Consider the following 229330-nt stretch of genomic DNA (forward strand, 5'->3'; position numbering starts at 1 on the left):
GTGGCCGCGACCAAGGATGCTGTCGACGCGCTGATGGGCACCAAGCCGGAAGCCCGCTTCCGCTTCATCCAGGAACGCGCCGAATTCGCCGCGACGGAAGTGCTGGATATCTGAGCGCCGGCAACTCTTCGTTTTGACGCAGTTCCGGGCGGAAAACCGTTTCACACTTTTCCTGGAACTGCTCTAGCCTGCGCTTCCGATACGGAGACCAGCTTGTGATCTGGGCGCGGCTGAAGAGCTACTTCGAAACTAGTTTGGCGGGCCTGACGCAGCCGACGCGCTCGGATTGGATTTTCGCCCTGCGCACGGTTTCGGCCGGTCTGATCGCGCTTCTCGCTGCTTACGCGCTAAAACTCGACCACCCGCAATGGGCGATGATGACGGTCTTCATCGTCGCCCAGCCGGTCGCCGGCATGGTGCTGGCGAAAGGTTTTTACCGGCTGCTCGGCACGCTGGCCGGTGGACTTGCGGCGATCGGCATCACCTCGGTTTTCGGCACCAATCCCTGGCTGCTGGTCACGGCGCTGTCCGTCTGGATTGGGCTGTGCACGCTGGTTTCGTCGCTGCTGCGCAATCCGGAAGCCTATGGCGCCGCACTTGCCGGCTATACCGCGATGATCATTGGGCTGCCGGCTTTCGGCCAGCCGCATGTGATCGTCGATCTCGCTGTCGCGCGCTGCGCCGAGATCGTGCTCGGCATCGTCTGCGCCGGCCTGACCAGCCGGCTGATCCTGCCCAAGCTGGCCGCTGACGCCATCATCTCCAGGCTGAAGCGCAGCATCCTCGACCTTGCAACCTATGCGGGCGGCGCTTTTTCCGGCGGCGACCCGGCGAGACTGGCCGGCCTGCACGGCAAGCTGATCACGGACGCCCAGATGCTGGCCGAGATGCGCACCTATGCCCGGCTCGAAGCCCCGAGCTTCGCCACCCGCGCCCATCCGGTCCGCCTCACCATCGGTCAGCTTCTGTCGGCGCTGTCGGCGGCACGCGCGCTGCATTCTCACGCCGCGCCGAAAAACGCAGCGCTCATTCCGGTGCGCTCGGAACTGCAGTCGCTGGTCAGCGAACTGGCAGCCACGCCCGAGGCGCTGGAGGACACGTCGCCCTGGGTGACGCGGCTCGACGCGATTGCCGGCAAGGCCCGGCAAATGCCCGACGCCTCGACCGATCAGGGCGACGACAGGGTCGGCACCATCACGCGCCTCACCATCGCCGCCGATTTCGCCGAAGCCTTCAAGCAGGTGCTGCGCGGCCTCGACGCCCTGCGCGCACCGGTGACGCGCCCGAGCCGGAGCAACATGCAGCTGCCTGCGCTGGTGGTGCATCGCGATTATCCCGGGGCTTCGCGCAATGCCATACGCGCCGCCCTCGCCACGCTGGCGGTCGCCGCCTTCTGGCTGACGACGAAATGGTCCGACGCGGCCGGCACCGTTATCCTCGTTGCGGTCGTCTCCAGTCTTTTCGCCGCGCGGCCTGACCCGGTGCGGGTGTCCTGGGGCTTCTTCAAGGGTACGCTGCTGGCTTTGCCCTTTGCCTTCCTTGTTGGCCAGGTCGCGCTGCCTGCTTTGCCCGGCTTCGGCTGGTTCACGCTGTTTGTCGTGCCGATCCTGGTACCGACGGCGCTGGGCATGGCCAATCCGCGCACCGTCGGCGTGGCGACGGCCTTTGCAATCAATTTCCTCGCCTTCCTCAGCCCGCATCAGGCGATGACCTATGCCCCAGGCCCGTTCTTCGCCGGCTCGGCGTCGGTGCTGGTCGGCATCCTGCTGGCTATCTGCGTCTTCATCGTGGTGCTGCCGGTGGATCCATGGCGCGCGGCCAACCGCATCGTGCGCGCCATGCGCGAGGATCTGGCGCGGCTGTGCCTGCATGAGCGGGTGCCGCGGCGTTCGGCCTTCGAGAGTCTGGCCTATGACCGCATCAACCAGCTGATGCCGCTCTTGCAAAATGCCGGCAGGAAAGGCGATGCGATCCTGGGCGGCGGGGTCGCCGCCGTTACCGTCGGCCTCGAAATCCTGCGCCTGCGCGCCGCGCAGCAGAGGCCGTCCACTCCTACCGACACCGCGCTCTCGATCGCCAATTTCCTGCGCGGCCTCGCGCGTGAACTGCTCTTTCGCGCAACCGGCGATCCACAGACAGCAACTGTCACTGTGGCCCGGCAATATGCAGCCAGCCTTTCAGAGCGCAGCGGCGGTGCGGATATGCTGCAGATCGCAGCCTCGCTGCGCATCATCGCCGCCGCGATCGAGGATTTCCCGGATTTCTTCGCCAAGGACCGAGTTTAGGGCGTCAGGCCGCGGCTATCGCCAGCGCATGCCCGCGCGCGTTTTCCCGCAGCGCGTCGAGGTGGATCGACTTGACCAGGCCGGCGATATCGCCCTCGGTGGCCGGACCGCCAAGCTCCTTCAGCATCAGCCAGCTGACCTCCTGCACGCCGGCGAGGCGCTTGCCGTTGGCGACCTCGCGCCAGATTTTGAGCGCGCGCAGGATGATGCCATGGGTGGAAGCGGCAAGGCCGGCGCTGCGGAAGAGCGCCTGCAACGCAACGTCCTGGCCGCCTGCGAGCAAGGCCCGCACCCGCTGCTCCGACTGCTGGCTGAGCGCAACCAGGGCCGAGCCGAAAAAGTCGACCTTGCCGTGGGCAATGGCACGGATGATGAAACTTGCGGTCAGGTCGCCGCTCAGGCGCAGATGTTCGATAAGTGCCGCATGTTCCTCAGTGCGCGTGCCTTCGACCAGCCGCACCGAAGCCTTGACGCAAGCATCGCGCGTGACCCGCTCGGCTCTGGCCGCCCCCATCAGCGCCATCACCAGCGGCGAAGCCTTCAGCGTTTCGCCGAGCTTGACCAGCAGCATGTGCCGGCAGTCGGCCGGCAGCCGCACATCCGTGACCATTGCCTCGCGCAAATGAGCGATATGGCCATGCCGCTCGGCCATGCGGCGGAAGCTGAGCGACGCGATATCGGCGCCGTCATTGGCGAGCAGCGCCGCACACGCTTCCGGTTCGCCGATCTCGGCGATCGCCGCGGCAACCGCCATCGAAACGACCGGCCGGTCGGCGATCAGTTTTTGCGTCGCCTTGTGCCCGGCCGCGACGCGGTCGATCAGGTCGGCGTCCGTCAGCAGCGGGGAGCGCGCCAGCACCAGGGCTGCCACTTCCGGCTGATCGGAGGCAAGCGCGCTGATGATCTGCAGCGGCGCGTGATGGCTCATCGACAGCGCTTCGGCCATAGCCAGCCGCACCTTCGACGAGGCGTCGTCGAGCAGCAGCGTCAGCGCCGCTTCGGCCGCGCAACGGTCTTCGAAAGGCAGGTCGGAATTGACGTAGGCGCGGGCCAGCGCGCTCGCCGCCGCGGCGCGCTCCGAAACTCTCGCGGTGTAGATCCATTTGAGAAAATGCGAGACAACCATACTGCCTGCTACGCCCCTTGCCGGAAAGCTTCCGGCCCCAGGAATGACCCTAGGCAGAAATGGTTTACGAACGGTTCACCATGTTTATTAACTGGCTTGCGGGTGGCATGGGCAGCGCCTATCAACCGTCAGGCAGCGGAGGAGAAAAACGATGCCCGGGCTTTATCTCGAAGAGTTCGTCGTCGGACATGTCTTTCGGCACACGCTGCGCAAGACCGTCACCGAAAGCGATAACATGCTGTTCTCGGTGATGACGCTCAACCCGCAGCCGCTGCACATCGACTTCGACTTCGCCGCCAAGAGCGAATGGGGCAGACCGCTGGTCAATTCGCTGTTCACGCTCGGCCTGATGATCGGCATTTCCGTCAATGACATCACCGTCGGCACCACAATTGCCAATCTCGGCATGAAGGAGACGGTGTTTCCGCACCCGGTCTTCCACGGCGACACCATCCGTGTCGAAACGACGGTGCTCTCAGTCAGGGACTCGAAATCGAAGCCGGACCGCGGCATCGTCGAGTTCGAGCATCACGCCTACAATCAGAACGATGTGCTCGTTGCCAAATGCACGCGCCAGGCGATGATGATGAAAAAGGCGGCCTGATGCGCTCGCTGCTGTTTGTGCCCGGGGATTCCAAAAAGAAACTGGAGAAGGGTTTTGGCGCCGGCGCCGACGTGGTCATCGTCGACCTTGAGGATTCCGTGGCGCCACAAAACAAGCCGTCGGCACGCGACATCGCAGCACGCTTTATTGCCGGCAACAGGCAGCAGACAAGCTCCGCCATCTATATCAGAGTCAACGACCTATCGACCGGGTTGACCGACGATGATCTGGCCGCCCTGGTTCCGGTCAAACCCGACGGCATCATGCTGCCGAAGTCGAACAGCGGCCAGGATGTCCAGCAGCTATCCGTAAAGCTCCGCGTACATGAGGCCGAAAACGGATTGCCGGATGGCGCGATCAAGATCCTGCCGATCATTACCGAGACCGCTGCTGGGTTGCTGGCCGCCGCGACCTATGCCGGGGCAAGCGCCAGGCTTGCCGGCCTCACCTGGGGTGCCGAAGATCTGTCGGCGGCGATCGGCGCGCAGGCTGCGCGCGACGATAACGGCCGCTACACCGATGTCTTCCGCCTTGCCCGCACCATGACCATCCTTGCCGCCGGCGCAGCTGAAGTCGCGGCGATCGACACGGTTTTCCCCGCCTTTCGCGACATGGCCGCCTTCGAAGCCGAATGCACGGAGGCCGAGCGTGACGGCTTTACCGGCAAGATGGCGATCCATCCGGCGCAAGTGCCGGTCATCAACGCCGCCTTCACGCCATCGGCGGAGGCAGTGCAACGCTCGCAGGCCATCGTCGCGGCCTTCGAGGCGGCCGGAAATCCCGGCGTGGTCGGCATTGACGGCAAGATGTATGACCGGCCGCATCTCAGGCTCGCCGAACGGCTTCTGGCTCGCGCCAAGGCAGTCGGGGTTTAGTCCCGCGCCAGCACGATGACCCGGTCCTCAGGCAGGTAGGCCAGCGCTTGCGACTTCAACGGGTTGACGGTGACGCCGCCCAGAGCCCGCTCATCACTCTGCGCAGCGCGAACGCGCCTATGTCCGATGGCGATCTCGCCGCGCAGCCGCGCCGATTCCGCGATCGTCCAGAACGTCACCGGCTGATCGATGGCGACATAGTGGCCGACCGGACGCATGTAGATTTCGGAGCCCTCCTCGTCGAGCAGGTCATCGAAGATCGCGGCGAGATGCTGGTTCTCCGATGCCTGCGCCAGCATCAGGCTGACCAGCCGGTTGCTGACGACGAAGTCATCGGCCTTGGTCACCGCCGCCAACTCGCGGTTGCGCACGTCGATCATTTCGCTAACAATCGAGATATGCGTGCCGGCATCGTCTGCGATTTTGCGCAAATGCAGCAGCGTCACCAGCGTGCGCGTATCGGCGGGCTGCGCTGCCATGGTCTCGCTGTAGCCGAGGACGAGCACGTGGTCGTAGGAAGGCACGTCCAGGCTTGCCAGTGCTGTGCTGCTCGACGTGTCGGTGATCCGGCAGGAAACCGACAGATTGTCGCCGACGACCGGCAGCCCGGTAACTTCCTGTTCGAGGCCTGGCGTATCGGCGGCGATGGTCAGGATCGAACCAGGCGCGACATAGCGCGACAGTTCATAGGTTATGATCGGACCGCGCCGGTTCCAGCCAAGGATCAGCGTGCGCTCCGGCTTCGCCTCGATGGGCTGATGGCGAAGAATCGCCGCGGCATCGATCTTGGCTCCGGCGCTTCCCAGCTTGATGGCGGCATCGTCCTCGGCAATGATGATGGCGCGCGTGTCCTTGCCGATTACCAGCTCCGACGGCGGGTTGAGATTGACGCGCCCCTGCTGGTCGCAGAGCCCGATCAGCGTGCAATGCTCATACGCCATCACTGCCTCGCCGAAGGTCTTGCCGGTGAGATCAGGCTGCTCGGTCGTGTAGATTTCGCAGCCGTCGAAATCGAGCAGCTCCGAATAGACGCCGCTGAGACCCGACTGCCGGCTCGAATGCACGACGATGCGCGAGATCAGCTGGTCGGCCAGGACAAGCTGTACCTCGGCCCCGCCGACGACGCGGGCGACCTCGGCGTTCTTTCCGTCGCGGATCTCGGCGGCGATGTTATAGGGCGCCGTGCGCCGGTTCGGGTCGTTGGCCAGCGCCAGCACCGTCTTGATCACCTGCGAATCCGGGTCGTCGCCGTCCGGCGACAGCACGATGATCGAGCGCGAGGTCTGCGGGTTGACGATGGCCAGATCGTAGAGGTCGGTCGGGTCGCCGCTGCGGCAGATGATGCGTGTATTGCCCAGTCTGCCGACTTTGGCGGCGATCTCGTCCTCCATCGCCACCTTGTCCATATTGGCCATGACGACAATGCGCGGATGGCGGCGGCTGGCATTGGCAATGACGAGTTCGGAGATGACGTCGAAGATCGACGGCGACCAGTTGAGGATGATGGTGTGGTCGCTCTCCAGCACCCGCGAACGGCCCTTGCGCAATTCATCGAGCTTGCTGTCGACGCCGGCGCTGAGCACGCCGATGAGGGCCGACACGACGAAGATGCCGGCGAGCGTGACAAAGAGCATGACGAGACGAAAGGCCCAGCCGGTGTCGCCGCCCATCGTGCCGGAATCGAGCGTGCGCATCAGCGATTCCCAGAATGCTTCGAAGAAGTTCAGTGGTTCGCCGCCCTCCGGCGCGATGCGGGTCACCGCAAGGAAAGCCGCGGCGGCGATGATGATCAGCAGGGAAGCGACGGCGAGCCAGCCGATCAGCGCGATAGGGCCGGCGGCCATGCTCTTGTCAAACCCGTAGCGCAGCCGGGTTCCCAGCGAGTCTCGTTTCTTCATGTCGCCGGCGTCCCCCAATATCCCTATGGTCGATGCGCCAACCCCAACGCTCGCCGAAGCCGCTGTCTTAGCCTGTGTTTAAATAAAGGGGAATCGCTTTCGGGTGTCAGCCGTTCCACGGCCCCTCATAATCGGCATAGAGCTTTGCCGGATCGGGTCGCGGCCGTTCCGGCGCCGGGCCCTGGTAGGAGCCGATATGGATAAAGCCGACGACGCGCTCCTGCGGCGCCAACCCCAGGATCGCCCTGCCCTCGGCCACATCGGAATACCAGTTGCTGATCATGTTGGTGCCATAGCCCAGCGCATTGGCTGCAATCATCAGGTTCAGCGCCGCCATGCCGCCGGACAGGAACATTTCCCATTGCGGGATTTTTGGATTGTCCTTCGGAACCGACACCACGCCGATCACCAGCGGCGCGCGGGAAAACCGCGCAAGCTCCTGGTTGCGGCGGTTTTCCGGCAGCGGCCCTTCGCGCTGTTCGGCGAGCGCCGCCAGCTTCCTGCCGATCTCGAATCGCGCCTCGCCGCGATAAAGGATGAAGCGCCACGGCTCCAGTCGGCCGTGATCGGGCACACGGCTTGCAGCCGCGATCATGGTCGCGATATCGCCATCGCTGGGCGCCGGTTCCTTCAATTCAGGAATCGGTGCGGAGTTTCGGGTCAGCAGGAAGTCGATGATCGGCGACGCCATGGGGGCCAGGTCTCCTAAAGCACTCGATTTTGAGCTGAAGCGCGCCATTGCGGATCGGGGCGGCTCGGGCATTGGCGCGGGCGCGCCGGACGAAAGAACCTGTTGCCAAGGCGGTCGGACTCTTAAGCCTTGAAATTGCCACCGCCTTGGGCTTCAACGCAAGGCATGTTTGAGGGGAGATCGCGCCTTTTCCTGATTTGGCTCGCCGTAGCGCTGTTTGCGCCGGCCTCGATGGCCATGGCGCAGAATGCCGACGGCATCGGCAATCTGAAACTCCCCGATATTTCGAGCTATGCACCGCCCAAGGGCGAGACGCCGCTGGCACTCGGTGGCGGCGGTGCCATAACGCTGTCGGCGCAGTTGACCGACAAGGGCGCCGACATCACGCGCGGCATCGTCTGGCGCGTCTTCAAGCCCGAGGCCGCCGGCGACGGCAAGCTGCCGATGGTGGCTTCCGCGCATGGCGGCAGCGCCGTGTTCCAGCTCGAACCCGGCAGCTATCTGGTCCACGCCTCATACGGACGCGCCGGCGCCACCAAGCGCATCACCGTCGGCAAGGACGCCAGGCGCGAAAGCCTGGTGCTCGATGCCGGCGGCCTCAAGCTCGACGCGGTGCTGTCGGGCGGCGCGCGTATTCCGCCGAAAAAACTGCGCTTCTCCATTTATGAGGGCACCGCCGAGGCCAATGGCGACCGCGCTTTGATCATTCCCGATGTCGAGCCGAACAGCGTCGTGCGGCTCAACGCCGGCGTTTATCATGTCGTCTCCACCTATGGCGCGGTCAATGCCGTTATTCGTTCTGACATCCGTGTCGAAGCCGGCAAGCTGACCGAAGCCACCGTCGAGCATCGCGCGGCGGAGGAGACCATGAAGCTGGTGCGCGAGACCGGCGGCGAGGCCATCGCCGATACATCCTGGTCGCTGCTCAACGAATCCGGCGATCCGATCAAGGAGGCCGTCGGCGCCTTCGCCTCGATGGTGCTGGCCGAAGGCCAATACACCATCATCGCCAAGAACCGCGACCGCATCTACCAGAAGGATTTCACCGTGGTCGCTGGGCAGAACCAGGAGATCGAGGTGCTGGCCACTGATGCCTCTGCGATCGATCCGGAGGAAGGCGCCGACTGACCGGCGCGCCCATTGGCATCGGTTTGGCTGCTCAGTTGAAGTGGTAGTTCAGGGCTACGTCAGGCGGCCTTGCACAGGCGGCGCTGCAGGAAGTGGACCCGGCCGCGCGGCGCGTCGGGCGCTAGGTCGAAGACACCGCGATGAAGACGGTCGAGCAGCGTCTTGCGGTCGCGCAATGGCTCCAACTCATCCCAGCTCAGCACATCGCCGACGCGCACGTCGATCGCCTTGCCGGACAGCCGCGCAAATTCGCGGATGAGCATTGAAAGGCGCAACGTCAGCGACGCCTTGCCGACGAATTTCGCCAGCCTTCCTTCGCGCTCGGCCATGTTCATCGGACCGCTGACCAGATGGAACAGCCGGCCGTTCTGACCTGAAAAATGCATCGGCACCACCGACGCCTTGGCGTCCTGCACGAGGCGCGCCGGAAACATCTTCCACGGCAGGTCGCGCGCCCGGCCAAAGCCTTTCGGCGCCGTGGCGACGCCGCCGGCCGGAAATACGACGATGGTGACGCCCTCTTTCAACAGCCGCACTGCCTCGTGGCGCACCGCCATGTTGTTCTTCACCGCGTCCTTGGTCTCGGAAAAGTCGATCGGCAGCGAGTACGGTTCCATCTCGCGGATCTTCAGCAGATCCTTGTGGATCATGACGCGGAACGGACGCCCGAGCTGCTCGACGAGCGACAGCACGGCAATGCCGTCGCCAATGCCGAACGGGTGGTTGGCTACGATCACCAGCGGCGTGTCCGGCAGCCCCGCCGGCGGCCACCGATCGGTGCTGCGCACCTCGACGTCGATCAGCTCCAGCATGCGGCTGAACACGCGCTCGCCGGTCGGCGCCACCTGGCGGCGCCAGAAATCATAGAGCGCGGCATACCGGTCGCGCCCCGACAGACCTTCAATGGAATGGATGAACCAGCGCGTCAGCGCCGGCTGGCTCGCATTGGCGTAGGAGAGTTCGGGAAACGGCCTTTCCCGTATCTTCAGCTTGAGCATGGGGGCTCGTTACAAGGTTGGCGTGACAGGCATGTGAAAATGGCGGTGGATCGCTCCACCGCCATTTCTCCGAAATATTGATTGCTCAGGCCGCGCTGCGCCTTCGGTCGGGCGAAACAGCCTCGTCGGAAAGCAGCTTCAGCGCGTCGGCCAGCTTGAGCGATTCCTGATCGCGCGAGCCGAGCCGGCGGATGTTGACCGTCTCCTCTTCCGCCTCGCGCTTGCCGCATACGAGGATCACAGGAACCTTGGCCAGCGAATGCTCACGCACCTTGTAGTTGATCTTCTCGTTGCGCAGATCCGGTTCGGCCAAAAGTCCTGCCGCCTTCAACTGTGCGACGACCTTTCGCGCATAGTCGTCAGCATCCGAGGTGATCGTCGCCACAACCACCTGCAGCGGCGCGAACCACAGCGGGAAATGACCGGAATAATGCTCGATCAGGATGCCGAGAAAGCGTTCCATCGAACCGCAGATGGCGCGATGCACCATCACCGGCTGCTTCTTTTCCGAATCCGAACCTATGTAGAAGGCGCCAAAGCGTTCCGGCAGATTGAAGTCGACCTGCGTGGTGCCGCACTGCCATTCGCGGCCGATGGCGTCCTTCAGCACATATTCGAATTTCGGCCCATAGAAAGCGCCCTCGCCCGGATTGATCGAGGTCTTGATGCGGTTTCCCGAGCGCGTCCTGATTGTATCCAGCACGTTGCCCATGATCGCCTCGGCATGATCCCAGGCCTCGTCGGTGCCGACGCGCTTATCCGGCCGCGTCGACAGCTTCACGCTGACATCGTCGAAGCCGAAATCGGCGTAGGTCGACAGGATCAGATCGTTGATGCGCAGGCACTCCGCGGCCAGCTGCTCCTCGGTGCAGAAGATGTGCGCATCGTCCTGCGTGAAGCCGCGCACGCGCATCAGCCCGTGCAAGGCGCCGGACGGTTCGTAACGATGCACATTGCCGAATTCCGCAAGCTTTACGGGCAGATCGCGATAGGATTTCAACCCATGCTTGAATATCTGCACGTGGCCCGGACAATTCATCGGCTTCAGCGCGAACACGCGGTCGTCGTCGGTGTCGTCGCCGGCCACCGTCACCTTGAACATGGCATCGCGATACCAGCCCCAGTGGCCAGACGTCTCCCACAGGCTCTTGTCGAGAACCTGCGGTGCGTTGACCTCCTGGTAGCCCTGCTCGTCGAGGCGGCGGCGCATGTAGTTGACCAGATTCTGGAACATCTTCCAGCCCTTGGCGTGCCAGAAGACGACGCCCGGCCCCTCTTCCTGGAAATGGAACAGGTCCATCTCGCGGCCGAGTTTGCGGTGGTCGCGCTTCTCTGCCTCTTCCAGCATCGTCTGGTAGGCATCGAGTTCAGCTTGCTCGGCCCAGGCCGTGCCGTAGATGCGGGTCAGCATGGGGTTGTTCGAATCGCCACGCCAATAGGCGCCGGCCACCTTCATCAGCTTGAAGGCGTTGCCGATCTGCCCGGTGGAGGCCATGTGTGGGCCGCGGCAGAGGTCGAACCAGTCACCCTGGGAATAGATCTTGAGATCCTGGTCTTCGGGAATGGCGTCGATCAGCTCGAGCTTGTAGCGCTCGCCCTTCTCGGCAAAGACCTTTTTCGCCTTGTCGCGCGACCAGACTTCCTTGGTGAACGGCTTGTTACGCGCAATGATCTCGCGCATCTTCTTTTCGATCACCGGGAAATCGTCAGGCGTGAACGGCTCGTTGCGGGCGAAGTCGTAATAGAATCCGTTCTCGATCACCGGCCCGATGGTCACTTGCGTTCCCGGCCACAGTTCCTGCACGGCCTCCGCCAGCACGTGTGCTGCATCATGACGGATGAGTTCCAGCGCGCGCGGATCGCTGCGGGTGATGATCTCGACCTTGCCGGACTTGCCAAGCGGGTCGGAAAGATCGCGAACGGTGCCGTCGATGGCATAGGCGACAGCCTTCTTGGCCAGCGACTTCGAGATCGATTCGGCGAGGCCCGCACCGGTCATCGCCGCGTCATAGTCGCGGACGGAGCCATCGGGAAATGTCAGGGAAACGGAATTCAGCATCGGGTATCTCCTATCCAGTCCCGCAAACGAGCGCGGGTGGTCGTGGTGTGAAGCCGGAGGCATCCGGCAGCGGGCGGGTTTTAGAGGCCACGCGGCATCAGGTAAAGAGCCGTCGTTGGCGCAGCTGTCAGGAAATGGCGCGACAGATGTCGCAGGCCAGTCGCACAGGCTTGCGAATTTCCCCGACACGAGGTTGGAATCCCCGGCATGGAAGACGCAAAATCCAGCCGAACCGCCTTGGGCGTCGCGCGCATGCGGGCCCTCCACCAGTTCTCGCAGCAGGCGGCGCTGTTTCGCGACCCATATGCGAGTGCGATACTGGGCGATGCCGCACCGACGGTGCAGGAGCTCGAGCAGGAAGGTGAGCGCAGCCGGCGCATGCGCCTGTTCGTGGCAGCGCGCGCCCGCCTCGCCGAGGACTGGCTGGCTGCGGCGGTGCGCCGGGGCGTCCAGCAAGTGGTGGTGCTCGGCGCCGGCCTCGACACTTTCTCGCTGCGCAATCCGTACCCTGATGTCGCGGTGTTCGAAGTCGATCACCCGGCGACACAGGCCTGGAAACGGAAATGCATCGCCGATGCTGGTCTTGCCGAACCGCGGGCCACCATGTTCGTGCCGGTCAACTTCGAGCGCCAGCGCCCCGCGGATGGCCTGGCATCGGCCGGTTTGCGGCAGACCGAGCCCAGTTTCTTCATCTGGCTGGGTGTCGTTCCGTATCTGAGCCAGGACGCAATCTTCAGCACCCTGTCCTGGATTGCCGGCATGCCCGGTTCGGAGGTCGTCTTCGACTACAGCGAGCCGGCCGAGAACCGCGATGCGGCTGGACAGGCTGCCCTCTCTTTCCATGCGGCGCGCGTCGCCGCTGCCGGAGAGCCCTGGATCAGCTTCTTCGTGCCCGCGGCACTGGCGCAATCGCTGCGCGAGCTCGGCTTCGATGAGATCGAAGATCTGGAAAGCAGCGACATCGCCGCCCGCTTCTCCAGGACGCCAAAGGCGGAGACAAGGAATTCCGGCGGCCACATCCTTCGTGCCCGCCGGAGCACTTGAAGCTAAAGCAAGTTCACTTCACCAGTTGCGGCAACTCCCTCAGTAACGCCGCGCGTGTCGCCGGGCCTTTCGGCATGTCGATCGGCTTGGTGTCGACGACCAGCCGGGCGAAGACGATCCGGCGGCCGCCCTTTTCGGCCCAGCCGACGAACCAGCCCAGCGCGCGCTTGTCCTTGCTGTTTCCCAGCCTGGTGCTGCCGGTTTTGCCCCGCACCGTCCAGCCGCCGGCCTGGAAAGTCGGCAGGATGGCTCGGGTCATCTCATGCGCCTTGGCAGAAACCGGCATCTTGCCGGCGAGCAGCTGGCGCAGGAAGGCTGTCTGTTCGACCGGCGATATCTCAAGCGAGGAATTTATCCAGGATTGCGTGAGCCCGTTGTCCTTGTCGGCATCGCCCGAGACATCCATGTTGCCGTAGCCGAATTTCGAGACGTAGAGGGCAAAGCTTTTTGCGCCGAGCCGGCGCACGATCTCGCGCGAATACCATACGATCGAGTCGCGCTCCCAGATCGTCGGGTCGACGGCCTTGTGGTCGCGCTTCACGGCGTTGAACTCAGGCTTGTAATCCCAGCTCGGTGTATGCGCGTCGCTGAGGACACCGCTGTCGTAGCCGATCAGCGCCAGCGGCACCTTGAAGGTCGACGCCGGGCTGACGCGTTGGTCGCAGACGCCGCTTTGATAGAGCGTCTCGCCGCTCGCCGCGTCCTGGATAAGCGTGCAGGCGAAATCGCCAAGCGGCGCCGATTGCGCCCGCATCGGAAATCCCAGAAACCAGGCCAGCAGGAAGAGGACCGCGGCAATGATGAAGGGATGGGTTTCGATCCGACGCATGTGGGCTCTCCTGGGAATGACAGGAGGCGCTTAGCGAAGTGTCTTGGCTCGATTTTGACTCAAATGCGCAGTCTTTGTGCAGCCCGTTGTTAACCTTACCGGATTGTAAAGAAATGCCGCGCTGGCGATCTGGATCAGGGACCAGCGCGCCCGCCGTCAGGCCTCGCCGCGCTTCCTGCCGATCTGCCAATAACGCCATGGCATGAACCAGACATAGCGCTGATCGAGTACCTCCGGCACGCGATCGATGCCATGCGAACCGAAAGGGCCGCAGCGCAGCACGCGGAACAGCCCCATGAAGCCGCCGGCCCACAGACCATGGCGGGCGATCGCCTCATGCGCGTATTCGGAACAGGTCGGCAGATGCCGGCAGGAATTGCCGACAAATCCGGACAGCGTCAGTTGATAGAGGCGCACCAGCGACGTGCCGAAAATGCGGCCGGGTGTTTTGCGCCAGGGACCGGGCCAGTTGCGCCCGCGCCGGGTCCGTCCGGCGGCATGCACATGCCGATGCTGGTCGCCCACCGCAGTCTCTTTCCGAACGCGACCCGAAACCGGCTTCCGGGTCAGCTTGCGTTTCCAAACCGATAGATGTGAGCTTCGGCCGGCAAACGCAATCCTCTTCACTCACTCGCCTCTTTGTCGGCTTCAGGGTCGCGAGCGGCGAAAGGGATGCCGCTCCGCTGGAGCCGCCCAGCGGGTGGCCGGCCTTTGCTCGGTGCGCTGCACATGATGCTGCCTGTCGCCACGCCATTGAAACGTCGCGATCCGCATCACATCGCCAAAGATTTCCAGAAACTGGATCATGTCCGTGTCTCCTCTAAGAGCGGATTAGACGCCCGCTGGCCTTCGCCTTCAAACGAGTATAATTTCCGGTTCGGATAACTTCGGGTTATGCGAAATGAAGCGCGGACGGTTGCCCCTGACGGCGTTGCGAAGTTTCGAGGCAGCCGGCCGGCAATTGAGCTTTAGCCGGGCCGCCGAGGAGCTGTTCGTCTCGCAGGCCGCCATCAGTCGGCAGATCCGCGAACTCGAGCAGTTCCTGCACCAGCCCTTGTTCCACCGTCATCACCGCCGCGTCGAGTTGACCGAGGCCGGCCAGCGCCTGCTCGATCAGCTGGTCAGGAGTTTCGATGACATCGACAGGCTGCTTTCGGACCTGGTGGCTGTTCCGGCGCAGTCGGTGGTCCGCGTCAGTGTCGAGCCGTCGCTGGCCTCGGTATGGCTGTTGCCGCGGCTCAACCGCTTCAGCCAGTTGCGGCCCGATATCGACGTTTCCCTCGAAGTTGACCCAAGGCCGATCGAGTTCCGCAGCGATCAGCCCGAACTCGCCTTGCGCTTCAGCGCGCGCGCCACCTCATGGCCGCGCAGCGAGGCCGAATGGCTAGCCTCGACCGTCGATTCACCGGTCCTGTCGCCGGCCTTGCTGGGATCGGGCCCTGCCCTCGAAAAGCCGCTCGACCTTGCCCGCTACACGCTGTTGCACGAGGAAAATCGTCAGGGCTGGGCGCGCTGGTTCGAAGCGGCTGGCGTCGCCGCCGACGCCATTCCGGCGCGCGGCCCTATGCTGGCGGATGTGTCGCTGTCGAAGCAGGCCGCCCTGCTCGGCCACGGCGTGGCGCTGGGCGACCTCTTGCAGATCGGCGAGGAGATTGCGTCCGGCGCGCTGATCAAGCCGTTCGACATCGACGTCGCATCCGGCGCCTACTGGCTGGTGGCCAGGAGTTTGAAGGACCTGCCGGAGCCGGCTAAGGCCTTTGCCGACTGGGTGAGAAGCGAATTTGCCGAAAGCAGACGGGCGCAGGAACAGCAGACCTAAGCCGTCGTGCTTCTTAAGCCCTCGGTTCTATTTCTGCTGCGCGCCGGATGACATCACTCGGCCGTCGAAATTGACCGTCGTCTCGCGCCAAGCCTGGTAGCTATCGGCATAAATCGCAAGGCCAATGAAGGGCGCACAACGGGTAATCGCCCGAACTGCGCTGTCATCGAACTTCTTGCCCTGTGGTTCTGTTGCAAGATTGAGTACCTTCGGCGGCGCCGCCAGCGAACCATCCCGGTTAAAGCTGATTTTGACGCGTGTGGCCACAAGTTCGTCGCCGACGGGGATAATCCAGCAGCCAGCCAGCTTGTCAGCGAGGTAGGCGGCAGCCTTCTGCTGCGAGGCGTTTTCTGCGCCGGCAGCATAGCCACTCGTGACCAGCGAAACCACAAGGCCCGAAGCCACCATCAACCAATGCAAACACTTCCTCCGTCATGTCCTGCGCGAAGCCCGCGCTATGTCACGCTGCTTCTTCTGCGCGTTTCTTCTCGATTTGACCGATGGCATCGACGACCGCATCGAAGGTCAGCATGGTCGAGGCATGGCGCGCCTTGTAGTCGCGCACCGGCTCCAGATATCTCAGATCGGCAAAGCGGCCTTGCGGCGGCGCGCCGTTTTCCTTGAGCATCTTCAGCATGGTGTCGCGCACCGCCCGCAATTCGTCGGCGCTGGCGCCGATGACATGTTGAGCCATGATCGAGGACGAGGCCTGGCCGAGCGCGCAGGCCTTCACGTCATGCGCGAAATCGGTGACGACGCCATTGTCCATCTTGAGGTCGATGGTCACCGTCGAGCCGCACAATTTGGAATGGGCCTTGGCCGTCGCATCCGGATGATCGAGCCGGCCGACGCGGGCGATGTTTCCGGCAAATCCCAGAATTTTCGCATTGTAGACGTCGTCAATCATATTTTTCCAATCCGTCGCCGCCAAGCGAACAGCGATTGCCGTTGTACCGTCTTTCATTCGCTGCGTACGAGCATATATAATGGTGGCAGTCGGGTATCGACAAGGCAACGCAAAGCCATCGTCCTTGCCCATTTCGTTCACGCCGCTTGCGGGCTGGAAACCGGGCGAGTTTTCAGCACCCGAAAGGTCGTGGTCCGTTCAACTCGTTCCTCCTGAGAGAGGAACTACGGGAGACGCCTTTATGGATGCCGTCATCAAGAAAATAATGCCCCCTTCCGACTATCTGGACAAGCCGGTCACCGACAGGCCGAGCGAAGCCGAGGTCGAGGCCGCCGTGCGCACGCTGTTGCGCTGGACCGGCGACAATCCGGACCGCGAGGGCCTGATCGACACGCCCAAGCGCGTCACCAAGGCCTTTCTCGAAATGTTCAACGGCTATGACATGTGCCCGGCCGAAGAGCTCGGCCGCACTTTCGAGGAAGTCGCCGGCTATGACGATCTCGTCATCGTCAGGGACATCCAGTTCCACTCGCATTGCGAGCACCACATGGTGCCGATCATCGGCAAGGCGCATGTCGGCTACCTCCCGGATGGCAAGGTCGTCGGCCTGTCCAAGATCGCCCGTGTGGTCGATATCTTCGCCCATCGCCTGCAGACTCAGGAGGCCATGACCGCACAGATCGCCGGCGTCATCCAGGACGTGCTCAATCCGCGCGGTGTCGCCGTCATGATCGAGGCCGAGCATATGTGCATGGCCATGCGCGGCATCCGCAAGCAGGGCTCCACCACGCTGACCTCGACCTTCACCGGCGTGTTCAAGGACACGCCCGAGGAACAGGTCCGTTTCGTCACCATGGTGCGCGGCCTCGGGGCGTAAGCCTCTCGCCGGCATCGCTAGATCAAGGACCGGCGATGTCGGCACTAACATTTCCCAAGGCTCCATCAGACAAGAAGGCTCTCGAAGAAGGCGCGGTGTTTTCCCCGCGCTTCGATGCTGCCGGGCTGGTCACCGTCGTCGTCACCGACGCCGCTGACGGTATGCTGCTGATGGTCGCGCATATGAATGCCGAGGCGCTGGCGCTGACGCTCGAAACCGGCATCGCGCACTACTGGTCGCGCTCGCGCAGCACGCTGTGGAAGAAGGGCGAAACATCAGGCAATTTTCAGACCGTCGTCGAGATGCTCACGGATTGTGACCAGGACGCCATATGGTTGCGCGTCAAAGTGTTGGGCCACGACGCAACTTGTCACACCGGCCGGCGTTCATGTTTTTATCGGACGGTGGGGCTAATCGGCGGCAAGGCAACGCTTGCCGACGATGGCAGCACGCCGCTGTTCGATGCGGAAAAAACCTATCGGAAGCCCGCGTGAACCATTCAACAGTCGCAAACCACTCATATTCACTATTCTCAAACGTCCTTCCTGTAGAACGGACGCGGGACAAGGGAGATCATGATGCTCGAGTGGGCGTCATTGCGTAGCAGACCGGACGTGCGGGAGGCCAATGGCCCCTCATCGTCCGGCGGGGTGCCTGACCCGCAACCCGCGGGCAAGACAGGCATTTCGCTCGCGCTGGGCGGCGGCTGCGCACGCGGCTGGGCGCACATTGGCGTGCTGCGCGCGCTCGACGAAGCCGGCATCGAAGTCTCGATGATCGCCGGCACCTCGATCGGCGCGCTGGTTGGCGGCTGCTATCTCGCCGGCAAGCTGGACGAACTCGAGGAGTTCGCCCGCAGCCTGACCAAGCGGCGCATCTTCGGCCTGCTCGATCTCAATCTGCGCGGCAGCGGCCTGTTCGGCGGCATGAAACTGGACGTCAGGCTGCGCGAGCACATGGCAGGCATCCGCTTCGAGGATCTCACGAAACCCTTCGTCGCCGTTGGCGCCGAAATTCGCACCGGCCATGAGATCTGGCTGTCCAGCGGTTCGCTGATCACCGCGATGCGGGCTTCCTATGCGCTGCCCGGCGTGTTCGAACCGGTGAATTGCAACGGCCGCATTCTGGTCGACGGCGCGCTGGTCAACCCGGTTCCGGTTTCGGTCTGCCGCGCCTACGAGCAGCCGCTGGTCGTCGCGGTCAACCTTCACTACGATCTGTTCGGCCGCGCCGCCGTCATCAAGCACAGCGCCGGCGAACTGCTCATCGAGAAGGACGCGCCCCGGCCAGGCCAGGCCAGCCCCGACCACCAGCCGCACCAGAGCCGTCTCGGCATCACCGGCGTCATGGTCGAAGCCTTTAACATCATCCAGGACCGGATTTCACGCGCAAGGCTGGCGGGCGATCCGCCCGACATGTCGCTGCAACCGAAACTCAGCCATATCGGCTTGACCGAATTCCACCGCGCGGATGAGGCGATCAGCGTCGGTTACCAGGCGACGATGGCGCAGATCAGCGAGTTGAAGCGGCTGCAGACGGTTCTCGCTTAAACCAGTTCGGCAATGTCAGGCTTTGGCCGCATCGGTGATGCGGAACTGCACCGTGCGGTTGCCGTTCCAATAATTCCCCGACAGCGAGCCGGCTACATGGATCGTGTTGCCCCTGTTCTTGAACAGGAATTCGCCCAGCGCGGTATCGACGGATCGAAAGGCGATGCCCTGGATGCGGCCGCCGCTTTCCGACTGCAGATCAGCCCGGATGTGGTTGGTGCCGACAGCCCGCGCGTCGGCCAGCCGATGGCGCGGCAGCGCGAACACCGGCGCGACATGGCCGGCGCCGAAAGGCCCGGCCTTTTCCAATGCATCGAGCAAAGCAATCGTCGCGCCCTCGGCGGCGAGCGCGCCGTCGACGGCCAGACTTTCTTCGTCCTGCAGCCGGAACACTTCGGCCGCCGCGCGCTCCTCGAAGAAAGCACGGAGTTCGCCGAGCTTGGCGCGTTCCACCGTGATGCCGGCGGCCATGCCGTGGCCGCCGCCCTTGACGATCAGCCCGGCATCGGCGGCTGCGCGCACCAGCCGTCCGAGATCGAAGCCCGACACCGAACGGCCAGAGCCGGTGCCGATGCCATTGGCGTTGAAGGCGATGGCGAAGGCCGGCCGCCGCGCATGGTCCTTCAGCCGCGAGGCGATCAAGCCGACAATGCCGGGATGCCAATTGGTGCTGGCGGTGACGATGATGGCCGGCCCGTTGCCGCCGGCAAGTTCGGCGTCAGCCTCGGCGCGCGCCGCTGCCAGCATCTCCAGCTCCATCTGCTGGCGTTCCTGGTTGAGCCGGTCGAGTGTCTCGGCAATGGTCCCGGCCTCAACCGGATCGTCGGTGGCGAGCAGCCGGCTGCCAAGTGCTGCATCGCCGATGCGGCCGCCGGCATTGATGCGCGGCCCAATCAGATAGGCGAGATGAAAGGTGCTTATCGGCTCACCGATGCGGGACACCCGCGCCAGTGCGGCGAGCCCCTCATTCTTCTGCTGCCGCGCCATCTGCAGTCCCTTGACGACGAAAGCGCGGTTCACGCCGATGAGCGGCACCACATCGCAAACCGTGGCCAGCGCCGCCAAGTCGAGCAACGACAACAGGTCCGGTGGCGCTGCGTCGGGCAATCGGCTGCGCAGGACCCTCGCCGTCTGCACCAGAGTGAGGAAGACGACACCGGCGGCGCACAGATGGCCTTGCCCGGAAAGGTCGTCCTCGCGATTGGGATTGACGACCGCGGTCGCCTCCGGCAGCGGGCCGCCGACCTGATGGTGGTCGAGCACCACCACATCGGCGCCTGCGGCCTTGACGGCATCGATGGAGACAGCGCTGTTGGTGCCGCAATCGACGGTGACGATCAGCGTCGCGCCGCGCGAGACCAGTTCGCGCATAGCCTCCGGATTGGGGCCGTAGCCCTCGAAGATGCGGTCGGGAATGTAGATCTCCGAAGGCACCGAGAAATGCGTCAGGAAGCGCTTGAGCAACGCCGAAGAGGCGGCGCCGTCGACATCGTAGTCGCCGAAGATTGCCACCTTCTCCTTGGCCATGACCGCTTCGGCGATGCGGGTCGCAGCCTTGCCCATGTCGGTCAGCGAAGCCGGATCCGGCAACAGATTGCGGATCGTCGGATCGAGGAAGCGCTCGGCCTGGTCCGCGGTGACGCCGCGCCCGGCGAGCACGCGAGCCACAATGTCGGGCACGCCGTGGCCCTGCGCTATGGCCAGCGCAGTCATGTCCTGCCGCTCGCTCAACCGGTGTTCCCAGGAAACACCGGTCGCCGACTGCCTGACGTCGAGGAAGAAGCGTTTGTCGCCCGTCATAGGAGGCGTAGTCTACAGATTGTCATTTCCGGCAATATGCGACGGCTAAACAGGAAAGTCTCAACTTTTCCACCTCCTGGTGACGCGCCTTGATCTCGCGGCTCACGCCTCCGCCAGAACCCGATGATGACTGGTGGGTTCGACCTGAAATCTCAATCCGGCTCCAAATCAAAGAGAGAGAGCATTATGGCGTCCGAAACCATTTTCAGCAGCAGCATCAATCGGTTAAAGGAGAAAAATGACTTGGCCTAGCCCGCACGCTCGATGCGGATAACCTGCGGCTTGTCTGTGAGGTGGCCGTCCTTGGTGATGCCGTCGACAGCCTTGCGCACCGCTGCTTCCGTCGTCTCGTGGGTGACCAGGATCACCGTCTTTTGCGCGTCCGTCTCGCCGCTGACGGCATGCTGGACGATCGATTCCAGCGAAATGTCGTTGTCCGCCATGCGCTTGGCGATCGCGGCGAAGACGCCGATGCGGTCGTGCACGGTCAGCCGGATGAAATAGCCGCCGGCATGGCTGCGCATCTGCGCCTTCTTGTAGGGGCGCAGTTCCTTGGCCGGCAGGCCGAACACCGGACCGTGCTGGAAGCCCGGCCGGCTCTTTGCGATGTCGGCGATATCGCCGACCACGGCGGACGCGGTGGCGTTGCCGCCGGCGCCCGGGCCGGAGAGCAGCAGTTCGCCCAGAATGTCGGTTTCGATGGCCACCGCATTGGTAACGCCATGCACCTGTGCGATCACCGACGCGGTCGGCACCATGGTCGGGTGCACACGCTGCTCGATGCCGCTGTCGGTGCGCTGCGCGACGCCGAGCAATTTTATCCGGTAGCCAAGGTCGCCCGCGGCGCGGATATCGGCCTGGCTGATATTGGAAATGCCTTCCATGTAGATGTCGTTGGCGGCGATCCTGGTGCCGAAGGCCAGGCTGGTCAGGATCGACAATTTATGCGCCGTGTCATGGCCCTCGATATCGAAAGTCGGATCGGCTTCGGCGTAGCCCAGCCGTTGCGCGTCCTTCAGGCACTCGTCGAAGGAGATGCCCTCGGCCTCCATGCGGGTCAGGATGTAGTTGCAGGTGCCGTTGAGGATGCCGAAAACGCGGGTGACCGAATTGCCGGCCATCGCCTCGCGCATCGTCTTGATGACCGGGATGCCGCCGGCAACTGCCGCCTCGTAGTTGAGCAGCACGCCCCTCTTCTCGGCGATTTCGGCAAGCGCCACGCCGTGCTTGGCCAACAGCGCCTTGTTGGCGGTGACGACATGACGTCCGGCTTCAAGTGCTGCCTTGACCGACGCGCGCGCTGCCCCTTCGTCGCCGCCGATCAGTTCGACGAAGACGTCGATATCGGCGGCCTGCGCCCTCTTGATCGGATCGTCGAACCATTTGGCGGCGCTGAGGTCGACGCCACGGTCGCGCTTGGGATCGCGCGCGGAAACGGTCGTGACGATGACATCGCGTCCGCACTGGCGCGTCAGCTCCGCTGCCTTGTCGCGCAGCACGCGCGCCACCGAGGCGCCGACCGTACCCAGACCCGCAATTCCAACACGCAACGCTTCAGCCATGCCCGGCGACGCCCCTCAAAAAATCTGCTCGAATAAGATGTGCGGCGACTTTAGCGATGCGCGGCGAGCGGCACCACATTGTTCGGCTGCTTGGCGCTGGACGCCAGGAAGCGCTTGATGTTGCGCGCCGCCTGCCGGATCCGGTGCTCGTTCTCGACCAGCGCGATGCGGACGTGATCGTCGCCATGCTCGCCAAAGCCGATGCCCGGCGCCACCGCCACGTCGGCGTGCTCGATCAGGAGCTTGGAAAACTCAAGCGAGCCGAGATGCTTGAACGGCTCCGGGATCGGCGCCCAGGCGAACATCGAGGCAGCCGGTGCCGGAATGGTCCAGCCGGCGCGGCTGAAGGCATCGACCATGACGTCGCGGCGCTTCAAATAGACCTCGCGCACTTCGGCGATGTCGGCGCCGTCGCCATTCAGCGCATGCGCCGCCGCCACCTGGATCGGCGTGAAGGCGCCGTAATCGAGATAGGACTTCACCCGCGTCAACGCCGAGATCAGCCGCTCGTTGCCGACGGCAAAGCCCATGCGCCAGCCGGGCATGGAGAAGGTCTTCGACATCGAGGTGAACTCGACGCAGACATCGATGGCGCCCGGCACTTGCAGCACCGAAGGCGGCGGATTGCCGTCGAAATAGATCTCCGAATAGGCAAGGTCCGACAGGATGATGATGTCGTTCTTCTTGGCGAAGGCGACCACGTCCTTGTAGAAATCGAGCGAGGCGACCAGCGCCGTCGGGTTAGACGGATAGTTGAGGATCAATGCCAGTGGCTTCGGGATCGAATGACGGACACCGCGCTCGAGCGCCGGGATGAAGCCGTCATCCGGCTCGACCTGCAGCGAACGGATGACGCCGCCCGACATGATGAAGCCGAAAGCATGGATCGGATAGGTCGGGTTGGGGCACAGGATCACGTCGCCCGGCGCGGTGATCGCCTGCGCCATATTGGCGAAGCCTTCCTTCGAACCGAGCGTCGCCACCACCTGCGTGTCGGGATTGAGCTTCACGCCGAAACGGCGCTGATAATAGGCGGCCTGGGCGCGGCGCAGACCTGGGATGCCGCGCGAGGAGGAATAGCGATGCGTGCGCGGATCGCGCACCACTTCGCACAATTTGTCGACGATCGCCTTCGGAGTCGGCAGGTCGGGATTGCCCATGCCAAGGTCGATAATGTCGGCGCCGCGCGAACGGGCGCTGGCCTTCAGCCGGTTGACCTGCTCGAACACGTAGGGCGGAAGCCGGCGGACCTTGTGAAATTCTTCCATGTCAGTTCCAGACGATTTAAGATTGGCTTCAGCACAGTTGGTTTGGCTAGGCGCCCTTGGCAAAGACCGCTTTCGGCGCGCGATATAGCCTTATTTGCAGGTAGGGTCGAGGGCGGGATCGCATTTGGCTTCGATCTGCTTCAGCGTGTCCTTGCCATGGTTCTTCGCCAGCGAATTCAGCGCCGCCGGGCTGGTGGACGGGGCACCGCCGCCGCCCTTGGCCACTTGCCCCTGCTGTTCGCCCTTCAACTGGGCAAGCTTGGCCTGCGTCTCCTCAGGGGTGAGTTGCTTTGCCGCCACCTGCGGTGGGATGTTGAGATTGGGATAAGAGCCGGTGTCCTGCGCGCCCTGGGTCAGGCCGACATTCATCCCGTTGCCGGTGTTGGCGCTCGTGCAGCCACTTGCCGCCAGCAGCCCTGGCGCCAGACAGGCGATTGCAACCGCGATGCGGCAAAAGCGGCCTGCCCCCGAAAAAATGGTCTCGCCGGTGTTAATCGTCATATTGTTTTCCTGGCAGCCGGGGTACAGCGCATTGGACCCGGTCAGATGTCCCATGATAATATGTCAAGAAAACGCCTCGGGAGGAACCCCGCGAGCCATGTCCAAAACACCTGATTCGAGCAAAGCGGAAGATGATCAATCTTCGACCGTCGAGCAATATCTGGTGAAAGACCCGGAACGCTTCGCGTTGAACATGGCGCGCATGGTCGAGCAGGCCGGCAAAGCCGCCTCCGCCTGGGCCGAGCCGCGCGAAAAGGGCGAGGTGCGCGATCATGTCGCCGAACCCGTGGTCGACATGGTAAAAACCTTTTCCAAGCTCAGCGAATATTGGCTGGCCGACCCGCAACGCGCGCTGGAAGCGCAGACGCGACTGTTCGCCGGCTACATGACGGTCTGGGGCAACGCCATCCAGAAGGTTAGCCCGAATGCCGAGGCGCCCGAAGATGCGGTCAAGCCCGAGCGCGGCGACAAGCGTTTTCAAGACCCCGAATGGGGTCGCAACGCTTTCTTCGATTTCCTCAAACAGGCCTATCTCGTCACCTCGCGCTGGGCGGCCGACCTGGTCGAGCACGCCGAAGGCCTCGACGATCACACCCGCCATAAGGCCAGCTTCTACGTCAAGCAGGTGTCCAATGCCATCTCGCCGTCGAACTTCATCCTGACCAATCCGGAGCTGTTTCGAGAAACCGTTGCCTCGAATGGCGAAAACCTGGTGCGCGGCATGAAGATGCTGGCCGAAGACATCGCCGCCGGCAAGGGCGACCTGAAGCTGAGACAAGCTGACTATTCGCCCTTCGAGATCGGCAAGAACGTCGCGACATCTCCCGGCAAGGTGGTCGGGCGCAGCGATGTCGCCGAAATCATCCAGTACGATCCGACGACGGAGACGGTGCTCAAGCGCCCGCTGCTGATCTGCCCGCCCTGGATCAACAAGTTCTACATCCTCGATCTCAACCCGCAAAAGTCCTTCATCCGCTGGGCGATCGAGCAAGGCCATACCGTGTTCGTCATCTCCTGGATCAATCCCGACGAGCGGCACGGCGCCAAGGGCTGGGAAGCTTACATACGGGAAGGCCTGCAATACGGCCTCGACACGATCGAGAAGGCGACCGGCGAGAAAGAGGTCAACGCCATCGGCTATTGCGTCGGCGGCACGCTGCTGGCGGCCGCACTCGCACTGCTGGCACAGGAAGGCGACAACCGCATCAAATCGGCGACCTTCTTCACCACGCAGGTCGACTTCACCCATGCCGGCGACCTGAAAGTCTTCGTCGACGAGGACCAGGTGGCAGCGGTCGAGAAATCGATGAACGAAAAGGGCTACCTCGACGGCACCAAGATGGCGACCGCCTTCAACATGCTGCGCTCGGGCGACCTGATCTGGCCTTATGTCATCAACAATTACATGCGCGGCAAGGATCCCCTTCCCTTCGACCTGCTCTACTGGAACGCCGATTCCACCCGCATGGCGGCCGCCAACCACTCCTTCTACCTGCGCAACTGTTATCTCGAGAACAATCTGACTCGTGGCGTGATGGAACTCGCCGGCCGCACTGTGTCGCTGGCCGACGTCACCATCCCGGTCTACAACCTGGCGTCGAAGGAAGATCACATAGCGCCGGCCCTTTCGGTGTTTCTCGGCTCGCAATATTTCGGCGGCGACGTCGAGTTTGTGATGGCTGGTTCCGGCCACATTGCCGGTGTCGTCAACCCGCCGGCAGCCAAGAAATACCAGTACTGGACCGGCGGCAAACCGACGGGCGATTTTGGCCAGTGGCTCGCCTCGGCGGTGGAGCATCCCGGCTCCTGGTGGACGCACTGGCAGCACTGGATCGAAACCCAGGACGACACCCTCGTTCCGGCCCGCAAACCGGGCAAGAATATGAAAACCCTGGGTGATGCCCCCGGCACCTATGTGAAGGTCCGCGTGTAACGCCGGCACCTTTTGCAGGTGCCTGTGTGTAACGGAATGTAATGTCTGGTGAGTTGACGGGCCGGCAAAACGGGGCGAAATGGTGTCGTCAACCTTCAAGAAGCCTCAATTGGCCTCCAACGAGCAAATAATTCAGAGGCTTGCAGAATTGACACAAGTCTCGTTTCCGGTTTGGGAACACAAGGTTATTGGATGTGAACGTTTCGACGCCGCACCAATAGCAGGCCGACCGGACACCGAGGGGGAATCTAGTTTTGAAATCAGTAGGATCGCGTCTCGCGGGGAGAGAAGGTCGCACTATAGCGGCAGCGCTTTTCTCCGTGCTTCTGGCGTCCTGCACCTCCGCTGGCGACCCCACAATGTCCGCCGGCATGCCTGGCTACAACGCGACCGCTTCTGACATCGCCGCGGCTTCCGGCGCCAGCCCTGCGGCGCCGGGCGATTCGACCGTGCAGGTCACATCCACCGGGCCGCAGATGATGATGACGGCAGCGGGCGATGCGACACTGCCCGAGCAGGTCGCCTATGTGCCGGTGGCCAAGCCCGGCACCGGCTTCCCGGTCAATGTTCCCGCCGGCTCCGAAACCATTGTCGGCCAGACGCCGCAGTCGCTGCAGCAGTCAGCACAGACCGCGGCCGCAACGGACGCCGTGGCGCAGAAGATCGCCGCCGCCGATGCCGGCGTGACCGCACCGAAAGCGACGGCAGCGGCGCCCGCGACCAACGAGGTCTACGTGACCGCCGCGCCCCAGCAGATCGACACGCCGAAGAAGGGCTTCCTGGCCTCACTGTTCAGCACCACGCCAACCTCGGCGGCACCTGCTCCGCTGGTCAACTCGCGCTCGGGCGAACAGCCTGCGGTTGCTTCCCAGAAGGCCGCCCCGGCAAAGCCGATCATCACGCTAGCGTCAGCCAATTCCGCCGACAAGCCCTTGCAGCTTGCCTCGCTTGGCAACGAGAGCAACCACATCACCGGCAGCGATGCCTTGCCCGGCGTGCGCCAGACGGCGCTGTTCGAGATCAAGCGCAAATCCGGCCTCGACGACGAAAGCGACGTCGACCTGAACGAGGACGAGGGTTCGGGCGGCGCCTATCAGGTGGCCTCCGCCGCCGGCCTCGCCCGGCTGGCGCCCAATGGCCTGTTGAAGCAAAACGAGAGCGTCGACGTCGCCTGCCTGAAGCCGTCGCTGGTGCGTGTGCTGAAGACCATCGAAGGCCATTACGGCCGCAAGATGATGGTCACATCAGGCTACCGCGACCCGGCCCGCAACCGCCGCGCCAACGGCGCCAAGAATTCGCTGCACATGTATTGCGCCGCCGCCGACATCCAGGTTCCCGGCGTCTCGAAATGGGAACTGGCGAGCTACATCCGAACCATGCCCGGCCGCGGCGGCGTCGGCACCTACTGCCATACCGAATCCGTTCACGTCGACGTCGGCCCCGAGCGCGACTGGAACTGGCGCTGCCGCCGGCGGGGTTAGCATCCCCATTCGGCAAACGGGCCGAGGGGCCGTTAGCAGCCTGCCGTTTTTCCCGATTAGCTATCAGCGACGTTCGAGATTAGCCGAGGCACCCGCGACTTCGTCATCCTATGGCGAAGCAAGGCGCGCAGCGACGCAGCGCAGACCATAGGATGACGACTGCGCGGGGCGTTCAGGCTAATCTCGAAAGATGTGCAATGACGCGAGGGCAGAAAACCTGGGCTGGCTCACCAAACTGGCCCTTTTCGCCCCTCTTGAAAAAAGTTTCCGCATCTGGCGGCTGATGGGTTGCCGGTTGGCAACAACGCAATTATAAGCCGCTTCGTCTGAGCGCGCCCATCGTCTAGCGGTTAGGACACCGCCCTTTCACGGCGGTAACAGGGGTTCGATTCCCCTTGGGCGTACCAGATTTTTCAAGCACTTAGCGGAAATCTCCCCTCCCCTGTCCAATTTTTGGCCAATATCCGTCCCACGTTTGTCGAGCATCGCGACTCCTGTCACACTCGAATCAGGCTTGGAAGGAGGCAGCAATGGAAGTCGACTGGGCGGAAATCAGAGCAAATCGGTACGCTTCGGCGGCGCCACCTCCTGAATGGCCCTCCGGTATCAAGGTGACCAGCCTTGAAGGCCTAACCCTCTTGGGGATGCACCCGGTCACGAATCAACTGTATTGGGATGGCCAGGAACTGGCGACGGTGAAGCGGCTCGCGAACTTCGAACGGGGAATGGCGCTGGCGGTAACGATTGCCACCGTCGTCTTGGCCCTTATTGAAGTTGGACGCGCCGCCGGCTGGATCACAACGTAAAGCCCGCCACCGTGAGGCAGCGGGCCAATTATTCTAGAACCGGAAGAATCAGACCGCCGGATCGTTCCACGTTCTGTAGCGCGGGAAGCGTCGCCGATCGCCGAACACCCGGCCGAGGATGCGAATGCAAGAAGATGGCCCACGGCCGCACACCATGGAGTCGAGAAGGAACGTCTCCTCCAGACTTCCCTTGGCGGCAAAGCGGCCCCCATAGCCTCGGCCGTGATTGTTGCGCCAGCTCATGGTTTGCGGATGACCGCCTCCAAACATAGCGACCACAATGCACCCGTCTTCCAGTTCCGCGTCTGGATCAATGATCAGGCTTTCAGCCCGAAGCTCCGGGTAGGTGTCTGTCACCGCAAACACGTTGTAGGCCCACTTGCTGGCGGCACTGCGAGGCAAAACTGCTGCCCAAGGCCACGGCATTGAGACCACGTTTGTAGGCAAAGCTTCGCCATCCGCCGAAGCGGCGATTTTCTTCAACATTTGAGATTGCCCCCCTTGGGCTCGCGACATGATTGCCGCAAAGGGCAACGTGCGTTGACATTAACCTGATGTCAACGGATTTCGTTGATATTGTCACAATTCATTGATAAGGTGACGCATGCTTGATCCCGCCCAATCCCGCGCCGCTCGTGGCCTTCTCTCGTGGTCGCAAGGCGAGCTTGCTGCCGCCGCGTCTGTCAGCCTCTCGACAGTCAGAGACTTCGAGAAAGGCCGAAGAACGCCAATCGCCAACAATGTCGGAGCGATCCGCAGTGCTTTGGAGGCGATGGGCGTTGTCTTTGTCGGCGATGGCGAAATGGTCGAAGGCGGCGCCGGGGTGAGGCTGCGGAAACAAAATGGCTGAAAGACCAGTTTCAACCTGCGAGTCGCTGTGAAATCAATTTCACTGCATGGAGCAGGATCTATACCACTTATCGCTGTAGTGCGGTGACTCTGATAGCGAGAAGAAGTAAACGCGTTCGATTGAGTCCATTTCAAGTGGTTTGCCTTGTCTCTCGCATCAGCAGCAAAAGCCCGATACGCGCAAAATCGATACGACGCCTATAAATCGGCAGCGGCAACGATGAGCGAATTTCTACAGAAACCGGTGCAAATAACCGAATGGTCAGGGCGCGCGCTTAAACATTATGGAGAATGGGGCCAGTCGTATTTTGATTGGCAGAAAATCTTTAGGGTGCATCGTGAACCGGATCGCCTTGATATGGCCATTTGGAGCGGTCAAGGTCGTTTGAGTGGGTTGGCGTTGGGCCTCACAACCGGCCAAAGTTTGATGCTTCGTTTTATGGAAGGCGACCCCCGTGAGGCGTGTCCATTGAAGGGAAAGCGGATTTTGATTGCGCTTGAAGCCGCTACAAATTATGCTCAAGCACGAGGTAAACGGGAAATCCGTTTGCAACCGATCAACGAAAAGCTCGTTAATCATTATACTAACGTTTACGGCTTCGTGCTTGAATCGCCTCGCCATGAAGAGCCATATTACAGGAAAGGAGTTTGACATGCGCGCTTTGAAAGCAGCGGTTTCGACAATGTCGCTCTCCGGCTGGTTTTCGGCAAAGCCATTGCCAGAGCCTGAGGCGTTTTGTGGAAAGCCGCGTCCAATGACCGGGTTCCTTGCAACCCTAACCGACGAGCAGAAGAAACTTGCTCGTGAATATACCGGCGAGGAGACTCACGGCGATCAGTCATTCGCTCGTTGAGTTTTCGCTAGGTTTGCTGGAGACGAGAAGCCCCTGACGCAGGGGCTTTTTTGTGTCCCCGCAGCAACCAGCCGTTTTACTCAGCGCTAGCACCCTTTGGCTCCGGCGTGATCTCCTCGACCTGCACGTTTTCGCCGATTTCTCTCGCCCAGGCCAAGGCTTTGGCCTTGTCGTTGGTCGTAAGCACCGTTCGCCAGTTCGGCGCTTCAAACACGCTCACAAGGTAGGTTGTCACCGACTCGTCGACCATGCTCCACCTTTGCCTACTTCATAAAGGTGTGGTGCCTTCATGCGGGGAGATAGAGCCCCCACATTGCCTAAGATACGAGCATATTAGCAATCACGCAATTAACCATGTGGCGCTGCCCGGTCGAAACTCAGGCAAGGCCCCCTTGAAGGCTCAAACGTGAGGACAAGCTAATAACCGTCTGGGAGTTGCGGGTATGGCCGACGGTATGGGCGAGCATCTTGAGGTTTTCGACCTTGACGCTTTGCGCAAGGCTTTCCTTGAATTCATAGAAGAGCATAAAACCAGGGATCATCCTGAGTGGGGCGAACTCGCCAAGCTGTTCCTCGAAAAAACAACGAGAGCGGCACCAAGAACCGGACCCTACCCAGCCGGAGAGGGGTGAACGCACCAGCGCTGTGTGACCGGCAGAGCGCATGTCTTAAGCGGGGGAGCGGCCAGCTGATCGAGCGTCCAGCCTATTTTGGTAAATGCGCAAGAGTACGTCGCGAGCAGTCTCGGCGCGTTCTCGCGTGCAGCCCATAAGTATTCTTCCGCCCAAGGTTGCGGGCTCGTCGGCAACGTCATCCCATACCATCCAAGCGCCGGCCGGATCGAGAATGCAACTAAATCTATCTGGGCTTTCTTCCATCGACCCATCCCCAATGGGTGGGAGCGTTTCATTATTTTAGCAATCACGCAAGTAATGACCGGCGCGACACCACTACTTCGTTTGGTCAAAGTTAATTGCAGTGCAGAGGAAAGCCTAGCGTGCCAGCTGAATGGCATTTTATTAAAATGCCCTTCAAATCAGTATTTGCGGAGTGAGAGGCTAATGCCTCTTCGGCGCACTGTGCCATGGTAGGCTGCTGTTGCTTTGGAAGTTCCGTACCGCCAAAGGCTTTGAACCTAGCGCCAATCTGCCCCGGCGATGCGCCGCGTGAATGCCCGCTCGACTCCAGCAACAGCCTCATGCTTCGTTTCGACTGTTCCGCCCGCGCCGCCGTCATGGCAGGTCCAGAACCAAGTGCCTACGGCTGGGCCGTGCATCGTCTTCATGATGCGGCCGACCTTTTCCTGCTGGAACGCTGCGGTGAAATCGAAGGGCGCCGTCTGCCCTCCTATAGCTCCCGCTCATCTTGACCCCGGGCGCAATGTATTGTCCGTATATGAACTCGACGAGTGAGGGCACTGCACGCCATGTAGGCGGTCGGCCCCCGCAGCTGTCGAGCGATGTTTGAGGGAGCAGCGCATTGTTCGTTGATTACTACGAACTCTTGGAGATCAGCCCAAACGCCAACTCGGAGACACTTGAGCGAATATTCCGCTACTTTGCGATGCGCTATCATCCCGACAATCAGCAAACTGGAAACGAAGCCCGCTTCAGCGAAATAGTAGAAGCACACAACGTCTTGAGGGATCCCGTTAAGCGCGCCCAGTACGATATCTCCTATCGAGAGCATGCCGGTGAGCGGCTTAAATTGGTCGAGGAGGCAAGCGACCCCAAAGGGGTCGAGAAGGACGCTTTGGTCCAGGCCAAACTGCTTTCGCTGCTCTATGTGAAGCGCCGCCAGGATGTCGGCAATCCGGGCATTGGCGACGTCGAAATCGAACGGTTGTTAGGCTGTCCACCAGAGCATCTGGAGTTTCATCTCTGGTACATGAAGGCAAAGGGGTGGATTGCAAGAATTGAGAACGGGACAATCGCGATCACGGTTGAAGGCGTCGATCGCGCCGATTCCGAACTGCGTCGCGATACCAGCACTCGGCTCCTGAGTAGAGACTAGAAAGCCGTCACACGGGTCGAGAAGGACGCCGTAACGGTCAGCCTGGGTGGCCCGGTGGTGACGGTCGCGCCTGATGTTGTGCGGCTGGTAAAGGTCTAGCTTTCCCGACCTTACCGCCCTAACGGCTGCTTCGAAAGCGAGAGAAGTTCGGCCTCATCTTTTATCCCGGCCATGTAGTTGGCAATGATCCGAGAAGCCAACCGGCCCTGCCCATCAGGTGATTGGTCGTCGACCAGTTTAAGCTGCTCGAAAACGCGCCCTAGCAAGGCCAATTCGGCAGGCTTAAAAATCCCGGCATCCACGGCTTTTCGTCTGATGGGCATGACTAGTGTTCTTCCCTCACAGTCTCAAGCCGCCAACCTGAAATCGGTTCCGGAACATTTTAGCTAAAGTGAATGTTTCAATGGTTATGAAGATCGAAGCCGCTGAACGGTCTCTATGGGCCGGGGCTCATGGATGAGGCGGAAGCGCTGGCTGCTGCCATCGTCGCAACAATCGACCAGATGCCATTGCGCGTGATGGTGAAACCACCGTCTCCTAGTATCAAATAGAGACCGACACAGGGAAGTTCGCTTGTTGGTCGCTCGACGGTGGGCTCGCACCGACCGGGGCAGGTGATGCGAGCCCGGCCGAGTCTTGCGGGACCTCGACCAGCAGCGATCACCCACTCGCTGCCGTTCTATCAACAAGCCCCCAAATTTCAGGTTCCGCTAATGTACAAAAAAGCCCACCAACCGTTGAGGTAGTGGGCAGTTTTGGGAGACACTGATATGGGAACAGTGCGACCGCCCGAAGTGTTTCGAGGCCGACGATGTTCCAAGGGGATTCACAGATCCGCGCTTTCGGATCTTCAGAGAAGGGCGGTCAAGTTGCTCGCTTCGGGGGAGCTTCCAATCCTAGACGTGAAGACTGATCGCCAGCGAAAGCGACAGCATCTGCCTCATTTTCGAATGCTCGGGAATACGTTTCACCGTTTCTGCCTATGATGCGAACAACCCACTCGCCCAACGAATGGCCGATCTCTAGGAAGACGGAAGACGAAGACGGCGGCCGGTACGTGACGCTCGGGAGGCTTGTCCCGCCAAAATCGGCTTCATCGGGGGAATGAACTTCACGCATGCACTGACTCCCGAGACCGCGAGTCAATTAGCGCGTGCTTAATTAGTTCCGGCGCGTTTTAACGAATCGTTGACCGCGCTGTCCCAGAATAGGACGGCGCGGTCAAACCCCAACCTCGGCTGCGCAGGCGGCTCTGGCATCGAGTTCCACCCCGAACTGTCGGAGCCGCCACCCACATTCCACAATTTACCAGCAATGGTTGAATCAACCGTTACTGCACGTGCTTTCCATTGCGCTTCCCTGATCGTTAGACTTTGGCGGAACAAACAGGGGATTCACAGATTCGGCGCTTCGATCTAGACTCGACCGATGGAAACGATCTTCGATGATATCGCCAGCGCCCTCAGAGAGCCCCGCCAGGACGTGTGGCGCCCTGTCCGCGCCTTCGCCCTCGATTTTGCCGGCAAGCTGTTACTAGGCCTCGCAATCGGCCTAGGTGTTTGCCTTGGAATGGCGATCGCGGGTTAGATCGCGTCCGGTGAACTATGGCATTAGCACCCGCTAAATAACGGGATATATCTAGGGTTAGAGCTTGGTCGTTGGCCGCAGCACGACTGCGCGACATGGTTAAGCCGCAAATTGCTCATGCTTCGCAGAGACTTAGCTGTAAAGACAACCAAGGCCAAAGCATCCAAGGGTTAACGGTTCGTTAAACGATAGTTGACTCCTCCCGGTTTTGAGGAAGAGGATCAGCATCGGGACCGGGGGATGAGCACCTACAGGGGCACCTTTGTCCGGGTAAATAGTAAACAGGGGTTCAAACAATGACGAAACTTATCAGCATGGCCAAGGCATTCCGCGACGAGGAGTCGGGCGCAGCGATGGTCGAATATTCAATCCTGGTCGGCATCATTGCAGCGGCATCGCTGCTCGCGATCCTCGCCATCGGCGGGTGGGTCGGCGATCAGTTCACCGGTCTTTGCGCCAATCTTGACGGCAAAGGCGTTGACGCTGCCGGCACCGGCACTGGCGGTTGCTCGCCGTAAAGAACAAACGCGCCGCCGTCGATTGAACCCGAACGGCGCGTTGCCTGCGCGGACTTGCTTGGGTTGAGCTTCCCCGATCAATTTTGCATAGGCGATGGAGAAGGGTCGGCGTTCGTCGCGCCGGCCCTTTTTCTTAGAGCCAGCTTGCCGCGCAAATCCGCTTTCCGTTGCTGCTGGTAGCGGAAAAACCAGGGTCATTTGTCTTCGCGTATTCGGTCGTAAGGCAGCTAAACAAGGCAAGGTCTGTCGTCGATTCCAGCGAGACTTGAGCATCCTTAACCAGGGTATCCACCCCGTTGTAGCTGGCCGTCATGGTCTCTGTGCTCAGTTCGATGCCGACCGCGACCAGAAAGCCGGCAAGTGGTGCTCATCGTGATGACGATATCGGCCGTGGTGCCCGCCGCAAGCCTCAGGTTAGGTGGGGGCGTCTATGACCGTCCTGCCCCTCGTCCAGAACCGATATGTGGCCGTGGTGATAATGGCCGTTTGCGCCGGTATACTTGCGCCAGACCCACGGCTTCGGGCCGGTGCGGCCGGACATGATCTGGCCGTTGCAGATCATGTAGCTGATGCGCTTGTCCTTGGATGCGGCGATCGCGTCGCAGACCCTGCGCATGTCGCAGCCGCCGCTGGGATCGTTGGTGATGTCCCTCGCATCGACCGTGCCATCCGGTTCCGGGTTGTGGTCGGAATGACGGGCCATGTGCTTGGCGTCGCCAATCCAGCCGTCGGCAGCCTTCGACCGGTTGGGCGCCAGCTTGTTGACCTGAGCCAGCAGAACGTTGAGAGACGCGACAGCGCGAGATACGGGCTTTTTCGCCATAGGGTGTTGCCTTTCCGTGATCGCGGAAGTTGTGACGTTAACCGTTTGTCAACCAACGCCTTGCTGAAGAGATCGGAAGATGTTTGGATGACGCAGGGTGTTGTGGGGTTTCAAGATGTCAGACGCAGCGGCCGTAGCCAGCCGTCCTCGTATCGGCGTCGAAGGCAAAGTGGCGCTTGCTGGATTGGCCTATGCAGCCGTTGCGGCTGTGTTTTCCTGGCAGGCGTTCACATCGCTATTGGAAAAATACGCCATCACACAGTTTGCAGCCTTGCCGCCGATGCTGCTCAGTGGACTTGGCGCAGCGGCAGTCATATCGCGTCCGTCAGCACCATTGTCCTATCTGCGGGACATTATTCGAAATAGAGGCATCGGTGCAGCGTTGGTGATCGGCGTGTTCTGTTTTGCGATCGCAGCGTTCTCAACGTTCAAATATCAGATCCCGGCATGGATACCGTTCTTCGCCGACAAGCCGTTGGCCGATCTGGATGATATCCTGCACTTCGGCCAGCCCTGGCGGCATCTTCATGCCGTCTCTCCCGATTGGATGGCTCCAGCTCTCGGGGTTTGCTATGGCCCTGTCTGGTTCGCGCAGTGGTTCGGCTTCGTCCTTTTTGCAGCCTTTCTGCGCAATGACAGACTGAGAATCCGTTACCTGCTGTCGTTTGCCGCAACGTTGCTTGTGCTCGGCACCATCCTGCGCGCCGTGGGTGCGTCGGCTGGTCCGATCTTTTACGACCGGATGTTCGGCGGAGATCGGTTTGCCGATCTTTCGGCGGCACTTGCGTCGACATCGTCAGGATCAGCAGCGCTTGGCGCCTCAAACTACCTCTATGCCTCCTACATTGATGACACGGCAGTCTTCGGCGTTGGGATTTCGGCAATGCCGAGCATCCATGTCGCGATGGCGTTTCTTAACGCCCTGTTTCTGTCCGAACTCAATCTCCGGCTGGCTATTGTCGGATGGTTGTACGCTGCGTTGATCCTGTTTGGCTCAGTCTATTTTGGCTGGCATTATGCGCTGGATGGCTACGTCTCAATTATCGGAGTGCTGTTGATATGGCGTTTGGCGGCGCAATCTTTTTTCTTAGAGCCAGCTTGCCGCGCACACCCGCTTCACATTGCTGGTGGCAGCAGAGAAGCCAGCATCGTTGGTCTTGACGTATTCGGTCGTCAGGCAGGAGAACAGACCAACGCCAGTTGTGGCCTCCAGCGAAAGCTGAGAATCCTTCACCAGCGTGTCAGCGCCGTTGTAGACCGCGCTCATTGTTTCAGTCGCCGGCTGGACGCCAACGACGATCAGGAAGCCGCCATTGCGGACTTCGACATCGGCGCCGGTGATCGAGGTCGTGGTGGTATTGTCGGTTCCGGTATCGACTGCCGTCAGCGTGCCGCGAGGCCGCGTGTCGTAGACGCCTCCACCGAGGCGCACACAAGTGCCGCTCATGTTGATGACGATATTACCCGTCGTGCCGGCCGCCACGGCATAGCGATAGATCGCGCAGCCGCCGGTGCCGCTGCCGGAGAAGGCAACCGCTGTTGCGGCATTGCCGTCGACGGTGACGCTCGTGACCGTGCGCCCTGATCCTGACGCCCAACCGAAGCAGATCAGGATTTGCCGATTGACATTGGCCACACCAATGCCTTGCGCATTGAACGTATAGATCGAGCCGTCGGTGCCATCGGAAAATGTCGAAGCGAGATTGGGCGCGTAGGCCGAGCCGGTAAGCGGGAAATACGAAACGCCACTCAGCCAGAACGCCTGATTCAGCGCCGTTGTGAAAGTAAAATCGTTGGTATCGACGTTTTCCGTGGTCCGAACCGAGCACGAGGAATAGCGGTTGCCCTCGCTGTTTCTCTCGTCGTCGACAACCAGCGGGTCGGCTCCATTATAAGCCTCAGTCGTTCCAGCAGTCCCGGTAGTTCCTGCGAACACCAAGGCCACACCGCCGGGCCTGACCGCCAAATCCGCCAGCGTGAGAGTGTTGACGGAGCCCGTCCCGACAACGTTGGAAGCGGTGTCCAGGAGCCCCAAGCTGGCGATCGTCGTCCTGTAGAGCGACAGCAGGCATTCGTTTGATGTGCCGCTCGCCGTTACCACAACCGTCGCCGTCGCACCGGTCGGTACATCAGCAACGAATATCGCGCCAGAACGATTGCTAGTGTTGGCCTCGATGATCTTGACAGCTGCGACCCCACCGATGGTGACCGACGACACCGTGATGCCGGTGTTGTTGACGCCGACGCAGGCAAAGACCTTGCGATTGGCATCTGCCGTGCCGACATCGAGGTTGGAAAATGTGTAGATGTTGGTGTTGGTGTTGTCGGTTTGCGTCGACAGATATTGCACGGGCAGCGCATCGACGAACTGGTCGATGACGATCGAGAACGGCCCCGCATCGGCGTTGTTGAACCAGAGCGCGATGCCGAATGTGGTCACGCCGGAAACGTTGGTGAAGGGGTCCGGCGTCGAGCCGGAATATTCGACGTTCCAGGCCGCCCCGTTGCTGCTGGTTTCGAAAAGATAGGTCGTGCCATCAACCGATGTCGTCAGGCGGATGTAGTTCGGCCCTGCCTGCGTTCCGGCGGCCGCCGCACCACCGTCTGATGTCGTGTGGCCGCTATCCTTGTTCCAGCCATTGGGCGGCGTGCCATAGACCTTGTATTTGTGCAGGCCAGTGGTGCCGTCTCCACGCAGGCCGACGATGTGGAAATCGTTGGAATTCTTCAGCCCGAAGCCGACCATCGCCAGCTTGCCCTGCTGGGACAGCCGGGAGAAGTCCGGCGTGTAGCGGAAGGTGTATTGCCGCCCAGCCTGGATCGTCGCCAGCGGGAACACGAACTTGCCGAATGATCCCGGCTTGACCTGGCCCTTGATCGTGGTGTCGCCGGTCGATGTGGTGGTGACGACCGGCGGATCGACAAAGCCGCCGTCTCCATCCCCGGCGCCGCCGCCGATGACAATGGCGCGACCGCGTGGAACGCCGCCACTGATCATGTGAACAAACATCGGGTTCTCCTAAAAAGGCCACCAGGCCAACACGAGGATGGCGGTGCTTGCGGCGGTGAAGGCGAGGTGATCGGCGGTCATGCGTTGCCGTCCAGTTCCTTAGCTGCAAGCTGACGCTGCCCCATCTCTTCAATGCAGCCGGCAAGCTCGGCAAAGAACTGCTCCACCATCTGATCGGACAGCGCGAACTTGTGCGTTGAGCCGTCCGGCCGCTGGAGTTGGAAAGCGAGGTGCTTCCCGTCCATCGACGTGCCGAGCCAGTACGAATCGAATTCGACCGCTTCGAAGCTGCCGAACTGCGCCTTGAACTTGAGCCGGTTCTGTTCGGCCCGGCCTTCATGTTCCGGCGGCGGTCGCCACCATGCGAGCTTGTCGGTCATTTGCCACGCCCCGGCTTTCTTCCGGTGGTTTGGAGTGCGCTCTTGACCGCAAACCGATGCAGCTTGTTGACCACGTGGCTTTCGCCGATCAGATCGAACACGTCTTGTGCGCCGAGACCGAAGTCGAGCCGGACATTTGTCATGCCGGACGCGCTGCCTTTTGATGCGGCAGCAATACCTACCGAGCCGCCGCCGGCAAAGCGCGGGACCGACATGGTCTGTTGAAGTTGTCGACCGCGCCGCCGATGCTGAAGCCGCGCATTGCCCGGAGCGGGTCAGCACCCTGGTTCAACGCGTGAAGGAAATTCACGCCCAGGCGCCGCACCGCCTTCGCCTGCAGAACGAATTCGCCGACTGAAAGCCGAGCCATGATCGAATCGGATGTCGACGTGCCTGGTCCGTTGGCGAGATAGCCTCCGCGTGCGAAGCCTTGGCCGCCGCCACCACCGCCAGACGATCCCGCGCTGTTGCCGAGCCCGACGAGTTCCTTGAGCCGGGCAATAGCGGCCGAGATCCTGGAAATCATCCCGTCGATAAAACTGCCGATGCGCCCGAAGGCTGCTCTCGCGGTTTCGGCGATTGAGTTCCAGATTCCGGCAATGCGTTCCTTCAGGCCAGAGAAGGAACCGAAAATTCGGTTCACGATAGCATCGGAAATCTGCCCCAGGCGGTCGCGCAATGCGTCCCATGTCTGCACCACGGCATCGACCACTGCATTGAAGGCGTCCAGAGCGGCTTGCTGGCCTTCCTGGAAGGCGCCGACGATCTGCCCCCACAAGTCAGTTGCGCCCTGTACGATGGCGCCCCAGGCCACCGCAGCACCATCCTCAATGAACTGCCATGCGGCAGCGGCACCCGCTTGGATATCGGTCCAGAACACGCCGATCAGGACGCCGGCCGTAACTGCCGCCGCCGCAATGGCCAATGGGATTCCGCCGACCAGCGTGGCCAGGAGGCCTATACCGGCCACAACGACGCCAACGGCTGATCCGAGCAGAGTGAACGCCCCCGCGGCAGAAAGGATGGCAGCGCCGAGGGCCAATTCCCCCGCGGTGATGTCGGTTCCGAAAACCCGGTTGATCTGGTCGGCAACGAATTTCGCGCCTTCCCGCAGCGCATTGAAGGCCGGCAGCACCAGCCCGTTGAAGACGCCCGCGACATCGTTGCCGAATTGCTTGATCGCGATCGACCACTGCAAAATCCAAGGATTTTTTATGGCTGCGGTGTTGCCGCTCAACAGGTGCAGCAGATCGCCGAGAACGCTTGCCGTTATCCTCGCGGCGGCAGCACCGAGTTGCAGGATTGCGTCCTTGTTCTGGACGATGATGTCTGTGAGCGCCTGCGCGCCGGCCAGCACGATCGGCGCGAACAGCAGCCCGAGTTGAACCTTGATGGCCTTGATGGCGGTTGACACAGAATCAAGCGAATCGCCCAGCGCGTCGCCGAGCTTGAACTGCTCTGGAGTGAACAGGATTCCGAGCTTCGCGGCCTCGTCGCCGAGTTCGCGCAGACCTTGTTTGCCCTGGTCGAGGAACGGCAGAAGGTTGGCGCCTGCCTTGCCGAACGCCTCAATTGCCAGCGCCGACTTTATGGCGCCGTCCGGCATTCGGGCGAAGGCTTCGGCTATGTCTTGGACGATCGCCTCGTTCGAGCGCAGTTTGCCATTTGCGTCTTTGATCTTGACGCCGAGTTTGGTGAAGATGTCGCCAGCGGCCTTGACCGGCTTGGCAGCGTCCTTGGTCTTCTGGCCGAAGCGCGTGACGTGCACGCCGGTATCTTCGAACGCCTTGCCAGCCGCTTCGGTGCCCTGTGCCGCCTCGCCGATCGCCTTGTTCAACTTGGACATGCCGGCGACGAATTCCTCTTGGGAAACGTTCGCCATCTTGGCCGCGAACTCCAGTCGCCCGTATTCATCGATCTGAAGTCCGGTCTTCTGCGCTGCCTTGCCGGCCGCGTCCGCAGCGTCCGCGCCGGATTTGGCCAGACCTAGAACGGCAGCGCCGGCACCGGCAGCAGCAGCCGCAATGCCAGCACCGAACAGTGCGAAGCGTTGGCCGACTGCGGCGAGGTCAGAGCCGAAGGTCTTCACACTGGCGCCGAATTTGGCGAGGTCAGCCTTGATTGCGGCGGCGCGGATCTTGGCGAATGCCTTCTCGCCTTCAGCGCCGAGATCTTTCAGCTGCTTCTCTAGGTCCTTGCCGCCGTCGAGTGCTATTCTTTGTCGGATTGTTTTGCCGGCCATGCTGGCTTCCTTCTAGGGACAGGCGCGTCGTCACGAGGGGCCGAATTGATGTGAGCTATTTGTTTCGGCGGGCGTAGATGCCGGCAGCCAGGTCGTTGAAGCCCTCGTTCGTTTTTGCGATGGCCTTGTCCCACGCCTTCGAAATGGTCGTGACTGGTTTGCCCGGTTCGGCAGCATCGAAGGGCGCCCGCTTCATGGCTTCGGACGTTTCGAACTTGGCCCGATCTTCGGCCCGAGCCTGAGCCAGGGCAGCGGCGTATTGCTCTGGATGACGGTCTGCCAGGTCGAGATAGTGCTTCTCTTCCTGGGAAAAGAGGGCGGTGACGAAGCGCGCCTTGTAGAAAAAGCTCACCATGTCGCCGGCGGTGCGGAAGCCCGTGGCGGCACCCGTGGCGAGCGCGCTTTTCCAGTGGTCGGGAAAGTGGCTTGGAATGGTCAATGTAGTTCTCCTATGGCGGAAGCCGCGCGGGCTTCGAAAATTGCAATTGTGGTTGGCATCGCGCCTTCGAGCGCATGGCGAATCAACATCTCGGCGAGCTCGAAATCGCCCGAGCGCTGTGCTTTCCGGATTGACGGCCAGACGTGGGAAATCGCGTCTTGCAACGGCGCCGCCAGGACCGAAGGAAGATCGGGCCCATTGAGCATTTGCTTCAGGTGTTTCATGCCTTCGCCTTTTTGGTCTGGCGCCGGGTGGGCGGTTCGCCCTCGTCCGCGCTTTCGTTGTCGGTTTTGGATTCAGCGCCGATCAGTCTGACGAGCGTGTCGTAGCCATCAATGACGATGCCTTGCCTCCGTGCCTTGGAGGCGGCGCCAAGCATCATCACGTCGCCTTCATGGCGCAGCGAGATGAGCCATGCTTGAACCTCGCCCGCGATGAGATGGTCGTCTTTCACTCCCCGGCGGCGAAGGTCTTCAAACAGCCATGTGGCAATCGGTCGAATGTGCAGGAACCACCAAGTCGAGATGGTGCCGATAAAAATGTCCTGAAAATCAAGATCGGCCTCGGTGCCTTCGCGGACCAGATTGTCGAGTTCGATGCGGCGCCGTTGTGCACGCATGAGCGCGATCTTCTCCCTGCGGAGTTCGTCGGACTCGTCGGTTTCCTGTGCTGCAATGTAGGCTTGCACGGAACCGGCAAGCGGGTAGCGGCCACGGCCAGCGCGTTCGAAGACGCCTTCCTCGGCAAGCTGCCGGATGCGCCGATCGGTGAGGTTTAAAACATCCCCGAGTTCCGCAGCAGTGACTGTCGAGGTCAAGAAATCCAAGGGCTTGCCCTCGAACCGGAAACGGAAATGAAACTTTCGAAGCTATGGCTGGAGGCGTTCCACGCTGTCGCATTCCCCTCATACGTCAGCCGCCCACTGGGACCCGTTGACTTGCTGGGCATCGGTGCGGGCCGAGCAGTCGGCATACCGCCCGACCCGCGACGCAAGACCATGCTCTCCGAGGACATGGCCGCGCCTTTCGTTGAACTGCCGAGCCGGACAGTAACCGCTGTGAAACTGCCCGGCTCTTTGCCATACCCAGACTGACAGGAAGGGGCAGGCAATAGGTTGAGGCCGGGCAGCCGAAGCCGTCCGGTCTCTTTGTCGTCAAGGTGAAGGGTCGTGTCCATGCTCACAAATTCACAAGGGGAGGTATTCGGTCTTGGGCTCCCGCTGTTGCGGGTTGCCTGGCTTCATGCTGGCGATCTCGGCCAAGCGAGAGAGGATGAAACGTGACTCCATCGCGTATCCCTTGGGGGACCAGAACGGGGGATCTCCGTCCATCAGCCCAGGCAATGCAATCTCAGAGAGGGGCTGCGGCCTTGAGGCGTTGACGCGAGGCAGAGTGGTTCTACGGATGAACCGGCGCTTCACGGCGGCATAGCCATGCATCGGGACTTGGACGATGCCGTTGTCGTCTGCGCGGTAGCCTGCGAGCTTTTGCTGCACGTCATCGCTTAGGATTGAGTTGCTGCCGCTACCGTTGGCATGGCACCAGAGCTCTACCTCGTTCTCCTCAAGGATCTGCTCCGGAAGCTCAGGCAGGCAGCGCGCCATAGGCTCTGGAGGAGTGAGTGGAGCGGCGTCGGCCGGCAGGTGTTCATTCGCGGCGTGGACCGCCATGTCAGCCTCAGCGACAAGGCGAAGGAGATCGGCAAAGCGGCGCCCGAGTTCGGGGTATTCCTTCCTCAGCATCTTGGCTGCGGCGTCGGCCTTGGCCTTGGCGATCCTGTAAGCGTCTGCACGTTCCGTCTCGGTCGCGGTCGCAGCGGCGTCTTCCAGGCGTTTGGTCAGTTCGACCTTCGCAGCATAGGCGCGCTCGACGTCGCGGTTCGCTGAGGCGATCTTGGCCTCTATCGCCTCGACATCCTTGTCGGTTCCGTCGAGCAGGACGCGCCGTCGGTCAGCTTCTAACTGTTCAGCGGTCTTTTCGAGACTTTCTATGTCGATGCCGTCAAGCGCTTGTCGAAGCTGGTCGACAGAATTTGGCTGACCGCGAAGCTGCTTGATGATGGTCTGCATGTTCATTGGTTCGAACCTTCATGGCTGACTGATGCAGGGAAGATCGCAAACCAAAACCGACAGACGAAGCCATTGAAAACCGACAAAACCGCCAAAGCCGACATCCTACCAAATGTTGAGCCTTGCCCGCACTTTCGTGATTGAGACGAGCCAGCGACCACCGTACTTCCAGCCGAAAGTGCGATCGCGATCACACCAGCGCCAAATCGAATCTTTGGACCGTTGAAAACGGGTTGCGGCCACTCCGATGTCGACCCACTCGATGCCTATCAAGTCGACCCGCCTCTCTGGTTCGACGATGATCCGAGCGGCGGGTTGAGGAGGCGCCGGCAAAAGAACATCCTCTCCTTGCAGGCCTCGGACATCCGCCAAGGTGCGATCAACGTCCTGGGCGATCGCCGTGAGCCGAACAATGATGCTGGCGAGGTCGCTCATGCCGTCTCCACGAAGCTTGCGAGGCTGGGGACGGTGGGAACAAACGTCGCCGGCCGCCGTTTGTTGGCATGACGATGCTGTTCCAACCTTTGGATTCGGACGGTCGCAAGCGCAGCCAACTTTACCATGCTGCGCGGTTGTCGATGCTCCAGTGTCGCGTGCTGATGCGCTTCGATAGGGTCGAAGAGGCCGCCGACAAGGTCCAGGCAGCGGCCGAGTTGTTCGCTGAGGCGGCTCGACCCGTAGGAAGCACTCAAACGTTGGGCATGTAAGCCGCTTTCTATGGAAAGTTCTTGGCCTGAAGCTTTCTTCTGAACCTTCCTTCCTTCCAAAGCGGACGGGTTTAAATTCTGTTTTTTGTTCTTTTTCAGTTCGGTGTCAGGTCTATGTTCTGGTCTCTGTATCCGTTCGGTCTCTGTCTCTGTGTGTCGAGAGGCTGTGCACAGGGCTGTAGACAGGGCTGTCATAGCCTACCCCCTCCACCCCGCATTAAGCGGGTATTGGCCAGCCTATCGCCGCCGATCACGTTCGTAGGTTGGTCGGGCTGGTCGGGATCGAAGGTCCGCTTCGCCCATTCGGTCGCCATGAAATCGGCCTCGACGATCTCTCTGATTTCATCGCTGTCGATATGCTCGATGATCATGGTCCCTTTGGCGTGATCCTTGTTCGTCGGGATGTTGCCTTTGTGCTGGAACCATTTTTTCACATAGGTTTCTTCCGTCGCCGGATCATGCGCGACCAGATCGGCCGCCACGACATTGGCGAGAGCTCGCCGGTATTGCGCGGGCTCCCAAATCAGATCGGCCAGAACATAGCCCTCACGAATCCGGCAGCAGCCGGCGCTGTTCTGATGAGGTCCGCAGATGAAAAACAGCATCAGTTGCCGGCCATCGCTGTCGAGCGACAGGAACGACCGGGATCCCCAGACTGCGGGTGCGACGGGCGCGAAGTCGCGGCTCATGCGGCCCTCCCGTACATAAGCCGGGCAGTGACCAGCGCTACCGGGACGGACATGGGAAAGCGGCGAAGGAGGCGAGCCGCTTGCAGGTGGGTGAGACTTTCGGTATTCTCGCCGATATCGATTGCTGCCAAGCTTTTCGACATTTCCAGCGAGCCGACCTTTGCCGAGGTCGGCTTTGCCGTATCAGGAAGCAACATAGGCGGCCTCCTCGTCGGAGGTATTCGGCCAATCCAAACGCAAGTTGGCGAGGCGCATCACGCTTACTGCGTCGAGCGCACTGAGGCCGAACCGGCGGCGGATCGCCGGGACGAACGGTCGCTCACATGTCGTTTGATGCTCAGCGAACCAGGCCACTGCCTCTTCGAGATAGCCAGCATCAACATGGTCGGTTGTTGGGAAAGAGCGACCCATTATGCAGCCTCCCTGACTTCAGGATTGCAGTTGATCGCTATGAAGCGGCGAAGTTCAGGGGTATCGAGGAACCACTCGCAGCTAGGATGACGTGAAGTCTTGTAGAGCCTGAAGCGCGCATGAATGCAGGCCTCGACCTCGATGTCGCCGGGGATGGTGCCCAGCAACTCGATTGGGCGACGACCACCAGGAGCCGGCCGGATGTATTTCAACTGGTTCAGCCGCCCCGGTAGGTTGGCGCTATAGCCAATCTTGATTGTCGGGCCGGACTTCGCGAAATAGACGACGCTCTCCATTACGCCGCCTCCGACTTTGCGGAACCGGCTTCGCAGGCCTTGCGCCAGTCAGACGCGGCATCCTTCGAAATCAGGACGCGCCCGCCCACCTTCATAGTGCGCGGTGCGTGACCGTCATGGATGAGGTTGTAGAAAGTCGCGCGGCTGATCCTGTGCGCTGCACAAAATTCAGGAATGCTGTAGGCTTCGAACGTGTAGTCCATTTGGGTTCTCCTGTGTTGCTACAGGCCCAAGATGGACGCGGCTTTTCGGTGTCGCTAATTGTCGATGGTTGGAGTTAGTTTTAGTGTAACTCCGACAATTCTTTCCGGGCGCGCCGGCAAGTGTCGCGCGATGCGTTGAACTCCGCCACCATCTGCTCCTCCTTCATCCCGTTGAGAACGCTTCGGTCAAGACGCAGCATCTCGGTCTTGACGCGCATTAGCTGTTTGGGTTCGGGTCCTCGCTTTCGAGAAGCCTGTAGCTTTGGCGGCTGGCCGGCGGCAGTCGACACCGAATTGGCGACGCGAACTCTGGCGCGAATTGGATGGTCGGCAGGCACATCTTTCTGGAACGCACACCGGACAGCTCGAAATTCGCCCGCCTCGCCTTTTGCGGTCGCGTGTTCCAGATCAAGGGTTAGGAATGGCCAATAGCGACGAGGAATGACTTCCTCACCCGCTTCGATGCTCCGGTATCCAACGGCAAACCAGTTGCCCCCAACGGCTTGGGCCATCATAAGCCGGTGAACCCCAACTTGGGCTTCATCAATTTTAGACCGCCACGCGGCCAACCGTGCCTCATAAACCGGCCTATCTTCGGGGGATTGGTCTGAAGTGCTCCAGGCGAGATCCTCTAACTTCAGCATTTCTTTGCAGCGGGCAATCAGATCGACAACAGATTCGCCGCCGATAATTTTTTCCGCCTCCTCAAGGATTGCCAGAAATATCTCGCTCGGTGATTTCCAGAAGGAAGCCATTTTTATGCCTCCCCCTGCATCGAAACGACGTTGCTCTTCGTGACCGTTCCGAACCGTGGCGCCCCTGCCCTGACGGCGTCGGCGACGTAGGACGGCGAAAGATGGCCATAGTGTTTCTCGACCATCCTCGTGTCGGTGTGGCCAAGGTTTCTCGCAACGACCATCAGCGGCATACCGTTCATTACGGACAGGCTGGCCCACGTGTGGCGAAGGCCATGGAAGCCGATCGCTGGGATGATCTTCGCGTTCTTGCACGCCTCGTTCATCGGCCGGAATTGGTGAGACTTCTCCCAAGTCCCGCCGGCTGGCGCTGTCAGCAGCAACTGATCGCCGCGCTTCCCGGCTGCCAGTTGGCCGAATAGTTCGCTGCCCTCGTCGGTCAGCACGACGTGACGGGCCTTGCCGGATTTGCTCTCCCGAATTGTCAGTGTGCCGACATCGGTGTTGAAGTCCTCGACGCGAACCCGTGCTAGTTCGCTGTACCGGGCGCCTGTCTGCAAGGCTGCCTGGACAAGATCCCGGAAGCTGCCGCTGGAGGCGTTCACCAGTCGTTGCGCTTCGGTGATCGTCAGATAGCGGACGCGGGCACTCTCGACATCTTCGAACGGCTCGACCCGGCGCCATTCCTTATCCGAAGCCGCCTTGCCCTCCCGCCATGCGTAATTTAGCGCCGCCTTTAGGATCGTCAGGACGCGGTTTGCGGTGGCGCGGCGCTGCCGGATCGATTCGGCATCGGTTCCGAGTTCCTGAAATTTCTGCTCCGCATCCTTCTTGCTACGGAGACGCGGCGCCGTGGCGGCAACTTTGCTATGCCATTTCCGAATCTGGGTGGCTGTCAGCTTGGAAACGTCAACGGTGCCGAGCTCCGGCAGGATCAACGCCTCGGCGCGGTAGCGGGCATCCTTGGAAGATTTCCGGTTGCCTTCCATCCATAGCAGGTAATCAGCCATGGCCTCATTGACGGTGAATGCGCCGGCCACCCCGCCGCTGTCCCCAGACAGGCGCTTGTGAAGCTCCCTGGCCTTGTCCTGAGCCTGCCAGAACGAAAGCACGGCCTTGCCGTCTGCGTCCGCTCTGTCGTCAGCACTAGCGATCGTCTCGACACGGTAGTCCTGATCGCCGACATACATGCGGACGACCCACCGGCCAGCTTCCTTGCCCTTCCGGTATCCGACATGGAGCCCAGGGCCGATGCTCTTGTAATACGGCTTGCCGCGCGCCTTCAGTTTCGCCCGAGCTTCCTTGCTGTCGAGCGTCGCGTCACGAACTCTCTTTGCCATGCCCCTGCCCTGCCGTGTCCAACACTTTGTCCAATATACCGGCGTAGACGCCATTGGACAAGCACAAACGCAACTGGGCACGAGACCATGGCCTTCAAGGGGTTCAGTAAATATGGCTGGACGGCGTTGGGCGGATTAGAAGCTCTTTCACGGCGGTAACAGGGGTTCGATTCCCCTTGGGCGTACCAGATCTTTCAGGAAAACAAGAAGCCTCGCGGCAGCCGCCGAACTAGCAGCGGCTGGAACGGTGGCGCGGCGAATCGGTTGAAACGGCGAACAGCGGCTGTTTCCCTCGGCGCCTGCTCGCGGCAATCTCCGGCCACTCATCCCTGGTCGTGCGCCACCTGTGGCCAGCGCTGCAACGCCGCATGGCCGCCTTCGGTCAGCGCGTAGACGCCGCGCTCGGCCCTGGCGAACCAGCCATAGACATTGTCCAATAGGATGCTGGGGGCGCGCGGCGAAATCGCTTTCAGATCGCGCGGGCGTTTCGGCCCGTCGGTCATGGCTGCGGCGCAGGCCAGCGCATCCTGCCGGTAGGCGGTCATGATCGGCGCGCGCGAACCGCCGCCCACCACCGGGTCGCCGCGCCGGCGCCGGTGTTCCTCCATCAGCCGCGAGCGCCGCTTTGGATCGCGACGCGGCGGCAGAGCGGCCGGGCTGAGCAGCAATTCGACCTCCCCCTTGCCGCTGACAGCCAGAAGCCCGAAGCCGAGCCGCCGGCACAGCGCGCGAAAACGGCGGTCGTGCTCGCGGCCTTTGCCACGCGCCGACATGCGCGCGGCCAGCCACACTTCGTCGCATGCCGCGGCGCGATCGACACCTTGCAGCACCAGTTCGAGGTTGAACTGCAATTTCAGTTCGCAGATGACCAGCACAGGCGGCTCGCCGTCGCGCACCGCCACGATATCGCAGTGCCCGACTTCGCCCTTGACCGTGAATTCCAGGCTCTCGAGAAACCGCTTCACCGGGATGTAGAGAGACGTTTCCTGCATCGCGCAGGCATAGCCGATTCGGATCGGGTCGGCACAGGGATCGCCGAGAGGCCGACGCCTTGCGCTAAGCCGCCTTGAGACCCACTGTTTGCAAGGCGGCCGTCAGGCAGGTCTCCGGCATGATAGTCCCGCCATAGCGCTCGACGATTTCCTTGGCGATGACCGACGTCGCCAGGGCCGAGCGCGACCAGTATTTCATCGCCTGTCTCGCGTTCAACAAGGCGCTCGCCGTGGCTGGGACGGCACAATCGACAGCGTAAGACCCGAGATCCGTCGACGCCAAGACCGGTCCACGGTTGGCCACACAATGATGAGCGCGTGTGTTTTGAGGCTAAGGGCGGGTGCGCGTCCGGCGCTGCCCTGGTGCGGCATCGTCCGCCTTGAAATGCATCTCGTCCTGGACCGCGGCGAAAAACCGGCGGACATCGTTGGCCGCCGAAGCCGCATCGCAGCCGGCCGCGACCGCCTTGTCGAGGAGTTCGCGCGCCGTGGCCTTCCAGAACGACGTGGCCGTGTCGCCGTGCAGTCTGCCCAGCCTTGCGGCGACCTCGCGCACCAGCACGGTCTGCCGATCTAGCGGGAAGGTACGCACATTGGCTGAAGACATGTTCTGCACCATGAAACCGACGCAACGAATCAGACGCTGCTCTATGGCTCATGCCTAGCTGTGAAGTCGGAAACGGAACCTTAACGCCGCGGAGTCCGCGCCGATTGGAACGAGTCGGTTGGCCGGCCTCCAGGCCAAGCAGAACTCTAGACCCTCAGGCCCCTCGCCTCGCCGGCGCGCTTGGCCGTAACCATCATATCCCTGGCCAGCAGCCCACTGACCCGGCAAAACGCCATGAAGGCGCGCCAGGCGTCCTCAGTCTTGACCACATCCACCGTGGCCCCGAAGCAGGCATTGAACGCCGCTTCATAGACCTTGCCCTGTCGCTTCTTTGGCCAGTCATGCAGGATATCCAGCGCCTGTTCGACGCTGTATATTTCCTCTACCGGCAGCCCGGGCGCGGGCGCGATGCGCACCGGCACCTCGAATTGCAATCTGTCCATTCTATATCTCCCGAACTGGCGTCGACCACAGCAACGCCGTTCGTCGTCAAAAGTTGCTTTGGCTGCTTTTGCGCGAAAATGTGTCGTCAGTGCGATCTCGGCATTCGGAGGAGATCGCGCACCTGGATGTCATCTGAGCGGCCGCGCAAGCCAGGAATATCGCCAGTATCAGTCCATTGCCGGCAGTTCTTCCTTGAACCTTGCGGCTTGCAGTGCCAAATCTGGGGAAATTTTCTAACGGGCTGGTATGCGCCGCCCGCTTACAGGCAAACGGACACTATGGTCACCTATCTCGACGCCGCCACGGCACCCCTCAGGAACACCGGCCAGATCCGCCTCTACGGCGAAGAAGGATTTGCCGGCATGCGCAAGGCCTGCGATCTCACCGCGCGCTGCCTTGATGAACTGGTGCCGATGGTCCAGCCGGGTGTCACCACCGAGACCATCGACCGTTTCGTCTTCGAATTCGGCATGGACCAAGGCGCGTTACCGGCGACGCTCAACTACCGCGGCTACACCAAATCGTCCTGCACCTCGATCAACCACGTCGTCTGCCACGGCATTCCAGACAACAAGCCGTTGAAGGATGGCGACATCGTCAACATCGACGTCACCTACATCCTCGACGGCTGGCACGGCGATTCCTCGCGCATGTATCCCGTCGGCACCATCAAGCGCGCCGCCGAACGCCTGCTCGAAGTCACCCACGAGTGCCTGATGCGCGGCATCGCGGCGGTCCGGCCCGGCGCCCGCACCGGCGCCATCGGCGCCGCCATCCAGACCTATGCCGAGGCAGAGCGCTGCTCGGTGGTGCGCGATTTCTGCGGCCACGGCGTTGGCCAGCTGTTCCACGACGCACCCAACATCCTGCACTATGGCACCGCCTCGGAAGGCGTCGAGATGCGGCCGGGCATGATCTTCACCATCGAGCCCATGATCAATCTTGGCCGGCCGCATGTGAAAGTGCTGTCGGACGGCTGGACGGCGGTGACGCGCGACCGCTCGCTGTCGGCGCAGTACGAACACACGATCGGCGTCACCGAAACCGGCTGCGAGATTTTCACCCTGTCGCCAAACAAGCTCGACCGCCCCGGCCTGCCGGCGGTCAGCTGAAAACAAGATCGCCTCAAGCCGCGGCTTTGAGGCGCCGTCGCCGAAAAAACTCGACCGCGCGCTGCTTACCGCTCTAATCTGCCGTCGAAGCCTTCGGGGAGTGTGGGGGGTCGATGGGGAAGAGTGGCGACGACGAACGGGGGTTCTTCTCCGAGCGGTGGCTTGAACCGCCGGCGAAGGACAAGGCGCCCAAGGACAAACTGACCGAGACGCCACACTATCACGGCCATCGCGACCGTTTGCGCGAGCGCTTCGTTGCCGGCGGCGCAGACGCCCTGCCCGACTACGAGCTTCTCGAACTGCTGCTGTTTCGCCTGATCCCGCGCGTCGACACCAAGCCGATCGCCAAGGCGCTTTTGGCGCGCTTCGGCACTTTTGGCGAAGTGCTTGGCGCACCGGTGGCGCTGCTGCAGGAGGTGAAGGGCATCGGCCCCGCCGTGGCGGTCGACCTGAAGGTGATTGCCGCTGCCGCGCAGCGCATGGCGTGGACCGAGGTTCGCGACCGCGAGGTGCTGTCCAACTGGACGCAGCTTCTTGCGTACTGCCGCTCGGCGATGGCGTTCGAGAACCGCGAACATTTCCGCATCCTGTTCCTCGACAAGAAGAACGTGCTGATCGCCGACGAGGTACAGCAGGTCGGCACCGTGGACCACACGCCGGTCTATCCGCGCGAAGTGATCAAGCGCGCGCTCGAACTGTCGGCCAGCGCCGTCATCCTGGTGCATAACCACCCTTCAGGTGATCCGACACCATCGCGCGCGGACATCGAAATGACCAAGCAGATCATCGACAGCGCCAAGCCGCTCGGCATAGCCGTCCACGACCACATCATCATCGGCAAGAAAGGCAACGCCTCGATGAAGGGCCTGCTGCTGATCTGAGCCTGATGGGCGCCGGTGCCGTCATCCCAAACGCCACCGCTCGCGAGCCAATCAGCAACATTCCGCTTTGGCTCAAATGCCCACGCTTGCGGTGTAGAAGTGATATTGCGACGGAAGCGCCCGCTTCGGCGACAATGTGGTAGACCCGCGAATACGAAGCAGCCACAGCCATTGCAGGAGATCTATTCAATGACGCTCGAATGCATAAATCCAAATGATCTGCCGATTCCGGAAATGTACTCCCAGGTCGTCGTTGCGACAGGAAGCAAGCTGGTGTTCGTCTCGGGCCAGCAGCCAGAAGACATACACGGCAAGCTCGTTGGCCATGGTGATTTCGCAGTCCAGGCGCGCCTGGCGTTCGGGAATCTCGGCCGAGCGCTTGCTGCCGCCGGCGCTCGGCCCGAGCAAGTCTGCAAGATCACGATCTACATCGTCGATTACAAACGCGACGAACACGTGCCGATCATCGAAGCGGCCCAGGTCGAGCTGTTCGGCGATCACAAGCCAGCAAACGTAGTGGTCGGGATAGCAGTGATGTCTCCCGGCTACCTGATAGAGATCGATGCGATCGCGGTCATCGACCCGTAGGCCAAGCGAGGACGCGTCAAGTCGCCCAAACAAATCCCGGCACTCGCTGCGAGATTGCCACGACCTTGATCTCTCCATCCATCCACGATCACATCGTCATCGGCAGGAATTGCGATGTCTCGATGAAGAGCCTGCTGCTCACCTGATCAACGTCGGAAACAGGAAACACGCAATGCCCCAGCCCGGCGACGAACCATGGGCGTTCGACAAGCAACGCGCAGCCCTCCTGGTCATCGACATGCAAAGCGACTTCGTCGATGAGGGCGCCGTCATGGAAGTGGCCATGGCCCGCCATCGCATTCCGGCGATGCGGCAGGTGGTCGAGCTTTGCCGCGCGCAAGGCGTCCCGGTTATCTACACCCAGCATGTGCTCAGCGACCATTTCGATATCTCGCCGCTGGAAACCGGCTATCAGCCGAAGCTGAAAACCAAAGGAATGCGGGAAGGCAGCGCCGGCGCCGAAATCGTCGCCGCGCTTGCGCCCTTGCCTGGGGATGTCGTCATCAAGAAGCACCGCTACGATGCCTTCCACAACACGCAGCTCGAGACGGTGTTGCGTAACATCCGTGGCGCAGGCCGGGTCGACACGGTGATCATCATCGGCACCGTGACCAGCATCTGCTGCGAATCCACCGCGCGGAGCGCCTTCATGCGCGACTACAAGGTGGCTTTCATCAGCGACGCCAATGGCGGACTGGACGAGCCATCGCACAATGCAACCCTCGACATCATAGGCAAGGTGTTCGGGCGCGTGATGACCGTCGCAGAGCTTGGGAGCTTGTTGCGGAGTTGAGCCCGCGCGTCAGCTGGCGTGCGTCTCGAGCCTACCGCCGCCGAGCCTGCCCTCAAGAAGGTCGCGCCGCTGCTGCAATTCGCCGGAGACGAATTTGGTGAAGGCGTGGACGCGCGCCGTGCGGCGCAAATCGTCGTGCACCAGCACCCACAGCGCCGAGCCAATCTCCTCGATCAGCCCTCCGACCCTTACAAGCCCGGGCAGGCTGTCGCCGAGATAACAGGGCAGCGCCGCAACCCCGATACCGGCGCCCGCCGCATACGACATCGTCACCAGGGAATCGGCGCGCATGGCGACCTCGACATCGGGCAGCGACGACCGCATCCAGCGGGCGACGCCGGTGTTGGCCAGGCTGTCGTCGGGCGCGATCCAGCGCAGCGCACCCAATCTCGGCTCCGGGGGTAGCGTTTCGGCATAGGAACGTGTCGCGTAGGCGGCGAAGGCGACGCCCGAAATGCGCCGGCCGACCAGGATTTCCTGCGGTTGCGACACCGGCCTGATCGCCACGTCTGCATCCCTTTGCGTCAGGTTGGCGATGGAATTCTGCGTCATCGCCTCGACCCGTATGCCGGGATGGAGCTTATGAAACGCCGCCAGGATCGGCGGCAGCACCGACGCCATCAGCGTATCGGTGGTGGTGACCCGCAACCTGCCTTCGAACCTGAGATCCTGCCCCGACAGTTTGCGCGCCAGTTCATTGACCGTCTCGGCCATTGTGCGTGCCGCGCCCAGCAGTTCCTCGCCGCCCGCGGTGAGGGCATAGCCAGTCGGCAGCCGATCGAAAAGGCGGATACCCAGCCGCGCCTCGAAGGCGTTGACGCGCCGCAGCACAGTCGTGTGGTTCACGCCCAGGATCCGAGCCGCCGCCGCCAGCGAAGCGCCATCGGCGACGGCCAGCACCATGCGCAGATCTTCCCAGTCGATATCGCGTGAGCTGTGCATTCTTGCAGAAAGATAAAAGAAAGCGCTGCGCTCTGCGAGCCAAAATGACGCTTCGCTGTGCAAAAACGCAGAGCAAGCGGGCGAATCGGCATGTCGATCTACGCATGCACGCACGCCATATGGAGTCCGACGACGAAAGAACGGTCGCGGAGAAGAGCCATGACGCCGATAGAACTCTACACCTGCCAGACACCCAACGGGCACAAGGCCTCGATCATGCTGGAAGAGGTCGGCCTGCCCTACTCGGTCCGCTTGGTCGACATCGAAAGGGGCGACCAGACCAAGCCTGATTTCCTGGCGCTCAATCCCAACAACAAGATCCCGGTGATCGTCGACCGGGACGCCGGCCGCACGGTCTTCGAATCCGGCGCCATCCTGCACTACCTGGCGCGACGGTCGGGCAAGCTTCAGCCCGTGGGCGCGCAGGAAGCGGACGATACGCTGACCTGGACCTTGTTCCAGGCGGCCCATGTCGGCCCGACGCTTGGCCAATTGTGGAATTACAAAATCTTCGCGCCGGAAAAAATCCCTTACGTGATCGAGCGTTTTGAGCGCGAAACCGGACGCGTCTTCCGAGTGCTCAATAGCCGGCTCAAGAACCATGAGCACATCGTCGGCAAAAGCTACGGCATCGCCGATGTGATGACATGGCCATGGATCAACGCGGCCGTCACCAGGCTCGGCCTCAGCCTCGATGACGCGCCAGACCTGGCGCGTTGGTATGCCGCCATAGGCCGACGCTCCGCAGTTGTCAGAGGCATTGCCGTTCCCGCCCGGCCCGAAGCATCGGCTGCCGCTTAGATCATGATGAGATTTGGTTGAAATCTCATCATGACCTAACCCTTTGTTGGAGCATGATCTTTTCGAAAAACCGGCACCCACTTTTTGGGATCATGCCCTAGCCGCCGCACCCCGCATTCAAGGAATACGATCGTGGAAATCCTCTTCATCCCTCTGGCGCTTGCCGCCGGTGGCCTGCTCGCAGTGCAGGCTGGCGCCAACGCCCAACTTTCAAAGGCGGTCGGCTCACCCTTTGCCGCGACCACGCTTCAGCTCGCGGTCGGCGCCATCGTGCTGTTGTCGATCACGGCCCTCACCGGAACGACACCGGCTCTGCTTGCCGTTCGGCAAGCCGAATGGTGGCATGCGATCGGCGGCATGGCTTCGGCCTTCTACGTCGTTTCGACCATTCTTGTGTTCCCTCGCCTTGGCGCCGTCGTGTCCGTCGGGCTCTTCATCGCCGGGCAGATGCTTGCATCCTTCGCCCTCGACACGTTCGGCTGGCTCGGGATCCCCGAAGCAGGACTGCGAGCCGGGCCTGCCTTTGGCATGCTGGTCGTGCTTGCCGGTGCTGCCCTCATCGTTCTGGGACAAAAGGGCGCGGCGGACAATCTGGCGCCCTCGAAACTCGGCTGGATCGGACTGGCGCTGCTGGCAGGCGCCGTGCTTCCGGTGCAAGGCGCTGTAAACGCCTTGCTTCGGCACGACCTTGGCGGCGCGCCGTTTGCGGTCGGCACCATCTCGTTCCTGGTGGCGATGCTGGCCATGGCCGCGGTGCTTCTGATCGCGCTTGCCCTGACGAAGACGCCCCGCCCTCGCCTCGCCGGCCTGTCGTCGATGCCCTGGTGGGGCTGGCTCGGAGGTTTTGCCGGCGCCACCTATGTCACGACCGTGTTCACCGCCATCCCCGTCATCGGAGCGGCAGCTGCCGTCAGCCTGACGGTGGCCGGCCAGCAGGTCGCCGGCATCTTCGTCGACACCTTCGGCTGGTTCCGCCTGCCGCAGCGGCTTGTCTCCGGCATGCGGCTCGCCGGCGTCGTGCTGCTTTTGGCCGGCTGCATCATCATCAAGGCGCTTTGATCCCGCTGGAACAAGGCAAGCCGAATCAAACCAGCCCCTGCCCTCCCTGATTTGGGGGGTCAGGTGTCGCTCCGGCGTCACCAACGAAGCAAGGTCCGGGCGCCGCAGAAGCAATTTTTCGCTCCTTCCACAACCGGCTCTAGAATTTCGATCGCAAATCACGCATGATGCACTTGGTATTTTCCCGGGACGGCTTCGCGCCCCCTGAAATACCGGGAGGAACGGGACATGCCCATAGTGGTTGTACTCGTTTTGATCGTCGTGGGCTCGGTGTTGTTCCACTTCCTGAGCCCATGGTGGTGGACTCCGATTGCCTCGAATTGGGACTATATCGACAACACCATCATCATCACCTTTTGGATTACCGGCGTCGTCTTCGCCGCAGTCGTCCTATTCATGGCCTATTGCGTTTTCCGCTTCCGTCACCACGAAGGCAACCAGGCGGCCTACGAACCGGAGAACAAGCGGCTCGAATGGTGGCTGACGATCGTCACCGGAGTGGGTGTTACCGCCATGCTGGTTCCCGGCCTGTTTGTCTGGAGCCGGTTCGTCAACGTTCCAAGCGACGCAACCGTGGTCGAAGTCGTCGGCCAGCAATGGCAGTGGAGCTTCCGCTTGCCCGGCAAGGACGGCAAACTCGGCACATCCGACACCCGCGACGTCACCGCTGAAAATCCGCTGGGCGTGATCGCCAAGGATCCCAGCGGCCAGGACGACGTCGTGGTCGAAGCGGCCGACCTGCATCTGCCGGTCGGCAAGCCGGTCAAGATGCTGCTGCGCTCGATCGATGTGTTGCACGATTTCTACGTTCCGGAATTCCGCGCCAAGATGGACATGATACCGGGCTCGGTCACCTATTTCTGGTTCACCCCCACCAAGACCGGGACCTTCCAGGTTCTGTGCGCCGAACTGTGCGGCCAGGGGCATCCGATGATGCATGGCATCGTCATGGTCGATACCGAGCAGGACTATGTGGCCTGGCTCGACCAGCAGCAGACGTTCGCGCAGTTGTCGGCGCCGCAGCAGACGGGCTCGGTGGAACAGGCGCCGGGCAACGCGACGGCGTCAGCTCTAGAAGTTGCGGCAAAACTCGAAACTGTCGGGTCCCGCTGAAGGGCACGGAGGTGCTCCGCCTATGGTCGATATCACGCCTGCAGATGCCGTCCCGCCCGCCGAAGTCGCGGAAATGGAGCTTTACCATCCGCACAGCTGGTGGACGAAGTATGTGTTCTCGCAGGACGCCAAGGTCATCGCCATCCAGTATTCGGCGACCGCAACGGCCATCGGCCTGGTCGCGCTGGTGCTGTCCTGGCTGATGCGGCTGCAGCTCGGCTTCCCCGGCACGTTCGATTTCATCACCCCCGAGGCCTACTACCAGTTCATCACCATGCACGGCATGATCATGGTGATCTACCTGCTCACGGCACTCTTCCTCGGCGGCTTCGGCAACTACCTGATCCCGCTGATGGTCGGCGCCCGCGACATGGTCTTTCCCTATGTCAACATGCTGAGCTACTGGATCTACCTCCTTGCCGTGCTGGTGCTGGTGTCGAGCTTCTTTGCGCCCGGCGGACCGACCGGCGCCGGGTGGACGCTCTATCCGCCGCAAGCCATCATGACCGGTACACCTGGCGGCCAGGAATGGGGCATCATCCTGATGCTCGTCTCGCTGATCCTGTTCATCATCGGCTTCACCATGGGCGGTCTGAACTATGTCGTGACGGTGCTGCAGGCCCGCACGCGCGGCATGACGATGATGCGCCTGCCGCTGACCGTCTGGGGCATCTTCACCGCCACCGTCATGGCGCTGCTCGCCTTTCCGGCGCTGTTCGTCGCCTGCGTGATGATGCTGCTTGACCGCGCGCTTGGAACCTCCTTTTTCATGCCCGCGGTCGTCGAGATGGGGGAACAGCTACAGCACAATGGCGGCAGCCCGATCCTGTTCCAGCATCTGTTCTGGTTCTTCGGCCACCCGGAAGTCTACATCGTGGCGCTGCCGGCCTTCGGCATCGTCTCCGATCTGATCAGCACGCATGCGCGCAAGAACATTTTTGGCTACCGGATGATGGTCTGGGCCATCGTTGGCATCGGCGCGCTGAGCTTCGTGGTCTGGGCGCACCACATGTATGTCAGCGGCATGCACCCCTATTTCGGCTTCTTCTTCGCCACCACGACACTGATCATCGCCATCCCGACGGCGATCAAGGTCTACAATTGGGTGCTGACGCTGTGGCGGGGCGACATCCATCTCACCATACCGATGCTGTTTGCCATGGCTTTCATCGTCACCTTCGTCAATGGCGGGTTGACCGGGCTGTTTCTCGGCAACGTCGTCGTCGACGTCCCGCTGTCGGACACGATGTTCGTCGTCGCTCACTTCCATATGGTCATGGGTGTTGCTCCGATCGTCGTCATCTTCGGCGCGATCTACCACTGGTACCCGAAGGTCACCGGCCGGATGCTGAACGAGACGCTCGGCCGGTTCCATTTCTGGGTCACATTTCTCGGCGCCTACCTGATCTTCTTTCCCATGCATTACATCGGCCTGATGGGCGTGCCGCGGCGCTATGCCGAACTGACCGACGTGACGGTCATGACGGAGTCGGCGCATCACCTGAACTCGTTCATCAGCATCATGGCGTTTATCGTCGGCTTCGCCCAGATCGTTTTCCTGTTCAATCTTATCTGGAGCATCCGCCATGGGCGCGAGGCCGGTGGCAATCCATGGCGAGCCACGACACTCGAATGGCAAACGCCGCAGACGCCACCGGCTCATGGCAATTTCGGCAAGGATCTGCCGATTGTCTATCGCTGGGCCTATGACTACAGCGTGCCGGGCGCCAAGGAGGACTTCATTCCGCAAAACATGCCGGGCACGTTCGGCCCCTCCAGGGAGCCGGCATGAGCGTCATCCTGGTCTTCCTTCTCGTGATCGCCGGCTTTGCCGGCTGGTGGCTCTCGCATCAGCGGCTGATGGCGAAACCATGGCTCGAGCAAGGTGTGGCAGGAGATTTTGTCGCCTTCGACCGATCGAGCCTGCCGACCGCCAAGATTGGCCTCGGTGTCTTCCTCGCCGTGGTCGGCTGCCTGTTTGCGCTGTTCACCAGCGCCTACTTCATGCGTATGGCGCTGTCGGACTGGCAGCCGCTGCCCATCCCACGCCTGCTCTGGCTCAACACCGGCATGCTGGTGCTGAGCAGCGTTGCGCTGCAATGCGCCTCGATCGCGGCGCGCAAGCGCCAGATGGACACGGTCAGGCTCGGCCTTGTCGCGGCTGGGCTCACCGCGATCGCCTTCCTCATCGGGCAGTTCATGGCATGGCGGGACCTGACCGCCGATGGCTATTTTCTGGCCTCCAATCCGGCCAACAGTTTTTTCTATCTGATAACCGGGATGCACGGCCTGCATATAGTGGGAGGGCTGGTGGGCCTGGGCAGGACAACCGCCGGCGCCTGGAACGGGGCACGGCCGGAACGGCTTCGCCTCAGCGTCGAATTATGCGCCATGTACTGGCATTTCCTGCTTTTCGTCTGGCTCGCCATCTTCGCTCTTTTAGCCGGCTGGGCCGCGACGTTCATCGATATTTGCCGGCAGTTGCTGACCTAGGAGGTCGAGGAGCATGGCAGAAACGACACTGACGCATACCGGCCAAACGGAGACGCGGCCCGCAGGCTGGCAAGGCATCGCCGCCGACTGGTCCTCGGATCAGCGCGCGTTCAAGAACGTGTCCTGGGGCAAGGCCATGATGTGGATCTTCCTGCTCAGCGACACCTTCATCTTCGGCTGCTTCCTGCTCTCCTACATGACCGCGCGCGTCTCCACACGTGTGCCGTGGCCCAATCCGAGCGAGGTCTTTGCGCTTCGCATCGGCGGTTCGGACATTCCACTGATCCTGATTGCCATCATGACCTTCGTGCTGATATCGAGCAGCGGAACGATGGCCATGGCGGTCAATTTCGGCTATCGCCGCGACCGCCGCAAAACCGCAATCCTCATGCTTCTGACGGCAGCGCTAGGAGCCACCTTCGTCGGCATGCAAGCCTTCGAATGGACCAAGTTGATCACCGAAGGGGTACGGCCGTGGGGCAATCCCTGGGGCGCGGCACAATTCGGCTCGACTTTCTTCATGATCACCGGCTTCCACGGCACGCATGTGACGATCGGGGTGATCTTCCTCATCATCGTGGCGCGAAAGGTCTGGCGTGGAGACTACGACGTCGGTCGTCCCGGCTTCTTCACCAGCCGCAGGGGTCGCTACGAGAACGTCGAAATCATGGGGCTCTACTGGCATTTCGTCGACCTGGTCTGGGTGTTCATTTTCGCATTCTTCTATCTTTGGTGAGAGGCTGACATGGCTGAAGCAACCGCAAACGGCCTCGGGCAACACGCGCTGCACTCTGATCATGCGCATGAAGGGCCATCGACCGGCGTCGCGGAGGTTCATCAGGAACATCCGATCAAGCTCTATCTGGTGGTCTGGGTATGGCTGTTCATCCTCAGCGCCTGCTCCTACATGGTCGATTATCTCGGCATCCACGGCTATCTCAGATGGTCTCTGATCCTGATCTTCATGATCCTCAAGGCCGGGCTGATCGTCGCCGTGTTCATGCACATGGCCTGGGAGCGGCTGGCCCTGACCTATGCGATCATCCTGCCGCCGCTTCTGATATTGGTGTTCGTGGCGATGATGCTCTTCGAAGCGGACTACACGCTTCTCACCCGGTTGTCCTTCTTCGGACCGGGGCCCTGACGCACAGTCTTCATCTCCGGTCAAAGACCGGAGATGAAGCTTCCCATCAGCTGATCTGCAGGGTCAGAGGCCTACCCGCGTCGGGGACGATGGCGGCTCTACAACCTTGCGGTAGACATGCCAGGTGGCGTGACCCAGGATCGGCAGCACGACCGCCAGCCCGGCAAACACCGGCAGCGAGCCTATGATCAGGGCGACGGCGACAATCAGTCCCCAGACAGCCATGGGGATCGGGTTCGCCAGCACCGCTCGCACCGACGTGTGGATGGCTTCGTAGGCGCCGACGTCGCGGTCGAGCAGCAATGGGAAGGCGACAACCGTCGTGCACAACACCACCGCGGCGAAGACGAAGCCGATGGCGTGCCCCAGGACAATCAGAGACCAGCCGCGTCCGGTGGCAAATATTTCATTGATGAAGCCCGAAATCGATGCAGGCGGAGCCGGGCCGAAGAGATATTCGTAGAACACCTGCGCCGCCAAAAGCCAGGCGATGAAGATTGCAACCAGCATGATCCCGACTGCGGCGATGGCTGGCAGGGCCGGAGAATTCCTGACCTCGAACGCGTGCGTCCAGGAGGTGTCGAGCCCGGCTTCTCGTCTGCGGCTGATCTCGTAAAGGCCGATCGCCGCGAATGGACCGATAAGCGCAAAGCCGGACACCAGCGGAAACAACATCGGCAACGCATTGGCACCCGAAGTCCAGGCAGCGAGCACCACGCCGACAAGCGGATAGATCAGGCAGAGAAAGACGATGTGCGACGGTTTGACCATAAAATCGTCAACACCGCGCTTGAGCGCATCGAAAAGATCGGAAACACTGATTTTTCGGATTTTGGTGTGTTCCAGCGTTTCGCTGGCGCCTGCAATCACGTGAAAACTTGTCATGCCCGTTCCTCCAGACCAGGTCCGGCAAGGTCGCGGTTTCACGGTGCTGCCGTTCTGCATGACTGGCCACGCGAACCGCGACCTGCACCGCAATCAATATACTCCATTGACTGGAGCTTGTCGCCCGTTCTTACAAAAGGCTCCCGGAAGGCGAGGTTTCCGAACACAGCGTCATGCCGTCACCCTCCGGCTGACATGAACGCGCGTATCGCGATGGTATCGGCAAGCAGCACGGCAAAGATCGCGAAAAGATAGAAGATCGAATAGGCAAACAGCGCCTTGGCCGGCTTCATCTCCTTGTCGAGGACGACCAGGGCGTTCCAGGCATGCCAGATGAAACCCGAGCCCAATGCAGCCGAAACAATCCCATAGACCCCGCTCGTGAATCCGAACGCCCAGGGCAGCACGCCGATTGGTGCCAGGAGCAGTGAATAGGCGAAGATCTGCCTTCTGGTCGAGGCCTGGCCGGCCACGTTCGGCATCATCGGGATGCCGGCAGCGGCATAGTCGCCGGCCTTGAACAGTGCGAGCGCCCAGAAATGCGGCGGCGTCCACAGGAAAATGATCAGGAACAGGATCAGGCTTTCAATGCCGATGGCGCCGGTGGCCGCTGCCCAGCCGATCATCGGAGGAAGCGCACCCGCCGCGCCGCCGATGACGATGTTCTGCGGCGTCGAGCGCTTCAGCCACATCGTATAGATGACGACGTAGAAAAAGATGGTGAAGGCCAGCAGTGACGCGGCAAGCCAGCCCACCAGCACGCCGAGCGTCATGACCGAAAGTGCGGAAAGCACCAGGCCGAAGCCGAGGGCTTCGCCCGCCGTGACGCGGCCCGACGGAACCGGCCGCTTTGACGTGCGCGACATCAGCGCGTCGATGTCGGCGTCGTACCACATGTTGAGCGCGCCGGCCGCTCCCGCTCCAACCGCAATCGCACCTATGGCGATCACGGCGATGACCGGGTTCATCGCGCCGGGCGCCACCATCAGACCGACGAAGGCGGTAAACACGGCAAGGGCCATGACCCGAGGCTTCAAGAGCGCAAAGAAATCACTGGCCGTCGCGTCCGAGAGGCGGACGCCGGTATCCTTGAGGCTTTCCTTGACCGACATTTGAGACGACCATCGATGGAAACCGGGCAGCCTAGAGCAATTCCAGGAAAGTGTATGGGGTTCCGCCCGGAATTGCGTAAGAACAAAGAGATCGAGCGGATCGCCGTTTCCGTGAAACGGTGAAACGCTCTGGCCGGCCGAAGAGCCAGGTTACGGGGAAAATTGCTTCAGATAGGCGATGACGTTGGCGACGTCCTCGTCCTTCTTGAGGCCGGGAAACGCCATCTTCGTCCCTTTGACCATTGCCTTGGGGTCGTGAAGATACGTCGTCAGTGTCGGCTCATCCCATTTGACGCCGGATGTGCCGGCCGCGATCATGGCTTCGGAATATTTAAAATCCGGATGCGTGCCGGCCGTCCGGCCGATAACGCCATGCAACGAAGGGCCTATCTTGTTGGTGTCTTGGTCTGCGACGTGGCAGACCTTGCATTTGGTGAAGACCTTCTCGCCCGCCGCGGCGTCCTGTGCCCGCGATGGATTGGCGATGAAAGTTGCAACGGAAACGACGGCGAAAAACGCAACCAAGCGCATGGCATTCCTCCCTGATCGTCAAATTTGCCTGAGACGGTCTGCACATGCCGGTAGCACCAGCATGCGCCCTGCACGGCAGAATAGATTCTCCGCTCCTCCCCAGATGGAATTGCGGCACTTGTGTACCACAGAATCTGGCCGGTAGGTAGAACAGGTCGACCGTACAAAGGTTCAGGTGGGCTGCGGTGGCTCAAGGCACATCCGCCACAACGAAAAAGGCCGCCTCGAGGGCGGCCTTTTCTGATCTTGTCGTCAGGCGCTTATTCGGCGTCCTTGGCGGCCTTCTTCTTCGGGGCTGCCTTCTTCTTCGGCTCTTCCGCGTCGTCGGCCTTTTCAGCCTTGTCGGCCTTCTTGGCAGCGGCCTTCTTCGCCGGCTTGGCCTTGGCGGTATCGCCCTCTTCGTCGTCAGCCATCAGCTCTTCCTTGCTGACCTTGACGTCGGTGACCGAGATCTGGCTGAGCAGATGGTCGACGACCTTCTCCTCGAACATCGGCGCGCGCAGCGTGTTCAGGGCTTCCGGATTGCTGCGATAGAACTCGAAGGCTTCCTGCTGCTGGTTGGCCGGGTAGCGGCGCACCTGCTCGAACAGGCCGCGCTGCAGTTCCTCGTCGGAAACGGTGACGCCGGCCTTCTCGCCGATCTCGGCCAAAACCAGGCCGAGACGCACGCGGCGCTCGGCAAGCCGCAGATATTCGGCGCGTGCCTCTTCTTCCGTCGTCTCCTCGTCGGCGAAGGTACGGCCGGCGGCTTCGAGATCGCGGTTGACCTGGGTCCAGATGTTGTTGAACTCGGCATCGACGAGCTTCGACGGCGCCTCGAACGAATAGGCCGCGTCAAGCTGGTCGAGCAGCTGGCGCTTGACCTTCTGGCGGGTCATCGAACCGAACTGGTTCTCGATCTGGCCGCGCACCACGTCGCGCAGGCGCTCCAGCGATTCCAGGCCGAGGTTCTTGGCCATCTCGTCGTTGATTTCCAGCGCGCCGGGCTTGGACACTTCCTTGACGGTGACGTCGAAGGTGGCTTCCTTGCCGGCCAGATGCGCTGCCTGGTAGTTTTCCGGGAAAGTGACCGTGACCTGCTTCTCGTCGCCGGCCTTGGCGCCGATCAGCTGGTCCTCGAAGCCCGGGATGAATTCCTTGGAACCCAGAACCAGCGGCTGGTCGGTGCCGGCGCCGCCGGAAAAGGCCTCGCCGTCGATCTTGCCGAGATAGTCGATCAAAACGCGGTCGCCTTCGGCGGCCTTGCCGGTCTTCGGCTCGAAGCTGCGCGCCGATTCGGCAACGCGCTGGACCTGCTCGTCGATCTCGCTGTCCGGCACTTCGAATACCTGGCGCGTCACCTTGATGTCGGAGAAATCCTTGATCTCGATCGCCGGGATGACCTCGTAGTTGAGGCGGAATTCGAAGTCGGCGCCGCCGGCCAGGATCTTCTCGGCCTCTTTCTCGTCTTCCGTCATGATCACTTCAGGCTGCATGGCGGCCTTTTCGCCGCGCCCCGTGATGATCGAACGGGTCGAATCGTTGAGGATTTCGTTGACCACTTCGGCCATGAACGACTTGCCGTAGACCTTGCGCAAATGCTGCACAGGCACCTTGCCGGGACGGAAGCCGTTGATGCGGACCTTGTTCCTGGCGTCGGACAGCCGCGCCATCAGCTTGGCTTCCATATCACCGGCCGGCACGGTGATCTTGATCTCGCGCTTGAGACCGGAGTTGAGCGTTTCGGTGACCTGCATCGTAAAACCTTTATCTTCACCAAAGAGGCTGCCACGGCGTCTTGCCGTTCACAGCCTGCCGGTACAATCTTGCCGGGAATGGCTTTTGGTACGGAACCTGGCGATTTGACCGAAATTACGGCTCAAATTGTTCCAAACTGCGTTCCAAGATGTGAATAAGTTCTTGTTTTTCCTACTTCTTATCACATTCTGCAGAAGCGGATCGGCGCGTCCCGTCACATTTGACACGCCTTTTGTCACAGGCGAGGCCAATTTTCAACCATCTTCGCGTTGCAGCGAATGACCGCCCCAACGGCAGACATTTTCGCCCCGACATTGACAGAATGATGGCTACATGGGATTGCCGACAAATGCGGATGTGGCGGAACTGGTAGACGCCCTGGATTTAGGTTCCAGTGCCGAAAGGCGTGGGGGTTCGAGTCCCTTCATCCGCACCACCCTTCGCTCTATCGAGCTTCGGGTGGCAGGCCACCCAGGAGCTTGATAAAGCGAAGGGTGTCCTCCGAAGCCGTGGCGTAGGAGGACTGGCGGCGACGGCCTACACTTCAAACACTTGACCGGTAAACCACTCCGCCAATTTCGCCAGCTCCGGACCCAGCACCCGGTCGGCGTCGACCGGCGGCACGATCTTCCTGATATCCGCGACAAAATCCTGCAATGCCGGCGGCGCGGCGCGTTCAGTCACGTACAGGGCCTGCGAGGCGATCATGGCCAGCATCGCCATTGCCGCATCGAGGCAGCGGCCGGCCGTCGCTTCCTTGGTCCAGGCGAAGAATGCGGTGGTGGCGACGTCGTCCTGGCCGGCGCCGGCCGATTCGGTGCCCGGAATGAAGGTGCGCTGCGCCGCGAGCTTGGCCTGTTCGAGATAGCCGGTGATCGCCATCGGGACATAGCCGACATTGCCATGGCCATCGCTGTCGGCCCAATGCCGCCCGGTCATCAACAGATCGGGCAGCAGCGACACCTTGCCGTTCAGCAGCTTTGAGGCGTGGCGGTCGCAAAGCAGGCAGAGATCGGCCCAGATCGCCGCCAGATCGTCCAATGCCGGTGTCGCCATGGCATTGTGGTAGCCGCCCGTGGAGATGCAGCGTCCCAGCGGATGCGCATCGTCGGGCGGGATATAGACCGGATTGTCCGAGATCGAGGCCAGCGACACGGTCGCCGCCTGCTCGGCGCCCGCCAGCGCCCGATGCGCATGGCCGAGCACGCGCGGCACGATGCGGTAGCTGACCGGCGCCTGATAGTTGCGCCGGCCGTCGCCGGCGCCAACCAGGTATTGCCGCAACCCTTGCAAGGCGGCCGCTTCGTGCGCGTCGCCCCACAGCCCGTCGAGCGCGGCATCATAATGCTCGAGCGGCGCACGAAAGGCTTCGATCGACAGCGCAAACACCTTGTGCGCCATGGCGAGGCGACGGCGTGCGGCAAGTGCTGCGTCCGCCACCAGTGCCGCCGCGCAGGGCGAGCCGTTGATCAGCGAACCGCGCTCCTTCACCTCAAGCTCAAGGCTGGCGGTAAGCGCAGCAACCAGCGGATAGAGCGCCAGGATCTCGCCGGCGCCACCCTGCCATTGCGACGGCACCACCGGCATCGGGCCGCCGTCGAGCATCGCCGCGACCGCCCGTGCGATGCGCGGCGTGGTCGCGGCATTGCCTTCGATAAAGTTGGTCAGCTGCGCCAACACGATCGCCCTTACGACGCGCTCAGGCAATGGCTCACCGAACGATGTGGCGGCGGCAAAAGCCTTGATGCGCGCATGGCGGTCGCGCTCGTCAAGTTCGAGCTTGCGGCTTGCCAGCTCGCCCATCGCGGTGGTGACGCCGTAGATGACCGGCGGCGGATCGGACTCAATGAGTTTCAGGAACGAGGCGCGGCATTCGGCAATGCGTTGCAAGGCCTTGTCGCCGATTTCGACCGTGTCGTTTCTCCAGGCGACGCGCAAAACGGCATCGAGATTGATATCTTCGCGCGTCGTCACCGTAATCGGCATTGTCTTCGCCCGTCTGGTTTGCATGAGGGCGAAGCGATCGATCGTTGCCGAAATCCATGCCCTGGGTAATGTCTTCTAGTAGAGCGGTTCCTCAAACAATGTCTTGTCGCCGTCCATCAGCGCCTTGATCTGTGCCTGGCCACTGGCGGCGAGCGCGATGCGCACGCCGAATGGCCGCACCCGCATGTCGTTCTGGATCGCCATGCCCTGGCCCTCAGGTAGGTAGAAGCGGTCGATGCCGTATTGCGGTGCGATCGTGGATTCAGGATCAAGCGTCCAGCCCGGCGCGACCTGGCCGACAATATCGGCTTCGTCGGCGGTCGCCGGCGTCGGAGCCTTGCCGAACCAGGCCGTGGTCGCATGCCAATAGCCGTCGGCACCCGGCTTCAGCCGGACCACGATCGGCGTGTTCTCGCTCACGAGCTGGCCGGCCGGGATGTTGGCGATCAGCTTCACCGGCAAGCGCGATATTTCATAGCCGAGGATAATATAGTCGCCGCGCAGCAGATCGCGCGGATCGACCGGCTCGACTTTCAGCAAGACCTCCTTGCCGTTGCGCAGGATCGCCGCGCGGCCGGCGATGATCCAGCTCAGGAAGCCGATCTGGACGAGCGCCAGGACCAGCGCCGAGATGACAAGTTTCTTTCCCGACATCATGCTGCCGCTCCTTCCGGGGCCTTCATGCGTTTTTCCACACGGATGATGACGAGAGCCAGGATGCCGAACAGCACTGCGGCAGCCAGGAAGAAGCCGGCCGTGCCGAGCATCGTCTGCAAGGTCACGACATAGATAATGGCAAGTTCGAAGGCAAAGCCGGCATAGGCAACCCAGCGCAGCCCCCTGCTCTCGCGCCCGCCCAGCATGATCGCCGCGGCAATGCCGGCCAGTGCGATGACCGACGCAATGGCAAAGCCGTTGCTGAAGGCGTTGTCATCGCCCAGTTCGATCTGCATCATCGCCAGCCCGGTGAGAAAGCCGATCAAGGCGTGCAAAGGCAACCGCCCGCCGAGCTGCAAGATCCGGTCGGCCGGCCCGGCGGCGAAGATCGAAACCGCAAACAGCAGCGCCGACACCACGACGAGAGGAATAGCCAGGGCGAGCGTGTTCTGGTCCAGGCCGCGCACCGCAATATAGAAAATGACCGAGACAATGATCAGGTGGCGTGCCGGCTGGCTGCGCGTCCACAACGAGACGACAAAAAGCACCGGCGCCATGATAACGAAGAAATCCGGAAATACGGGGCGGTCATAAAAGTCGAACGCGCGCACGAACAGCCAGGCAACGGATATGCCGACGGCAGCGACCGTCAGCGGGTTCGAGCGCAACGCCACCGCGGCTAATGCCGTGCCGATGCCCCAGGTGACGATGGCCGAGGCTTCGTCACCCGTGAGATGGTACATCTGGCCGATCAGCGCGATCGATCCGCCGAAGGCCGCGGCGGCCACGATCCACAGCGCCTCGCCGATCGCCGCATGGTCGCGCATCTTCAACACCGCGCCGCCGACATAGCCGGCGAGAATGACGGCAAACAGCGCCGCGACCCGCACCAGCCGCGGGATCGCGTCCCAGTTGGCGGCGACGAAGAGCAGGATCGCGGCGCCGAACAGCAGCGCTGCCATCATGGCCAATATAGTGCCGAAGCTCAGCGATTTGCGCTCGTTTGCGTCGATGTCGCGCTTAAGCGCATCGGCCGTCTTGGCATCGATCAGGCCGGCCTGCAGCCACCGCCCGATATCGGCCCTCGCCCGTGACGAATAACTCGCCATGCCGCTTCTCCCCCAGCTTGGTCTTTCTGACAGCCGATCCGCCCAAATCGTTGACGCAACGTCATTTTCCGATTCGGGTTTCTTCATGACGAAGCCGTGAACGCGCGTTAATGTTGCATTGCACAATTTGCATTGCTGCCATGCGCCAACAGCACTTTTAAATCGATATTACCCAGCCTATTTACTGTTCGTACACAAACGGAACGATCCGAAGAAAGACGAAACGAGCACTACCATGAACCTGATCCGCAACTACCGCAACTGGCGCCGCTACCGGGACACCGTCTCCGAGCTGAGCCGCCTTTCGAACCGTGAACTGACCGACCTCGGCATCAGCCGCAGCGACATCCACTACGTCGCCCGCAAGGCGGTCTAATCCTCTTCGGATCGCAAATGGTCCGAACCAGTTTTGAAAAAGAGAACGACAATGAACCTGATCCGCAACTATCGTAACTGGCGCGTTTACCGCGACACCGTTACCGAGCTGGGTCGCCTTTCGAACCGTCAGCTCCATGATCTCGGCATCGTCCGTGACGAGATCAAGATCATCGCCCGCAGGGCGACGATCTAGCCAGAATTTCGCCAGGGTCGACCTCCTCCCCGACCCTGACGGATACGGTCAGCCTTCACCTCCTCCCGAGGGTTGACCACCAAAACGGCGCCCGCCGCACCTCCTCCCGCGGCGGGCGCTGTTTCCAAACCGAACGCAGTTCGTCTCCAAAGTGAACGCAGTTCGCCTTCCAGGGATTTCGCCTCCCTCGATCCGGCGAAAAGAATTTCGTCAAAGCCGACCTCCTCCCCGGCGATGACGAATACGGCCGATCCCCACCTCCTCCCGAGGATCGGCCCCAAAAACGACACCCGCCGCACCTCCTCCCGCGGCGGGTGTTGTTGTTTTTGGGCAGGCTTTTCAATTGCGCATGCAGTCGATCGAGGCGCTTTACGCCGCCATCAGAGCGTCGCCGCGGACATAAGAAAGTCGAGCTCCGTCGTTGCACGACAATGACCCACGCTCGCACCGGCCAATTGCAAACGGCGCGCCAAGCGATTATTCCGGCGCTCATGAGCAAAAATCCTATCCACATCGTCGGCGGCGGCCTCGCCGGCTCCGAAGCCGCATGGCAGGCAGCACAAGCCGGTGTTCCCGTCATTTTGCATGAGATGCGCCCGGTGCGCGGCACCGATGCGCACAAGACCGATGGGCTTGCCGAACTTGTCTGTTCCAATTCCTTCCGCTCCGACGATGCCGAGAACAACGCCGTCGGCCTGCTGCATGCCGAAATGCGGCTGGCCGGCTCGCTGATCATGAGTGCCGGCGACGCCAACCAGGTGCCGGCCGGCGGCGCGCTGGCCGTCGATCGCGACGGCTTCTCCGACGCGGTGACGAAAAGGCTCGAAGCGCACCCGCTGATCACCATCGAGCGCGAGGAAGTGCCGGGCCTGCCGCCGGCGGAGTGGGACCAGGCGATCATCGCCACGGGACCGCTGACCGCGCCGTCGCTCGCCCAGTCGATTGCCGAGGCAACCGGCGCCGATGCGCTGGCCTTCTTCGACGCGATTGCCCCGATCATCCATTTCGACACGATCGACATGGACACCTGCTGGTTCCAGTCGCGCTATGACAAGGTTGGGCCCGGCGGCACCGGCAAGGACTACATCAATTGCCCGATGGACAAGGACCAGTATCTCGCCTTCGTACAGGCGCTGGTCGACGGCCAGAAGACCGAATTCAAGCAGTGGGAAGGCACGCCCTATTTCGACGGCTGCCTGCCGATCGAGATCATGGCCGAGCGCGGCGTCGAGACGCTGCGCTACGGGCCGATGAAGCCGATGGGGCTGACCAATGTCCACAATCCGACGGTAAAAGCCTATGCCGTGGTGCAGCTGCGCCAGGACAATGCGCTGGGCACGCTCTACAACATGGTCGGTTTCCAGACGAAGCTGAAGCATGCCGAGCAGGTGCTCGTGTTCCGCACCATTCCGGGTCTGGAAAACGCCGAGTTCGCCCGTCTCGGCGGCCTGCACCGCAACACCTACATCAACTCGCCGACCTTGCTCGACGCCTCGCTGCAGCTGAAGTCGCGGCCGGGCCTGCGCTTTGCCGGGCAGATCACCGGCTGCGAGGGCTATGTCGAGAGCGCGGCGATCGGCCTGCTCGCCGGCCGCTTCGCCGCCGCCGAGCGGCTCGGCCACACCCCGTCGCTGCCACCGCTCACCACCGCCTTCGGCGCGCTGCTCAACCACATCACCGGCGGCCACATCGTCTCCGACGACGAGCCGGGCAAACGCTCGTTCCAGCCGATGAACGTCAATTTCGGCCTGTTCCCGCCGGTGGAAGCACCGAAGACCGAAGGCAAACGCCTGCGCGGCAAGGACAAGACGGTGGCCAAGCGCCACGCGATCACCTCACGCGCGCGGGCAGATTGTCGGGAGTGGCTAGGGCTGCCGGCGCAAACAGCGGAAGCTGCTGAATAGCCAAGTCTCAGAGTCCTAACGCGATTGACGTTTACGTCAACTCGCTGTCCATCCCCGCGTTGCGCGCCTGAGCAACAGCCAATGCCGACGCAGAGCCGAAAGCCGGGCTGCGCCGCCAAGCGGCGAGCGACGACCACTCGCCATCTTGCCGAGATAGGCGCTGGTCAGCGCCAGCGGCAGGAACGCCGGACGCAGCGTTTCCGGAAGTGCGGACGCCCCTTGCTCGAAAGCGCGGAGATGCTCCTGCGCCAATGCAATCATCGCAGCCACCGCGCGCTGAGCGCCGGGGCCGCCGTCGCCGCCGACGAACTCTTCCGGCGATGAGCCTACCGCGGCAAGGATATCCGCCGGCACGAAGCATTGCCCGCGCCGGCGATGCAGCGGCAACAGCAGCAACAGGCCGGTCATCGCCTGGGCGCAGCCGGCCCTGCCCGCCAGTTCGGCAAAGCGCGGCGCCTGATTGGGATCGAGCACCATCGCCGCCAGCTGGATCAGCGCGGCCGCCGTCTCGCCGCAATATCCCTCGAGATCGGTGCGCGACGGCATCGGATCGTCATAGAGGTCGAAGATGCGGGCCTCGAGCATGTTGTCGAAGGCGGTTTTGGGCAGGCCATGGGCAGAAATCGTCGCCTTCAGCGCATCGGCGAGCGGGTTGCCTGTGGCTGCGGCTTCAGCAGCGATGACATCGCGCCACCATTGCAGCCTCACTTCGCCCGGCAATGCCTCGTGGATGCGGTCTCGGACAGACGCAATCTCGGCATTGAAGGCGTAAAGCGAAAACAGCGCCGCGCGCTTATTGGCCGGTGCATAGAGTGCGCTGACATAGCGGTCATGGTCGCCGGCGCGCACCGTCTCCATGACGATGTCAGCTGTATCGGTCACGTCAGTCGACGGCGATGAGCGCCGCGGCCACGGCGCGGTCTTCGGCAAGCAGAACATTGTAGGTCCGCACCGCTGCCCCCGTAGACATCGGGTCGGAGCCAATGCCAGCCGCTTTCAGCGCCGCCCGAAGTGCTGTCGGCAAGGGCCGCAAATCCTTGCCTGTACCGACCAGCAGGATCTCGACCTTGCCGGCCTCAGCCAGCAGCAGGTCGAAATCCGCCGCCGTCAGGGCCAGCGGATCGGCCGGCTCCCAGCCATGGATGCCGGAGGGCAGGCAAAGAAGCGAGCCGCGATGCGACATGTCGGCGAAGCGGAAGCCGCCATTGCCGTAGGCTTCGATCGGCGCCCGTCCGGGGAAATGCGCCTCGCGGATGACGATGCCTTTTGCCACCAGCGCAGCCGTCAGGTCGCCATGGCCTTGCCGCCACCAACCGGCTTCTCCTCATCGGCGCTCGCTCCCTGCGGCCTGAGCCTGAACAGGATCAGCAAGGGCGCTGCGATGAAGATCGACGAATAGGTGCCGAAGACGACGCCGAACAGCATCGCCATGGTGAACGAGCGGATCACCTCGCCGCCGAACAACACGAGCGCCAGCAGCGCCAGGATGGTCGTCACCGAAGTCAGCGTCGTTCTCGACAGCGTCTCGTTGATGGCGTTGTTCAACAATTGTGGGAGCGGCATTCGTTTGTATTTTCGCAAATCTTCTCGAACACGGTCATAGACGACGATCGTGTCGTTGAGCGAATAGCCGATAATGGTCAGGATCGCCGCCAGCGAAGACTGGTTGAACTCGAGCCCGGTGATGACGAAGAAGCCCAGCGTCATCACCACATCGTGCACCGTCGCCACGATTGCGCCGACCGCGAACTGCCATTCGAAGCGGAACCAGACATAGACCAGGATGCCGATCAGCGCGATGATCATCGCAATCGTGCCTTGCTTGGCCAGTTCGCCCGAAACGGTGGGACCCACCACCTCGACGCGGCGGAAATCGTAATTGTCCTGCAGCTCGCCGCGCACCTTGTCGATGACGGTCTGCTCGGCGTTCTCACCGCCATCCTGGGTGCCAACGCGGATCAGCACGTCATTCGGCGCGCCGAATTGCTGGACCTGCACTTCACCGATATTGAGCTCCGACAGCCGGCTTCTGATATCGCCAATATCGGCGTCGCCTTGCTTGGACTGCACCTCGATGATCGAGCCGCCCTTGAAGTCGATGCCGTAGTTGATGTCGATGGTCAGGAATCCGATAACCGACGCGATCGACAGCAGGCTGGACAGTGCGAACGTCCAGCGGCGGATGCCCATGAACGGGATTTTCGTGCCGGCCGGAACGAAGGTCACCGGCGCACGCGGCAATTCCTTCGGACGCGCACGGCGCAGCCAGATCGACACCAGCAGACGGGTGAAGGTGAAGGCGGTGAACACCGTGGTCAAAATGCCGATGGCATAGGTGATGGCGAAGCCCTTGACCGGTCCGGTGCCGAGATAGAACAGCACGACCGTGGCAATCAGCGACGTCACGTTGGAATCCACGATGGTCGCCAACGCCTTGGCGAAGCCTGTGTCGATCGACTGGATGACCGAACGGCCGGCCCGTCGCTCCTCTCGGATACGCTCATAGATCAGCACGTTGGAATCGACCGCCATGCCGATGGTCAGCACGATACCGGCAATGCCGGGCAAGGTCAGTGTCGCGCCAAGCAGCGACAAGACCCCGACGATCATCGCCACGTGCACGGCGAGCGCAATGTTGGCGAGGAAGCCGAGAAGTCCGTAGGCGACGAACATGAAGGCGACGACGAGAATGGAGCCGATGATGCCGGCGACCTTGCCGGCATGGATCGAATCCTGGCCGAGGCCCGGGCCGACGGTGCGTTCTTCGATCACGGTCAGCTTTGCCGGCAGCGCGCCGGCGCGCAGCAGCACGGCGAGGTCGTTGGCGCTTTCGGCGGTGAAATTGCCTGAGATCTGGCCGCTGCCGCCGAGGATCGGTTCGCGGATCACCGGCGCCGAAATCACCTGATTGTCGAGGATGATGGCGAACGGCTTGCCGACATTCTGCTGCGTCGCCTGGCCGAATCGTGTCGCACCGCGCGAGTTGAAGACGAACGAAACCACCGGCTCGTTGTTTCGGGAATCATAGGTTGCCGTCGCCTTGGCAAGATCTTCACCGGACACGATGACGCGATTTTCCACCAGATACGGAACCGGCGGATCGTCCTGCGAATAAAGCACCGAGGAGCCTGCCGGCGGGCGGCCGTTCAGCGCATCCTGCACCGACATCGAGGTATCGACCATCTGGAAGGTCATCTTGGCGGTCTGGCCGATGATCTCCTTCAGCCTTTGCGGATCCTGCAGGCCCGGCACCTGGACGAGTACACGGTCGTCGCCCTGCCGCTGCACGATCGGCTCGGTGGTGCCGAGTTCGTTGACGCGACGCTCGACGACTTCGATCGACTGCGCCAATGCGGCCGAGGTGCGGTATTTGATGCCGGCGTCGGTGACGGTGAATTTGAGCAGCCCGGCTTCGGAATCATCCAGGGACATCTCCTGGATGGAGCCACCGGTGAACAGGCCGGCGGCGACCGGATCGGTCAGCGGCTTAAGCGCCGCCTTGGCGGCATCGATCTGGGTTGGATCGGTGATGCGCACTTGTACGGTCCTGCCGGTGCCGCCAAGGCCGGTATAGCCCACCTTGGCATCGCGCAGCAGCGTGCGGATCTCGTCGCGCGTCGTTTCCAGCTGCGCCTTGACCAGGTCGTTCTGGTCCATCTGCAAGAGGATGTGCGAACCGCCCTGCAGATCGAGACCAAGCGTCATCTGCCGCTTCGGCACCCAGTTGGGCAATTGCGCCAATGTGCTGGCCGGGAAGAGATTTGGCGCGGCAAGGATGAATGTGACGGCCACGGCGATCCAGATCAGGATCATCTTCAGGCGCGAAAAATACAGCATATGGCGTTGTCCGTCAGGGCGTACTGGCGGATCGTTCCGCCGACAATTCGGTTATTTCTTGGCGTTCTTATTTGCCACCGGCTCGCCCTTAACCCGCACTTCGCCGATTGTCGAGCGCGCTGAGGTCAATTTGGCGCTGCCGCCGGCAGCGGTTTCGGCGTCAATCGCCTCTGTCGGTTCCATTCTAATTCTGATCACCGCCGGGCGCTATCGTGCGCTACTCGACTATTTTCAATTGTGCAGGCATCGGTCCGGAACGCAAAAGCAAGGCCAGATCATCGGCGTTCTCCTTTGTAAGGTTGCCCGATATCTGGCCGCGGCCGTTAAGAATTGGCTCGCGGACGACTGGCACCGAAAGCACTTGGTTGTCGAGGATCATCGCAAATAGCTTGCCGACATTCTGCGAGGTCGCCTGCGCAACGCGTGCCGTTGCCCTGGAATCGAAGGTGAACGAAACCGCCGGCTCATTTGTGACGGAGTTGGGAGTCGCCTGAGCATTGACAATGTCGTCACTGGAAACGATCGTTCGGCTCTCAACCAGATAGGGAACCGGTGGATCGTCCTTCGAATAAACCACCACCGAGCCAGCGGGCGTCCGGCCATTGATCGCATCAGCGACCGGCATCGACTCATCAACCCACTGAAAAGTCAGCATTCCGGTTCGGGTGAGAATTCTCCTCAGCCTTTGCAAATCCGCAACGCCCGAGGTCCGGACCAGCATACCGTCTTCGCCCTCTGGCCGCACTACTGGGTCGGCTACACCAAGATCACGCAGGCGATTCTTAATGACCACGATCGACTGCGCAAGCGCGATCGACATCCGATACTTGATACCTGTGTCTGTTACCGTGAACTTGAGCAACGCTGCTCCGGTATCATCCAGGATCACTTCCTGGACCGGACCAGCGCTGCCAAGGACAGGATCAGTCACCGCCTCCAATGCCATCTTGGCCGCGCCGACCTGAGCGGCGTCGGTGATATGCACCTGAACGGCCCGACCCGACTTAGCAAGACCAGTATAGCCGATCCTTGCATCGCGCAGCAGCGTCCTGATTTCGTCACGCGTCGCCTCCAACCGGCGATCGATCACATCGGTCGCGTCCAATCGAAGCAGCACGTCCGCGCCGGCAGGCGCGTCGACGAGCATTGTGGCCATAGCAAGCCAGATCAGGATCATTTTCAGGCGCGAAAAATGGACCATACGCCGTCTTTTGTCAGAGCTCTGCCCGCGGATCGCTCCGCTTGGGAAACTGGCTTACTTCTTGGCGTTCTGGTTGGCCACCGGCTCGCCCTTGACCCGAACATCGGCGATCGTCGAGCGCAGCGCCGTCACCTTGGTGCCGCCGCCAAGGTCGATCTCAAGCTCATTGTCGTCGATCACCTTGGTCACCTTGCCGACGAAGCCGCCGCCGGTGATGACCGTGTCGCCACGGCGCACGGCCGAGATCATCTCCTGGCGCTTCTTCAACTGGGCGCGCTGCGGCCGGATGATGAGGAAATACATGATCACGAAGATCAGAACGAACGGGAGTATCATGCCGATATCCCCGAACGGACCAAGCGGAGTTCCGGTAGCTTGGGCGTATGCCGGTGTGACGAACATCAAGAACTCCTGGTTACGAAGAAGGCCGTAGGGCGGCCTCGCCAAATTTGGCCGGAATATAGTGGGTAAAGTTACCAATGCAACTGCGCGGCCGGGCTTTCAGCTGCTTTTCCGGCCGGTTGACCCGTGTTAGAGCATGCTCCCGGAATACGGGCGTGGTTTTCGCAAAAGATCATGCCCAAACAAAAGCTTGGAACCAGTTTCTATCTCGCCCGGATCAAGACGATTTCGGCCCCTACGCACGTTCGTGCGGAAACATAAAAGACGAGACATGACCGACAGCACCATCGAGGCCCTGAACCAAAAGCTCGACCGCCTGATCGAGGCGGTCACCCGCCTCGCCCCGCCGCCGGTGCCGCAAACCGATCTTGCGGTTGCCGATTGCTTCGTCTGGCAGGCCGACCCCGGCTATCTCGAGCCGGTGCGCAAGGTCAACCGCGTCGACATCGGCCTGATCCGCGGCGTCGACCGCGTGCGCGACATTCTGGTCGAAAACACGGAACGCTTCGCCGCCGGCCATGCCGCCAACAATGTGTTGTTGTGGGGTGCGCGCGGCATGGGCAAATCCTCGCTGGTCAAGGCCGTGCATGCGCAGATCAACGCCCAGGCCAAATCCGACCTGCCGCTCAAGCTGATCGAGATCCATCGCGAGGATATCGACACGCTGCCCAGGCTGATGGGCCTGCTGAAGGCGGCGCCGTTTCGCTTCATCCTGTTTTGCGACGACCTCTCCTTCGACCATGACGACACCTCCTACAAGTCGCTGAAGGCAGCCCTTGAAGGCGGCGTCGAGGGCCGCCCGGCCAATGTCATCTTCTACGCCACGTCGAACCGCCGGCACCTGTTGCCGCGCGACATGATCGACAATGAGCGCTCGACCGCCATCAACCCGTCCGAGGCGGTCGAGGAAAAGGTTTCGCTGTCCGACCGTTTCGGCCTGTGGCTCGGCTTCCACAAATGTTCGCAGGACGAATATCTCGACATGGTCAACAGCTATGCCAGCCATCACGGGCTCACTATCGACCCGGAGCAGCTGCGCGCCGAGGCGCTGGAATGGGCAACGACGCGCGGCAGCCGCTCGGGCCGCGTCGCCTGGCAGTTCACCCAGGATCTGGCCGGCCGGCTCGGCAAGCCGCTGAACGACTGATTGATTTCCGTCAGGTCACTGAAAAAGCCCGCCCCTTGCGGAGCGGGCTGAGCCGGCGGGCCGGACTGGAGGTCAGACGGCCTGCAAAACGTTTATTGTTCTATTCGAGATAGCCAGAGGGGTCGACCGGGGCCGAGTTCTTGCGCACTTCGAAGTGCAGTTTCGGCGAGTCGGTGGTCCCGCTCATGCCCGACAGCGCGATTTCCTGGCCGCGCTTGACCTTCTGGCCGCGCTGCACCTCGATCGACCTGGCGTGACCATAGACGGTGACCAGCCCGTTTTCGTGGCGCACCAGAACCGTATTGCCGAATTCCTTGAGGCCGTCGCCGGCATAGATGACCACGCCGTTTTCGGCCGCCTTGACCGGCGTCCCCTCAGGCACGGCGATGTCGACACCATCCTTGCCGCCACCAAAATTGGAGATGACGCGGCCACGCACCGGCCAACGCATCTTGCCGATGCCGGTGGCATCGGGCGCAACAGCATCGTCGTCCTCGGCCTGCTGGATAACCTTGGCGTCCTTCTTCGGCGGCGTGTAGGTGGCGAGTGTCTCCGTCGGCTTTGCCGCCGGTTGGGTGGTCGCGGTCGTCACCGGATCAACTTTGGCCGGCTTGGCGCTGGCGACCGTTGCGGTGCCACCTGCCGGAACCTTCAGCGTCTGGCCGATCTTGAGCAGGCCGTCCTGCATGCCGTTCGCCTGCTTCAGCACCACGACGCCAACGCCGGTCTTCCTGGCGATGGAGGACATGGTGTCGCCTGACTGGACCGTGTAGGTGCCCGCGCCGGCCTTTGGCGCGGCCGAGGCCGTCTGCGCCGGCTTGTCGGTCTTCGGCTTGTTCGCTGCCGAAGCGTCAACCTGCGCGGCGGACTTGCCGTCCTTGAGTTTCGGCTGCTGCGGCAGCACGGCGACCTTTTCCGGCGCCGGCGCCTTGGGGCTGTTTGCCGGCTTGCCGTCGGCAAGTTTCGGCTCTGTCCCCTTGCTTGAATAGGCATAGGCCGGGATGACCAGTTTCTGACCGGTCTTCAGCCCCTTGGTGGCGCTCAAGCCGTTGACCTTCATGATCACGTCGGCGGGCACATGATAGCGATGAGCGATGCCGGAAATGGTCTCGCCGTCGCTGACCACGATCTCGGTCGCATGCGGCGTACCAGCCGCAACTGGTTTCGGATCGGAGTCACCGGCATTCTTGAACGGCCTCGCCGGCTGGACGGTGCCGGTAGTCGTTCTGTCGACATGCGGTGCCGGTGCAAGCGCCGGCGCGGAAGCGGTACGCATCGGAGCAGCTTTGGGCGCGCTCGGCGGCGGCAGCTGCTGGACGGTGACCGGCTCCAGGCTGGAGCGGCTGACCGACTGGTTATGGCTGCCATCGACAGGTGCCGCAGCGATCGGCTCGGCCGCCACATCGCCCGGATAGGGCTGAGCGGTGCTCTGCTTGTCGATGATGGCGCGCTGATTGTTGGTCGAGGAGGTGAAGACGTCGTCGACACCATTGAACCGCGAGACTTGGGAGCTACACCCCGCCGCCACTCCGGCTAGCATGAGGACAGCGCAGCCCCGCAACAGAGTACGCCCGTTTGCCTTCAAAACACTGAATTGCATCGCACTAACCCGCACAGACCCGGTACACACTGGTCATGATTAAAGCGCGTTAATGTTACTGGCGGGTTAACCCCATAGAATCAGACGCAAATTTTCTTAAAACATTTTCGAACGCGCCGAAGGTGCGTTGAGATTCAGGTCAGGCCGAGTCGAAAATGACAGGTTCTGAGAACCGGCCTACGCCGGCCGTAGCCTTCATAGAGCGGAGGCATTTATGACGGCTTCGACCGGCGAAGGCCGGAGCGGAGCGTACTCAAACATGTGAGCACCGGAAGCGCAGGAACCTGCCATTTGCAGGCCGGCCTCACATGAATATCAGCGCACCTAAATAACCGCCGCGACGCTGCGCAGGATCGGCTGCAGGCGCACGGTGCCGATATCCTCGCGCTCGAAGCGGCTGCCGACCTTGGTCAGCTTGGCCAGCACCTGCTCGCCCTCCTCCGGCCCGATCGGGGCAATGACGATGCCGCCGCTCGACAATTGGTCGAGCAGGAAGCGCGGCAGGCTGTCGAAAGCCGCCCAGGCTACGATGCGGTCGAACGGCGCCTCGTTGGCAAGCCCGTTGGAACCGTCGGCCTGGCGCACGATGACATTGCCGATGCCGAGCGCCTCGAAGCGTTGCCTGGCCTGCTCGGCCAGCGTTTTGTAGCGGTCGACGCTGACGATGCGCGCCGCGAGCCGCGACATCACCGCTGCCGTGTAGCCCGAGCCGGTGCCGATCTCCAGCACCCGGTTGCCGGGCTCTATTGCCAGGGCCGCAATCACCGCCGCCTGCAGATCGGCGCCCTCGATCGCCTCGCCGCATTCGATCGGCAGCATGCCGTCCGACCAGGCGATGGAATGGAACTGGCCGTTGAGGAAGCCGCGCCGCGGCGTCGCCTCGAAGGCTGCGATCAGCGCCTTCGGCACCGCGCCTTGGCCGCGCAGGCGCAGCAGGAAAGCGGCAAAACCCTCGCGATCGTCGAGCGGCAAGTTCATGCCAGAACCTTCTTCATGCGAACACCTTATTCAGACAGCGCCTTGGTCAGTTGGTCACGGATTTCATGCGCGGTGAGGTCAAGCTGCAGCGGCGTCACAGACACGAGCCGGTTGCGCAGAGCATGGAGATCGGTGCCCTGCTTGCCCTCGACCGGCTCGCGGCCGAAGCGCAGCCAGTAATAAGGCAGGCCGCGCCCGTCGCGGCGCTCGTCGACCCAAAGGCTGTGCACCAGCTTGCCCTGCGACGTCACGACGGTGCCGGCAACCTCGTCAGGGAGGCAGTTGGGAAAGTTGACGTTGAGCAGCACGCCGTCCGGCAGCGGCATGGCGACGAGCTTTTTCAGCAACGCCGGCGCCAGCGCCTCGGTGGTCTCATAGGGAACGACGCGGTCCTCGCCGACATAGGAATAACCCTGGCTGAGTGCGATCGAGCGGATGCCGAGCAGCGCGCCTTCCATGGCGCCGGCGACGGTGCCGGAATAGGTGACGTCGTCAGCGATGTTGGCGCCGGAATTGACACCGGACAGGATCAGGTCCGGCGCGCCAGGCAGGATCTTCTTGACGCCCATGATGACGCAGTCGGTCGGCGTGCCGCGCACGGCGTAGTGTTTCTCGCCGATCTTGCGCAGCCGGAGCGGCTCCGAGATCGACAGCGAGTGCGCGTAGCCGGACTGGTCCTGCTCCGGCGCCACGACCCAGACATCGTCCGACAGCGTGCGGGCGATGCGTTCGAGCGACGCCAGGCCCTCGGCATGAATGCCGTCATCATTGGTCAGAAGGATGCGCATTACTTCGATTCGATCTTCGCCAGACCGCCCATATAAGGCCGCAGCACTTCAGGAATGGTTACGCTGCCATCCTCATTCTGGTAGTTTTCGATGACGGCAATCAGCGCACGGCCGACAGCGGTGCCCGAACCGTTCAGCGTGTGCACAAAGCGGTTGCCGTTGCCGTCCCTGTCCTTGTAGCGGGCATCCATGCGCCTGGCCTGGAAGTCGCCGCACACTGAACAGGACGAGATCTCGCGATAGGCGTTCTGTCCAGGCAGCCAGACCTCGATGTCGTAGGTCTTGCGCGCGCCAAACCCCATGTCGCCCGTGCACAGGACCATGGTGCGGAACGGCAGCTCCAGTCGCTTCAGCACCTCTTCGGCGCACTGCGTCATCCGCTCGTGCTCGGCGAGCGAAGACTCCTGGTCGGTGACCGAGACCAGCTCGACCTTGTAGAACTGGTGCTGGCGCAACATGCCGCGCGTGTCGCGGCCGGCGGAGCCCGCTTCCGAGCGGAAGCACGGCGTCAGCGCCGTATAGCGCAGCGGCAGCTTTTCATGGGCCGTGATTTCTTCGCGCACCAGGTTGGTGAGCGGGACCTCGGCGGTTGGAATCAACCCGAGCCGGCCATCGCCATGCTGCACGAAGAACAGGTCGTCCTCGAATTTCGGCAGCTGGTTGGTCCCGAAAAGCACTTCGTCGCGCACCATCAGTGGCGGGATGACTTCTTCATAGCCATGCTCGGTCGTGTGCAGATCGAGCATGAACTGGCCGATGGCGCGCTCCATCCGCGCCAGCCCGCTCTTCAGCACGGTGAAGCGTGATCCCGACAGCTTTGCCGCCCGCTCGAAATCCATCATGCCGAGCGCTTCGCCGATCTCGAAATGCTCCTTCACCCAGTTCGGCCGAGTCGGCACCTCGCCGACGATATGCTTGACGACATTGTCGTGCTCGTCCTTGCCGACCGGCACGTCGTCGAGCGGCACATTCGGCAGCACCGCCAGCGCATCGTTCAGCGTCTTGTCGAGCTCGCGCTCGCGCGCCTCGCCATTCTGGATGAAGGTCTTGATATCGCCGACTTCGGCCTTGAGCTTTTCGGCAAGTGCCGTGTCGCCCGAACGCATGGCGTTGCCGATCTCCTTCGAGGCGGCGTTGCGGCGTTCCTGCTTGGTCTGCAGCTCGGTGACGTGCTCGCGCCGCGCTTCGTCCTTCTTGATCAGCTCATCGACCGTGGACTGCGCCTCGTCAGCCGACCACGAGCGCTTGGCCAGCGCCTCGACAAGGGCCTTCGGGTTGTCGCGAATCCATTTGATATCAAGCATGGTTGGTTCGTCCTCAGAATAAGGCTGAGGGGGTAAACCGCATCCTTCATCGATGCAAGATGAGGGTCAGCGGCTGTCGCGTTTTTCCGCTAACGCGGATACCCGAACGCGACAGCCTATGAACGAGCCTGCTTTGAGGACGCGTCCGCCGCCTTTTCGGCCACGGCTTCGGCGGCTTCCTGCTTCTCGCGCGCCAGCTTCTGCTTGACCTGATCGCGCTCGATCAGCCGGGCCGCCCAGATCGACACCTCGTAGAGCAGGATGGTCGGGATGGCCAAACCGATCTGGCTCATCGGATCAGGCGGCGTCAGCACCGCCGCGACGACGAAGGCGATGACGATCGCCCATTTGCGCTTCTCGGCCAGCGCCTTCGACGACAGCATGCCGACGCGCGTCATCAGGCTGGTCACCACCGGCAGCTGGAACACCAGGCCGAAGGAGAAGATCAGCGTCATGATCAGGCTGAGATATTCCGACACTTTCGGCAGCAGCGAAATCTGCACCTGGTCGTCGGTGCCGGCCTGCTGCATGGCGAGGAAGAACCACATCACCATCGGCGTGAAGAAGAAATAGACCAGCGACGCTCCCATCAGGAACAGGATCGGCGATGCGATAAGGAACGGCAGGAAGGCGTTGCGTTCGTTCTTGTAGAGGCCTGGCGCGATGAATTTGTAGATCTGCGTGGCGATCAGCGGAAAGGCGATGACCATGCCGCCGAACATGGCGAGCTTGACCTGGGTGAAGAAGAATTCCTGCGGCGCCGTATAGATCAGCTCGACCTTGTGCGGATCGAGCCCGGCCCACTGCGTGGCCCACTTGAACGGAACGACCAAAAGATTGAACAGCTTCTTGGCAAAGAAGAAGCAGACGAGGAAGGCGACGAAGAAACCGCCGATCGACCAGATCAGCCGCCGGCGCAGTTCGATCAGATGCTCCATCAGCGGAGCCGACGACTTCTCGATCTCGTCCTTTTCGCTGTCCGTAATGCTCACTTGGCGGCCCCCGCCGTCTTCTTGGACGCGGGCTTCGTGGCCGGCGCAGGCTTCGGCTCAGCCTTTGCGACTGCCTTCGGTGCAGCAGCGGGCTTGGTGGCGGCTTTTCCAGGTGCAGCCTTGGCGGGCGCCGCTGACGGCTTGGCCGCAACCTTCGCCGCAGGCGCCGGCTTTGCCGGTGCTGCCTTGGCTGCCGCTGTTTTGGTTGCCGGGGCCTTTGATATCGCAGCCCCCTTGGCGCGCGCGTTTCGTGGCGCTGCTGTTGCTGCAGCCGGTGTCACCACCGCCTGATCGGTCATCGCCGGAAGGATCGGCGCCGCCGGCGCTGTTTCCGGTCCGTTGACACCCGGCATCACCGTCGCGCCGTTCTTGAGCGGCTCGGCCGGCTGTGGTGTTTCTGCCGCGGGCGTTGAGGGGTCGACGGCGGGCTTCGGCTTCATCACCGCATCGACGCCGGAGCGAACCTCGGCTGCCGCCTGTTCGAACGGATTGAGCTGCTTGCGGATTTCGGCCGCCGGATTGAGGCCGCGCAGCGTATCGACAGACTTCTTGACGTCGTCGAGCTCGGCTTCCTTCAACGCCTCGTTGAACTGCTTCTGGAAGTCGGAGGCCATGGCACGCAGCTTCGCCGTCGTGCGGCCGAAGGTGCGCAGCATATTGGGCAAATCCTTGGGTCCGACGACCACGATCATGACGATCGCGATCACCAGCATTTCGGTCCAGCCGACTTCAAACATGGCAATCAGTTCCGACTAGTGCTTGTCGCCCAACAGTGCGAAGCGGTTTTGGGACAACGACTTGCACAAAAGCAACAACCTTCGGCTCAGCTCTTGCTGGCCTTTTCCTTCACTGCCGAAACGGTCTCGTCCGGGCGGTGCTCGACGGTGCGCTTGTCTTCGGCGGTATCGTCGTCGGCCATGCCCTTCTTGAAGCTCTTGATGCCCTTGGCCATGTCGCCCATCAGCTCGGGTATCTTGCCGCGGCCGAACACCAGCAGCACGATCACCAGCACGATCATCCAGTGCCAAATCGAAAATGAACCCATTGTAACTCTCTCTCGAATGTTTTCCCTGGCGATGATCTATGCGTTTTCGCGTTGGGATTCAAACACAACAGCGACAAAGTTTATGAAGGCGCGGCTTATGTCACGCATTTTCGGCAAAGCTGCCCGCTACCAATCGGCGCATCTACCGCAGCAATGCAGCTTTTTGACAGCGGCTTGCGGTCAATCTTCCGTGACGCGCGGCGTCAGCAGGCCGAGTTCCTCGAGATCGATGTCGGTCAACGCATCCTCGTCCTCGGTCAGCGCGTCCGGATCGGCCGGCGGCAACGGGATGGCGAAATTCGACGGCATGCGGCCGGAGAGCAGCCCTGCCCCCTTCAGTTCGTCCATCCCAGGAAGATCGCGGATCTCCTCCAGTGCGAAATGGTCGAGGAAAGTGTCTGTCGTGCCGTAGGTGACGGGACGGCCGGGCGTGCGGCGGCGGCCGCGCATGCGCACCCATTCCGTTTCGAGCAGCGTATCCAGCGTGCCCTTCGAGGTCTCGACGCCTCTGATGTCCTCGATCTCGGCGCGCGTCACCGGCTGGTGGTAGGCGATGATCGCCAGCACTTCGAGCGCGGCGCGCGACAGCTTGCGCTGCTGCACCGTGTCGCGGCTCATCAGGAAGGCGAGATCGCCGGCGGTACGGAAAGCCCAGGCATCGCCGACCCGAACCAGATTGACGCCGCGCCGCGCATAGATCTGCTGCAGCTCAGCCATGGCAGCGGCAATGCTGATGCCATCGGGCAATCTGGCTGCGAGCTGCTTTTCGCTGACCGGCTCGGCGCTGGCGAACACGATCGCCNCACGATCGCCTCGGCCATGCGTATGGCTTCGGCCATATGCAGCCGTTCGCCAGGATTCAGAAGCAGGGTATCAGTCGGGTCCTGGGCGATAATGCCCTCCTCGGTCTCTTCTTCGACCTTGAACGGAATGACCGAAGCGTTGGCGCGTTCGCTCATGATGCCACCTCGACTGCCTTGATTGGTTGCGCGCGGCCGCGCAGATAGAGCGGCGCGAACACCTGGTCCTGTCGCATCTCGATGCTGCCTTCGCGCACCAGTTCCAGCGACGCCGCGAACGAGCTGGCAATCGCGGTACGCCGTTCGTCCGGGCTGGTCAGGTAATTGATCAGATAGCTGTCCAGCGCCGTCCAGTCGCGCAGCGAGCCGATCAGCCGGGTCAGGATATCGCGCGCATCCTTGAGCGACCACACGCCACGCCGGGCAATTGTCACATTGGTGATCGCCTGTTTCTGGCGCTGCTGCGCATAGGCGGTGAGCAAATCGTAGAGCGAGGCCGAATAGGCGTTACGCTTCTCGACGATGACCATTTCAGGCATGCCGCGTGCAAACACGTCGCGGCCGAGCCGGTTGCGGTTGACCAGCCTTGCCGAGGCGTCGCGCATGGCCTCCAGACGCTTCAGCCGGAACTGCAGCACCGCGGCCAGTTCCTCGCCGCTTTCGCCTTCCTCGCCGGGCTGCTTGGGGATGAGGAGCTTCGACTTGAGGAAGGCCAGCCACGCCGCCATCACCAGGTAGTCGGCGGCAAGCTCAAGCCTTAGCGCCCTCGCCGTCTCGACGAAGGTCAGATACTGCTCGACCAACGCCAAGATGGAAATCCGCGACAGATCGACCTTTTGGTTGCGGGCGAGATGCAGCAAGAGGTCGAGCGGACCTTCGAACCCGGCGACGTCGACGACAAGCGACGGGTCGCCGGTGACCCGTGAATCGTCGTTCTCGGCCCACAGACGGTCCATCGGTGCGGCCTTCGCAGCCTTGCTGTCCAATGTCTCCGCCACTGTTCCTTTACCTCTGGTTAGAGCATGATGCCGAAAAGTGTGAAGCGGTTTTCGGACGACATCATGCTCTCTATATCTAATTTAGAGACGGATTCAGATTTCAGGTCGAACAGACCTGAAATCATCCGTCTCTAGGCCACCGCATCGAAATAGGTGGCAAACTCGGCGCGTATCTCGGTTTCGTCGGCCCGGTCGCGATCCCTTATATAGGTCAGCGCCCGCTTGGCGCGCTCCAGCGACGTCCCTTCAAGTCCCGTGGTTCGCGATGCGATGCCCGCCATCTCCTCGAAAACGCCATTGCAGTGAAGGACCAGATCGCAGCCCGCCGCAAGGATCGAGGCCGCCTTTGTCGGGAAATCCCCAGAAAGTGCCTTCATCGAGGTGTCATCGCTCATCAACAGCCCGTCGAAGCCGATCTCGCGGCGGATGATCTCGTCGATGACCTTGCCTGAGGTGGTCGCTGGGTTGTTCGGATCGATGGCGCTGTAGACGACATGCGCCGTCATCGCCATCGGCAGATGGCTAAGCTCGCGGAACGGGGCGAAATCATGCCGCTGCAGGTCGCTCAGCGAGGCATCGACCACAGGCAGTTCGAAATGCGTGTCGGCAAAGGCGCGCCCGTGACCCGGAATGTGCTTCATGACCGGCAGCACGCCGCCCGACATCAGCCCTTCCGCCGCCGCGCGGCCGAGTTCGATGACCGGGCGCGGCTCCTTGCCATAGGCGCGCGCGCCGATGACGTCGCTGGCGCCCTCGATCGGCACGTCCAGCACCGGCAGGCAATCGGCAGAGATACCGTAGCGTAACAGGTCGAAGGCGTGCAGCCGCGCCATCAGCCAGGCAGCGCGGGTGCCGGCATCATGGTCCTTGCGCCACAATGCACCGAGCGCGCCGCCGGCGGGATAGTTCGGCGCCAGCGGCGGCCGCAGGCGCTGCACCCGGCCACCTTCCTGATCGATGAACACCAGCGCATCGAGGCGCCCGATACAGTCGCGCATTTCGGCGACCAGATCGCGGATCTGCTCCGTTTCGCCGATATTGCGCGCAAACAGGATGAAGCCCCACGGGCATTCATTGCGATAGAAACGGATTTCTTCGCGGGTCAGCGATTTCCCGGCACAGCCGAGGATCATGGATTTTGATTCGGTCATTCCACCAGTTTAGGGCTTCGCGCCGCCAAAGGGAATCTCCCCGGACGGCAAGCGCCTCAACCTCTCGCCCATCCACATGAAAAAGCCGGCGCGACCCTTGGGAACGCACCGGCTCTGATAATTGGATCCGGCCTTACCGCGACACGAAGCAGTTGCCTCCGGCAGCCTTGTAGCTGGTGCACAGATTGATCGCATCGTTGCGCGATTGCGCAGGCACCCGGACACGGTAGAAGGTGCCCTTGCCGGCGATCTCCGCCTTGACGATGTTGGCGGTGCGACCGGCGAGCACATTTCCATAGCGGCGCTGCAGGTCGGCGTAGTTGGCCTGGGCGCTTTCGACCGTCGGCTGCGAAGCGATCTGCATCGACCACGAACCGCCCGATGTCGAAGCCGTCGCCGGAATGGAGGCAACCTGGTCGGGCTTGACCTCGCCGACCACGTCGACCGGCTGGTCGGACGGGCGCTGCGGCGCCACGGCAACCGTCTGCGGCGTGTTGGCGGACTGGGTCTCAGCCTTCGGCGTGGCCGCCGGCTTCACCGGCTTGACCGGCTTGGCGGTCTCGGCACTTGCCTGGTCGCTATTTGCCTGATCGGCAGGCGCCACGGTGCCGGTCTGCTCGGCATCGGCCGAAGGGGCGACGTGCTGCGGCGCCGGGTCAAGCGGCTCAGTCGCCGCAACCTGCGGCGCGGCCGGCGTCGAGTCCTCGCGGGCCACCAACGAGCCGTCGGGCTTGACCACCATGGTCCGCACCTTGCGCGGGGCAACGGCGACGGTATCGGGGTTCTTGTCGGCTTCCTGCAGCACCTGAGCGATGCGGTCCTCGGACTTTGGCGCCGGCGCGACAGCCGCGTCGGGGCTGACGGCAGCTTCGGGGTTGCCGGCAGGGTCGGGGCCTGGGGCAGCGTCGGTATCGTCGGGCGACAGATCGACGACGCGGCTTTCAGGCTCCTGCGCCTTCACATCGACCGGCTCTTCGGTGTTGGTGACCAGCTTCTCCTGAACCGGCTCGGCCGGCTTGGTACCCTTGGCGACCGCATCATAAACCTTGTTGTCCTGGTTCGGCACCACGGCGCCGCCCGGATTTTCGGGCTTGACCTTGATCGGCCTGTTGTCGGCCTTGACAATGACCGGCGCATCGCTGCCGCCCTTGCCGCCGAACGACAAGGCGAAGGCGCCAAGGCCGCCGGCAATCGCAACCGCAGCAACGACCCCCGCGACCAGCAGGCCGCTCCTGCGCGGCCGTGCGGCTTCCTGCTCGGCGAGGCCCGGCACCGCCATTGCCTCGTCCAGATCCGGATCGTAGTCGAGTTCGTCGACCGCGAAATCGTCGGCCTGCGAAACCGGCTGGCTGCCGGGCAGATCGTCCATGTCGAAGCCGCCGGCGGCATCGGCGTGGTGAGCTTGCGTGGCTGCAAGCACTTCGGCTGGCCGCGCCGCATAGGCGCGCTGGTCGAGCTCGTGGCCCGAACTGAAGCCGGAACTGTAGGAATCGTCATCATAGCCGGCACTGCGTGCGGCAGTGGGCGGCGCCACTTCCACCGCGTTCATCTCGTTGAGCATGCCGGCGAATTCGGCGTCGATGTCGTCATAGGCGGCCGGCTCGTCTTGCTCGAAGCTGAGTTCTGGAATGTCGAGGTCGTCGGCAATCGCCACCACACGCTCCGGCACATCGACCGTCTCGACGTCCGGCATCTCGTCATAGGCCTGAGGCGGGCGCGATGGCGTCGGCGCCACATAGGCAGCAGCGGCAACCGGCTGGTCGCGATAGCTTGGCGCTGCCGCCGGCGGCATGGACGGCTTTTCTGCAAAAGAAGCTTGCGGCTGCGCTGCAAAAGAAGGTTTCGGCTGCGCTGCAAAGGAAGGCTGGGCCGGGGTAGGAGTCACGCGGCTCCACGAACGCGCCGGCTCCGGCGGCGTCGAGCGCCAATCGCCAGCGACCGGTGCTGCCGTATCGTCATGACCGAGATCGATGCCCTTGGCCAGCGCCGCGTCGAAGGCGTGATCATCGAACTCGATCTCGGGCACATGGCCTTCAAGTTCGCCGGCAAGCAGATCGTCGAAATCGGCATCGTCCGCCTGGGCCTCCTGAGGAGCAGGCGCGTGTTCGTCTAGGTCCCAGTCGAGATTATCGACCGGAGCGACCGGCGTCGCGACGGACCGCTGCACCGGGGCAACCGGCTCATAAGTCCTGGTGGGCTCGATGGCGGCAGCCCTGGTGGGCTCGGTGACCACCGGAATCGGGGCGACTGGCGCCGGGCGTGGTGTGGTCATGGCGCCAAGCAGCGCGTTGAGTTCATCTTCCAACGTCCGTTCGTCAGCGACCGGAGCGGCCGGGGTCGCCATATTGGTAGGCGCCACATAGGCTGGTGCGACCGGAGTTGGCTGAACCGGAGCGGGTGCGGTCTCGGCCACCGGCTCGTGATCGGCAAGCGCATCATCGATGCTCAGATCGAAATCGTCGAATGCTTCGTGCGCAGTCTCATGAGAGGGGCTGGCCTCCACGGTCCAGGCCGGCGTCTCGTCCACTTCCGGCGCATCCATCTCAACCGGCGCGCTGACCTGCAGATCGCTGACATCCAGATCGCGCTCTTCCGGATCCTCGGCCTCAACAGGCTGAGCCTCGAAAGCCTGAGGCTCGAAATGCTCGGCTGCAAAGTCCATGTCGACATCGGCCATCGCGTCATCGAAATGAACCGCAAAATCCTCGTCGGCAACAGCGTGGTCGGCGGCGCCGACGACCGGCGCCTCGGCTACTGGCGCGGCATACTGGTCCTGCGCCGGCGCAGGACCGTCCAGCGTCAGCTCGTCTTCCAGCGACATCGAGACGGCATTGTCGAAATCATCGTCGAACGCGAGATCGTCGGCAGGCGCAGCAGCAACCTGCGCGACATCTGCGGCATGGGCGACGGTCGCGCCGTCATCGAGCAGCAACCCCTGCTCGAGCGAAGCGGCAAGGTCGTCATCCATCGGCAGGTCGTCTTCGAGCGGCGATACGTTTTCCAGCGAGCTGGCGACGGCATTGTCGAAATCATCGTCGAATGCAGCTTCGTCGAATGCGGGCTCGGCAAACGAAGGTTCGGCAAACGAGGGTTCAACGGGAGCAGCCGCAGCCTGCGGGGCAGCGCCGAAATCCAGATCGGCGGCATCGTCGAAGACGAAATCATATTCCAGCGAAGCAGCCAGCGCATCGTCCATCGCGGCATCGGTGGTTTCCGGCTCGCGAATCTCGGCAGCAGGTTCGTAGGGCTCAGCGGCAGGCTGGTGAACCTCGGGAGCTGGCTGGCTGGCCTCCATGGAACCGACTTCATCGCCGAATTCGCCCATCAACTCCTTCTCGAGGTCGATGTCGAAATCGCCCTCGTCCGCAGCCGTCTCGACGGCTGGCGCCTGCGGCTTGACCGGCTGGCGCGGATCGAAACCCATGATCCTGGTCAGTTCAGCGAACGGATCATCTTCGGCGATGTCGTTGTTGTCGGCTACTCTCAGCTGGGTTCTGTCTGCCATTATTGTTCCCGAACTCGCACTCATTCGGACGCCATGGACGTCGCGTAGGGTTGGCCCTTACCAGCGCAATGTGGGCAAATGGTGACAGGTGTTTTAGTTAAACCTAACGCATCTCAGTGGGCGCATCAGCCCCAATCAGCGTCAGGCCGGAGGTCAAAACATCCGAAACAGCCTGCACCAGCCCTAGTCTGGCATGAGTCAATTGTCGGTCGTTAACCTTAACAAAACGTAAGTCGGCATTCTCGGTGCCCCGATTCCAGTGTCCATGGAAGGTGGAAGCCAGATCGTAGAGGTAGAATGCCAGCCGGTGCGGCTCCAGCGCAAGGGCCGCGGATTCGATCAGCCTTGGATATTCAGCCAGCTTCCGGATCAGGCCAATCTCGCCCTCATCGGTGAGCGACGCCGAGGCCGCGGCCAGGCTGTTGCGGTCGAAATTGGCCTCGCCCAGTTGCTCGCTCGCCTGCCGGAACACCGAATGACAGCGCGCCGAAGCGTACTGCACGTAGAACACGGGATTGTCCTTGGACTGTTCGGTGACCTTGGCGAAATCGAAGTCGAGCGGCGCGTCGCTCTTGCGGTAGAGCATCATGAAGCGGATCGCATCGCGGCCCACCTCCTCCACCGCTTCGCGCAAGGTCACGAAGTCGCCCGACCGCTTCGACATCCGAACCGGTTCGCCATCGCGAAACAGCTTCACCAGATTGCACAGCAGCACCGTGAGTTGCAGCTTCAGATCATCGCCTGCAATCGCCCGCGCCAGCGCTTCCAGCCGCTTGACGTAGCCGCCATGGTCGGCGCCCAGGACATAGATCAGGCCGACGAAACCGCGGTCGACCTTGTCCTTGAGATAGGCGACGTCGGCGGCGAAATAGGTGAACGAGCCGTCGGACTTGACCAGCGCCCGGTCCATGTCGTCGCCGACCGCCGTCGAGCGAAACAGCGTCTGCTCGCGGTCTTCCCAGTCGTCCGGCTTCTCGCCCTTGGGCGGCGGTAGCTTGCCCTTGTAGATATGGCCTTTCAGCGTCAGATCGTTGATCGCCGAGCGGATTTTTTTGGCATTGTCGGCATGCAGCGTGCGCTCGGAGAAGAAAACGTCGTGATGCACATTGAGCAACGCCAGATCCTCGCGGATCATCACCATCATGGCGTCGATCGTGCGGTCCTTGACGATTGCCAGCGACTCATCGTCGGGCATCTGCAAGAGCTTGCGGCCAAATTCGGCAGCCAGCGCCTGACCGACCGGCACAAGGTAATCGCCGGGATAGAGGCCGGCCGGTATCTCGCCAATGTCGTCGCCCAGCGCTTCGCGGTAGCGCAGGAAGGCCGAACGCCCGAGCACGTCGATCTGCGCGCCGGCGTCGTTGATGATGTATTCCTTGGTGACGTCATAGCCGGCGAAGGCCATCAGATTGGCGAGCGTGTCGCCGACAACCGCGCCCCGGCAATGGCCGACATGCATCGGCCCGGTCGGATTGGCCGAGACATATTCGACATTGGTCTTCTTGCCGCCACCAATGGTCGAGCGGCCGTAGTTTTGCCCCTCGCCGAGCACCGCGGTCAGATGTGCCTGCCAGAAAGCGTCCTTGAGCCGGAGATTGACGAAGCCGGGACCGGCGACGTCGGCTTCGGCAACATCGGCGTCGCTGCGCAGCACTTCCACCAGCCGCTCGGCCAGCGCCCGCGGGTTGTGCCCTGTCGGCTTGGCCAGTACCATCGCCGCATTGGTGGCGAGATCGCCATGGCTGGCGTCGCGCGGCGGCTCGACGGCGATGCGCGACAGGTCGGGCGAAACGCCATTACTGTCTTTCAAATCAAGCGCTTCGACGGCTTTTGTGATTCGCGCGCTGAAATCGGCGAAGATGTTCATGGGTCTTGCTCTGGCGGACTGTGCAGGGGAACCGGCTCATTGGCCGGCAAATCGCGCCCGCCCTAGCTTAAATCGGGCGTATGGTCAAACAGACGGCGGTGTTCCTTCAAGGCGTAGGTATCCGTCATCCCCGCGAGGAAATCGGCGACGCTGCGCGCCTTGATGCGGTCCTCCGCCCGGTCGAGCCCCTCCCGCCAGCCGTCCGGCATGGCGCGCGGATCGGCGTAATAGACATCGAACAGGTCGCGCACGATCTGCTCGGCCTGAGTGCGCACGCGCATCACCTCGTCATGCCGGTAGAGATGCTTGTAGAGAAAGGTCTTCAATTCCTTCTCGGTCGCCGCCACGTCAGCGGAAAAGGTCACCATCGTTTCGCCCGCCGCCCGCACCGCTTCGGCGCTGTCAGGCTTGATGCGCTCAAGATTGGCGGTGGTGGAAACAATGACGTCCTCGACCATCATCGTGATCTGCCGGCGCATCAGCTCATGGCCGGTGCGCACATCGTCCAGGCCCGGATAGCGCGCGCGCACGCTTGCCAGGATCGATCCCGGCAGCGCCACCGTTTCCAGCATGTCCAAGGTCAGGAAGCCGGAGCGCAGGCCGTCGTCGATGTCATGGGTGTTGTAGGCGATATCGTCGGCGATCGCAGCACATTGCGCCTCGATGCCGGCGAAATGGTCGAGTTCGAGGTCGTGCAGCTCGGAATAGTCGCGGATCGCCTGCGGCACCGGGCCTTTGAGCCCTTTTCCCTTGGCATCTGTCAGCGGCCCATTGTGCTTGACCAGCCCTTCCAGCGTTTCCCAGGTCAGGTTTAGCCCGTCGAACTCGGCATAGCGCCGCTCCAGCCGCGTCACCACGCGCAGCGACTGCGCATTGTGGTCGAAGCCGCCCCATTGGGCCATCCGCTCGTTCAGCGCGTCCTCGCCGGTATGGCCGAACGGCGTGTGACCGAAATCGTGCACCAAGGCGACCGCCTCGGCCAGATCCTCGTCGCCGCGCAGCGCTCGCGCCAGAGCCCGCGCAATCTGCGCCACCTCGATCGAATGCGTCAGCCGGGTGCGATAGTGGTCGCCTTCATGGGCGACGAACACCTGCGTCTTGTGCTTCAGGCGGCGGAAGGCAGTCGAATGAATGATACGGTCGCGGTCGCGCTGGAATGGCGTGCGAGTCGGGCTCTCGACCTCGTCATAGAGCCGCCCGCGCGACCTGGCTGGGTCGCTGGCATAGGCCGCGCGCGGCCGATAGCCGAACCCAATGTCGCCAAGCTCATTTGTCATGGCTGATGCCGCCGCAGTTGACTTGCCCCTTCCCGCTTCATACCTATCATGTGAAACTGAAAGCAAGGTGACGCCCATGGGCGCTGATGCCAAGACTGCCATGAAAGTCGAGATGACCGAGTCCGCCGCCAGGCGGATCGCGAAAATCGTCTCTGGCGAGGCCGGCAAGACGGCGCTGCGCGTCTCCGTAGAGGGCGGCGGCTGCTCCGGCTTTTCCTACAAGTTCGACCTGGTCAATACGCGCAACGACGACGACGTCGCCATCGAAAAGGACGGCGCCACCGTGCTGATCGACGATTTGTCGCTGGTCTATATGGGCGGCTCGGTGATCGACTTCGTCGACGATCTGATGGGCCAATCGTTCCAGATCCGCAACCCCAATGCAGTCGCCTCCTGCGGCTGCGGCACCAGTTTCTCCATCTAGGCAGATGTCCGGCGTCGGCGCGGTCCGTCAGGTCGCACTGTCGGCCGGGCGCGATCTCGACGTGACGCTGGCCTTCTGGCGCGATGTGCTCGGCCTCAACGTTCACGCCCGCTACGATCCGCCGGGCATCGCCTTCATCATGGCCGGTGATATCAGGTTGCTGTTCACCGATGGCGTTCCGGCCGGCACCGTCTATCTCGATATAGCCGGGCTCGAAGCCTTCCACGCCGAGGCGAAAGCGTCCGGCGTTCCCTTCACCGCACCGCCGGCGCTCGTCCACAACGACACCGAAGGCACGTTCGGAACGGCGGGGGAAAGCGAGTGGATGGCCTTTCTAAAGGACCCGGCAGGCAATACGATCGGGCTTGTCGAACGTCTTTCGCCCGAACATCCCTGAGGCCGCCCATGAAAATCGTTACCTGGAACATAAACGGCATTCGCGCCCGCATCGGCAACCTCACCCACTGGCTGAGCGAAAGCCAGCCCGACATCGTCTGCCTGCAGGAGATCAAGTCGGTCGACGAGCAGTTCCCGCGCGCCGAGATCGAGGCGCTTGGCTACAACGTGGAAACCCATGGCCAGAAGGGCTTTAACGGCGTCGCCCTACTGTCGAAACTTCCGTTCGACGAGGTTATCAGAGGCCTGCCCGGTGATGACGCCGACGAGCAGGCGCGCTTCATCGAGGGCGTGTTCTCGACCGACCAGGGCGCGCTACGCGTCGCCTCGCTCTATCTGCCCAACGGCAATCCCATCGATGACGAGAAGAAATTTCCTTACAAGCTGGCCTGGATGGAGCGGCTGCATCGCTGGGCCGAGCAGCGGCTGCTTCTGGAGGAGGCGCTGGTGCTGGCCGGCGACTACAATGTCATCCCCGAGCCGGTCGATGCGCGCTTCCCCGAGAACTGGCTTGGCGATGCGCTGTTCCAGCCGCAGACCCGGCAGGCCTTCCGGCGACTGAAGAATCTCGGCTTTACCGAGGCGGTGCGCGCCGTCACCGATGCCGCCGACGTCTACACCTTCTGGGATTACCAGGCCGGCGCCTGGCAGAAGAACAACGGCATCCGCATCGACCATCTGCTGTTGTCACCCGAAGCGGCCAACCGCTTTTCCTCGGCCTCGATCGAAAAGCATGTGCGCGCCTGGGAAAAGCCTTCCGACCACGTGCCGGTGGCGATCGATCTGGCGCTGCTGCCGGCTTGATATCAGCCGAAACCCTGATGTCGCCACAATCGCGCCATTCAGTCAGAGATCAGCATGGCGGCTGGGGTTCCATGGCACTACGATTCCTCCTTTGTCCAATCGGCCTGGCATTTGCCATGGCCTCCCCTGCAGCGGCACTTGCCGACCAGCAGTGCCTGGCCAATGGCAAGTCCTACCAGGTCGGCCAGGTCACCTGCCTGACGGTTTCAGACAAGAGCCATATGGCCCGCTGCGACCTGGTGCTCAACAACACCTCATGGACCAAGATCGGCGACAGCTGCCCCGACAGCACGATGAAGCCGCATCTGCACGTCACGCCGATCTCGATGCCGGTACACAGAGCGGCGCCGGCGGAACTCACCGAGAACTGATGGATGTGAGCTAATCTCCCCCCTTGAGGGGGAGATGGCCGGCAAGCCAGAGGGGGGTGCTGCCCCGCCAATCTTGCGGAGAATTTCGCNACACCCCCCTCTGCCCTGCCGGGCATCTCCCCCTCAAGGGGGAGATTGGCAATTTCACTGGTCGCCGCCGCCCTTGGTCAGGATGTCGTCGGCAAGCGAAATGGCAGTGCGACGGTCGGCTTCGCCGGCGGCGGCAAATGCCTCTTCCTGCATGCCGCGGATCCACGGCTGGTCGCTCGGCGAGGCGCGTTCGAGCGCGGCGGTCATCATGGCCAGCCCGCGCACGATCTTGCCGCTCTGGAACAGAAGATTGCCGAGCGTCGCCTGGGCGCCGGCATGGCCTTTTTCGGCGGCGAGCTGGAACCAGCGGCCGGCCTGCTTGACGCTGGCCTTGACGCCGCCCTCGCCCTTCAAAAACATCTGGCCCATCTCGAACTGAGCGTTCGGGTTGCGGTAATTGGCGGCCGCGCGCATGTAATATTCCTGCGCCGCGACCTCGTTTTCCTCGACCGGGCTGCCGGGGATGCCTGTCCGGAGATAGTCGCCCAGCGCCACCAGCGCGTCGGAGACATAGCTTTCCTCCGGCGATCCCGGCTCGACATCCTGATCGACGATCTCGGAGAAGAATTTGAAGGCCGCATAGTCGTCGCGCGTCACGCCGTCGCCTTCGGCGTACATGCGCGCGAGCTTCCAGGTGGCGCCGATCTGGCCGTTCTCGGCGGCGTATTTATAGGCCTCGACCGCCTGTTCCTTATGGCCGCTCTTGTAGGCGGAGAAGCCGAACTGGAACACGGCCCATGGGCTCGATTGCGGCTTCACGCCGGTCTTGTCGTCGAACACCTTGTCGTCGAAGGCCATGGCCTGGCCCACGGCGCCAAAGATCGCAACAGCGACCAGTGCCGGAAGGACAGACGACCTCAACAACTCAGATATCCGCATAGCAATGTGTTTCTTTGGCACCGCCCGGATGGGTGACCGCGCCGTGGCGGGCAGGCCCTACCGTCTGTGCGTATTTCCAGATCGCGCCCGACTGATAGTCGGTCGTGCGCGCCTTCCAGGCCTTCGCCCTCGTTGCCAGTTCAGCCTCGGACAGGTCGACCTCGATCGTGCCTTTGGTTGCGTCGATCGAGATCACGTCGCCATCCTTCAACAGTCCGATCGGGCCGCCAACGGCAGCTTCTGGCCCGACATGGCCGATGCAGAAACCGCGCGTTGCGCCCGAAAAGCGGCCGTCGGTGATGAGGGCTACCTTGCCGCCCATGCCCTGGCCGTAGAGAGCCGCCGTCGTCGACAGCATCTCGCGCATGCCCGGGCCGCCACGCGGACCTTCATAGCGGATGACGAGAACCTCGCCTTCCCGGTAGTTGCGGTGCGTGACCGCCTCGAAACATTCCTCTTCCGAATCGAAACAACGTGCCGGGCCTGAGAATTTCAGCTCCGTCATGCCTGCGACCTTCACGATCGCGCCTTCGGGGGCAAGGTTGCCCTTCAAGCCCACGACACCGCCGGTTTGGGTGATTGGTCGGTTGGCGGGACGGACCACATCCTGGCTATCATTCCAGGCAACATGCTCCATGTTTTCGGCCAAAGTACGGCCAGTCACGGTCATGCAGTCGCCATGGAGATAGCCGTGGTCGAGCAGCGTCTTCATCAACAGCGGAATGCCGCCGGCCTCGAACATGTCCTTGGCGACATATTTGCCGCCCGGCTTGAGGTCGGCGATGTAGGGCGTCTTCTCGAAAATCGCGGCAACGTCGAACAGGTCGAACTTGATGCCTGCCTCATGCGCGATCGCCGGCAGGTGCAAAGCCGCATTGGTCGAGCCGCCGGTGGCCGAAACCACGGTCGCCGCGTTCTCCAGCGCCTTCAGCGTGACGATGTCGCGCGGCCGGATGTTCTTCGCGACAAGCTCCATGATCTTTTCGCCAGAGGCGAAATTGAAGCGGTCGCGCATCTCGTAGGGCGCCGGCGCGCCGCAGGAATAGGGCAGCGCCAAGCCAATCGCCTCGGCGACGGTGGCCATGGTGTTGGCGGTGAACTGGGCACCGCAGGAGCCGGCCGAAGGACAGGCGACCTGTTCGATCTCGAGCAGCTCGGCGTCGCTGATCGTGCCGACCGAATGCTGGCCGACAGCCTCGAACACATCCTGCACGGTGATCTGGCGGCCGCGATAGCTGCCGGGCAGGATCGAGCCGCCATAGATGAAGATCGACGGCACGTTGAGCCGCACCATGGCCATCATCATGCCGGGCAGCGACTTGTCACAGCCGGCAAGGCCGACCAATGCATCGTAGCAATGGCCGCGCATGGTGAGTTCGACCGAATCGGCGATGACATCGCGCGACACCAGCGACGACTTCATGCCCTGGTGACCCATCGCGATGCCGTCGGTGACAGTGATTGTGCAGAATTCGCGCGGCGTGCCGTTGGCTGCGGCGACGCCCTTCTTGACCACTTGCGCCTGGCGCATCAGCGAGATGTTGCAAGGCGCCGCTTCGTTCCAGCAGGAGGCGACGCCGACCAGCGGCTGTGCGATCTCGGCGGCAGACAGGCCCATGGCATAGAGATACGAACGGTGCGGCGCACGCGCCGGACCGACGGTCACATGGCGGCTCGGCAGCTTGGCCTTGGAAATGACTCTGGCGTCCATACTCTTCCTTGCCGCGGGCGGTGCGGCCTGCCCCATCGCCGAGCCTTCTGGCGCGTGTCCCGAGACAAATTCGAGGTGCGCCGGGTTTATGGCGGGAAATGGGCAATTTCTTCGGGCGAGGCTGTAGCGCGGGGGTTGGTCGGGAACTGTTGCCAAAACGTCACAATTGCGAGAGGTGAAAGTGATGCGACGGATTTGCAACACCAAGTTTTCCGTCATCGCTCGATGGTCCACCCACAAAACAAAAAGGCCGGGCTATACCCGGCCTTTCGTTATAATTTTCAGAGCCTTAGAACTTGATCTTGACGCCGCCCGAAATTGCCGTGACCAGATCGTTGCCGAAGTCGTAGCTGACGTCGGTACCGGCCTCATAGCCATTCTCGTCAGTCAACGTGCCTGAGTGACCACTGGTCAGTACACCAACCGCGCCGGCCAACCGCACTTCGATGTTGGCGGTTGGCGTGTAAGCGACGCCGCCACCGAGCGTCCAGGTATCGGTCTGCGAGCCAACACCGTGCGACGTGCCGCGATCCCAAGATAGCTGGGCGGCACCACTCCACTGCTCATTGAACTTGTGGCCGATGCCGGAGGTCACCGTCCAGCCATCGCGGTACATCAGGTCGAGCGAGGTTAGCCTAACTGGAAATGGGGAAATCGTCGTGCAAGGTGCAAGGCCCTTGGTTGCTTGCGAGCAGATCGGAATGCTCTGCAGCACACTCCAGTTGACCCATTTGATCGAGCCGAAAGCGAGCCAGCCAGGCGCGATGCCTGACTGAAGCTTCAATTCCACCGAATCCGGCATAGACGCGGAACCGTAGATGTCAGGTTTACCCTGGCCGACTTGCGATAGGTCGAGCGTACCCTCAAGATTGTCCAACTTGACCTGCGAGTTATAAACGAGGCTGGCACGCAGCGCGATTTCGGGGATCTCATAAGCAAGGCCGGCGCGCCAGCCCCAGCCGGTACCCTTTAGGTCAACGCGGCCAACGGCGCCAGGCGCCAGCGGCGTGATGAAGCTTTCCTTGAAACCATAGACTTCTTGGTAAAAGACACCGCCGATAAAACGTAGCTGGCCCTTGCCGGCATCCATTTTGTAGGAGCAGGTGGCTGCGTAATTATTGCTCTTGATATCGGTTTCGATGTTGGAGAAAGAGCCGTTCCAGATGCCAGGATTCGTATGCGCGCCCCAAGGCTGCGAATAGTCAGCCATGCAGTCGACGTCTTTAACCACCTCGGCCTTGAAGCCTATGCGCGGCACCCAGTAGCCTTCGCTGTCATCAGCTGTGCTTTTGAAGTTGAGCGTCGCGTTGCCGTCGACGGCATTCTTGAGCTTGCGCTCAGGCATCACGTAGGTCGCCTCGGCTTCGGTGGCGAAGCGCGCCGGATCGAACAGAAGGTCGATGTCGTAGCCACCGCGCTCGATGCCGCCGGCATGTACGGAACCGATCAAGCCCAGCGAAAAACACCCCGCCCCCAGCAGTGTTTTAAAACGCAGATTGTTCATGGATATCCTCCCCGAAATACTAGTGGGTCAAGCTAGAACCAATTCGGGTTAACGGCGCAACAATGAATTCACATAGCGTACATGTACACCTGAGCCGGCTGCCTTTCCGGCACAGCGGCTGGTTCCGAAGCAAGGCCGAAAAACGACTTTCCGGGGGCAGATCAGCGAAAGAATTCTGTGAAACCCGTCACAAAAACCTCAAAAACAAGCCCTTTCGGAGCTATTTGGCCCGATTGTTACATTATGGCAACAATGGGGCTGAAACTTTCCGTTTACGTCAATATTAACCTTACGGAATGCCTGTTGTTCGAGCAAAAGAACCGCCGCCAAGCACTTGCCGGCGCCTTGCGAATCCAGCGCTCAACCAGCGTCGCGCACCCTGGTCAACGCCACCGAAAGCTTCTCCTGCTGATCGCGGTATTCGTCGAGTTTTTCGCGCTCGGCCGCGACGATCTCTTCCGGCGCGCTGGCGACGAACCGTTCATTCGACAGCTTCTTGTGCAACCGCGCGATTTCCTCGGTCACCTTGGCCAGTTCTTTCTGCAGCCGCGCCGCCTCGGCGGAGAGATCGATCAGGCTGCCGAGCGGCAGGCAGACCGTCGCCTCGTTGACCACGATCTGGGCCGAGCCCTTGGGTGCCGCGTCCTCCAGCGAGATATCGCCGACCCGCGCCAGCCGCTTGATGGCGGACGCATGGCGGTCGAGCCTCTGCCGGGTCTCGACGCTGGCGCCAACCACCACCAACGGTGCGATCGCCGCCGGCGGCACGTTCATTTCGGAGCGCACGGAGCGGATGCCGGACACCAGATCGACCAGCCAGTTGATGTCGGCGGCCGCGTCCGCGTCCTCGAAGTCCGGCGACGGCCAGGCGGCGTGGCAAAGCAGCGTTGCGCGCGTCCGGCCCTCGCCCGCCGTCTGCGCCCACAACTCCTCGGTCATGAACGGCATCATCGGGTGAAGCAGCTTGTAGATCTCGTCGAGCACGAAGGCGACGCAGGCGCGGCTTTCGGCTTTGGCCGCCTCGTCAGTGCCCATGAACACCGGCTTGAGCAGTTCGAGATACCAGTCGCAAAACAGGTTCCAGACGAAGCGGTAGGCAGCCCCTGCCGCCTCGTTGAAGCGGTATGAGGTGATGCCCTCGGTGATCGCGTGCGACGCCCGGGTCAATTCGGTCAGGATCCAGCGGTTGACCGGCAACTTGGCGTCGTTCAGCCAAAAATCGTCATTGCGCGCGACCTCGTTCATCTCGGCAAAGCGTGTCGCGTTCCACAGCTTGGTGCCGAAATTGCGGTAGCCGGCGATGCGCGCCGGATCGAGTTTTACGTCGCGCCCCTGCGCCGCCATCACCGTCAGCGTGAAGCGCAGTGCGTCAGCACCAAACTCGTCGATGAGGTCGAGCGGATCGATGACGTTGCCTTTCGACTTCGACATCTTCTGCCCGTTCTTGTCGCGCACCAGCGCATGCACATAGACGGTGTGGAACGGCTCCTCGTGCATGAAATGCAGGCCCATCATCATCATCCGGGCGACCCAGAAGAAGATGATGTCGAAACCGGTCACCAGCACGTCGGTCTGGTAATAGGTTTTCAGCTCCGGCGTGTGATCCGGCCAGCCCAGTGTCGAGAACGGCCAAAGCGCCGACGAGAACCAGGTGTCGAGCACGTCCTCGTCGCGGCTCAGGATCTCGCCCGGCTTGAAGGTCTCGAGCTTGTCCTCGACCCAGGCCTTCCATGGACCTTCCAGCGCCAGATAATATTCGATCGCGGCGCCCAGCGCCTCTTCCTCGGTCTTCTCGACGAAGACCCGGCCGTCCGGCCCGTACCAGGCCGGGATCTGGTGACCCCACCATAGCTGGCGTGAAATACACCAGGGCTGGATGTTCTCCATCCAGTCGAAATAGGTCTTTTCCCAGTTCTTGGGCACGAAGTTGGTACGGCCTTCGCGCACCGATGCGATCGCCGGCTTGGCCAGCTCGGCGGCGTTTGCATACCACTGCTCGGTCAGAAACGGCTCGATCGGCACGCCGCCGCGGTCGCCATGCGGCACGGCGTGGCGATGCGGCTCGATCTTGTCGAGGAAGCCGCCGGCCTCCATCAGCTCGACGATTTTCTTGCGCGCGACGAAACGGTCGAGACCGTCGAGCTCGTCCCAGACGGCCTGGCGCTCCGGCGTCACGTCGAGCCCGGCGAGAAAATCCTCGTTATCCCTGAGCGTTATTGCCGCCTCGATGGTCAGGATGTTGATCGCCGGCAGCTTGTGGCGCTTGCCAACCTCGAAATCGTTGAAGTCGTGCGCCGGCGTGATCTTGACGGCGCCGGAACCCTTTTCCGGGTCGGAATACTCGTCAGCCACAACCGGAATTTTCCGGCCGACGATCGGCAACACGACATTCTTGCCGACCAGATGCCGGTAGCGCTCGTCGTCCGGGTGCACGGCGACTGCCGTATCGCCCAGCATCGTCTCGGGCCGTGTCGTCGCCACGGTGATGAATGTCCCAGGATTTTCCGGATCGAAAATCTCGCCCTCGATCGGATAGCGGAAGTGCCAGAGATTGCCATTGACCTCCTGCGGCTCGACCTCCAGGTCGGAGATCGCCGTCAACAGCTTCGGGTCCCAGTTCACAAGGCGCTTGTCCTTGTAGATCAGCCCTTCCTTGTAGAGGCTGACAAAAACTTCGAGCACGGCCTTGGACAGGCCTTCATCCATGGTGAAGCGTTCGCGCGACCAGTCCGCCGAGGCGCCGAGCCGCTTCAGCTGGTTGAAAATGGCGCCGCCGGACTCGGCCTTCCACTCCCAGACCTTGTCGATGAACTGTTCGCGGGTGAGATCGCGGCGATGTATCTGCTTTTCCATCAGCTGGCGTTCGACCACCATCTGCGTGGCGATGCCGGCATGATCCATGCCGGGCTGCCACAGCACGTTTTTGCCGCGCATGCGCTCGAAGCGCACGAGTATGTCCTGCAGCGTGTTGTTGAGTGCATGGCCCATATGCAGCGAGCCGGTGACGTTGGGCGGCGGGATGACGATGGTGAAGGCCTCCGCCCCCTCCTCGGCGCCGGCGCCGGCGCGAAATGCGTCCGCCTCTTCCCAGATTTTGGCGATCCTGGGCTCGACGGTCTTGGCGTCGTAGGTCTTTTCAAGCATGGGAAAATGGTCCGCGCGGTCGGGAGTTTTGCTGACCCGGTGTAAATCGGAAGGTTTTGGCCAAGTCAACCGCGAGGGCGGCCTCAGTCCTTCAACGCAAATAGGCGGGGCCCTGGTCATTTCAACGGGAAGGCCATGCCTGCACCTTCATCGTCAGCGATCCCGACGGTAACCTGATCGTGTTCGCGACATCGGCCGGAAGCTGACCTGCAGCGAAAGCGTCGCCCGAAGGCGGCGCCTTAATCCGGAACGGGCTATGGTGATGTCTACTGCGCGCCGCGCGCGACGCGCTCGATTTCTTCGCGTACCAGGCGCTCGACCAGCGTCGGCAGATTGTTGTCCAGCCAGTCCTGCAACATCGGCCGCAGCATCTCCTCGGCCATCTCGTCGACGGTCTTCTTGCTGCGGCTGGCGAAGGCGTCGGAGAGCTCGCCGAAGGCGGCTGCGACCTGCCGTCCCGTATGTTCCGAAACGATCGCCGACCGAACCGGAGTTGTATCGGCCGGGCGCGCGTGCTCGCTGCGCGAAGGATGAGCCTCGAAAGCCGGCTCGGCAGCGAGATCGTCTTCGAAAGCCTCGACCTCCGCGATTGCTGCCTGCCGATTTTCAGTCTCTGGCTGCCTGATCTCCGGCTGCCGTACTGTCTCAGCCGGTTTTGTCTGATTGCCAACCGCCGCGATTTCGCGGCGCCAATCCGTGACGATCGAGTCGGTGGTTTCCGCCTTTGCCCGCACTGCAGCTTCTGCCCTGACGGCGGGAGCAGGCTCGCTGGCTATCCTGGCGCTCACTTCCGCCAGGGTCATCGGAGCATGCGCGGGTGGCGCGGCGGTCGTGGCATTTGCCGCAATGGCAGGCTTCACTGGCGACGGCTCGGAGCGCGGCTCCGGCCGCGCAACCACCGGCTCGGCCAGTTGGGCCTGCACCTCGGCCAGCGTCACCGGCTTCTTGCTTTCGGTCGAGCTGTGCAATTCGCTGCGGAATGCCTCGACATCCGAAACAGGCCCGGCGGCCGGCACAAGGTCCTGGCGCAACTCATCGGCGTCGCCCGGCAGCTTGCGGCCGGTGTCGCTGTCTTCGATGATCCTCCTGATGGAAGCCAGTATTTCTTCCATGGAAGGTTCGCGCTGTGCGCTGCTTGCCGTCGCCATCGTCACATCCGCCGCCCCCGCGCATGATCCCGAAAATCGATTTTCGATTTTCGAAGAGGATCAGGCGCAAATCAAAGTTCTACAGCGTCCTTTGCGCATCCATCGGACGCGTGGCGCTGTAGTGACCCGTTCCTGGATTCCTGTCCGGCAAAGCCGGATACGAATCATGGCGACAGCGTAGCCGACGGATCGCCATCCGAGAATCCCCAATCTCGGAAGACGCCGGATTTCAACAATTTAGGCTACAAAAGACAAACGCCGCGCATCCATGGGAAGCGCGGCGTGAAATGCTTCAACCCTGGCGGGATTTGAGCCGCCCAGGTGGGCTCAACGACCGTCCGGCGTACGCAGCCCGATCCATTTGTCCTTGACGGCTCTGTAGTGCTCTTCAGGCTTGTACTTCACCACATTCAACGCCAGGCGATCGGCCGACAGGCGGCCCATGGCCGACAGGATGGCGTAGCTGGCTACAACCACATCGCGCTCGGAGCTGGCGAGGTCGATCTTTGCCGAGATGACGGCGTTCTGGGCATTCAACACGTCGAGCGTGGTGCGCTGTCCGACATTGCGCTCCTCGATGACGCCGTTGAGCGCCAACTGTGCGGCCGCGATCACCTGCCGATTAGCGTCGACGCTTTCCCGCGCTGCGATGTATTGCGTCCATGCCGAGGTCACGGCCTGGCGCACCGAGTCACGGCTGACATCCACCTCGATGCGAGCCTGGCTGAGCGATTCCTTCGACTGACGAACGAGTGCGGAGGTACGGCCGCCCGAATAGATCGGAACGGTCAGCGTCGCGCCGACCGTGGCGGCATTGGAGTCGCCGTCCGAATTCCCCGCGCCAGGTACAGTATTTTGATAGGCATGGGAAAGGCCGGCACTGGCAGTCAACTGCGGCAGCAACGCACCTTCCTGCGTCTTTACATCAAATCCCGCTGCATCGACGGAATGTAGGGCGGCCAGGATGGCCGGATGCTCGTTCGATGCAATGCCGATCGCCGCCTCGAGACTCCTCGGCAACAGCTTCGCCAACGGCGACGCGGCCTTGAGCTTGCCCGGCTCGTCACCGACGATCTGATGATAGGTTGCCGCACTGGCCAGAGCCTGCGCACGGGCAGCACTCAATTGCGCCACCGCGGCCGAACGAGACGCGTCGGCCTGCGCCACATCGGTGCGCGTGCCCTCGCCGACCTCGAAGCGCGAGCGCGCCGCGCGCGCCTGCTCGGTCAGGAACTGCAGATTCTGTTCGGTCAGCACCGCCACCTGGCGGTCGCGAATCACGTCCATATAGGCGCTCGCCGCGTTGAACAGCGTGTTCTCTTCGGTGTTGCGCAGGCCCTCGACCGAGGCCCTCACCTGTGCAGCGGCCGACGCGACCCTGTTCTTGGTCTGGAAGCCGTCGAACAGCGTCTGGTCAATCCGAACGCCGAAGCTGCCGGTGGTCAATGCCAGGCTCGCGTTCCTGCCGTTTAGGTGCCTGGAGGTGTAATCGATGTCAGCCGAACCAGTGATCACCGGGCGATAGCCCGACTTGGCGATCGCCACGCCCTCATCGGTGACGCGCACGCCGGCACGGGCCGAATTCAGCGAGGAATTGTTCTGGTAGGCCTTGGAAAGCGCGCCGAGAATGGTTTCCGCCGAGGCGGCTATCGGCGAAAGCGCTGTCGCGGAAATGAGGACGGTAACAAACAGACTCTTGGCTAAGGACGGCACTTTATATCCCTCATTCGTTTTGCACGGGAACCACGCCACGCCAGCCCATCCCTAGGGATCGGCCAGCGCCGCGTCGATCTATCGTTCCCCCGCTGACAGCTCCCGAAACCCCGGTTAACCAATCAGCAACGATTGTTCAATCGTAAGCCAACATGACAGAGTCTTTGCTGCAAGGCAAAATCACTTAGAACTCGAAGGCATGAATGCGTTCAAATCCGGGTAGTGGCTTAATTGCCGCATTAAATGCCCGTCTTCCGGTTACAACCCCCCCTGCGTTGAAAAAGAGCCGGGCTACGCCCGCATTGCCCTGCCCTTCCACAGCCACCAGCCGGCCGCCTTCGGCAAGCTGGTCAAGCAGCGCCGCAGGCACTTTCTCGACGCTGCCGCCGATGAGAATCACATTGTAGGGCGCCTTGGCGGCATGACCTTGCGGCAGTGGGCCGGTGACCACCGTGACGTTATCGCAGCCCTGCGCCGAAAGCGCCGCTTTGGCTGCTTCCGCCAGTGCTGTATCGCTTTCCAGCGCCACGACGGATTTGGCCAACCTGGACAGCAGCGCCGCGGAATACCCGGTGCCGCAGCCGACATCGAGCACCGAATCGCCAGCGTCGATCTCGGCCAACTGCAAAAGCTTGGCCAATGGCGACGGCTCCATGAGGTAGCGCGCACCGCTGCCATTGGTGCCGTCGGAGATGCGGATATCCTCGTCAATATAGGCGAGAGCCTGTTGGCCGGCCCCGACAAAGGCCTCGCGCGGCACGGCAAGCATGGCATCGAGCAATGCTGCGTCGGTCACATCCGTGGTGCGGACCTGGCCGTCGACCATCTTGACGCGAAGTTCGGAAAAATCAGCGCTCATGTCCCAACCAATCCGTCAAAAAGCCAATGCGCTGAAATGCGCTTGTCGCGCCGACACTGCGGCGCATTCGCCCGGAACTCAAGCCCCCGACATGCGGGAGCTGAAGCGACTGGAGGCCTCGCCCGGAATCGAACCGGGGTGCAAGGATTTGCAGTCCTCTGCGTAACCACTCCGCCACGAGGCCTCATCGCTCCCGGCGAGCGAACTCAATATGGTGGCAGCGAAAGGTCGTCAAGCGTCCGCGCGGCATTCCGGCGCGCTTTCCTCATCAGCCGCCGCAACGTGGTTCCCGAGCGATTTCAGCGCTTGGCGCACCGGCATATTGGCCGCTCGTCAAGCATGGCTGCGCGACCGGCGAAACTCGAACCCGCAGCTTTACGCAGCGGGTGCAAACCGGCTTTCACCGCATATCGCGCGCGGCTGGCACCAGCAGTTGCCGTTCTCAAGGAGATCTTGAGGGGGAAATCTGCGACGGGCTGGAAAAGCGAAGCGGCCGCTCCGGGATCGCGCGCCATCGCTTTCAACTTGGCCGGCGACGCCGTTCCCACCAGACGACGAACCGGCGCCGCAGGCGGCGCACCGCGGCAAATTCGTAGGAAAGCACCAAAAGGCCGAGCGGAATCATCCAAAAGCCGAGAATCGGCAGGAAGCCGAGAAGGCCGAAAAACACCAGAACGATACCGATGGCGATCCTCAGCCCGCGCGAGCGCGGCATGGTGAACTCGCGCCCGAACACCGAGATTTTCCGCGCCGGTGCCTGGTTTTCGTCTGCTGCAGTCATGTCGAAAGTCGATCCGGTTGCCTTCGATAAAGCCATATGCGCTAAAGGCTGCAATCGCCGTTCAGGTTCCGCCGACCAAGGTCCGACGGCGCCCAAGACGGCTCATATGTGGTGTCATCCGGCGATTGCCAGAAACCATTGGGTGAAAATGCGCTAAAAAATGCGAAATGCTTCTTTGCAAAGCCGAAAAGGGTTTGCTATAGGCTGCGCCACTCACATGAGAGCCTCTATTCCCCGGTAGCTCAGTGGTAGAGCAACCGGCTGTTAACCGGTTGGTCGCTGGTTCGAATCCGGCCCGGGGAGCCACCGCCTTTTCTAAGCCGTGGTGCGATCTTGTACACTACAGCGCCATTGTCCGCGCACTTCGGTCCGCTTAGCTTCTGCCAGAACGGCTGGTAACAGCTACGAAGCCGATCGAGGCAGTTTGGTGGGCATCGCGCCCCTGCCCTCGCCCGAAGGCAGCCTGATAACGCCCGGTATCACCTATGAAAATACCAAATCGGGAGGACGTTGGTGCAAACCAAGAAGATCATCAATGACGGCAATCGGGCCGTCGACGAGATGCTGGAAGGCATCCTGGCTGCGCATCCCCGCCATCTCAAAGCCGTTGACGGAAGCCCGCGCTCGATCATCGCCCGCGATGGACCGCGCCAAGGCAAGGTAGGCCTCGTCATTGGTGGCGGCTCGGGCCACGAGCCGAGTTTTCTCGGCTTCGTCGGCAAGGGGCTGGCCGACGCGGCGGCGATCGGCAATGTCTTCGCCTCTCCGCCGCCCGACCCGATCCTCGAATGCGCCAAGGCGGCGAGCGGCGGCGCCGGTGTGCTGTTCATGTACGGCAACTATGCCGGCGACGTCATGAATTTCGACATGGCGGCCGAGATGGCCGCGATGGACGACATCGAGGTGCGCACGGTGCTGAGCACCGACGACGTCGCTTCCGCGCCCGTTGGCGACAGGCACAAGAGGCGCGGTGTCGCCGGCAACTTCTTTATCTTCAAGGCGGCAGGCGCCGCCTGCGACCGCATGTTGTCGTTCGATGAATGCGAACGCATTGCCGGGAAAGCCAACGACCACACCTTTACCATGGGCGTCGCATTGGCGCCCTGTTCGTTGCCGCAAACGCGCCGGCCGAATTTCGAAATCGGACCCGACGAGATGGAGATCGGCATGGGCATCCATGGCGAACCCGGCATCGCACGCGGAAAACTCAAAACGGCCGACGAGATCACTGACGAAATGCTGGACAGGATTCTCGCCGAGATGGCGCCGGCACGCGGCGAGAAGGTCGCCGTGCTGGTCAATTCGCTGGGTTCGACGCCGCTGATGGAACTCTACATCATGAACCGGCGCGTGAAGCAGAGGCTTGACGATATCGGTGTATCCATTCACGCAAGCTGGATCGGCAATTACTGCACCTCGCTCGAAATGGCCGGCGCTTCGATCACGCTGCACCACCTCGATGACGAGTTGCAAACGATGCTCGACCACCCTTGCGAGTGCGCCATGTTTCGCGCCGGCTAAACTGGGGACGGCAAGGAGCAAGAGATGACGACAATCGACACCGCCCGCCTTGCCGCGATGTTCGTTGCCATTGCCGACGCCATGTCGGCCGACAGGGACCGGCTGTGCGCGCTTGACGGGGTGATTGGCGACGCCGACCACGGCATTGCCATGGAGTTGGGATTTGCCGCGGCACGCGATGCAGTTGCGGCATTGGATACCGGCGCCACCGATCCGACCATCTTGCTGAACACCGCAGCAAAGTCGTTCCTCAACGCCGTCGGCGCCTCCTCAGGCCCGCTCTATGCCACGGCATTCATGCGCGGCGCGGCCGCCGTCAAGGGCAAGGCGACGCTCGACGACGCCGACGCGGTCGCTATGTTCCAAGCGATGGCCAGAGGCATTCAGGATCGCGGCAAGGCCGAGCCTGGTGAAAAGACGATGATCGATGCGTGGGCGCCGGCCGCGAGGGCTGCGGGCGAGGCACTGGCCGCCGGCAAGGGGCTGGCCGGCAGCCTCGCGGCTGCAGCCGAGGCGGCAAAGGCCGGCGCGGAGGCGACCAAGACGATGATCGCCACCAAGGGCCGGGCCTCCCGCCTCGGCGAACGCTCGCTTGGCCATATGGATCCAGGCGCGGCGTCCGCCGTAACCGTCATCGAGGCGATGCGGATCGCCTTGACCGGCTAGGTCGGGAGCGGATCCTCAGCGCTTCGCGTCGAGCTTGTCGACAGCCTGCACGTTGGCGGCAGAGGGACCGTTCGGATCGAACTCCGAGGCCAGCCAGGCGTCGGCGATCGATTTGGCCAGTTCGGGGCCGATGACGCGCGCACCCATGGTGATGATCTGGGCATTGTTGGATTTCGCAGCGCGTTCCGCCGAATAGGTGTCGTGGGTTAGCGCGGCACGGATTCCGGGCACCTTGTTGGCCGAGATGCTGACGCCGATGCCGGTGCCGCAAAACAGGATGGCGCGGTCGTAATTGCCGTCGACAATTTCGTGGCCGACCGCAGCGGCAATATCGGCGTAGAATCCGGCCTGGCTGAGATCGACGACCTGCAGTTCTGGCTTGGTGGCGAGATGCTTGGCGATGACATCGAGCAGCGGCTTGCCGGCGCTGTCGGCTCCGAGTGCGATCTTCATGGCAATTAACTCCTTCGTTTTCGTGGTCAGCGCGCGATGGCGGCCGACGCCTTTTTGAGAATGTCGATATAGCCTTCCGCTTGCCATGCCGAGCGGCCGATGAACAGCCCATCGATATGCGGCTGGCCGATCAGTTCGGCCGCGTTGCCGGGATTGACGCTGCCGCCGTAGAGCACAAGCGGGGCGGTCGGCAACCGGGTTGCTGCGACCTGCTTGATCAGCGCCTGCTGCTTGTCGGCATAGTCGGCGCTGGCCGGAATGCCTTTCTCGCCGATCGCCCACACCGGTTCATAGGCAAAGAGTATCTCTGCCGACAACTCATTGTTTGCGAGACCCTGCAGCGCGCCCAAAACCTGCGCGGTCAGGATTTCGTCGGCGCGGCCGCCCTCGCGCTCGGCCAGCGTCTCGCCGACACAAATCAAGGGTACGAAGCCGTGCTTGACTGCCGCTGCGGTTTTCAGTCCCACGATCTTGTCCGTCTCGCCAAAATGCTCACGGCGCTCGCTATGGCCGAGTTCGATCAGGTCGAGCCCACAATCCCTCAGCATCACCGGCGAAATCTCGCCCGTCCAGGCACCGGCATCGGCCCAATGCATGTTCTGGGCGCCGACCTTGACGCGGGTGTTGGCGAGCGCCGCCTTGACCTGCCGCACCGCGGTGAAGGGCGGAATGACGAAAGGCTGTATCGCCGGATCGAAGCCGGGCGCGAAGGCAGCCAATGCCTCGGCGAACTGCAGCGCCTCCGCCAGCGTCTTGTTCATCTTCCAGCTGGTGCCGACCCAATATGGGGTCATTCTTTTCTCCTTCGATCCGAATTCGGATGATGCGTATTTCCCGACTTGTGCGCCGGCGTTTTGCGTCAGGCGCGAGGCTTGAGATCGTTGCGGCCGCTGTCGATGTAAGGCGCCCAGAAATCCACCGACTCGCGGATCATGGCAATAACTTGATGATCGACCGGTTCCCTCTCCCGGAAGGAAAGTTCAAGGCAGATCTCATTGTCGGTTCCGCCACCCGCCCGCACGGCATCGAGCAGCTTCTGCGGGATGATGCGGCCATCCTTGTTGTAGGCGGCGGTGAACGGCCAATGCCCGCCCTTGTTCATCGACGATTGCTTGATGTGGATGATCGGCGATTGCAACGGGAACGCTTTCGCCCAGGCATAGGGATCAGTGTCGTCAGGATTGGGCGAGGTCACGTCGCCATGGTCGATGTCGACCATCATCTGCATCGGGATCGGCAGCTTGGCCGCATCGATGGCGCCCTGCAATTCGACGCAGCTTTCGATCGTGTGGCCAAACTCGCGGCCGACCGACATCGGTTCCCAGAAAAGGTAGGTCAGGCCCGCCGCCTTGGCGTTTTCGGCCACTTCGCGCCAGCATTCGAGCGCGATGTTGAGAAGTGCTGCGCGCCGGGTTGGATCGTCAAAATCCTTGTAGGTGAATATGGCGAACTGCGTGCCCATGCCCGACGCGCCGAGTTCGGCGGAGATGTCGGCGAAGGTCTTGAACCAATCGACATAATAGCGGCGCACATCCGCGTCCGGATGGCCGAAATGATTGAGCCGGCCATAGGGACCGGTCATACCCGAAGTGATCCGCACGCCGGTCCGCGCCAGGGCGCTGTTGAACAGGCGAACGAACTTGGCGATCGTTGCCGCCGGCCAGCCCGGATTGACGAATTCATGCGTCAGCTGCACGTCGCGGATGCCGATGCCATAGGCAATGGCGTCGATCAGATCGTCGGGATCGGCGAAGCGATTGACCAGCGGGTTGGTGTTCAGCGAAAGCGTGAAGGCCATCAGTTCACCGCCGCCATTGTCTTTGTGCACCAGTCTTGGAATGTTTTCCGCTCGGCCGCATTGATATGCAGCCCGTGTTTGGTCCGGCGTTCGAGAACGTCGGCGGCGGTCATCGCCCATTCGGTCTCGAACAGGAAGACAGCTTCGAGCTCATAGAAATCCGGGCCGAAACGACGTCCGAGATCGGCTTCGCCTTTTACGCCTTTCAGCAAGGCGCGCGTGCGCGTGCCGTAGCTGCGGGCATAGTGCTTCACCAGCGACGGGCTAAGCCACGAAAACTCGGCGTGCAGATCGCCCAGGAACTGCTCGAAATCCGCGTTGGGCAGGTCGCCTCCCGGCAGGGGAATTTTGGCTGTCCAGGCCTTCTTCATGGTCGGAAAGAAGGGCTGGATCTTTTCCAGCGCATGTTCGGACAGTTTGCGGAAGGTGGTGATCTTGCCGCCGAACACAGAAAGCAGCGGCGCGCCACCGTTCGGGGCGTCGAGTTCGAAGATGTAGTCGCGCGTCACCGCGCTCGGGTTGTCGGCATTGTCGTCATAGAGCGGACGCACGCCCGAGAAACTGTAAACCACGTCTTTCGCGGTCAGCTGTCGCTTGAAATAGCGATTGACCACCTTGATCAGATAATCGATTTCGCTGGCCTCGGCCGCCACTTCTTCGGGCCGGCCCTCGTAGGGAATGTCCGTCGTGCCGATCAGCGCCAGATCGTTCTCATACGGGTTGACGAAGATCACCCGCTTGTCGTTGTTCTGGATCAGATAGGCCTGCCGCCCCTCCCAGAATTTCGGCACGACGATATGGCTGCCCTTCACCAGGCGAACGTTGCGGGTGGAATTCTGCCCGGCGACGCGGCTGACGATGTCATTCACCCACGGCCCAGCCGCATTGACCAGCCCGCGTGCGCGGACCTTCGTCACCGCACCGGTGCGGCCATCCTGCATGTCGATGGACCACATGCCGCCTTCGCGCCGGGCAGCAATACAGGCGGTGCGGGTGAAGACTTTTGCGCCGCGCTGACTGGCGTCGAGCGCATTGAGCAGCACCAGCCTGGCGTCATCGACCCAGCAGTCGGAATATTCGAAGCCGCGCTTGAATTCGTCCTTGATCGGCTCCCCTTCCGGCGCGGTCCTCAGGTTCAGCGTCCTCGTTCCCGGCAACCGCTTGCGGCCGCCAAGATGGTCGTAGAGAAACAGCCCGAGCCGAACCAGCCATGCCGGCCTGTCTTCGGGGCTGTGCGGCAGCACGAAGCGCATCGGCCAGATGATGTGCGGCGCCGCCTCAAGCAGCACCTCGCGTTCGATCAGCGCTTCGCGCACCAGCCGGAACTCGTAATATTCGAGATAGCGCAGACCGCCATGCACCAGCTTGCCGGAGCGCGAGCTGGTGCCTTGTGCAAGATCGTCCTTCTCGCACAGGATGACCGACAGCCCGCGACCGGCAGCATCACGCGCTATGCCGGCGCCGTTGACGCCGCCGCCGATCACGAAGAGATCGACAATATCTGACGTATCACTCAAGACTTTGCTCCTGTGCGGTGCGCCATGCCCTTCCACACCGGCCGCAGCGCCTGGCGCGCCGCGACGAAGGATGGAAACAGCGCATCGTAGGTTTGGGAAAGCGCCTCGTCATAGGCGTCGCATTCGCCCAGAAGCGGCGTCACCCATTCGGCGCAGCAATCATCCATGGAGCGATAGACGCCGAGCCCGACCGCGGCCATCATCGCCGCACCCGCGGCGCCGGCTTCCTGGCGGCTGCTGGTCCTGACTTGCGCGCGGGTCGCCGCAGCGATGATACGGCGCAGCGACGGGCTGCGCGCGGCGCCGCCAGACAGGCGGATTTCGCCGGGCACGCTGCCCATTGCCTGGTAGCAATCGCGGGCCGCGAAGGCCAATCCTTCGAGAACTGCGCGCGCCAGATCGCCAAAACCGTGCTTGACGGAAAGCCCGATGAAGCCCGCGCGCGCGTCTGGATCGACGAACGGTCCGCGTTCGCCGGCAAGCGAGATGTAGGGCTGATAGACCAGCGACCCCGGTTCCGATCCTTCGACCCAGACATCGAGCGCTTTCAGCAATTCGTCGCGCGAAGGCTTGGCGCCGCTGGCGGTCAGCACGTCGCGCGCCAGGCCGAGCAGCCAGTCGATGTTGAGCGTCGCCGCCATGTTGGATTGCAGTTGCGCATAGGCGCCGGGAACCGGCATGGCGATCGTGTAGCCGGACGCGTTGTCGTTGAGGATGACATCGTCGGCTGTGCGCGCCAGGCGCGTGTGGATGCCGGTCGAGCCGATGACCGTGCAGCCAACATTGCCGCTTGGATCATAGAGGCCGGCGCCGAGCGCGGTGCTGACCATGTCGACATAGCCCAGCACCACCGGCGTGCCCGCAAGCAGGCCGGTCTCGCCTGCTGCCGACGCAGAAAGCGGATGATGGTCGGTCGTGCCTTCGAGCATGGGGGGCAGCAGGCGGCGGTGCGACGTCAGATCGAGAATGTCGAGCACCTCGTCGGAATAGCTGCGCGCGCGGAAATCGCCGAAGGTGAATGTTCCCTCCGAAGGATCGGTGGCGCGCTCGCCGGTCATCTTGAAATAGAGCCAGTCCTTGCAGTGAAAGGCAGTGGCGGCGCGCTCCAGGATTTCCGGGCTGTTTTTCTTCAGCCAGCTGAGCTGAGCGCCCTGCTGGCAGGCGTTGAGCCCGGTGCCGGTGATCTCGAACCGCGTGCGATCCCGGGGATCGCCGCGCATCTCGTCCACCAGATGTCCGGCGCGCGCATCGAGCCAGAGCCACGCGCGCCCGACCGGCATGCCGTCGCCATCGATCAGCCAGGTGCCGTCGCCCTGCCCGGTGACCGCGACGGCCGCGGTTCGCCGCGCGAGGTCTGGAATTTTCGTCGCCAGATCGAGAACGGTCAGCACCATGTCGCGCCAGGTCTGATTAAGGTCCTGTTCGGCGCCGCCGCCTTCCAGCGTGACGAAGCTGTTGGTCACCGATGCCATGGCGAGCTGCCGCCCCGATAGATCGAAAGCGACCGATTTGATCACGGACGTTCCCGCGTCGATCCCGATCAGCAGGTCTTTCATGCCGCAAGTTCCGGATGGTTATGAAGGCAAGTCACAAGGAGCAGTCTTTGTTGTCTCGAAGCCATGGAAGAGCCAGGGAGTGTCCGCGAAGGACACCCCCTGAGCAGGTTTTTATTCCGACAGCACGAAGGGTGCGGTGTACTTGTCCACATTGTCCTTGGTGATGAGCAGGCAATCGAACAGCTGCTTCTCGCTGGTGGCGCCAGTAGCGCCCGACTTGATGAACGAGTCGGCCTGCTGCACAGCCTTGGCCGAGAAGATGGCCACCGGCTGAAGCACGGTGTACTGCAGTTCGCCGGACTTGATGGCCGCAACCGCATCCGGGGAACCGTCAAAGCCGCCGACCTTGATGCCGGCGAGCTTGCCAGCTTCCTTCAGCGCCGCAACCGCGCCAAGCGCCATTTCATCGTTGCCGCTGATCACGGCGATGATGTCGGGATTGGCCTGCAGCATGCTCTGCATCTTGTCATGGCCCTGGGTACGATCCCAGTTGGCGACCTGCGAAGCGGCCTTTTCGAGATCCGGATACTGGCTGAGCACAGTCGCGTAGCCGTTCGAGCGCGTGGCGGCGTTGTTGTCCGACGGGGCGCCGAGCAGTTCGACATACTTGCCCTTTTCACCGACCGCCTGCACCCACTGCTGGGCACCGAGAGCCGCACCCTGGGCGTTGTTGGAGACGAGCTGTCCCTTGGCAAGACCTTCCTGGTTGATCTCGGCATTGACGAGGAAAACCGGGATGTTGGCGGCAATCGCCTTCTTCACCGCGCCGACCGAACCATCGGCATTGGCCGGGTCGAGGATGATCGCCACCGACTTGTTGGTGATGGCGGTGTCGATCAGATTGCTTTCGGTATTGGTGTCGCCCTTGTGGGCGGCGACGTTGGCTGTATAGCCAAGCTTTTCGGCTTCGGCCTTGGCAACGTTGCCTTCGGTCAGCCAGTAGGGGTTGGCCGGATCGTTGACGATGATCGAGATCAGGCCCGCGGCCGATGCGGCTGCGCTAAACCCGACCACCATCGCGGCGGCAAGCAAACTTCTAAGCACGATTTTCATGTACATTCCTCCAATGATTTTACGCGGTCCTGCTGCCAGTCAGCTGGCAGTCTTCCCTTGGGCAGGATTGGCCGGTTCGGCCTTCCCCCGTTTCTGAGAAGTCGGTTGGCCGCCCGTCGAAGCTGGAAGCTTGCTACGGCGGCGATACTGAACGGCATTGAGGAGCACGGCGAGCACGATGACGGCGCCGGTGAACACTGTCTGCCAGTAGGATGAGATGCCGATGATCACCAGACCGTCGGACAGGAAGCCGATGACGAAGGCTCCGAGCAGGGTGCCGCGAATGTTGCCGCGCCCGCCGGTGAGTGCGGCGCCGCCGATGACGACGGCGGCGATGGCCGTCAGTTCGTAAGTGGTGCCAGCGGTCGGTCCGGCCGAGGTCAACTGCGAGGACAGGATCAGGCCGGCAATGGCGGCACAGATGCCTGAAAGCACATAGACCGAAATCTGCACAGTCTTGACCGGAACGCCGGACAGTTCGGCGGCGCGCTCATTGCCGCCCGAGGCGTAGAGCCAGCGCCCGAACGCGGTGCGGTTCAACACGATGCTGCCGATCAGCGCGATGACCGCCAGCACCACCACGCCGGTCGGCACGCCGAACAGACGGTTGAAGCCAAGCGCGTCGAAACCGGTGTTGCCCAACTCCGGCTTGCCGCCGAGATTGTTGTAGGTCAGGCCGCTGGTCATCAGCAGTGCCAGGCCGCGCGCCATGTACATGACGCCGAGCGTGGCGACAAAGGCCGGAACCTTGAACCGCGCGATCAGCACGCCGTTGATCAGCCCGACAGCGGCGCCCAGCATGCAGGCCAGCACCGCGACCACCCAGACCGGCGGATAGAGAACGACGCCGAGCCAGGTCAGCGTCACGCCTTGCATCAGAAAACCGGCGACGACGCCGGCAAGCCCGAGCGTCGACCCCACCGACAGGTCGATGCCGCCATTGAGGATGACGAGCAGCATGCCGATGGCGAGAATCCCGAAGATGGCGACATGCGAAGCCATGGTCAGGAAATTCGCCACCGAGAGGTAGTAGGGCGACAGGATCGAGAAGACGACAATGATGACGATCAGGGCAAAGAAGGCCCGGCCTTCGAGCAGCAGCTTGGCCACGTCGAAGCCCTCTCCGCCCGCATTGGGGCTGGACTGTTTGCTGGCCTGGCTGACATCGCTCATGGGTCGGGGCTCCGGAAATTCTGTGGTCAGGCGACCACGGCTTCGCCGGAGGCGGCCATGATCTGCTCTTTGGTGGCGTTGGCGCCGAATTCGGCTGAAATCTTGCCGCGCCGCATGACGACGATGCGGTGGGCGATGCTGAGGCACTCATTGACCTCCGAGGTCGAGAAGACGACCGCCAGGCCTTGCGCGGCACGCTCGCTGAGCAAGCGAAAGACTTCGGCCTTCGCGCCGACGTCGATGCCGCGGCTCGGCTCGTCGAGAAGGATGACCTTGGGATTCGTCGTCAGCATCTTGCCTATGACGACCTTCTGCTGGTTGCCGCCCGACAGCGATCCGATCATGGCGTTGCCGCCCGCGGTCTTGATGGTCACCTTGCGGATCGAATCGTCGATCAGTGCGCGCTCCCTCTGCCGGGAGAGGAAGAGCCCCTTGGCGAATGCCTCGATGCTGGCAAGCGACAGGTTGCGGCCGACGGTCATGGTCTGAACCAGGCCATCGCGCTGGCGGTCCTCGGGGACCAGAACCAGACCTCGGGCGATGCGCTGGGCAATGGTCAGCCCCGAGACGTCCTCACCCTCCAGCAGCGCCCGCCCGCCCGCCATGGGCACACGGCCGGCGACGGCCTCCAGCAATTCCGTGCGGCCCGCGCCCATCAGCCCATAGATGCAGACGATCTCGCCCGCTTTGACATCCAGCGACAGATGATCGACGACGTAGCCTGAACCCGAAGCGTCGGTGACGCTGACATCCTCGATCGACAGCGCCACCGCGCCGAACTCGTGGCCGGTCGGCGGCGAGCCGAGATCGAAATTCTCGCCCACCATGTTGCGGACGATCCATTCGAGGTCGATGTCCTTGGCCTCGGCCGTTGCCGTGATCGCCCCGTCACGCAGCACGACGGCGTAGTCGGTGATCTGCAGCGCCTCTTCGAGGTGATGCGAGATGTAGACGATGGAGACACCGCGGCTGGTCAGATCGCGGATCACCTTGAACAGCACCTCCACCTCGGTCGCACTGAGTGCGGAGGTCGGCTCGTCCATGATCAGGATGCGGGAATCGACCGACAGCGCGCGTGCGATCTCGACGATCTGTTGCTGCCCCAGGCGCAGGTCCTCGACCAGGGTCATCGGATCGATGTCTTCTTCGAGGTCGGCCATCAGCGCCCGCGCCTGGCGCGCCTCCTCGGCGAAGTCGAGGCCGGTTCTGGTGCGCAGTTCGCGGCCCATGAAGATGTTGTCGCGAACGCTCAGATTCGGCGCCAGGCTGAGCTCCTGGTGGATGATCGAAATGCCGCGATCGCGCGCGTCCGAAGACGAGGCAAAGCTGACGAGATTGCCGTCGAGCACGATGTCGCCGGATGTCGGCGTCACCACGCCGGACAGGATCTTCATCAGCGTCGATTTGCCGGCGCCATTCTCTCCGAACAGGGTGGTGACCTTGCCGCGATGGATGTCGAAGTTGACGCCCTTGAGCGCGTGGACGCCGCCATACGACATGACGACATTGCGCGCCGAAAGCACGGCATCGCCAGTCGCGGGTTCTGTGCCGGCAGTCATTGTCATTTGACGTCCAGCCTCACCGGTGTGACCAGCCAGCTCTTCGGATTGACCAGCTTGAAGACGCCGACCACCGCTATTGTCTTGCCGGTCAAGGCACTGGTATCGACTTTCGCCAGCACCTCCTTCTTCATCTCGTTGTTCAGCGCCGAGCCGGCGTCCTGATACTCGATCTGGTTGGTGAACTGACCAAAGGTGATCTTGCCGGTGGCGTCGCGAAGCTCGGTTCCGTTGATCGCCGGCCCAGTCTGTACGCGGACGGTCAACGTGTCCGGCAAACCGTCGACGGCGACCTTGTAGATGCCCGATTTTCCCTCGCCGACGACGCCGGTGAACTTGACCGAGATGACCGGTCCGACTCCCGCCGGCACGCCATATTCCTTTTCGGCCGTCGCCCTGTCCTTGGCGATCGCCGCCGCCACCGTCGCGGCGTCGGCGGCACGCGCTTCGACATCGGCCTGCACCTTGGGAAATTCAGACTTGCCGTAGTCGGCGGCCGAAAACACCGCGTTGCGAACATCGCCGGCAGAGCCGATCTTGATCACCTTGGTGTCGAGCGCCATGGCGCCGAGCAGAACCACAAACGCAGCGCCGGCAAGCACCCGGCGCAGGCCGGGCGAAGCTTGCCGGGCGGTGGCCTTCGCGCTCATGATGCAACCACCAGCGGTGCGGATTGTCCGTTGTCACGCATTCGAAGTTCCTCCGTTCACGCAGCGCTTCGCGGTCCCGGCTGCATCGTCGAGCTCGACCAGCGCGCGGGCCGTGCATTCGTCGGTGATCAGGCCGCTGAGATAACGGCTTTCGAGTACTGCCTTGATGGCGCGCACCTTCACCTTGCCGCCGGCGACGGCAACGATCCTGCGGCCCTTCAACTGATCGCGCGGAAGCGCCAGTATTCTTTCCGACAGCGCCGTTTCGACCGGACGCCCCTTGTCGTCGAAGAAATGCGCCAGCAATTCACCAACGCCGCCGTCACGCTTGACCTCGTCGATTTCGGAAGGCTCGATCATGCCGGTGGCGACCAGCGACGCCTCCCGCTCGGCCGTGCCTATTCCGACGAACATCAGGTCGGACCGGCTGGCGAGAGCGAACACATCGCTGATGCCGCGCTGGCCAAGCAGCACTTCGCGGTCCTCGGCGGTATTGGCGACAAAAGGCACCGGCATGACGAAAGCCTGCGCGCCGGTCCGCTCTGCCAGGCGATGCATGACGTCGTGCGGGTTGGCGGCGAATTTGCGCGTCACGCCGCCAAGCAGCGAGACGAAACGGATGTGAGCAGCAGTTGCGCGCGTCAGATATTCGACGCTGGCGGCAAGCGTGCGGCCATGGCCGACGCCGATCAGCATGTCTTCGCCGCGATCGATTTCGCGCTTCAGGAACTGGGCGCCGGCAATGCCCAGCCCCTTGAGCGGCAGTTCGTCCTGATCGAGATCGGGAACCACCTCGCAATAGTGGAGCCCATAGGCGGCGATCAGGCGCTGTTCCAGGTCGACGCATTCGGCGACGTCGCCGTCGATGAAGACCCTGACCAGACCTTCCTGGTTGGCCTTGGTGATCAGCCTATGCGCCTTGAGGCTGGTCAGGCCAAGCCGCTTGGCCACCTGGGCCTGGGTCAGACCACCGGCATAGTGCAGCCAGGCCGCGCGCGTGGCGAGGCTGGATTCATGGTCGCGGTTTGCGCTTCCGCCGGAATTCAAGCCATCCCCTCCCCAGTGTGATAATATTATCTTTGTGTGCAAAAATTTTCATACCTTTGCACCGCTGTCAATCCCTCCGCAGATGGTTGCCTCAGCCGACGTTCGGCAGCCAACGCGAGCCTATTAGAAGGTAAGCATACAATATGACCATACGGTAGTGTTAATTTAACGTCAATTTGTGTTACCGTATCCAGTGACGGCATGAGCCCGTAGGCGCCGGCAAATCCCAATCCGGGTGCAAAATGGGAAGGTTGATGCACAGGGCGCAACAAGGGCAAATCGATCGGATTGCCTCAGGAAAAGCTAGGCGTCGGCGATCAAGCGATCAGTCCAGCCGCATCAGGTTCCTGCCTTCGAGCTCGACAACAGCGGCTTCGACCTCCCGCGTGAGGCGCTCGGTGCTCCACCCCAACGCCCGCCCCGCGATCGCGGCAATCTCCTGCAGGTCGCGGCTCGTCAGCGAGCCGCCTATCGCCAACGTGCTGCGGCGCATAACGACATCGGCCAGATGTTCGACGAACTCGTTGCGCGCGATGTAGTCGATTTCCGCCTTGCCGTAGCCGCCGGAGTCCGGCAGGCAACCCTCATCATCCGACCCGTGCCTGGCGATCTCAACGGCTCTGGTCCCGTAGCGCGACAGCAATTGATCAAGGCGCCCTTCCCCGGCGCCCGTTGCCTGCTGTGCCTCAGCCAGCCAGTCCGCGCGCGCGGCGGCATTGGCCGGAAAATCCCGCCCACCGCCGATCGGCATCGACTGAGTCGACATCTTGCGGCTGCGCTGAAAGCGCTTGAGTACGGTATCAGTGACTTCCTCGGCAAAGCCGCGGAACGTCGTCCATTTGCCGCCGACCAGCGAAATGACTGCAAAGGGCCTGTTGCCGTCCGGCTCGGCAACGGGCGCCGAATGATCGCGGCTGATCAGTCCGGGCGTCGCTGCTTCAGACGTCGGCAGCGGCCGGATGCCGCTATAGGCGTAGACGATCTGGTCGCGCTCGAACGCCATGCCCGGCAGCAGCGTTCGCACGCTGTCGAGCAGATAGTCGACTTCTTCGGGTTCGCAGCGGACCGCGTCCGGATTGTCGGCCTTGATGTCGGTCGAGCCGACCAGCGCCAGGCCGAGATAGTCGTAGACCAGGCAGATGCGGCCGTCATCGGCCTCGAAATAGAGCATGCGCCCGGCGAGGCTTTTGACCAGTTCGTCATGCCTTAACAGGATATGCGAGCCCTTGGTGCCGCCNATAGAGCATGCGCCCGGCGAGGCTTTTGACCAGTTCGTCATGCCTTAACAGGATATGCGAGCCCTTGGTGCCGCCGATCATCTTCGATGGAGCACCAAGCAGCGCGTTGACGTCGTCGATCCACGGACCGGCGGCGTTCACCACCAGCTTCGGCCGCACCGAAAAGGCCGCGCCGTTTTCCGGCTGGAAGGTGAGCACGCCATTGGCTGAAGCCGCCAGTGTCGTGTAGTTGGCACCGGCAGACGCCGCGTGAGCCTGCAAGCCGTCGAGGATCAGTTCCAGCACCAGCCTTTCCGGGTGACTTATCTTGGCGTCGTAGTAGGTGCCGGTGGCGACGATCGCCGGATTGAGCGCCGGCATCTCAACAAGCGCCTGCCGCCGCCCGACCATGCGGTGGCGCGGCATGACCTGGTTTCGTGAACCGTAGAAATCGTAGATCATCAAGCCGATCTTGATCAGTATGGCGCCGCGGCTGCGCGGCGCGCTGGTCGAGCCGAACAGCGTTCGCAACGCCGCGAGCATGCCCTTGCTCCACGAGAAGATCGGGATGACGGTCGGCAGCGGGCTGACATAGTGCGGCGCGTTTTGAAGAAGCAGATTGCGTTCGAGCGTCGACTGCGCCACCAGCCCGAACTCGCCGGTCTCGAGATATTTCAAGCCGCCGTGGATGAGCCTCGACGGCGCGGCACTGGTGCCCGAGCCGAAATCCGCCTTTTCGACGATCAGGCAGCTGACACCTTGCGCGCACAGATCGCGAAACAGCCCAGCCCCGTTGATGCCGGCGCCAAGAATGACGACGTCGACTTCGCCGGTCCCGGCCATCGCGGCGAGACGCCCGGCGGGATTGTCCGCCCCGGCTCCATCTGCTGGGTTCATGGCGCCTTCGTCTTGACGATGCGCAACTTCACCCCCGCCCGTTCGAGGCTCTGCGCCTGCGCATCGCCCAGGCCCTCGGTCACCAGCACGGCGTCGAAACTGGTCAGATCGTCGAAGACATGCAGCGCGATCCGGTCGAATTTTGCGTGGTCGACCAAAAGGATGCGCTTCACGGAGGCGGTCATCATCGCCTGCTTGACCCGCACGACATTCGGATCCTGGATGAAAGCAGTGGTTCCGGTGACGGCCGAAGCCGAACAGATCAGCACATTGGCGCGCAACTGCGCCACGGCGTTCTCGCAGACAATGCCGATATAGGCATTGTAAGTGGGATGATACTGGCCGCCGAGGCAGATGAAATCGATATCGTCCACATTGATCAATTGGCCCGCCGTCGAGACGCTGTTGGAAATGACGGTCAGCGGCTTGACGTCGAGCAGCAGCGTCGCGACCGCGTTTGCCGTCGATGAATCGTCCAGCATCACCACCTGGCCGGCCTCGATATAATCCAGTGCCGCCCGCGCCAGTGCATCCTTCTCGGCTCGATTGACGGTCACCCGGTAGCGGAAAGCGCTCTCGTAGAGGCCGGAAGGCTGGACCGTCACCGCACCGTGCAGCTTGCGCAGCACGCCCTGCTGCGCCAGCCGGTCGATATGCCGGTGGATGGTCATGCGCGACACGCCGAAATGCTCGACCAGATCATCGATGCGCACCTGGCCGAGCTTGATCACATAATCGGCGATCTCTTCGCGTCGTTCGTCGGCCTTGATCATGCGTTTACCCCCGCCAGCCTTTCGATATCAGGCCAATGCGACTTCAGCTGCTCGGCTATGCGGCAGTAGAGCGAAAACCGCTCATTGAACACAGCACTGGAGGCGGGCACGGTTTGGTACGTCCGCTCCGTCATGCCGACCTGCCTGGCGCCCTCTTGCGGCGTCTTGAACAAGCCGACCGCAGCACCTGCGCAAAGCGCGGCACCGAGGGCCGCGGTCTCATCCGTCGAGGTGACGGTGACCGGGGCGTTCAGCACGTCGGCAAACATCTGGACGAAAGCAGGATTGCGCGAACCGCCGCCGGTCAGGCGGATCTCGCTGACGGCAAAGCCGTCGCGCAAAGCCTCGACATGGGTGCGGTGATTGAAGGCGATGCCTTCCAGAACCGCCTTCAGCATGTCGCCGCGATTGTGCCAGCCATGCAGGCCGACAAAGCTGCCGCTGGCCAAATCGCCATAGGGAGAGCCGAACAGATAGGGATGAAACAGGATGGTCGAAGGCTTCTTCAACGCCGCGTCGATCTCTCCCGCCAGCAATTCGTGGAGGGAGCCGCCATCCGTCCTGTCTTGCTCCAAGCGACAGAAGGTGTCGAGAAACCAGTCGTAGTTCGCGGTCGAGGCCGGCGAGATCGACATGTTGTTCCAACGGCCCGCATCGATGGCGTTGCGGCAGAACCAACGCCGGTCGACGCGCGGTTGCGAAGAGACGACTTCATTGATGGAATAGGTGCCGGCGACGATGGCGAGCACGCCGTCTTCATGGCCGCCCATGCCAAGCGCCGAGGCGGCCACGTCGTGCAGGCCGCAGGCGACCGGTGTTCCCTTGCGAAGGCCGGTCCTTTCGGCGGCATCGGCTGTGACTTGACCGGCGATGTCAGCGGAATGCGCCACCGGCGGCAGCGCGTTGAACAGATCCTCCAACCCGAAGATGCGCAGCGCTTCAGGCGCATAGGCTTGCGTGCGAAAATCCGTGAATGAAGTGCTGGCCTCCGTGCGGTCGGTCCCGATCGTGCCGCTCAGGCAAAAGCGCAGCCAGTCCTTGCAGGCCAGCACATGGCCGATGCGGCCATAGCGATCAGGATCGTTCTGCTTAAGCCACGCCAGCAGCGCCGACGGCGCCGAAACATGCGGCGTCTGGCCTGTCGTCGCCAGCGCATCGGTGAAAACGGTACCGGCGAACCACCTGTCGACAATGTCGCCGGCGCGGCTGTCGAGCGACAGGATGCCTGGTCCCAAAGGCTGACGATCATGATCGAGCAGATAGAGACCATCGCCATGCGCGGTCGCCGCCACCGCCTTGATGTCTTCCGCCGGCCTGCCGGAGAGCGCGATCGCCTCCTTGATGGCGTCGGCGGTTGCTTGCCACAGGCCTGACATGTCGCGCTCCACCCAGCGCGCGTGGGGCATCGATTGCGGCACCCGGCGACGCGCCACGGACAATTGCGTGCCGTCGGCATCGAAGATGACCGCCTTGGTGACCGTGAGGCCGTTATCGATTCCGAGCAGGCTGGGCATGATCACCGCCTCTTTCAGCAACTGGCGATTGCTACAGGGCGATCCTGCAGTCTGATGCAAGGGCGAAACACATGGCGACAACCCCGATTGAGCAAGGGGGACAAACGGCAAAAGCACCTCGCCGCAACAAAGAACTCATATCTTTATGTGAATTTAACGTCAACATACGCGACAAAAAGGCTTCGGCGCCAGGGAGCCACGGATGGATCTCGCGGTTGCCGGAGCGACGCGTTGTCAGCTGCTAAGGCCGTCGCGGATGGCGCTGAAATAGCGGTCGGTTCCAACCTGCCCGCCCTTGAGCGCCACCTCCAGCCCATCGATCGCCTCAATACGCGAGTGAGCGACGCAAAGCGGCGAGCCCGGCGACGCCGGCAACGGCATCCGCACGGTCAGCGCATCGACGCCCATCTGGCCGAGCGCGTGGCTCGACGTATCGCCGCCGGCAACGACCACGCGCTGCAACTTCTGCTCGATGGTCAGCGCGCGAAGCAGTTCGCCGAGGCCCCGCCCGAGCTTGTGGCGGGCGCCTTCCTGGCGGTCGATTTCGCCCCCCCTGTTGGCCGCGGGTCCAAGGGCCGTGTAGAGAACGACGCTGCGCCCGGCTTCCAGACTGGCGCGACCGGCTGCCGTCGCGCGTGCGATCGCATCTCCGGAAGCTGCGGAGATCAGTTCGACGGGATCGACCTCGATGCCATCGAAGCCGTCGGTCAAAGCGTGCCGGATCTGTCGTTCGGTCGTCGGCGAACAACTGCCCGAGACGACCGCGATCCGGTCGGCAGCACCCGGCGGTGAAAATTTTGGTTCAGCTCTGACCGTCCCATTCGACACCCATTCGGCCAGCAACGCATATTCGATTCCGGACGAACCGACGACGAACGAACCGCCCGGCTTGCGAGCGCGCCATATCTCCTTGCCGGCAAGCGCCTGCGTCTCGAGGCTGTCGACATCGACAAGTACGATGTCGGTGCCCTCAGCGAGCAAGCGGTCGAAGGCTTCCGAGCGCGACACCGACTGCAACGTCGCGAGATCGACCAGCCCCGATGTGAGCTCCGTCTGCCGCGACAGATGGATCAGCAGGTCGGATTCATCCATCGGCGTCGTCGGGTGGCGGCTCATCACCGGATGGCGGTCGATGCGGAAATACTTTTCACGATAGGCCGCGAACAAATGTCCAAAGGCGGTGTAACGCTTGAGCTGCGGCGCCCCAACCAGCAGCGGCACGCTGTCCTGAGCGAAAACCGAGCGGCCGATCTCGATGGCGCGACCGATGCTGCCGATCGTCGGACTGGAATCGAAGGTCGAGCAGACCTTGTAGTGACAGATCGCGGCATTCAGCGTCTTCAGCCAAGCGAAGGCATCGCTCAGATGCGTGTCCATCCATTGTGGCGTCTCGCTGCGGCTGGTGCCGGCCAGGCCAACGGCTCGGCAATGTGCGAACTGCGCAAGCATGGCCGCGTCCGGCTGGCGCATGAACAGCACGGTCGGCACGCCGCCGAGTTCGAGCGCTTCCATGACGTCGGTCGAACCGGTGAGGTCATCGCCATAATAGCTGAGAAGCAGATCTTGCATCGCTTCAGGCCGCTTTGCCGTCGCCGAACTTTTCGATCGACCGCGCCAGTTCGGGATGGCTCAAGGCGAACTCCGCCAGCGGAATGCCGTCGACCGCCGCCTGCCAGGCTTGCTGCACGGCACGCACCCCGGCGCCCGGTCCATCCGGATGGCTGACGATGCCGCCGCCGCACAGATAGAGCAGATCGACCGTCCGGCCGGTCCGTTCATAGGTCTCGGGCGCTTGCCCGCCCCATTGGCCGGAGCCCGCCACAGGCAAGGCGCAATCCTCAGGCGCAAAAATCGGCGTCGTCACCGCCTTGAAGGACTCGACGAAAGACGCGTCCGGCTCCCAGTATTTCGATTGGATGCCGTTGATCTGGAACTGGTCGACGCCGAGCAGCCGCCAGAATTGCTGCCAGACCTTGAAGTCCATGCCGAGTCCGGGATGGCGGGTAAGAATGTCCCAGCCGTTGCGGTGGGCATGCAGCACCAGGCTGGAGCGTTTCCTCAGGAAAAGCATGCCGCCGAAGCCAATCGAGTTGATGTTGACCACCGCGCAATTTCCGCCGGCCTTGGCCACCAGATCGTGATTGCGCATCATCTCGTCCGGGTCGGCATGCGAGATGCCGAAGGCATACATCACCTTCTTGCCGGTCCTCTGCTCGTGGTCGAGGATCAGCGGCATGATTGCCTTTACCCGCTCCGCCAGCGGCGAATAGGCTGGGCTCATCAGCTTCTCATCGTCCTTGATGAAATCGACACCGGCGGCGATCAGCTCCCCCACCATTGCGGCGGTCTCGTGTGGCCGAAGCCCCAGCGCCGGCTTGACGATCGTGCCGATAATCGGTCGGTCCGCGACACCTGTTAGCCTGCGGCTGCCGGCGACGCCGAATTGCGGCCCTGGATGCGCGCCGCGGAATTGCTCCGGCAGCTTCATGTCGACAACGCGAATGCCGGACAGGCCCTTGATCGAGTAGGCGCCGCCGATGGCAATGGTCATCAGAGCCGACAGGTCGTGGCCGATGGCATCGAATGGAAAGGCGATGTCGACATCCGCGCGCTTGAACGGCCCGTTACCGGCCTCGGGAATGGAGGGGCGAAGTGCGTCCGGCAGGTGCCGGATGGCCAGGACGCGCGCGGCCACCCGGGCCTTTAGTTCCTCGGTTTCGCCGGGCAGCGCAACGAAGGTTCCGGTCGACTGGTCGCTGGCGATCTTGGCTGCCAGCGCCTCGATGCTGCCTGATGTTTCGATGCGGTAGGTGAGCGTGATCATGGTTCGTTGTCTGAGGCCGCAGGGGGTTCGAAAAGAGTTCCTTGATCGTCAGAATCTGGTATAATGAGTACATAAGCTTTGCAAGCAATATCCTGTCTTGCGGCTATGGCCGATCGGGGCGACGGCCATTCCGGGAATAGCTGTGGCAATGCTAGATAGAGATAGGTCAAGGGAGTGATTCGCGACGATGAACCGTTCGGAGCCGATCGTCCGGCGCAAACTTTCCGACGAAGTGTTTTTGCGGCTGAAGCGCCTGATCACCAGCGGAGAACTGACGCCGGGCGACGACATGCCGTCGGAGCGCGAGTTGATGGAGCGCTTCGAGGTCGGCCGTCCCGCGATCCGCGAGGCGATGCAGGCGCTGAGCAATATGGGCCTCGTCGCGATCTCGCATGGGGAACGCGCCAAGGTGCTCCAGCTGACCGCCAAGTCGATCATCAAGCAGGTCGACGGCGCAGCCAAGATCATCCTGTCGTCGTCGAAGGACACGTTGGAACACCTGAAAACGGCGCGCATCTTCTTCGAGCGCGGTATGGTCAGGGAAGCCGCCGAAAACGCCACTGCCGAGGACGTTGAGCAGCTGCGGGCCACAATTGCCGAACAGCGTGGCTTTCGCGGCGATTCCGAAGCCTTCATCTCCGCCGACATGAAGTTTCACACCCAGATCGCGGCGATCTCGGGCAACCCGATCTATATCGCCGTCAGCGAGGCGATGCTCGGTTGGCTGAAGGAATATCACACCGAAATGCTGATCTGGACCGGCAAGGAACAGTTCACGCTGACCGAGCATGAAGAGATCATCGGCCGCATTGAGAAGAAGGATGCCGACGGCGCCGAGAAGGCGATGATCAAGCACCTCGAGCGCTCGCGCGCGCTTTATGTGATGAACTCCGGCAACTGATTTCAGCCGATCCGCGTGATCGCGTAAGGGGTCATCACCAGTTGGCCTCGGCCAAACGCTGAGATGTCGACCGTCACGTCGTCCGCCGTCAGGTTCGCCAGCCACGCCACGGTCTTGCCCGAAGCGGAGCGGCCGGCCAGCGCCAGCACCTTGGTCTCGTCGCTCGTCCTTGCCGCAACATGGGCAAGGCCGGCCAGTTCGCAAAGCCCCTTGATGGCATCGAAGATCGGCCGAGGCGATCCTTCCGCGACGGGTTCGCCGGATGCTGCCAGCACGCCGAAGGGCCCGGCGAAGCCGGACAGCGTGAGCAGTTCCAGCCCGGCCGGCGCGACACGCGCGGCATAGCCGATCGCCCATGCGGCTGCGAACAGGCCGGCATGGCGAGGGTCGCGATCGGCCATGGCGATGCGCTGTCCCCCGGGATTGCCCTTGGTCGCGCCGCCATAGGGGTTCTGGCGCATGGCGATCGTCGATGGACCGATGCGGTAAGGCTTTTCCCCAAAGATCGCCCGCGCCGACGCGGTTATGGAGGGCAGCGCCTCCAGCGACTGCATGACGCTGAGATCGTCGGCGGCGTGCACGATCGGGCACGTGCAGTGAGTGACGAAATCGAGCAGGCCCCCCGGCACGCGCTTGCGGTTGAGCTCGGTGAAATAGCTGAACATGCCGCCGCCAAGCTTGATACCCGGAAAGGCGCGACGGGCAGCGGCATAGACGTCTTCCAGCGGCGGACAGTCCGGCCACGCGCTGCCCGGCGGCGTCGACTGCCGGTCGACCGAAGGCGAGACGGCAATGGCCGAAAGCTTCAACCCGGCTTGACGCACCATGTCGGCAACGCCTGACAGCTCGGCATCGAGGTCGCCCGCGCAGGCAACGACGCATTCCAGCGTCGTCTGCACCGGATAGGCGGCGGTGAGCCTTGCATAAGACTGCAATGCTTCGAGACCGTGGCCGCGCGTCGGATCGTAGTGGAAGACAAGTTGCTGCGGGCCGAGCTCGGTCAATGTCGAAAGATTTGCGAGCGCTGCTTCGACCTCATCCGGGTAGATGATCACGCCGAGATCCGGCAGCCTCTGCCCGGTCTCGCCGAGTTCGACGCTGACCGGTTCGGCGGCAGATGCTGCGGCCGGCATTCCCCCCTCGCCGGTGATGCGAAGCCTGACCGTCTGGCTTACAGTTTGGCCGGCCGGCAGCACATAGGGCCAAGGCAGCGCCAGTGGCCGCACATAGGTCTTGTAGGACGCGTCCGACCAGTTACGCTGGTCCTCCATCTCGAAAGTGTCGCCCTCCATCCGGCATTCGGCAGTGATGCCCGGCCGGACCTCATGGGTGATCGCGCGCAAATCCTTGAAAGGCTGCCAGGGATCGATCAACAGCGGCAGTTTCGTCGCCACCACGCTGCCGTCGGTATGCTCGACCGTCACCGCACTGCCGGCGAGGCCGGCGATCGGATGCAGGATGCAGAAACCGCAACGGTTGGTCTCGAAATCGCTTTCAGGGACCGCGCAGACGTCGAACACCAGGTTACCGTTGGCGGAGCCCTTGATCGTAGCGCGAAAGTCTAGCCGGCTTCCGCCCGGCGCTAAGCAAGTTGCGGAGTAGCTGACGGAGAAGCTGTCGGCGTCCTGATCGACGGCAAGGTCCGTCAGCGCCGGTTCATAGGTGCCCCAGTCGCGGTCGCGCACGATGTAGGCGATGGCGCGCAACACTTCGATGCCACCGTAACGGATGGTGCGCAGGTTGCCGTTGACAAAGTCGGCGCTGAGCAGACCGGCATTCAGCCTGACCGGCTCCGCCTCGACGGCATGCGTACCGTAGAGGAGGAAGGCGTCGGCTGTCATGTCAGCAAGCCATCCAGGTGGACAGGTTCGTGGCTCGCGGCGCCCAGATAGGCCGCCTCGACCAGCGCGAATGTCTTGAGGTTGTCGGCGCCCGAGGTCGCCGGCTCGGTTCCCTTTGCCAGGCAGTCGACCCAGTGCTGCTGGATGGCGACGACGCTCTCCTGGATGTTGTGCCATGGGCGCGATGCCCAGGCGAGTACGGGCGGCGAAACGTCGGTGATCTTCGTGCCGCTCCTGCCGGTGACGGTGAGCCGATATCCCTGCGCCAAGCGGATCGTGCCGTCGCTGCCGTCGATCTCGATCAGCGTTTCGGGAAACGGTTCGGTGGCGAGCTTCGTCGCGTAGCTACAGTCGACCACTGACGTCGCCCCGCTCTTGTGGTCCATCAGCATCGTCGCGACATCTTCGCCCGCGATGCCGGGGTTGATGCGCGCGGTTCGCGTCGTGATCGTCGACACGTCGCCCAGTAGAAAACGGGCGATGTCGAGACTGTGGATACCGAGGTCCTCGATGATGAAGCGCTTTCCCTTGGCGAGATAGGGCTGGCCGGAAAACACGTCATAGGCAGAGCGGAAGGAGATGCGCCCGAAGAACGGCGTGCCGATCTCGCCGCTGTCGAGCACGGCACGCACCGCCTGGATCGCCGACTGCCAGCGAAAATTCTCATGCACCATCAGCGGTACGCCGGCTTCCACGCAGGCCCTCACCATCGCCTTGGCGTCGGCAAGCGTCGGCGCGAACGGCTTTTGGCAAATCACCGGCACACGGTGCAGCGCCGCCATCTCGACCAGCGGACGATGGCTGGGAACGGTGGTGGCGATATCGACGAAGTCGAGGCTTTCGCTTGCAAACATCTCTGCCGCGTCGGTGTAGCGCTTCGCAATGCCGAACTGGTCGCCGATGATGCGCAGCCGCTCCGGGTCGCGGTCGCAAATGGCGACCATCGCGGCGCCTTCAATGTCGCGCCAGGCATGCATCTGGTTGATGGCAAAGAAGCCGCAGCCGATGAGCCCTCCCCGCAACTCCGCCATGCTCAGCCTGCCTTTGCCATCTGCATCAGCGTCACCCGGCTCTGCAGCCGGCGCTGCGCTTGGTCGACGACGACGGCGACGATGATGACAAGGCCCTTGATCACCATCTGCCAGAAGGAACTCACGCCCATCATCACCAACCCGTCCGAAAGAATGCCGATGACGAAGGCGCCGACAATGGTGCCGCCGATCGTGCCGCGCCCACCCGACATCGAGGTGCCGCCGAGCACCGCCGCCGCAATGGCGTTGAGCTCGAAACTTTCGCCTGTTGCCGGGTGCGAGGCCATCAGTTCGGACGAGATGATCAGGCCGACGATCGCCGCGCAGAAGCCGGAGAACATGTAGACGAACATTTTCACCATGTTGACACGAACGCCCGAAATTCGCGACGCCCGTTCATTGCCGCCGACGGCGAAGATGTGGCGGCCGAGCGGGGTGTATTTGGCGAGGTAGGCCGCCGCCAGCGCAACGACGATCAGTATCCAGATCGCCACCGGCAGGCCGAGCAGCCGCCCGGCGCCGAGGAAACCAAACCCGGTGGTGCCAAGCTCCGGCTTGCCGACGAGGTTGGGGAAGGTGCGGCCGTCCGACGACAGCAACGCCAGGCCGCGCGCGACATAGAGCACGCCGAGCGTGGCGATGAACGGCGCGACGTTCAGCCTGGTGATCAGCAGTCCGTTGACGGCGCCGATCAATATGCCGACCGCCAGCGTGATCAGCGCGATCTCGACGACGTTGAAATAGACGGTGTAGCCGAATTGCAGGTCGATGCCGTTGAGCACGAGGTAGCCGGCGACCATGCCGCACAGGCCGACGATCGAGCCGACTGAGAGATCGATGCCGCCGGTGATGATGACGAAGGTCATGCCCATGGCGAGGAAGGCGTTCAGCGCCACATGTTTCGACATCAGGATCAGATTGGCTGTCGACAGGAAATTCGGCGCCGCGATCGAGAAGAAGATCAAGACGGCGATCAGCGCGATGAAGGTCCTCGCCTTCATCAGCGTCAGCAGCAGCGAGCCGCTCGAAACGGAGGAGACAGCCGCCTTGGCCGGGATGTCAGTCATGGGTTCTCCGTGTGCGGGGCCGGTCCGTGGCCAAGTGCCGAGGCGGCGACAAGGGCTGCCTCCGTCGCCTCGGCGCGATCGAACATGCCCGTCAGTTTTCCATTGCTCATCACCGCGATGCGATCGGACAGCGCCATCACCTCATCGAGATCCGAGGTGGCGAACAGAATGCCGAGCCCGTCTCGCGACAGTTTGCGCATGGTGCGGAAGACGTCGGCCTTGGCGCCGACATCGATGCCACGGCTCGGCTCGTCCATCAGCAGCACCTTCGGCCCGGTGAGCAGCGCCTTTCCGATCACCACCTTTTGCTGGTTGCCGCCCGACAGCGATGAGACCTCCTGCGCCGGGTCGGCGACCTTGATCGCCAGTTCCCGCACCATCTGCGTCACCGCCTGCTTCTCGTGGCCGCCGCGAATGTGAAACAGGCGGACAAAACGCGACAGGCTGGCCAGTGTCAGATTGCTCGCGACGGACAGGATCGAGACTAGCCCTTCGCGTTGGCGGTCTTCGGGGATCAGCGCCAGCCCGCGCCGGATACGCCGCGTCGTGTCGCGCTCCTTGACCTTTTTGCCGGCGATGAAGATCGCGCCGGTCGCCTGGCCATGGCGGCCCATGATGCAGTCTAACAGCTCGCTCCGCCCGGCGCCCATCAGGCCGTATATGCCGAGGATCTCGCCGGCGCGCAGCGACAGCGAGACGTGATCGACCGCCAGCCCGCCGGTCGCGCGCGGCAGGCAGATGTCCTCGGCGCGGAATATCTCTTCGCCAGGAACATGGCCGTCGGCCTTGGCGAAATCCTTGGCGTCGGAGCCGATCATCTGCCGCACGATCCACCGGGTGTCGACGTTCTTCATCTCCTCCTGGCCGGTGATGTGCCCATCGCGCAGCACGGTGATGTAGTCGCCGATGCGGATCAGTTCTTCCAGCCGGTGCGAGATGTAGACGATCGCCACGCCGCGCGCCTTGAGGTCGGCGATCACCTTGAACAGGATCTCGACTTCCGCCGCACTGAGCGCCGAGGTCGGCTCGTCCATGATCAGGATGCGCGCATCGAGCGAAACCGCCTTGGCGATCTCGACCAGCTGCTGCTGGCCGATGCGCAGATCCTCGACCAGCATGTCGGGCCTTATCCCGGCCTGCAGGCGTTCGAGAAATTGCGCCGCGCGACGCTCCTGCTCCTTGCGGTCGATCTTGCGGAACCGGTTGGTGATCTCGCGCGTGGCGAAGATGTTCTCGGCGACGGTCATATTGCCAAACAGGTTCAGCTCCTGGAACACCATGCCGATGCCGCGGTTCACCGCGTCGCCCGATGACGAGAAGGAGACCTCCTCCCCTTCCAGGAGGATCCGGCCGAGCGTCGGCTGTTCGACGCCGGCGATGATCTTCATCAGCGTCGATTTGCCGGCGCCGTTTTCGCCGACCAGCACATTGACGGCGCCCTTGCGCACCTCGAAATTCGCGCGCTTGACCGCGACGGTGCCGGAATAGACCTTGCAGACGTCCTCCAGTTTCAGGATGACATCGTGAGCAACCGCAGCGCTCATGGCTTCGGCCCGATTTCTGCCTCCGCCGGCGTCACCAGCGGCAGGTCCTGGCCGTTTTCGAGCGTATAGGCGCCGAGGACCTTGGCGGTCCGGCCCTCCAAGGCGTCACGCGGCAGTTTGGCAAGCACGGCCTTGACGGCATAGGCGTTGAACGCCTTGCCGAACTGGGCGAAGTCGATCTGGTTGGTAAAATCGTTGAACTGGATGAAATCGAGGCTGTCGCGCAGCGCGGTTCCGCGCATCGCCGGTCCGATCTGTACCCGCGCATCGGCCTTGCCGTCGCCGTCGACATCGACATCCATGGTCGCTGCCCGCGACTGCGTGTTGGCGGCGATGATCTTGCCCTCGACGCGAACCGCGAAGGTCCATGGCGAATTCGCCTGCTTCTTCGGATTGCCATATTTGGCGCCGGCGGAAGCAGGATCGGTTTTCGCCAGAGCGTGGACTTCGGCAAACGGCCCGGCTTTCTGCTGGAGGTAAGGCACGACCTTCGCCGCCCATATCTCCTCGACCATCTTGTCCGGATTGAAGGCGGCGGCGCTGCCGCTGTCCCCCGAGGGCGTCGGCAGGATCTTGCAGGCGGTCAGGCTGATGCCGACTGCAACGACAAGGATCGGCCAGTTCGGCTTGTTGTTCAGCATGATGGTTTGTTGTTCAGCATGGTGGTCGGCACCCACGGAAAATGGCGACGAGGGACGACCCTTGGGTCGCCCCTCGCTATTCATGTCACGCCGGCTCAGTTGGTCAGCGCAAACGTTTCCAGCTTGGCAGCATTGTCACCATTGACCAAGACGCAGTCCATCAGCTGCTTTTCCTTGGCCGGCGACTTCTTGTTCTTGATGAAGTCGTTGGCCTGCTCGACCGCCATCTGCGCCTGCGCATAGGCCGGCTGCAGGACGGTTGCCTTGATGCCGCCCGCGGTGATGGAGTCGCGCACGTCGTTGGATCCGTCGAAGCCAACGACGATGACGTCCTTGCGGTTCGCCGCAACCAGCGCCGCATACGCGCCCATCGCCATGGTGTCGTTGCCGGAGATGACGCCCTTGATATCCGGGTTGGCCTGCAGGATCGATTCCATCTTGGAATAGGCTTCCGTCTGGCTCCAGTTGGCCGATTGCTGGGCGACCATCTTCAGATCCGGATAATCGTCGATGACGTCATGATAGCCCTTCGAGCGAATGCCGGCATTGGTGTCGGATTCCTTGCCGACCAGCTCGACGAAATTGCCCTTCTCGCCCATCAGCTTGACGAACTCCTGCGCGCCGAGCTGGGCGCCCTGGTAGTTGTTGGAGACGATCTGAGCCACGGCGACGCCGGTGGCGTTGATCTCGCGATCGATCAGGAACGACGGCACGCCCGCGTCCTTGGCCTTCTGCACGGCAGCGACAGTGGCGTCGGCGCCGGCATTGTCGAGGATGATCGCCTTGGCGCCGCGACCGATCGCGGTGTCGATCAATTCGGACTGCTTGTTGGCATCGTCGTCATGGACGAGCACAAGCGCTTCGTAGCCGAGTTCCTTGGCCTTGGCTTCGGCGCCGACGGCTTCCGCCTTGAAGAACGGATTGTCGTGCGAGGGCGTGATGATGGCAATGAGGTCGGCCGCATAGGCGGGTACCGCCGTGCCAAGCGCCAGCATGCCGGCGAACGCCGCAAGTGTCATTCTGCGTGTGAGTTTCATGATGTCCTCCCGTTTGAAAAATTGCCTTGATCAATCAAGGCCTCTGCATTCGAATTCGTCGCGCAGCGCGGGCCGCCGATCGGTTCGGGCTGAAATGCCGTTGCCGGCTTCCCAAACGATCGCTGCTCCCCCGCCGTCCCTCCACTCGCCCAGGCTTCGTACTTCCCGCGGACCCTTGCTCAAGCCATCAACACCTAAGCCAACTGGTATGATGAGTCAATCATGAATTGAGGTGACGTGTGCCCACCGAGCAGAAACATCTGGGCGTCATGGCGGGTGTGTCGAGCCATCGAGGCGCTCCGGCAAGCCCCCCGACTCGGCCTGTCTCAGGTAATGCGCCGAATGCTCGCGGCGATCTCTTCCGGCTCGAACACCCGCTTCCAGTCGTCGCGCATCAGCACCGGCTTGCCGAATTCGATCGCCTTGTTGCAGGCATCCGAGAATACGCCCTTGGTCTCGCCGAAAATCACGGCGCCGAGCACGTTCATGTGGCCGAGCAGGAAATCGAGCGCCGCCTGTTGGTCGACGCCTCGCGCGACGACCTCGTCGACGGCTTCCTTCATGACGACAAGCAGTGACGCGCACACCGTCTCCGATAGACCGGGCTCCAGCAGCGCCATCTGTTCGACGGTGACACGGTGCGAGCGCATGACCGGCGCCCAGATGATTTTTGCGACCGCCTCGCCCTTGGCGTAGTCCGCTTCCGGCCCCTGCATCAGCGCGCTGACCATATGCTGCTTGGCCTTGACGCCGCCAAAATAATCCTTCTTGGCCGCCATGTCGGTCTCGTCGTTGAAGATCGGCGGATGACAGGGATGGGTGACGAAATAGGTCAGGTCCGGCCGGTTGGGCAGATGGCCGGCGAAGGGTGCGGCCGCGTCGAGCACTATCACCATCGTGCCAGGCGCGAGCTTGCTCTCGATATCAGCCGCCACCTTGCCGATATGCGTGTCGGGAACGGCCAGGATGACGATATCCGCCCCGTCCAGCGCCGCATCGGCACTGACCGCGTCGAAGCCCAGTCCGGTCTTCAGCCGATCGCGGCCGGCCTCGCTGACCTCGACATGGCGTACCGTGTAGGGCGATCCGCGAAAATTGGTCGACAGGCGGAAACCCATTTTGCCGCCGGCACCGAACAGCGCAATCGTCGTCATCTATCCCTACTCCCGCTTTGAACGACGGCCGCGCCGATCGTCATGTTATTAACTGGTATAATCACCTTACCACGAATTGAGGAGTTGAACAGGGCTTTGATGAGGCCATGCGGTCGTCTGTTTGGCATTCCGCTCGCACGTGGCGGGCCTATAGCTGCCTGGGTCCCTGGTCTTCCCAGCCCGAAAACTATCCCTGCGCCGCGAGTTCTCGTAGCGCCTTCAGGATCCAGTCACGCGCCGGCGTCCTTCTTCAACCAGGTGAAACCGGTAGCGATCGCGTATGAACTCGTTGAAAAATTGCCCTTTCGAGAAGGCGGCGCGGAACGCCGCATAGGTCTCGGGCTCGACCTCTTCATAGTCGTAGCGGGCTCCGCTCGGGACGAACCAGACCGAGAGGATTTTCGTCGACGGGTCGTAGTGGGTGTTGCGAATGGCAGTGGACGGCATGTCGAAAATCCTGCTTCGTCCCCAAATCTTTCGCCCCAAATCCTGCTTCGAACATGCGTAATGCCGCAACGATGCGGAGGTTCCGTCAGGGAGGCGCACCACAACGCCGAAAATCTTGCCCGGGCCGCGAGGCTTCCTATCTCTCCGTCAGATGTCACAGACGAAATCCAGTACAACAGCGTATGCCAGCCAGGGCGATCTCTTCGGCGCGGCCGACACGCTGCCGGAAGGATTTTCTTACCGGCCTAGCCTGATCACAACGGACGAAGAGGCGGAACTGGTCCGTCACCTCAATGAACTGTCCTTCAAGCCGTTCGATTTCCATGGCCATATTGCCAACCGGCTGGTCGCCGGCTTCGGCTGGCGCTACGACTACGACCGGCGACAGGTCGTCGAAGCGCCGCCCATCCCGAAATTCCTGCTGCCGCTTCGCGACAAGGTCGCGGATTTTGCCGGCAGGCAGGCCACGGAATTCGCGCAAGTGCTCATCAACGAGTATCGGCCGGGCGCGGGCATAGGTTGGCATCGCGACAAGCCGCATTTCGATCTCGTCGCCGGCGTCTCGCTGCTGGCGCCCTGCAGCTTTCGGCTGCGCCGCAAAAACGGCTCCAAATGGGATCGCGAGACGATCGAGGTCGAACCGAGGTCCCTCTATCTCATGGACGGTCCGGCGCGCCACGAGTGGGAGCACAGCATTCCGCCGGTCGCCGGTCACCGCTACTCCATCACGCTGCGCACTCTTAAATAGGCGATACTCCAAGCCACGCAGCAGCCGCTCTGGAAGGCCGAGCGCTGTTGTGCTTCGATTGCACATGAGCGTTGACCGCAGCAGAATTTTAGTTACCCGCGTAGCGCCCTTTCTGTGGGCATGCCTGTCCTGCCTGCTGGCTCTGCAGTGGCTCGTCGACCTTGGCATGGTCGGCTTTCCCGACGGATACATAACGCCCTATGCAAGAGCAACGAGCACGCTGTTGCATGTCCTTGTCTGGGCGTGCCTGGCTCAAAGTCTCTACTTCGCTTGCCGAGCCTTGCTTGGCAAACGCTTCGAGCCTGCTCCTCTCTTCCTGCAAATCCTGATCGCCGCCGCACTGACTGTCGTGCCGGCATTCATCGTAAAACACTGTCCGCGGTCTCAGGTATGCAGCAACATCTATGAAGCGCTCACGAATACGATGATGGACGACGGCACCGGCGGATGACGTTGTGTCTCCAGTAACTGACGAGAGTTAGAACTTTGGCGTCGCGCCGCGCGGTGGCGGTAAAACCTGGAGGAACCATGCGAAAGATCCTGGCATCGATGCTGCTGTTCGCGGCAGCGCTATCTGCAAACCCCGCTCGGGCGCTGGACAGTACCATCCCGCCGGTTGTCGTCACACCGCTTGCCGATCGCAGCCAGACGGCGTCCGGCCAGCCGATCGTGCTGCCGCAGAAAAATGTCCAGGTCCTGGTTTCAACCTATGACATTGCGGTCGGTGCCACTCTGCCGGTGCACAAGCACCCGTTTGCCCGCTACGCCTATGTCGAGGCCGGGACACTCAAAGTGACGAATGTCGAGACCGGCAACAGCAACACCTACAAGACGGGCGATTTCATCATCGAGATGATCGGCCAGTGGCACCAGGCCACCAACATCGGCGACGGCCCGGTCAAGCTGCTGGTCATCGACCAGGTCGAACAAGGCGCCAAGAACACGGTGCTGCGCCAGTAATTGCGGATCGGCCGGGTTGCCGGGCTGGCCCAAGCAGCGACTGGCTGTTCCGGCTTCCCCACCAACCGAGCCGATGCTAGGGCTGGCCGTCATGCAATCATAAAGGATCGCCCCTTGGTCGGAAATGCTCGCCCCCTGATCGAAATCTGCGTCGAAGGCATCGATGGACTGCTGGCTGCGCAGGCCGCCGGCGCCGACCGGGTCGAGCTCTGCGCCAGCCTGGTCGAAGGCGGCATCACGCCCAGCCTCGGCACGGTGCGCGCCGCACTCGAGAGCGCGACAATTCCCTTCCATGTCATCGTGCGGCCGCGCGGCGGCGATTTCCTCTACAGCGAGGCCGAATACAGCTCGATGCTCGCCGATGTCGCAGCGCTTCGTGACCTCGGCGTCGCCGGCGTCGTCGTCGGTTGCCTCGATGCCGACGGCACCATCGATGAAACCCGCATGGGCGCGCTGGTCCATGCCGCCGGTCCGCTCGCCGTCACCTGCCACCGCGCCTTCGACATGACCCGCGACCCGGCCGAGGCGCTGGAAGCGCTGATCCGCTGCAAGGTCGGCCGCGTGCTGACCAGCGGCCAGAGGGACACCGCGGTGGAAGGCGCCGGCCTGTTGGCGGATCTCGTCCGCCAGGCCGACGGCCGCATCATCATCCTCGGCTGCGGCGCGCTGGACCCCGAAAACATCGCCGGGGTGCTGGCATCAACCGGGCTGACGGAAATGCACTTCGCCGCGCTCAAGGATGTACCGAGCGCCATGGCCTACCGCAACCCGCAAGTCGGCATGGGCGGCGGCGATCTCGACCGCGAATACCGCACCACAGTCACCGATGGGGCGCTGGTTGCCGCGACGATTGCGGCGGCCAGAGCATGATGAGCGAAGCCGTGACTGGGCCGTCGCCGATCAGCCGTGTCTCGCCTCAGGACGAAGCGGCCATCCTCGCACTCAACAATGAGCACGCCGCCGAACTGTCATGGCTCGAGCCCGAACGGCTGTCCTTCCTGCTTGGCGAAGCGTTTTACGTCAGGCGCATCGGCACGCTCGAAGCCTTCATCATGACCTTCGACCAGAATGCGGCCTACGACAGCCCGAATTTCCTCTGGTTCCGCGAGCGCTATCCACGCTTCGTCTATGTCGACCGCGTCGTCGTCGCGGCGCAAGCGCGCGGCCGCGGCCATGCCCGCCGGCTCTACGAGGATCTGTTCGGGGAAGTCGCCCGCGCGGGCCACAGCATCGTCACCTGCGAGGTGAATGCCGAACCTCCCAATCCGGCTTCGGACGCCTTCCATGCCGCGCTTGGCTTCGCCGAGGTCGGCGACGCGGTGATCCATGGCGGCAAGAAGGCGGTGCGCTACTACCTCAAGGAGATCGCCGGCTGATGGGTCGCTGGCTGATGATCGGCAAGCAGATCGTCGCGGCAGCATAAGATTAGGAGTCCGTAGCCCTCACCAATTCCGGTTCAGCCAGGCCCGCGCGGGCTTCTCGACCAGATAGTAGCTGCATAGTGCACAGGCGAAGACAGCCGCCAGCATCGGGATCGGCGCACTGCCCTGCTCGGCGACGAATTTGTAGAAGGGCTGTTGCCAGAGATAGAGCGAGTACGACCATAGCCCGATCATCACCATCGGCCTGGATGAAAGCAGGCCGGTAAGATGCCAGTTGCTGGTGTCCAGCGTATTCACGGCAAGCGCCAGCAACGGCACCGCCAGTAGGTAATGGATCGGCGTCGGCACCGGATCGAGGAACAGCAATATAGCCGCCGCCGCCGACACGAGGCTGACATAGGGGCTCTTCAGGAATGCCGGCAGCCGATCATCGTGCTTGAGCAGGCAGATCGATGCCGACAGCAGGATCGAGGCGATATGCACATCGGTGCGCCAATAGCTGTGCTCGTAATCCATGCCGAGTGCCCAGTACGAAATGGCGCCATTGGCCATCGCCAGCAGCGACAGCGTCACCAGCAGCCGAACGACATTACCCCGCCCGGTCACCACCACGCTGATCAGCGCCAGGATGATGTAGGCATGCTCTTCCACGCATAGCGACCAGATGTGGTCGAGCGCGCCGGCGCGGGTGATGAGAATTCCGGCATAGTTGTAGGTGAATGTCAGCGCGGTCAGCGCCGCCTTCCATTTGAAGGCGATAAAGGTGCCGGAGAGCCCGATCATGGCTGATATCACGAACACCAAAAGCGCGGGATAGATGCGCGAAAAGCGGCGCTTGAAGAATTTTTTCAGCGGGAAGCGTTCGATGAACAGTATCTCGCCCATCAGCCGGCCTGAGAGCACGAAGAAGAACTCGACGCCGAGCACGCCGAGATTGATCCCGGGAACGGGGAAGAAATGGCCGATCAGCACCAGTGCGATCGAAAGCCCGCGCCAGCCATCGAGATAGGCCAGTCTTGCTCTAGCTGCTTTGTCGGCTGTGGCCCGCGGCAGGGCAACAGACGCTGCGGAGATGTCGGCCATGCCCGTCCTTCGCACTCAAGAACCGATGCAGCGCGCATCGCTGCGCCACGGATTCGCCTCGTATTCCCGCCCGGTTTATATTGCAGTGCGGGATAACTTTGTGCAAGTGCGAAGCTTTGAGATTGGCGCGTGTTGGCGCCAACGTTTGTGATCGCAAAAAAGAAAGGGGCCGCAATGGCCCCTTCCCGTCTCGAATTGGCACTGTTCAACCGTTGGCGGCGTTCACCGCGCGCTTGGCCATCACGGCGATCAAATTGGCGCGGTATTCGGCCGAAGCGTGGAGGTCGGTCATCAAATTCTTCGCCGGCACTTTCACGCCGTCGAGCGCCGATGCGGCAAAATTCTTCGCCAGTGCTGCTTCGATCTCCTTCGAGCGGAACACACCGTCATCGCCGGCGCCGGTAACGGCAACGCTGACCCCGTCCTTGCCCTTTGCCACGAACACGCCGACGATCGCATAGCGCGAGGCCGGGTTGCGGAATTTTTCGTAAGCAGCCTTGGCCGGCGCGGTAAAACTCACCGCGGTGATGATCTCGCCTTCTTTCAGCGCCGTTTCGAACAGGCCGGTGAAGAATTTCGCGGCTGAAATCTCGCGCTTGTTGGTGACGATGGTGGCGCCCAGCGCCAAGAGCGCCGCCGGATAATCGGCGGCTGGGTCGTTGTTGGCGACCGAGCCGCCGATCGTGCCCTTGTGGCGCACCGCCGGATCGCCAATCAGCGACGCAAGGTGCGCAAGCGCCGGACAGGCCTTCCGCAGCTTCTCGTCATTGGCGACGTCGTAATGGGTTGTGGCGGCGCCGATGGTGACGGTCTTGCCCGACACCTTGACGCCTTGCAGCTCCCTGATCCGCGACAGGTCGATCAGGTCGGACGGTGCGGCGAGCCGCGTCTTCATCGCCGGGATCAGCGTCATGCCGCCTGACAAAAGCCTGGCGTCGCCGCTCTTCACCAGCTTGGCGGCGTCGGCGACCGAGGCGGCGCGGTGGTAGTTGACTGCGTACATGGGATCCTCCCCTGAAGTGGTTAGGCAGTAGTAAGTAGGGAGTAGGGAATAGGGACGCTGTCATCTCCGGTAATGCCCATTCCCTACTCACTACTCCCTACTCACTCATTTCTTCGCCCTAATCGCCGCCCACACCGTCGACGGCGAGGCCGGCATGGCGATGTCCACAATCCCCAAAGCGTCGGTGATGGCGTTGATGACCGCCGGCGGCGAGCCGATGGCGCCGGCCTCGCCACAGCCCTTGATGCCGAGCGGATTGCTCGGACACGGCGTGTTCGACGTCGAGACCTTGAATGACGGCAGGTCGTCCGCGCGCGGCATGGTGTAGTCCATGTAGCTCGCAGTCAGCAGCTGCCCGCTATCGTCATAGTGCGCGCCTTCCAGCAGCGCCTGGCCGATACCCTGGGCGATGCCGCCATGCACCTGACCCTCGACGATCATCGGGTTGATGATGTTGCCGAAATCGTCCGCCGCGACGAACTGGACGATCTCGGTCGTGCCGGTTTCCGGATCGATCTCGACCTCGCAGATGTAGCAGCCCGCCGGGAAAGTGAAGTTCGCCGGATCGTAGAAGGCGGTTTCCTTCAGTCCCGGCTCCATGCCTGCCGGCAGATTGTGAGCGGTGTAGGCGGCAAGAGCCACCTGGAACCAGGGCAGGCTCTTGTCGGTGCCGGCGACCTTGACCTCGCCATTCTCGATGACGATGTCGCCCTCGTCGGCTTCGAGCAGATGGGCGGCGATTTTCTTGGCCTTGGCCTCGACCTTGTCGAGCGCCTTGGCGATTGCCGACATGCCGACCGCGCCCGAGCGCGAGCCGTAGGTGCCCATACCCATCTGCACCTTGTCGGTATCTCCATGGACGATCGAGACCGAGTCCAGTGGCACGCCAAAACGCTGGTTGACGAGTTGCGCGAAGGTCGTCTCATGGCCCTGGCCATGGCTGTGCGAGCCGGTCAGCACCTCGATCGTGCCGACGGCATTGACCCGCACCTCGGCCGATTCCCACAGACCGACGCCGGCGCCGAGCGAGCCGACCGCCGCCGACGGCGCGATGCCGCAGGCCTCGATGTAACAGCTCATGCCGATGCCGCGCAGCCTGCCTTGGCTGGCGGCCGCCGCTTTGCGCTTGGCAAAGCCGGCATAGTCGGACGCCTGTGTCGCCGCATCGAGCGAAGCGCCATAATCGCCGGCGTCATAATTCATGATGACCGGCGTCTGGTGCGGAAACTCGGTTATGAAATTGATGCGCCGCAACTCCGCCGGAGAGACCCCAAGTTCACGCGCGGCCGTCTCCATTGTCCGTTCGAGCAGATACGTGGCTTCCGGCCGCCCTGCCCCGCGATAGGCGTCGACGGGTGCCGTGTTGGTGTAGACGGTGCGCACATTGGCGTGGATCGTCGGGATGTTGTACTGGCCCGACAGCAGCGTCGCGTAGAGATAGGTCGGCACGCAAGACGAGAACAGCGACATGTAGGCGCCGAGATTGGCGATCGTGTCGACCTTGAAACCGGTGATCTTGTTGTTCCTGTCGAACGCCATTTCGACCGTCGAGACATGGTCGCGGCCATGCGCGTCGGTGAGAAAGCTTTCGGTGCGGTCGGCAACCCATTTGACCGGCACGCCGGTCTTCTTCGACGCCCACAGGCAGACGATCTCTTCGGGATAGATGTAGATCTTCGAGCCGAAGCCGCCGCCGACATCGGGCGCAATGACGCGCAGCTTGTTTTCCGGCGCGACATTGTAGAAGGCGCTCATAACTAGCCGCGCGACATGCGGGTTCTGCGACGTCGTCCAGCAGGTAAAATGGTCCTCGGCCTTGTCGTAATGGCCAAGGGCCGCGCGCGGCTCCATGGCGTTGGGAACCAGCCGGTTGTTGACGATCTTCATGCGGGTGACATGGGCCGCCGCCTGGATCGCCGCGTCGGTCGCCTTGGCATCGCCAATCTCCCAGTCGAAGATAAGATTGTCCTCGGCTTCGGCATGGACCTGCGGCGCACCTTTTTGCAGCGCCTTGGTGGCATCGACCACCGCCTTCAATTCCTTGTAGGTGATCTCGACCGCTTCGGCCGCGTCGCGGGCCTGGCCCTTGGTTTCCGCCACCACGATGACGACCGCGTCGCCGACATAGCGCACCTTGTCGACGGCCAGCGGCGACCACGCGCCCATCTTCATCGGCGAGCCGTCCTTGGAATGGATCATCCAGCCGCAGATCAGGTTGCCGATGCCGTCGGCCTTGAGCTCCTTGCCGGTCAAGACGCCGATGACGCCGGGCATCGCCTGCGCTCGTCTGACGTCGATCTTCTTGATCTGAGCATGCGCGTGCGGGCTGCGCACGAAAGCGGCATGCTTCATGCCGGGAACCACCATGTCGTCGACATAGCGGCCGGCGCCGGTGATGAACCGTTTGTCTTCCTTGCGCACGACCCGAGCGCCGATGCCTTCAATGCCCATAGGAATTCCTCCGGAATAGCGAATAGTGAGTAGCGAATAGTGAACAGTGAGTAGGGAATTGTGCTCGGAGCGGTTCGGCTAAACCGACTACTCGCTATTCACTATTCACTACTCGCTTCTTTCTTACGCTGCCTGTTTCGCCCTGCCCTTCGGCACCTTCGCCATCGTCTGCGATGCGGCGAGGATCGCCTTGACGATGTTGTGGTAGCCGGTGCAGCGGCAGATGTTGCCTTCGAGCTCGGCGCGCACCGTCGCCTCGTCAAGGCCTTCGGGATGGCGCGCGATCATGTCGGTCGCCGTCATGATCATGCCCGGCGTGCAGAAGCCGCATTGCAGCCCATGATGTTCCTTGAACGCGGCCTGCATCGGATGCAGGTCGCCGCCATTGGCAAGCCCTTCGATCGTCACCACGGTCGACCCGGAGGCCTGCACAGCCAGCATCGAACAGGACTTCACTGCCCTGCCGTCGACATGCACGACGCAGGCGCCGCATTGAGAGGTGTCACAACCGACATGCGTTCCGGTGAGACCAAGATTTTCGCGCAGGAAATGAACCAGAAGCGTTCGGTCCTCGGCAGCGCCGCTGATCCGTTTTCCGTTCACGACAAACGAAACGTCCGACATGCATCCTCCCTGGGTATGACCTTGGTAGTCATGCTGCCGATGCGGCTTTGGCGCTCGGCCATGCCCTATTGGTACACTGCACAAAGCGCAAAAAACACACGGCGCTCATTGTACTTTCGGTCATGGACAAAACGAAAATCATGGGCCTGTCCGCCCCATTGCCAAAGAGCGAATAGGGGGCAACAATGCCCTCGACGCCAGCGCGCCGAGAGACATAAAACGGGCGCGCGCAGGAAGCGTCGGAGGATATCGGGAGGAAGCCTCTGGCCAGTTCACGGACGAGCTATGCATCCGGTCTGTCGGCGCTCACCACCGACGAGCCCGACGCCGATGCATTCGCCCGAGCGGTCGCCGCCGAGGCCGCAGCCATCGATGCCGGCTTTGCCCTGCTGTTCTTTTCCCAGAGCCTGCTTGATGCGAGCGTCCTTTCGCAAGCGCTGAAGACCCAAGCGCCGACGCTGGCCTACGCCGCCTGCTCGACCGCCGGCGAGATCACCCCGCAAGGCCTGGAGGAAGGTCATGTGCTCGCCATGCTCTTTCCCTCCGCGTCGTTTTCGGCGGTCAGCACCATGGTCGACAATCTCTCCTCGTCGGGCATGGACAGGATCACTGATGAAGTCGAGGCCTTGCGGCGGTTGCTGCGCGGACGCACCGGCAGTTGCCATGCCAAAAGCACCTTCGCGCTCTGCTTCATCGACGGCCTGTCCTTTGCAGAGGAAGCGGTGACCTCGGCCATCCATTGGGGGCTGGACGACATCCCGCTGATCGGCGGTTCGGCGGGCGACGATTTGAAATTCGAAACCACCAGGCTGATTTCGAACGGCAAGGTAGCGTCCGACAGCGCCATCATTGTGCTGATCGCCACCGAGATTCCGTTCCATGTCTTCAAGACCGACAATTTCATCCCCACCGACGAGAAGCTGGTGGTGACGGCATCCGATCCGGACCACCGCACCGTGCGCGAATTCAACGCCACCAATGCGGCTGAGGAGTATGCAGCCTCCGTCGGCATCGTTGCGCAGAACCTGACGCCGATGAGCTTCGCTTCGCACCCGGTGGTGGTGAAAGTGGGTGGCGAATTTTACTGCCGCTCGATCCAGAAGATGCATCCCGACGGCTCGCTGTCATTCTTCTGCGCCATAGACGACGGCGTCGTGCTGTCCATCGCCCAGCCCAAGGACATGGTGGAATCCACGCGCGCCGCACTGCGCGACGTCGAGCAACGGCTCGGCGGCATCGACATGATCCTCGGCTTCGATTGCGTGCTGCGCCGGCTCGATGCGCGCAACCGCCAGGTGTTCCGCGACATTTCGGAGCTCTACCGGGTCAACAATGTCATCGGCTTCGGCACCTATGGCGAACAGTACCGCTCGATGCATCTGAACCAAACCTTCACCGGCATCGCCTTCGGCGAACGCCAGGCGGCGGAATAGCCCATGCCGCTCAGGGACATCGACGACGTCGACAGGCTGAAGAAGATCAACGCCGCTCTGGTCAGCCGCGTCGAGCGCTCGATGGACCAGCAAGGCAATGCCTTCTCGCTGTTCCAGACCGCGATTTCACTTGAAAACCGCGTGCGTATGCGCACCGAGGAACTGCACTCGACCTTGCGCCGGCTGGAACAGTCGAACATCGACCTCAGCGCCGCCAAGGAAAACGCCGAGCTGGCAAACCTGTCCAAGACCAGGTTCCTGGCCGCCGCCAGCCATGACGTGCTGCAGCCGCTGAACGCCGCCCACCTCTCCGTCTCGGCGCTGGCCGAAGTGCAGACCAGCGACGAGGGCAAGAAGCTGGTCCGCCAGGTCGAGCGCTCGCTGGAGACCATGGAAGACCTGTTGCGCACGCTGCTCGACATTTCCAAGCTCGATGCCGGCGTGGTCCAGCCCGACATCGGCGATGTCAATCTGGAGACGCTGTTTTCCTCGCTGCGGTCGGATTTCCTGCCCGTGGCCGAGATGAAGGGGCTGGCGCTGAAGTTCCGCCCGGTCAGCGCCGTGGTGCGTTCGGACCGCACGCTCTTGCGCCGCATCCTGCAGAATATCCTGTCCAACGCTCTGCGCTACACCCGCTTCGGCGGCGTGCTGGTCGGCACCAGGCATCGCGGCGACACCATCCGCATCGATGTCGCCGACACCGGCTGCGGCATTCCCGAGGATCAGCGCGAGGCGGTTTTCGAGGAGTTCCATCGCGGCTCCGCCATTCCAGCCGATACCGGGATCTCCGGCGGCGGGCTGGGCCTGGGCCTTGCCATCGTGCGGCGCATGGCCGCCGCGCTCGGTCATCCCGTGACGTTCTCCTCGAGGGTTGGGCGCGGCACCATCTTCCACATCGACGTGCCGGTCGGCATCGGCGCCAGCGCCGACGCCATCGCCAGCCTTGCCGAGATGGAGCGGCCGCGCGGCTACGGCCTGTTCGGCACCAAGGTCCTGCTGGTCGAAAATGACGCCGACGTGTTGCAGGCGATGACCTTCCTGCTCGAGCGCTGGCAGTGCCTGGTGCGCGCCGCGACTTCGACCGAGGCTGCGATCAGCCTGCTTGGCGACACCGACTGGGTGCCCGACATCGTCATTGCCGACCAGCATCTCGACGACGGCGACCTCGGCACCGCCACCATCGCCGAAGTCCGCGATTATCTCGGCCGCGCCGTGCCGGCGCTGATCGTCACCGCCGACGGATCGGAGGCCGTCGCCAAGGCAGCCCGCGCCGCAGGCATAGAGCTGATGCGGAAGCCGCTAAAGCCGGCGCAGCTAAGGGCGCTGCTGGCGCATCTGCTGGCTTGAGCCCCATACCCTCCCCTCGATGGGGAGGGTCGGCGCGCAGCGCCGGGGCGGGGTGCAGCGCCAAGCTCCCCCACCCCGCTCCGCTTCGCGGATCGACCCTCCCCACAAGGGGGAGGGTAAAGATCAAAACCCGGCCTGATCGCGAAACAGCTCCGCATTGTCCAGCTTCGACACCTCGATCACCGCTTGCGTGCGGCTGTAGACGTTGAGCTTGCGCAGGATCTCCGAGACATGCGCCTTGACCGTGGTCTCGCCGACCTGCAGCTCGTAGGCGATCTGCTTGTTGAGCAGGCCTTGGCGCAGCATCTGCAGCACGCGCAGCTGCTGCGGCGTCAGTTTGGCCAGCCGCTGCACCATGTCGGCGCGGTCGGCGCTGTCGGCGTCGGGCGGCTGTCCCTCATAGGTCTCCGGCACATAGATCGCGCCCTCCATCACCGAGCGGATTGCGGCCGCAAGATCGCTCTTGCGCGCCGATTTCGGGATGAAGCCGGCAGCGCCATAGGACAACGCCTCGGAGATGATCTTCGGCTCCTCATAGCCCGAGACGACGACCACCGGCAGCCGCGGATGGCGGGTCCTCAGCTGCAGCAACCCGTCAAAGCCATGCACATCGGGCATGTTGAGATCGAGCAGCGCCAGATCGAACGGTTTTATCCCACCCAGGAGATCGAGCGCTTCGGCAATCGAGCGCGCCTCCACCGTGTCGACTTCCGGGTACGCCATCTGCACGGCGCTGTGCAGCGCCTCGCGAAACAGCGGATGGTCGTCGATGATCAGAAACCGGGCGCGATCGTTGATTGCGGTCATGGTGTTTGTTTCAGTTCTCCGTGGGCACGATACTCCCGCTGGTATGGCCAGCTTATTGGCAAATAGTCTATCGCCATCTTAACCCCCGGAGGCGAAGCCGACTTTATCCGACAATCAAGGCGCAGCTCGTGCTTTTGCGGACGCTGATGCCTTGCCCGGGGGTTCAAATCGGTCAAATGTGCCGTCAAGATCCCAAGCAGAGACCCGCGCATGACAGACTTCGTCCTTCCCCTGCCCGCAACACCATCGGTCGCCGTCGCCGGCTCGGCCGAGCGTTTTGCGGTGCGCCGCATCTTCTGCGTCGGCCGCAACTATGCCGCTCACGCGCGCGAACTCGGCAATGACGAGCGCGACCCGCCCTTCTTCTTCACCAAGCCGGCCGATGCGGTGGTCGATAGCGGCACCACGGTCCCCTACCCGCCTTTGACCCAAAACCTGCACCATGAGATCGAGCTGGTGGCGGCGATCGGCAAGGCCGGCTTCCGCATCCCCCGCGCTGAAGCCCTCGAGCATGTCTGGGGCTACGGCGTCGGCATCGACCTCACCCGCCGCGACCTGCAGGACGAGGCCAAGAAAGCGGCGCGGCCCTGGGACTGGTCGAAGGCCTTCGACCGATCGGCGCCCTGCGGCCCGTTGGTATCAGCCGCCAAATCCGGCCACCCGCAAAAGGGCCGCATCTGGCTCGCCGTCGACGGCACGGTGAAACAGGAGGGCGACCTCGCCGAACTGATCTGGCCGATCGCCGATATCGTTTCGATCTGCAGCGGTGCGGTTGTACTACAACCGGGCGACCTGATCTTCACCGGCACGCCGGCCGGCGTCGGCGCGGTGGCGCCGGGTCAGACGATGACCGGCGGTGTCGACGGCATCGGCACCATCGAGATCACTGTCGGCCAAGATTCGATCGGCCAAAATTCCACCGACAAACCGTGATCCGATGAGCGATCTGGTCCTCCATAACTACTACCGCTCCTCCACCTCCTATCGCGCACGCATTGCGCTCGAGATGAAGGGCCTGACCTACGATTACGTGCCGCATCATCTGCGTCATGGCGACCATCTGGAGCCGGCTTACCTAGCGGTCAATCCGCAGGGGCTGGTGCCGGCGCTGATCCTGGGCGACGGCACGCTTTTGACGCAGTCGCTGGCGATCATCGAATATCTCGACGAGACCCATCCCGAACCGCCGCTGTTGCCGAAGGACGCGCTCGGCCGGGCGCGCGTGCGAATGCTGGCGCAGATGATCGCCTGCGACATCCACCCGGTGAACAATCTGCGCGTGCTGACCTCGCTGCGCACTTTGTTCGGCGCCGGCGACCAGGATGTCATCCACTGGTTTCGCCACTGGGTGAACGAAGGGTTCCAGCCGCTTGAAAAGATTCTGGCTTCATCGGATGAGACCGGCACATTTTGCCATGGCGACGCACCGGGCCTCGCCGACATCTGCCTGGTCGCCCAGATCGCCAGCAACGCCCGCTTCGGAGTCGACCTGACACCCTACCCCGAGATCTCGCGCATCCACGCCGCCTGCATGGCGCTGCCGGCCTTTCAGAAGGCAGCGCCGGAGAATCAGATAGATGCCGAATAGGCTCACAATGCCGGAGCAGAGCACGGAGAGTTGCCGATGAAAGCCGTCGTCTTCGAAAAATTCGGCGAAGCGCCGAGAATCCAGACCGTGCCGGATCCTAAACCGGCCGCCGACGGCGTCGTCATCAAGGTCGAGGCGACCGGGCTCTGCCGCAGCGACTGGCATGGCTGGATGGGCCATGACGATGGCATCACACTGCCGCATGTGCCGGGCCATGAACTGGCCGGCATCGTCGTCGCCGTCGGCAAGCAGGTGACCCGCTGGAAGGCTGGCGAACACGTCACCGTGCCGTTTTGCGTCGGCTGCGGCCGCTGTTTCGAATGCAATTCGGGCAATCATCAGGTCTGCGAGCACCAGACGCAGCCGGGTTTCACCGCCTGGGGATCGTTTGCCGAATATGTCGCCATCGAGCATGCCGACACCAATCTCGTACGCCTGCCCGAGGAGATGGAGTTCGCCACCGCCGCCAGCCTCGGCTGCCGCTTCGTCACCTCGTTTCGCGCCATTGTCGACCAGGGCCGGGTGACGCCGGGGGAATGGGTGGCGGTGCATGGCTGCGGCGGCGTCGGCCTGTCGGCGATCATGATCGCCAGTTCCATGGGCGCCAATGTCATCGCCATCGACCTCACCGACGAGAAACTGGACTTCGCCAAAAAGATCGGCGCCGTGGCGACCATCAACGCCGCGACCACGCCGAACGTGGTCAAGGCGGTCAAGCAAATCACCAATGGCGGCGCGCATATGTCGATGGACGCGCTCGGCCACCCCACGACATCCTTCAACTCGATTGCCAATCTGCGCCGGCGCGGCCGCCACGTGCAGGTCGGCCTGATGCTGGGCGAACATGCCCGCCCGCAAGTGCCGATGGACAAGGTGATCGCCTTCGAGCTCGAAATCCTCGGCAGCCACGGCATGCAGGCCTACCGCTACCCCGCCATGATGGAGATGATCCGCACCGGCAAGCTCAAGCCCGAACTGCTGGTCGGCAAGAAGATCAGCCTTGATGAGGCGCCTGCGGCGCTGATGGCGATGGGCGGGTTCGAGGGGATTGGCATTGGGGTGGTGACGAAGTTCTAGGGCGGAGTCGCCCTCCACCACCAAACTCCTAGCGCGCAAATTTCTTCGCCCCGAACACGCAGGCCACCACGCCGAGCGTGACGACAATCATCAGCGGGCTGACCTGTTCGTGCAGCAGCGTCGCTGCCAGCGCCAGGCCGAAAAAGGGCTGCAGTAGCTGCAACTGCCCGACGGCAGCGATGCCGCCTTGGGCGAGGCCGCGGTACCAGAACACGAAGCCGATCAGCATGCTGAACAGCGAGACATAGGCGAGACCCGCCCAGGCGCCGGAGCCGACGCCGGCGAAGGACGACGGCAGCGTCGCAAAGGTCAGCACCAGCATGATCGGCAGCGAGATCGCCAGCGCCCAGCAGATCACCTGCCAGCCGCCCAGCCTGCGCGACAATGCCGCCCCCTCGGCATAGCCCAGCCCGCAGACGATGATGGCAGCCAGCATCAAGCCGTCGCCGATCGGTGATGCTGTTACGCCTTGGGAGAAGGCAAAACCGCCGACAAGCGCGCTGCCGATGCAGGAGAACAGCCAGAAGGCCGGGCGCGGACGCTCGCCACCGCGCAGCACGCCGAAGATCGCGGTGGCCAGCGGCAGCAGGCCGACGAAGATGATGGAGTGGGCGGAGGTGACGTGCTTAAGCGCCAGCGCTGTCAGCAAGGGAAAGCCGACAACCACGCCAAGCGCCACGATGACCAGCGACAGAAAATCGCTGCGCTCCGGGCGCTTCTGCCGAAAAAGCATCAGCATGGCGAGACCGAGCAGTCCGGCAATCGCGGCGCGGGCCGAGGTCAGGAATATCGGATCGAAATCGGCCACGGCCACCCGCGTTGCCGGCAGCGAGCCTGAGAAGATCAGCACGCCGACGAATCCGTTCAGCCAGCCGCTCGCGGTCTTGTCCATTCCAGGCTCCATTGCTTTCGCCCTCTATCGGGCACGTGCCTATGGTGCAGCCAGAGACAATGCAGTACAATTCCATCAAACTGTAATGGCTGATTGAGCAATACAGATGACTGGTCTCGTTCTGGAAGTCGACACCGCACGCACTGTTGCCGCGGCCACTCTGGTCGAAACTGTCATGGCGACCATCCGCCAGCGGATTGCCGCGCGCAGCCTGACGCCGGGCGCGCGGCTGCCTTCGATCCGCGCCTTCGCCAAGGCCATGCAGGTGTCCAAATCCACCGTCGTCGAAGCCTATGAGCGGCTTGCTGCCGAAGGCGCGATCCGCTCGCGGCCGGGCTCGGGTTTCTATGCCGCCGGATCGCTGGCGCCGCTATCGCTGGCCGAGATCGGCCCTCGGCTCGACCGCGCTGTCGATCCGCTTTGGGTTTCGCGCCAGTCGCTGGAAGCCGGCGACGAGATGCTGAAACCCGGCTGCGGCTGGATGCCGGCCTCATGGATGCCGCAGGCGGCCTTGCGCCGGGCGCTGCGCACCGTGGCGCGCGCCGACGATGTCGACCTCGCCGATTACGGCACGCCGCTCGGCCTGCCGCCGCTCAGGCAATTGCTCGCGCGGCGCATGGCTGGCCACGGCATCGAGGTCTCGCCCGAACAGATCATGCTGACCGAATCGGGCACGCAGGCCATCGATCTTCTGTGCCGCTTCCTGATCGAACCCGGCGATACCGTGCTGGTCGACGACCCCTGCTATTTCAATTTCCACGCGCTGCTGCGCGCCCACCGCGCCAAGGTCGTCAGCGTGCCCTACACGCCATCCGGGCCTGATATCGAGCTGTTCGCCCAGGCACTGGCCGAGCACAGACCGCGCCTCTACATCACCAATTCCGCCATCCACAACCCGACCGGCGCGATCCTGTCGCCGGTCACCGCGCACCGGCTGCTGAAACTCGCCGACCAGTCGGACCTGACCATCATCGAGGACGATATCTTCGCCGATTTCGAGCACAGCCCCGCGCCCCGGCTGGCGGCGTTCGACGGCCTCAACCGCGTCGTCCATATCGGCAGCTTCTCCAAGACGCTATCGGCATCGGTTCGCTGCGGCTTCATCGCGGCACCGCGCGACTGGATCGAGCAACTCACCGACCTCAAGATTGCCACCACCTTCGGCGGCGGCCGGCTGGCGGCCGAACTGGTGCTGACGCTGCTTAGGGACGGCAGCTACCGCAAGCACATGGAATTGCTGCGCGCGCGGCTTTCCCGCGCCATGGGCGAGACGGGCGCGCGCCTGAAGGCGATCGGCATCACGCCCTGGATCGACCAACCGGCCGGCTTGTTCCTATGGTGCAGCCTGCCGGATGGCGTGGACGCGGCTGAAATGGCACGCCGCGCGCTGGCCGACAACATCGTGCTGGCGCCCGGCAATGCATTCAGCCTGTCGGGAACCGCCAGCCGGTTCCTGCGCTTCAACGTTGCCCAATGCCAAGACGAGCGGATTTTCAGGGTGCTCAAGGGGGCAATGGCGCGCTGAGGGCTCAGCGGGAGGCCGCGCAGACCTCCCGAACGCAATCTCGCAGCCAGCGTTGCGCCGGATCGGCATCGAGCCGTGGATGCCAGAGCATCGAGATGGTGACCTCCACCGTGGCGACCGGCAGCAGAAAGCTGACCATGCCGGCGCGTGCGCCTTGCGTGTGCCGTTCGGGCACGCTGGCAATAAGGTCCGAAGCGCGCGCCATGGAGAGTGCAGCCGAAAAGCCGGAGACCATGCACGCCACGGTTCGCTGCAGGCCGAGCAGCGCCAAAGTCTGATCGATCGGCCCTCTTTCCCGACCCCGCCGTGAAACGCTGATGTGGCGGCCGGCCGCGTAGCGTTCAGGCGTTACCGCGCCTTCACTCAAAGGGTGGCCGGCTCGCACAGCACCGACGAAGCGGTCGCGAAACAGCGCCTGTATCAGCACTTCAGGTCCGGCCTCGCCGTCAACGCCGATTTCGAGGTCGATGTCCGCGTCGCGCAGCGAGGCGACATCCTTGTCGGATTTGGGCCTAAAGCGCAGCCGCGCGCCCGGCGCCTCGGCCTGGATGCGGGCGACAAGACGCGGCCCGAATTCCTCGACGAACCCTTCATTGGTGCGCAGCGTGAAGATCTGGTTCAGCTTTGCCAGATCGAGCAGCCTGGCGGGACGCAATAGCGTTTCCGCATCGTGGACGACACGGCCGGCCTGCTGCCGCAATGCCTCCGCGCGCGGCGTCGGGACCAGGCCGCGGCCGGCGCGGACCAGCAGCGGATCACCGGTCGCTTCCCGCAGCCGCGCCAGCGTGCGGCTCATCGCCGACGGGCTGAGCCGTAGCCGGCTGGCGGCGCGCGCCACGCTGCCTTCGGCGAGCAAAACGTCGAGCGCGAACAGCAGATTGAGATCGGGCGATGCCATCGGCGGATTGTAGCACATGCCATGGCGTTTGGCGCACGAATAAGATGCAAATGCTGCGCCTTCCGCCATTCCATCCTGACGACTAGATCTCCGACAGGTCCGGTTGCGGGACTGACAAGGAGGAAATCGCCATGGCAATTGCTGAGCAGAACGAGTGCGCATCGGCGCCGCACAACACCCGGTCCGCAGGCCTGGCCCACTCTCCTGTCTTGGCATTGGCCAGCCTGTCGCTCGCCACGCTGCTGTCCTCGCTTGGAACCAGCATTGCCAGCGTTGGACTGCCTTCCCTCATGCAGGCGTTCGGTGCGTCCTTCCAGTCCGTGCAATGGGTGGTTCTCGCCTATCTGCTCGCCATCACCGCCCTGATCGTCAGCGCCGGCCGGCTGGCCGATATGGTCGGCCGCCGGCCGTTGCTGCTCGGCGGCATCGCGCTGTTCACACTGGCCTCGGTGCTCTGCGGCCTGGCGCCGACGCTCTGGCTGCTGATTGCGGCGCGCGCCGTGCAAGGGCTGGGTGCCGCGCTGATGATGGCGTTGACGCTGGCCTTTGTCGCGGAGACCGTGACCAAGGAGAGAACCGGCAGCGCCATGGGCCTGCTCGGCGCCATGTCGGCGATCGGCACGACGCTCGGACCCTCGCTCGGCGGCTTGCTGATCGCCGGCTTTGGCTGGCGGGCGCTCTTCCTCGTCAATGTGCCGCTCGGCCTCCTGACCTTTGCCCTCGCCTGGCTGGCCCTGCCTGCCCGCGGCAAGGCTGCGGGCGTTCAAGGCGGGTTCGACGCGATCGGGACGGTCTTGCTAGGCCTGACGCTCGCCGCCTATGCACTGGCCATGACGCTCGGCCACGGCCATTTCGGCGCCCTCAACACCGGCCTGCTGGTTGCCGCCGGCATCGGCGTCGTTCTGTTCGGCGTCGCGCAGAAGAGGGCGAAGAATCCCTTGATCCGGCTTGCCCGGTTGTACGACATCCGGCTCAGCGCCAGCCTCGCCACGAACCTCGTTGTCGCCACAGTGATGATGGCGACCCTGGTGGTCGCTCCGTTCTATTTGTCGCGAGGGCTGGGGCTCAATGCTGCGATGGTCGGCGTGGTCCTGTCGACAGGTCCGCTGGTCTCCGCGCTCTCGGCACTTATCGCCGGCCGCCTCACCGATCGCTTCGGTACCAACAGGATGATGATCGCCGGACTATTCGGCCTGGTCAACGGCACCTTGCTTTTGTCGCTCGCCGCAACAAAACTCGGCATTGCCAGCTATATCGTGCCGATCGCCGTCACCTGCTTCGGGTACGCCCTGTTCCAGACATCCAACAATGCCGTCATGAGCGGTGTCGCTGCCGGCGAGCGCGGCGTGGTGTCCGGCCTGCTCAATCTGTCGCGCAATCTCGGCCTGATCACCGGCGCATCGCTTATGGGCGCCATTTTTGCGGCTGCCTCGACGGGAGAACGGCAAAGCCAGGACATGCTGACCTCAGCGGCAGCCGCGCACGGCATGCAGGTTACCTTTCAGACGGCAACGGTCCTGGCGGTGGCTGCGCTGTTGCTGGCACTGCTCTCGACCCGCGCCGGCGGCAGGCTGTCGGGTGCGGCAACAGCCATCATGACCGAAGATAGGGAGCTTACGCTCCCGCCCGCTTGCGCCGCTCATAAAGCATGACCAGCGTTTCGGCGGTCAGCGCCGGCCTCTGTTCGCCCTCGATCTCGACCGTATTGGCGGCCTTCATCAGATACTGGCCCGGCCCCTTGTCCTCCACCGACAACAGCGTCGTGCGCAGCCGGATGCGTGCGCCGACCCTGACGGGCGCCAGGAACCGCACCTTGTCGAAGCCGTAATTGAAGGCGGCTTGCGTGTTTTCGGGTACGATGCCCATGCCCAGCGCCAGCGCGCCGATGATCGACAGCGTCAGATAGCCATGCGCGATCGTGGTGCGAAATGGGCTCTGCCGCTTCGCCCGCTCCGGATCGACGTGGATCCACTGATGGTCGCCTGTGCATTCGGCAAACTGGTTGATGCGGTTCTGGTCGACGGTCGTCCATTCCGACACGCCGAGCTCCTGCCCGGCCATCGCCCTTAACTGCTCGAAGGTCGGCGGCGTTTTCGGCCGTAGTTCCGTCATTCCTGCTTTCCCGGTGGCTCCCAGTGCCTCGGACCACGAACGGACGGCTCCTGTCAATTCGCCCGTTGCGATTCCGTTCCGCGATTTTCCGCCAAACAGCGTCCCTCGTCCATGCTCATGCGCCGCAACCGGCCCACTCCTCTCATGGTTGCGTTGAGAGTCACTTCTTGTCATAGCCCGAGCGGATTTCCTCCATCGCTTCCTTGATGCGGCTGCGCAGGATTTCGATCGATTCGGTGCCGGATTTCTTGACCAGCTCGGCCACTTCGCCGGCATTTTTCAGGGCGGCTTCGAAGGATTTCCTGGCGAACTCCGCCTGTTTTGTCATCAGTTCCTGGGGATTGCCCGGCGCCTTGTAGCTCTGCGCCATGTCGCTGACTTCACGCAGCGTGTCCTGCAGCATCTCGCGCTGTCTGGACAACAATGAGGTCGCGCCGGCAGCTCCCGCCCGCGCCGATCTTTCCAGGGCCTCGAGGTTCTTGCGATGATGCGCGAGGATCGCCTCGACATTCGGCACCTTCAGGTCACGGCCGAACCGGCTGAACATGTCAAGGAACGAATCGGAGTCGGGTTGTTTGGCCATTGCTCGTGCTCCCCAGTGTCGCAAATGCTGAACCCTGTTCTGGACAATAGCACTCGCGCGCCGTGTGTCCATTCGGACGCCCAAGCAATTCAGCGGCAATGCAGCATCAGCCAGCGAGAAACAGCCTCTCCGCCGTGTAGAGCACGAGACCGGCCAGGCCGCCAATAATCATGCCATTGAAGCGGATATATTGCAGGTCCCTGCCGATGTTCATCTCGATCAGCCTCGTCAGCTGGGCAAGGTCCCAGCGCTTGACCTGGTCGGCGATGAACGTCGACACACCGCTCTTCTGGCGCTCGACGAATGACGACAGCGCCACGACAAAGCCCTGGTTCATGTCGGCCCTGATCTGCGGATCGCCTGAGAGATGGCGGCCGACCTCGACGAACATGTTGGCGAGATGCGCGCGAACAATCGAATTCTCCGCCTTGGCGTCCTGTTCGATGAACACGCTGAGGCTCTGCCACATGTCGCCGGCGAGCGACTTCACTTCCGGCCGCGCCAGGAAATCGCGCTTCAGCTTCTCGGCCCGTTTGGCGTATTGCTTCGAGGTTCTGAGCCGCTCGATGAAGCTGTGCGCGAAACGGTCGAATTCGGCGCGCATGGGATGGTCGGGGTCGGCCCGCACCTCGTCAAGCAGCGAACCGGCGGAAGCGACGATCTTCTTCAGCAGATAGGCGTCGGCTCTGAACAGGTTGAACAGCGACGGCAATTCCTCGCGGATTTTCTCGCGCATGGTCGCCAGCGCCTCTTCATCGTTCAGGAACCGGCCGATCACCCTGGTGAATTCGTCGAAGAGTTTCTGGTGGCGGCGGTCGTCGGTCAGTGCCGACAGCAATTCGGCCGCGAGCGGCGCCAGCGGCACCTTGTCGATCTGCTCCAGCATGCGGCTGGTGACGAAGCCGCGCAGGCCGGATTGCTCGATCGCCGCAAGCGTCTGCGGGACCAGCCGTACGACGAAGCGTGACAGGCCGGCAGAGCGTTCGGCGTCAGTCAGCCAGTCGGCGACGAGTGCAGCAAAATCGACCTCGGCCAGCTTTTCCCGCACCGGCTCCGGCGCCAGAAAATTGACCTCGATGAAGCTGCCCAGATTATCGGCGATGCGGTTCTGGTTCGCTGGGATGATGGCGGTGTGCGGGATCGGCAGGCCCAGCGGCCGCTTGAACAGCGCCACCACCGCGTACCAGTCGGCCAGGCCGCCAATGGTCGCCGCCTCGGCGAAGGCCGCCACGAAGCCCAGCCACGGATACTTGGCCTCGGACGATTTGGCCACGGCAAAAACCACGACGCAAAGCACCAGCGCAGCCGTGGCGAGGAACTTTGTCCGCCGCAACGCGAAAAACTTGGCGCCCGTCTCGGCATCAAAACCGCCAGGCGCCAGGGACGAAGCCGATTGGGACATGATACGCCGCTCCTCATCGATCTCTTGGCTATCTGGCATGGGCTATTTAGGGGGTGTTTGGGCCCGTAGCATGATCGGATGGGCCGATTTCGTCCGGGAATTGCCGGTTTCGCACGCAAAGTTGACAAGAATGTTCATCTATCATGCAATCCCAGTCTGGAATTGTTCCAAGGTATAGGCCATATTCCGATCAGGCCAGTGTGGGCGAATCCGAAACTCCGGGTGAGAAAGCCGCACCAGCACAATCTAAAATCTGGTGCAGTTCCAACGCGCCAGCACTCGGGTGAGGAATGAAATGCGGCTGACGCGCCAGACCAACTACGCCATGCGCATCCTGATGTATTGCGCCGCCAACAACGATCGCCTGAGCCGCATCCCCGAGATTGCGGCCGCCTATTCGGTGTCGGAGCTTTTCCTGTTCAAGATCCTGCAGCCGCTGGTCGAGCATGGCCTGGTCGAGACGGTGCGCGGCAGGAATGGCGGCGTGAGGATCGGCCGCCCCGCCGAGCAGATCAGCCTGTTCGACGTCGTACGGGTGACCGAAGAGAGCTTCGCCATGGCCGAATGCTTCGAGAACGACGCCGCCGAATGCCCGCTGGTCGACAGCTGCCAGCTGAATTCGGCGCTGCGCGAGGCGCTCAACGCCTTCTTTGCCGTACTCTCCCGCTACACTATCGCCGATATGGTAGCGGCGCGCCCGAATGTGCGTCATTTGCTCGGCATCGACATGCTGGTCCAGCGAGCTCCGGCCGCCTGAGTTTTCTAGTGCATGTCGCTCAAAAGTGGCCCCGGTTTTGAGACAACGACATGCATAAAAACAAAGACCTAAAGCGCGTCGCCTGAGTCCGTTCAAACGCGACCCGCTTTTAGGCGGCTGACTGCGGCAAGACGAACGGCATGTTCGCCGCCGGCAACACACCGACCCTTAGCCGACAATCGAACACCTTTTCGATCAGATCGTCGCTCAGCACCTCCTGCGGTGAACCGTCGGCGGCGAGCCGGCCGCGATGCATCACGAAAATCCGGTCGGCATACATGGCCGTCAGATTGAGGTCGTGCAGGATGGCGATCACACCGCCGCCGCGCCGGGCGAAATCGCGGGCGATGTTCATGATGATCAGCTGGTGCTTGATATCGAGGCTGGAGACCGGCTCGTCGAGATAGAGATAGCGCGGCTTGCCGTCCAGCACCGGCGCCCAGACCTGGCACAGCACGCGCGCCAGCTGCACACGCTGTTGTTCGCCGCCCGAAAGCTCCTGATAGAACCGGCCGGCAAAGCCGTCGAGGTCGACCCGCGCCAGCGCCCGCTCGGGCAGACGATCATCTTCGCCCGGCAGAACGCCGGAACGGCCGCCGATAAGGCCGAGCCTGACCACTTCGTGCACGGTGAAGGGAAAGGACAGCGTCGCGGCCTGCGGCAGCACGGCACGCACGGTGGCGGCCTCCACCGGCTTCATCGCCGTGAGATCGCGCCCGTTGACGGCCACTGTCCCCGCAAACGCCAGATCGCCCGACAACGCCTTCAAAAACGTCGTCTTGCCCGAGCCGTTGGGTCCGACGATTGCCGCAATTTCGCCCGGCCGCGCGACGAAATCGACATTGGCAACAATGCGCCTGCCGCCGATCGCTACCGAGACATCGCGTGCTTCGATCATGCCGGCCTCATAGTTTCAAATCTAACAAGTCGATTACCCCGCGCTTGCGCAGCAGGATCCAGAGGAAGAACGGTGCGCCGGCGATCGCCGTGACGATGCCGATCGGCAGTTCGGCCGGCGCCACGATGACGCGGGCGACGGCATCGGCAATCAGCAGCATCGAGGCGCCGAGCAGCGCCGAAGCCGGCAAGAGATAGCGATTGTCCGGACCGATCAGCAGCCTCAGCAGATGCGGCACGACGATGCCGACAAAACCGATGCCTCCGCTGACTGCGACAGAGGCGCCGACCGCTGCCGAGACGCCGACGATCGCGGTGTATTTCAGCCGCTGTACCGGGATGCCGAGATGTCCGGCCGTCGCCTCGCCGAGCGCCAGGGCGTTGAGGCCTTTGGCCAGGAACGGCATTGCCGCAAGCGCCAGGATGATGATCGGACCGACGGAAGCGATCTTCGGCCAGGTCGCGCCGCCCAGCGAGCCCAGTTGCCAGAAGGTCAGATCGCGCAACTGCCGGTCGTCGGCCATGAAAATCAGGATACCGGTCAGCGCCATGGCGAGGGCTGCGAGCGCAATGCCGGCAAGCAGCATGGTGGCGACCGATGTGCGCCCCTGCCGCGTGGCGACGCGGTAGAGCACCAGCGTGACCGCAAGGCCGCCGCAGAAAGCGGCGAGCGGCAAGGCCAGCCCGCCGAGCGCCAGAGTGAGCGGCGCCAGCCACGTCGTGCCGAGCACGATGACGGCGACCGCGCCGAGGCTCGACCCGGCGGAAACGCCGATCAGGCCGGGATCGGCGAGCGGGTTGCGAAACAGGCCTTGCATGACCGCACCCGATACGGCCAGTGCCGCCCCGATGAGCACACCGAACAGTACGCGCGGCATGCGGATATCGTAGACGATCAACCGGTCGCGGGCACCAAGCGCGGCGTCGTCCGGCATGGCGCCGGTCAGCCAGTCACGAATGACACCAACGGCCGATGCATCGGAGGCGCCCGACCTCAGCGACAGGAACATCGAAAGGGCAAGCGCCACACACAGGAGCACAATAACCATGCGAGCGCGCCCGGAACGATCGCCCTCGGCCACCTTGCCCGCCGCGCCGGCGATCGACTGATCCACCATCGGCTCAGTCCGTGACCTGGCTGCCATAGAGCGAGGCGGCCAGATCGTGGATGGCATCGGCCGTGCGCGGCCCGAAGCCGAGCAGATAGCTGCCATCCATCAGGATCAGTTTGCGGCCTTCACCCGCCGGCGTCGAGGTGATCGACGGGATGGCGAACAGCTCGGCCTCCGCAATCGGCGGTCCGGCATTTTTCATCGCCAGGATCACGTCCGGCCTGGCGGTTACGATGGCCTCGTCGGACATCTGCTTGTAGCCGGAAAAACCTTCGACGGCGTTGACCGCACCGGCGAGCTTGATGATGCCGTCGCCGGCGGTGTCGGTGCCGGCGGCCAGGATCTTGCCGCCCTGGATCGACAGCACGAACAGGATGCGCTTGCGCTGCTTGATCGACGCCGTCTGCTTCTCGGCCGCCTTCAGCTTGGCATCGGTCTCAGCCACCAGCGTCTCGGCCTTGGCGTCGACGCCGAGCGCCTTGCCGACGATGCGGATCTTTTCCAGGATGCCGTCATGGCTGTAATGCTCGGGCACGTCGATGAACGGAACGCTCGACTTTTTCAGCACATCGACCGCTTCCTTCGGCCCACTGCCATGCAGCGCCAGAATGCCCGAAGGATTGACCGACAACACGCCTTCCGGCGACAGCTGGCGCATATAGCCGACGTCGGGCAGCGCGACCGCGGCGGCGGGGTAGCGGCTGGTCGAATCGCGGGCGACGAGATGACCTTCCTCGCCAAGCGCGTAGACGATCTCGGTGATCGAACCGCCGATCGCCACGATCCGCGACGTGTCGGCAAACACGGCCACGTTCTCGCTGGCCGGCACTGGGGCGGCAATAAACAGCGACAGGCCCATGGCCGCGGCAAGCATCCTGAACAGTGAAATCATCGTCGTTTCCTCAGGCTGCGGTCGGGCTTGGAATGCGCGGCAGGTTCTCGGCAAGGAACCGCCAGTCGTCGCGCTCGCCCTCGCCTTCATGGCGCTTGCCGAAGAACTGGATGATCATCTTGCCGTCGGCGCCATAGGCTTCGAGCGAGGTGACATGACCGTCCTTGGTCGGTTTGCGCACCGCCCACACCTCCTGGATGTGGTCGGTGCGCAGATGCAGGTGGAACGTCTCGTCCATCACGTTGATCCACGGCCCCATCGGCCTGATCGACTTGACGGGACCGGAATGGATCTGGATGCAGCCTCGGTTTCCGACAAAACACATGATCGGCATGCCGTCGGCGGCGGCATGGTGGAACATGGCGCCGATGGCGTCATTGTCGAGCAGCCAGGCATAGTCCTGGCCGACCATGCGCACGGCCTGGCGGCGGGTGAGCTTCAGCGTTTTCAACATGCCAAAGAACTGATGCACGTCGGTCAGCCGGCTCCAGCGGTCGCGCAGATCATCGATGTCTGCGGCAATGCCCGACGTCTCCGCGTCGTCGTCGGCCAGGCCTGCGATAGACACGGTCGCCTCCTGGTTCGGCGATTCGAGTGCGGCCACGAGCTTCTGGTAGGCATAGAGATTGGACGCCGGCCGCAGATGCACCTTGTGCACCGCATCGCCGGCCGCGTCGAAGAATTGCAGGCTGCGGCGGATGTCGCCACCGTCGCGCTTCTCGACGGCAAAGCCATGCGCCCAGACCTTTGGAAAGATACGCAGGTCGATGTTTTCGCCCAGTACCATGGCATTGTGCGCACCTGTGACAACCTTGTCGTAGACGCCGATCTTCTCGTGCACCGCGCTTTCGTTGCGGGTCAGTGCCATCACTTCGCCAACGGCATCGAGGCCGGTCAGCAGATCGTTGACCCTGGGCTCGACGCGCACGACACCGTCGCCGCAATGCGCGGCGACCAGTTCGGCTTCGGAAATACCGAGCTCGGCGGCAAGATCGCGCTCGCGCGCTTTCGGATTGTCTGCCCGCGCTCGCCGGATTTCATGCGGTGCGGGTTTTACGCGCTGGTCCATGTCCTGCTTACCTGTCCTGCCTGGCGTTTTGGCCTGTCTGGCTGTTTCATCACTTGTTGAGGATGAGCTTCCCCTGGCGGGTGATCTTCAGCCGATAGAGCGCGCCATGGTGCTCGATGCCAATCTCGTGCTCGCCCTGGAACAGCGTGTTGGAGGACAGCGTCCGCACCGCCAGCGGCACCCGGTCGAAGCGGGTCGGCGTCTCCTCGGAACGGCGGACGCGGTAACGGAAGTCGTTGGGATTGTGGGTGTTCATCTCTTTCGATCCCTTTCCTGTGCCGGGCAACTGGCTAGGCGTTGCAAATGCCGATTCATTTCTTGACTTGAATTATCATGTTTATTAGTCAGTGCAATACCGGACTAAATGAGTCAATATTTAAGACGCCGGACGGAATGAAAAAAGCCAGCGAGCGCCAAGCCAGCCAGCGTCGAACCTGGAATTTGGAGTTGGGGCATGGGCTTGGGAAATTCTGGACGACTGGGTCTGGCGAGCACCGGTCCGGTGCATCGGTCTATGGCAAAGGTGGCCTTGCTTGCGGGGGCAGCGACGATCGCGCTGCTGACATCGCCGGCCAGCGCTCAGCAGGCCGCTCAGCCGGCCGCTGACCAGGCCGACCAGACCAGGAAAACCGAGGACACCAAGCCGGCGCCCGCCGGCGCGACCCTGCTGGACAAGATCCTGGTCATCAGCCGCACCGGCGAGACGGCAATCGAATCGCTGGCCTCTGCCAGCCATGTTGACCAGGAACAGCTCGACCGCCGCATGGCGACGACGCCGAACGAAATGCTGCTCGGTGTGCCTGGTGTCGTCGTGCAGGCCGATGCGCGACGCGTCAGCTCCAGCATCAACATCCGCGGCCTGCAGGATTTCGGTCGCGTCGCCGTCATCGTCGACGGTGCCAGGCAGAATTTCCAGCGCTCAGACCACGGCACGCAGTCGACCTTCTATGTCGATCCCGAGCTCATCAAATCCGTTGACGTCATTCGCGGACCGACCGCCAACACCTACGGCTCCGGCGCCATTGGCGGCGTCGTCTTCTTCGACACCAAGGATGCGGTGGATTTCCTCAGACCGGGCGAAACCTGGGCCGGCTCCGTCACCGGGCGCTATGAAAGCAACGGCAAAGGCTGGACCGCCAGCGCCAGCGGCGCCTACAAATTCAACGACGATTTGGATGTGCTGGGCAACATCGTCTACCGCGACTACGGCGACTACAAGAATGGCAGCGGCGACACCGTCGCCGGTACCGGTTTCGACGTGCTGAGCGGCCTGCTCAAGACCACAATCCGCCCGAGCGAGAACAGCGAATTGAAGCTCGGCTGGGTCGGCTCGAGCGACGGCTGGACGGAAACCAGCGGCGGCGTGCCGGCCAACGACGTCGACCTGAAGTCGAACACCTTCACCGCCCGCTACAACATCACTGACGACGCCAGGAGCTGGCTCGATCTCCACATCAACGCCTCCTACAACAAGACCAATCTGGACCTAACGACGCTGGCGCCGCAAAACAGGTTCGATCCAGTCACTGGTCTTCCCGTCGTGCTGCCGGCAGGATCGATGTCGACTTTCGATGTCGGCACCACCGGCATCGACATCTGGAACACGTCGCGCTTCGAAACCGCCGGTATCTCGCACGAGCTGACCTATGGCGGCGACTGGGCGGGCGACATTGTCGAGACCGGCGGCACGTCGGGCGGCGACTCCTTCTACACGCCGTCGGGTAAGCGCAACGTCTCGGGCGCCTACATCCAGGACAAGCTGACCTGGGACTGGCTCGAGATCATCACCGGCCTGCGTTACGACAATTACAGCCTCGAAGACAGCACCCACGAAACGTCAGGTGATCGTCTGTCGCCGCGCATCACCGTTGGTGTCACGCCCTTCGAAAGCGCCAGCCTGGCGGGCCTGCAGTTCTATGGCACCTACGCGGAAGGCTACCGCTCGCCGTCGCTGACCGAAACGCTGATCAGCGGCAACCATCCGGCGGGCGTCACCTTCCCGTTCCTGCCCAATCTGAACCTGCGGCCAGAAACCGGCAAGACCACCGAGTTCGGCGTCAACTACAAGCTGAACGACCTTGTCGAGGCCGGCGACGCGTTCCGGCTCAAGGCCGGCTACTTCCACAACGATGTCGACGACTACATCGAAGGCGTCACGCTGTCGGCATTCGACCCGACCAGCGGCTGCCCGTTCGGCCCCGGCATTCCGATCTGCTTCCAGTACCAGAACGTCGCCCAGGCCAAGATCAACGGCTTCGAACTGGAAAGCGTCTACGATGCCGCCTGGGGTTATGCCGGGCTGTCGGCCTCGATCATCAGCGGCCACACCATCTCCGATGAAGGTGAGCGCGCCGACCTTGCCGCCATCCCGTCCTCGCAGGTCACCGGGCAGCTCGGCTTCCGCTTCCTTCAGGACAAGCTGACCGTCGGCGGCGAGGTGCAGTACAACGGCAAGCCGAAGGGCAACCCCGTAGCCAAGGATTATACTCTGGTCAACGCCTTCGCCAGTTACCAGGCCACCGACAATCTGAAGGTGGACTTCCGCGCCGACAATTTGTTCGACGTCAAATACACCAACCCGCTGAACGGCGGCACCACCGCCGTCATCTATGAACCCGGCATCACGCTGAAGCTGGCCGCAACCATGCGCTTTGGAGGCTGACACCCATGACAAGTTTGACGGCATCGCTTCGGCTCCTGACCTCGACGCTGGCGATGTCGCTTGGCTTGATGCCGGCGTGGGCTCAGTCCGCGCCGGCTCCGCAACTCAGCCTCGAGCTCAATGCCGCGCAGCCCTCCGAAAAGGGTTGCCGCCTGACCTTCGTCGTCAACAATGCGCTCGGCGCCGATCTTTCCAAGGCGGCATTCGAAATCGCGCTGTTCAACGAGGCCGGCATTGTCGACCGCCTGAGCGTGCTCGACTTCAAGGACCTGCCGGCCGGCAAGACCAAGGTGATCCGCTTCGACCTCGCCGGCACCGACTGCACCAAACTCAGCCGCGTGCTGATCAACAGCGCCACCGAATGCGCCGGCGTCGAACCGGGCGCCTGCATGCGCGGCCTGAAGACGCAGACCAAGACCGGTATCGCATTCGGCGTTTGAGGTGGGTCTGCATCCCGCCTTCCTGCACGACAATGCGACACGACCCGTCGCAGCTCCGCCGTCATGGCCGGCAACCGATCTTGATTTGACAATCCCACCCCGCTCGCGGCAGGTCTCGCCGCGAACCATGCAGGACATCACCCCCCTCCCCGACGCCGGCAACGAACCGGCGATTACGATGGACGAGCTCGCACAGCCGGCAGCCGCGGACCGCAAATGGACTGTGGCGATCGTCGCGTCCTGCCTGCTCCATGCCGCTGCCGCAGCGGCGTTCTTCATCGGACCCGCAGGGACATTCGATTCCAGTAACGCGATACAATCCGAAGGCACCGACCAATTGGGCGCCGAGGTGGTCGGCAGCGCCTTGGACAGCCAGGCTCCCGACGCGGTCGATGTTACCCTGGTAACCGATCCGCAGCCGGCCAAGCCCGAGGCCGTTCGACCCGTGCCGCCGACCGAGGCGCCTCAACCGGTAAAGGAGCCGGCGGCGCCCAAGCCTGCGCCGGAAGCCGCCAAACAGGCGACCGCCGCGCCAGATACACTGACGGCCGCCATCCCGAATGATCAAACTGTCGCCCCAAGCGCTGAGACGTCGACTCCGCCAGGGGTTCAAACGCAAAGTTCAGAGGCACCGCCCGCCGACGAGCCCGCCGTTGATTTGCCTGCTGCCAAACCACCAGTCCCGAGCCCGCGGCCGACCCCTCCAGCCGGATCTGGAGATACCCGCGGTGCGGCAGATGGCGAAGAACGCGACGCTCCGGCGGTTGCCAGCAAGGGTAAAAACCAGGACGCGGCTGGCAATGCGATGGAATCTCGTTACGGCGGTGAAATTCAAAAGAAGCTTGCCCGCGCTAACCGGCGCGTTTCGAAGGAAATTCAAGCCAAGGCTCGCAACAATGCCAGGGTCTATTTCGTCGTCATGGCTGACGGCAGCGTCAGCGACTTGCAGCTTGTCGAAAGTTCAGGGTCTGCCGAACTAGACCAATTCGCTTTGAAACTGGTGCGCCAGCAAGCCCCGTTCCCGCCCATTCCACCCGAGACCGGATTATCAAGTTGGGTGTTCAGGGCGCGGATCGGTCCGTTTTAACCAGCTCGCAGACCTTCGCCAAATCGTCCATCAATTCAAGAGGAAGCCCAATGTACATCGCCATGAACCGCTTCAAGGTCCAGAACGGCTCGGAGACCGCTTTCGAGGATGTCTGGAAGAACCGCGATTCGAGCCTCTCGGAGATGAAAGGCTTCAGGGAATTCCACTTGCTGCGCGGCCCGGTCAACGAGGCCGAGGGTTACACGCTGTTTGCCTCGCACACGGTGTGGGCAAGCCATGAGGATTTCGTCGCCTGGACCAAATCCGAGAATTTTCGCGCCGCCCACCGCAACACCGGCACGTCGAAGGTGCACTATCTCGGCCATCCGCAGTTCGAAGGCTTTTCGGTCGTCGAAGGCGCCTGATTGAGATTTCACCCGTCGACGAGATCTGACGACGGGCAGATGCCGTCATGTTCCGGTTGAATTCCGGCCGCCCAGTCGCTGAAGCCACTGGGCAATGTGCAGGCGCAGCCGCCGCCAGGGCTGTCCGCGTGTCAGGTAGCGCGCCAACCGCGGATCACCGGCCAGCTCCGGGAATTGGCGCACATGCTGCGTCAGGAATGCAGCTATGAAATTGCGCCCGTTGAGATCGCTGAGCCAGGCAGAATTCGCCAGCAAATAGTCTGCGGCATCCGCCGCCAACACGCTCCTGTAGCTCCTGTATGCAGGCGTTTGCCGCACATTGCCGCCGGCAAAGGCAGTTCCGGTGGACAGGTTGGAGCCATGCAGGCGATAGAGCCCGAGACCTTCTGACAGGATGAGGCTGCCGCCGGCCTGGTGCGCGAGTGTCGCCGTCAGATAATCCGTCCCGACCTTGGCCTTGAACGGGAAGGACAATACCGGTTCCAGCGCGCCACGCCGGTACATGATCGCCGAGCATTGCGACCACAGCCAGCCCGTCACCGCAGGTGCGAAATAGGTTACCGGATGCTCCGATGCGTAGGCGATCCCAGGCGCCATGCCGGCAAGCCAGCCACCGGGCGCGATGGCGACGCCGCTGCGATCCGCTCCGGAGCGCGGTTTGCGCAAGGCAAGGAAGGTGCCGCCCAGCAACGTGCCGTCGCCATCGACAAGGAACACATCGGAACTCGAGAGAGCGGCCGAATGCGTCGTGTTGAGATGGGCGGACAGATGCGCGAGGAGAAAATCTGGCAGCCACACGTCATCGGCGTCGAGAAACGCGACGAAGGGCGCGTCGGTTGCGGCAAAGCCGTCGCGGAATCCCGCGGTCTGGCCGCCATTCTCCGTGCGCGCCAACAGGCGCAGGCGCGGATCGTCTATATCCCTTAGAAGCTGTCGGACATGGTCGGCCGAGCCGTCCGTCGAGGCATCGTCGACGATGACGCATTCCCAATTCCGGTAGGTCTGCGCAAGCACCGAGCGGATCGCCTGTTCGACGTACGGCCGATAGTTGAAGCAGGTGATGACCACCGCCACGCGCGGCAGCTCAAACGGTCCGGACGTGTCTTCCATCTGTTCAGCTGCCCGCTCGAGTTGCTGTCTGTCCCTTGCGCATATCCTTGCAACTCGTTGCAGGCAAGCGAGCTGCGAAAAGTCCCCTAGGCCGCCGCGAGCAGGCTGGCATTGCCGCCGGCAGCCGTGGTGTCGACGCAGACAGCGCGTTCATGCGCATAGGCCGCCGGGTTGAGCACCTCGCTGACCAGCGGCACGATCGGCCCGCTGCGGTCGGCAATGACCTTGCGCACGATCCGCGCCGCCTCGGGCCTGCCCGAGAAGGCGACGACATGGACGCGCAGCGAACGCGCTTCGACTGGGTCTGGCCGACCGTCTATGGCCGCCAGCGGCAACCCCTTGCCGGTCAGCGCCGACAGTGCCGCCGGCGCGCTCGGCGCCACGGCCAGCACCGCATTGCCGGCGGCCAGCGCCTGGATCGTCTGGGCAAGCAGCGTGTCGGCGTCCGGACCGAGGCACAGCACCCGGCCACGCGGCGACAGCGACAGCGTGTTGGCCTCGCCGGTCGGTCCGGGCAGGTCGACCTGGCCGAAATCGATGGCGGCTGCAGCGCCGATCGCTGCAGCGCCCTTGCCGCGCAGATGCTTTCTCAAGATGGCGATGCGGTCCGGCCGCGTCGACCAGCCGCCAAGCGTCGGATCGGGCAGATTGTCGGCCAGTTCGGTCGCCGTCACCTTGTGGCCCTCGGCAATCTCCGTGCCCGCCTCCGGCCCCTTGCGGAACCGCCGGAGATAATGCGGCCCGCCGGCCTTCGGCCCGGTGCCCGAAAGCCCCTCGCCGCCAAAGGGCTGCGAGCCGACGACGGCGCCGATCTGGTTGCGGTTGACATAGATGTTGCCGGCATGGATGCCGTCGACGAAATGCTGGACGCGGCCTTCGATGCGGGTGTGCAGGCCGAAGGTCAGGCCATAGCCTTTGCGGTTGATGGCGGCGATGACGGCTTCGATCCCGTCGGCGTCGAAGCTGGCGACATGCAGCACCGGACCGAACACTTCGCGCTCCATCTCCTCGATGCCTTTGACCCGGAACACATGCGGCGCAACGAAGCGGCCATCTTTGGGTGCTTCGAGCTTGGCGATCAGCCGGCCCTGCAGCCCCATTTTGGTGCAATACTCGCGGATCGAGTTCTGCGCCTCGTCATCGATGACCGGCCCAACATCGGTCGAAATCTGCCAGGGATCGCCGATGGTGAGCGCTTCCATGGCGCCCTTCAGCATCTCCAGCATCTTCTTCTCGACATCCTTCTGCACGTAAAGCACGCGAAGCGCCGAACAGCGCTGGCCTGCACTCTGGAAAGCCGATGCCAGTATGTCGCGCACCGCCTGTTCGGGCAGAGCGGTGGAATCGACGATCATGGCATTGAGACCGCCGGTCTCGGCAATCAGCATGGCGTCCGGCGCAGCCGTCTCGGCCAGTTGCTTCTCGATCAGCTTGGCGACCTCGGTCGAGCCGGTGAAACAGACGCCGGCAATGCGCGGATCCGCGGTCAGCGGTCCGCCGACCGCCGGACCGTCGCCCGGCAGAAGCTGGATGACATCTTCCGGCACGCCGGCCTCGCGCAGCAGTTCGACGGCGCGGAAGGCGATCAGCGGCGTCTGTTCGGCCGGCTTGGCGATGACCGAATTGCCGGTGACGAGCGCTGCCGCGATCTGGCCGGTGAAGATGGCAAGCGGGAAATTCCACGGCGAAATGCACACGATCGCGCCGCGCGCCTCGCTGCCCGCTTCGTTGTTGGCCGCTTCGGCAGCGTAGTAGCGCAGGAAGTCGACGGCTTCGCGCAGTTCAGCCACGCCATCGGCCAGCGACTTGCCGGCTTCCCTTGTAGCCAGCGCGAAAAACTCGACCGCATTGGCCTCATAGAGGTCGGCGGCGCGGTTGAGGATGGCGGCGCGCTCGGCAACGGGACGCTTCGCCCAGGCCGGCTGCGCTTCCACAGCAAAGCGCACCGCGGTCGCGACCTGCTTGGCAGCGGCTTCGGCGACCGTGCCGACGATCTCGGCAGGCTTTGCCGGATTGACCACCGGGCGCTGCTTGCCGTAGCCGGCGGCGCGCGTGATCGGCTTGGCATGCCAGCGCTCGGGCCTGGCAAAGGCCGCCTTGGCCTTGTCGATCGCCGCCAGCGTCACCGGATCGGTGATGTCGAACCCCTTCGAGTTGCGCCGACCAGCGCCGAAGATCGTCGCAGGACGAGCGATTGCCGGATTGGCGGCGGGGCCCTGGCTCTCGACCGTCTCGAGCGGATCGCGCGCAATATCCTCCGGCTCGACGTCCTCGTCGGTGAGCTGATGGACGAAGGAGGAGTTGGCGCCATTCTCCAGCAGGCGGCGAACCAGATAGGCCAAGAGGTCGGAGTGCGCGCCGACCGGCGCATAGATGCGGCAGCGCGTGCCTTCGGCCCGGCGCACCGTCTCATGCAGCGCTTCGCCCATGCCGTGCAGGCGCTGGAATTCGAAAGCGTCACGGTTGTCAGCCATCGACAGGATGGCGGCGACGGTATGGGCATTGTGCGTGGCGAATTGCGGATAGATGCGGTCGGTCATCGACAGCAACTTTTTGGCGCAGGCCATGTAGGAAACATCGGTGTTGGCCTTGCGGGTGAAGACGGGGTAGCCGGAAAGCCCGAGCGTCTGTGCCCGCTTGATCTCGGTGTCCCAATAGGCGCCCTTGACCAGCCGCACCATGATGTTGCGGTCGTACTTTTCCGCCAGCGCATAGAGCCAGTCGATGGTGAAGGCCGCGCGCGGGCCGTAGGCCTGGACGACGACGCCAAAGCCATTCCAGCCGGCAAGCTCCGGCTCGGACAACACACGCTCGATCACATCGAGCGACAGGTCGAGCCGGTCGGCCTCCTCGGCGTCGATGTTGAGGCCCATGCGCGAATGGCGTGCGGCCAGCGCCAGCGACAGCAGCCGCTCGGCCATCACCGGCAGCATCTTTTCCTTCTGTGCCTCTTCGTAGCGCGGATGCAGCGCCGACAGTTTGACCGAGATGCCGTGGTTCTGGCGGATATCGGGACCGTTGGAGCCTGAATCGAGCGAGGAGATCGCATCGGCATAGGCCTTGAGGTAGCGCAGCGCGTCGGCCTCGGTGCGGGCCGCCTCGCCCAGCATGTCGAAGGAATAGAGATAACCTTTCTGGATCATCGACTTGCCGCGCTTGACGGCTTCCGCAATGGTGCGGCCGAGCACGAACTGCTCGCCCATTTCGCGCATGGCGGCGGCGACCGCCTTGCGGATCACCGGTTCGCCCAGCCGGCGAACCATCGAGCGCAGCGTGCCTTCAATGCCGCCCTCGCCTTCGTCGAGCACACGGCCGGTCAGCATCAGCGCCCAGGTCGAGGCGTTGACGAAGATCGAGCTCGAACCGCCCGAATGCGCCGACCAGTCATGCGGTGCGATCTTGTCGGCGATCAGGTCGTCCATAGTCTCGGTGTCAGGCACGCGCAGCAGTGCCTCGGCCAGGCACATGAGCGCCACTCCTTCCTTGGTGGAGAGGCCGTAGGCGGAGAGAAAAACCTCCATCAGCCGCGGGTCGGACGAGCCGCGCACCGCGCGCACCAGATCCGCGGCACGGGCCGAGACGGCCTTGCGGTCATCGGCCGAAAGTTCTGTCGCGGCAGCCAGGCGCTTCACAGCCGCGTCTTCGTCGGGCAGGTAGTTGGCGCGGATCTGCTGGCGGATGGTGTCGAGCGGCATGGCGGTCCTGCGGAGCAAACATCTGGGAGCGGGCCGGCGGTCGCCGGACCGAATGGCGCAAGCTAGCACAGAGCCGCATTTTCGGCCGGTCCAAAGAAATCGACATGGCAGGCCGAATGATCTATCATTGCGGCTCAATTGTTATCAGATGGGCTGTGATATCCGTGACAGAAGACCAATTGGACCGCATCGACAGAAACATCCTGTCGGCGCTGGCGCGCGACGGGCGGCTGTCCATGTCGGAACTGGCCGGCAAGGTCGGCCTGTCGAAGACGCCGGTGCAGGCGCGGGTGAAGCGCCTGGAGAAGGACGGCTATATCAGGGGCTATCAGGCGATCATCGATCGCGAGCGCATGGGCGAAGGCCATGTCGCCTTCGTCCAGGTAAAACTGTCGGACACGCGCTCGGCCGCGCTCGATGCTTTCAACCGTGCGGTGCAGACCGTGCCGGAGATCGAGCAGTGCCACATGATGGCGTCGAGCTTCGATTATCTCCTGAAAGTCCGTACCACCGACATCGCCGCCTATCGCCGCGTGCTCGGCGAGCGCATCTCGGCACTGCCGCATGTTGCGCAGACCTCGACCTTCGTGGCCATGGAGACGGTGAAGGATCGCTAGCTCACTCCGACAGCGTCTTCAAAAATGCCACCAGCGCCGCGCGTTCGCGGTCCGACAGTTGCAACGGGTGCACTTCGGAGGTGCCTTCAACGGCCGCCTCCGCCTTCGCGTAGTGCGCCACCACCTCCTCCAGCGTGGAGAACTGTCCGGCATGCATATAGGGCGGCCGTGTCGCCGCGCCCCGCAGCGACGGCGTCTTGTAGGCACGCATCAGTTCGGGTGCTGCCTTGACGATGAAGCGCAGTTCTCCGCAGGCGCCGGCGTCGCCATCGCGGAAGGCGCCGAAGCAGTTGAATGGGTCGGCCTGAACCTGGGCCACCGCATCGAAACGGCCGCGATCCAATGGCAAATCCCTGACCGGCCGCACGCCGGTGTTGTGGAAAGCGTTGTCGGTGAAGCGCGGGCCGTTATGGCAGGTGACGCAATTGGCCTTGCCGATGAACAGTTTCAGCCCGAGCATCTCCTCCTGCGAAAAGGCATCGTCGGCTTTCGGCTTGGCGCCTGACGCAAGATCGATGGCAAAGCGGTCAAAGCGCGTCTGTGCCGGTTCGATCGACCGTTCGAAGGCGGCGATCGCCTTGCCGATATTGGAAAAGACGCGGTTGACGTCGTCCATTTGCGCCGCGGTCATTGCCTTCCACGCCGCCTGCTCGGCCTCATTGCCGAGCGGGCTGGCGTTGGCCGGCACGGCGGAAAGATCCGGCAGTGGCCCGAAGATGCGCTCATAGCGCTCGCCGAACCGCTTCTGGATGTAATGCGCGAAGGCCGCGCGGTTCCCCGCCTGCTCAAGCGGATTTTCCAGGGGCGTCAGCGCCTGCGCCCACAGGCTGTCGCGCCGCCCATCCCAGAAGAACCACGGATTGCGGGCGATGCCGGCCAGCGGCATCGAGCGCCTGTTGGTGCGGCCGACACCGACGGATTGCGGCAGGTCATCCTGGAACTGCCGGTCGATCTTGTGGCAGGTCGAGCAGGATACGTTACCGTCACGGCTCATGCCCTGGTCGAAGAACAGAGTGGAGCCCAAGGCGGCGGCGGCCGGCACGTCGGCGAAGCGGTTGGTGGTGTCGGGTTTGAGCGCCGGCAAGGTGTTCAGCGCCAGCGAAGCGATGGTCTTCTTCTCGGCATCGGAAAAATCCGGTTTGCCGCAGCCGGCAACGAGCACGACCGCCGCCAATGCCAGAAGGCGCAACAGGCCGTTCATCCGCTCACAGCACCACGTTGAAGACGACCGTGTCGGAACCGGCCGCCGCCGAAATGGCGAAGCGTAACTGCCACACGCCGCTCATGGTGAATTTCAGCCCCTCGATGCGGTAACGCCCCTCGCCAAGATAATCGGTCGCCTGCGGACTGGTCGGCAAGCCGTGATTGTGCTGCGGCATGCCGCCGGACACCGAGATCGCCGCACCTTCCACGGAATCGCCGTTGACCGTCTTCAGGGTCAGCAACCAGGATTGCAGTTCGCCTTGCCGGATAACGCCGCGTTCCGGCTGAATGCTGGCGACAAACAAGCCGTTCGCCGTCTTCTTCGAGCGCGAAACATCGGAGCTGGGCGCCGACTGCGGCGCGGTCAGATAGACGATCGCCAATATGCCAGCCAGCAAGGCGGCCAGACCAACGCCCGCAAGAAGATAACGCCATATCGATGCCAAACCGGTTCCTCTTCTGGACATAACGTCTCGGGAAGCAATTCGCGTCCCGCCGCTTCTGTGGGAAAACGCTTCTGGCGCAAAAAACCGCCGCCGCCAAGCATGGCGCTGCCGGCCGCAAAAAGCTACAGCAGCGAACTGATCCGGAGACAGATACATGGCAGCAGACGGCGTCGCTTCGATCGGTGAATGCATGCTCGAACTGTCCGGCCAGGCCGGGCCGAACTGGCGCATGGGCTTTGCCGGCGACACGTTCAACACGCTGTGGGCGCTGCATGCGCTGAGCGGCGAGCGGCCGGCGACCTATGTCTCGGCCTTCGGCGACGATCCCTTCTCGCAGGGCCAGATTTCGTTCTTCGCCGAAAACGGCATCGGCATCGGCGCCAGCCCGGTCATCCCAGGCGCGCGGCCCGGCCTCTACGCCATCACCTTGACCGGCGCCGAACGCGCCTTCACCTACTGGCGCAGCGACGCGGCGGCCAGGCGGCTCGCCTCGTACCCGGCCGCCTTGGAAAAAAGCCTTGAAAACCAGGCTCTTGTGTATTTTTCCGGAATCACTTTGGCAATTCTGGATGCCGCCGCGCGCAAGACGTTGCTGGCGGAAGTGTCCAAGGCGCGGGCTGCCGGTTCGCTCGTCGCCTTCGACCCCAACTACCGGCCGCGCCTGTGGCAGAGCCGCGAGGAGGCGCAAGCCGCGATCCTCGACGCGCTTGCCGTCGCCGACATCGCGCTGCCGACCTTTCCCGACGAGCAGATGCTGTTTGGCGACTCGGCACCGCAAGCGACCGCCGAACGGTTCGGAAAACTCGTCGGCGAAGTCGTCGTCAAGAATGGCGAGAAGCCCGCGCTGATCGCCACTGGCGGAGCCCTGCAGCCGGTTCCGGCCCAGCATGTCGCCACCCCGGTCGACACCACCGGCGCCGGAGATTCCTTCAATGGCGGCTATCTCGCCGCCCGGCTGGCCGGCCATGCCCCGGCGGATGCCGTGCAGCGCGCGCATCGCGTCGCCGCCGCTGTCGTGCAGGTGCGCGGCGCGCTGGCGCCGTTCGAGGTTCTAAGAACCGCTTTCGAGGGCTAAGACCTTAGGGAAGCCTGAAACGATATTCCGTCACCTGATGATAGATCTGGCCCGGCCACAGCGTGGCCTGTGGGAAATAAGGCCGGTTCGGCGCGTCGGGCCAGGTCTGCGCTTCCAGGCAAAAGCCGGAAAACGCCTTGTAGCGCCGTCCGTCCAGGCCGCCTGAGGTTGGCGCGACATACTGGCCGGTGTAGAGCTGCAGGCCGGGCTCTGTGGTCCAGACCTCCATCTCGACGCCGGAATTGGCGCCTTGCGCCCACGCCACCTGGTGAAGCGGGCCCCGGGCTGACGCCAGGCAGAAATTGACGTCGTAGGGAAGCTGCTCGCCTTCCGTTTCCATGCGCAGCGGCCGCGCCTGGCGGAAGTCGAAGGGCGTGCCGTCGACCGGTTTGACCACGCCGGTCGGGATCATCTCGCCATCGACCGGCGTATAGGCGCCGGCATTCAGCATCAGCCGGTGGTCGAGAATGTCACCGGCGCCGCCATCGTCGAGATTGAAATAGGAATGCTGCGCCAGATTGCACAGCGTCGGCTCCTCGCAAGTGGCGGTCAGTTCCATCGAGAGCGTGCCGGGAATCTTCAGCCGGTAGGTGCAGGTGACGTCGAGCGCGCCGGGAAAGCCCATCGTGCCCTCGGGATCGTGCAGGGTCAGGGTGACAAAATCCCGGCCGTGCAGCGAAACCGTCCACGGCCGGTGGAAGAAGCCCTCCGAGCCGCCATGCAGCGTGTGCTTGCCGAGGAAATTGCGCTCGGTCTGGTAGCGCTGGCCGGCAATGGTGAAGCGGCCGTCGCGGATGCGGTTGGCGTAACGGCCGACGACCGCGCCGAAGAAGGCCCGGTCAGTCTCGTAAGGCTCGAAGCGATCGTAGCCCAGCACCAGCGGCGCGTCGTGCCCGGCGAGCCGCAGATCCTGGATGATTGCGCCGAGCCCGATGATGTTGGCGCTGACGCCGCCGCCCCGGATGGTGAAACGGCGAACGGGTTCGCCTGCCTGCGTCGTGCCGAAGACTTCGCCGTCCTTCATCGCTATGTCCAAATGCTAATTCGTCGATCTATCGACTTAGAGCAATTCCAGGAAAAGTGTGAAACGGTTTTCCGTCCGGAATTGCAAAAAACAAAGAACTGGAGCGGTTCGGCGTTTCCGTGAAACGCTGAACCGCTCCAGTCCGGCTGAATGTCGTCTGGCAAGGGCAGGCGCGCGGCCTGCCCCCGTCAATGATTTAGAGGCCGAGACCCCCGATGCAGACATATTTGGTGTCGAGGTAATCCTCGATGCCCTGGTGTCCGCCTTCCTTGCCGAGGCCCGATTCCTTGACGCCGCCGAACGGCGCTTCCGGCGTGGTGATCAGGCCTTCATTGACGCCGACCATGCCGTATTTCAGGCCTTCCATGACCCGGAAGGCGCGGCCGAGATCGCCGGTGTAGAAATAGGCGGCCAGGCCGAACTCGGTGTCGTTGGCAAGCGCAATGGCTTCCTCTTCGGTCTCGAACTTGAACACCGGGGCGATCGGGCCAAAAATCTCTTCCTTCATGAAGCGCATGTCAGGCTTCGCATCGGCGATGACAGTCGGCTGGAAGAATGAGCCGCCAAGCGCGTGGCGCTTGCCGCCGGCAACGACCTTGCCACCCTTCGACGTGGCGTCGGCGATGAATTCCTCGACCTTCTCGACCGCCTTCACGTCGATCAGCGGTCCCTGCTGCACGCCCTCTTCCAGGCCCGAGCCAACTTTCAGCGCATTGCTCGCGGTGGCCAGCTTCTCGACAAACTTGTCGTAGATGCCGGCCTGCACCAGGAAGCGGTTGGTGCACACGCAGGTCTGGCCGGAATTGCGGTATTTGGCGGTGATGGCGCCGGCGACGGCGCGATCGAGGTCGGCATCGTCGAAGACCAGGAACGGCGCATTGCCGCCGAGTTCCATCGAGACCTTCTTGACGGTGACGGACGACTTCTGGATCAGCAGCTTGCCGATCTCGGTCGAGCCGGTGAAGGTGATCTTCGACACCAGCGGATTGGCGCAGATCTCGTCGCCGATTTCGCCGGCAGCACCCGTCAGGATGTTGATGACGCCCTTTGGGAAGCCGACCTCCTCGGCGAGCGCGCCCCATGCAAGGCCGGAATACGGCGTCTGCGAGGCCGGCTTGACCACGGCGGTGCAGCCGGCGGCAAGCGCGGGGCCAAGCTTGCGGGCAAGCATCGAGGAGGGGAAATTCCACGGCGTGATGGCGGCAATGACGCCGACCGGCTCCTTGGTCACCAGGATGCGGCGATCGCCCCATGGTGATGGCACGACATCGCCATAGGTGCGGCGGCCTTCCTCGGCAAACCACATGATGTAGGCGGCAGCCGAACCGATCTCGCCCTTGGATTCGGCGAGCGACTTGCCCTGCTCGATGGTGAGCAGTTCGGCCAGCACATCCTGATTGTCCATCATCGCGTCATGCAGCTTGCGCAACAGCTTCGAGCGCTCAAGCGCGGTCGTCTTGCGCCAGGTCTTGAAGGCTTCGCTTGCGGCTTCGATGGCGCGGCGGGTTTCCGCCTTGCCCGACTTCGGCACGGTGCCGATCTTGAGACCGGTGGCCGGGTTGTTGACGTCGACCGTCTGGCCGCTGTCGGCCTGCACCCATTCGCCGTTGATGAGATTGGCCTGGCGCATGAAATGGCTGGTTTTCTGCAGCATGGTCTAGCCTCCGTTCGGCGCACTGACGGGCCGGTTTCCTGGATCTCTTGAACGAGCGTGCACAATGGCGGCGGAGCCGACACGCTGAAGCCACTGCTCTTTACCTAGGGCAAGCCCGGCAAGCAATTGCAAGATGGCATATAGGCTTTGGGCCAGCCCAACGCCAGAGAAAATTCACATGTAAATTAGTTTGGGCCGCAGCCTTGTCAAAGACCAGCCTTGCCAAAGACCAGCCTTACAGAAGACCAAGCCTACCCAAAGACATGCACCACCACCGTCAGCCAAAAGGCGGTTGTAACAACCGCGCTTGCCGTGGCGATGGTCATCTGGTTCGACGCCAACGCCTGGCCGGTGTTGAACTGCACGGCGATGAGATAGGAATTGATGCCGGACGGCAGCGCCGCCACCACGACCGCCACTTTGGCCGTCAAGGGCGGCAGGCCAAACAGCCAGACCAGGCCGAGCACCAGCGCCGGCATCAGGAACAGTTTCAGCGTCGACAGCGCCAGCGCCGGTCGGATGTTACCGGAAATGCCGAAACGGCGCAGGCTGAGCCCCATGGCGAACAGCGCCACCGGCCCGGCGGTGTTAGCCAGCGCATCGGCCAATCGCATGGCAAGGTTCGGCAGCGGCGCGCCGGTGAGGCGCCATGCCAGCCCGGCCAGGATGCCGATGATCAACGGATTGGTGAACAGTCTTCTCAGAAAGCTCTGGATGATGCGCAGCGGGTGTACGGGCTCGCTGACGCCGCGGCCAAATATCTCGAACATGATGATCGAAGCCATCATCATGGTCGGCAGATGCACGGAAACGAGCAGCGACAGCACTTCGAATCCGCTGGACCCGAATACGCCGAGAACGAAGGGAATGCCCAGCAACACCACATTCGAGAAGGATGACGACACTCCACCGACGATGCCGGTGCGCGCGTCCCGCCCGAAGATCCGTGTCGTCACCAGATGGCCGGCGGCCCATGTCATTGCAACCGCCGCGAAATAAGCACCCCACAGCGACCAGGGCGCCACGCCGTGGAAATCCGAATTCACCATCGTCCGAAACAGCAGCAGCGGCATCGCGACGTTGATGGCGAATTCGGAGATGCCGTCCCCGCTGGCCGGTTTCAGATAGCCGGTGAGCCCGGTGACATAGCCGAGCGCGACGAGGCTGAAGACGAAAAGAACGGTTTCGGTGAGCGGAGACATTTTTCAGGGATAGGCGAGCCCGGATTCCAGCGCAATCGCCATGATCTTCAGAAACTGATCCTCGATCCGCCCGGCGCCTGAATTTGATAATGGTCGGGTGGCAGCGCTATACAGGCTTGGTATCATCAGGGCGGACACACAGCGAATGGTTGCGACGCCGAAACAGCGTCATTTCAGACAGGGGTGGCCGGTCAGACAAGTGTGGCTGGTCAGACAGGGGTGGCTGGCGGGTTTCGTCGCTATACTGCTTTGCCTTGGCGTATCTGAGGCCCAGGCCGCCGAGACCAAAAGTCTCAAGGGCGTGGCGCTGATCATCGGCCAGTCGAAATACGAACACATCGCAGCCCTTGCCAACCCGGCCAACGACGCCCGCGACATGGCCAAGATGCTGACCGACCTCGGCTTCGACGCCCGCAACGTCACCGATCGCGATGCCGCCAAGCTGAAGCGCGATCTCGATCGGTTTGTCGAGGATGCCGACGGCGCCGACGTCGCCTTCATCTATTATTCCGGTCACGGCATCGAGTCGGGCGGCGAGAACTATCTGGTGCCGGTCGACGCCGACGTCTCGTCGCTGAAAAATGCCGGTGAGGCGCTGGTGCCGATTTCAGCCGTCATGGACGAGCTGAAAAAGACCGTGCCGGTGACGATCGTGCTGCTTGACGCCTGCCGCACCAACCCGTTTCCGCCGGACGCGGTCGTGCGACGCGGGCCGACGGCTTCCGCCGAGCCTGTCGGCGCCGGCGGGCTGGAACCGGTGCGCGGCGCCAAGGCGCTTGCCAGTGCCTCAGTGGATGATGCCAGCCTGGGAACCGTGGTCGGCTTCGCCGCCGAGCCGGGCCGACCGGCGCTCGATGGCGCCGCCGGCGAAAACAGCCCCTACGCCGCCGCCCTGCTGCGCCACCTCACGGCGATGAAAGGCACCGAGTTCGGCTCGGTCATGCGCATGGTCACCGAGGAAGTCTATCTCGACACCAAGGCAAAGCAGCGCCCCTGGGTCAGCGAGAGCCTGCGTCGCCTGCTCTATTTCGGCGTCGCGCCGCCGGAACCGACCGGCGACGACGGGCTGATCACCGGCGAGAGGCGGCAATTGCTGCTGACCATTTCCGACCTGCCCGATCCCAAACGGGCTCAGGTGGAGTTGGCTTCTCTCCAGGACGGCGTGCCCCTTGACGCGCTCTACGGCGTGCTCAAGGCGCTCGGCACGGAAAAGATCCCTGAGGATCCCAACGACCTGCAGAAGGTGCTGGACAGCCAGGCCGAGCGTCTGAAGAAGATGATGGCCGAGCGCGCCGCATTACGCACCGACGATCCCGAGATCAGTCGCCTGGTCGCATCCGCCGACAAGGCCATAGGCCAGGGCGCCATGGTGACGGCGCGCAAATTCCTCGACGACGCGGTCGGCCGGATCGAGGAAAACAGCGGTGCGGTCGACGAGGCCGAGGACCTGCTCCGGCAAAAGCGCATCGCCGACGCCGCCATCTATGCCAAACGCGCCGACGCCGCCGCGCTGGTCTTCGACTACAAATCCGCCGCCAACGACTATGCCAAGGCGTATTCGCTGGTCGAGAAGTGGGACGAAAAGCTGCGCTGGAACTACAAGAACCAGGAGGCCGAGGCGTTGAACGCTCATGGCTACGCCACCGGCGACCTCGATGCGCTGCAGCACTCCATCGAGGCCTATCGCACCATCTTGAACTTCATCCCCAACGGCGAACAGAATCGCGACTGGGCAATCACCCGCAACAACATGGCGGTGGTGCTGCAGACCATTGGAGAGCGCGAAACCGAGACTGCGCATCTCGAAGAAGCGGCGGTGATTTTCCGCGATTCGCTGGTGGTGTTCGAGCGCGAGAAGGACGACCGCAACTGGGCCGCGGCGCAGAACAACCTGGCCAACGTGCTTCTGAAGATCGGCGAACGCGAGAGCGACCCGAAGCGTCTCAATGAAGCGGTGGCGGCGACGCGCGCCACCCTTGAGAAGCGTCCGCGCGACAAGCTGCCGTTGGACTGGGCCGGTTCGCAGAACAATCTAGGCCTCGCGCTCTATGCACTCTCCGAGCGTGAGCCTGCCGGCGAGCATCTCACCCAGGCCGAAGCAGCCTACCGGCTGGCGCTTGAGGAATACACACGCGAGAAAGCACCCGTGGAATGGGCGATGGTCGAGAACAATCTCGGCAACACGCTTGTAACGCTTGGCATCCAGCTCAACGACAAGGCGAAGATCAACGAGGCGGCCGACGCGTTTCGCGCCGCGCTGGAAGTGCGAACCCGCGAAACTTTCCCGGTGTCCTGGGCGACCAGCCGCCTCAACCTGGGCAATGCGCTGAGCGGTATCGCCCGCTTCGATATGGGCACGGCTACGCTCGAAGAAGCTGCTGCTGCCTATGACGACGCTCTGACGGTGTTTACCCGCAAGCGCTTCCCGATGGACTGGGCGTCAGCCCAGAACAATCTCGGCTCGATCTATCAGACGCTGGGCCAGCGCACGCGTGATGCGGCCAAGCTGGAACAGTCGGCGGCAGCCTTCCAGGCGGCACGGCAGGTCTATGTCAGGCGGAAGTTCCCGCAGGACTGGGCGATGAGCTACTACAATCTCGGCAACACGCTGCAGCTTCTCGGCGGCGTCACCGACAAACCCGAGCATTACAGCGAGGCGGTCGACGCCTACGGCAATGCGTTGCGCGAGTACAAGCGCGAGACGAACCCGCGGCAATGGGCAATGGCCCAGGCCGGCCTGGGCTCGACGCTGCACTGGTTGAGCATGAGCAATGGCGATGCCAAGACCCTGCAGGATTCGATTGCGGCGCGGCGGGCAGCGCTCGAAATACTCACCATCGAGGCCGCGCCGGTCGACTGGGCCAACGCTCAAAATGGCATCGGTATGAGCCTGCTCAATCTCGGCAATCTCCAGCGGACCGACAAATATCTCAACGACGCCGAAGCGGCGTTCACGGCGGCGCTGAAGGTGTTTACGCGCGAAAGTCAGCCGCTGCAGTGGGCCTTCGAGCAGAACAATATCGGCGACGTCCACTGGAACCGCGCCAGCTATGGCGCGGGCAAGCCGGAATATCTCAAGGCGATCGAATTCTTCGAGAACGCCAAGCAGGGCTTCACCGAAGCCGGCTACACGATCCCTATCCCGCTCACCGATCAGAAGATCGAGCTGGCGAAGAAGCAAATGGCGAAAATGTGAAGCGAACCGAGGGTTCGCCTTTCGCTTGTCTTTGTGCCGGCTTTCCGATCCCTATATCAGAATGACCGGAGCCGGCATCCGGCTCCCGGAAAGGTTTCGATGATTCGATTTGTGCTGTCGCTGTTCCTGCTTGCTGTTCCCGCCGTCGCCCACGCGACCGACGCCGGCTGGGCGCTGCTGCGTGACGGCGGCCATGTCGTGCTGCTTCGCCACGCACTGGTCACCGGCACCACCGACCCCGCCAATTTCGTCATCGACAACTGTGCCACCCAGGTCAATCTATCGGCGCGCGGCAAGCAGCAGGCGAGCAAGATCGGCGCGCTGTTCGGCGCCCGCGCCGCCCCCATCGAGCGGGTGCTGTCCAGCCGCTATTGCCGCTGCCTCGACACTGCCCGCATCGCCTTCGAAGCGGAGCCGGAGCTTTTTGCGCCGCTCGACCTCCTGAGGAGCGATCCGACCGAGAAGGCCGCGCAGCTCGACGCGGTGATGAAGGAAATCCGCGCCTACACCGGTTCCGACAATCTGGTCATGGTCACGCATCTCGAAAACATCGTCGCGCTGACCGGCGTCTCGCCGCGCGAGGGCGAAGCGGTGGTGGTCGAGCCGCAGGGCGATGGCTTGCGCGTGCTCGGCCGCGTCACGTTCTGAGAGAGCCAGTGGTCAAGCTCCGTGAAAACTTAGCTGACGTAACGTCAACTGGAAGGGCCACCGGCTTGTCGGGCGGCCCTTCTTGTCTTCACGGGAGGGCCATCCCATCTGCGCCCCGCGCATCAGGCCTTTTCCTGCCGGGAAAAACCGATTAGACAGCGCCCAAACCAGATGCGGACAGATTCCGCCCGCAACCGAAGGAAGAGCCCTTGTCCACCACGTTCGACAAAGTCGCCAAGATCATTGCCGACACCAGCGAGATCGATATCGACACCATCACTCCCGAGAGCCACACGATCGACGATCTCGGCATCGACAGTCTCGATTTCCTCGATATCGTCTTTGCCATCGACAAGGAATTCGGCATCAAGGTGCCGCTGGAAAAGTGGACCCAGGAAGTCAATGACGGCAAGGCTTCGACCGACGATTACTTCGTCATGAAGAACCTGTGCGCCAAGATCGACGCGCTGGTCGCCGCCAAGACCGCCTGATATCGGCTGGCGCGCGGCCTTGACGGGCTGCGCCGCCTGACCCACAAAGCCGCTCATGAGCAGCCCTCGCGACGTCGTCATCACCGGTATCGGCCTTGTCTCCTCGCTGGGAGAGGGTCCGGATACCCACTGGCAGAAGCTGGCGCAGCCCGGCCTGCAGCCGGTGCTCGAATCCGCGCGCTTTGCGCCCTACACCGTGCATCCACTGCCGGAGATCGACTGGAACCTGCAGATCGCCAAGCGAGGCGACCAGCGGCAGATGGAAACATGGCAGCGGCTCGGCACCTATGCGGCCGGCATGGCGCTGGACGACGCCGGCATCAAGGGCAATGACGAGCTCTGCACGACCATGGACATGGTTGTCGCTGCCGGCGGCGGCGAGCGAGACGAGGCGGTCGATGCCGCCATCCTCGCCGCGTCCGAGAGCCGCAACGACCGCGACGTGCTGCTCAACGAGAAGCTGACCACCGAATTGCGGCCGACGCTTTTCCTGGCCCAGCTCTCCAATCTGCTCGCCGGCAACATCTCCATCGTCCACAAGGTGACGGGATCGTCGAGGACCTTCATGGGCGAGGAAGGTGCCGGCGTCGCCGCCGTCGAGACCGCCGCGGCGCGCATCCGCTCCGGACAGTCGACCCACATACTGGTAGGTGGCGCCTTCCAGACCGAACATTCCGACATGCTGCTCGGCTATGAATTGGCCGGCTATCTGCATCGCGGCCCATGGAAGCCGGTCTGGCAGAGACAGGGCGCCGAGGGCGGCGGCCTGGTCTCCGGCTCCGGCGGCGCCTTCCTGGTGCTGGAGCAGCGCGAACACGCGCAAAGCCGCGGCCGCAAAATCTATGCCGAGCTCGGACCGGTCGTCTCAGGCCGCGCCCGGCGTTCGCGCGGCGAGCTTGACGCCGAGATCGCGACACTGCTCAAACAGGCAACTCTCCCGAACGGCAAGTTGCTGGCCCTGTCGGGCGCATCCGGGGCGCATACCGCAACGTCAGCCGAAAAGGCAGCGCTGGATGCCAATCCGGCGATATCGGCGCGCGGCTTCGCGACGCTGACCGGGCATATGAAGGAAGCGCAGTTTCCATTCGCGGTCGCCCTCGCCGCCCTGGCCGTCGACCGCAAGGCCGCCTACCCCGTTTTCGACGCCGCGGCCGAGAAGCCGTTCGAAGGCATTCCCGAAACCGTGCTCGCAACGGCAATCGGCTATCACCAATTCGAGGGCATGGCGCTGGTCAACGCTGCTTGAAGCAGCGCTGCGCGATCATGCTGCAAAGTTAAGAGGTTCCGGATGGCCAATCTCAGAGATCACATGGGCAGGCCGATCGTCGCCGTCACCGGCATTGGCGTGGTAACGTCGCTCGGCATCGGCAAGGCCGATAACTGGGCGGCACTGACCTCCGGCAAATCGGGCATCCACCCGATCACCCGCTTTCCCGTCGACCACCTCAACACTCGCATCTCCGGCATGGTCGATTTCCTCGACTCAAGCTCGAAAGGCGCCAGCCTGCTGACCTACGAACTGGCCGAAACCGCCGCGAATGAGGCGGTGGCCGAATCCGGCCTCGATTCCTCTGATTTCGGTGGCCCGCTCTTCCTCGCCTCGCCGCCGGTCGAACTCGACTGGCACGACCGCTTCGCGCTTTACAATTCCGACGGCAAAGGCGCCGGCGCCGAAAGGCTGCTCAGGGTGGCGCGCGGGCTGAAGGAAACAGATACGTTCGCAAGCACGCAGTTCGGCGCGATCGCCGACCGGCTGGCCGACCGCTTTGGCACGCGCGGCCTGCCGATCACGCTGTCGACGGCCTGCGCTTCGGGCGCCACCGCCATCCAGCTCGGCGTCGAAGCGATCCGCCGCGGCGAATGCGACCGGGCGCTGTCGATCGGCGCCGACGGTTCGGCAACCGCCGAGGCGCTGATCCGCTTTTCGTTGCTCTCGGCGCTGTCGACCCACAATGACATCCCTGAAAAGGCGTCAAAACCCTTCTCCAAGGACCGCGACGGCTTTGTGCTGGCCGAAGGCTCCGGCGCGCTGGTGCTGGAATCGCTTGAGGCAGCCCTTGCCCGGGGCGCCAGCGTTCTCGGCCTCCTGCGCGGCTGCGGTGAAAAGGCCGACGATTTCCATCGCACCCGTTCCAAGCCCGACGGTTCGCCGGCGATCGCAGCAGTCCGCGCCGCCCTTGCCGATGCCGGCCTGAGCAAGGACGAGATCGACTACGTCAACGCTCACGGCACCTCGACACCGGAAAACGACAAGATGGAGCATCTGTCGCTGTCGACCGTGTTCGGCGATCGCATCGGCTCGATGCCGGTCTCGTCCAACAAGTCGATGATCGGCCACACGCTGTCGGCGGCCGGCGCCGTCGAAGCGGCGTTTTCGCTGATGACCATGCGCGAAAGCGTCATTCCGCCGACCATCAACTACGACAATCCCGACCCGGCAATCGTGCTCGACGTGGTGCCCAACAAGAAGCGCAATGCCGAGGTTCGTAGCGTTCTGTCGAACTCGTTCGGCTTCGGCGGCCAGAACACTTGCCTTGTCATGGCGCGGGAACCGGTCTAAGCGACCTTTTTCAGCCAGACTGAACTGACAGGCCCCATGCGCGCACTGCAACTTATCGAGGACCGCCGTCTTGAAACGGTGGACCTGCCGCCCCCGCCGCCCCCCGCATTGGGCGAAGTCACGCTGCGCATCAAGGCGGTGGCGCTGAACCATATCGACGTCTGGGGCTGGCGTGGCATGGCCTTCGCCAAGCGTAAGCTGCCGCTGGTCGTCGGCGCCGAAGCCTCCGGCGAGGTCGAAGCTGTCGGCCCCGGCGTCTCCAGCCTGCTGCCCGGACAATTGCTGTCGATCTACGGCGCGCGCACCTGCGGCCTTTGCCGCGCCTGCCGCGAAGGCCGCGACAATCTCTGCGAACATGTCTCGGGCGTCCACGGCTTCCATCTCGACGGCTTTGCCCAGGAGAAGATCAACCTGCCGGCGCGCCTGCTGGTCCCTGCTCCTCCCGGCGTGACCGATGTCGGCGCGGCTGTCGCCCCCGTCACCTTCGGCACCGTCGAGCACATGCTGTTCGACAATGCCAAGCTGCAGCCCGGCGAAACCATCCTCATCCATGCCGGCGGCTCCGGCATCGGCTCGGCGGCGATCCAGCTGGCCAAGCGCATGGGTTGCACCATCATCACCACGGTCGGTTCCAACGACAAGATCGACAAGGCCAAGGCGCTCGGCGCCGACCATGTCATCAACTACCGCGACGATCGTTTCGAAGGCGTCGTGCGCAAGCTCACCAGGAAGAAGGGCGTCGACGTCGTCTTCGAACATGTCGGCGCCGACACCTTTGCCGCCTCGATGCTGTGCCTCAAGCGCGGCGGCCGCCTGGTCACCTGCGGCTCGACCTCCGGCGTGTCGACGCAGATCAATCTGATGCAGCTGTTCCAGCAGCAGCTGAAGCTGCTTGGGTCCTTCGGCTGCCGCATGGAGAACATGGCCAACGCCATGCAGAAGATGGCGGCGGGACAGGTCGCACCTGTTATCGACACCGAAGTCGGCTTCGACGGCATCGACGCCGCGTTGAAGCGCATGGAAGGCCGCGACGTGTTCGGCAAGATCATCCTGCGCGTTTCTTAGGACTATGGTCGGCAAGGTGTTCAAGAAAGCCCGCCGGGACTTCATGTTCCGCTATGGCCGAAGACTGCGCCAGATGGAGCACTGGCTGGTGGCGCGCGTGGCGATGACGATCATCTCGCTGCTGCGCCTTTTGCCCGCCGACAGCGCGCTCAATTTTGCCGACCGGGCGGCACGCCGCATCGGTCCGCGCGTCGGGCGCCACCGCGTCGCCGTCAACAATCTGCGCCTTGCCTATCCCGAAAAGAGCGATGCCGAGATCGAGGCCATCGCCTCCGACATGTGGGGCAACATGGCCCGGCTCGCCGCCGAATACATCTTTCTCGACGCGCTCTTCGACTATGATCCGAACGCAGCGACGCCCGGCCGCGTCGAAGTTGGCGGCGCCGATCATTTCCATCAGATAGCTGGCGAGGACAAACCGCATATCCTGTTCACCGGCCATCTCGGCAATTTCGAACTGCTGCCGGTGGCTGCCGCGACGTTCGGCATGAAGATCACGGCGCTGTTTCGTCCGCCGAACAATCCTTACCTCGCCGATTATATCCATTCGACGCGGCGTTCGAGCATGGGCGCCTTGCTGCCGTCTTCGACCGGCGCCTCCTTCGCGCTGGCGTCGATTCTGGAGAAAGGCGGCAATATCGGCGTGCTGGTCGACCAGAAATTCTCTAGCGGACTGGAGACAATCTTCTTTAACCGCCCATGCCAGAGCAATCCGGTTCTGGGCATGCTCGCCCGTCACTATGATTGCGACGTCTATCCGGCGCGATGTGTGCGGCTGCCTGGCAACCGCTTCCGCCTCGAGATCGAGGACAAGCTGACCTTGCCGCGCAATGAAAGCGGCAGCGTCGATGTCGCGGCCACCACCCAACTGCTCGCCAACGTGGTCGAGCGCTGGGTGCGCGAGGATCCGGGACAGTGGATGTGGTTCCACAAAAGGTGGGAAATCTCAGGCCGGCGTCGCCGCCGGCGCGGACAGGCCAACGCCACCGGCCAGGGGCAGCGTCAATCTTAAGTCGTCGAAAGCCTCAGTTCGTCACAACGATCCGCGTATTGCCGAAGCCGACTTCGCGCACCATCGCATAGAACATCGCGGCATTGGCGGTGTGCAGCCGAACGCAGCCATGCGATGCCGGACGCCCTAGCTGCCTGACCGCGCCGGTGCCGTGGATGGCGTAGCCGCCATGGAAGAACACCGAGTAAGGCATTGGCGACATGTGGTATTTCTTCGAATACCACATCCGCGCCGTGCGTTGCGGCCGATAGGTGCCGCGCGGCGTGAAATAGCCACTGCGGGCGGTCGACACGCTCCAGCGATAAAGCACCTGGCCGTATTGGCTGACGGTCATGGTCTGCGACGAGACGTCGATGCTGGCCACCAGCGAGGCAGCCCTGCTTTCGATGGACGTGCCGAACAGCATCGCCGCAAAAGCAGCTGCCATGAGAACGATTTTAGTCATGAGATCAAACCCCTTTGATGCCCCTTGCCTGCCCTGTCATCACGCGGTTTTTCATCTTTTTAACGACAGGTGAGTGATCTAACACACACTCCTTGATAAATTCGCCAATCTAAAGCAGCGAATTTGAACGATTTTCCCGCCATAGTTGCCGCTGCGACACGAAGTTTCGGCGCCAGTGGCGCGATGCTTGCAAAACCACCCCCTTGCCTGCTCAAATCCGGGAATGAACGAACGACTCTTCAAAGCGATAGACGCCCGTGTTGATGACTTGGTCGCACTGACCGCCGACCTGATCCGCTTCCCGACCATCAACCCGCCTGGCGAAGCCTATCGCCCCTGCGTCGAATATATAGGTGTGCGCCTAGGCAGGCTTGGCTTCGAAACCGAATTCATCCGCGCCGAAGGCACGCCCGGCGATACCGACCGCTATCCCCGCGTCAATGTCGTCGCCCGCTTCGACGGCCGCTCGCCTGGGGCCTGCGTCCATTTCAACTCGCACATCGATGTGGTCGAAGCCGGCGAGGGCTGGAGCGTCGATCCCTTTGCCGGCGTGGTGAAGGACGGCAAGGTCTACGGGCGCGGCGCCTGCGACATGAAAGGGGGCATGGCCGCCTCGATCATCGCGGCGGAAGCCTTCATGGAGGTATTCCCCGACTTTCCTGGCGCCATCGAAATCTCCGGCACCGTCGATGAAGAGTCCGGCGGCTTCGGCGGCGTCGCCCATCTGGCGAAGCTTGGCTATTTCTCGAAACCCAAGGTCGACCACGTCATCATCCCCGAGCCGCTGAACAAGGACCGCATCTGTCTTGGCCATCGCGGCGTCTGGTGGGCGGAGATCGAGACCAAGGGCGAGATCGCGCATGGCTCGATGCCGTTCCTCGGCGACAATGCCGTGCGCCACATGGGCGCCGTGCTGCAGGCCTTCGAGGATGAACTGTTTCCGGCGCTCGATCGCAAGGTGACGCGCATGCCTGTCGTGCCCGAAGGCGCAAAGCGCTCGACCATGAACATCAACTCGATCCATGGCGGCCAGACTGAGGATTTCCGCCCCGGCCTGCCCTCACCCAACGTGCCCGACGCCTGCCGGCTGACCATCGATCGCCGCTTCCTGCTCGAGGAGGACCTTGCCACGGTCAAGAGCGAGGTGACCGATATCCTCGACCGGCTGAAGCGCGAGCGCAAAAAGTTCGACTACGAGATTCGCGACCTGATGGAGGTGCTGCCGCTGATGACCGAGCGCGATGCGCCGGTGGTCAAGGCGGTGGCGCAAGGCATCATGGCGATCTTCGCCCGCGAGCCGGATTATGTCATTTCACCAGGCACTTACGACCAGAAGCACATCGCCCGCATCGGCCACATCTATGATTGCATCGCCTATGGCCCGGGCATTTTGGACCTCGCCCACCGGCCCGACGAATGGGTCGGTATCTCTGACATGGTGGAGTCGGCCAAGGTGATGGCGATCGGGCTCAATGTGCTGCTCAGGGGCACGGCCGCGGGCTGAACCATCGACTTCGCTGAAAAAACATTCCTCCCCGCGCCGCTGCAGAGCACGAAACGCAATTTACTCCACCTCGAAATCACGCTTCTATCGCACAAGGGTTCGAGCATTTGGGAGTTGCACGATGAAATTGTGGAAAACCATTCTTGCCGCCGCGGTGCTGGCACTGGCCGGCAGTCAGGCATTTGCCGCACGCACCGACCTGGTGATCGGCATTCCGCTCGAGCCGCCACATCTCGATCCGACCGCCGGTGCTGCCGCGGCGATCGACGAAGTGCTCTACGCCAACGTCTTCGAGGGCCTGACCCGCATCGGCCCGAATGGCGAAGTGCTGCCCGACCTCGCCGAGAGCTGGGCCATTTCCGACGACGGCAAGGTCTACACCTTCAAGCTGCGCACCGGCGTCAAATTCCATGACGGCAGCGATTTCGATGCCGGCGACGTGAAGTTCTCGCTCGACCGCGCCCGTGCCGACAATTCCGTAAACGCGCAAAAGGCCCTGTTCGCCGCCATCGATACGGTCGAAGTCGTCGATCCGACAACGGTCAAGGTGACGCTGAAGAACCCGCAGGGGTCGTTCCTCTACAATCTGGGCTGGGGCGACGCGGTGATCGTGGCGCCGGAGAGCGCCGACACCAACAAGGAAAAGCCCATCGGCACCGGCCCGTTCAAATTCCAGAGCTGGGCCAAGGGCTCGTCGATCACGCTGGTCAAATCCGACAACTACTGGGGCGCTCCGGTATCCCTCGACAAAGCCGAGTTCCGCATCGTTCCCGACGCCGCCGCCGCCGTGCCGGCGCTGCTCTCGGGCGACATCCAGGCTTTCCCTTTCTTCGATCCCGACAGCGTCGCGCAGGTCAAGGACGATCCGCGCTTCAAGGTGGTGATCGGCTCGACCGAGGGTGAGACCATTCTGGCGATCAACAACAAGAAGCCGCCTTTCGACAAGCTCGAGGTGCGGCAGGCGATTGCCTTCGCGCTCGACCGCAAGGCGATCATCGACGGCGCCTCGGCCGGCCTCGGCGTGCCGATCGGCTCGCACATGTCGCCCGCCAGCAAGGCCTATGTCGACCTCACCGGCCTCTACCCGCACAATGTCGACAAGGCCAAGGAGCTGCTGAAGCAAGCCGGCTTCGAAAACGGCATCAAGGCGACGCTGAAACTGCCGCCGCCTTCCTATGCACGGCTTGGCGGCGAGATCATCGCCTCGCAGCTGCGCGATGTCGGCATCGACCTGGAAATCATTCCGGTCGAATGGGCGCAGTGGCTGGATCAGGTGTTCACCAAGAAGGATTACGACCTGACCATCGTCTCCCACACCGAGCCCAACGACATCGATATCTACTCGCGCAAGGACTACTACTTCAACTACGACAACCCCGCCTTCGACAAGATCATCGCCGAGCTGAACCTCACCTCCGACGACGCCAAGCGCAACACGCTGCTCGGCGAAGCACAGAAGATCCTGGCCGACGACGCCGTGGTCGGCTTCCTCTATGAACTGCCGAAGGTCGGCGTCTGGGACGCCAAGCTGCAGGGCCTGTGGGAAAACGCGCCGATCCAGGCGAATGACCTGACCAAGGTGAAGTGGGCGGATTGAGGCGGCGGGCCAAAGGGCGGCGTTTGCGCTCCGTCACACCCCCCTCTGCCCTGCCGGGCATCTCCCCCGCAAGGGGGGAGATTGGGCTCTCGTCTCCGCTTTCGCCAATTGCCAGCGCCGCAAAGGAAAGCCCGGCGCTGAAACTGCTGATCTCCCCCCTTGCGGGGGGTGAGGAGTGGTCCGCGCAGCGGACGGAAAGCCAACTGCTTGGCTTTCCGAACAACGAACGCCCGAAGCGACAGCGAAGGGCCGGGTCCGGCAGGACAGAGGGGGGTGTGACAGAACGCTGCCTTTGCTCAGTCATCGCACTTGGCAACGCACCATTCCCGCCACCATGACCGCCTACCTCCTCAAACGCCTCGCCATCGCCATCGCAACCTTGATCCTGGCCTCGATGGTCGTCTTCGCCATGCTCGAAATCCTGCCCGGCGATCCGGCGCGGCTGATGCTTGGCCTCAACGCCAGCGCCGAGCAGGTCGAACTCCTGCGCAACCAGATGGGCCTCAACGCGCCGCTTCTCCTGCGCTACCTCCACTGGGTCGGCGGTCTGCTCAGCCTCGATTTCGGCCGCTCCTACACTTATTCGGTGCCGGTCATCGACCTTGTCCGCGAGCGCATGGCGGTTTCCCTGCCGCTGGCGCTGATCGCGCTGGCGCTGTCCACCATCATTGCCATCCCGGTCGGGCTCTATTCCGCCAGCCGGCGCGGCCGGGCCGGTGACACGATCGCCATGGGCGCCGCCCAACTCGGCGTCGCCATCCCGAACTTCTGGTTCGCGCTGATGCTGATCTACCTATTTGCCGTGTGGCTGCGGCTGGTGCCGGCCGGCGGCTTTCCCGGCTGGAGCGCCGGCGCGTGGCCGGCCCTGAAATCGCTGCTGCTGCCGGCCGTAGCACTTGCGCTGCCGCAGGCCGCGATCCTGGCGCGCGTTGCCCGCTCCGCGCTGCTCGAGGTGCTGAACGAGGATTATATCCGCACCGCCCGCGCCAAGGGCCTGCCCTATCGTGCCGTACTATGGCGGCACGCGCTGCGCAACGCGATGATCCCGGTTCTGACCATTCTGGGGCTGCAATTCGCCTTCCTGCTCGCCGGCACCATCATCATCGAGAACGTCTTTTATCTCCCCGGCCTCGGACGGCTGGTGTTCCAGGCGATCACTCAGCGCGACCTGATCGTGGTGGAAAGCATCGTCATGCTGCTGGTCGTCGCCGTCATTGCCGTTAACCTCGTCGTCGACGTCTCCTACGCCATCGTCGATCCGCGCCTTCGAGGCCGGCAATGACGCTGCACATCGACATCCCGCAGGAGACGTTGGGCAGCATTCTGGCCAAGGCCTTCCGCAACCGCTCCTTCCTCATCGGCTTCGCCATCACGGTGCTGGTGGCTGCAATAGCGGTCATCTCCTACGTCTGGACGCCCTACGACGTGACCAAGCTGGTGATCTCGGACAAGACGCTGGCGCCCTCTGCGGCGCACTGGTTCGGCACCGATCATTTCGGCCGCGACATCCTGTCGATGATCATGGTCGGCGCCCGCAACTCGATTGCCGTGGCGCTGGTCGCGGTCGGCATCGGCATGGGCGTCGGCGTGCCGCTCGGCGCCTTCGCCGCGGCGCGCGGCGGGTTTGTCGACGAGGCGCTGATGCGGCTGAACGACCTTGTCTTCGCCTTCCCGGCGCTTTTGTCGGCGATCATGATCACCGCCATCTTCGGACCGGGCGCCATCAACGCCATCATCGCCATCGGCATCTTCAACATCCCGGTGTTTGCGCGCGTCGCCCGCGCCGGCGCGCTGGCGATCTGGCCACGCGAGTTCATTCTCGCCGCGCGCGCCGCCGGCAAGAGCAAGACGCAGATTACAATCGAGCACGTGCTGCCCAACATCGCCACGCTGCTTCTGGTGCAAGGCACCATCCAGTTCGCGCTCGGCATTTTGGCCGAAGCCGGTCTCTCCTATGTCGGCCTCGGCGCCCAGCCGCCAATGCCGAGCTGGGGCCGCATGCTGTTCGACGCGCAGACGCGCATGGTGGTGGCGCCTTGGATGGCGATCTTCCCCGGCATGGCCATCGTCATCACCGTGCTTGGGCTCAATCTGCTCGGTGACGGCATCGCCGACATACTCGACCCGAAATCGCGGCGGCAGCGATGAGCCTGCTGCAGATCGAGAACCTGTCGCTGGCCGTCGGCGACACGCCGATCCTGAAAGGGGTCGAGCTCTCCGTCGCGCCCGGCGAGGTGATGGGCCTGGTCGGTGAATCCGGTTCCGGCAAATCGATGACGGCGCTGACCATCACGCAGCTTCTGCCGCATGCGGCGCGCGCCACCGGCCGCGTGACCTTCGACGGCATCGATATTCTGGCCGCAACCGAGGACCAGATGTGCGCGCTGCGTGGGGACGACATCGGCATGGTGTTCCAGGAGCCGATGACGGCGCTCAACCCCGTCAAGACCATCGGCGAGCAGGTCGCCGAAGGCATACGCTGGCACACCAGGGCAAGCCGTGCCGACGCCGAAGACCGCGCGCGCAAAATGCTCGACCGCGTTGGCCTGCCGGAGGCCAAATTCCCGCTGTCGCGCTATCCGCACGAACTGTCGGGCGGCCAGCGCCAGCGCGTCGTCATCGCCATTGCCTGCGCATTGAAACCCAAGCTGCTCATCGCCGACGAGCCGACCACGGCGCTCGACGTGGTGCTGCAGGCGCAGATCCTCGACCTCTTGCGCGGCTTTGTCAGCGAAAACCGCATGGGCCTGCTTCTGATCTCGCACGATCTCGCCGTCGTCACCGAAATGGCCGACCGCATCACCATCCTGCGTCATGGCGAGGTGATGGAAGCCGGCGACACCGCACGCACGCTATCGGAACAGCTGCATCCCTACACGCGCCAGCTGGCGCTGGCCTCCATGCACGTGCCCGCGCGCGCCAAGGTTCACGCCACCGGCCAGGGCAAACCGCTGCTTGAGGTCGAAGGCGTGACACGGGACTATCCGGGCCGGCGCACCTCCCTGTTCAAGTCAGCGGCTCCAATCCGCGCCGTCGACGACGTGTCCTTGTCGCTGGCGCCGGGCCAATCGGTGGCGCTGGTCGGCCGCTCCGGCTGCGGCAAGTCAACGCTTGCCCGCATGATCCTGGCGCTCGACAAATCGACATCGGGAACGATCCGCTTTCGCGGCGAGACCATCACCGGCAAAAGCGAGGCGGAGCTCAAAGCCGCGCGGCGCGACATGCAGGTGGTGTTCCAGGATCCCTACGGCTCTTTCGACCCGCGCCAGAAGGTCGAGAAACTGGTCGCCGAGCCGCTGCATGTACTGGAGACGAAGCCGACACCGGCCGAGCGGCGCGAGATGGTGGCGCATGCGCTGCACGAGGTCGGCCTCGGCGTCAGCGACATGGACAAATATCCGCATGAGTTTTCCGGCGGCCAGCGCCAGCGCCTGTCGATCGCCCGCGCCATCATCACAAGGCCGAAGCTGGTCGTCGCCGACGAGCCGGTCTCGGCGCTCGACGTGTCGATCCGCGCCCAGATCCTCGATCTGTTCGCAGAGCTCAACCAGAAGCTCGGCATCGGCTATCTCTTCATCACTCACGATTTGACCGTCGCCCGCGCCATCACCGATGAGGTGCTGGTCATGCATGACGGCAGGATCGTCGAGCGCGGCAAGACCGGCGACGTGCTCGATCATCCGCAGTCGGAGGCGGCCAGGGCGCTGGTCGCGGCTGCGCCCGATCTGCATCGGGCGATCGCTCGCCGTATGCAGGAACAGGGCTGAGTGACCGGTTCGCGGAGCGAATTTATCGTGCCAGTGGCACGATGAAAGGTCACGAACGCTGGGACGCTGCGAAGCAGCGGGGACCCGGCTGGGCGGCCGTTGCCCCTGGTCTGCCTCACTCCTCCGGCTTCACCACATCGACCGGGCTGATGTCGAGCAAATCGAGCGTGCGGCGCAGCAGCCGCACTTCGCTCTCGGCCAGCTTGGAATCGGCTTTGGCGATTTCCGCCATGTGGAGCGCCAGCAACTTGCGCCGTTCGACATCGAGATCGCGGAACAGCGCAATGGCTTGCGAACCGTTGGTCTCGTAGCCGAAATCATTGAGATATTCGATGACCGCGTCGATGCTGGTTTCCGGGATGCCGAAGGCGTCCTTGCAGATACGCCGGAAGGCGACCATTTCGCTCTCCGAAACCGAGCCGTCGGCCAGGATCATGCGAAACAGCATCAAGAGTTCCGCCGACAGCACGGGGTCGTCGGCAACCTTGCGCACGCCGGGGTCACCATCGAAGATCGAGCGTATCTGGTCGAGCAATGCCATCGCCAACAGTGTCCCTTTTTTCCGAGCCCGCCCAGTGCAAACCCAAAACTGCCCAGCGGTATTGGGATAATGACATGCACCACAGGAAATCCAAGCGCAACGCGCTTGGATGGACGTAGCGCGGAATCGGCCTTGCGCAAACCGGATGGCCATGAGAAGGCGCGGCACCACCTTTCCCGCCGGAATGTTCAGAAAATCCCGATGCTCGACCTCGCCACCCAGACCGTCATCATGCTTGCCTTGGCCGCTTTTGCAGCCGGCTTTGTCGATTCGATAGCCGGCGGCGGCGGGCTGATCACCATCCCGGCCCTGCTGCTTGCCGGCTTCCCGCCGGTCGCAGCACTTGGAACCAACAAGCTGCAGGGCATTTTCGGCACCGCTTCGGCGACCATCCACTACGCCATGAAGGGCCATGTCGATCTGCGCCGACAGCTGCCATCGGCGCTTCTGGCCCTTGCCGGCAGTGCCGTCGGCGCCTTGCTGGCGGCATTCGTGCCGGGTGATCTCCTGCGAGCGCTGCTGCCGCTGCTTTTGATCGCCATCGCGATCTACTTCGCCGTGAAACCCAACATGAACGATGTCGACCGCGCCGAGCGCCTGTCGCCCTTCCTGTTCGGGCTGGTCATCGCCCCTTTGGTCGGCTTCTATGACGGGCTGTTCGGGCCGGGAGCCGGCTCCTTCTATATGCTGGCCTTCGTCAGCCTTGCCGGCTTCGGCGTGCTCAAGGCGACGGCACACACCAAGCTGCTCAATTTCGCCTCCAACATTGGCGGCTTCATCGTCTTTGCCGTCGCCGGCGTCGTCTACTGGAAGATCGGGCTGATGATGGGCGTCGCCCAGTTCCTCGGCGCCCGGCTCGGCGCCAGCCTTGCCATCCGCATCGGCGCCCGGCTGATCAAGCCGCTGCTGGTGATCATCTGCCTGTCGCTGGCGGTGAAGCTGCTGGCCGACCCGGCGAACCCATTGCGCCAGCTGATTGGTGTATAAGCCTCACGCCTGATAGAGTGCCGTTGTACGAATCATGTTGGAGGGACCACACATGAATCTTAGTGCACCCACTCAGCTTGTTTTCATCATATCCCTAGTTATCGCCATCATCGGCGTGCTCGCCGCGCTTGGCGTTCTTGCGTTCATTCCTCTGGCTGCGGTGTGGATTGTCCTCATCGCATACATCGTGCTTGCCGCCGCCTGCCTGATGCGCGGCGCCTAGGCACCCGCGACTTCTGCATTCGAAGCGCCCGGTCAAAGCCGGGCGCTTTTGCTTTGGATGCATGGTCTGTTAGGCTCTTCCGCGCGGAAGGATGACCATGAAGCAAAGCGGACGCGCAGACCCGAGGATGACGAAACGATGGGCGGCCCTACCTCGCTAACCCAAAAATCGCATCGCAATCGAGATGGCGCTCCAGTTCGGCTGCGATCTCGTCCAGAGCGTTTTCCACGTCCGCCCGATAGTCGACGCCGCCGCCTTTCACGCCGAGGCTTTCCAGGAATCTCGCCCGGAAAGCGTCGGCGGAAAACAGGCCGTGCAGATAGCTGCCAAAAACCTTGCCATCGGCGGAAATGGCACCGTCGTCGATGCCGTTGATCACAGCCGACGGCCGCGCCATGTCCGGCCCGGTGGTGCGGCCGAGATGGATTTCGTAGCCCTCGAGCGCCAAGCCGAACGGCACCGAGCGCGCGCTGACATTGCGCACCGTCTTTTCCGGTTCCATCACCGTCTCGATGTCGAGCAGACCAAGACCTTCCGCCTCGGTGACGCTGCCCTCGATGCCATCGGGATCGCGCACCAGGCGGCCGAGCATCTGGAAACCGCCGCAAATGCCGACGATATGGCCGCCGCGTTTGCGGTGCGCGAGGAGATCGCGATCCCAGCCATTCTCGCGGAATTTCATGAGATCCCCGATCGTCGATTTGGAACCGGGAATGACCACCAGGCCGGCATCCTCCGGCAAGCGCTGCCCCGGCGGCACGAACACCACTTCGACCTGCGGCTCGGCCTTGAGCGGATCGAGGTCGTCGAAATTGGCGATGCGGCCAAGCATCGGCACGGCGACCTTCAACGCCCGCTTCTCGCCCGATGCCAGGCGTTCGAGCACGACCGAATCCTCCGAAGGCAATCGCGCCGCCGCCTTCAGCCACGGCACGACGCCAAAGCAGCGCCAGCCGGTGAAGCTTTCGATCGACCGGATGCCGTCGTCGAACAGCGAGACATCGCCGCGGAACTTATTGATGAGGTAGCCGACGATCATGCGCCTGTCTTCCTCCGGCAGGATCAGATGCGTGCCGGCGACCGAAGCGATGACGCCACCGCGGTCGATGTCGCCGACCAGAATCACCGGCACGTCGGCGCGTGTGGCAAAGCCCATATTGGCGATGTCGCGGCTGCGCAGGTTGATTTCGGCCGGCGATCCGGCGCCCTCGACGACGACCAGATCGGCGCCCTCACCGACCTTCGTCCAGGACTCCAGCACGGCGTCCATCAGCCCCGCTTTCATTGTCTGGTAGTCGCGCGCTCGCGCCTCGCCGAACACCTTGCCTTGCACGATCACCTGCGAACCGATGTCGCTCTGGGGTTTGAGCAGCACCGGATTCATATGCACGGTCGGCTGAACACCACACGCCAGCGCTTGCAGCCATTGCCCACGGCCAATCTCGCCGCCGCCGGGGCGGTTGTCGCCCGGAATGTCGGCGACGGCGGCATTGTTCGACATGTTCTGCGGCTTGAACGGCCTGACTTTCAGCCCGCGATTCCTGGCCGCGCGGCAGAGCCCCGCCACCAGCACCGTCTTGCCGACATCCGAACCCGTGCCTTGCAGCATGATCGCCTTNTCCCTACACGACGCTCTTCCGATCTTTCTGCGCCAGCGGCTCGCCGCGCCAGATGTAGAGCGCCAGCAACGCTTCGCTGCCGGTGCGCATGGCATGGCTGACATTGGAGGCGTGATGGATAATTTCGCCCGCCTGGCGGGTGTGAAAGCCGCCTTCGCCCATGCGCCACTCGGTGCCGCCGGTCAGCGGAATGTAGATCTCCTCGGCAATGTGATGATGGTCGGGATAGGTGATGCCGGGCCCCAGGATCAGCAATCCGGCCGCGACCTCTTCATTGGCGAAATGGCCGCGCGTGCCAAACACCTCCAGCCAGCCGTAGTTCTGCAAGAACGCTTCACCAAAATCGCTCGCGTTGTAGGTCTGCCCCCAGCACAGATCGTCACGACGCTCCGCCAGCAGTTGCACCAGAGGCTGCGGGGCCGGCGGCGCCAGTTTGACAATGCGGTCGAGCAGACCAAGGCAAGGCAGCGGATGCGCTTCGAGCACGCGCGCCGTCATATTCCAGCCGATCCGGGTCACGGCGTCCCGCACCAGCGCGTTGTCCACGCCCCGGAGATAGGCATGGAAGCGGTCGAGCAATTCGTCGAAATATGTCGGCACGCAATGCTCCGTTGATCCATTCATGCACAGCGGCTGCGCGGCGAGCCGGGTTGCGCGGCGGCATCATTGGTCTAGATTGAGCGGCGCGCAAAGCCAAAAACAACAGGCCAGCAAGCCAACCCCAGCTGGGGAAACACAGGGAGCACGCCATGGACGCCGCGGTCGATGCGAGCACCAGTCAGTTCGAACTCAATGAGGAGCAGCGCGCCATCCAGGAGATGGCACAGGCCTTCGCCGCCGATCGCGTTGCGCCCAATGCGCTCGAATGGGACCGGGCAAGACACTTTCCCGCCGATGTAATCCGCGAGACCGGCCCGCTCGGCCTCGGCGGCATCTATGTCAGGGACGATGTCGGCGGCTCGGCGCTCGGCCGGCTCGACGCCGTGCTGATCTTCGAGGCACTGTCGCACGCCGATCCGGCGTTTTCCTCCTTCATCTCGATCCACAATATGGCGGCGTCGATGATCGACCGCTTCGGCGACGACGAGCAGCGCCAACGCTTCCTGCCGAAGCTGACCTCGATGGAATGGCTGGCGAGCTACTGCCTGACCGAGCCGGGCTCAGGCTCGGATGCCGCGGCGCTGAAGACGCGCGCGGTGAAGAGCGGCGACGACTATGTGCTTAACGGCGCCAAGCAGTTCATCTCCGGGGCCGGCGACAGCGACCTCTATGTCGTCATGGCGCGCACCGGCGCCGACGGGCCGAAGGGCATTTCCACCTTCGTCGTGCCGAAGGATGCGCCCGGCCTGTCCTTCGGCGCCAACGAGCACAAGATGGGCTGGCACATGCAGTCGACCCGCCAGGTGATCTTCGAGGACTGCAAGGTGCCGGCTGCAAACCTGCTGTCGGGGGAAGGCGCAGGTTTCGGCATCGCCATGGCCGGCCTTGACGGCGGCCGCCTCAATATCGCTGCCTGTTCGCTCGGCGGCGCGCAATCTGCGCTCGACAAGGCGCTGTCCTATACCGCCGAGCGCAAGGCTTTCGGCTCGAAGATCAACCAGTTCCAGGCGCTGCAGTTCAGGTTGGCCGACATGGAGACCGAATTGCAGGCAGCGCGGATCTTTCTCTACGCCGCCGCCTCGAAACTCGACCGCAAGGCGTCGGATGCCGGCAAATGGTCGGCCATGGCCAAGCGCTTCGTCACCGACATCGGCTTCAACGTCGCCAACGAGGCGCTGCAGCTGCATGGCGGTTATGGCTATCTTCATGATTACGGTATCGAAAAACTGGTGCGCGACCTGCGCGTCCACCAGATCCTCGAAGGCACCAACGAGATCATGCGCGTCATCATCGCGCGGGCGTTGATCGGACGGCAGTAGGCAGTAGGCAGTAGGCAGTAGGCAAAGATGACCGGCAAGGTCAACTCGTACAAGGATCTTATCGTATGGCAGCAGGCGATGGATCTGGCTGTCAGCACCTACTCATTGACCAAGACATGGCCCAAAGAGGAATTATATGGGCTGATCAGCCAAATCCGCCGTTCAGCAACCTCTATCCCTGCAAACATCGCGGAAGGCTATGGCCGAGACAACCGAGGCTCCTATCAGCAATTTCTCAGGATAGCCCAAGGCTCGCTTAAGGAGTTCGAGACACACCTCCAAATCGCTCAACGCATTGGCGTTGCCACGCATGGGCAAGCTGAGCACCTGCTTCTGGCGGCCGAGGCCATCGGAAAAATGCTTCGCCAACTTATTCTCAAACTCGCACCCGAATAGGTCGCCCTACTGCCTACTGCCTACTGCCTACTGCCTACTGCCTACTGCCTACTGCCTACTGCCTACTGCCTACTGCCTACTGCCTACTGCCTACTCATCATGGAGCACCACTATGACCACTGTCGCCTTCATCGGCTTGGGTAATATGGGCAATCCTATGGCCGCCAATCTGGTCAAGGCGGGTCATACGGTACATGGCTTCGACCTGATGCCGGAGAACCTGACCGTCGCGCGCGAGCATGGTGTCACCGTCATGGCTAATGCTGTTGCCGCGGTGAAGGACGTCGATGTCGTGATCACCATGCTTCCCGCCGGCAAGCACGTGCTCTCGGTCTACGAGGACATCGCACCCAAGGCCAAACCAGGCGCCCTGTTCATTGATTCCTCGACCATCGATGTCGAGTCGGCCCGCAAGGCGCATGCCGTAGCAAGGAAGCACGGGCTGCATTCGATCGACGCCCCCGTCTCCGGCGGCACCGGCGGTGCTGCTGCGGGAACGCTGACCTTCATGGCCGGCGGCGCCAAGGATGCCTTCGCCAAGGCCGAACCGGTCCTGAAGCCGATGGCAGGCCGCATCGTCCATTGCGGTGACGACGGCGCCGGTCAGGCAGCCAAAATCTGCAATAACATGATGCTCGGCATTTCGATGATCGGCGTCGCAGAGGCCTTCGTGCTGGCCGAAAAGCTCGGCCTCTCGCATCAGGCCCTGTTCGACGTTGCCTCGACCTCGTCGGGCCAGTGCTGGTCGCTGACCACCTATTGCCCGGTGCCGGGTCCCGTGCCGGCCTCACCCGCCAACCGCGACTACAAACCGGGCTTTGCCGCAGCACTCATGCTGAAGGACCTGAAACTGGCGCAGGAGGCGGCCCAAAGCGCCGGCGCGGTGACGCCAATGGGGGCCGAAGCGGCCCAGCTTTATGCGCTGTTCAACGCCCAGGGAAATGGCGGATCGGATTTTTCCGGCATCATAAATTTCCTTCGCGGCAGTTCTCTATAAGTTTCGAATTTGGCAGCGCTTTTCTCGATTTTTATTGCGCGGAAAAATTGCAAATTTAGATTTGCTTAAGCTCTCGATAACCCGGCGGTAACGATGTGCCTATATAACGGATGGCGAGGCGGACATATCGCATCCGCCCGGCGCTCCGGATCAGGTCTCGCGTACCGGAGCCCGTAAGTTTCGCAAGTGTATTGTTGGCGAAATGCCATGCGTATCTGGCAAAGCCGCGTTCCTATGGAGCGCGGTTTTTGCGTTTTGCAGTACTATACTGCTCGGTCTGAATTATTATTCCGATTGCAGCGTTCGGAATTGCCTCATGGCCTTTATTGACCAGCACGATCGGTGCGCTGACCCCGTCGACCCTGACGATAAGCAGGCGCACAGTCCGGGCGCCCTGTTTGCAAGGCGCCCGGCGCTCGTTCCATCTACTTCTTGCGCAAATCCGCTTGCGCCAGATCCAGCGCTTTGGCGATGCGATCGCAAGCCATGTCGATCGTCGCGCGGGTCCAGATCAGCGGCGGCGACAGGATCATCGTGTCGCCGGTGGCGCGCAGCATAAGGCCTTGCGCGATGGCGTGGTCGCGGACGGTGACGGCGGCACTGCCCGCCGGCAGGAACCGCTCCTTGGTCGCCTTGTCCTTGACGATCTCGATCGCGCCCATCAGCCCGATCGATCGCACCTCGCCGACCAGTTCGTGGCCGGCAATGCGCTCTTGCAGCGCCTGGGCGAAGTAAGGTCCGGTGTCGTTCCTGACCCTGTCGACCAGGCCTTCGCGCTCCATGATCTCGAGATTCTTCAGCGCCACCGCGCAGGCCACCGGGTGACCCGAATAGGTATAGCCGTGGTAGAATTCGCCGCCCTTTTCGACCAGCGTCGCCGCGATACGGTCGCCGACCAGCAGCGCCGACAGCGGCTGATAGCCCGAGGTCAGTGCCTTGGCCGTGGTGATGGTGTCAGCCTCGACGCCGAAGGTCTGCGCCGCAAACCATTCGCCGGTGCGGCCATAGCCGGTGATGACCTCGTCCAGCATCAAAAGCACATCGTATTTGCGGCAGATGCGCTGCACTTCCGGCCAATAGCTCATCGGCGGTATTTTCACCCCGCCCGCGCCCATCACCGGCTCGCCGATGAAGGCCGCCACCTTGTCGGCACCGGCTTCGAGGATGGCGTCCTCGACGGCCTTGGCCGCGCGCAGGCCGAAATCATGGTCGCTTTCGCCGGGCAGCGCCAACTCATAAGCATAGGGCATCATGACATGGACGATGTTGGGAACCGCCCCGCCGAGCTGCTTGTGCATCAAATCCATGCCGCCCAGCGACGTCCCGGCGACGGTCGAGCCGTGATAGGCCGACTTGCGCGAGATGATGCGGTTCTTCTCCGGCTTGCCTTCCAGCACCCAATAGTGGCGCACGAGCCGCAGCGCCGTGTCGTTGGCCTCCGAGCCGGAGGAGCCGTAGAAAACCTGGCTGATGCCCTTGGGCGCCAGCTCGGCCAGCTTCTTCGACAGCAGCACGGGCGTCGGCGTCGAGCATTTGAAGAAGGAATTGTAGTAGGGCAATTCCTTCATCTGCGCGTAAGCGGCGTCGGCCAGCTCGTCGCGGCCATAGCCGACATTGACGCACCACAGCCCGGCCATGCCGTCGAGTATTTCGGTGCCGTCGGCATCGTAGATGAACGGGCCGTTGGCGTGGGTGATGATGCGCGAGCCGGTCTCGCGCAATTCCTTGTGGTCGGTGAAGGGATGCAGATGATGCGCGGCGTCAATCTGCTGAAGCTGCTTCAGCGAATAGTTCTGGTAAGTCATGGGTTTGCTCTTTCCTCTGGAATCAAACCGGCAAGCTGCCGGGGCGACTTCGTCAGAGGACGGCGGGCGGCGAATAGCCGATGCGAGCGCACAGCCTGAGCAGTTCGGCGCGCAGCGTGCGCGGCGACGGTGTCACCGCGACCCCGAAGGCGCCGGATGTGCTCATGTAGACCATGGCGGCAGTCTATGCCGCCCGAGGCCCGAAATTCAAGCGGTGCCGCTCGATACCCTTTGCAGGAACACGTATTTCATGGCGGTTTGCGCCGCTTGCGGCCGGCGGTCGCCGCGCCCGCCATGGCCGCCTTCCGTCTCCTCGAAGAACAACGTCTTGCCGTGACCTGCTTCCTGCAGCTTCGCCGCCATCTTGCGGGCATGGCCGGGATGGACGCGGTCGTCGGCGGTTGATGTCGTGAGCAGCACCGGGGGATAGACGGCATCGGCCGAGACATGATGGTACGGCGAATAGGCGGCGAGCCACTTGGCTTCTTCCGGTTTTGCCGGATCGCCATATTCGCCGATCCACGAGGCGCCTGGCGGCAGTTCGGTGTAGCGCAGCATGTCGAGCAGCGGCACCTCGATGATGACGGCGCCGAACAGTTCGGGATGCTGCGTCAGGGAAACGCCGGTAAGCAGGCCGCCATTCGAGCCGCCCTGGATGCCGAGGGAAGCAGCCGTGGCGATGCCGCGCCTGACGACGTCCTGCGCCACCGCGGCGAAATCGTCGAAGGCAGTCTGGCGATTGCCCTTCAGCGCCGCCTGGTGCCAGGCCGGCCCAAACTCACCGCCACCGCGGATGCAGGCCTGCACATAGGCATTGCCCTTCTCCAGCCACAGCCTGCCGCGCACGCCGGCATAGCCGGGCAGCAGCGGTATTTCGAAGCCGCCATAACCATAGAGAAGCGTCGGTACCGGACCCTTCTGGTCGCGCCGCCTGACGACGAAATACGGGATCATGGTGCCGTCCTTCGAGCGCGCCTCGAACTGTTCGGAGACCAGCGGCGCGGCGTCGAACCGCGCCGGCTGCGATTTCACGGTGGCCAGCGTCACCCCGTCATCGTCCGACCAGATGATCGAACTCGGCGTCAGGAAATCGGTGAAGGAGAAGGAGACGCTGGAACCGAAATGCTCGGCATGCGCGATGCCGACATTGCCGTTCTCGGGCAGCGCCACCGGCTTCAGCGACCAGCGGTCGCCGCTGCGCTCGGCGATAACGACCTTGCCGCGCACATTGTCCATCAGATTGATGAACAGCCGGTCCTGAGTGCGGGCAATGCCGGCGACCGAAACACGGTGCGCTGGCGCGAGCATGGTTTCAACAGGGCCCAGGTCGCCGGTGTCGATCCAGTGTTCGAAATCGAAGGAATAGAGGGCGTCCGGCAAGCACTCAGTGCCGCCCGGCGCCGTCCATGGGCTGCGCACCCCGAACACGAACCGGCCCTTGAACAGCGCGGTGTCGGTGACATCGTCCGGCAGCGGGATGCGCCGGTTTTCGCCCGACGGCAGGCGCAGAAAACTGTGCGAGGAGAAGAAGGCGATCGTGCGGGCCAGAAACAAATACTGCCTGTCGCCATCATGCTCGACCCCCGCGCCGGCCGCGAGATCCTGCTTCTCGGCCTCGAAGATCGGCGTCGCCTCCTCCAACCGGGTGCCGCGCTTCCACAGCTTGACGACGCGCGGATAACCGGACTGGGTCTTGTCGTCTTCATTGAAGGCAGCCGAGACAATGACCGTGTCCCTGTCCAGCCAGGAAAAGCCGGATTTCGAGGCGGGAGCGCGGAAGCCGCCCTCGATGAAGGATTTGGTCTCGATGTCGAATTCGCGCATCTCGCTGGCATCGCCGCCATCCGGCGACATCGCCACCAGGCAAAGGTTGAAATCGGGGTAAAGGCGGCTGGCGCCGCTGAACACCCACTTCACCCCCTCCTTGGCCGACAGCACGTCGAAGTCGATGATCGTCTCCCACACGGGCTTTTCGGTCTTGTAGGAGGCGACCGTCGTGCGGCGCCAGAGGCCGAGCACATTGGTCTTGTCCTGCCAGAAATTATAGACTTGGCCGTTGAGCGCGGCGCCCACAGCGATGTTGTCTTCGGCCGTCATCAGGTCGAGCGCCGTCTCGAAGGCCGCCTGGTAGGACGGATCGCCCTGTAGTTCGGCCACGGTGATCTCGTTCTGGCGATGCACCCAGTCGAGCGATTCCTTGCTGGTCCGGTCCTCCAACCAGAGGAACTTGTCCTCCACGGTGGCATCCGTCTGGCGTTTTGTCGTCGATTGGGTCACGCATGGTCTCCAGGCTAGTGGCGGGCAGCCCTGCCTACATCGCGTTGCAAGCGGTTTTATTCAAGATGGTACGTCAGGTCATCGGGGGAATGCGGCCTCAAACCATCCGCCGGCGCAGGACCGTGGCCACAGCCAGTGCCAGACAAATCGTGCCCAGCGTGATCGGCAGGCCGGAGGCGCCGATCACATCCATGACGCCACCCGCCAGCGGCGGCACCACGATGCCGCCGACGCCCCACATCAGGGAGAAGGCGGCATTGCCGGCGACCAGCGCCGAGCCGGTAAAGNATGCCGCCGACGCCCCACATCAGGGAGAAGGCGGCATTGCCGGCGACCAGCGCCGAGCCGGTAAAGCGGTCGCCGAGCTCGATGATCGACATGGTGTAGATGCCATAGGAGACCGCGCCCCAGATAAAGACGCAAGGCCAGATCAGCGGCGTCTCGATGAGCAGCGGCAACAGGGCGCAGCCCAGCACCGTCACCACGACGCAGATGAATCGCACCAGCCGCGCCGTCAGCCGTTCCGCCAGCAAGCCGAGCGGCACCTGCATGGCGATGTTGCCGGCGATCATCACCGACAGCAGCGCCGACATGCGCGCTTCCGCGATGCCATAGTGCGTGCCGTAGACCGGCAGCAGCGCCAGCACGCCCTGTTCGAAACCGGCGGCAACGACCACCGCCGACAGCAGTAGCCATGCCAGTGGCACGAAGCCCATGACCGAAACCCTGTGCCCGGCTTCGTCGACCTTCGGCAGTCGCGACAGCACCAGCGCCAGGCAGGCGCCGCAGAAGATGAAGGCGGCGATCCCCACCAGGAATGGCGGCCATCCCACGGTGCCGACAGCGAGCAGGCAGAGCGGCCCGGCAGCGAAGCCGGCCGAGATGATGGTTGAATAGACACCCATGACGCGACCGCGGCGCGATGGCGGCGCCAGTGCAATGACCCAGATTTCGCTCAAGACATAGAGCGGATTGGTCACCACCCCGATCAAGAAGCGCAGAGGAAACCACAGATAGACATTCTGCGTCCAGCCGATCAGCGCAAGCACAATAGCCGAAAGCGCCGCGCAGGTAAGCGCGGTGCGCCCTGCCCCGAACCGGCGCGCCAGTGCCGGGATCAGCGGCGACGAGACAATGAAGCCGATCGGCGTCATTGCCGCCGAGAGCCCGATGATGGCCGGCGAAACGCCTTGGCGTTGCAGGATGAAGCTCAGCAGCGGATAGGACAGGCCTTGCGCGATGGCGAACACCGAGACGGTCGCGATCACGCCGCTGATCGCCGCCCACTGCATCTTCTCGTTGTCAGCTTCCGCCAGGTTCATCATTGGCACCTAAACCAGGTTCAGGACTAGCTTTTCTGTCCGACGCGGGTAAGCCCCGCCCCGCGAAAAACCGTTTGCTCCAGACAAGGCCTGTCATGAGTTTGGGCCTGTCAGGAGTTTTTGGGCCGTCAGGAGTTTTGGCGCTTGAACGATCGATAGAGCGCGAAGCTCACCAGCAGCGCGTCGAGTCCGGCGATCACCACCGGCAGACCGAGCGGACCGATGATCTGCATCAAGGCACCGGCGCCAGGCGGGCCGACAATGCCGCCGGCGCCCCACATCAATGCGAAGGCGGCGTTGCCGGCGACCAGCACGGTTCCCCTGAAGCGGCTGCCGAGTTCCACCAGCGCCATGGTGTAGACGCCGTAGCCGACAGCGCCCATGACGAGAAGGACGAGCCAGATCGCCGGCGTCGTGATCAGCAACGGCAGCAAAACCGCGCAGGTCGTTGTCGCCAACGCACAGAAGATGATCATCGCCCGCCCGCCGAAACGCTCGGCCAGCAGGCCGAGCGGGATTTGCAGGAAGATGTTTCCCAGCGACAGTGCCATCACCAGGGCCGCCAGCGTCCTTTCGGGCAGGCCATAGGCGGCACCGAAGACCGGCATCAAAGCGTAGGTGCCCTGCTGGACCGCCGCCGAAACCAGCACGGCAAACAACAGCGCCGGCGCCAGCCTGGCGAAACCGAAAAAGCCGCCGGGCAATTGGCCGTCATCCTCGAAGCCGGCGAGGCTTGACGAAACAGCACGAAGGATCGCGGCGCACAGGATGAAGCCGGCCATGCCGACCAGGAAAGGAACCCAGCCCGATATCCCAACCGCGGTCAGGACCAAAGGCCCCGCAGCATAGCCAGCGCCCAGCACGGTGTTGAATGCCCCCATCACCCTGCCGCGGCGCGACGGCGGCGCCAGCGACAGCGCCCATACTTCGCCCAGTATATAGAGCGGGTTGATGACGATACCGATGATGAAGCGGATGACGAACCAGCCCACCCAGTCCTGCAGGTAGCCGATGCCGAGGAAGCACAGCGCCCCAATCAATGAGCAACCCACAGCCAGGTTGCGCGCGCCGACCAGCCGAACGGCTGCCGGCACGAACGAGGCCGAAAGGATCAGGCCAAGCGGCATCATCGCTGCCGACAAGCCGATCAGCGCCGGCGACATGCCTTGCTTCTGCATCAGCAGCGTAAACAGCGGCGAGCTCAGCCCTTGCGCCGCACCGAACATCGCGAGGGCGGCAGTTACGCCGGCAAGCGCCGCCCATTGCGTCCCCGCTTCGCCATCGCTCGAACCGGTCGCAGCCATGATGCCTTCCACATGAATTGCCGGCCCGATCCAGCGGCAAACCATTGAGCTAGCGGTTCGATTTAGGGAAAGGAAGGGCCGCGCCTGAAATCCCCTTGCGCCAAGAGCCGCAGTGGGCGCGTCCTGTCCGCCAATCCCCGGCAAGGTTGTCAGCTATCGGACTGCCGTTCGGGCATGTCGCTTCCCTCGTCCTAGTGGTCGCCGCCTCCGCAATGGCCGGACAGCCGCCGGTCCATTATGCCGCCCGCTACCAGCATCGTACGAGGACCATCATGACCGCCGCCCTGCATCCAGCCGAACCGCCTTTGGCAGCCGACCGTGCCCGTCGCGGTGGCCGTGCGGGCAAGCGCGCCGGCGGCTCGGCCGCCTTCGAACAGCCGGCTTTTCGACAACTGAGAAATCCGCTGACGCCGACCAAGCTGATCTCGGACGACGAGCTGGAATCGATCCACCTCGCCTCGCTGCGCGTCTTGAGGGAAATAGGCGTCGACGTGCTGCATGACGAAGCGCGCCGCATCATGAAGGAAAATGGCGCTGATGTCCGCGAGGGCAGCGAGCGCGTGCGCTTCGACAGCGACATGATCCTCGATCTCATCTCCAACTGCCCGTCGGAATTCACGCTCCATGCCCGCAACCCGGCGCACAATGTGCGCTTCGGCGGCAACAATGTGATCCTGTCGATGATGGCGTCGGCACCGAACTGCTCCGACCTCGATCGCGGCCGCCGTCCGGGCAACCAGCAGGACTACCGCAACTTCCTGCGCCTGGCGCAGATGCACAACATCCTGAACTGCACCGGCGGTTATCCAGTCGAGCCGACCGACATCCATCCTTCCGTGCGCCACCTCGAATGCATCCGCGACCTCGCCACGCTGACCGACAAGGTGTTCCACATCTATTCGCTCGGCAAGGAGCGCAATGTCGACGGCATCGAGATCGCCAGGATCGCCCGCGGCATCAGCCATGAGCAGATGCTCGAAGAGCCGTCCGTCTTCACCATCATCAACACCAATTCGCCGCTGAAACTGGATGTGCCGATGATGGAAGGCATCATCCAGATGTCGAGCAAGGGTCAGGTCGTCGTCATCACGCCCTTCACCCTGTCCGGCGCGATGGCGCCGGTGACCATCGCCGGTGCGCTGGTGCAGCAAAATGCCGAGGCGCTGTCCGGCATCGCCTTTGCCCAGATGGTGAGAAAGGGCGCGCCGGTTGGCTATGGCGGCTTCACCTCGAATGTCGACATGAAGTCAGGCTCGCCGGCCTTCGGCACGCCTGAATATATGAAGGCGCAGCTTGTCGGCGGCCAGCTTGCCCGCCGTTACAAGATCCCCTACCGCACCTCCAATACCTGCGCCGCCAACACGGTCGACGCGCAGGCAGCCTATGAAAGCGTGTTCTCGCTGTGGGGCGCCATCCAGGGCGGCGGCAATCTGATGATGCACGGCGCCGGCTGGCTCGAAGGCGGCCTGCGCTGTTCCTACGAGAAGACCATCCTGGACATCGACCTGTTGCAGATGGTGGCCGAGTTCCTCACCCCGCTCGACCTGTCCGACGAAGCGCTCGGCTTCGACGCCATCCAGTCGGTCGGCCCCGGCGGCCATTTCTTCGGCACCCAGCACACGCAGGACCGCTACAAGACAGCCTTCTACTCGCCTATCCTCTCCGACTGGCGCAATTTCGAGACCTGGGCCGAAGCCGGATCGCCGACCGCGCTGGAAAAGGCCAACAAGGTCTGGAAGGAGCGGCTGGCATCCTACGAGGAACCCTATATGGACCCGGCGATCCGTGAAGAGCTCAACGACTTCGTCGAAAAGCGCACGTCCGAAGGCGGCGCGCCGACCGATTTTTGATCAATGTTGTTGATGAACTGATCATTCGTATGGATCTGATGAACAGTCGACCCCCACTCCGTCGAGCTGCGCTCGACACCTCTCCCCCGATCGACGGGGGAGAGGAAAGGCGCGAAGTTATGCGGGCTGGCTCCCTTCCTCTCCCTCCGGAGGGGGGAGAGGTGGCGCCGCGAAGCGGCGACGGAGTGGGGGAAGGCGCTGGTCAAACCCGCAGTCGCCGCAAGAATGGCACTACCCTGCGAGCCAGAAAACTTAGACAAGGTGACAATCAGGCCGAAGCTCTGCTTTGGCTTGAGTTGAAAGCCCGCAAACTTGGCGGCTACAAATTCACGCGACAGTTCTCTATCGGACCATACTACGCAGACTTCGCCTGCCGCGAAAAATGGCTTGTCGTGGAAATCGACGGCCATCAACACGCCGGCAGCTCCTATGACCGTCGCCGTGACGATTTCATGCGCGCGCAAGGCCATTCGATCCTGCGTCTCTGGAACCATGACGTCCTGAACCATCGCACTTCCGTCTGCGACACCATCCTTGCCGCGCTTGATGGCAGGTTGGCCGAGAACGTCGCTGCGGCCGATCTCCGCTTTGTTTTCACGCCCCGCCCACTCGATTCAATCTCTTAAAAAACGGACCTATCTCTCATGAAATCTCACGTTAAAGCGGTTGTCATTGGCGGCGGCGTCGTTGGCTGCTCGGTGCTCTATCACCTGGCCAAGGCCGGCTGGACCGACATCATGCTGATCGAGCGTTCCGAGCTCACCTCCGGCTCGTCCTGGCACGCAGCCGGCGGCTTCCACACGCTGAACGGCGATCCCAACGTCGCCAAGCTGCAGGCCTATACGGTGCAGCTCTACAAGGAGATCGAGGAAATCTCCGGCCAGTCCTGCTCGCTGCATCTGACCGGCGGCGTGATGATGGCCGATACGCCCGAGCGCATGGATTTTCTGCGCCTGGCCCACGGCAAGGGGCGCTATCTCGGCATGGACACCGAACTGATCACGCCCTCCGAAGCCAAGGCGATGTTCCCGCTGATGGACGAGACCAATTTCGTCGGCGCCATGTGGGATCCGGTCGAAGGCCATCTCGATCCCTCCGGCACGACGATCGCCTACTCCAAGGCGGCCAAGAAGCTGGGCGCCGAGATCGTGCTGCGCAACCGCGTCGTCGAGCTGACGCAGGAAGTTGACGGCACCTGGAACGTCGTCACCGAACAGGGCACCGTCCACGCCGAGCATGTCGTCAACTGCGGCGGCCTGTGGGCGCGCGAGATCGGCCGCATGGTCGGGGTCGAACTGCCGGTGCTGGCCATGGAGCACATGTACCTGCTCACCGAGCCGATGCCCGAGGTCGAGGAGTTCAACAAATCGACCGGCCGCGAGATGATCGGCGTGCTCGACTTCAAGGGCGAGATCTACACCCGCCAGGAGCGCAACGGCATCCTGCTCGGCACCTATGAAAAGGCCTGCAAGCCATGGTCGCCGGTCAACACGCCGTGGGATTTCGGCCATGAACTGCTGCCGCCCGACCTCGACCGCATCGCCCCGTCGCTCGAGATCGGCTTCAAGCATTTCCCCGGCATCGAGAAAGCCGGCATCAAGCAGATCATCAACGGCCCCTTCACCTTCGCGCTTGACGGCAACCCGCTGGTCGGGCCGGTGCAGGGCCTGACCAATTTCTGGTGCGCCTGCGCCGTCATGGCCGGCTTCAGCCAGGGCGGCGGCGTCGGCCTCGCGCTGTCCAACTGGATGGTGCATGGCGATCCCGGCTTCGACGTCTGGGGCATGGATGTCGCCCGCTTCGGCGAGTGGGCCGGCCTGCGCTACACCAACGCAAAGGTGCGCGAAAACTATTCGCGCCGCTTCTCCATCCGCTTCCCCAATGAAGAGCTGCCGGCTGCGCGTCCGGCGCAGACGACGCCGCTCTATGACACGATGCTCGCCAACAACGCCGTCATGGGCGATAGCTGGGGCCTGGAGACCCCGCTGTGGTTCGCGCCGAAGGGCAAGGAGCCGAAGGACGTCGTCTCCTTCCACCGCTCAAACGATTTCGGTCCTATCGGCGAGGAAGTGAGCGCCACGCGCGAACGCGTCGGCGTCACCGAAATCGCCAACTTCGCCAAATACGAAGTGTCGGGACCTGCGGCTGAGGATTTCCTCAACCGGCTGATGACCAACCGCATGCCGAAGATCGGCCGCATCGTGCTGACGCCGATGATCAACGAGTTCGGCAAGCTGATCGGCGACTTCACCATCGCCAAGGCAGGCGAAGACAGATTTATGATCTGGGGTTCGTCCGCCGCGCAGAAGTACCACATGCGCTGGTTCGAGAAGCATCTGCCGAAGGATGGTTCGGTGCGCATCCACCGCTTCGATCAGACGCTCGTCGGCCTGTCGATCGCCGGTCCGAAATCGCGCGACCTCTTGCAGAAGCTGGTCGATGTCGACATCTCGACCAAGGCGTTTCGCTTCATGGATTTCCGCGAAATGGCGGTCGGCGGCGCGCCCTGCATGGTCAACCGCATCACCTATACCGGCGATCTCGGCTACGAGATCTGGATGGCGCCGGCCTATGAGCGCCTGGTCTACAAGGCCATCAAGGACGCCGGCGAGGAGTTTGGCCTCGTCGATTTCGGCATGCGCGCTTTGCTCTCCATGCGCCTGGAGAAGAACTTCCCGACGTGGTACCGCGAGCTGCGCCCGATCTACGGCCCGTTCGAAGGCGCGATGGACCGTTTCATCAAGCTGGAGAAGAACGACTTCATCGGCCGCGAAGCCGCCGCCAAAGAACAGGCGGAAGGGCCGAAACTGCGCCGTGTCTCCTTCATTGTCGATGCGGCCGACGCCGATGTCATGGGCGACGAGCCGATCTGGGCCAAGGTCGGCAAGGACTATGGCACGGTGGAAAAGCCGCATGGCTATGGCGCGCCGCGCTTCGATACGGCAGGCAAGGAAGTGCGTGGCTCAAAGGCTGCCGAAGGCGCTTCCGCCGTGCGCGGCATCGTCGACGGCGACTGGCGCGTGGTCGGCTGGGTCACCTCGGGCGGTTATGCGCACTATGTGCAGAAGTCGATGGCGCAGGGCTATGTGCCGGCGGCACTCGCCGAGGACGAAAGTGCCGGACTGTTCGAGATCGAGATCCTCGGCCACCGGCGTCCGGCGCGTATCAATGTCGAGGCGCCCTTCGACCCCAGCGGCGAGAAGATGCGGACCTGAAAAGGCGACAGGGAGCGTGAGATCGTGTAAGGGGCCTTCGGCAGTTGGCCGCAGGCATTTCCCTCGATGAGAAGACGATCCCCTTGCAGTATCTAGAGAAATGGACGGACTGGCTCGGCGAAGGCAAGGTCGGTCCCTTCAACGCCGCACTGGTCTGCGTCGCGGTCTATTGCGTCGTCCAGATCGTGGTGATGGCGCTGCTGTCCCATGTCGTGGGAACCGGTGTCGGCGTCGACGATTCCGAACAGCTGATGTACATGCGCTACCTCTGGGCTGGCTATGGCGGCTCGCAGCCGCCGCTCTACACCTGGCTCGCCCGCCTCGTCGCCGCCGTGGTCGGAACGAACATCCTCGCGCTCAAGATCGTGAAGTACCTACTGATCGGAGCGGCGCTGGCGTCGGTTTTCATCGCTGTCCGCCGCCTGGGCTATTCCAGCCGCGCTGGCGCCGCCGCATTGTTCGGCCTGCTGTTGTTTCCGCAGATGGTGTGGGAGATGCAGCACGCCCTCACCCACTCGATCGCCGCTTTCTGTTTTTCAGTGGTGCTGTTTCTTGCGCTCGTTGAACTGGTGCAGCGGCGTTCCCTGGCCACCTATGTGCTGTTTGGCGTGGCGATGGCCGCCGCCATCCTGTCGAAATACAACAACGCGATCTTTCTCGGCGCGCTGATCCTGTCCACCCTGTCGCTGCGCGAAACGCGCGGCGTCATCCTCAACCGCCGGTTTTCGATCAGCCTTGTCGTGGCGGTGCTGCTTTGCCTGCCGACGCTCTACTGGAACCTGACCTACACCGACCAGCTGCTGTCGCACAGCGGCGGCTTCGGCATGGGCAGAGGAGAAAGCGCCATACAAACCGCATTCTACGGAATGCGCGGACTGGGCAAGGCTATCCTGTATTTCGCCGTGTTGCCGGCCGGCATATTCGTCGCGGCTTTGCTCATCGCATGGAAAAAGCCGGCGCCGGCTCTGCAACCGGCGCCATGGACCGAGAAACTGGTGTGGCGCACCATCGCTTTTGCCCTGGCGATGACCATCGTGCTCGTCCTGGCGAGCGGGACGACGCAATTTCGCGATCGCTGGATGCTTCCCATTCTTGTGTTGCTGCCGGTCGCGCTGGCCTTGCGGATGGATGCCAGAGGCGACAAGGGAAGGAAGGTGCAGGACGTCGTCGTCTTTGTCGGCGCAACGCTTGCCATCCTCGTGCTGCCGGTGACCTGGTACACGCACCTCAATGGCGGCGACAGCCGCGGCAGCATCGTGCGTGTCGACTACCAGTCGCTCTATGGCCAGCTGACGGCAAACGGTCCGGTTCGCACGGCGATATCGAGCTGGCACTGGGTGGGAAATCTGCGTCTTGTCGATCCCGATCTGGTCGTGCTCGACGACGAGATGCCGGACTTCGGCCATTTGCTGATCGAGCCGGCGGTGCTCGTGATGGCCAATGACAAGGAACCTCCCGAGGGCATCCTGCGGGCCTTGAGCGAGGCCGGCTATGTCGCTGACGGCTCGCCGCAGCAGTTGGTCGTTCCGATGCTGTTCGACAGCGAGCCGCCCACCCGCACGCTGACGGTCACGCGGCTGAAGAAAGCGGCCGCGGGCGCAGCGCCACAGTAAGTCGGCAGGGAGGCGTCGGGTGGAGAAACAAGGGTTCGGTCGTCATCGCAAGATCATGCCGTTCGAGCCCGGCTCCGTCGAAGCCTTGCGCGAAACATCGCGCCAGAAGGCGGCGTCGCTGAACCAGCATGTGCTGGGCTATGGCGCGCTGGCTGAAGCCGAATGGCAAGCGGCAGGCATCGCCGCGCCCGATCTTGCCGCGATGCGCAAATACCGGCTCGAGCGCCTCCGCGCCGAACTGAGGCGCCGAAACTACGCCGGCGCGCTGCTCTACGACCCCGTCAACATCCGCTACGCCACCGATTCGACCAACATGCAGCTGTGGGTCGCGCACAATCCGACCCGCCACTGCTTCGTCGCCACTGAGGGACCCGTGGTGCTGTTCGACTATTTCTCCTGCGAGCATCTGTCCGATCATTCCGGCGTCGTCGACGAGGTGCGGCCGGCAGTGTCGTGGATGTATCTCTATGGCGGCGAGCTGACCGAGCACAAAGTCCGCCGCTGGGCGGCCGGCATCGCCGATCTGGTCAAGGAGCATGGCGGCGGCAACAGCCGCATTGCGGTCGACCACATCAACCCGGAAGGCGTCGAGGAACTCGCCCGGCTCGGCATTTCGATCGGCAATGGCGAAGCGGTGATGGAAAATGCGCGGCTGATCAAATCGCCGGACGAGATCCTCGCCATGCGCCGCGCAATCGTCGCTTGCGAAGCGGCGATGGGTGAAATGGAGAAGGCGCTGACGCCGGGCATTTCCGAAAACGAATTGTGGGCCGAACTCCACCGCGGCAACATTGCGCGCGGCGGCGAATGGATCGAGACCCGGCTGCTGGCCTCGGGGCCGCGCACCAATCCGTGGTTCCAGGAATGCTCGTCGCGCGTGATCGAGGAAGGCGACCTCGTCGCCTTCGACACCGACCTGATCGGCCCCTACGGCTTCTGCGCCGATCTCTCGCGCACCTGGCTCTGCGGTGACGCCAGGCCGTCGAACGAGCAGCGCGACCTGTTCCGCATTGCCGCCGACCAGATCGCCCACAACACGCAATTGATGCAGCCCGGCATGTCCTTTCGCGACCTGGTCGAACGCTCCGTGGTGCCGCCGGGAGATTGCTTCCCGGCGCGCTACGGCGTGCTCTATCACGGCGTCGGCCTCGCCGACGAGTATCCAACCCTGCCACATGCCAGCGACTGGACGCCGGACACGCCCGATGGCGTGCTGGAGCCGGGAATGGTCCTGTGCGTGGAAAGCTATATCGGCCGTCTCGGCGACCATGAGGGCGTCAAGATCGAGGAACAGATCCTGATCACCGAGACCGGTAACGAGCAGCTTTCAACCTACCCGTTGGATGCGAGGCTGCTCGGCTGATCCGGCAAGCGCCTCGCGCAGAGCCTTGAGCGTCTTTTCCGGCGTCGTCCTGGCGGTGATGTAGGGCAGGCCTTTGCGCCTTGCCGTCCAGCCGACGACCTTCACGGCGTTTGCCGCAGGCTCGAAACGCTGCGCCAGCGCCCAGCTCTCACAGTCGATGGCAGCTATATCCGCCTTGCCCTCGGCGACCGCGACGATCGAGCCGCGATGGCCACCGCTCTCGCTGCGCGAGGGAAACATATCCATGCTCTCGCCGGCGGCCTGCAGGTCGCGAGTCAGCGCGATGATGCCCGACATCGAATCGAGGCTGTTGTAGGTAAAACACTTGTCACGCATCAGATCGAGCGGCAGCAAGGCTTTGCCATCCGCGGGCGAGCGAACCTCCGGTCCCTCGCCCGTCCGCATCACCAGCGCGCTCGAATAGAGTTCGCCTTCGCCGCCCTCGTAAGCGTCGTAGCTCGGCTGGCCGACCACCTGCACATGCTTGCTCAGGCCGAGTTCCATCGGCCCCCAGCAGGTCTGCGCGAACAGCAGCGCCGGATGCAGCCAAAGCTGGTGATGGTCGAGTTCGTCCGGCGGCAGTATCGCCGGATCGGGCGCGATCAGTCTGCCCTCGGCGTCGTGGATACCGCCCGGCACCGGCGGCAGGTCGCCATTGCGGCGCACGATTGTCTGCGGCCCATCGACGCCCTTGTGCCGAAAAGCATCGCGCAACGCTGCCCATTGCGCGTCGACCTCGCCGCGCACTTCGGGCCAGTCATACATCGGCAATGCCGCAACCAAATCACTCATGCCGACACTCAATCATCATGGCTCGGGAAAGGATCGCAAAAACGCGGCGTCCAATCAGAATTGGCCGACACGGGTTCGGGAAGTCCGGGGATTATTCCTTCGGCGGCTCGGCCGGAACCGGCGCGCTGCCAAGCCCGCTGATGCTGCGCGCCCTGATGCGCGGCTTGAACGCCCTGCCCGGCTCGGGCTGGCGGCGCAGCACCGGGTGCACGATCGGCTCCTTGGCCTTGAAGGCGTAGGCTTTGATCAGTGCGAAATAGTTCGGATAGGCGTAGCCATTGTTCATCCGCAGCCACTCGTCGCGGCGGTCGGCAAACAGTTTTGGCAGCCTGTACCAGGCAACGGTCGGGGTCTTGTGGTGAACGAAGTGCAGATTGTTGTTGAGGAACAGGAACGACAGCGGCGAGCGCTCGATGATCACCGTGCGTCCTTCAGGGTGCTCGGACCACTGATGTTCGGCGAAAGTCCGGACCGCGATCAGCGACTGGCCGAGCCAGACCGGCACCAGAATGTAGAGCCATACCGGAATGCCGAAGCCGAACTGCACGATCGGCACCACGATGGCGAGGCCGATCGCATGCAGCAGCCATGCCTTGCCGATCACCTTGTCGCCGGCAATCACATGCCTGGCGTCGTCGACGAAGAAACCGATGCAGGACAGCCAGGGGCCGAGAAAGAAACGGCCGGCCATGGTGTTGTTGATCTTGAGCAGGAATTTCATCGTCGGCGGCAGATCGTCATGCATCCACAACGCCTGGTAATAGCTCTCGGGATCGTCGAGCGGATCGGTCAGGCGCTCGTCGGCGTGGTGGCGCAAATGGAGCGTCTTGAAGCGACGGAACGGCCAGACCAGGCCGATCGGCAGGAAGACGAAGGCTTCGTTGATGAGCGCGCTGCGCGTCGGATGGCCATGCAGCACTTCGTGCATGATCGACGACTGCAAGGCCAGGATGAAGCCGAGGAGAAGAAGTGCCGGGGTCGGATAAGAGGGCCAGAGCAGGAGCCCGGCAGCGAGCCACATTCCGTAACAGAAGAAAGCGAGGACCACGGTCGGCCACTCAATGGCCGCTGCGTCGCGTCGCTTGATGCGCTTGCCTGTCATGCTATCGACCACTGTCCCTCAGTCGCCGGAATTGTTCCTGACAGCATAGTGTCAGGAGAAGCGATTCCGCTCAACGAGACAAAGTGTACAAAATGTTGCGATTGCGCATTTTTGACCGCAGATGTTATGCATTGTAAACAACCCTACGGATTCATTTACGCTGGAAGTGCTGATTCGACGGCTCGGGCGCAAATTTTTCCTAAGAGAGTGCGGAGAACGAACAGTGGACAAACGGGACCTTTCGGCAATCTTCCGGGAGCGCCTGAAGCTGCTCCTGACACGGTCCGATCTCAACCAGTCAGCTTTCGCGTCAGCAGTCGGCATCGACCGGTCGGCGCTGTCGCAACTGATGTCCGGCGCCTCGACGCGCCTGCCACGTGCCGAAACGCTGCTTAACATCGCCGCCGAATTCAAGATCTCGCTGGACTGGCTGCTCGGCCTCTCCCAGGATGAAGGCGTCACCGGCGAAATCCGCGAAAGCCTGGAGATCGAAGAGGCGCCCGACGGCTTCGACCGCACGCTGCTCGCCAAATGGTTCGCCGAGGCCGCAGGCACCAAGATCCGCTATGTGCCGGCCGGCATTCCCGATCTCCTGCGCACACGCCAGCTGGTCGACTACGAAGCCAACATCACCAACCGCAGCCGTCTGGCGCAGGCCAGCGAGACGCAGTACCGCATCGAGTACAACCGGCGCCCTGAGACCGACATGGAGGTCTGCATGCCGCGCCATACGCTTGAGATCTTTGCCCGCGGCCTGGGCGTCTGGGACCGCTTTCCCGAGGCTGACCGCCGGCAGCAGCTTGCCCATATGGCGACGCTGCTTGACGATCTCTACCCCACCTTCCGCCTGTTCCTCTATGACGGCCGCATGCGCTATTCCATCCCGCTGACCATCTTCGGCCCTTATCGCGCCGCCATCTATGTCGGCGACATGTATGTCGTGCTGAACGCCACCCAGCCGGTCCAAGCGCTGACCCAGCATTTCGACAATCTGATCCGGGCCGCCGACATCAACCCGCATGAGGCCGCCGCCTACGCGCGCAATCTGGCCGGCGCGTCATTTCCATCGGGTTCTGCCTGATCCCCAACGCCCCGGAAAGGTGCGCCGCGCGGCAATTGCCGGTCGCAAACACATTGACTGGACATAAAGACTTCTTTATATCCTTATTCCATTCAAATATCTGAAAGTCGATCCGATGACCGCGAACAATCCCATCGATGCTCTGCTGGCCGAAAAGGGCGTGCTGCTCGCCGATGGCGCCACCGGCACCAATCTGTTCGCCATGGGTCTGGAGGCCGGCGAAGCGCCGGAGTTGCTGAACGAGGCAGCGCCCGACACCATCACCAGCCTGCACCAGAATTTCGTCGACGCTGGCGCCGATATCATTCTCACCAACTCGTTCGGCGGCACGCGCCACCGGCTGAAGCTGCACCATGCGCAGGACCGCGTGCATGCGCTGAACAAGCGCGCCGCCGAGATTGCCCGCGCGGTCGCCGACAAGGCCGGCAGGAAAGTCATCGTCGCCGGCTCGGTCGGTCCGACCGGCGAGTTGCTGGTGCCGCTCGGCGCAATGACCTATGACGAAGCAGTCGAGGCTTTTGCCGAGCAGATCGAGGGTCTCAAGGAAGGCGGCGCCGAAGTCGCCTGGATCGAGACCATGTCTGCGCCGGACGAAATCCGCGCCGCGGCGGAGGCCGCCATCCGCGTCGGCCTGCCCTACACCTATACCGGTTCGTTCGACACTGCCGGCCGCACCATGATGGGCCTGCTGCCCAGGGATATCCACGGCGTCGTCGACGGACTTTCAGAGACACCGCTCGGTGTCGGCGCCAATTGCGGTGTCGGCGCCTCCGACATCCTGGCCTCGCTGCTCGACATGACCGAGGCGAAGCCGGAAGCGACGGTGATCGTCAAGGGCAATTGCGGCATTCCCGAATTTCGTGGCACCGAGATCCATTATTCCGGCACGCCGGAGCTGATGGCCGACTATGTCCGGCTGGCGGTGGATGGCGGCGCGAAGATCATCGGCGGCTGCTGCGGCACGTCGTTCCAGCACCTTGCCGCCATGCGCAAGGCGCTCGACGCGCACACCAAATCCGAACGCCCGACCGTCGCGGCGATCGTCGAGCGCATCGGTCCGATGCGCAACAAGGTGGCGACGGAAAACACCGCCGAGACCAGCGAAGCCCGCCGCGAACGCCGCCGCAGCCGCGCCTGATATCGAACTTATTCGCTGTTTTCAGCGTAACGCGATAGCGCCGTCTTGAAATCCAGGGCGGTGCCGTTGGCGTTGCCACTCATCGTCACCAGGTCACCCGACGACTGCGGATTGCCGATCTGCTCCAGCATGACGCGAAAGCGGTCATTGGTCAGCGCCGACTTTGCGGTATTCCGGGCTGCGTCGACGTCATCCATGATGCGCCTGGATTCTGGCGACAGCGTTCCCGACGCCTGCGTGTGTCTCACCGCCGGCGTCGTGTTTCCAATGTTCATGATCTGCAATTCCCGGCTCCCCAAGCCCAGTCCCGACCCCATGCAATAATAGCAGGGCATTGCGATGACGTTCCGGAAAAGCCGCGCAATTTAACGATCAGGCGGATCATCTGTGCACTTCGGATCAATCGATCCGAAAAAAGGCCGGCAGGGTTTCCCCCGCCGGCCTGCCTCACCCCGCCCGTAGCCGGTTCCCCGTATCAGAACGACCCCCGTCTGAAAGGAACCGGCGTTATTGCCACTACCGGTTACCGCCGAGCGCCGAGGCAAGGCGCACAAGCGAAAGGAACTCGGACCTGTACCCAAACGGGTCGGCTCCTCGGGCGGCGGTGGCAATCTCCATGATCTTGTCGTAGCCGAACTTCGCGGTCGCATCCTCGTCGCGCAGCTTCTGGCCGAAGGCGGCGACAGCGACGGAGAAACGCTGGTCGGTGCTGGCCTGGTCGAAGGACGCGACCTCGTTGGCCGACGTCACCGGCGTGGTGATCAGCTTCGAGACGTCTTCGTTCGGCAGCTTGTAGCGGATTTTCACGAAGGCATATTCGTCGGCGTTGGCGACGCCGCCATTGTCGACCGCGGCCTGGCCGTAGCGCAGCGGATCCATCTGCTCGCCGCCACTGCCCTTCGGCGTGATCTCGTAGATGGCGGTCACCGAATGACCGGAGCCGATATCGCCGGCATCGACGCGGTCATTGTTGAAGTCCTCGCGGTTCAAGGCGCGGGTTTCATAGCCGATCAGCCGGTACTCCGAGACCTTGTCCGGATTGAACTCGACCTGGATCTTGACGTCCTTGGCGATGGTGAACAGCGTCGAGGAGGCATCCTCGACCAGAACCTTCTCGGCCTCGGCCAGCGTGTCGATATAGGCGGCGGTGCCGTTGCCGTTCTGGGCGATGGTCTGCATCATCTGGTCGTTCAGATTGCCGCGTCCAAAGCCGAATACCGACAGGAAGACGCCGGTCTTGCGCTCCTGCTCGATCAGTCGCTTCAGATCGTCGTCATCGGTCTGGCCGACATTGAAGTCGCCGTCCGTGGCCAGCATCACACGGTTGATGCCGTCCTTGACGAAGGACTGCTGGGCAAGCTTGTAGGCTTCCTTGATACCCGCCTCGCCCGCCGTCGAGCCGCCCGGCTGCAGATTGTCGATGGCGTTGAGGATCTTGTCCTTCTCGGTGACCTTGGTCGGCATCAACACGGTGCCGGCGTCACCGGCATAGATGACGATCGAGATGGTGTCGTCCGCCTTGAGCTTGCTGACCAGCAGCCGGAAAGCCGACTTGAGCAGCGGCAGCTTGTCCGGCTCATCCATCGAACCCGAGACGTCGATCAGGAACACCAGATTGGCCTTGGGCTGCTCGACCGGCTTGATGTCGAAGCCCTTGATGGCGACGTGCATCAGCTTGGTGTGCCCGTTCCACGGCGTCGGCATGACGCTGACGGTCGAGTTGAACGGCGTCGAAGCCGAGTCCGGACCCTTCCAGTCATAGGGGAAGTAATTGACCATCTCCTCGACGCGCACCGTGTCGGCCTGCGGCAGGTAGCCCTGCTTCAGCGAGCCGCGGACGAATGAATAGGAAGCGGTGTCGACGTCGATCGAGAAGGTCGAGACCGGATCCTGAAGCGCTGCATGCACCGGATTTGTCTTGAAATCCTCGACGCGGTCGCGGTTTGGCTCCTGAGGCGCTATCTGGTCGGCCGGCATCGTCGAAGGCTGTGCCAGGTACTTGGATTCGGTCGCGCCGGCCATGCGGTCGACCCGCGCGCCGCCGGCCGGAGCAGCGGTGCCGTCAAGCGAAAACTCGCGGCTCTCAACTGGCGCAGGCTCGGCCAACACGCCGCGTCCCAGCGCATCCTGCTGCGCCGGGGCAACAGCAACGGTCGATTCGGGCTTCGGCGGCGCGGGTGGCGTAAGCGGCGTAGTGGTGTCGCGGCTTCGCACATCGGCGTCGGCCTTCTTGTCGCCTTCAGGCGCCTGCTTTTCTTTTACCGGCGCGTTGATCGCCGGCCCATTGGTTGCCGGCTTGTCGGCCAGCGTCTCAGTGATCTTCTCGTCGCTACCGAACGGCAACGGCTGTTCCCTCAGCATGTGGAAGGTGGCGTATCCGGCGATCGGCAGGGCGACGAGCCCGGCAATGGCTGGCGTGGCGATGAGTTTCTTTTGCATGATCTCGCTCCAGAGCTTTTGTGCTCGCTCTGTGAGACGAAGCCCGCCGACCGATCCTTGGGTGACGGCCGAAATATTTTCCTGATCATAGGCGCGCATGGCGGCTTCGAAGGCGCGTGCCTTCGCGCTCTCGCCGGGCGCCGGTACTGCTGCGTCGCGCAGCCTGTTGAGTTCGTTGTCGTCGACCATGGTCACACTTCCCCGGCTGAACGCATGAACGTCTTCAGCCGTTTCTTCGCTTCATGGATGTGCCAGGAAACCGTCGTCTCCGAGATTGCCATCGCCTCGGCGGCGGCCGCATGGCTCAAACCTTCGCCATAGACAAGAAGTACTGCGTCGCGCTGCTTGTCCGGCAATTGCCGCACCGCTGCCCAGAGCGCCTCAGTGGGATCTTCAGGCTCGGCGGATGCCTCTCCCGAAATCATGCTGTAGGCGCCGAAAGCCTCGGTCTTGACGTTTTCGCGCGTCGTCTTGCGCATCATGTCGCGCGCCGCGTTCAGCGTCACGGAATAGAGCCATGTCGTAAACGCGCCGCCGCCGCGATAGTCGCGGATCGCCTTGCCGAGACGGACACAGACCTCCTGGGCGATGTCTTCGGCATCGGCCTTCTTTCCGCACCAGCGATAGGCGGCGCGATAGACGAAGTCGTAGTGCCGCTCCAGCAATTTGCCGAAGGCACCCCTGTCTCCGCCTTTCGCCCGCCCGATCAATTCGGCGTCGGAGGCTTCGCTTTCATCCAGCATCATCGCCATCATTTGCCTGTTGGACGAAGGCTAATGGCCAATCCTTGGGGTTATGGAAAGATTTTTTTCCGAGGCGACGGATGCACGCGCAACAGGTGCGCTGAGATTCAGGTGAGGCCGAGCCGAAAACGATGGATTTCGAGAACCGGAGTGGAGCGTACTTTTGGTACGCGAGCACCGGAAGCACTGAAAGCCGTCGTTTGCAGGCCGGCCTCACCTGAATATCAGCACACCTGGCCCGAGGCCCAGCCGGACGACCAAGCCCACTGAAAATTATAGCCGCCCAGCCAGCCCGTGACATCGACGACTTCGCCGATGAAAAACAGCCCCGGCACGGATTTCGCCTGCATCGTCTTCTGATCGAGCCCGTTGGTATCGACACCGCCAAGCGTCACTTCCGCCGTGCGGTAACCCTCGGAGCCGGCCGGCTTGATGCGCCAGTCGTTGACGGCGGCTTCGACGGTTTTCATTTGCAGGTCTGTCAAATCAGCGAGATTGCCATCGATCCCACTGCGCTCGGCGACTGCTTGCGCAAGGCGCTTCGGCAAATGGTTTGCAAGCACCGTCTGCACCGCTTGCCTGCCGTTGACGCGCCGGGCGGCGCGAAGCAGTTCCGCCACATCCCTCCCCGGCAGCATGGCGATGCGGATCTCGTCGCCCTCGCGCCAATAGGACGATATTTGCAGGATGGAAGGCCCGCTCAAGCCGCGATGCGTAAACAGCATCGCTTCTGAAAACCGCGTCTTGCCGCAGGCGACTTCGGCATCGACGGCATTGCCGGCCAAAGGCGCCAGCCGCTCCAGCGTTCTTGCGTCGAAGGTAAGCGGCACCAGCGCCGGCCGTGTTTCCACCACCGCAAGGCCGAATTGCGCCGCAAGCTCGTAGCCGAAACCGGACGCGCCCATTTTGGGGATCGACTTGCCCCCGCAAGCCACGACTAACGAGCTGCAAGCGACGCTGCCAGCGGAGAGCGTCAGCACAAACCCGTCCGCGGTCTTGCTGACGTTCCTCACCTCGGTCGACAACGCCAGTTCCACACCCCAATCCTGCATGTCGGAAACCAGCATGTCGATGACCTGGCGCGCCGAGCCGTCGCAAAACAGCTGTCCCAGCGTCTTCTCGTGATAGGCAATGCCATGGCGTTCGACGAGCGCGATGAAGTCGCCTTGCGTGTAGCGGCTGAGCGCCGAAATGCAGAAATGCGGATTGCCGGAGATGAAATTCTTCGGGCTGGTGTGGATGTTGGTGAAATTGCAGCGGCCACCGCCGGAGATGCGGATCTTCTCGCCGGGCTTTGCCGCGTGATCGAGCACCAGGACCGAGCGGCCGCGCTTGCCCGCCTCGATGGCGCACATCATTCCGGCCGCACCGGCGCCGATCACCACGACATCATAGGATTGCATCAGGCTGTTCGTTCCCGCTCGACTGGCGCTGTTTTAACAGGCCGCGCCAATCGTGCAGTCTCTACCCGTTCGTTGCGACTTCAGGCAACGCCTCGTTAGATCAGCGTCTCGGCGAACAGCGTCGTCAGTCGCTTCCAATGACGTTCGGCGCCGGCCGCGTTGAAGACGCTGTGGTCCGACACGCACCAGCCATGCGCCATGCCGGCATAGTTTTCGATGGCGTGGTCGACCTCCGCCACGCGCAGCGCCTCGACCAGCCGCGCCGACTGCTCCGGCGGAAAGCTGCGGTCGACGCCCGATGTCCCGACATAGACGCGCGCCTTGATCATTGCGGCCTTGCGGTGCGGGCTGTCGGCGGCATCGCTGGCCAGATTGCCGCCATGGAAGCTCGCCGCCGCCACGATGCGATCGGGATAGGTTGCAGCCGCATTCAAAGCCCGCGCCCCGCCCATGCAGTAACCGACGACACCGACCGGTCCGGTGACACCTTCAGCGGTAAGCGTGTCGAGGAACGCCCTGCTGTCGCGGATGGTCATGTCCTGTGTCGTGCCGTGGACCAACGCCGTCAGCGCGACCTTGGTCTCCTCGACGACGAAAGCGGTCTTGGGCTCGAACGGCCCGTAGGGTGCTTTGCGATAGAAAAGATCCGGCACCAGCACGGCATAGCCCTCGCCTGCCAGCCGTTCCGCCATTGCGTCGAGCGCCGGTCGCGGACCGAAAGCGTCCATATAGAGAATGATGCCGGCCCTGGACGAGGAAGCGGTCGCCGAGCGGAACAGCCCGGCTTTCGCCACGCCGTCCCCGGTCTTGATCTCAATGTCCTGCTTCGCCATGGCCCGCTCCGTTAAATGTCGTGCGATACATATAAGCAGGCACCGTCAGGGCAAGCCGTTCCCTGACAATCCCGTTCAACACTTTGTGCGGGCTTTCGACCCGGCTACAGGCCGGCAAACGCCGTCATGTGAAAGGCCTGAACCTCAGGCGGATAGCGATGGGCCGTGCCATACGGACAGGCGTTGCGGTCGAGGCAGCCGCCGCCGCGGCATGGTTCGCCCTTCGATCCCCGCACATGCGCCAGGCAAGCCTGATGAGCGAAACCATCCGCGGAATAGGCGTCAACCGGACAGGATTTCAGGCAATGTTTTGCAACACAGGCGTCGCAAAGGTGAATCGCTTCGCGACGTTCAGGAAGCGCGATCTCATCCTCGAACAGCAACGCGCCGCGATAGGCATGCCAGAGCCCGTACTGCGGATGCATCAGGATGCCCAGCGGCGACGGTCTCAGCCCCTCCGCTCGCATCGCCCATTGCTGGAACGGCAGATAAGGTCTGTCCGAAGGCGAAACGGCGCGCGCGCCGAATTTCTCCGCCACCGCACCGATCACTGCGCGCGACCATGTGTCGAGCGGATTAGCAATGGTTTGCGGTTGCCGGTCGCGCCAGCGCAGGAAATGCGGCCAGGGTGCCGCTCCCGCCTGCCCCACCAACAGCACGGATTTGGCGGGGGCAACTGAAGGGCCATGCGGCGGCGTTTCGCTTGTTGCGAAATTGAAGCCGCCGCGCAGCATGAGGCCGTCGGCGGAAAGCGCGGCCGCTATCTCGTCAGCCCGGCGCCGCGCAATCATCCCTTCTTGTCCGGGTCGGAGAAAGCGCTCCGCCAGACTTCCTTGTGGATGATGTTGGCGACTTTAGCCCCGCCTGACTCGGGCTCCTTTCAGGTGAAGGCGTCAGCCATCGACGCCTTCTTCGTCGCGATGTAGTCCTTCAGCCCGTCGTCGATGCCCGGATCGAGATACGGCGCCTCATAGGTCTCCAGCCAGCGGCGGGCGAGTTCGTTGGCGCGCTGCGGCGCTGTCTTCTCGCCCTCGGCCAGCCACTGCTCGTAGGAATTGTTGTCGGCGATGCTGGAGCGGTAGAAGGCGGTCTGGAAATTGGCCTGGGTGTGGTCGCAGCCGAGATAGTGGCTGCCCGGGCCGACCTGGCGGATGGCGTCCATCGCCTGGCCGTTTTCCGAGAGGTCGACGCCTTCGGAAAACTTTTGCGTCATGCCGAGCTGATCGATGTCCATCATGAATTTTTCGTAGCAGGACGCCAGTCCGCCTTCGAGCCAGCCGGCCGAATGCAGGACGAAATTGGTGCCGGCAAGAATGGTCGAGTTGAGCGTGTTGGCGCTCTCGTAGGCGGCCTGCGCATCCGGAACCTTGGAGGCGCAGAGCGAGCCGCCGGTGCGGAACGGCAGACCGAGCCGGCGGGCAAGCTGTGCGGCGCCGTAGGAAACCAGCGACGGCTCCGGTGTGCCGAAGGTCGGCGCACCAGACTGCATGGAGATCGACGAGGCGAAGGTGCCGAACAGCACCGGCGCGCCGGGACGGATCAACTGCGTGAAAGAGGCGCCGGCCAGCACCTCTGCCAGAACCTGCGTCAGCGTGCCGGCCACCGTGACCGGGCTCATCGCGCCGGCAAGGATGAACG

General features: G+C 62.9%; 215 protein-coding genes, 4 tRNA genes and 3 pseudogenes (2 of these 222 only partly in view). 88 read left to right on the forward strand and 134 right to left on the reverse strand.

What is annotated here, in order from left to right:
- On the forward strand, positions 1-114 hold the end of the coding sequence (gene parE, locus X727_RS158835) for a DNA topoisomerase IV subunit B (protein WP_023744803.1). The gene continues 1941 nt to the left of window position 1, outside the view; the window shows 114 of its 2055 coding nt (coding positions 1942-2055); the start codon falls outside the window, past its left edge; it ends in the stop codon at positions 112-114.
- Between the two features lie 101 nt (positions 115-215).
- Positions 216-2285, forward strand: coding sequence for an FUSC family protein (locus X727_RS158830; RefSeq protein WP_023744802.1), 2070 nt, complete (start codon positions 216-218; stop codon positions 2283-2285).
- 4 nt (positions 2286-2289) lie between these two features.
- On the opposite strand, the gene X727_RS158825 is transcribed toward X727_RS158830, so the two are convergent.
- Positions 2290-3411: a DUF2336 domain-containing protein gene (locus tag X727_RS158825; protein ID WP_023833744.1), complete on the reverse strand. Its 1122-nt coding sequence runs from the start codon at positions 3409-3411 to the stop codon at positions 2290-2292.
- 151 nt (positions 3412-3562) lie between these two features.
- On the opposite strand from X727_RS158825, the gene X727_RS158820 reads away from it, so the two are divergent.
- Together X727_RS158820 and X727_RS158815 are read left to right on the forward strand one after the other, a co-directional pair.
- A complete protein-coding gene (locus X727_RS158820) occupies positions 3563-4015 on the forward strand; it encodes a MaoC family dehydratase (protein WP_023667608.1) in 453 nt (150 codons plus the stop codon).
- Positions 4015-4890: a CoA ester lyase gene (locus X727_RS158815; RefSeq protein WP_023710650.1), complete on the forward strand. Its 876-nt coding sequence runs from the start codon at positions 4015-4017 to the stop codon at positions 4888-4890. The genes X727_RS158820 and X727_RS158815 overlap by 1 nt, the downstream gene beginning before the upstream one ends.
- Here X727_RS158815 and X727_RS158810 read toward each other — a convergent pair.
- Both X727_RS158810 and X727_RS158805 read right to left on the reverse strand, forming a co-directional pair.
- The gene (locus tag X727_RS158810; protein WP_023744800.1) at positions 4887-6788 is read right to left on the reverse strand and encodes a hypothetical protein; all 1902 of its coding nucleotides are present in this window, start codon (positions 6786-6788) and stop codon (positions 4887-4889) included. The genes X727_RS158815 and X727_RS158810 overlap by 4 nt on opposite strands.
- 106 nt (positions 6789-6894) lie before the next feature.
- A complete protein-coding gene (locus X727_RS158805; protein WP_023701213.1) occupies positions 6895-7479 on the reverse strand; it encodes a nitroreductase in 585 nt (194 codons plus the stop codon).
- Positions 7480-7644: 165 nt separating this feature from the next.
- On the opposite strand from X727_RS158805, the gene X727_RS158800 reads away from it, so the two are divergent.
- Positions 7645-8607: a hypothetical protein gene (locus X727_RS158800; protein WP_023701214.1), complete on the forward strand. Its 963-nt coding sequence runs from the start codon at positions 7645-7647 to the stop codon at positions 8605-8607.
- Positions 8608-8666: 59 nt separating this feature from the next.
- On the opposite strand, the gene X727_RS158795 is transcribed toward X727_RS158800, so the two are convergent.
- Complete coding sequence (locus tag X727_RS158795) at positions 8667-9605, reverse strand: GNAT family N-acetyltransferase (protein ID WP_023744799.1); 939 nt, start codon at positions 9603-9605, stop codon at positions 8667-8669.
- Positions 9606-9690: 85 nt separating this feature from the next.
- Positions 9691-11664: a threonine--tRNA ligase gene (thrS, locus tag X727_RS158790; protein ID WP_023667614.1), complete on the reverse strand. Its 1974-nt coding sequence runs from the start codon at positions 11662-11664 to the stop codon at positions 9691-9693.
- 207 nt (positions 11665-11871) lie between these two features.
- On the opposite strand from thrS, the gene X727_RS158785 reads away from it, so the two are divergent.
- Complete coding sequence (locus X727_RS158785) at positions 11872-12708, forward strand: SAM-dependent methyltransferase (protein ID WP_023695453.1); 837 nt, start codon at positions 11872-11874, stop codon at positions 12706-12708.
- Positions 12709-12721: 13 nt separating this feature from the next.
- On the opposite strand, the gene blaOXA is transcribed toward X727_RS158785, so the two are convergent.
- The 3 genes from blaOXA to X727_RS1000000168440 form a co-directional block, all read right to left on the reverse strand.
- Positions 12722-13537, reverse strand: a complete 816-nt coding sequence (blaOXA, locus tag X727_RS158780; protein WP_023695454.1) for a class D beta-lactamase — start codon at positions 13535-13537, stop codon at positions 12722-12724.
- A gap of 156 nt (positions 13538-13693) precedes the next feature.
- Positions 13694-14062, reverse strand: coding sequence for a membrane protein insertion efficiency factor YidD (gene yidD, locus X727_RS158775; RefSeq protein ID WP_023667617.1), 369 nt, complete (start codon positions 14060-14062; stop codon positions 13694-13696).
- Positions 14063-14185: 123 nt separating this feature from the next.
- Entirely contained in the window at positions 14186-14344 is a 159-nt protein-coding gene (locus X727_RS1000000168440; RefSeq protein WP_023667618.1) for a hypothetical protein, read from the reverse strand.
- 94 nt (positions 14345-14438) lie between these two features.
- On the opposite strand from X727_RS1000000168440, the gene X727_RS158770 reads away from it, so the two are divergent.
- A complete protein-coding gene (locus X727_RS158770; protein ID WP_023667619.1) occupies positions 14439-15356 on the forward strand; it encodes a LysR substrate-binding domain-containing protein in 918 nt (305 codons plus the stop codon).
- Between the two features lie 27 nt (positions 15357-15383).
- Here X727_RS158770 and X727_RS158765 read toward each other — a convergent pair whose 3' ends face one another.
- Together X727_RS158765 and X727_RS158760 are read right to left on the reverse strand one after the other, a co-directional pair.
- Positions 15384-15767, reverse strand: coding sequence for a hypothetical protein (locus X727_RS158765; RefSeq protein ID WP_155923527.1), 384 nt, complete (start codon positions 15765-15767; stop codon positions 15384-15386).
- 49 nt (positions 15768-15816) lie between these two features.
- A complete protein-coding gene (locus X727_RS158760; RefSeq protein WP_023691130.1) occupies positions 15817-16263 on the reverse strand; it encodes an iron-sulfur cluster assembly scaffold protein in 447 nt (148 codons plus the stop codon).
- A gap of 241 nt (positions 16264-16504) precedes the next feature.
- Here X727_RS158760 and folE point away from each other — a divergent pair, with 241 nt between their 5' ends.
- The 3 genes from folE (at position 16505) to X727_RS158745 (ending at position 18690) form a co-directional block, all read left to right on the forward strand.
- Positions 16505-17140 carry a GTP cyclohydrolase I FolE gene (gene folE / locus X727_RS158755; RefSeq protein WP_023667622.1) on the forward strand — a complete coding sequence of 212 codons (636 nt, stop codon included), beginning with the start codon at positions 16505-16507 and terminating at the stop codon, positions 17138-17140.
- A 35-nt stretch (positions 17141-17175) separates the two neighbouring features.
- On the forward strand, positions 17176-17634 hold the full coding sequence (gene hisI, locus X727_RS158750) for a phosphoribosyl-AMP cyclohydrolase (protein WP_023695458.1): 459 nt from the start codon (positions 17176-17178) through the stop codon (positions 17632-17634).
- Positions 17635-17718: 84 nt separating this feature from the next.
- Positions 17719-18690, forward strand: coding sequence for a patatin family protein (locus tag X727_RS158745; protein ID WP_023667624.1), 972 nt, complete (start codon positions 17719-17721; stop codon positions 18688-18690).
- Between the two features lie 15 nt (positions 18691-18705).
- On the opposite strand, the gene recJ is transcribed toward X727_RS158745, so the two are convergent.
- From recJ to X727_RS158725, 4 genes are all read right to left on the reverse strand, one after another.
- On the reverse strand, positions 18706-20490 hold the full coding sequence (recJ, locus tag X727_RS158740; RefSeq protein ID WP_023695459.1) for a single-stranded-DNA-specific exonuclease RecJ: 1785 nt from the start codon (positions 20488-20490) through the stop codon (positions 18706-18708).
- 248 nt (positions 20491-20738) lie between these two features.
- Positions 20739-22052, reverse strand: coding sequence for a homoserine dehydrogenase (locus X727_RS158735; protein ID WP_023833745.1), 1314 nt, complete (start codon positions 22050-22052; stop codon positions 20739-20741).
- Between the two features lie 50 nt (positions 22053-22102).
- Positions 22103-23320 (reverse strand): LL-diaminopimelate aminotransferase, encoded by a 1218-nt coding sequence (locus X727_RS158730; RefSeq protein ID WP_023681615.1) that lies wholly within the window; start codon positions 23318-23320, stop codon positions 22103-22105.
- Between the two features lie 90 nt (positions 23321-23410).
- On the reverse strand, positions 23411-23821 hold the full coding sequence (locus tag X727_RS158725) for a hypothetical protein (protein WP_023667627.1): 411 nt from the start codon (positions 23819-23821) through the stop codon (positions 23411-23413).
- A gap of 97 nt (positions 23822-23918) precedes the next feature.
- On the opposite strand from X727_RS158725, the gene phaC reads away from it, so the two are divergent.
- The 4 genes from phaC (at position 23919) to X727_RS158705 (ending at position 28041) form a co-directional block, all read left to right on the forward strand.
- On the forward strand, positions 23919-25754 hold the full coding sequence (phaC, locus tag X727_RS158720) for a class I poly(R)-hydroxyalkanoic acid synthase (RefSeq protein ID WP_023744796.1): 1836 nt from the start codon (positions 23919-23921) through the stop codon (positions 25752-25754).
- A 359-nt stretch (positions 25755-26113) separates the two neighbouring features.
- Positions 26114-27235, forward strand: coding sequence for a YcbK family protein (locus X727_RS158715; RefSeq protein WP_245265759.1), 1122 nt, complete (start codon positions 26114-26116; stop codon positions 27233-27235).
- Positions 27236-27567: 332 nt separating this feature from the next.
- A tRNA-Glu gene (locus X727_RS158710) sits at positions 27568-27642 on the forward strand.
- A gap of 123 nt (positions 27643-27765) precedes the next feature.
- Positions 27766-28041: a hypothetical protein gene (locus X727_RS158705; RefSeq protein WP_023833746.1), complete on the forward strand. Its 276-nt coding sequence runs from the start codon at positions 27766-27768 to the stop codon at positions 28039-28041.
- A 48-nt stretch (positions 28042-28089) separates the two neighbouring features.
- On the opposite strand, the gene X727_RS158700 is transcribed toward X727_RS158705, so the two are convergent.
- A complete protein-coding gene (locus X727_RS158700) occupies positions 28090-28527 on the reverse strand; it encodes a hypothetical protein (protein WP_023833747.1) in 438 nt (145 codons plus the stop codon).
- A gap of 118 nt (positions 28528-28645) precedes the next feature.
- Between X727_RS158700 and X727_RS158695 the strand changes: the two genes are divergently transcribed.
- From X727_RS158695 to X727_RS1000000167775, 3 genes are all read left to right on the forward strand, one after another.
- Positions 28646-28891 (forward strand): helix-turn-helix domain-containing protein, encoded by a 246-nt coding sequence (locus X727_RS158695; protein WP_023833748.1) that lies wholly within the window; start codon positions 28646-28648, stop codon positions 28889-28891.
- 219 nt (positions 28892-29110) lie between these two features.
- Entirely contained in the window at positions 29111-29542 is a 432-nt protein-coding gene (locus tag X727_RS1000000167770) for a hypothetical protein (RefSeq protein ID WP_155923528.1), read from the forward strand.
- A gap of 1 nt (position 29543) precedes the next feature.
- On the forward strand, positions 29544-29744 hold the full coding sequence (locus X727_RS1000000167775; RefSeq protein ID WP_155923529.1) for a hypothetical protein: 201 nt from the start codon (positions 29544-29546) through the stop codon (positions 29742-29744).
- 76 nt (positions 29745-29820) lie between these two features.
- Here X727_RS1000000167775 and X727_RS1000000168445 read toward each other — a convergent pair whose 3' ends face one another.
- Positions 29821-29994, reverse strand: coding sequence for a hypothetical protein (locus tag X727_RS1000000168445; RefSeq protein WP_023833751.1), 174 nt, complete (start codon positions 29992-29994; stop codon positions 29821-29823).
- A 193-nt stretch (positions 29995-30187) separates the two neighbouring features.
- Here X727_RS1000000168445 and X727_RS1000000167780 point away from each other — a divergent pair, with 193 nt between their 5' ends.
- Together X727_RS1000000167780 and X727_RS158685 are read left to right on the forward strand one after the other, a co-directional pair.
- Positions 30188-30376 (forward strand): hypothetical protein, encoded by a 189-nt coding sequence (locus X727_RS1000000167780; RefSeq protein WP_155923530.1) that lies wholly within the window; start codon positions 30188-30190, stop codon positions 30374-30376.
- A gap of 847 nt (positions 30377-31223) precedes the next feature.
- Positions 31224-31757 carry a J domain-containing protein gene (locus X727_RS158685; RefSeq protein WP_023749100.1) on the forward strand — a complete coding sequence of 178 codons (534 nt, stop codon included), beginning with the start codon at positions 31224-31226 and terminating at the stop codon, positions 31755-31757.
- A 110-nt stretch (positions 31758-31867) separates the two neighbouring features.
- Here the strand turns inward: X727_RS158685 and X727_RS158680 are convergent, their stop codons facing one another.
- On the reverse strand, positions 31868-32080 hold the full coding sequence (locus tag X727_RS158680; RefSeq protein WP_023746180.1) for a hypothetical protein: 213 nt from the start codon (positions 32078-32080) through the stop codon (positions 31868-31870).
- 1560 nt (positions 32081-33640) lie between these two features.
- On the opposite strand from X727_RS158680, the gene X727_RS23625 reads away from it, so the two are divergent.
- Positions 33641-33862 carry a Flp family type IVb pilin gene (locus X727_RS23625; protein ID WP_023833754.1) on the forward strand — a complete coding sequence of 74 codons (222 nt, stop codon included), beginning with the start codon at positions 33641-33643 and terminating at the stop codon, positions 33860-33862.
- 409 nt (positions 33863-34271) lie between these two features.
- Here X727_RS23625 and X727_RS158670 read toward each other — a convergent pair whose 3' ends face one another.
- From X727_RS158670 to X727_RS158575, 20 genes are all read right to left on the reverse strand, one after another.
- Complete coding sequence (locus tag X727_RS158670) at positions 34272-34685, reverse strand: hypothetical protein (RefSeq protein ID WP_023833756.1); 414 nt, start codon at positions 34683-34685, stop codon at positions 34272-34274.
- Positions 34686-35772: 1087 nt separating this feature from the next.
- On the reverse strand, positions 35773-37695 hold the full coding sequence (locus X727_RS1000000168885) for a hypothetical protein (protein WP_023833758.1): 1923 nt from the start codon (positions 37693-37695) through the stop codon (positions 35773-35775).
- 77 nt (positions 37696-37772) lie between these two features.
- On the reverse strand, positions 37773-38075 hold the full coding sequence (locus X727_RS158660) for a hypothetical protein (protein ID WP_023833759.1): 303 nt from the start codon (positions 38073-38075) through the stop codon (positions 37773-37775).
- The gene (locus X727_RS158655) at positions 38072-38290 is read right to left on the reverse strand and encodes a hypothetical protein (RefSeq protein ID WP_023833760.1); all 219 of its coding nucleotides are present in this window, start codon (positions 38288-38290) and stop codon (positions 38072-38074) included. The genes X727_RS158660 and X727_RS158655 overlap by 4 nt, the downstream gene beginning before the upstream one ends.
- Positions 38254-40317, reverse strand: a complete 2064-nt coding sequence (locus X727_RS158650) for a hypothetical protein (RefSeq protein WP_023833761.1) — start codon at positions 40315-40317, stop codon at positions 38254-38256. The genes X727_RS158655 and X727_RS158650 overlap by 37 nt, the downstream gene beginning before the upstream one ends.
- 55 nt (positions 40318-40372) lie before the next feature.
- Positions 40373-40756 (reverse strand): hypothetical protein, encoded by a 384-nt coding sequence (locus X727_RS158645; protein ID WP_023833762.1) that lies wholly within the window; start codon positions 40754-40756, stop codon positions 40373-40375.
- On the reverse strand, positions 40753-40980 hold the full coding sequence (locus tag X727_RS158640) for a hypothetical protein (protein ID WP_023833763.1): 228 nt from the start codon (positions 40978-40980) through the stop codon (positions 40753-40755). The genes X727_RS158645 and X727_RS158640 overlap by 4 nt, the downstream gene beginning before the upstream one ends.
- Positions 40977-41582: a hypothetical protein gene (locus tag X727_RS1000000165500; RefSeq protein ID WP_023833764.1), complete on the reverse strand. Its 606-nt coding sequence runs from the start codon at positions 41580-41582 to the stop codon at positions 40977-40979. Before X727_RS1000000165500 ends, X727_RS158640 begins: the two co-directional genes overlap by 4 nt.
- 360 nt (positions 41583-41942) lie before the next feature.
- A complete protein-coding gene (locus X727_RS158630) occupies positions 41943-42830 on the reverse strand; it encodes a hypothetical protein (protein ID WP_023833766.1) in 888 nt (295 codons plus the stop codon).
- A gap of 99 nt (positions 42831-42929) precedes the next feature.
- On the reverse strand, positions 42930-43259 hold the full coding sequence (locus X727_RS158625) for a hypothetical protein (RefSeq protein ID WP_023833767.1): 330 nt from the start codon (positions 43257-43259) through the stop codon (positions 42930-42932).
- 463 nt (positions 43260-43722) lie between these two features.
- Positions 43723-44220 (reverse strand): hypothetical protein, encoded by a 498-nt coding sequence (locus X727_RS158620; RefSeq protein ID WP_023833769.1) that lies wholly within the window; start codon positions 44218-44220, stop codon positions 43723-43725.
- A 183-nt stretch (positions 44221-44403) separates the two neighbouring features.
- Positions 44404-44631: a hypothetical protein gene (locus X727_RS158610; RefSeq protein ID WP_023833771.1), complete on the reverse strand. Its 228-nt coding sequence runs from the start codon at positions 44629-44631 to the stop codon at positions 44404-44406.
- Positions 44631-44927, reverse strand: coding sequence for a GIY-YIG nuclease family protein (locus X727_RS158605; protein WP_023833772.1), 297 nt, complete (start codon positions 44925-44927; stop codon positions 44631-44633). Before X727_RS158605 ends, X727_RS158610 begins: the two co-directional genes overlap by 1 nt.
- Complete coding sequence (locus tag X727_RS158600; protein WP_023833773.1) at positions 44927-45130, reverse strand: helix-turn-helix domain-containing protein; 204 nt, start codon at positions 45128-45130, stop codon at positions 44927-44929. Before X727_RS158600 ends, X727_RS158605 begins: the two co-directional genes overlap by 1 nt.
- Positions 45131-45210: 80 nt before the next feature.
- Positions 45211-45885 carry a hypothetical protein gene (locus X727_RS158595; RefSeq protein WP_023833774.1) on the reverse strand — a complete coding sequence of 225 codons (675 nt, stop codon included), beginning with the start codon at positions 45883-45885 and terminating at the stop codon, positions 45211-45213.
- A 2-nt stretch (positions 45886-45887) separates the two neighbouring features.
- A complete protein-coding gene (locus X727_RS158590) occupies positions 45888-47015 on the reverse strand; it encodes a site-specific integrase (RefSeq protein WP_245274129.1) in 1128 nt (375 codons plus the stop codon).
- 473 nt (positions 47016-47488) lie between these two features.
- The gene (locus X727_RS158585; RefSeq protein ID WP_023705981.1) at positions 47489-48157 is read right to left on the reverse strand and encodes a DUF2161 family putative PD-(D/E)XK-type phosphodiesterase; all 669 of its coding nucleotides are present in this window, start codon (positions 48155-48157) and stop codon (positions 47489-47491) included.
- A gap of 64 nt (positions 48158-48221) precedes the next feature.
- Positions 48222-48374: a hypothetical protein gene (locus tag X727_RS1000000167785; protein WP_155923531.1), complete on the reverse strand. Its 153-nt coding sequence runs from the start codon at positions 48372-48374 to the stop codon at positions 48222-48224.
- Positions 48375-48488: 114 nt separating this feature from the next.
- A complete protein-coding gene (locus X727_RS158580) occupies positions 48489-48764 on the reverse strand; it encodes a DUF6074 family protein (RefSeq protein ID WP_023681621.1) in 276 nt (91 codons plus the stop codon).
- Between the two features lie 146 nt (positions 48765-48910).
- A complete protein-coding gene (locus X727_RS158575; protein ID WP_023667653.1) occupies positions 48911-49207 on the reverse strand; it encodes a DUF982 domain-containing protein in 297 nt (98 codons plus the stop codon).
- A gap of 279 nt (positions 49208-49486) precedes the next feature.
- Here X727_RS158575 and map point away from each other — a divergent pair, with 279 nt between their 5' ends.
- The 4 genes from map to X727_RS23495 all read left to right on the forward strand — a co-directional run bounded on the left by map (position 49487) and on the right by X727_RS23495 (position 52582).
- On the forward strand, positions 49487-50320 hold the full coding sequence (gene map, locus X727_RS158570) for a type I methionyl aminopeptidase (protein WP_023744793.1): 834 nt from the start codon (positions 49487-49489) through the stop codon (positions 50318-50320).
- Positions 50321-50433: 113 nt separating this feature from the next.
- Positions 50434-51201: a DNA repair protein RadC gene (gene radC / locus X727_RS158565; protein WP_023744792.1), complete on the forward strand. Its 768-nt coding sequence runs from the start codon at positions 50434-50436 to the stop codon at positions 51199-51201.
- 189 nt (positions 51202-51390) lie between these two features.
- Complete coding sequence (locus X727_RS158560) at positions 51391-51789, forward strand: RidA family protein (protein ID WP_023667656.1); 399 nt, start codon at positions 51391-51393, stop codon at positions 51787-51789.
- 172 nt (positions 51790-51961) lie between these two features.
- A complete protein-coding gene (locus tag X727_RS23495; protein ID WP_050591272.1) occupies positions 51962-52582 on the forward strand; it encodes an isochorismatase family cysteine hydrolase in 621 nt (206 codons plus the stop codon).
- A gap of 9 nt (positions 52583-52591) precedes the next feature.
- Here the strand turns inward: X727_RS23495 and X727_RS158555 are convergent, their stop codons facing one another.
- Positions 52592-53524, reverse strand: a complete 933-nt coding sequence (locus tag X727_RS158555; RefSeq protein ID WP_023833777.1) for a LysR family transcriptional regulator — start codon at positions 53522-53524, stop codon at positions 52592-52594.
- 159 nt (positions 53525-53683) lie between these two features.
- Between X727_RS158555 and X727_RS158550 the strand changes: the two genes are divergently transcribed.
- The 7 genes from X727_RS158550 to X727_RS158520 all read left to right on the forward strand — a co-directional run bounded on the left by X727_RS158550 (position 53684) and on the right by X727_RS158520 (position 60134).
- Positions 53684-54325, forward strand: a complete 642-nt coding sequence (locus X727_RS158550; RefSeq protein WP_031203991.1) for a glutathione S-transferase N-terminal domain-containing protein — start codon at positions 53684-53686, stop codon at positions 54323-54325.
- 132 nt (positions 54326-54457) lie between these two features.
- Positions 54458-55384: a DMT family transporter gene (locus tag X727_RS158545; RefSeq protein ID WP_023833779.1), complete on the forward strand. Its 927-nt coding sequence runs from the start codon at positions 54458-54460 to the stop codon at positions 55382-55384.
- A gap of 228 nt (positions 55385-55612) precedes the next feature.
- Complete coding sequence (locus tag X727_RS158540) at positions 55613-56497, forward strand: cytochrome c oxidase subunit II (RefSeq protein WP_023833780.1); 885 nt, start codon at positions 55613-55615, stop codon at positions 56495-56497.
- Positions 56498-56519: 22 nt separating this feature from the next.
- On the forward strand, positions 56520-58289 hold the full coding sequence (gene ctaD, locus X727_RS158535; protein WP_023681631.1) for a cytochrome c oxidase subunit I: 1770 nt from the start codon (positions 56520-56522) through the stop codon (positions 58287-58289).
- Entirely contained in the window at positions 58286-58990 is a 705-nt protein-coding gene (locus X727_RS158530) for a cytochrome c oxidase subunit 3 (RefSeq protein WP_023833781.1), read from the forward strand. Before ctaD ends, X727_RS158530 begins: the two co-directional genes overlap by 4 nt.
- Before the next feature lie 13 nt (positions 58991-59003).
- Positions 59004-59726, forward strand: coding sequence for a heme-copper oxidase subunit III family protein (locus X727_RS158525; RefSeq protein WP_023667664.1), 723 nt, complete (start codon positions 59004-59006; stop codon positions 59724-59726).
- Between the two features lie 9 nt (positions 59727-59735).
- Positions 59736-60134, forward strand: a complete 399-nt coding sequence (locus X727_RS158520) for a cytochrome C oxidase subunit IV family protein (RefSeq protein WP_023833782.1) — start codon at positions 59736-59738, stop codon at positions 60132-60134.
- Between the two features lie 63 nt (positions 60135-60197).
- On the opposite strand, the gene X727_RS158515 is transcribed toward X727_RS158520, so the two are convergent.
- The 4 genes from X727_RS158515 to tig all read right to left on the reverse strand — a co-directional run bounded on the left by X727_RS158515 (position 60198) and on the right by tig (position 64398).
- Complete coding sequence (locus X727_RS158515) at positions 60198-61019, reverse strand: DUF2189 domain-containing protein (protein WP_023691119.1); 822 nt, start codon at positions 61017-61019, stop codon at positions 60198-60200.
- Positions 61020-61198: 179 nt separating this feature from the next.
- Entirely contained in the window at positions 61199-62131 is a 933-nt protein-coding gene (locus X727_RS158510) for a heme o synthase (RefSeq protein ID WP_023833783.1), read from the reverse strand.
- A 150-nt stretch (positions 62132-62281) separates the two neighbouring features.
- Positions 62282-62662 carry a cytochrome c family protein gene (locus tag X727_RS158505; protein WP_023667668.1) on the reverse strand — a complete coding sequence of 127 codons (381 nt, stop codon included), beginning with the start codon at positions 62660-62662 and terminating at the stop codon, positions 62282-62284.
- Between the two features lie 260 nt (positions 62663-62922).
- Positions 62923-64398: a trigger factor gene (gene tig, locus X727_RS158500; RefSeq protein WP_023697608.1), complete on the reverse strand. Its 1476-nt coding sequence runs from the start codon at positions 64396-64398 to the stop codon at positions 62923-62925.
- A 352-nt stretch (positions 64399-64750) separates the two neighbouring features.
- Here tig and X727_RS158495 point away from each other — a divergent pair.
- A tRNA-Leu gene (locus X727_RS158495) sits at positions 64751-64835 on the forward strand.
- A 101-nt stretch (positions 64836-64936) separates the two neighbouring features.
- On the opposite strand, the gene X727_RS158490 is transcribed toward X727_RS158495, so the two are convergent.
- The 3 genes from X727_RS158490 to X727_RS158480 all read right to left on the reverse strand — a co-directional run bounded on the left by X727_RS158490 (position 64937) and on the right by X727_RS158480 (position 68151).
- Positions 64937-66385 carry an aromatic amino acid lyase gene (locus X727_RS158490; RefSeq protein ID WP_023833784.1) on the reverse strand — a complete coding sequence of 483 codons (1449 nt, stop codon included), beginning with the start codon at positions 66383-66385 and terminating at the stop codon, positions 64937-64939.
- A gap of 75 nt (positions 66386-66460) precedes the next feature.
- Positions 66461-67042 (reverse strand): GDYXXLXY domain-containing protein, encoded by a 582-nt coding sequence (locus tag X727_RS158485; protein WP_023697610.1) that lies wholly within the window; start codon positions 67040-67042, stop codon positions 66461-66463.
- Complete coding sequence (locus X727_RS158480) at positions 67039-68151, reverse strand: DUF2157 domain-containing protein (RefSeq protein WP_023833785.1); 1113 nt, start codon at positions 68149-68151, stop codon at positions 67039-67041. Before X727_RS158480 ends, X727_RS158485 begins: the two co-directional genes overlap by 4 nt.
- 235 nt (positions 68152-68386) lie before the next feature.
- Between X727_RS158480 and X727_RS1000000166110 the strand changes: the two genes are divergently transcribed.
- From X727_RS1000000166110 to trmFO, 3 genes are all read left to right on the forward strand, one after another.
- Positions 68387-68527: a DUF1127 domain-containing protein gene (locus X727_RS1000000166110; RefSeq protein WP_006335194.1), complete on the forward strand. Its 141-nt coding sequence runs from the start codon at positions 68387-68389 to the stop codon at positions 68525-68527.
- 51 nt (positions 68528-68578) lie between these two features.
- A complete protein-coding gene (locus tag X727_RS1000000166115; protein ID WP_023667673.1) occupies positions 68579-68722 on the forward strand; it encodes a DUF1127 domain-containing protein in 144 nt (47 codons plus the stop codon).
- Positions 68723-69213: 491 nt separating this feature from the next.
- Complete coding sequence (gene trmFO / locus X727_RS158475) at positions 69214-70626, forward strand: methylenetetrahydrofolate--tRNA-(uracil(54)-C(5))-methyltransferase (FADH(2)-oxidizing) TrmFO (RefSeq protein WP_023833786.1); 1413 nt, start codon at positions 69214-69216, stop codon at positions 70624-70626.
- Between the two features lie 36 nt (positions 70627-70662).
- On the opposite strand, the gene X727_RS158470 is transcribed toward trmFO, so the two are convergent.
- From X727_RS158470 to yajC, 5 genes are all read right to left on the reverse strand, one after another.
- Positions 70663-71508, reverse strand: coding sequence for a phytoene/squalene synthase family protein (locus X727_RS158470; RefSeq protein WP_031203992.1), 846 nt, complete (start codon positions 71506-71508; stop codon positions 70663-70665).
- Position 71509: 1 nt separating this feature from the next.
- Positions 71510-71899, reverse strand: coding sequence for an Mth938-like domain-containing protein (locus tag X727_RS158465; protein WP_023688226.1), 390 nt, complete (start codon positions 71897-71899; stop codon positions 71510-71512).
- Positions 71900-71910: 11 nt separating this feature from the next.
- A complete protein-coding gene (gene secDF, locus X727_RS158460) occupies positions 71911-74463 on the reverse strand; it encodes a protein translocase subunit SecDF (protein ID WP_023833788.1) in 2553 nt (850 codons plus the stop codon).
- Between the two features lie 217 nt (positions 74464-74680).
- Entirely contained in the window at positions 74681-75664 is a 984-nt protein-coding gene (locus X727_RS158455) for a hypothetical protein (RefSeq protein WP_023833789.1), read from the reverse strand.
- 54 nt (positions 75665-75718) lie between these two features.
- Positions 75719-76066, reverse strand: coding sequence for a preprotein translocase subunit YajC (gene yajC, locus X727_RS158450; protein WP_023667680.1), 348 nt, complete (start codon positions 76064-76066; stop codon positions 75719-75721).
- A gap of 271 nt (positions 76067-76337) precedes the next feature.
- On the opposite strand from yajC, the gene X727_RS158445 reads away from it, so the two are divergent.
- Positions 76338-77213, forward strand: coding sequence for an ATP-binding protein (locus X727_RS158445; protein ID WP_023688224.1), 876 nt, complete (start codon positions 76338-76340; stop codon positions 77211-77213).
- Between the two features lie 100 nt (positions 77214-77313).
- On the opposite strand, the gene X727_RS158440 is transcribed toward X727_RS158445, so the two are convergent.
- The 13 genes and pseudogenes from X727_RS158440 to X727_RS158385 form a co-directional block, all read right to left on the reverse strand.
- Positions 77314-78813: a peptidoglycan DD-metalloendopeptidase family protein gene (locus tag X727_RS158440; RefSeq protein ID WP_023833790.1), complete on the reverse strand. Its 1500-nt coding sequence runs from the start codon at positions 78811-78813 to the stop codon at positions 77314-77316.
- Positions 78814-79137: 324 nt separating this feature from the next.
- Positions 79138-79791: a protein-L-isoaspartate(D-aspartate) O-methyltransferase gene (locus tag X727_RS158435; RefSeq protein ID WP_023667683.1), complete on the reverse strand. Its 654-nt coding sequence runs from the start codon at positions 79789-79791 to the stop codon at positions 79138-79140.
- A gap of 26 nt (positions 79792-79817) precedes the next feature.
- The gene (gene surE, locus X727_RS158430) at positions 79818-80579 is read right to left on the reverse strand and encodes a 5'/3'-nucleotidase SurE (protein ID WP_023710683.1); all 762 of its coding nucleotides are present in this window, start codon (positions 80577-80579) and stop codon (positions 79818-79820) included.
- Positions 80579-81883, reverse strand: a complete 1305-nt coding sequence (serS, locus tag X727_RS158425; protein ID WP_023706002.1) for a serine--tRNA ligase — start codon at positions 81881-81883, stop codon at positions 80579-80581. Before serS ends, surE begins: the two co-directional genes overlap by 1 nt.
- Positions 81884-81999: 116 nt before the next feature.
- A complete protein-coding gene (tatC, locus tag X727_RS158420; RefSeq protein WP_023667686.1) occupies positions 82000-82875 on the reverse strand; it encodes a twin-arginine translocase subunit TatC in 876 nt (291 codons plus the stop codon).
- Positions 82872-83612 (reverse strand): Sec-independent protein translocase protein TatB, encoded by a 741-nt coding sequence (gene tatB / locus X727_RS158415; protein ID WP_023691107.1) that lies wholly within the window; start codon positions 83610-83612, stop codon positions 82872-82874. The genes tatC and tatB overlap by 4 nt, the downstream gene beginning before the upstream one ends.
- Before the next feature lie 86 nt (positions 83613-83698).
- Positions 83699-83920, reverse strand: coding sequence for a twin-arginine translocase TatA/TatE family subunit (locus tag X727_RS158410; protein ID WP_023681650.1), 222 nt, complete (start codon positions 83918-83920; stop codon positions 83699-83701).
- 180 nt (positions 83921-84100) lie between these two features.
- Positions 84101-84879, reverse strand: a pseudogene (scpB, locus tag X727_RS01000000164440) (SMC-Scp complex subunit ScpB).
- Positions 84876-85676, reverse strand: coding sequence for a ScpA family protein (locus tag X727_RS158405; RefSeq protein WP_023667690.1), 801 nt, complete (start codon positions 85674-85676; stop codon positions 84876-84878). Before X727_RS158405 ends, scpB begins: the two are co-directional and overlap by 4 nt.
- Before the next feature lie 173 nt (positions 85677-85849).
- Positions 85850-86869, reverse strand: a complete 1020-nt coding sequence (gene nagZ, locus X727_RS158400) for a beta-N-acetylhexosaminidase (protein WP_023833791.1) — start codon at positions 86867-86869, stop codon at positions 85850-85852.
- Positions 86870-87002: 133 nt separating this feature from the next.
- Positions 87003-90374, reverse strand: a complete 3372-nt coding sequence (locus X727_RS158395) for an SPOR domain-containing protein (RefSeq protein WP_023833792.1) — start codon at positions 90372-90374, stop codon at positions 87003-87005.
- 103 nt (positions 90375-90477) lie between these two features.
- Entirely contained in the window at positions 90478-92241 is a 1764-nt protein-coding gene (gene argS / locus X727_RS158390) for an arginine--tRNA ligase (protein ID WP_023833793.1), read from the reverse strand.
- A gap of 62 nt (positions 92242-92303) precedes the next feature.
- Positions 92304-93518 (reverse strand): deoxyguanosinetriphosphate triphosphohydrolase, encoded by a 1215-nt coding sequence (locus tag X727_RS158385; RefSeq protein WP_023688214.1) that lies wholly within the window; start codon positions 93516-93518, stop codon positions 92304-92306.
- A gap of 76 nt (positions 93519-93594) precedes the next feature.
- Between X727_RS158385 and erpA the strand changes: the two genes are divergently transcribed.
- The 4 genes from erpA to X727_RS158365 all read left to right on the forward strand — a co-directional run bounded on the left by erpA (position 93595) and on the right by X727_RS158365 (position 95513).
- Complete coding sequence (gene erpA / locus X727_RS158380; RefSeq protein ID WP_031199080.1) at positions 93595-93942, forward strand: iron-sulfur cluster insertion protein ErpA; 348 nt, start codon at positions 93595-93597, stop codon at positions 93940-93942.
- 4 nt (positions 93943-93946) lie between these two features.
- Complete coding sequence (locus X727_RS158375) at positions 93947-94339, forward strand: VOC family protein (RefSeq protein ID WP_023691101.1); 393 nt, start codon at positions 93947-93949, stop codon at positions 94337-94339.
- 8 nt (positions 94340-94347) lie between these two features.
- The gene (gene xth, locus X727_RS158370; RefSeq protein ID WP_023667698.1) at positions 94348-95142 is read left to right on the forward strand and encodes an exodeoxyribonuclease III; all 795 of its coding nucleotides are present in this window, start codon (positions 94348-94350) and stop codon (positions 95140-95142) included.
- Between the two features lie 116 nt (positions 95143-95258).
- The gene (locus X727_RS158365) at positions 95259-95513 is read left to right on the forward strand and encodes a hypothetical protein (RefSeq protein ID WP_245260192.1); all 255 of its coding nucleotides are present in this window, start codon (positions 95259-95261) and stop codon (positions 95511-95513) included.
- Positions 95514-95657: 144 nt separating this feature from the next.
- Here the strand turns inward: X727_RS158365 and X727_RS158360 are convergent, their stop codons facing one another.
- From X727_RS158360 to X727_RS158340, 5 genes are all read right to left on the reverse strand, one after another.
- Positions 95658-96482 carry a tetratricopeptide repeat protein gene (locus tag X727_RS158360; protein WP_023667701.1) on the reverse strand — a complete coding sequence of 275 codons (825 nt, stop codon included), beginning with the start codon at positions 96480-96482 and terminating at the stop codon, positions 95658-95660.
- Positions 96469-98193, reverse strand: a complete 1725-nt coding sequence (gene ilvD / locus X727_RS158355; protein WP_023733697.1) for a dihydroxy-acid dehydratase — start codon at positions 98191-98193, stop codon at positions 96469-96471. The genes X727_RS158360 and ilvD overlap by 14 nt, the downstream gene beginning before the upstream one ends.
- 289 nt (positions 98194-98482) lie before the next feature.
- Positions 98483-99697 (reverse strand): OmpP1/FadL family transporter, encoded by a 1215-nt coding sequence (locus X727_RS158350; RefSeq protein WP_023701680.1) that lies wholly within the window; start codon positions 99695-99697, stop codon positions 98483-98485.
- A gap of 360 nt (positions 99698-100057) precedes the next feature.
- Positions 100058-102841: a valine--tRNA ligase gene (locus X727_RS158345; protein WP_023744775.1), complete on the reverse strand. Its 2784-nt coding sequence runs from the start codon at positions 102839-102841 to the stop codon at positions 100058-100060.
- Positions 102842-103107: 266 nt separating this feature from the next.
- Positions 103108-103989 (reverse strand): PopZ family protein, encoded by an 882-nt coding sequence (locus X727_RS158340; protein WP_023833794.1) that lies wholly within the window; start codon positions 103987-103989, stop codon positions 103108-103110.
- On the opposite strand from X727_RS158340, the gene X727_RS1000000168450 reads away from it, so the two are divergent.
- The gene (locus X727_RS1000000168450) at positions 103931-104170 is read left to right on the forward strand and encodes a hypothetical protein (protein WP_196814986.1); all 240 of its coding nucleotides are present in this window, start codon (positions 103931-103933) and stop codon (positions 104168-104170) included. The genes X727_RS158340 and X727_RS1000000168450 overlap by 59 nt on opposite strands.
- A 146-nt stretch (positions 104171-104316) precedes the next feature.
- Here X727_RS1000000168450 and X727_RS158335 read toward each other — a convergent pair whose 3' ends face one another.
- The 4 genes from X727_RS158335 to X727_RS0133445 form a co-directional block, all read right to left on the reverse strand.
- On the reverse strand, positions 104317-105702 hold the full coding sequence (locus tag X727_RS158335) for a TolC family outer membrane protein (RefSeq protein WP_023667706.1): 1386 nt from the start codon (positions 105700-105702) through the stop codon (positions 104317-104319).
- Between the two features lie 184 nt (positions 105703-105886).
- The gene (locus X727_RS158330) at positions 105887-106561 is read right to left on the reverse strand and encodes a protein-L-isoaspartate O-methyltransferase (RefSeq protein ID WP_023744773.1); all 675 of its coding nucleotides are present in this window, start codon (positions 106559-106561) and stop codon (positions 105887-105889) included.
- Positions 106562-106671: 110 nt separating this feature from the next.
- Positions 106672-106745, reverse strand: a tRNA-Cys gene (locus X727_RS158325).
- A 336-nt stretch (positions 106746-107081) separates the two neighbouring features.
- On the reverse strand, positions 107082-107342 hold the full coding sequence (locus X727_RS0133445; RefSeq protein WP_031203994.1) for a PGPGW domain-containing protein: 261 nt from the start codon (positions 107340-107342) through the stop codon (positions 107082-107084).
- A gap of 231 nt (positions 107343-107573) precedes the next feature.
- On the opposite strand from X727_RS0133445, the gene X727_RS158320 reads away from it, so the two are divergent.
- The 3 genes from X727_RS158320 to dhaL all read left to right on the forward strand — a co-directional run bounded on the left by X727_RS158320 (position 107574) and on the right by dhaL (position 109529).
- Positions 107574-107648, forward strand: a tRNA-Asn gene (locus X727_RS158320).
- A 207-nt stretch (positions 107649-107855) separates the two neighbouring features.
- Positions 107856-108863, forward strand: a complete 1008-nt coding sequence (locus tag X727_RS158315; RefSeq protein WP_023833795.1) for a dihydroxyacetone kinase subunit DhaK — start codon at positions 107856-107858, stop codon at positions 108861-108863.
- Positions 108864-108887: 24 nt separating this feature from the next.
- Positions 108888-109529, forward strand: coding sequence for a dihydroxyacetone kinase subunit DhaL (gene dhaL / locus X727_RS158310; protein WP_023821449.1), 642 nt, complete (start codon positions 108888-108890; stop codon positions 109527-109529).
- A gap of 15 nt (positions 109530-109544) precedes the next feature.
- Here the strand turns inward: dhaL and X727_RS158305 are convergent, their stop codons facing one another.
- The 15 genes and pseudogenes from X727_RS158305 to oiaX form a co-directional block, all read right to left on the reverse strand.
- Positions 109545-109982, reverse strand: coding sequence for an RpiB/LacA/LacB family sugar-phosphate isomerase (locus X727_RS158305; protein WP_023672592.1), 438 nt, complete (start codon positions 109980-109982; stop codon positions 109545-109547).
- A gap of 26 nt (positions 109983-110008) precedes the next feature.
- Positions 110009-110776 carry a triose-phosphate isomerase gene (locus X727_RS158300; RefSeq protein WP_023833796.1) on the reverse strand — a complete coding sequence of 256 codons (768 nt, stop codon included), beginning with the start codon at positions 110774-110776 and terminating at the stop codon, positions 110009-110011.
- Between the two features lie 65 nt (positions 110777-110841).
- Complete coding sequence (locus tag X727_RS158295) at positions 110842-111780, reverse strand: TIM barrel protein (RefSeq protein WP_023833797.1); 939 nt, start codon at positions 111778-111780, stop codon at positions 110842-110844.
- Complete coding sequence (locus X727_RS158290) at positions 111780-113297, reverse strand: glycerol-3-phosphate dehydrogenase (protein ID WP_023714403.1); 1518 nt, start codon at positions 113295-113297, stop codon at positions 111780-111782. Before X727_RS158290 ends, X727_RS158295 begins: the two co-directional genes overlap by 1 nt.
- On the reverse strand, positions 113294-114853 hold the full coding sequence (locus X727_RS158285; RefSeq protein WP_023730751.1) for an FGGY-family carbohydrate kinase: 1560 nt from the start codon (positions 114851-114853) through the stop codon (positions 113294-113296). The genes X727_RS158290 and X727_RS158285 overlap by 4 nt, the downstream gene beginning before the upstream one ends.
- A 111-nt stretch (positions 114854-114964) precedes the next feature.
- Positions 114965-115912 carry a D-ribose ABC transporter substrate-binding protein gene (locus tag X727_RS158280; RefSeq protein WP_023681690.1) on the reverse strand — a complete coding sequence of 316 codons (948 nt, stop codon included), beginning with the start codon at positions 115910-115912 and terminating at the stop codon, positions 114965-114967.
- 33 nt (positions 115913-115945) lie between these two features.
- Positions 115946-117079: an ABC transporter permease gene (locus X727_RS158275; protein WP_023681691.1), complete on the reverse strand. Its 1134-nt coding sequence runs from the start codon at positions 117077-117079 to the stop codon at positions 115946-115948.
- 26 nt (positions 117080-117105) lie between these two features.
- Positions 117106-118644, reverse strand: a complete 1539-nt coding sequence (locus tag X727_RS158270; RefSeq protein WP_023833798.1) for a sugar ABC transporter ATP-binding protein — start codon at positions 118642-118644, stop codon at positions 117106-117108.
- Positions 118641-119201 (reverse strand): DUF2291 domain-containing protein, encoded by a 561-nt coding sequence (locus tag X727_RS158265; protein WP_245261046.1) that lies wholly within the window; start codon positions 119199-119201, stop codon positions 118641-118643. The genes X727_RS158270 and X727_RS158265 overlap by 4 nt, the downstream gene beginning before the upstream one ends.
- 120 nt (positions 119202-119321) lie before the next feature.
- Positions 119322-120335, reverse strand: a complete 1014-nt coding sequence (locus X727_RS158260) for a sugar-binding transcriptional regulator (RefSeq protein WP_023672601.1) — start codon at positions 120333-120335, stop codon at positions 119322-119324.
- 325 nt (positions 120336-120660) lie between these two features.
- A pseudogene (locus X727_RS01000000164445) lies at positions 120661-122395 on the reverse strand (glycerol-3-phosphate dehydrogenase/oxidase).
- A gap of 50 nt (positions 122396-122445) precedes the next feature.
- Positions 122446-123222: a DeoR/GlpR family DNA-binding transcription regulator gene (locus X727_RS158255; protein WP_023672603.1), complete on the reverse strand. Its 777-nt coding sequence runs from the start codon at positions 123220-123222 to the stop codon at positions 122446-122448.
- Entirely contained in the window at positions 123219-124736 is a 1518-nt protein-coding gene (locus X727_RS158250; protein ID WP_023833800.1) for an FGGY-family carbohydrate kinase, read from the reverse strand. The genes X727_RS158255 and X727_RS158250 overlap by 4 nt, the downstream gene beginning before the upstream one ends.
- Before the next feature lie 234 nt (positions 124737-124970).
- A complete protein-coding gene (locus X727_RS158245) occupies positions 124971-126305 on the reverse strand; it encodes a four-carbon acid sugar kinase family protein (RefSeq protein ID WP_023833801.1) in 1335 nt (444 codons plus the stop codon).
- Between the two features lie 4 nt (positions 126306-126309).
- Entirely contained in the window at positions 126310-127560 is a 1251-nt protein-coding gene (oiaX, locus tag X727_RS158240) for a 3-oxo-isoapionate-4-phosphate decarboxylase OiaX (RefSeq protein WP_023833802.1), read from the reverse strand.
- A gap of 187 nt (positions 127561-127747) precedes the next feature.
- Between oiaX and X727_RS158235 the strand changes: the two genes are divergently transcribed.
- Complete coding sequence (locus X727_RS158235) at positions 127748-128461, forward strand: transcriptional regulator NanR (RefSeq protein ID WP_023672607.1); 714 nt, start codon at positions 127748-127750, stop codon at positions 128459-128461.
- A 2-nt stretch (positions 128462-128463) separates the two neighbouring features.
- On the opposite strand, the gene X727_RS158230 is transcribed toward X727_RS158235, so the two are convergent.
- The 8 genes from X727_RS158230 to X727_RS158195 all read right to left on the reverse strand — a co-directional run bounded on the left by X727_RS158230 (position 128464) and on the right by X727_RS158195 (position 137223).
- Positions 128464-130302, reverse strand: coding sequence for a hypothetical protein (locus tag X727_RS158230; protein ID WP_023833803.1), 1839 nt, complete (start codon positions 130300-130302; stop codon positions 128464-128466).
- The gene (locus X727_RS158225) at positions 130299-131333 is read right to left on the reverse strand and encodes a Gfo/Idh/MocA family oxidoreductase (protein ID WP_023681700.1); all 1035 of its coding nucleotides are present in this window, start codon (positions 131331-131333) and stop codon (positions 130299-130301) included. The genes X727_RS158230 and X727_RS158225 overlap by 4 nt, the downstream gene beginning before the upstream one ends.
- 2 nt (positions 131334-131335) lie before the next feature.
- Positions 131336-132400, reverse strand: coding sequence for an ABC transporter permease (locus X727_RS158220; RefSeq protein WP_023688190.1), 1065 nt, complete (start codon positions 132398-132400; stop codon positions 131336-131338).
- Positions 132397-133944 (reverse strand): sugar ABC transporter ATP-binding protein, encoded by a 1548-nt coding sequence (locus X727_RS158215; protein WP_023833804.1) that lies wholly within the window; start codon positions 133942-133944, stop codon positions 132397-132399. Before X727_RS158215 ends, X727_RS158220 begins: the two co-directional genes overlap by 4 nt.
- A complete protein-coding gene (locus X727_RS158210; RefSeq protein ID WP_023688188.1) occupies positions 133941-134585 on the reverse strand; it encodes a DUF2291 family protein in 645 nt (214 codons plus the stop codon). Before X727_RS158210 ends, X727_RS158215 begins: the two co-directional genes overlap by 4 nt.
- 95 nt (positions 134586-134680) lie before the next feature.
- The gene (locus tag X727_RS158205) at positions 134681-135622 is read right to left on the reverse strand and encodes a D-ribose ABC transporter substrate-binding protein (RefSeq protein ID WP_023681704.1); all 942 of its coding nucleotides are present in this window, start codon (positions 135620-135622) and stop codon (positions 134681-134683) included.
- Between the two features lie 326 nt (positions 135623-135948).
- The gene (locus X727_RS158200; RefSeq protein ID WP_023710721.1) at positions 135949-136776 is read right to left on the reverse strand and encodes a phosphogluconate dehydrogenase C-terminal domain-containing protein; all 828 of its coding nucleotides are present in this window, start codon (positions 136774-136776) and stop codon (positions 135949-135951) included.
- 219 nt (positions 136777-136995) lie between these two features.
- On the reverse strand, positions 136996-137223 hold the full coding sequence (locus X727_RS158195) for a KTSC domain-containing protein (RefSeq protein WP_023681706.1): 228 nt from the start codon (positions 137221-137223) through the stop codon (positions 136996-136998).
- A gap of 151 nt (positions 137224-137374) precedes the next feature.
- Here X727_RS158195 and X727_RS158190 point away from each other — a divergent pair, with 151 nt between their 5' ends.
- From X727_RS158190 to X727_RS158170, 5 genes are all read left to right on the forward strand, one after another.
- Entirely contained in the window at positions 137375-137971 is a 597-nt protein-coding gene (locus X727_RS158190; RefSeq protein WP_023833805.1) for an alpha-ketoglutarate-dependent dioxygenase AlkB, read from the forward strand.
- A gap of 64 nt (positions 137972-138035) precedes the next feature.
- Entirely contained in the window at positions 138036-138422 is a 387-nt protein-coding gene (locus X727_RS158185) for a hypothetical protein (RefSeq protein WP_023739051.1), read from the forward strand.
- A 77-nt stretch (positions 138423-138499) separates the two neighbouring features.
- Positions 138500-138931 carry a cupin domain-containing protein gene (locus X727_RS158180; RefSeq protein WP_023681708.1) on the forward strand — a complete coding sequence of 144 codons (432 nt, stop codon included), beginning with the start codon at positions 138500-138502 and terminating at the stop codon, positions 138929-138931.
- A gap of 114 nt (positions 138932-139045) precedes the next feature.
- Entirely contained in the window at positions 139046-139801 is a 756-nt protein-coding gene (locus tag X727_RS158175; RefSeq protein WP_023697648.1) for a copper homeostasis protein CutC, read from the forward strand.
- Positions 139801-140307 (forward strand): GNAT family N-acetyltransferase, encoded by a 507-nt coding sequence (locus tag X727_RS158170; RefSeq protein WP_023701701.1) that lies wholly within the window; start codon positions 139801-139803, stop codon positions 140305-140307. Before X727_RS158175 ends, X727_RS158170 begins: the two co-directional genes overlap by 1 nt.
- 66 nt (positions 140308-140373) lie before the next feature.
- Here the strand turns inward: X727_RS158170 and X727_RS158165 are convergent, their stop codons facing one another.
- The 4 genes from X727_RS158165 to X727_RS158150 all read right to left on the reverse strand — a co-directional run bounded on the left by X727_RS158165 (position 140374) and on the right by X727_RS158150 (position 145474).
- On the reverse strand, positions 140374-141396 hold the full coding sequence (locus X727_RS158165) for an acyltransferase (RefSeq protein ID WP_023833806.1): 1023 nt from the start codon (positions 141394-141396) through the stop codon (positions 140374-140376).
- Between the two features lie 205 nt (positions 141397-141601).
- Positions 141602-142399, reverse strand: coding sequence for a xanthine dehydrogenase family protein subunit M (locus X727_RS158160; RefSeq protein ID WP_023833807.1), 798 nt, complete (start codon positions 142397-142399; stop codon positions 141602-141604).
- 105 nt (positions 142400-142504) lie between these two features.
- Positions 142505-144850, reverse strand: a complete 2346-nt coding sequence (locus X727_RS158155) for a xanthine dehydrogenase family protein molybdopterin-binding subunit (RefSeq protein ID WP_023730732.1) — start codon at positions 144848-144850, stop codon at positions 142505-142507.
- A 123-nt stretch (positions 144851-144973) separates the two neighbouring features.
- Positions 144974-145474, reverse strand: a complete 501-nt coding sequence (locus tag X727_RS158150; RefSeq protein WP_023725653.1) for a (2Fe-2S)-binding protein — start codon at positions 145472-145474, stop codon at positions 144974-144976.
- 296 nt (positions 145475-145770) lie between these two features.
- Between X727_RS158150 and X727_RS158145 the strand changes: the two genes are divergently transcribed.
- Complete coding sequence (locus X727_RS158145; RefSeq protein ID WP_031194757.1) at positions 145771-146907, forward strand: FIST signal transduction protein; 1137 nt, start codon at positions 145771-145773, stop codon at positions 146905-146907.
- A 3-nt stretch (positions 146908-146910) separates the two neighbouring features.
- Complete coding sequence (locus tag X727_RS158140; RefSeq protein ID WP_023805427.1) at positions 146911-148254, forward strand: hybrid sensor histidine kinase/response regulator; 1344 nt, start codon at positions 146911-146913, stop codon at positions 148252-148254.
- A gap of 123 nt (positions 148255-148377) precedes the next feature.
- Here the strand turns inward: X727_RS158140 and X727_RS158135 are convergent, their stop codons facing one another.
- On the reverse strand, positions 148378-149061 hold the full coding sequence (locus tag X727_RS158135; RefSeq protein WP_023672627.1) for a response regulator transcription factor: 684 nt from the start codon (positions 149059-149061) through the stop codon (positions 148378-148380).
- A gap of 210 nt (positions 149062-149271) precedes the next feature.
- Between X727_RS158135 and X727_RS158130 the strand changes: the two genes are divergently transcribed.
- The 3 genes from X727_RS158130 to X727_RS158120 are packed head-to-tail and all read left to right on the forward strand — an operon-like array spanning position 149272 to position 151726.
- Positions 149272-149994: a fumarylacetoacetate hydrolase family protein gene (locus X727_RS158130; RefSeq protein ID WP_023672628.1), complete on the forward strand. Its 723-nt coding sequence runs from the start codon at positions 149272-149274 to the stop codon at positions 149992-149994.
- 4 nt (positions 149995-149998) lie between these two features.
- Positions 149999-150649, forward strand: coding sequence for a maleylacetoacetate isomerase (maiA, locus tag X727_RS158125; protein ID WP_023688172.1), 651 nt, complete (start codon positions 149999-150001; stop codon positions 150647-150649).
- A gap of 36 nt (positions 150650-150685) precedes the next feature.
- Positions 150686-151726 carry a zinc-dependent alcohol dehydrogenase family protein gene (locus X727_RS158120; RefSeq protein ID WP_023833808.1) on the forward strand — a complete coding sequence of 347 codons (1041 nt, stop codon included), beginning with the start codon at positions 150686-150688 and terminating at the stop codon, positions 151724-151726.
- A 28-nt stretch (positions 151727-151754) separates the two neighbouring features.
- On the opposite strand, the gene X727_RS158115 is transcribed toward X727_RS158120, so the two are convergent.
- Positions 151755-152618 (reverse strand): DMT family transporter, encoded by an 864-nt coding sequence (locus X727_RS158115; RefSeq protein ID WP_023833809.1) that lies wholly within the window; start codon positions 152616-152618, stop codon positions 151755-151757.
- A gap of 106 nt (positions 152619-152724) precedes the next feature.
- Here X727_RS158115 and X727_RS158110 point away from each other — a divergent pair, with 106 nt between their 5' ends.
- Positions 152725-154143, forward strand: coding sequence for a PLP-dependent aminotransferase family protein (locus tag X727_RS158110; RefSeq protein ID WP_031203997.1), 1419 nt, complete (start codon positions 152725-152727; stop codon positions 154141-154143).
- Positions 154144-154147: 4 nt separating this feature from the next.
- On the opposite strand, the gene X727_RS158105 is transcribed toward X727_RS158110, so the two are convergent.
- A complete protein-coding gene (locus X727_RS158105; protein ID WP_023833811.1) occupies positions 154148-155041 on the reverse strand; it encodes a LysR family transcriptional regulator in 894 nt (297 codons plus the stop codon).
- Positions 155042-155172: 131 nt separating this feature from the next.
- Between X727_RS158105 and X727_RS158100 the strand changes: the two genes are divergently transcribed.
- Complete coding sequence (locus X727_RS158100; protein WP_023833812.1) at positions 155173-156693, forward strand: MFS transporter; 1521 nt, start codon at positions 155173-155175, stop codon at positions 156691-156693.
- Here the strand turns inward: X727_RS158100 and X727_RS158095 are convergent.
- The 3 genes from X727_RS158095 to X727_RS158085 form a co-directional block, all read right to left on the reverse strand.
- Positions 156656-157153, reverse strand: a complete 498-nt coding sequence (locus tag X727_RS158095; RefSeq protein WP_023681725.1) for a MaoC family dehydratase — start codon at positions 157151-157153, stop codon at positions 156656-156658. The two genes, X727_RS158100 and X727_RS158095, sit on opposite strands and share 38 nt — an antisense overlap.
- 160 nt (positions 157154-157313) lie before the next feature.
- Positions 157314-157736: a phasin family protein gene (locus X727_RS158090; RefSeq protein WP_023672638.1), complete on the reverse strand. Its 423-nt coding sequence runs from the start codon at positions 157734-157736 to the stop codon at positions 157314-157316.
- Between the two features lie 106 nt (positions 157737-157842).
- Positions 157843-159138 carry a DUF445 domain-containing protein gene (locus X727_RS158085; RefSeq protein WP_023744750.1) on the reverse strand — a complete coding sequence of 432 codons (1296 nt, stop codon included), beginning with the start codon at positions 159136-159138 and terminating at the stop codon, positions 157843-157845.
- A 295-nt stretch (positions 159139-159433) separates the two neighbouring features.
- On the opposite strand from X727_RS158085, the gene rirA reads away from it, so the two are divergent.
- Positions 159434-159895: an iron-responsive transcriptional regulator RirA gene (rirA, locus tag X727_RS158080; RefSeq protein WP_023672640.1), complete on the forward strand. Its 462-nt coding sequence runs from the start codon at positions 159434-159436 to the stop codon at positions 159893-159895.
- Between the two features lie 109 nt (positions 159896-160004).
- Here rirA and X727_RS158075 read toward each other — a convergent pair whose 3' ends face one another.
- The 5 genes from X727_RS158075 to hemP are packed head-to-tail and all read right to left on the reverse strand — an operon-like array spanning position 160005 to position 164121.
- Positions 160005-160793: a heme ABC transporter ATP-binding protein gene (locus X727_RS158075; RefSeq protein WP_023744749.1), complete on the reverse strand. Its 789-nt coding sequence runs from the start codon at positions 160791-160793 to the stop codon at positions 160005-160007.
- Positions 160794-160800: 7 nt separating this feature from the next.
- The gene (locus tag X727_RS158070) at positions 160801-161910 is read right to left on the reverse strand and encodes an iron ABC transporter permease (RefSeq protein WP_023833813.1); all 1110 of its coding nucleotides are present in this window, start codon (positions 161908-161910) and stop codon (positions 160801-160803) included.
- A gap of 4 nt (positions 161911-161914) precedes the next feature.
- Positions 161915-162796 (reverse strand): hemin ABC transporter substrate-binding protein, encoded by an 882-nt coding sequence (locus X727_RS158065; RefSeq protein ID WP_031204000.1) that lies wholly within the window; start codon positions 162794-162796, stop codon positions 161915-161917.
- A 10-nt stretch (positions 162797-162806) separates the two neighbouring features.
- Positions 162807-163865, reverse strand: coding sequence for a hemin-degrading factor (locus tag X727_RS158060; protein WP_023833815.1), 1059 nt, complete (start codon positions 163863-163865; stop codon positions 162807-162809).
- A gap of 49 nt (positions 163866-163914) precedes the next feature.
- Positions 163915-164121 carry a hemin uptake protein HemP gene (gene hemP, locus X727_RS158055; RefSeq protein WP_023673860.1) on the reverse strand — a complete coding sequence of 69 codons (207 nt, stop codon included), beginning with the start codon at positions 164119-164121 and terminating at the stop codon, positions 163915-163917.
- 258 nt (positions 164122-164379) lie between these two features.
- Between hemP and X727_RS158050 the strand changes: the two genes are divergently transcribed.
- The 4 genes from X727_RS158050 to X727_RS158035 all read left to right on the forward strand — a co-directional run bounded on the left by X727_RS158050 (position 164380) and on the right by X727_RS158035 (position 168419).
- Positions 164380-166527, forward strand: a complete 2148-nt coding sequence (locus X727_RS158050) for a TonB-dependent hemoglobin/transferrin/lactoferrin family receptor (protein ID WP_081726055.1) — start codon at positions 164380-164382, stop codon at positions 166525-166527.
- Positions 166528-166532: 5 nt separating this feature from the next.
- Positions 166533-166967, forward strand: a complete 435-nt coding sequence (locus X727_RS158045; protein ID WP_023710743.1) for a hypothetical protein — start codon at positions 166533-166535, stop codon at positions 166965-166967.
- A gap of 127 nt (positions 166968-167094) precedes the next feature.
- Positions 167095-168054 (forward strand): energy transducer TonB, encoded by a 960-nt coding sequence (locus X727_RS158040; RefSeq protein ID WP_023833817.1) that lies wholly within the window; start codon positions 167095-167097, stop codon positions 168052-168054.
- Positions 168055-168104: 50 nt separating this feature from the next.
- The gene (locus tag X727_RS158035) at positions 168105-168419 is read left to right on the forward strand and encodes an antibiotic biosynthesis monooxygenase (RefSeq protein WP_023681734.1); all 315 of its coding nucleotides are present in this window, start codon (positions 168105-168107) and stop codon (positions 168417-168419) included.
- 45 nt (positions 168420-168464) lie between these two features.
- Here the strand turns inward: X727_RS158035 and X727_RS158030 are convergent, their stop codons facing one another.
- Positions 168465-169529, reverse strand: coding sequence for a glycosyltransferase (locus X727_RS158030; RefSeq protein ID WP_023833818.1), 1065 nt, complete (start codon positions 169527-169529; stop codon positions 168465-168467).
- 86 nt (positions 169530-169615) lie between these two features.
- Positions 169616-173224: a bifunctional proline dehydrogenase/L-glutamate gamma-semialdehyde dehydrogenase PutA gene (gene putA / locus X727_RS158025; RefSeq protein WP_023833819.1), complete on the reverse strand. Its 3609-nt coding sequence runs from the start codon at positions 173222-173224 to the stop codon at positions 169616-169618.
- A gap of 164 nt (positions 173225-173388) precedes the next feature.
- Here putA and X727_RS158020 point away from each other — a divergent pair, with 164 nt between their 5' ends.
- On the forward strand, positions 173389-173841 hold the full coding sequence (locus X727_RS158020; RefSeq protein WP_023696487.1) for an Lrp/AsnC ligand binding domain-containing protein: 453 nt from the start codon (positions 173389-173391) through the stop codon (positions 173839-173841).
- Position 173842: 1 nt separating this feature from the next.
- On the opposite strand, the gene X727_RS158015 is transcribed toward X727_RS158020, so the two are convergent.
- Entirely contained in the window at positions 173843-175042 is a 1200-nt protein-coding gene (locus tag X727_RS158015) for a cytochrome c peroxidase (protein WP_023696486.1), read from the reverse strand.
- A gap of 4 nt (positions 175043-175046) precedes the next feature.
- Positions 175047-175682 carry a FixH family protein gene (locus tag X727_RS158010; protein ID WP_245274130.1) on the reverse strand — a complete coding sequence of 212 codons (636 nt, stop codon included), beginning with the start codon at positions 175680-175682 and terminating at the stop codon, positions 175047-175049.
- Here X727_RS158010 and X727_RS158005 point away from each other — a divergent pair.
- On the forward strand, positions 175645-176565 hold the full coding sequence (locus tag X727_RS158005) for a sugar kinase (RefSeq protein WP_023833821.1): 921 nt from the start codon (positions 175645-175647) through the stop codon (positions 176563-176565). The genes X727_RS158010 and X727_RS158005 overlap by 38 nt on opposite strands.
- Positions 176566-176569: 4 nt before the next feature.
- On the opposite strand, the gene X727_RS158000 is transcribed toward X727_RS158005, so the two are convergent.
- The 3 genes from X727_RS158000 to X727_RS157990 form a co-directional block, all read right to left on the reverse strand.
- On the reverse strand, positions 176570-177595 hold the full coding sequence (locus tag X727_RS158000; protein ID WP_023681740.1) for an aldose epimerase family protein: 1026 nt from the start codon (positions 177593-177595) through the stop codon (positions 176570-176572).
- A gap of 190 nt (positions 177596-177785) precedes the next feature.
- Positions 177786-179243, reverse strand: coding sequence for an NAD-dependent succinate-semialdehyde dehydrogenase (locus tag X727_RS157995; RefSeq protein WP_023707861.1), 1458 nt, complete (start codon positions 179241-179243; stop codon positions 177786-177788).
- A gap of 251 nt (positions 179244-179494) precedes the next feature.
- Complete coding sequence (locus X727_RS157990) at positions 179495-180445, reverse strand: AEC family transporter (protein WP_023833822.1); 951 nt, start codon at positions 180443-180445, stop codon at positions 179495-179497.
- A 199-nt stretch (positions 180446-180644) separates the two neighbouring features.
- On the opposite strand from X727_RS157990, the gene X727_RS157985 reads away from it, so the two are divergent.
- The 7 genes from X727_RS157985 (at position 180645) to X727_RS157955 (ending at position 189417) form a co-directional block, all read left to right on the forward strand.
- Positions 180645-183641, forward strand: a complete 2997-nt coding sequence (locus X727_RS157985) for a caspase domain-containing protein (RefSeq protein ID WP_023833823.1) — start codon at positions 180645-180647, stop codon at positions 183639-183641.
- 99 nt (positions 183642-183740) lie between these two features.
- Complete coding sequence (locus X727_RS157980; RefSeq protein ID WP_023670442.1) at positions 183741-184289, forward strand: histidine phosphatase family protein; 549 nt, start codon at positions 183741-183743, stop codon at positions 184287-184289.
- A 209-nt stretch (positions 184290-184498) separates the two neighbouring features.
- Positions 184499-184780 carry an acyl carrier protein gene (locus tag X727_RS157975; RefSeq protein ID WP_010909964.1) on the forward strand — a complete coding sequence of 94 codons (282 nt, stop codon included), beginning with the start codon at positions 184499-184501 and terminating at the stop codon, positions 184778-184780.
- 55 nt (positions 184781-184835) lie between these two features.
- Entirely contained in the window at positions 184836-186026 is a 1191-nt protein-coding gene (locus X727_RS157970; RefSeq protein ID WP_023833824.1) for a beta-ketoacyl-ACP synthase, read from the forward strand.
- A gap of 42 nt (positions 186027-186068) precedes the next feature.
- On the forward strand, positions 186069-187340 hold the full coding sequence (locus tag X727_RS157965; protein ID WP_023833825.1) for a beta-ketoacyl-ACP synthase: 1272 nt from the start codon (positions 186069-186071) through the stop codon (positions 187338-187340).
- A gap of 36 nt (positions 187341-187376) precedes the next feature.
- Positions 187377-188405: a zinc-binding dehydrogenase gene (locus X727_RS157960; protein WP_023815478.1), complete on the forward strand. Its 1029-nt coding sequence runs from the start codon at positions 187377-187379 to the stop codon at positions 188403-188405.
- 4 nt (positions 188406-188409) lie between these two features.
- Positions 188410-189417 carry a lipid A biosynthesis lauroyl acyltransferase gene (locus tag X727_RS157955; RefSeq protein ID WP_031204004.1) on the forward strand — a complete coding sequence of 336 codons (1008 nt, stop codon included), beginning with the start codon at positions 188410-188412 and terminating at the stop codon, positions 189415-189417.
- Between the two features lie 13 nt (positions 189418-189430).
- Here the strand turns inward: X727_RS157955 and X727_RS157950 are convergent, their stop codons facing one another.
- Positions 189431-189862 (reverse strand): L,D-transpeptidase, encoded by a 432-nt coding sequence (locus X727_RS157950; RefSeq protein ID WP_023681747.1) that lies wholly within the window; start codon positions 189860-189862, stop codon positions 189431-189433.
- Positions 189863-190085: 223 nt separating this feature from the next.
- Here X727_RS157950 and X727_RS157945 point away from each other — a divergent pair, with 223 nt between their 5' ends.
- The 5 genes from X727_RS157945 to X727_RS157925 all read left to right on the forward strand — a co-directional run bounded on the left by X727_RS157945 (position 190086) and on the right by X727_RS157925 (position 196730).
- A complete protein-coding gene (locus X727_RS157945) occupies positions 190086-191366 on the forward strand; it encodes an acetylornithine deacetylase/succinyl-diaminopimelate desuccinylase family protein (protein WP_023833827.1) in 1281 nt (426 codons plus the stop codon).
- Between the two features lie 121 nt (positions 191367-191487).
- A complete protein-coding gene (locus tag X727_RS157940) occupies positions 191488-192963 on the forward strand; it encodes an ABC transporter substrate-binding protein (protein ID WP_023744734.1) in 1476 nt (491 codons plus the stop codon).
- A 334-nt stretch (positions 192964-193297) separates the two neighbouring features.
- Complete coding sequence (locus X727_RS157935; RefSeq protein ID WP_023744733.1) at positions 193298-194245, forward strand: ABC transporter permease; 948 nt, start codon at positions 193298-193300, stop codon at positions 194243-194245.
- Complete coding sequence (locus tag X727_RS157930; RefSeq protein WP_023691037.1) at positions 194242-195111, forward strand: ABC transporter permease; 870 nt, start codon at positions 194242-194244, stop codon at positions 195109-195111. Before X727_RS157935 ends, X727_RS157930 begins: the two co-directional genes overlap by 4 nt.
- A complete protein-coding gene (locus X727_RS157925) occupies positions 195108-196730 on the forward strand; it encodes a dipeptide ABC transporter ATP-binding protein (protein WP_023744731.1) in 1623 nt (540 codons plus the stop codon). Before X727_RS157930 ends, X727_RS157925 begins: the two co-directional genes overlap by 4 nt.
- Before the next feature lie 115 nt (positions 196731-196845).
- Here the strand turns inward: X727_RS157925 and X727_RS157920 are convergent, their stop codons facing one another.
- Positions 196846-197277, reverse strand: a complete 432-nt coding sequence (locus X727_RS157920) for a TerB family tellurite resistance protein (protein ID WP_023688142.1) — start codon at positions 197275-197277, stop codon at positions 196846-196848.
- Positions 197278-197472: 195 nt separating this feature from the next.
- Between X727_RS157920 and X727_RS157915 the strand changes: the two genes are divergently transcribed.
- Together X727_RS157915 and X727_RS1000000166120 are read left to right on the forward strand one after the other, a co-directional pair.
- On the forward strand, positions 197473-198258 hold the full coding sequence (locus X727_RS157915; RefSeq protein ID WP_023744730.1) for a TSUP family transporter: 786 nt from the start codon (positions 197473-197475) through the stop codon (positions 198256-198258).
- 52 nt (positions 198259-198310) lie between these two features.
- Positions 198311-198481: a hypothetical protein gene (locus tag X727_RS1000000166120; protein WP_023670429.1), complete on the forward strand. Its 171-nt coding sequence runs from the start codon at positions 198311-198313 to the stop codon at positions 198479-198481.
- Between the two features lie 148 nt (positions 198482-198629).
- Here the strand turns inward: X727_RS1000000166120 and X727_RS157910 are convergent, their stop codons facing one another.
- Positions 198630-200090 (reverse strand): cobyric acid synthase, encoded by a 1461-nt coding sequence (locus tag X727_RS157910; RefSeq protein WP_023730708.1) that lies wholly within the window; start codon positions 200088-200090, stop codon positions 198630-198632.
- A 759-nt stretch (positions 200091-200849) separates the two neighbouring features.
- Between X727_RS157910 and X727_RS157905 the strand changes: the two genes are divergently transcribed.
- The 3 genes from X727_RS157905 (at position 200850) to mmsB (ending at position 203412) form a co-directional block, all read left to right on the forward strand.
- Positions 200850-202019: an isobutyryl-CoA dehydrogenase gene (locus X727_RS157905; RefSeq protein ID WP_023833830.1), complete on the forward strand. Its 1170-nt coding sequence runs from the start codon at positions 200850-200852 to the stop codon at positions 202017-202019.
- A 27-nt stretch (positions 202020-202046) separates the two neighbouring features.
- Positions 202047-202415 carry a four helix bundle protein gene (locus tag X727_RS157900; protein ID WP_023833831.1) on the forward strand — a complete coding sequence of 123 codons (369 nt, stop codon included), beginning with the start codon at positions 202047-202049 and terminating at the stop codon, positions 202413-202415.
- A gap of 112 nt (positions 202416-202527) precedes the next feature.
- The gene (mmsB, locus tag X727_RS157895; protein WP_023688136.1) at positions 202528-203412 is read left to right on the forward strand and encodes a 3-hydroxyisobutyrate dehydrogenase; all 885 of its coding nucleotides are present in this window, start codon (positions 202528-202530) and stop codon (positions 203410-203412) included.
- Between the two features lie 425 nt (positions 203413-203837).
- Here mmsB and X727_RS157890 read toward each other — a convergent pair whose 3' ends face one another.
- The 5 genes and pseudogenes from X727_RS157890 to X727_RS157875 form a co-directional block, all read right to left on the reverse strand.
- Positions 203838-205217 carry an aspartate aminotransferase family protein gene (locus X727_RS157890; RefSeq protein ID WP_023670423.1) on the reverse strand — a complete coding sequence of 460 codons (1380 nt, stop codon included), beginning with the start codon at positions 205215-205217 and terminating at the stop codon, positions 203838-203840.
- Positions 205218-205269: 52 nt separating this feature from the next.
- A complete protein-coding gene (locus tag X727_RS157885) occupies positions 205270-205383 on the reverse strand; it encodes a capsid protein (protein WP_245265757.1) in 114 nt (37 codons plus the stop codon).
- A 41-nt stretch (positions 205384-205424) separates the two neighbouring features.
- Positions 205425-207494, reverse strand: coding sequence for a prolyl oligopeptidase family protein (locus X727_RS157880; protein ID WP_023833832.1), 2070 nt, complete (start codon positions 207492-207494; stop codon positions 205425-205427).
- A gap of 97 nt (positions 207495-207591) precedes the next feature.
- Positions 207592-208816, reverse strand: a pseudogene (locus X727_RS01000000164450) (MFS transporter).
- A gap of 128 nt (positions 208817-208944) precedes the next feature.
- Complete coding sequence (locus X727_RS157875) at positions 208945-210120, reverse strand: MFS transporter (RefSeq protein ID WP_023825767.1); 1176 nt, start codon at positions 210118-210120, stop codon at positions 208945-208947.
- 272 nt (positions 210121-210392) lie between these two features.
- Between X727_RS157875 and X727_RS157870 the strand changes: the two genes are divergently transcribed.
- From X727_RS157870 to X727_RS157855, 5 genes are all read left to right on the forward strand, one after another.
- Positions 210393-211970, forward strand: a complete 1578-nt coding sequence (locus X727_RS157870; protein WP_023714360.1) for a trimethylamine methyltransferase family protein — start codon at positions 210393-210395, stop codon at positions 211968-211970.
- Between the two features lie 185 nt (positions 211971-212155).
- Entirely contained in the window at positions 212156-212596 is a 441-nt protein-coding gene (locus X727_RS22800) for a DUF559 domain-containing protein (protein ID WP_023714359.1), read from the forward strand.
- An 18-nt stretch (positions 212597-212614) separates the two neighbouring features.
- Positions 212615-215185, forward strand: coding sequence for an FAD-dependent oxidoreductase (locus tag X727_RS157865; RefSeq protein WP_023833833.1), 2571 nt, complete (start codon positions 212615-212617; stop codon positions 215183-215185).
- A 44-nt stretch (positions 215186-215229) separates the two neighbouring features.
- Positions 215230-216798 (forward strand): glycosyltransferase family 39 protein, encoded by a 1569-nt coding sequence (locus X727_RS157860; protein ID WP_023744719.1) that lies wholly within the window; start codon positions 215230-215232, stop codon positions 216796-216798.
- Positions 216799-216853: 55 nt separating this feature from the next.
- Entirely contained in the window at positions 216854-218161 is a 1308-nt protein-coding gene (locus tag X727_RS157855) for a Xaa-Pro peptidase family protein (protein WP_023744718.1), read from the forward strand.
- Here the strand turns inward: X727_RS157855 and X727_RS157850 are convergent.
- Positions 218126-218953 (reverse strand): PhnD/SsuA/transferrin family substrate-binding protein, encoded by an 828-nt coding sequence (locus X727_RS157850; protein WP_023744717.1) that lies wholly within the window; start codon positions 218951-218953, stop codon positions 218126-218128. The two genes, X727_RS157855 and X727_RS157850, sit on opposite strands and share 36 nt — an antisense overlap.
- 91 nt (positions 218954-219044) lie before the next feature.
- Entirely contained in the window at positions 219045-220055 is a 1011-nt protein-coding gene (locus tag X727_RS157845; RefSeq protein WP_031197693.1) for a fatty acid desaturase, read from the reverse strand.
- Positions 220056-220278: 223 nt separating this feature from the next.
- Here X727_RS157845 and X727_RS157840 point away from each other — a divergent pair, with 223 nt between their 5' ends.
- Positions 220279-221136 carry a helix-turn-helix transcriptional regulator gene (locus X727_RS157840; RefSeq protein WP_023681768.1) on the forward strand — a complete coding sequence of 286 codons (858 nt, stop codon included), beginning with the start codon at positions 220279-220281 and terminating at the stop codon, positions 221134-221136.
- Between the two features lie 115 nt (positions 221137-221251).
- Entirely contained in the window at positions 221252-222274 is a 1023-nt protein-coding gene (gene bmt / locus X727_RS157835; protein ID WP_023744716.1) for a betaine--homocysteine S-methyltransferase, read from the forward strand.
- Positions 222275-222282: 8 nt separating this feature from the next.
- On the opposite strand, the gene X727_RS157830 is transcribed toward bmt, so the two are convergent.
- From X727_RS157830 to X727_RS157800, 7 genes are all read right to left on the reverse strand, one after another.
- Positions 222283-222549 (reverse strand): hypothetical protein, encoded by a 267-nt coding sequence (locus X727_RS157830; protein ID WP_031202677.1) that lies wholly within the window; start codon positions 222547-222549, stop codon positions 222283-222285.
- 241 nt (positions 222550-222790) lie between these two features.
- Positions 222791-224902 carry a VWA domain-containing protein gene (locus tag X727_RS157825; RefSeq protein ID WP_023833834.1) on the reverse strand — a complete coding sequence of 704 codons (2112 nt, stop codon included), beginning with the start codon at positions 224900-224902 and terminating at the stop codon, positions 222791-222793.
- A gap of 2 nt (positions 224903-224904) precedes the next feature.
- Positions 224905-225465: an RNA polymerase sigma factor gene (locus X727_RS157820; RefSeq protein WP_023744714.1), complete on the reverse strand. Its 561-nt coding sequence runs from the start codon at positions 225463-225465 to the stop codon at positions 224905-224907.
- Between the two features lie 215 nt (positions 225466-225680).
- Complete coding sequence (locus X727_RS157815) at positions 225681-226859, reverse strand: NAD(P)/FAD-dependent oxidoreductase (protein WP_023700323.1); 1179 nt, start codon at positions 226857-226859, stop codon at positions 225681-225683.
- A gap of 95 nt (positions 226860-226954) precedes the next feature.
- Complete coding sequence (locus X727_RS157810) at positions 226955-227692, reverse strand: dienelactone hydrolase family protein (RefSeq protein WP_023691017.1); 738 nt, start codon at positions 227690-227692, stop codon at positions 226955-226957.
- A 104-nt stretch (positions 227693-227796) separates the two neighbouring features.
- On the reverse strand, positions 227797-228483 hold the full coding sequence (locus X727_RS157805) for a hypothetical protein (RefSeq protein ID WP_023833835.1): 687 nt from the start codon (positions 228481-228483) through the stop codon (positions 227797-227799).
- An 89-nt stretch (positions 228484-228572) separates the two neighbouring features.
- Positions 228573-229330 carry the 3' portion of a trimethylamine methyltransferase family protein gene (locus X727_RS157800; RefSeq protein ID WP_023670403.1) on the reverse strand. Its footprint extends 817 nt past the window's final position, so the window shows 758 of its 1575 coding nt (coding positions 818-1575); its start codon lies off the right edge, out of view — the gene reads right to left on this strand; it ends in the stop codon at positions 228573-228575.

Source organism: Mesorhizobium sp. L103C105A0 (assembly GCF_000502215.1).
Lineage (GTDB): Bacteria > Pseudomonadota > Alphaproteobacteria > Rhizobiales > Rhizobiaceae > Mesorhizobium.

What these genes read in the sequence shown, in the direction of transcription:
- serS (WP_023706002.1), bottom strand. Translation starts at nt 81,883, where the DNA reads ATGCTTGATATCAAATGGATTCGCGACAACCCGAAGGCCCTTGTCGAG.
- hisI (WP_023695458.1), top strand. Translation starts at nt 17,176, where the DNA reads ATGTCGGCACTAACATTTCCCAAGGCTCCATCAGACAAGAAGGCTCTC.
- X727_RS158820 (WP_023667608.1), top strand. Translation starts at nt 3,563, where the DNA reads ATGCCCGGGCTTTATCTCGAAGAGTTCGTCGTCGGACATGTCTTTCGG.
- X727_RS158805 (WP_023701213.1), bottom strand. Translation starts at nt 7,479, where the DNA reads ATGGCGTCGCCGATCATCGACTTCCTGCTGACCCGAAACTCCGCACCG.
- tatB (WP_023691107.1), bottom strand. Translation starts at nt 83,612, where the DNA reads ATGTTTGAAGTCGGCTGGACCGAAATGCTGGTGATCGCGATCGTCATG.
- hemP (WP_023673860.1), bottom strand. Translation starts at nt 164,121, where the DNA reads ATGAACACCCACAATCCCAACGACTTCCGTTACCGCGTCCGCCGTTCC.
- X727_RS158795 (WP_023744799.1), bottom strand. Translation starts at nt 9,605, where the DNA reads ATGCTCAAGCTGAAGATACGGGAAAGGCCGTTTCCCGAACTCTCCTAC.
- X727_RS157995 (WP_023707861.1), bottom strand. Translation starts at nt 179,243, where the DNA reads ATGCTGCAGAAAACCAGCCATTTCATGCGCCAGGCCAATCTCATCAAC.
- X727_RS157950 (WP_023681747.1), bottom strand. Translation starts at nt 189,862, where the DNA reads ATGACTAAAATCGTTCTCATGGCAGCTGCTTTTGCGGCGATGCTGTTC.
- thrS (WP_023667614.1), bottom strand. Translation starts at nt 11,664, where the DNA reads ATGCTGAATTCCGTTTCCCTGACATTTCCCGATGGCTCCGTCCGCGAC.
- X727_RS158280 (WP_023681690.1), bottom strand. Translation starts at nt 115,912, where the DNA reads ATGTACATGAAAATCGTGCTTAGAAGTTTGCTTGCCGCCGCGATGGTG.
- X727_RS158440 (WP_023833790.1), bottom strand. Translation starts at nt 78,813, where the DNA reads ATGCAATTCAGTGTTTTGAAGGCAAACGGGCGTACTCTGTTGCGGGGC.
- X727_RS157815 (WP_023700323.1), bottom strand. Translation starts at nt 226,859, where the DNA reads ATGCAATCCTATGATGTCGTGGTGATCGGCGCCGGTGCGGCCGGAATG.
- X727_RS1000000166110 (WP_006335194.1), top strand. Translation starts at nt 68,387, where the DNA reads ATGAACCTGATCCGCAACTACCGCAACTGGCGCCGCTACCGGGACACC.
- X727_RS158745 (WP_023667624.1), top strand. Translation starts at nt 17,719, where the DNA reads ATGCTCGAGTGGGCGTCATTGCGTAGCAGACCGGACGTGCGGGAGGCC.
- X727_RS158785 (WP_023695453.1), top strand. Translation starts at nt 11,872, where the DNA reads ATGGAAGACGCAAAATCCAGCCGAACCGCCTTGGGCGTCGCGCGCATG.
- X727_RS158485 (WP_023697610.1), bottom strand. Translation starts at nt 67,042, where the DNA reads ATGATGTCGGGAAAGAAACTTGTCATCTCGGCGCTGGTCCTGGCGCTC.
- X727_RS158250 (WP_023833800.1), bottom strand. Translation starts at nt 124,736, where the DNA reads ATGCCCAGCCTGCTCGGAATCGATAACGGCCTCACGGTCACCAAGGCG.
- X727_RS158825 (WP_023833744.1), bottom strand. Translation starts at nt 3,411, where the DNA reads ATGGTTGTCTCGCATTTTCTCAAATGGATCTACACCGCGAGAGTTTCG.
- X727_RS158595 (WP_023833774.1), bottom strand. Translation starts at nt 45,885, where the DNA reads ATGGCTTCCTTCTGGAAATCACCGAGCGAGATATTTCTGGCAATCCTT.
- X727_RS157875 (WP_023825767.1), bottom strand. Translation starts at nt 210,120, where the DNA reads ATGGCTGCGACCGGTTCGAGCGATGGCGAAGCGGGGACGCAATGGGCG.
- X727_RS157925 (WP_023744731.1), top strand. Translation starts at nt 195,108, where the DNA reads ATGAGCCTGCTGCAGATCGAGAACCTGTCGCTGGCCGTCGGCGACACG.
- X727_RS158625 (WP_023833767.1), bottom strand. Translation starts at nt 43,259, where the DNA reads ATGAGCGACCTCGCCAGCATCATTGTTCGGCTCACGGCGATCGCCCAG.
- blaOXA (WP_023695454.1), bottom strand. Translation starts at nt 13,537, where the DNA reads ATGCGTCGGATCGAAACCCATCCCTTCATCATTGCCGCGGTCCTCTTC.
- X727_RS157830 (WP_031202677.1), bottom strand. Translation starts at nt 222,549, where the DNA reads ATGAACATTGGAAACACGACGCCGGCGGTGAGACACACGCAGGCGTCG.
- X727_RS158445 (WP_023688224.1), top strand. Translation starts at nt 76,338, where the DNA reads ATGACCGACAGCACCATCGAGGCCCTGAACCAAAAGCTCGACCGCCTG.
- X727_RS158030 (WP_023833818.1), bottom strand. Translation starts at nt 169,529, where the DNA reads ATGGAAGACACGTCCGGACCGTTTGAGCTGCCGCGCGTGGCGGTGGTC.
- X727_RS158650 (WP_023833761.1), bottom strand. Translation starts at nt 40,317, where the DNA reads ATGGCCGGCAAAACAATCCGACAAAGAATAGCACTCGACGGCGGCAAG.
- X727_RS158205 (WP_023681704.1), bottom strand. Translation starts at nt 135,622, where the DNA reads ATGAAACTCACACGCAGAATGACACTTGCGGCGTTCGCCGGCATGCTG.
- X727_RS158085 (WP_023744750.1), bottom strand. Translation starts at nt 159,138, where the DNA reads ATGTCCCAATCGGCTTCGTCCCTGGCGCCTGGCGGTTTTGATGCCGAG.
- X727_RS157870 (WP_023714360.1), top strand. Translation starts at nt 210,393, where the DNA reads ATGACCGCCGCCCTGCATCCAGCCGAACCGCCTTTGGCAGCCGACCGT.
- X727_RS158810 (WP_023744800.1), bottom strand. Translation starts at nt 6,788, where the DNA reads ATGAAGAAACGAGACTCGCTGGGAACCCGGCTGCGCTACGGGTTTGAC.
- X727_RS158350 (WP_023701680.1), bottom strand. Translation starts at nt 99,697, where the DNA reads ATGAACAATCTGCGTTTTAAAACACTGCTGGGGGCGGGGTGTTTTTCG.
- X727_RS158605 (WP_023833772.1), bottom strand. Translation starts at nt 44,927, where the DNA reads ATGGAGAGCGTCGTCTATTTCGCGAAGTCCGGCCCGACAATCAAGATT.
- X727_RS158515 (WP_023691119.1), bottom strand. Translation starts at nt 61,019, where the DNA reads ATGACAAGTTTTCACGTGATTGCAGGCGCCAGCGAAACGCTGGAACAC.
- recJ (WP_023695459.1), bottom strand. Translation starts at nt 20,490, where the DNA reads ATGACGGGCGACAAACGCTTCTTCCTCGACGTCAGGCAGTCGGCGACC.
- X727_RS23495 (WP_050591272.1), top strand. Translation starts at nt 51,962, where the DNA reads ATGCCCCAGCCCGGCGACGAACCATGGGCGTTCGACAAGCAACGCGCA.
- X727_RS158505 (WP_023667668.1), bottom strand. Translation starts at nt 62,662, where the DNA reads ATGCGCTTGGTTGCGTTTTTCGCCGTCGTTTCCGTTGCAACTTTCATC.
- X727_RS158160 (WP_023833807.1), bottom strand. Translation starts at nt 142,399, where the DNA reads ATGTACGCAGTCAACTACCACCGCGCCGCCTCGGTCGCCGACGCCGCC.
- dhaL (WP_023821449.1), top strand. Translation starts at nt 108,888, where the DNA reads ATGACGACAATCGACACCGCCCGCCTTGCCGCGATGTTCGTTGCCATT.
- folE (WP_023667622.1), top strand. Translation starts at nt 16,505, where the DNA reads ATGGATGCCGTCATCAAGAAAATAATGCCCCCTTCCGACTATCTGGAC.
- X727_RS158575 (WP_023667653.1), bottom strand. Translation starts at nt 49,207, where the DNA reads ATGGACAGATTGCAATTCGAGGTGCCGGTGCGCATCGCGCCCGCGCCC.
- X727_RS158070 (WP_023833813.1), bottom strand. Translation starts at nt 161,910, where the DNA reads ATGGTGGATCAGTCGATCGCCGGCGCGGCGGGCAAGGTGGCCGAGGGC.
- X727_RS1000000168440 (WP_023667618.1), bottom strand. Translation starts at nt 14,344, where the DNA reads ATGATCCAGTTTCTGGAAATCTTTGGCGATGTGATGCGGATCGCGACG.
- X727_RS158015 (WP_023696486.1), bottom strand. Translation starts at nt 175,042, where the DNA reads ATGAACGGCCTGTTGCGCCTTCTGGCATTGGCGGCGGTCGTGCTCGTT.
- X727_RS158225 (WP_023681700.1), bottom strand. Translation starts at nt 131,333, where the DNA reads ATGGCGGAGTTGCGGGGAGGGCTCATCGGCTGCGGCTTCTTTGCCATC.
- X727_RS1000000168450 (WP_196814986.1), top strand. Translation starts at nt 103,931, where the DNA reads ATGGAAGCCAGTATTTCTTCCATGGAAGGTTCGCGCTGTGCGCTGCTT.
- X727_RS158155 (WP_023730732.1), bottom strand. Translation starts at nt 144,850, where the DNA reads ATGGGCATTGAAGGCATCGGCGCTCGGGTCGTGCGCAAGGAAGACAAA.
- X727_RS158215 (WP_023833804.1), bottom strand. Translation starts at nt 133,944, where the DNA reads ATGAGCGCTGCGGTTGCTCACGATGTCATCCTGAAACTGGAGGACGTC.
- X727_RS158385 (WP_023688214.1), bottom strand. Translation starts at nt 93,518, where the DNA reads ATGACAAATGAGCTTGGCGACATTGGGTTCGGCTATCGGCCGCGCGCG.
- X727_RS158490 (WP_023833784.1), bottom strand. Translation starts at nt 66,385, where the DNA reads ATGCCGATTACGGTGACGACGCGCGAAGATATCAATCTCGATGCCGTT.
- X727_RS158140 (WP_023805427.1), top strand. Translation starts at nt 146,911, where the DNA reads ATGCCGCTCAGGGACATCGACGACGTCGACAGGCTGAAGAAGATCAAC.
- X727_RS158115 (WP_023833809.1), bottom strand. Translation starts at nt 152,618, where the DNA reads ATGGACAAGACCGCGAGCGGCTGGCTGAACGGATTCGTCGGCGTGCTG.
- X727_RS157970 (WP_023833824.1), top strand. Translation starts at nt 184,836, where the DNA reads ATGAGCAGCCCTCGCGACGTCGTCATCACCGGTATCGGCCTTGTCTCC.
- secDF (WP_023833788.1), bottom strand. Translation starts at nt 74,463, where the DNA reads ATGCTGTATTTTTCGCGCCTGAAGATGATCCTGATCTGGATCGCCGTG.
- X727_RS158340 (WP_023833794.1), bottom strand. Translation starts at nt 103,989, where the DNA reads ATGGCGACGGCAAGCAGCGCACAGCGCGAACCTTCCATGGAAGAAATA.
- ilvD (WP_023733697.1), bottom strand. Translation starts at nt 98,193, where the DNA reads ATGGACGCCAGAGTCATTTCCAAGGCCAAGCTGCCGAGCCGCCATGTG.
- X727_RS1000000167775 (WP_155923529.1), top strand. Translation starts at nt 29,544, where the DNA reads ATGCGCGCTTTGAAAGCAGCGGTTTCGACAATGTCGCTCTCCGGCTGG.
- X727_RS158365 (WP_245260192.1), top strand. Translation starts at nt 95,259, where the DNA reads ATGGCCTCCCCTGCAGCGGCACTTGCCGACCAGCAGTGCCTGGCCAAT.
- X727_RS158245 (WP_023833801.1), bottom strand. Translation starts at nt 126,305, where the DNA reads ATGCAAGATCTGCTTCTCAGCTATTATGGCGATGACCTCACCGGTTCG.
- X727_RS158660 (WP_023833759.1), bottom strand. Translation starts at nt 38,075, where the DNA reads ATGACCGACAAGCTCGCATGGTGGCGACCGCCGCCGGAACATGAAGGC.
- X727_RS158050 (WP_081726055.1), top strand. Translation starts at nt 164,380, where the DNA reads ATGGCAAAGGTGGCCTTGCTTGCGGGGGCAGCGACGATCGCGCTGCTG.
- X727_RS158130 (WP_023672628.1), top strand. Translation starts at nt 149,272, where the DNA reads ATGACAGACTTCGTCCTTCCCCTGCCCGCAACACCATCGGTCGCCGTC.
- X727_RS158100 (WP_023833812.1), top strand. Translation starts at nt 155,173, where the DNA reads ATGGCAATTGCTGAGCAGAACGAGTGCGCATCGGCGCCGCACAACACC.
- X727_RS158600 (WP_023833773.1), bottom strand. Translation starts at nt 45,130, where the DNA reads ATGGACTACACGTTCGAAGCCTACAGCATTCCTGAATTTTGTGCAGCG.
- X727_RS158045 (WP_023710743.1), top strand. Translation starts at nt 166,533, where the DNA reads ATGACAAGTTTGACGGCATCGCTTCGGCTCCTGACCTCGACGCTGGCG.
- radC (WP_023744792.1), top strand. Translation starts at nt 50,434, where the DNA reads ATGGGGAAGAGTGGCGACGACGAACGGGGGTTCTTCTCCGAGCGGTGG.
- X727_RS158730 (WP_023681615.1), bottom strand. Translation starts at nt 23,320, where the DNA reads ATGGAAGAATTTCACAAGGTCCGCCGGCTTCCGCCCTACGTGTTCGAG.
- X727_RS158700 (WP_023833747.1), bottom strand. Translation starts at nt 28,527, where the DNA reads ATGTTGAAGAAAATCGCCGCTTCGGCGGATGGCGAAGCTTTGCCTACA.
- X727_RS158170 (WP_023701701.1), top strand. Translation starts at nt 139,801, where the DNA reads ATGAGCGAAGCCGTGACTGGGCCGTCGCCGATCAGCCGTGTCTCGCCT.
- X727_RS158815 (WP_023710650.1), top strand. Translation starts at nt 4,015, where the DNA reads ATGCGCTCGCTGCTGTTTGTGCCCGGGGATTCCAAAAAGAAACTGGAG.
- surE (WP_023710683.1), bottom strand. Translation starts at nt 80,579, where the DNA reads ATGCGCATCCTTCTGACCAATGATGACGGCATTCATGCCGAGGGCCTG.
- X727_RS158305 (WP_023672592.1), bottom strand. Translation starts at nt 109,982, where the DNA reads ATGAAGATCGCACTCGGAGCCGACAGCGCCGGCAAGCCGCTGCTCGAT.
- X727_RS158405 (WP_023667690.1), bottom strand. Translation starts at nt 85,676, where the DNA reads ATGGACCGTCTGTGGGCCGAGAACGACGATTCACGGGTCACCGGCGAC.
- X727_RS158455 (WP_023833789.1), bottom strand. Translation starts at nt 75,664, where the DNA reads ATGGTCCATTTTTCGCGCCTGAAAATGATCCTGATCTGGCTTGCTATG.
- X727_RS158010 (WP_245274130.1), bottom strand. Translation starts at nt 175,682, where the DNA reads ATGCATTCACCGATCGAAGCGACGCCGTCTGCTGCCATGTATCTGTCT.
- X727_RS158655 (WP_023833760.1), bottom strand. Translation starts at nt 38,290, where the DNA reads ATGTCGGTCCCGCGCTTTGCCGGCGGCGGCTCGGTAGGTATTGCTGCC.
- X727_RS158670 (WP_023833756.1), bottom strand. Translation starts at nt 34,685, where the DNA reads ATGGCGAAAAAGCCCGTATCTCGCGCTGTCGCGTCTCTCAACGTTCTG.
- X727_RS157935 (WP_023744733.1), top strand. Translation starts at nt 193,298, where the DNA reads ATGACCGCCTACCTCCTCAAACGCCTCGCCATCGCCATCGCAACCTTG.
- X727_RS157915 (WP_023744730.1), top strand. Translation starts at nt 197,473, where the DNA reads ATGCTCGACCTCGCCACCCAGACCGTCATCATGCTTGCCTTGGCCGCT.
- X727_RS23625 (WP_023833754.1), top strand. Translation starts at nt 33,641, where the DNA reads ATGACGAAACTTATCAGCATGGCCAAGGCATTCCGCGACGAGGAGTCG.
- mmsB (WP_023688136.1), top strand. Translation starts at nt 202,528, where the DNA reads ATGACCACTGTCGCCTTCATCGGCTTGGGTAATATGGGCAATCCTATG.
- X727_RS157825 (WP_023833834.1), bottom strand. Translation starts at nt 224,902, where the DNA reads ATGGTCGACGACAACGAACTCAACAGGCTGCGCGACGCAGCAGTACCG.
- X727_RS158800 (WP_023701214.1), top strand. Translation starts at nt 7,645, where the DNA reads ATGTTTGAGGGGAGATCGCGCCTTTTCCTGATTTGGCTCGCCGTAGCG.
- X727_RS158435 (WP_023667683.1), bottom strand. Translation starts at nt 79,791, where the DNA reads ATGAACTTGCCGCTCGACGATCGCGAGGGTTTTGCCGCTTTCCTGCTG.
- X727_RS158150 (WP_023725653.1), bottom strand. Translation starts at nt 145,474, where the DNA reads ATGTCGGACGTTTCGTTTGTCGTGAACGGAAAACGGATCAGCGGCGCT.
- X727_RS158360 (WP_023667701.1), bottom strand. Translation starts at nt 96,482, where the DNA reads ATGCGGATATCTGAGTTGTTGAGGTCGTCTGTCCTTCCGGCACTGGTC.
- X727_RS157960 (WP_023815478.1), top strand. Translation starts at nt 187,377, where the DNA reads ATGCGCGCACTGCAACTTATCGAGGACCGCCGTCTTGAAACGGTGGAC.
- X727_RS158195 (WP_023681706.1), bottom strand. Translation starts at nt 137,223, where the DNA reads ATGCCGTCCACTGCCATTCGCAACACCCACTACGACCCGTCGACGAAA.
- X727_RS157910 (WP_023730708.1), bottom strand. Translation starts at nt 200,090, where the DNA reads ATGCTGCAAGGCACGGGTTCGGATGTCGGCAAGACGGTGCTGGTGGCG.
- X727_RS158180 (WP_023681708.1), top strand. Translation starts at nt 138,500, where the DNA reads ATGCGAAAGATCCTGGCATCGATGCTGCTGTTCGCGGCAGCGCTATCT.
- X727_RS158330 (WP_023744773.1), bottom strand. Translation starts at nt 106,561, where the DNA reads ATGAGCGCTGATTTTTCCGAACTTCGCGTCAAGATGGTCGACGGCCAG.
- X727_RS158120 (WP_023833808.1), top strand. Translation starts at nt 150,686, where the DNA reads ATGAAAGCCGTCGTCTTCGAAAAATTCGGCGAAGCGCCGAGAATCCAG.
- X727_RS158165 (WP_023833806.1), bottom strand. Translation starts at nt 141,396, where the DNA reads ATGGCCGACATCTCCGCAGCGTCTGTTGCCCTGCCGCGGGCCACAGCC.
- X727_RS157930 (WP_023691037.1), top strand. Translation starts at nt 194,242, where the DNA reads ATGACGCTGCACATCGACATCCCGCAGGAGACGTTGGGCAGCATTCTG.
- X727_RS157900 (WP_023833831.1), top strand. Translation starts at nt 202,047, where the DNA reads ATGACCGGCAAGGTCAACTCGTACAAGGATCTTATCGTATGGCAGCAG.
- X727_RS158295 (WP_023833797.1), bottom strand. Translation starts at nt 111,780, where the DNA reads ATGGCCTTCACGCTTTCGCTGAACACCAACCCGCTGGTCAATCGCTTC.
- X727_RS158255 (WP_023672603.1), bottom strand. Translation starts at nt 123,222, where the DNA reads ATGATCAAGGCCGACGAACGACGCGAAGAGATCGCCGATTATGTGATC.
- X727_RS158035 (WP_023681734.1), top strand. Translation starts at nt 168,105, where the DNA reads ATGTACATCGCCATGAACCGCTTCAAGGTCCAGAACGGCTCGGAGACC.
- X727_RS157945 (WP_023833827.1), top strand. Translation starts at nt 190,086, where the DNA reads ATGAACGAACGACTCTTCAAAGCGATAGACGCCCGTGTTGATGACTTG.
- X727_RS158610 (WP_023833771.1), bottom strand. Translation starts at nt 44,631, where the DNA reads ATGGGTCGCTCTTTCCCAACAACCGACCATGTTGATGCTGGCTATCTC.
- X727_RS158105 (WP_023833811.1), bottom strand. Translation starts at nt 155,041, where the DNA reads ATGGCATCGCCCGATCTCAATCTGCTGTTCGCGCTCGACGTTTTGCTC.
- X727_RS157865 (WP_023833833.1), top strand. Translation starts at nt 212,615, where the DNA reads ATGAAATCTCACGTTAAAGCGGTTGTCATTGGCGGCGGCGTCGTTGGC.
- X727_RS158375 (WP_023691101.1), top strand. Translation starts at nt 93,947, where the DNA reads ATGTCCGGCGTCGGCGCGGTCCGTCAGGTCGCACTGTCGGCCGGGCGC.
- X727_RS158075 (WP_023744749.1), bottom strand. Translation starts at nt 160,793, where the DNA reads ATGATCGAAGCACGCGATGTCTCGGTAGCGATCGGCGGCAGGCGCATT.
- X727_RS157955 (WP_031204004.1), top strand. Translation starts at nt 188,410, where the DNA reads ATGGTCGGCAAGGTGTTCAAGAAAGCCCGCCGGGACTTCATGTTCCGC.
- X727_RS158550 (WP_031203991.1), top strand. Translation starts at nt 53,684, where the DNA reads ATGACGCCGATAGAACTCTACACCTGCCAGACACCCAACGGGCACAAG.
- X727_RS157810 (WP_023691017.1), bottom strand. Translation starts at nt 227,692, where the DNA reads ATGGCGAAGCAGGACATTGAGATCAAGACCGGGGACGGCGTGGCGAAA.
- X727_RS158640 (WP_023833763.1), bottom strand. Translation starts at nt 40,980, where the DNA reads ATGAAACACCTGAAGCAAATGCTCAATGGGCCCGATCTTCCTTCGGTC.
- X727_RS158110 (WP_031203997.1), top strand. Translation starts at nt 152,725, where the DNA reads ATGACTGGTCTCGTTCTGGAAGTCGACACCGCACGCACTGTTGCCGCG.
- rirA (WP_023672640.1), top strand. Translation starts at nt 159,434, where the DNA reads ATGCGGCTGACGCGCCAGACCAACTACGCCATGCGCATCCTGATGTAT.
- X727_RS158200 (WP_023710721.1), bottom strand. Translation starts at nt 136,776, where the DNA reads ATGACGACGATTGCGCTGTTCGGTGCCGGCGGCAAAATGGGTTTCCGC.
- X727_RS158540 (WP_023833780.1), top strand. Translation starts at nt 55,613, where the DNA reads ATGCCCATAGTGGTTGTACTCGTTTTGATCGTCGTGGGCTCGGTGTTG.
- X727_RS1000000168885 (WP_023833758.1), bottom strand. Translation starts at nt 37,695, where the DNA reads ATGTTTGTTCACATGATCAGTGGCGGCGTTCCACGCGGTCGCGCCATT.
- X727_RS158395 (WP_023833792.1), bottom strand. Translation starts at nt 90,374, where the DNA reads ATGGCAGACAGAACCCAGCTGAGAGTAGCCGACAACAACGACATCGCC.
- tig (WP_023697608.1), bottom strand. Translation starts at nt 64,398, where the DNA reads ATGCAGGTCACCGAAACGCTCAACTCCGGTCTCAAGCGCGAGATCAAG.
- X727_RS158410 (WP_023681650.1), bottom strand. Translation starts at nt 83,920, where the DNA reads ATGGGTTCATTTTCGATTTGGCACTGGATGATCGTGCTGGTGATCGTG.
- X727_RS158300 (WP_023833796.1), bottom strand. Translation starts at nt 110,776, where the DNA reads ATGACCCCATATTGGGTCGGCACCAGCTGGAAGATGAACAAGACGCTG.
- X727_RS158630 (WP_023833766.1), bottom strand. Translation starts at nt 42,830, where the DNA reads ATGAACATGCAGACCATCATCAAGCAGCTTCGCGGTCAGCCAAATTCT.
- erpA (WP_031199080.1), top strand. Translation starts at nt 93,595, where the DNA reads ATGGGCGCTGATGCCAAGACTGCCATGAAAGTCGAGATGACCGAGTCC.
- X727_RS158235 (WP_023672607.1), top strand. Translation starts at nt 127,748, where the DNA reads ATGAACCGTTCGGAGCCGATCGTCCGGCGCAAACTTTCCGACGAAGTG.
- oiaX (WP_023833802.1), bottom strand. Translation starts at nt 127,560, where the DNA reads ATGATCACGCTCACCTACCGCATCGAAACATCAGGCAGCATCGAGGCG.
- X727_RS158190 (WP_023833805.1), top strand. Translation starts at nt 137,375, where the DNA reads ATGTCACAGACGAAATCCAGTACAACAGCGTATGCCAGCCAGGGCGAT.
- X727_RS158620 (WP_023833769.1), bottom strand. Translation starts at nt 44,220, where the DNA reads ATGAGCCGCGACTTCGCGCCCGTCGCACCCGCAGTCTGGGGATCCCGG.
- maiA (WP_023688172.1), top strand. Translation starts at nt 149,999, where the DNA reads ATGAGCGATCTGGTCCTCCATAACTACTACCGCTCCTCCACCTCCTAT.
- X727_RS157905 (WP_023833830.1), top strand. Translation starts at nt 200,850, where the DNA reads ATGGACGCCGCGGTCGATGCGAGCACCAGTCAGTTCGAACTCAATGAG.
- X727_RS157885 (WP_245265757.1), bottom strand. Translation starts at nt 205,383, where the DNA reads ATGAGCACATCCGGCGCCTTCGGGGTCGCGGTGACACCGTCGCCGCGC.
- X727_RS158285 (WP_023730751.1), bottom strand. Translation starts at nt 114,853, where the DNA reads ATGAAAGACCTGCTGATCGGGATCGACGCGGGAACGTCCGTGATCAAA.
- X727_RS157850 (WP_023744717.1), bottom strand. Translation starts at nt 218,953, where the DNA reads ATGAGTGATTTGGTTGCGGCATTGCCGATGTATGACTGGCCCGAAGTG.
- X727_RS158270 (WP_023833798.1), bottom strand. Translation starts at nt 118,644, where the DNA reads ATGACAATGACTGCCGGCACAGAACCCGCGACTGGCGATGCCGTGCTT.
- X727_RS158585 (WP_023705981.1), bottom strand. Translation starts at nt 48,157, where the DNA reads ATGCAGGAAACGTCTCTCTACATCCCGGTGAAGCGGTTTCTCGAGAGC.
- X727_RS158560 (WP_023667656.1), top strand. Translation starts at nt 51,391, where the DNA reads ATGACGCTCGAATGCATAAATCCAAATGATCTGCCGATTCCGGAAATG.
- X727_RS158005 (WP_023833821.1), top strand. Translation starts at nt 175,645, where the DNA reads ATGGCAGCAGACGGCGTCGCTTCGATCGGTGAATGCATGCTCGAACTG.
- X727_RS158555 (WP_023833777.1), bottom strand. Translation starts at nt 53,524, where the DNA reads ATGCACAGCTCACGCGATATCGACTGGGAAGATCTGCGCATGGTGCTG.
- X727_RS158095 (WP_023681725.1), bottom strand. Translation starts at nt 157,153, where the DNA reads ATGACGGAACTACGGCCGAAAACGCCGCCGACCTTCGAGCAGTTAAGG.
- X727_RS158510 (WP_023833783.1), bottom strand. Translation starts at nt 62,131, where the DNA reads ATGTCGGTCAAGGAAAGCCTCAAGGATACCGGCGTCCGCCTCTCGGAC.
- X727_RS158060 (WP_023833815.1), bottom strand. Translation starts at nt 163,865, where the DNA reads ATGGACCAGCGCGTAAAACCCGCACCGCATGAAATCCGGCGAGCGCGG.
- X727_RS1000000167780 (WP_155923530.1), top strand. Translation starts at nt 30,188, where the DNA reads ATGGCCGACGGTATGGGCGAGCATCTTGAGGTTTTCGACCTTGACGCT.
- X727_RS158760 (WP_023691130.1), bottom strand. Translation starts at nt 16,263, where the DNA reads ATGATTGACGACGTCTACAATGCGAAAATTCTGGGATTTGCCGGAAAC.
- X727_RS157990 (WP_023833822.1), bottom strand. Translation starts at nt 180,445, where the DNA reads ATGTCTCCGCTCACCGAAACCGTTCTTTTCGTCTTCAGCCTCGTCGCG.
- X727_RS158230 (WP_023833803.1), bottom strand. Translation starts at nt 130,302, where the DNA reads ATGACAGCCGACGCCTTCCTCCTCTACGGTACGCATGCCGTCGAGGCG.
- X727_RS158680 (WP_023746180.1), bottom strand. Translation starts at nt 32,080, where the DNA reads ATGCCCATCAGACGAAAAGCCGTGGATGCCGGGATTTTTAAGCCTGCC.
- X727_RS158185 (WP_023739051.1), top strand. Translation starts at nt 138,036, where the DNA reads ATGAGCGTTGACCGCAGCAGAATTTTAGTTACCCGCGTAGCGCCCTTT.
- X727_RS158220 (WP_023688190.1), bottom strand. Translation starts at nt 132,400, where the DNA reads ATGACTGACATCCCGGCCAAGGCGGCTGTCTCCTCCGTTTCGAGCGGC.
- X727_RS1000000167770 (WP_155923528.1), top strand. Translation starts at nt 29,111, where the DNA reads ATGAGCGAATTTCTACAGAAACCGGTGCAAATAACCGAATGGTCAGGG.
- X727_RS157940 (WP_023744734.1), top strand. Translation starts at nt 191,488, where the DNA reads ATGAAATTGTGGAAAACCATTCTTGCCGCCGCGGTGCTGGCACTGGCC.
- X727_RS157980 (WP_023670442.1), top strand. Translation starts at nt 183,741, where the DNA reads ATGATTCGATTTGTGCTGTCGCTGTTCCTGCTTGCTGTTCCCGCCGTC.
- X727_RS158065 (WP_031204000.1), bottom strand. Translation starts at nt 162,796, where the DNA reads ATGATTTCACTGTTCAGGATGCTTGCCGCGGCCATGGGCCTGTCGCTG.
- X727_RS158770 (WP_023667619.1), top strand. Translation starts at nt 14,439, where the DNA reads ATGAAGCGCGGACGGTTGCCCCTGACGGCGTTGCGAAGTTTCGAGGCA.
- X727_RS158735 (WP_023833745.1), bottom strand. Translation starts at nt 22,052, where the DNA reads ATGGCTGAAGCGTTGCGTGTTGGAATTGCGGGTCTGGGTACGGTCGGC.
- bmt (WP_023744716.1), top strand. Translation starts at nt 221,252, where the DNA reads ATGACCGCGAACAATCCCATCGATGCTCTGCTGGCCGAAAAGGGCGTG.
- map (WP_023744793.1), top strand. Translation starts at nt 49,487, where the DNA reads ATGGTCACCTATCTCGACGCCGCCACGGCACCCCTCAGGAACACCGGC.
- trmFO (WP_023833786.1), top strand. Translation starts at nt 69,214, where the DNA reads ATGAGCAAAAATCCTATCCACATCGTCGGCGGCGGCCTCGCCGGCTCC.
- X727_RS157965 (WP_023833825.1), top strand. Translation starts at nt 186,069, where the DNA reads ATGGCCAATCTCAGAGATCACATGGGCAGGCCGATCGTCGCCGTCACC.
- X727_RS158265 (WP_245261046.1), bottom strand. Translation starts at nt 119,201, where the DNA reads ATGGCGCTCGACACCAAGGTGATCAAGATCGGCTCTGCCGGCGATGTT.
- phaC (WP_023744796.1), top strand. Translation starts at nt 23,919, where the DNA reads ATGTCCAAAACACCTGATTCGAGCAAAGCGGAAGATGATCAATCTTCG.
- xth (WP_023667698.1), top strand. Translation starts at nt 94,348, where the DNA reads ATGAAAATCGTTACCTGGAACATAAACGGCATTCGCGCCCGCATCGGC.
- X727_RS158695 (WP_023833748.1), top strand. Translation starts at nt 28,646, where the DNA reads ATGCTTGATCCCGCCCAATCCCGCGCCGCTCGTGGCCTTCTCTCGTGG.
- X727_RS157890 (WP_023670423.1), bottom strand. Translation starts at nt 205,217, where the DNA reads ATGACTTACCAGAACTATTCGCTGAAGCAGCTTCAGCAGATTGACGCC.
- X727_RS158580 (WP_023681621.1), bottom strand. Translation starts at nt 48,764, where the DNA reads ATGTCTTCAGCCAATGTGCGTACCTTCCCGCTAGATCGGCAGACCGTG.
- X727_RS158705 (WP_023833746.1), top strand. Translation starts at nt 27,766, where the DNA reads ATGGAAGTCGACTGGGCGGAAATCAGAGCAAATCGGTACGCTTCGGCG.
- X727_RS158715 (WP_245265759.1), top strand. Translation starts at nt 26,114, where the DNA reads ATGTCCGCCGGCATGCCTGGCTACAACGCGACCGCTTCTGACATCGCC.
- X727_RS1000000166115 (WP_023667673.1), top strand. Translation starts at nt 68,579, where the DNA reads ATGAACCTGATCCGCAACTATCGTAACTGGCGCGTTTACCGCGACACC.
- yajC (WP_023667680.1), bottom strand. Translation starts at nt 76,066, where the DNA reads ATGTTCGTCACACCGGCATACGCCCAAGCTACCGGAACTCCGCTTGGT.
- argS (WP_023833793.1), bottom strand. Translation starts at nt 92,241, where the DNA reads ATGAACATCTTCGCCGATTTCAGCGCGCGAATCACAAAAGCCGTCGAA.
- X727_RS1000000166120 (WP_023670429.1), top strand. Translation starts at nt 198,311, where the DNA reads ATGAATCTTAGTGCACCCACTCAGCTTGTTTTCATCATATCCCTAGTT.
- X727_RS158345 (WP_023744775.1), bottom strand. Translation starts at nt 102,841, where the DNA reads ATGCTTGAAAAGACCTACGACGCCAAGACCGTCGAGCCCAGGATCGCC.
- X727_RS157855 (WP_023744718.1), top strand. Translation starts at nt 216,854, where the DNA reads ATGCCGTTCGAGCCCGGCTCCGTCGAAGCCTTGCGCGAAACATCGCGC.
- nagZ (WP_023833791.1), bottom strand. Translation starts at nt 86,869, where the DNA reads ATGACCGAATCAAAATCCATGATCCTCGGCTGTGCCGGGAAATCGCTG.
- X727_RS158040 (WP_023833817.1), top strand. Translation starts at nt 167,095, where the DNA reads ATGCAGGACATCACCCCCCTCCCCGACGCCGGCAACGAACCGGCGATT.
- X727_RS158725 (WP_023667627.1), bottom strand. Translation starts at nt 23,821, where the DNA reads ATGACGATTAACACCGGCGAGACCATTTTTTCGGGGGCAGGCCGCTTT.
- X727_RS158275 (WP_023681691.1), bottom strand. Translation starts at nt 117,079, where the DNA reads ATGAGCGATGTCAGCCAGGCCAGCAAACAGTCCAGCCCCAATGCGGGC.
- X727_RS158530 (WP_023833781.1), top strand. Translation starts at nt 58,286, where the DNA reads ATGAGCGTCATCCTGGTCTTCCTTCTCGTGATCGCCGGCTTTGCCGGC.
- X727_RS158520 (WP_023833782.1), top strand. Translation starts at nt 59,736, where the DNA reads ATGGCTGAAGCAACCGCAAACGGCCTCGGGCAACACGCGCTGCACTCT.
- X727_RS158525 (WP_023667664.1), top strand. Translation starts at nt 59,004, where the DNA reads ATGGCAGAAACGACACTGACGCATACCGGCCAAACGGAGACGCGGCCC.
- X727_RS158480 (WP_023833785.1), bottom strand. Translation starts at nt 68,151, where the DNA reads ATGGCGAGTTATTCGTCACGGGCGAGGGCCGATATCGGGCGGTGGCTG.
- putA (WP_023833819.1), bottom strand. Translation starts at nt 173,224, where the DNA reads ATGCCGCTCGACACCATCCGCCAGCAGATCCGCGCCAACTACCTGCCC.
- X727_RS158210 (WP_023688188.1), bottom strand. Translation starts at nt 134,585, where the DNA reads ATGCTGAACAACAAGCCGAACTGGCCGATCCTTGTCGTTGCAGTCGGC.
- X727_RS1000000168445 (WP_023833751.1), bottom strand. Translation starts at nt 29,994, where the DNA reads ATGGTCGACGAGTCGGTGACAACCTACCTTGTGAGCGTGTTTGAAGCG.
- X727_RS157845 (WP_031197693.1), bottom strand. Translation starts at nt 220,055, where the DNA reads ATGACAGGCAAGCGCATCAAGCGACGCGACGCAGCGGCCATTGAGTGG.
- X727_RS158090 (WP_023672638.1), bottom strand. Translation starts at nt 157,736, where the DNA reads ATGGCCAAACAACCCGACTCCGATTCGTTCCTTGACATGTTCAGCCGG.
- X727_RS0133445 (WP_031203994.1), bottom strand. Translation starts at nt 107,342, where the DNA reads ATGACTGCAGCAGACGAAAACCAGGCACCGGCGCGGAAAATCTCGGTG.
- X727_RS158135 (WP_023672627.1), bottom strand. Translation starts at nt 149,061, where the DNA reads ATGACCGCAATCAACGATCGCGCCCGGTTTCTGATCATCGACGACCAT.
- X727_RS157805 (WP_023833835.1), bottom strand. Translation starts at nt 228,483, where the DNA reads ATGATTGCGCGGCGCCGGGCTGACGAGATAGCGGCCGCGCTTTCCGCC.
- X727_RS157820 (WP_023744714.1), bottom strand. Translation starts at nt 225,465, where the DNA reads ATGGCGATGATGCTGGATGAAAGCGAAGCCTCCGACGCCGAATTGATC.
- ctaD (WP_023681631.1), top strand. Translation starts at nt 56,520, where the DNA reads ATGGTCGATATCACGCCTGCAGATGCCGTCCCGCCCGCCGAAGTCGCG.
- X727_RS158590 (WP_245274129.1), bottom strand. Translation starts at nt 47,015, where the DNA reads ATGTATGTCGGCGATCAGGACTACCGTGTCGAGACGATCGCTAGTGCT.